This window comes from Pseudalkalibacillus hwajinpoensis, from assembly GCF_015234585.1.
GTDB lineage: Bacteria > Bacillota > Bacilli > Bacillales > Guptibacillaceae > Guptibacillus > Guptibacillus hwajinpoensis_B.
Window position 1 is genome coordinate 115,343 of record NZ_JADFCM010000001.1, and the last position, 230,686, is coordinate 346,028.

Annotated in this window: 239 protein-coding genes and 2 riboswitches (2 of these 241 cut by a window edge); of the genes, 188 read left to right on the top strand and 51 right to left on the bottom strand. The window is 42.4% G+C overall.

All coding sequences use genetic code 11. The annotated features are described in order from the left end of the window. From IQ283_RS00525 to mmuM, 4 genes are all read left to right on the top strand, one after another. Positions 1-660, top strand: the 3' portion of a protein-coding gene (locus tag IQ283_RS00525) for a GNAT family N-acetyltransferase (protein ID WP_194218226.1). It extends 516 nt beyond the left edge of the window; the window shows 660 of its 1,176 coding nt (coding positions 517-1,176); its start codon lies off the left edge, out of view; it ends in the stop codon at positions 658-660. A 414-nt stretch (positions 661-1,074) separates the two neighbouring features. Continuing rightward, positions 1,075-2,307, top strand: coding sequence for an SGNH/GDSL hydrolase family protein (locus tag IQ283_RS00530; protein WP_194218227.1), 1,233 nt, complete (start codon positions 1,075-1,077; stop codon positions 2,305-2,307). A gap of 85 nt (positions 2,308-2,392) precedes the next feature. Continuing rightward, positions 2,393-2,495: riboswitch (SAM riboswitch) on the top strand. A gap of 82 nt (positions 2,496-2,577) precedes the next feature. Then, positions 2,578-3,981: an S-methylmethionine permease gene (gene mmuP, locus IQ283_RS00535; protein WP_194218228.1), complete on the top strand. Its 1,404-nt coding sequence runs from the start codon at positions 2,578-2,580 to the stop codon at positions 3,979-3,981. Next, positions 3,956-4,900 (top strand): homocysteine S-methyltransferase, encoded by a 945-nt coding sequence (mmuM, locus tag IQ283_RS00540; RefSeq protein WP_194218229.1) that lies wholly within the window; start codon positions 3,956-3,958, stop codon positions 4,898-4,900. The genes mmuP and mmuM overlap by 26 nt, the downstream gene beginning before the upstream one ends. 71 nt (positions 4,901-4,971) lie before the next feature. Here mmuM and IQ283_RS00545 read toward each other — a convergent pair whose 3' ends face one another. After that, the gene (locus IQ283_RS00545) at positions 4,972-5,694 is read right to left on the bottom strand and encodes a 3-ketoacyl-ACP reductase (RefSeq protein WP_194218230.1); all 723 of its coding nucleotides are present in this window, start codon (positions 5,692-5,694) and stop codon (positions 4,972-4,974) included. Between the two features lie 200 nt (positions 5,695-5,894). Here IQ283_RS00545 and IQ283_RS00550 point away from each other — a divergent pair, with 200 nt between their 5' ends. Both IQ283_RS00550 and IQ283_RS00555 read left to right on the top strand, forming a co-directional pair. Continuing rightward, positions 5,895-7,319 (top strand): aldehyde dehydrogenase family protein, encoded by a 1,425-nt coding sequence (locus IQ283_RS00550; protein WP_194218231.1) that lies wholly within the window; start codon positions 5,895-5,897, stop codon positions 7,317-7,319. 198 nt (positions 7,320-7,517) lie between these two features. Continuing rightward, entirely contained in the window at positions 7,518-7,685 is a 168-nt protein-coding gene (locus IQ283_RS00555; protein ID WP_194218232.1) for a hypothetical protein, read from the top strand. A 253-nt stretch (positions 7,686-7,938) separates the two neighbouring features. On the opposite strand, the gene IQ283_RS00560 is transcribed toward IQ283_RS00555, so the two are convergent. The 3 genes from IQ283_RS00560 to IQ283_RS00570 are packed head-to-tail and all read right to left on the bottom strand — an operon-like array spanning position 7,939 to position 11,718. Beyond that, the gene (locus IQ283_RS00560; protein ID WP_194218233.1) at positions 7,939-9,318 is read right to left on the bottom strand and encodes a PTS ascorbate transporter subunit IIC; all 1,380 of its coding nucleotides are present in this window, start codon (positions 9,316-9,318) and stop codon (positions 7,939-7,941) included. Positions 9,319-9,322: 4 nt separating this feature from the next. Further along, a complete protein-coding gene (locus IQ283_RS00565; protein ID WP_160918338.1) occupies positions 9,323-9,598 on the bottom strand; it encodes a PTS sugar transporter subunit IIB in 276 nt (91 codons plus the stop codon). A gap of 14 nt (positions 9,599-9,612) precedes the next feature. Beyond that, positions 9,613-11,718 carry a BglG family transcription antiterminator gene (locus IQ283_RS00570; RefSeq protein WP_194218234.1) on the bottom strand — a complete coding sequence of 702 codons (2,106 nt, stop codon included), beginning with the start codon at positions 11,716-11,718 and terminating at the stop codon, positions 9,613-9,615. Between the two features lie 364 nt (positions 11,719-12,082). On the opposite strand from IQ283_RS00570, the gene IQ283_RS00575 reads away from it, so the two are divergent. The 3 genes from IQ283_RS00575 to IQ283_RS00585 all read left to right on the top strand — a co-directional run bounded on the left by IQ283_RS00575 (position 12,083) and on the right by IQ283_RS00585 (position 15,044). Then, positions 12,083-13,120 carry an aldose epimerase family protein gene (locus tag IQ283_RS00575; RefSeq protein WP_194218235.1) on the top strand — a complete coding sequence of 346 codons (1,038 nt, stop codon included), beginning with the start codon at positions 12,083-12,085 and terminating at the stop codon, positions 13,118-13,120. A 310-nt stretch (positions 13,121-13,430) separates the two neighbouring features. Further along, entirely contained in the window at positions 13,431-14,339 is a 909-nt protein-coding gene (locus tag IQ283_RS00580) for a DUF6612 family protein (RefSeq protein WP_194218236.1), read from the top strand. 72 nt (positions 14,340-14,411) lie between these two features. Then, a complete protein-coding gene (locus tag IQ283_RS00585; protein WP_194218237.1) occupies positions 14,412-15,044 on the top strand; it encodes a class D sortase in 633 nt (210 codons plus the stop codon). Between the two features lie 62 nt (positions 15,045-15,106). Here IQ283_RS00585 and IQ283_RS00590 read toward each other — a convergent pair whose 3' ends face one another. After that, a complete protein-coding gene (locus IQ283_RS00590; protein WP_194218238.1) occupies positions 15,107-15,394 on the bottom strand; it encodes a hypothetical protein in 288 nt (95 codons plus the stop codon). Positions 15,395-15,620: 226 nt separating this feature from the next. On the opposite strand from IQ283_RS00590, the gene IQ283_RS00595 reads away from it, so the two are divergent. From IQ283_RS00595 to IQ283_RS00605, 3 genes are all read left to right on the top strand, one after another. Further along, positions 15,621-16,853: a dicarboxylate/amino acid:cation symporter gene (locus IQ283_RS00595; protein ID WP_194218239.1), complete on the top strand. Its 1,233-nt coding sequence runs from the start codon at positions 15,621-15,623 to the stop codon at positions 16,851-16,853. 216 nt (positions 16,854-17,069) lie between these two features. Further along, entirely contained in the window at positions 17,070-17,882 is an 813-nt protein-coding gene (locus IQ283_RS00600) for a DUF3100 domain-containing protein (RefSeq protein ID WP_242057209.1), read from the top strand. 1 nt (position 17,883) lies between these two features. Then, positions 17,884-18,339, top strand: coding sequence for a hypothetical protein (locus tag IQ283_RS00605; RefSeq protein ID WP_194218241.1), 456 nt, complete (start codon positions 17,884-17,886; stop codon positions 18,337-18,339). 53 nt (positions 18,340-18,392) lie between these two features. Here the strand turns inward: IQ283_RS00605 and IQ283_RS00610 are convergent, their stop codons facing one another. Further along, positions 18,393-19,502 (bottom strand): DUF2515 family protein, encoded by a 1,110-nt coding sequence (locus IQ283_RS00610; RefSeq protein WP_194218242.1) that lies wholly within the window; start codon positions 19,500-19,502, stop codon positions 18,393-18,395. 301 nt (positions 19,503-19,803) lie between these two features. On the opposite strand from IQ283_RS00610, the gene IQ283_RS00615 reads away from it, so the two are divergent. Next, positions 19,804-20,925 carry an HD domain-containing phosphohydrolase gene (locus IQ283_RS00615; protein WP_194218243.1) on the top strand — a complete coding sequence of 374 codons (1,122 nt, stop codon included), beginning with the start codon at positions 19,804-19,806 and terminating at the stop codon, positions 20,923-20,925. 28 nt (positions 20,926-20,953) lie between these two features. On the opposite strand, the gene IQ283_RS00620 is transcribed toward IQ283_RS00615, so the two are convergent. Both IQ283_RS00620 and IQ283_RS00625 read right to left on the bottom strand, forming a co-directional pair. Then, positions 20,954-21,898 (bottom strand): ATP-grasp domain-containing protein, encoded by a 945-nt coding sequence (locus IQ283_RS00620; RefSeq protein WP_194218244.1) that lies wholly within the window; start codon positions 21,896-21,898, stop codon positions 20,954-20,956. 141 nt (positions 21,899-22,039) lie between these two features. Beyond that, on the bottom strand, positions 22,040-23,272 hold the full coding sequence (locus IQ283_RS00625) for an aminopeptidase (protein WP_194218245.1): 1,233 nt from the start codon (positions 23,270-23,272) through the stop codon (positions 22,040-22,042). 257 nt (positions 23,273-23,529) lie between these two features. Between IQ283_RS00625 and msrB the strand changes: the two genes are divergently transcribed. The 3 genes from msrB to IQ283_RS00640 all read left to right on the top strand — a co-directional run bounded on the left by msrB (position 23,530) and on the right by IQ283_RS00640 (position 26,624). Continuing rightward, a complete protein-coding gene (gene msrB, locus IQ283_RS00630) occupies positions 23,530-24,486 on the top strand; it encodes a peptide-methionine (R)-S-oxide reductase MsrB (protein WP_194218246.1) in 957 nt (318 codons plus the stop codon). Next, positions 24,483-25,439, top strand: a complete 957-nt coding sequence (locus tag IQ283_RS00635) for an NAD(P)/FAD-dependent oxidoreductase (protein ID WP_194218247.1) — start codon at positions 24,483-24,485, stop codon at positions 25,437-25,439. The genes msrB and IQ283_RS00635 overlap by 4 nt, the downstream gene beginning before the upstream one ends. Positions 25,440-25,574: 135 nt before the next feature. Continuing rightward, positions 25,575-26,624, top strand: a complete 1,050-nt coding sequence (locus IQ283_RS00640) for a GGDEF domain-containing protein (RefSeq protein WP_194218248.1) — start codon at positions 25,575-25,577, stop codon at positions 26,622-26,624. On the opposite strand, the gene IQ283_RS00645 is transcribed toward IQ283_RS00640, so the two are convergent. Continuing rightward, a complete protein-coding gene (locus IQ283_RS00645; protein WP_194218249.1) occupies positions 26,621-27,349 on the bottom strand; it encodes an MBL fold metallo-hydrolase in 729 nt (242 codons plus the stop codon). The genes IQ283_RS00640 and IQ283_RS00645 overlap by 4 nt on opposite strands. Positions 27,350-27,675: 326 nt before the next feature. Then, positions 27,676-28,098 carry an organic hydroperoxide resistance protein gene (locus IQ283_RS00650; RefSeq protein ID WP_194218250.1) on the bottom strand — a complete coding sequence of 141 codons (423 nt, stop codon included), beginning with the start codon at positions 28,096-28,098 and terminating at the stop codon, positions 27,676-27,678. A 162-nt stretch (positions 28,099-28,260) separates the two neighbouring features. Here IQ283_RS00650 and IQ283_RS00655 point away from each other — a divergent pair, with 162 nt between their 5' ends. Further along, positions 28,261-28,707, top strand: coding sequence for a MarR family winged helix-turn-helix transcriptional regulator (locus tag IQ283_RS00655; RefSeq protein WP_194218251.1), 447 nt, complete (start codon positions 28,261-28,263; stop codon positions 28,705-28,707). Between the two features lie 81 nt (positions 28,708-28,788). After that, a complete protein-coding gene (locus IQ283_RS00660; RefSeq protein WP_276511785.1) occupies positions 28,789-29,238 on the top strand; it encodes a MarR family winged helix-turn-helix transcriptional regulator in 450 nt (149 codons plus the stop codon). Positions 29,239-29,284: 46 nt separating this feature from the next. Here IQ283_RS00660 and IQ283_RS00665 read toward each other — a convergent pair whose 3' ends face one another. Further along, positions 29,285-30,241: a YndJ family protein gene (locus tag IQ283_RS00665; RefSeq protein ID WP_194218253.1), complete on the bottom strand. Its 957-nt coding sequence runs from the start codon at positions 30,239-30,241 to the stop codon at positions 29,285-29,287. Positions 30,242-30,318: 77 nt separating this feature from the next. On the opposite strand from IQ283_RS00665, the gene IQ283_RS00670 reads away from it, so the two are divergent. After that, positions 30,319-31,194 (top strand): NAD(P)-dependent oxidoreductase, encoded by an 876-nt coding sequence (locus tag IQ283_RS00670; protein WP_194219544.1) that lies wholly within the window; start codon positions 30,319-30,321, stop codon positions 31,192-31,194. A 93-nt stretch (positions 31,195-31,287) separates the two neighbouring features. Here the strand turns inward: IQ283_RS00670 and IQ283_RS00675 are convergent, their stop codons facing one another. Next, on the bottom strand, positions 31,288-31,596 hold the full coding sequence (locus IQ283_RS00675) for a hypothetical protein (protein WP_194218254.1): 309 nt from the start codon (positions 31,594-31,596) through the stop codon (positions 31,288-31,290). Positions 31,597-31,758: 162 nt separating this feature from the next. On the opposite strand from IQ283_RS00675, the gene IQ283_RS00680 reads away from it, so the two are divergent. After that, positions 31,759-33,045: an MFS transporter gene (locus tag IQ283_RS00680; protein WP_194218255.1), complete on the top strand. Its 1,287-nt coding sequence runs from the start codon at positions 31,759-31,761 to the stop codon at positions 33,043-33,045. A 114-nt stretch (positions 33,046-33,159) separates the two neighbouring features. On the opposite strand, the gene IQ283_RS00685 is transcribed toward IQ283_RS00680, so the two are convergent. Both IQ283_RS00685 and IQ283_RS00690 read right to left on the bottom strand, forming a co-directional pair. Then, positions 33,160-34,077 (bottom strand): zinc dependent phospholipase C family protein, encoded by a 918-nt coding sequence (locus IQ283_RS00685; protein WP_194218256.1) that lies wholly within the window; start codon positions 34,075-34,077, stop codon positions 33,160-33,162. 158 nt (positions 34,078-34,235) lie between these two features. Next, positions 34,236-35,192 carry an ABC transporter substrate-binding protein gene (locus IQ283_RS00690; RefSeq protein WP_194218257.1) on the bottom strand — a complete coding sequence of 319 codons (957 nt, stop codon included), beginning with the start codon at positions 35,190-35,192 and terminating at the stop codon, positions 34,236-34,238. Between the two features lie 166 nt (positions 35,193-35,358). Between IQ283_RS00690 and IQ283_RS00695 the strand changes: the two genes are divergently transcribed. The 4 genes from IQ283_RS00695 to IQ283_RS00710 are packed head-to-tail and all read left to right on the top strand — an operon-like array spanning position 35,359 to position 38,967. Next, entirely contained in the window at positions 35,359-36,369 is a 1,011-nt protein-coding gene (locus IQ283_RS00695) for a FecCD family ABC transporter permease (protein ID WP_194218258.1), read from the top strand. Continuing rightward, positions 36,366-37,415, top strand: a complete 1,050-nt coding sequence (locus IQ283_RS00700; RefSeq protein ID WP_194218259.1) for a FecCD family ABC transporter permease — start codon at positions 36,366-36,368, stop codon at positions 37,413-37,415. Before IQ283_RS00695 ends, IQ283_RS00700 begins: the two co-directional genes overlap by 4 nt. A gap of 15 nt (positions 37,416-37,430) precedes the next feature. After that, positions 37,431-38,231 carry an ABC transporter ATP-binding protein gene (locus tag IQ283_RS00705; RefSeq protein ID WP_194218260.1) on the top strand — a complete coding sequence of 267 codons (801 nt, stop codon included), beginning with the start codon at positions 37,431-37,433 and terminating at the stop codon, positions 38,229-38,231. Beyond that, positions 38,221-38,967: an IucA/IucC family C-terminal-domain containing protein gene (locus IQ283_RS00710; protein ID WP_194219545.1), complete on the top strand. Its 747-nt coding sequence runs from the start codon at positions 38,221-38,223 to the stop codon at positions 38,965-38,967. The genes IQ283_RS00705 and IQ283_RS00710 overlap by 11 nt, the downstream gene beginning before the upstream one ends. Before the next feature lie 78 nt (positions 38,968-39,045). Here the strand turns inward: IQ283_RS00710 and IQ283_RS00715 are convergent, their stop codons facing one another. From IQ283_RS00715 to IQ283_RS00725, 3 genes are all read right to left on the bottom strand, one after another. Continuing rightward, complete coding sequence (locus IQ283_RS00715) at positions 39,046-39,939, bottom strand: DMT family transporter (protein WP_276511786.1); 894 nt, start codon at positions 39,937-39,939, stop codon at positions 39,046-39,048. Between the two features lie 24 nt (positions 39,940-39,963). Beyond that, positions 39,964-41,412: an amidase gene (locus tag IQ283_RS00720; RefSeq protein WP_242057210.1), complete on the bottom strand. Its 1,449-nt coding sequence runs from the start codon at positions 41,410-41,412 to the stop codon at positions 39,964-39,966. A 144-nt stretch (positions 41,413-41,556) separates the two neighbouring features. Beyond that, positions 41,557-43,302, bottom strand: coding sequence for a B12-binding domain-containing radical SAM protein (locus IQ283_RS00725; protein ID WP_194218261.1), 1,746 nt, complete (start codon positions 43,300-43,302; stop codon positions 41,557-41,559). 157 nt (positions 43,303-43,459) lie between these two features. Here IQ283_RS00725 and IQ283_RS00730 point away from each other — a divergent pair, with 157 nt between their 5' ends. The 3 genes from IQ283_RS00730 (at position 43,460) to IQ283_RS00740 (ending at position 45,293) form a co-directional block, all read left to right on the top strand. Then, positions 43,460-44,506, top strand: a complete 1,047-nt coding sequence (locus IQ283_RS00730; protein WP_194218262.1) for a class I SAM-dependent methyltransferase — start codon at positions 43,460-43,462, stop codon at positions 44,504-44,506. A 63-nt stretch (positions 44,507-44,569) separates the two neighbouring features. Beyond that, a complete protein-coding gene (locus tag IQ283_RS00735) occupies positions 44,570-45,043 on the top strand; it encodes a glutathione peroxidase (RefSeq protein WP_194218263.1) in 474 nt (157 codons plus the stop codon). A 55-nt stretch (positions 45,044-45,098) separates the two neighbouring features. Beyond that, positions 45,099-45,293 carry a hypothetical protein gene (locus IQ283_RS00740; RefSeq protein ID WP_194218264.1) on the top strand — a complete coding sequence of 65 codons (195 nt, stop codon included), beginning with the start codon at positions 45,099-45,101 and terminating at the stop codon, positions 45,291-45,293. Positions 45,294-45,317: 24 nt separating this feature from the next. Here the strand turns inward: IQ283_RS00740 and IQ283_RS00745 are convergent, their stop codons facing one another. Next, the gene (locus tag IQ283_RS00745; protein ID WP_194218265.1) at positions 45,318-45,944 is read right to left on the bottom strand and encodes a DUF429 domain-containing protein; all 627 of its coding nucleotides are present in this window, start codon (positions 45,942-45,944) and stop codon (positions 45,318-45,320) included. 100 nt (positions 45,945-46,044) lie between these two features. Here IQ283_RS00745 and IQ283_RS00750 point away from each other — a divergent pair, with 100 nt between their 5' ends. The 6 genes from IQ283_RS00750 to fumC all read left to right on the top strand — a co-directional run bounded on the left by IQ283_RS00750 (position 46,045) and on the right by fumC (position 52,826). Next, on the top strand, positions 46,045-47,106 hold the full coding sequence (locus IQ283_RS00750; RefSeq protein ID WP_194218266.1) for an FUSC family protein: 1,062 nt from the start codon (positions 46,045-46,047) through the stop codon (positions 47,104-47,106). Beyond that, positions 47,090-47,449: an SLAP domain-containing protein gene (locus tag IQ283_RS00755; RefSeq protein ID WP_206759414.1), complete on the top strand. Its 360-nt coding sequence runs from the start codon at positions 47,090-47,092 to the stop codon at positions 47,447-47,449. Before IQ283_RS00750 ends, IQ283_RS00755 begins: the two co-directional genes overlap by 17 nt. Positions 47,450-47,685: 236 nt before the next feature. Then, positions 47,686-48,660 carry a TAXI family TRAP transporter solute-binding subunit gene (locus IQ283_RS00760; RefSeq protein WP_194218268.1) on the top strand — a complete coding sequence of 325 codons (975 nt, stop codon included), beginning with the start codon at positions 47,686-47,688 and terminating at the stop codon, positions 48,658-48,660. 37 nt (positions 48,661-48,697) lie between these two features. Beyond that, entirely contained in the window at positions 48,698-49,252 is a 555-nt protein-coding gene (locus IQ283_RS00765; RefSeq protein ID WP_206759415.1) for a DUF1850 domain-containing protein, read from the top strand. Between the two features lie 40 nt (positions 49,253-49,292). After that, positions 49,293-51,245, top strand: coding sequence for a TRAP transporter permease (locus IQ283_RS00770; protein ID WP_194219548.1), 1,953 nt, complete (start codon positions 49,293-49,295; stop codon positions 51,243-51,245). Positions 51,246-51,437: 192 nt separating this feature from the next. Next, entirely contained in the window at positions 51,438-52,826 is a 1,389-nt protein-coding gene (fumC, locus tag IQ283_RS00775) for a class II fumarate hydratase (protein WP_194218270.1), read from the top strand. Positions 52,827-53,239: 413 nt separating this feature from the next. Here the strand turns inward: fumC and IQ283_RS00780 are convergent, their stop codons facing one another. Further along, on the bottom strand, positions 53,240-53,431 hold the full coding sequence (locus IQ283_RS00780) for a hypothetical protein (protein WP_098445502.1): 192 nt from the start codon (positions 53,429-53,431) through the stop codon (positions 53,240-53,242). Positions 53,432-53,651: 220 nt separating this feature from the next. Here IQ283_RS00780 and IQ283_RS00785 point away from each other — a divergent pair, with 220 nt between their 5' ends. After that, positions 53,652-54,647: a sigma-70 family RNA polymerase sigma factor gene (locus IQ283_RS00785; RefSeq protein ID WP_194218271.1), complete on the top strand. Its 996-nt coding sequence runs from the start codon at positions 53,652-53,654 to the stop codon at positions 54,645-54,647. Continuing rightward, complete coding sequence (locus IQ283_RS00790; protein ID WP_194218272.1) at positions 54,640-55,626, top strand: C45 family autoproteolytic acyltransferase/hydolase; 987 nt, start codon at positions 54,640-54,642, stop codon at positions 55,624-55,626. The genes IQ283_RS00785 and IQ283_RS00790 overlap by 8 nt, the downstream gene beginning before the upstream one ends. Before the next feature lie 100 nt (positions 55,627-55,726). On the opposite strand, the gene IQ283_RS00795 is transcribed toward IQ283_RS00790, so the two are convergent. After that, complete coding sequence (locus tag IQ283_RS00795) at positions 55,727-56,074, bottom strand: general stress protein (protein ID WP_194218273.1); 348 nt, start codon at positions 56,072-56,074, stop codon at positions 55,727-55,729. A 194-nt stretch (positions 56,075-56,268) separates the two neighbouring features. Between IQ283_RS00795 and IQ283_RS00800 the strand changes: the two genes are divergently transcribed. Continuing rightward, on the top strand, positions 56,269-56,649 hold the full coding sequence (locus IQ283_RS00800) for a DUF1499 domain-containing protein (protein WP_194218274.1): 381 nt from the start codon (positions 56,269-56,271) through the stop codon (positions 56,647-56,649). 37 nt (positions 56,650-56,686) lie between these two features. On the opposite strand, the gene IQ283_RS00805 is transcribed toward IQ283_RS00800, so the two are convergent. Beyond that, positions 56,687-57,511, bottom strand: coding sequence for a TerC family protein (locus tag IQ283_RS00805; protein ID WP_194218275.1), 825 nt, complete (start codon positions 57,509-57,511; stop codon positions 56,687-56,689). 179 nt (positions 57,512-57,690) lie between these two features. Here IQ283_RS00805 and IQ283_RS00810 point away from each other — a divergent pair, with 179 nt between their 5' ends. Further along, on the top strand, positions 57,691-58,212 hold the full coding sequence (locus IQ283_RS00810) for a type 1 glutamine amidotransferase domain-containing protein (RefSeq protein ID WP_194218276.1): 522 nt from the start codon (positions 57,691-57,693) through the stop codon (positions 58,210-58,212). A gap of 44 nt (positions 58,213-58,256) precedes the next feature. Here the strand turns inward: IQ283_RS00810 and IQ283_RS00815 are convergent, their stop codons facing one another. Continuing rightward, a complete protein-coding gene (locus IQ283_RS00815) occupies positions 58,257-58,805 on the bottom strand; it encodes a beta-class carbonic anhydrase (protein ID WP_194218277.1) in 549 nt (182 codons plus the stop codon). A 93-nt stretch (positions 58,806-58,898) separates the two neighbouring features. Here IQ283_RS00815 and IQ283_RS00820 point away from each other — a divergent pair, with 93 nt between their 5' ends. Then, complete coding sequence (locus IQ283_RS00820) at positions 58,899-59,195, top strand: DUF5327 family protein (protein WP_194218278.1); 297 nt, start codon at positions 58,899-58,901, stop codon at positions 59,193-59,195. Positions 59,196-59,233: 38 nt separating this feature from the next. On the opposite strand, the gene IQ283_RS00825 is transcribed toward IQ283_RS00820, so the two are convergent. Next, the gene (locus IQ283_RS00825) at positions 59,234-59,746 is read right to left on the bottom strand and encodes a GNAT family N-acetyltransferase (RefSeq protein ID WP_194218279.1); all 513 of its coding nucleotides are present in this window, start codon (positions 59,744-59,746) and stop codon (positions 59,234-59,236) included. 143 nt (positions 59,747-59,889) lie between these two features. On the opposite strand from IQ283_RS00825, the gene IQ283_RS00830 reads away from it, so the two are divergent. From IQ283_RS00830 to IQ283_RS00840, 3 genes are read left to right on the top strand one after another with little or no spacing between them, the layout of a single operon-like run. Further along, complete coding sequence (locus IQ283_RS00830; RefSeq protein WP_194218280.1) at positions 59,890-60,432, top strand: TRAP transporter small permease; 543 nt, start codon at positions 59,890-59,892, stop codon at positions 60,430-60,432. Beyond that, on the top strand, positions 60,429-61,700 hold the full coding sequence (locus IQ283_RS00835) for a TRAP transporter large permease (protein WP_194218281.1): 1,272 nt from the start codon (positions 60,429-60,431) through the stop codon (positions 61,698-61,700). Before IQ283_RS00830 ends, IQ283_RS00835 begins: the two co-directional genes overlap by 4 nt. Positions 61,701-61,712: 12 nt before the next feature. Further along, positions 61,713-62,744 (top strand): DctP family TRAP transporter solute-binding subunit, encoded by a 1,032-nt coding sequence (locus IQ283_RS00840; protein WP_194218282.1) that lies wholly within the window; start codon positions 61,713-61,715, stop codon positions 62,742-62,744. A gap of 35 nt (positions 62,745-62,779) precedes the next feature. Here IQ283_RS00840 and IQ283_RS00845 read toward each other — a convergent pair whose 3' ends face one another. Then, a complete protein-coding gene (locus IQ283_RS00845; RefSeq protein WP_194218283.1) occupies positions 62,780-64,237 on the bottom strand; it encodes an aldehyde dehydrogenase family protein in 1,458 nt (485 codons plus the stop codon). Positions 64,238-64,383: 146 nt separating this feature from the next. Between IQ283_RS00845 and IQ283_RS00850 the strand changes: the two genes are divergently transcribed. Next, on the top strand, positions 64,384-64,662 hold the full coding sequence (locus tag IQ283_RS00850) for a hypothetical protein (RefSeq protein ID WP_194218284.1): 279 nt from the start codon (positions 64,384-64,386) through the stop codon (positions 64,660-64,662). Here IQ283_RS00850 and IQ283_RS00855 read toward each other — a convergent pair. The 3 genes from IQ283_RS00855 to pxpB are packed head-to-tail and all read right to left on the bottom strand — an operon-like array spanning position 64,659 to position 67,068. Next, a complete protein-coding gene (locus IQ283_RS00855) occupies positions 64,659-65,582 on the bottom strand; it encodes a biotin-dependent carboxyltransferase family protein (protein WP_194218285.1) in 924 nt (307 codons plus the stop codon). The two genes, IQ283_RS00850 and IQ283_RS00855, sit on opposite strands and share 4 nt — an antisense overlap. Continuing rightward, on the bottom strand, positions 65,579-66,346 hold the full coding sequence (locus IQ283_RS00860) for a LamB/YcsF family protein (protein WP_194218286.1): 768 nt from the start codon (positions 66,344-66,346) through the stop codon (positions 65,579-65,581). The genes IQ283_RS00855 and IQ283_RS00860 overlap by 4 nt, the downstream gene beginning before the upstream one ends. Next, positions 66,343-67,068 carry a 5-oxoprolinase subunit PxpB gene (gene pxpB / locus IQ283_RS00865; RefSeq protein ID WP_194218287.1) on the bottom strand — a complete coding sequence of 242 codons (726 nt, stop codon included), beginning with the start codon at positions 67,066-67,068 and terminating at the stop codon, positions 66,343-66,345. The genes IQ283_RS00860 and pxpB overlap by 4 nt, the downstream gene beginning before the upstream one ends. Positions 67,069-67,264: 196 nt before the next feature. On the opposite strand from pxpB, the gene fliW reads away from it, so the two are divergent. The 14 genes from fliW to flgL all read left to right on the top strand — a co-directional run bounded on the left by fliW (position 67,265) and on the right by flgL (position 76,961). Then, a complete protein-coding gene (fliW, locus tag IQ283_RS00870; protein ID WP_194218288.1) occupies positions 67,265-67,714 on the top strand; it encodes a flagellar assembly protein FliW in 450 nt (149 codons plus the stop codon). Next, entirely contained in the window at positions 67,715-67,963 is a 249-nt protein-coding gene (gene csrA, locus IQ283_RS00875; protein WP_194218289.1) for a carbon storage regulator CsrA, read from the top strand. It abuts the gene before it with no gap. A gap of 226 nt (positions 67,964-68,189) precedes the next feature. After that, positions 68,190-69,032, top strand: a complete 843-nt coding sequence (locus IQ283_RS00880) for a flagellin (protein ID WP_194219549.1) — start codon at positions 68,190-68,192, stop codon at positions 69,030-69,032. A 73-nt stretch (positions 69,033-69,105) separates the two neighbouring features. Beyond that, entirely contained in the window at positions 69,106-69,444 is a 339-nt protein-coding gene (flaG, locus tag IQ283_RS00885; protein ID WP_194218290.1) for a flagellar protein FlaG, read from the top strand. A gap of 108 nt (positions 69,445-69,552) precedes the next feature. Then, positions 69,553-71,025, top strand: a complete 1,473-nt coding sequence (gene fliD / locus IQ283_RS00890; protein ID WP_194218291.1) for a flagellar filament capping protein FliD — start codon at positions 69,553-69,555, stop codon at positions 71,023-71,025. Between the two features lies 1 nt (position 71,026). Continuing rightward, complete coding sequence (locus IQ283_RS00895; protein WP_194218292.1) at positions 71,027-71,410, top strand: hypothetical protein; 384 nt, start codon at positions 71,027-71,029, stop codon at positions 71,408-71,410. An 11-nt stretch (positions 71,411-71,421) separates the two neighbouring features. Continuing rightward, complete coding sequence (fliS, locus tag IQ283_RS00900) at positions 71,422-71,796, top strand: flagellar export chaperone FliS (protein WP_194218293.1); 375 nt, start codon at positions 71,422-71,424, stop codon at positions 71,794-71,796. A 23-nt stretch (positions 71,797-71,819) separates the two neighbouring features. Next, a complete protein-coding gene (motA, locus tag IQ283_RS00905) occupies positions 71,820-72,638 on the top strand; it encodes a flagellar motor stator protein MotA (RefSeq protein ID WP_194218294.1) in 819 nt (272 codons plus the stop codon). Continuing rightward, a complete protein-coding gene (gene motB, locus IQ283_RS00910) occupies positions 72,628-73,407 on the top strand; it encodes a flagellar motor protein MotB (RefSeq protein ID WP_194219550.1) in 780 nt (259 codons plus the stop codon). Before motA ends, motB begins: the two co-directional genes overlap by 11 nt. A 16-nt stretch (positions 73,408-73,423) precedes the next feature. Beyond that, positions 73,424-73,855, top strand: coding sequence for a flagellar basal body-associated FliL family protein (locus IQ283_RS00915; RefSeq protein WP_194218295.1), 432 nt, complete (start codon positions 73,424-73,426; stop codon positions 73,853-73,855). A 111-nt stretch (positions 73,856-73,966) separates the two neighbouring features. Then, entirely contained in the window at positions 73,967-74,227 is a 261-nt protein-coding gene (gene flgM / locus IQ283_RS00920) for a flagellar biosynthesis anti-sigma factor FlgM (protein ID WP_194218296.1), read from the top strand. 14 nt (positions 74,228-74,241) lie between these two features. Then, entirely contained in the window at positions 74,242-74,712 is a 471-nt protein-coding gene (locus IQ283_RS00925) for a flagellar protein FlgN (RefSeq protein ID WP_194218297.1), read from the top strand. Between the two features lie 29 nt (positions 74,713-74,741). Beyond that, positions 74,742-76,067, top strand: coding sequence for a flagellar hook-associated protein FlgK (gene flgK, locus IQ283_RS00930; protein ID WP_194218298.1), 1,326 nt, complete (start codon positions 74,742-74,744; stop codon positions 76,065-76,067). An 18-nt stretch (positions 76,068-76,085) separates the two neighbouring features. Then, entirely contained in the window at positions 76,086-76,961 is an 876-nt protein-coding gene (gene flgL / locus IQ283_RS00935; protein ID WP_194218299.1) for a flagellar hook-associated protein FlgL, read from the top strand. A gap of 38 nt (positions 76,962-76,999) precedes the next feature. Here the strand turns inward: flgL and IQ283_RS00940 are convergent, their stop codons facing one another. Then, the gene (locus IQ283_RS00940) at positions 77,000-77,800 is read right to left on the bottom strand and encodes a flagellar hook-basal body protein (RefSeq protein ID WP_194218300.1); all 801 of its coding nucleotides are present in this window, start codon (positions 77,798-77,800) and stop codon (positions 77,000-77,002) included. A gap of 11 nt (positions 77,801-77,811) precedes the next feature. Beyond that, positions 77,812-78,633 carry a flagellar hook-basal body protein gene (locus IQ283_RS00945; protein WP_194218301.1) on the bottom strand — a complete coding sequence of 274 codons (822 nt, stop codon included), beginning with the start codon at positions 78,631-78,633 and terminating at the stop codon, positions 77,812-77,814. A gap of 243 nt (positions 78,634-78,876) precedes the next feature. On the opposite strand from IQ283_RS00945, the gene flgB reads away from it, so the two are divergent. The 33 genes from flgB (at position 78,877) to IQ283_RS01110 (ending at position 104,218) form a co-directional block, all read left to right on the top strand. Then, the gene (gene flgB / locus IQ283_RS00950) at positions 78,877-79,266 is read left to right on the top strand and encodes a flagellar basal body rod protein FlgB (RefSeq protein ID WP_194218302.1); all 390 of its coding nucleotides are present in this window, start codon (positions 78,877-78,879) and stop codon (positions 79,264-79,266) included. Positions 79,267-79,271: 5 nt separating this feature from the next. After that, positions 79,272-79,715, top strand: coding sequence for a flagellar basal body rod protein FlgC (gene flgC, locus IQ283_RS00955; protein WP_194218303.1), 444 nt, complete (start codon positions 79,272-79,274; stop codon positions 79,713-79,715). 22 nt (positions 79,716-79,737) lie between these two features. Beyond that, positions 79,738-80,028, top strand: a complete 291-nt coding sequence (gene fliE / locus IQ283_RS00960) for a flagellar hook-basal body complex protein FliE (protein ID WP_194218304.1) — start codon at positions 79,738-79,740, stop codon at positions 80,026-80,028. Positions 80,029-80,049: 21 nt separating this feature from the next. Beyond that, entirely contained in the window at positions 80,050-81,681 is a 1,632-nt protein-coding gene (gene fliF / locus IQ283_RS00965; protein WP_194218305.1) for a flagellar basal-body MS-ring/collar protein FliF, read from the top strand. 10 nt (positions 81,682-81,691) lie between these two features. Then, complete coding sequence (gene fliG, locus IQ283_RS00970) at positions 81,692-82,702, top strand: flagellar motor switch protein FliG (protein WP_194218306.1); 1,011 nt, start codon at positions 81,692-81,694, stop codon at positions 82,700-82,702. Then, positions 82,695-83,492, top strand: coding sequence for a FliH/SctL family protein (locus IQ283_RS00975; protein WP_194218307.1), 798 nt, complete (start codon positions 82,695-82,697; stop codon positions 83,490-83,492). Before fliG ends, IQ283_RS00975 begins: the two co-directional genes overlap by 8 nt. Continuing rightward, entirely contained in the window at positions 83,482-84,801 is a 1,320-nt protein-coding gene (gene fliI / locus IQ283_RS00980; protein ID WP_194218308.1) for a flagellar protein export ATPase FliI, read from the top strand. Before IQ283_RS00975 ends, fliI begins: the two co-directional genes overlap by 11 nt. Before the next feature lie 41 nt (positions 84,802-84,842). After that, the gene (locus IQ283_RS00985) at positions 84,843-85,256 is read left to right on the top strand and encodes a flagellar export protein FliJ (RefSeq protein WP_206759416.1); all 414 of its coding nucleotides are present in this window, start codon (positions 84,843-84,845) and stop codon (positions 85,254-85,256) included. Positions 85,257-85,270: 14 nt separating this feature from the next. Then, complete coding sequence (locus IQ283_RS00990; protein ID WP_194218310.1) at positions 85,271-86,116, top strand: MotE family protein; 846 nt, start codon at positions 85,271-85,273, stop codon at positions 86,114-86,116. A gap of 14 nt (positions 86,117-86,130) precedes the next feature. Continuing rightward, on the top strand, positions 86,131-87,486 hold the full coding sequence (locus IQ283_RS00995; protein WP_194218311.1) for a flagellar hook-length control protein FliK: 1,356 nt from the start codon (positions 86,131-86,133) through the stop codon (positions 87,484-87,486). Positions 87,487-87,497: 11 nt separating this feature from the next. After that, positions 87,498-87,914 carry a flagellar hook assembly protein FlgD gene (gene flgD / locus IQ283_RS01000; RefSeq protein WP_194218312.1) on the top strand — a complete coding sequence of 139 codons (417 nt, stop codon included), beginning with the start codon at positions 87,498-87,500 and terminating at the stop codon, positions 87,912-87,914. Between the two features lies 1 nt (position 87,915). After that, entirely contained in the window at positions 87,916-88,278 is a 363-nt protein-coding gene (locus IQ283_RS01005; protein WP_194218313.1) for a TIGR02530 family flagellar biosynthesis protein, read from the top strand. A gap of 73 nt (positions 88,279-88,351) precedes the next feature. Next, positions 88,352-89,113, top strand: coding sequence for a flagellar hook-basal body complex protein (locus IQ283_RS01010; RefSeq protein WP_194218314.1), 762 nt, complete (start codon positions 88,352-88,354; stop codon positions 89,111-89,113). A gap of 41 nt (positions 89,114-89,154) precedes the next feature. Then, a complete protein-coding gene (locus IQ283_RS01015) occupies positions 89,155-89,349 on the top strand; it encodes a flagellar FlbD family protein (RefSeq protein ID WP_194218315.1) in 195 nt (64 codons plus the stop codon). 19 nt (positions 89,350-89,368) lie between these two features. Then, positions 89,369-90,352, top strand: a complete 984-nt coding sequence (gene fliM, locus IQ283_RS01020; protein WP_194218316.1) for a flagellar motor switch protein FliM — start codon at positions 89,369-89,371, stop codon at positions 90,350-90,352. Beyond that, positions 90,342-91,460, top strand: coding sequence for a flagellar motor switch phosphatase FliY (fliY, locus tag IQ283_RS01025; RefSeq protein WP_194218317.1), 1,119 nt, complete (start codon positions 90,342-90,344; stop codon positions 91,458-91,460). The genes fliM and fliY overlap by 11 nt, the downstream gene beginning before the upstream one ends. 16 nt (positions 91,461-91,476) lie before the next feature. Continuing rightward, the gene (locus IQ283_RS01030) at positions 91,477-92,061 is read left to right on the top strand and encodes a flagellar biosynthetic protein FliO (protein WP_194218318.1); all 585 of its coding nucleotides are present in this window, start codon (positions 91,477-91,479) and stop codon (positions 92,059-92,061) included. Then, a complete protein-coding gene (gene fliP, locus IQ283_RS01035; protein ID WP_194218319.1) occupies positions 92,061-92,744 on the top strand; it encodes a flagellar type III secretion system pore protein FliP in 684 nt (227 codons plus the stop codon). The genes IQ283_RS01030 and fliP overlap by 1 nt, the downstream gene beginning before the upstream one ends. An 11-nt stretch (positions 92,745-92,755) precedes the next feature. Beyond that, the gene (fliQ, locus tag IQ283_RS01040; protein WP_098445458.1) at positions 92,756-93,025 is read left to right on the top strand and encodes a flagellar biosynthesis protein FliQ; all 270 of its coding nucleotides are present in this window, start codon (positions 92,756-92,758) and stop codon (positions 93,023-93,025) included. A 2-nt stretch (positions 93,026-93,027) separates the two neighbouring features. Continuing rightward, positions 93,028-93,804 (top strand): flagellar biosynthetic protein FliR, encoded by a 777-nt coding sequence (fliR, locus tag IQ283_RS01045; protein WP_194218320.1) that lies wholly within the window; start codon positions 93,028-93,030, stop codon positions 93,802-93,804. Between the two features lie 4 nt (positions 93,805-93,808). Then, positions 93,809-94,909, top strand: a complete 1,101-nt coding sequence (gene flhB / locus IQ283_RS01050) for a flagellar biosynthesis protein FlhB (RefSeq protein WP_194218321.1) — start codon at positions 93,809-93,811, stop codon at positions 94,907-94,909. Positions 94,910-94,911: 2 nt separating this feature from the next. Continuing rightward, positions 94,912-96,945 carry a flagellar biosynthesis protein FlhA gene (gene flhA / locus IQ283_RS01055; protein WP_194218322.1) on the top strand — a complete coding sequence of 678 codons (2,034 nt, stop codon included), beginning with the start codon at positions 94,912-94,914 and terminating at the stop codon, positions 96,943-96,945. Further along, positions 96,942-98,093: a flagellar biosynthesis protein FlhF gene (gene flhF / locus IQ283_RS01060; RefSeq protein ID WP_194218323.1), complete on the top strand. Its 1,152-nt coding sequence runs from the start codon at positions 96,942-96,944 to the stop codon at positions 98,091-98,093. The genes flhA and flhF overlap by 4 nt, the downstream gene beginning before the upstream one ends. After that, entirely contained in the window at positions 98,086-98,949 is an 864-nt protein-coding gene (locus IQ283_RS01065; protein WP_194218324.1) for a MinD/ParA family protein, read from the top strand. Before flhF ends, IQ283_RS01065 begins: the two co-directional genes overlap by 8 nt. Positions 98,950-98,979: 30 nt before the next feature. Continuing rightward, entirely contained in the window at positions 98,980-99,765 is a 786-nt protein-coding gene (locus IQ283_RS01070; protein WP_194218325.1) for a FliA/WhiG family RNA polymerase sigma factor, read from the top strand. Positions 99,766-99,779: 14 nt separating this feature from the next. Next, entirely contained in the window at positions 99,780-100,217 is a 438-nt protein-coding gene (locus IQ283_RS01075) for a DUF6115 domain-containing protein (RefSeq protein ID WP_194218326.1), read from the top strand. Then, entirely contained in the window at positions 100,214-100,651 is a 438-nt protein-coding gene (locus tag IQ283_RS01080; RefSeq protein WP_194218327.1) for a YaaR family protein, read from the top strand. The genes IQ283_RS01075 and IQ283_RS01080 overlap by 4 nt, the downstream gene beginning before the upstream one ends. 156 nt (positions 100,652-100,807) lie before the next feature. Next, complete coding sequence (locus IQ283_RS01085; protein ID WP_194218328.1) at positions 100,808-101,368, top strand: sigma-70 family RNA polymerase sigma factor; 561 nt, start codon at positions 100,808-100,810, stop codon at positions 101,366-101,368. After that, complete coding sequence (locus IQ283_RS01090; RefSeq protein ID WP_194218329.1) at positions 101,369-101,515, top strand: YvrJ family protein; 147 nt, start codon at positions 101,369-101,371, stop codon at positions 101,513-101,515. It begins immediately after the preceding gene. A gap of 2 nt (positions 101,516-101,517) precedes the next feature. Continuing rightward, positions 101,518-101,760: a helix-turn-helix domain-containing protein gene (locus tag IQ283_RS01095; RefSeq protein WP_194218330.1), complete on the top strand. Its 243-nt coding sequence runs from the start codon at positions 101,518-101,520 to the stop codon at positions 101,758-101,760. 48 nt (positions 101,761-101,808) lie between these two features. After that, a complete protein-coding gene (locus IQ283_RS01100) occupies positions 101,809-102,507 on the top strand; it encodes an ABC transporter ATP-binding protein (protein ID WP_194218331.1) in 699 nt (232 codons plus the stop codon). After that, complete coding sequence (locus IQ283_RS01105; protein ID WP_194218332.1) at positions 102,504-103,745, top strand: ABC transporter permease; 1,242 nt, start codon at positions 102,504-102,506, stop codon at positions 103,743-103,745. Before IQ283_RS01100 ends, IQ283_RS01105 begins: the two co-directional genes overlap by 4 nt. Positions 103,746-103,849: 104 nt before the next feature. Further along, a complete protein-coding gene (locus IQ283_RS01110) occupies positions 103,850-104,218 on the top strand; it encodes a DUF423 domain-containing protein (RefSeq protein ID WP_194219551.1) in 369 nt (122 codons plus the stop codon). 207 nt (positions 104,219-104,425) lie between these two features. On the opposite strand, the gene gerQ is transcribed toward IQ283_RS01110, so the two are convergent. From gerQ to hemQ, 3 genes are all read right to left on the bottom strand, one after another. After that, on the bottom strand, positions 104,426-104,875 hold the full coding sequence (gerQ, locus tag IQ283_RS01115; RefSeq protein WP_194218333.1) for a spore coat protein GerQ: 450 nt from the start codon (positions 104,873-104,875) through the stop codon (positions 104,426-104,428). Between the two features lie 20 nt (positions 104,876-104,895). Next, complete coding sequence (locus IQ283_RS01120) at positions 104,896-105,327, bottom strand: cell wall hydrolase (RefSeq protein WP_194218334.1); 432 nt, start codon at positions 105,325-105,327, stop codon at positions 104,896-104,898. Between the two features lie 167 nt (positions 105,328-105,494). Further along, complete coding sequence (gene hemQ, locus IQ283_RS01125) at positions 105,495-106,241, bottom strand: hydrogen peroxide-dependent heme synthase (protein WP_098445442.1); 747 nt, start codon at positions 106,239-106,241, stop codon at positions 105,495-105,497. A gap of 430 nt (positions 106,242-106,671) precedes the next feature. Between hemQ and pta the strand changes: the two genes are divergently transcribed. After that, positions 106,672-107,646, top strand: a complete 975-nt coding sequence (gene pta / locus IQ283_RS01130; RefSeq protein ID WP_194218335.1) for a phosphate acetyltransferase — start codon at positions 106,672-106,674, stop codon at positions 107,644-107,646. Between the two features lie 43 nt (positions 107,647-107,689). Here the strand turns inward: pta and IQ283_RS01135 are convergent, their stop codons facing one another. Beyond that, positions 107,690-108,526 carry a lipoate--protein ligase family protein gene (locus tag IQ283_RS01135; protein ID WP_194218336.1) on the bottom strand — a complete coding sequence of 279 codons (837 nt, stop codon included), beginning with the start codon at positions 108,524-108,526 and terminating at the stop codon, positions 107,690-107,692. A gap of 409 nt (positions 108,527-108,935) precedes the next feature. On the opposite strand from IQ283_RS01135, the gene IQ283_RS01140 reads away from it, so the two are divergent. The 3 genes from IQ283_RS01140 (at position 108,936) to IQ283_RS01150 (ending at position 112,350) form a co-directional block, all read left to right on the top strand. Continuing rightward, on the top strand, positions 108,936-110,168 hold the full coding sequence (locus tag IQ283_RS01140; RefSeq protein WP_194218337.1) for a dicarboxylate/amino acid:cation symporter: 1,233 nt from the start codon (positions 108,936-108,938) through the stop codon (positions 110,166-110,168). A 215-nt stretch (positions 110,169-110,383) separates the two neighbouring features. Beyond that, positions 110,384-111,667 carry an HD domain-containing protein gene (locus IQ283_RS01145; RefSeq protein WP_194219552.1) on the top strand — a complete coding sequence of 428 codons (1,284 nt, stop codon included), beginning with the start codon at positions 110,384-110,386 and terminating at the stop codon, positions 111,665-111,667. Between the two features lie 188 nt (positions 111,668-111,855). Continuing rightward, positions 111,856-112,350: a YwgA family protein gene (locus tag IQ283_RS01150; RefSeq protein ID WP_194218338.1), complete on the top strand. Its 495-nt coding sequence runs from the start codon at positions 111,856-111,858 to the stop codon at positions 112,348-112,350. An 81-nt stretch (positions 112,351-112,431) separates the two neighbouring features. Here IQ283_RS01150 and IQ283_RS01155 read toward each other — a convergent pair whose 3' ends face one another. Continuing rightward, on the bottom strand, positions 112,432-112,863 hold the full coding sequence (locus IQ283_RS01155; protein WP_194218339.1) for a hypothetical protein: 432 nt from the start codon (positions 112,861-112,863) through the stop codon (positions 112,432-112,434). Between the two features lie 174 nt (positions 112,864-113,037). Between IQ283_RS01155 and IQ283_RS01160 the strand changes: the two genes are divergently transcribed. Next, positions 113,038-114,069 (top strand): oxidoreductase, encoded by a 1,032-nt coding sequence (locus tag IQ283_RS01160; RefSeq protein WP_194218340.1) that lies wholly within the window; start codon positions 113,038-113,040, stop codon positions 114,067-114,069. A gap of 142 nt (positions 114,070-114,211) precedes the next feature. On the opposite strand, the gene IQ283_RS01165 is transcribed toward IQ283_RS01160, so the two are convergent. Both IQ283_RS01165 and IQ283_RS01170 read right to left on the bottom strand, forming a co-directional pair. Further along, on the bottom strand, positions 114,212-115,564 hold the full coding sequence (locus IQ283_RS01165; RefSeq protein ID WP_408962555.1) for an IS1182 family transposase: 1,353 nt from the start codon (positions 115,562-115,564) through the stop codon (positions 114,212-114,214). A 145-nt stretch (positions 115,565-115,709) separates the two neighbouring features. Further along, positions 115,710-117,026, bottom strand: coding sequence for an NCS2 family permease (locus IQ283_RS01170; RefSeq protein WP_194218341.1), 1,317 nt, complete (start codon positions 117,024-117,026; stop codon positions 115,710-115,712). 186 nt (positions 117,027-117,212) lie between these two features. On the opposite strand from IQ283_RS01170, the gene IQ283_RS01175 reads away from it, so the two are divergent. Further along, positions 117,213-117,740: a YwhD family protein gene (locus IQ283_RS01175; protein ID WP_194218342.1), complete on the top strand. Its 528-nt coding sequence runs from the start codon at positions 117,213-117,215 to the stop codon at positions 117,738-117,740. Between the two features lie 196 nt (positions 117,741-117,936). Continuing rightward, entirely contained in the window at positions 117,937-118,182 is a 246-nt protein-coding gene (locus IQ283_RS01180) for a DUF2164 domain-containing protein (protein WP_194218343.1), read from the top strand. 38 nt (positions 118,183-118,220) lie between these two features. Here the strand turns inward: IQ283_RS01180 and IQ283_RS01185 are convergent, their stop codons facing one another. Continuing rightward, on the bottom strand, positions 118,221-120,278 hold the full coding sequence (locus IQ283_RS01185; protein ID WP_194218344.1) for a transglycosylase domain-containing protein: 2,058 nt from the start codon (positions 120,276-120,278) through the stop codon (positions 118,221-118,223). A gap of 209 nt (positions 120,279-120,487) precedes the next feature. Between IQ283_RS01185 and bacA the strand changes: the two genes are divergently transcribed. The 6 genes from bacA (at position 120,488) to IQ283_RS01215 (ending at position 126,052) form a co-directional block, all read left to right on the top strand. Beyond that, positions 120,488-121,270 carry an undecaprenyl-diphosphate phosphatase gene (bacA, locus tag IQ283_RS01190; protein WP_194218345.1) on the top strand — a complete coding sequence of 261 codons (783 nt, stop codon included), beginning with the start codon at positions 120,488-120,490 and terminating at the stop codon, positions 121,268-121,270. A gap of 205 nt (positions 121,271-121,475) precedes the next feature. Continuing rightward, complete coding sequence (speE, locus tag IQ283_RS01195) at positions 121,476-122,303, top strand: polyamine aminopropyltransferase (protein WP_194218346.1); 828 nt, start codon at positions 121,476-121,478, stop codon at positions 122,301-122,303. 2 nt (positions 122,304-122,305) lie between these two features. Continuing rightward, entirely contained in the window at positions 122,306-123,184 is an 879-nt protein-coding gene (gene speB / locus IQ283_RS01200; RefSeq protein ID WP_194219554.1) for an agmatinase, read from the top strand. 452 nt (positions 123,185-123,636) lie between these two features. Next, positions 123,637-124,065 (top strand): DUF1934 domain-containing protein, encoded by a 429-nt coding sequence (locus IQ283_RS01205; protein ID WP_194218347.1) that lies wholly within the window; start codon positions 123,637-123,639, stop codon positions 124,063-124,065. Continuing rightward, positions 124,062-125,723, top strand: a complete 1,662-nt coding sequence (argS, locus tag IQ283_RS01210) for an arginine--tRNA ligase (RefSeq protein ID WP_194218348.1) — start codon at positions 124,062-124,064, stop codon at positions 125,721-125,723. Before IQ283_RS01205 ends, argS begins: the two co-directional genes overlap by 4 nt. Before the next feature lie 158 nt (positions 125,724-125,881). Continuing rightward, positions 125,882-126,052 (top strand): XapX domain-containing protein, encoded by a 171-nt coding sequence (locus IQ283_RS01215; RefSeq protein ID WP_194218349.1) that lies wholly within the window; start codon positions 125,882-125,884, stop codon positions 126,050-126,052. A gap of 41 nt (positions 126,053-126,093) precedes the next feature. On the opposite strand, the gene uvsE is transcribed toward IQ283_RS01215, so the two are convergent. Next, the gene (gene uvsE / locus IQ283_RS01220; RefSeq protein ID WP_194218350.1) at positions 126,094-127,050 is read right to left on the bottom strand and encodes a UV DNA damage repair endonuclease UvsE; all 957 of its coding nucleotides are present in this window, start codon (positions 127,048-127,050) and stop codon (positions 126,094-126,096) included. An 86-nt stretch (positions 127,051-127,136) separates the two neighbouring features. Then, the gene (gene cls / locus IQ283_RS01225) at positions 127,137-128,324 is read right to left on the bottom strand and encodes a cardiolipin synthase (RefSeq protein ID WP_194218351.1); all 1,188 of its coding nucleotides are present in this window, start codon (positions 128,322-128,324) and stop codon (positions 127,137-127,139) included. A 241-nt stretch (positions 128,325-128,565) separates the two neighbouring features. Here cls and IQ283_RS01230 point away from each other — a divergent pair, with 241 nt between their 5' ends. The 10 genes from IQ283_RS01230 (at position 128,566) to IQ283_RS01275 (ending at position 143,060) form a co-directional block, all read left to right on the top strand. Then, positions 128,566-130,674, top strand: a complete 2,109-nt coding sequence (locus IQ283_RS01230) for a heterodisulfide reductase-related iron-sulfur binding cluster (RefSeq protein ID WP_194218352.1) — start codon at positions 128,566-128,568, stop codon at positions 130,672-130,674. A 146-nt stretch (positions 130,675-130,820) separates the two neighbouring features. Further along, a complete protein-coding gene (locus tag IQ283_RS01235; RefSeq protein ID WP_194218353.1) occupies positions 130,821-131,999 on the top strand; it encodes an acetyl-CoA C-acetyltransferase in 1,179 nt (392 codons plus the stop codon). Positions 132,000-132,013: 14 nt separating this feature from the next. Next, positions 132,014-132,868: a 3-hydroxybutyryl-CoA dehydrogenase gene (locus IQ283_RS01240; RefSeq protein WP_194218354.1), complete on the top strand. Its 855-nt coding sequence runs from the start codon at positions 132,014-132,016 to the stop codon at positions 132,866-132,868. Between the two features lie 20 nt (positions 132,869-132,888). Further along, positions 132,889-134,031 carry an acyl-CoA dehydrogenase gene (locus IQ283_RS01245; protein WP_194218355.1) on the top strand — a complete coding sequence of 381 codons (1,143 nt, stop codon included), beginning with the start codon at positions 132,889-132,891 and terminating at the stop codon, positions 134,029-134,031. Positions 134,032-134,218: 187 nt separating this feature from the next. Continuing rightward, complete coding sequence (locus IQ283_RS01250; RefSeq protein WP_194218356.1) at positions 134,219-135,361, top strand: acyl-CoA dehydrogenase; 1,143 nt, start codon at positions 134,219-134,221, stop codon at positions 135,359-135,361. 8 nt (positions 135,362-135,369) lie between these two features. Continuing rightward, entirely contained in the window at positions 135,370-136,329 is a 960-nt protein-coding gene (meaB, locus tag IQ283_RS01255; RefSeq protein WP_194218357.1) for a methylmalonyl Co-A mutase-associated GTPase MeaB, read from the top strand. A gap of 17 nt (positions 136,330-136,346) precedes the next feature. After that, complete coding sequence (locus tag IQ283_RS01260; protein ID WP_194219555.1) at positions 136,347-136,961, top strand: TetR/AcrR family transcriptional regulator; 615 nt, start codon at positions 136,347-136,349, stop codon at positions 136,959-136,961. A 13-nt stretch (positions 136,962-136,974) separates the two neighbouring features. Next, positions 136,975-140,238: a fused isobutyryl-CoA mutase/GTPase IcmF gene (gene icmF / locus IQ283_RS01265; RefSeq protein WP_194218358.1), complete on the top strand. Its 3,264-nt coding sequence runs from the start codon at positions 136,975-136,977 to the stop codon at positions 140,236-140,238. 296 nt (positions 140,239-140,534) lie between these two features. Beyond that, positions 140,535-141,026: a DNA-directed RNA polymerase subunit delta gene (rpoE, locus tag IQ283_RS01270; RefSeq protein ID WP_194218359.1), complete on the top strand. Its 492-nt coding sequence runs from the start codon at positions 140,535-140,537 to the stop codon at positions 141,024-141,026. 420 nt (positions 141,027-141,446) lie between these two features. Continuing rightward, complete coding sequence (locus IQ283_RS01275) at positions 141,447-143,060, top strand: CTP synthase (protein ID WP_194218360.1); 1,614 nt, start codon at positions 141,447-141,449, stop codon at positions 143,058-143,060. Positions 143,061-143,115: 55 nt separating this feature from the next. On the opposite strand, the gene IQ283_RS01280 is transcribed toward IQ283_RS01275, so the two are convergent. Further along, positions 143,116-143,646 carry a DUF2529 family protein gene (locus IQ283_RS01280; protein ID WP_194218361.1) on the bottom strand — a complete coding sequence of 177 codons (531 nt, stop codon included), beginning with the start codon at positions 143,644-143,646 and terminating at the stop codon, positions 143,116-143,118. 253 nt (positions 143,647-143,899) lie between these two features. Here IQ283_RS01280 and IQ283_RS01285 point away from each other — a divergent pair, with 253 nt between their 5' ends. The 9 genes from IQ283_RS01285 to IQ283_RS01325 all read left to right on the top strand — a co-directional run bounded on the left by IQ283_RS01285 (position 143,900) and on the right by IQ283_RS01325 (position 152,271). Continuing rightward, positions 143,900-144,268, top strand: a complete 369-nt coding sequence (locus IQ283_RS01285) for a response regulator (protein ID WP_194218362.1) — start codon at positions 143,900-143,902, stop codon at positions 144,266-144,268. 290 nt (positions 144,269-144,558) lie between these two features. Beyond that, entirely contained in the window at positions 144,559-145,422 is an 864-nt protein-coding gene (gene fba, locus IQ283_RS01290; RefSeq protein ID WP_159786369.1) for a class II fructose-1,6-bisphosphate aldolase, read from the top strand. 188 nt (positions 145,423-145,610) lie between these two features. Next, entirely contained in the window at positions 145,611-146,264 is a 654-nt protein-coding gene (fsa, locus tag IQ283_RS01295; RefSeq protein WP_194218363.1) for a fructose-6-phosphate aldolase, read from the top strand. A gap of 113 nt (positions 146,265-146,377) precedes the next feature. Then, positions 146,378-147,667, top strand: a complete 1,290-nt coding sequence (locus IQ283_RS01300) for a UDP-N-acetylglucosamine 1-carboxyvinyltransferase (RefSeq protein ID WP_194218364.1) — start codon at positions 146,378-146,380, stop codon at positions 147,665-147,667. Between the two features lie 93 nt (positions 147,668-147,760). Then, a complete protein-coding gene (gene glpX, locus IQ283_RS01305; protein ID WP_194218365.1) occupies positions 147,761-148,729 on the top strand; it encodes a class II fructose-bisphosphatase in 969 nt (322 codons plus the stop codon). Positions 148,730-149,233: 504 nt separating this feature from the next. After that, positions 149,234-150,499: a transcription termination factor Rho gene (gene rho / locus IQ283_RS01310; protein WP_194218366.1), complete on the top strand. Its 1,266-nt coding sequence runs from the start codon at positions 149,234-149,236 to the stop codon at positions 150,497-150,499. 150 nt (positions 150,500-150,649) lie between these two features. Continuing rightward, positions 150,650-150,856, top strand: a complete 207-nt coding sequence (gene rpmE, locus IQ283_RS01315) for a 50S ribosomal protein L31 (protein ID WP_194218367.1) — start codon at positions 150,650-150,652, stop codon at positions 150,854-150,856. Between the two features lie 302 nt (positions 150,857-151,158). After that, positions 151,159-151,776 carry a thymidine kinase gene (locus IQ283_RS01320; protein WP_194218368.1) on the top strand — a complete coding sequence of 206 codons (618 nt, stop codon included), beginning with the start codon at positions 151,159-151,161 and terminating at the stop codon, positions 151,774-151,776. Positions 151,777-151,896: 120 nt separating this feature from the next. Further along, complete coding sequence (locus tag IQ283_RS01325) at positions 151,897-152,271, top strand: hypothetical protein (RefSeq protein WP_194218369.1); 375 nt, start codon at positions 151,897-151,899, stop codon at positions 152,269-152,271. Between the two features lie 37 nt (positions 152,272-152,308). Here IQ283_RS01325 and IQ283_RS01330 read toward each other — a convergent pair whose 3' ends face one another. Beyond that, positions 152,309-153,643 (bottom strand): CoA-disulfide reductase, encoded by a 1,335-nt coding sequence (locus tag IQ283_RS01330; protein ID WP_194218370.1) that lies wholly within the window; start codon positions 153,641-153,643, stop codon positions 152,309-152,311. 148 nt (positions 153,644-153,791) lie between these two features. On the opposite strand from IQ283_RS01330, the gene prfA reads away from it, so the two are divergent. The 5 genes from prfA (at position 153,792) to IQ283_RS01355 (ending at position 158,159) form a co-directional block, all read left to right on the top strand. After that, entirely contained in the window at positions 153,792-154,862 is a 1,071-nt protein-coding gene (gene prfA, locus IQ283_RS01335) for a peptide chain release factor 1 (protein ID WP_194218371.1), read from the top strand. A 4-nt stretch (positions 154,863-154,866) separates the two neighbouring features. Next, on the top strand, positions 154,867-155,715 hold the full coding sequence (prmC, locus tag IQ283_RS01340; RefSeq protein WP_194218372.1) for a peptide chain release factor N(5)-glutamine methyltransferase: 849 nt from the start codon (positions 154,867-154,869) through the stop codon (positions 155,713-155,715). 93 nt (positions 155,716-155,808) lie between these two features. Then, on the top strand, positions 155,809-156,414 hold the full coding sequence (gene spoIIR / locus IQ283_RS01345) for a stage II sporulation protein R (RefSeq protein ID WP_194218373.1): 606 nt from the start codon (positions 155,809-155,811) through the stop codon (positions 156,412-156,414). An 84-nt stretch (positions 156,415-156,498) separates the two neighbouring features. Further along, entirely contained in the window at positions 156,499-156,930 is a 432-nt protein-coding gene (locus IQ283_RS01350) for a GNAT family N-acetyltransferase (RefSeq protein ID WP_194218374.1), read from the top strand. A gap of 188 nt (positions 156,931-157,118) precedes the next feature. Then, a complete protein-coding gene (locus tag IQ283_RS01355; protein WP_194219556.1) occupies positions 157,119-158,159 on the top strand; it encodes an L-threonylcarbamoyladenylate synthase in 1,041 nt (346 codons plus the stop codon). Positions 158,160-158,197: 38 nt separating this feature from the next. Here the strand turns inward: IQ283_RS01355 and IQ283_RS01360 are convergent, their stop codons facing one another. Then, entirely contained in the window at positions 158,198-158,464 is a 267-nt protein-coding gene (locus IQ283_RS01360; protein WP_194218375.1) for a DUF2533 family protein, read from the bottom strand. A 143-nt stretch (positions 158,465-158,607) separates the two neighbouring features. Between IQ283_RS01360 and IQ283_RS01365 the strand changes: the two genes are divergently transcribed. After that, a complete protein-coding gene (locus IQ283_RS01365; protein ID WP_194218376.1) occupies positions 158,608-159,165 on the top strand; it encodes a manganese efflux pump MntP family protein in 558 nt (185 codons plus the stop codon). A gap of 170 nt (positions 159,166-159,335) precedes the next feature. Here the strand turns inward: IQ283_RS01365 and hflC are convergent, their stop codons facing one another. Then, entirely contained in the window at positions 159,336-160,265 is a 930-nt protein-coding gene (hflC, locus tag IQ283_RS01370; RefSeq protein ID WP_194218377.1) for a protease modulator HflC, read from the bottom strand. Then, positions 160,258-161,223, bottom strand: a complete 966-nt coding sequence (gene hflK, locus IQ283_RS01375; RefSeq protein WP_194218378.1) for an FtsH protease activity modulator HflK — start codon at positions 161,221-161,223, stop codon at positions 160,258-160,260. The genes hflC and hflK overlap by 8 nt, the downstream gene beginning before the upstream one ends. Positions 161,224-161,377: 154 nt before the next feature. Between hflK and IQ283_RS01380 the strand changes: the two genes are divergently transcribed. From IQ283_RS01380 to IQ283_RS01450, 15 genes are all read left to right on the top strand, one after another. Further along, the gene (locus IQ283_RS01380; protein WP_242057271.1) at positions 161,378-162,007 is read left to right on the top strand and encodes a low molecular weight protein arginine phosphatase; all 630 of its coding nucleotides are present in this window, start codon (positions 161,378-161,380) and stop codon (positions 162,005-162,007) included. 2 nt (positions 162,008-162,009) lie between these two features. Continuing rightward, the gene (gene rpiB / locus IQ283_RS01385; protein WP_194218380.1) at positions 162,010-162,453 is read left to right on the top strand and encodes a ribose 5-phosphate isomerase B; all 444 of its coding nucleotides are present in this window, start codon (positions 162,010-162,012) and stop codon (positions 162,451-162,453) included. A gap of 15 nt (positions 162,454-162,468) precedes the next feature. Further along, on the top strand, positions 162,469-163,041 hold the full coding sequence (locus tag IQ283_RS01390; RefSeq protein WP_276511787.1) for a TIGR01440 family protein: 573 nt from the start codon (positions 162,469-162,471) through the stop codon (positions 163,039-163,041). Between the two features lie 137 nt (positions 163,042-163,178). Beyond that, positions 163,179-164,426, top strand: a complete 1,248-nt coding sequence (gene glyA, locus IQ283_RS01395) for a serine hydroxymethyltransferase (RefSeq protein WP_194218381.1) — start codon at positions 163,179-163,181, stop codon at positions 164,424-164,426. 209 nt (positions 164,427-164,635) lie between these two features. Then, positions 164,636-165,265: a uracil phosphoribosyltransferase gene (gene upp, locus IQ283_RS01400; RefSeq protein WP_159786319.1), complete on the top strand. Its 630-nt coding sequence runs from the start codon at positions 164,636-164,638 to the stop codon at positions 165,263-165,265. 378 nt (positions 165,266-165,643) lie between these two features. Beyond that, positions 165,644-165,874: an AtpZ/AtpI family protein gene (locus IQ283_RS01405; RefSeq protein ID WP_194218382.1), complete on the top strand. Its 231-nt coding sequence runs from the start codon at positions 165,644-165,646 to the stop codon at positions 165,872-165,874. After that, positions 165,875-166,243, top strand: a complete 369-nt coding sequence (locus IQ283_RS01410) for an ATP synthase subunit I (RefSeq protein WP_194218383.1) — start codon at positions 165,875-165,877, stop codon at positions 166,241-166,243. It begins immediately after the preceding gene. A gap of 19 nt (positions 166,244-166,262) precedes the next feature. Beyond that, positions 166,263-166,973 (top strand): F0F1 ATP synthase subunit A, encoded by a 711-nt coding sequence (gene atpB, locus IQ283_RS01415; RefSeq protein ID WP_194218384.1) that lies wholly within the window; start codon positions 166,263-166,265, stop codon positions 166,971-166,973. 67 nt (positions 166,974-167,040) lie between these two features. Then, positions 167,041-167,253, top strand: coding sequence for a F0F1 ATP synthase subunit C (gene atpE / locus IQ283_RS01420; RefSeq protein ID WP_121681967.1), 213 nt, complete (start codon positions 167,041-167,043; stop codon positions 167,251-167,253). 106 nt (positions 167,254-167,359) lie between these two features. Further along, on the top strand, positions 167,360-167,869 hold the full coding sequence (gene atpF / locus IQ283_RS01425) for a F0F1 ATP synthase subunit B (RefSeq protein ID WP_194218385.1): 510 nt from the start codon (positions 167,360-167,362) through the stop codon (positions 167,867-167,869). Further along, a complete protein-coding gene (locus IQ283_RS01430) occupies positions 167,866-168,420 on the top strand; it encodes a F0F1 ATP synthase subunit delta (protein ID WP_194218386.1) in 555 nt (184 codons plus the stop codon). The genes atpF and IQ283_RS01430 overlap by 4 nt, the downstream gene beginning before the upstream one ends. 19 nt (positions 168,421-168,439) lie before the next feature. Continuing rightward, positions 168,440-169,948 (top strand): F0F1 ATP synthase subunit alpha, encoded by a 1,509-nt coding sequence (gene atpA / locus IQ283_RS01435; RefSeq protein WP_194218387.1) that lies wholly within the window; start codon positions 168,440-168,442, stop codon positions 169,946-169,948. A 49-nt stretch (positions 169,949-169,997) separates the two neighbouring features. Continuing rightward, positions 169,998-170,861, top strand: a complete 864-nt coding sequence (locus tag IQ283_RS01440; RefSeq protein WP_194218388.1) for a F0F1 ATP synthase subunit gamma — start codon at positions 169,998-170,000, stop codon at positions 170,859-170,861. 311 nt (positions 170,862-171,172) lie between these two features. Further along, positions 171,173-172,582, top strand: coding sequence for a F0F1 ATP synthase subunit beta (gene atpD / locus IQ283_RS01445; RefSeq protein ID WP_194218389.1), 1,410 nt, complete (start codon positions 171,173-171,175; stop codon positions 172,580-172,582). 102 nt (positions 172,583-172,684) lie between these two features. Then, positions 172,685-173,086: a F0F1 ATP synthase subunit epsilon gene (locus IQ283_RS01450; protein ID WP_194218390.1), complete on the top strand. Its 402-nt coding sequence runs from the start codon at positions 172,685-172,687 to the stop codon at positions 173,084-173,086. Between the two features lie 57 nt (positions 173,087-173,143). Here the strand turns inward: IQ283_RS01450 and IQ283_RS01455 are convergent, their stop codons facing one another. Further along, positions 173,144-173,704, bottom strand: coding sequence for a DUF1697 domain-containing protein (locus IQ283_RS01455; protein ID WP_194218391.1), 561 nt, complete (start codon positions 173,702-173,704; stop codon positions 173,144-173,146). A 103-nt stretch (positions 173,705-173,807) separates the two neighbouring features. Continuing rightward, positions 173,808-174,281: a YbgA family protein gene (locus tag IQ283_RS01460; protein WP_194218392.1), complete on the bottom strand. Its 474-nt coding sequence runs from the start codon at positions 174,279-174,281 to the stop codon at positions 173,808-173,810. Between the two features lie 120 nt (positions 174,282-174,401). On the opposite strand from IQ283_RS01460, the gene IQ283_RS01465 reads away from it, so the two are divergent. From IQ283_RS01465 to spoIID, 15 genes are all read left to right on the top strand, one after another. Further along, positions 174,402-174,779, top strand: coding sequence for an NADH-quinone oxidoreductase subunit A (locus IQ283_RS01465; RefSeq protein WP_194218393.1), 378 nt, complete (start codon positions 174,402-174,404; stop codon positions 174,777-174,779). Next, complete coding sequence (locus tag IQ283_RS01470; RefSeq protein WP_194218394.1) at positions 174,770-175,288, top strand: NuoB/complex I 20 kDa subunit family protein; 519 nt, start codon at positions 174,770-174,772, stop codon at positions 175,286-175,288. The genes IQ283_RS01465 and IQ283_RS01470 overlap by 10 nt, the downstream gene beginning before the upstream one ends. Continuing rightward, positions 175,285-176,418: an NADH-quinone oxidoreductase subunit C gene (locus IQ283_RS01475; RefSeq protein ID WP_194218395.1), complete on the top strand. Its 1,134-nt coding sequence runs from the start codon at positions 175,285-175,287 to the stop codon at positions 176,416-176,418. Before IQ283_RS01470 ends, IQ283_RS01475 begins: the two co-directional genes overlap by 4 nt. Positions 176,419-176,420: 2 nt before the next feature. Beyond that, positions 176,421-177,521, top strand: coding sequence for an NADH-quinone oxidoreductase subunit D (locus IQ283_RS01480; protein ID WP_194218396.1), 1,101 nt, complete (start codon positions 176,421-176,423; stop codon positions 177,519-177,521). Next, complete coding sequence (nuoH, locus tag IQ283_RS01485) at positions 177,521-178,528, top strand: NADH-quinone oxidoreductase subunit NuoH (protein ID WP_194218397.1); 1,008 nt, start codon at positions 177,521-177,523, stop codon at positions 178,526-178,528. Before IQ283_RS01480 ends, nuoH begins: the two co-directional genes overlap by 1 nt. Positions 178,529-178,547: 19 nt before the next feature. After that, positions 178,548-178,967 carry an NADH-quinone oxidoreductase subunit NuoI gene (nuoI, locus tag IQ283_RS01490; protein ID WP_194218398.1) on the top strand — a complete coding sequence of 140 codons (420 nt, stop codon included), beginning with the start codon at positions 178,548-178,550 and terminating at the stop codon, positions 178,965-178,967. Next, positions 178,964-179,482: an NADH-quinone oxidoreductase subunit J gene (locus IQ283_RS01495; RefSeq protein WP_194218399.1), complete on the top strand. Its 519-nt coding sequence runs from the start codon at positions 178,964-178,966 to the stop codon at positions 179,480-179,482. The genes nuoI and IQ283_RS01495 overlap by 4 nt, the downstream gene beginning before the upstream one ends. Then, complete coding sequence (nuoK, locus tag IQ283_RS01500) at positions 179,479-179,793, top strand: NADH-quinone oxidoreductase subunit NuoK (RefSeq protein ID WP_194218400.1); 315 nt, start codon at positions 179,479-179,481, stop codon at positions 179,791-179,793. Before IQ283_RS01495 ends, nuoK begins: the two co-directional genes overlap by 4 nt. 16 nt (positions 179,794-179,809) lie before the next feature. Next, positions 179,810-181,651, top strand: a complete 1,842-nt coding sequence (gene nuoL / locus IQ283_RS01505) for an NADH-quinone oxidoreductase subunit L (RefSeq protein WP_194218401.1) — start codon at positions 179,810-179,812, stop codon at positions 181,649-181,651. Then, positions 181,651-183,150: a complex I subunit 4 family protein gene (locus IQ283_RS01510; RefSeq protein ID WP_194218402.1), complete on the top strand. Its 1,500-nt coding sequence runs from the start codon at positions 181,651-181,653 to the stop codon at positions 183,148-183,150. Before nuoL ends, IQ283_RS01510 begins: the two co-directional genes overlap by 1 nt. A gap of 3 nt (positions 183,151-183,153) precedes the next feature. Next, positions 183,154-184,680 (top strand): NADH-quinone oxidoreductase subunit NuoN, encoded by a 1,527-nt coding sequence (gene nuoN / locus IQ283_RS01515; protein ID WP_194218403.1) that lies wholly within the window; start codon positions 183,154-183,156, stop codon positions 184,678-184,680. 205 nt (positions 184,681-184,885) lie between these two features. Next, positions 184,886-185,119: a DUF1146 family protein gene (locus IQ283_RS01520; protein WP_098445370.1), complete on the top strand. Its 234-nt coding sequence runs from the start codon at positions 184,886-184,888 to the stop codon at positions 185,117-185,119. Between the two features lie 253 nt (positions 185,120-185,372). Then, entirely contained in the window at positions 185,373-186,119 is a 747-nt protein-coding gene (locus IQ283_RS01525; RefSeq protein WP_194218404.1) for a YwmB family TATA-box binding protein, read from the top strand. A 29-nt stretch (positions 186,120-186,148) separates the two neighbouring features. Continuing rightward, on the top strand, positions 186,149-187,477 hold the full coding sequence (gene murA / locus IQ283_RS01530; protein WP_194218405.1) for a UDP-N-acetylglucosamine 1-carboxyvinyltransferase: 1,329 nt from the start codon (positions 186,149-186,151) through the stop codon (positions 187,475-187,477). 184 nt (positions 187,478-187,661) lie between these two features. Continuing rightward, positions 187,662-188,666: a stage II sporulation protein D gene (gene spoIID, locus IQ283_RS01535; protein ID WP_408962556.1), complete on the top strand. Its 1,005-nt coding sequence runs from the start codon at positions 187,662-187,664 to the stop codon at positions 188,664-188,666. Positions 188,667-188,719: 53 nt separating this feature from the next. Here spoIID and IQ283_RS01540 read toward each other — a convergent pair whose 3' ends face one another. Beyond that, positions 188,720-190,207, bottom strand: coding sequence for a glycosyltransferase (locus tag IQ283_RS01540; protein ID WP_194218407.1), 1,488 nt, complete (start codon positions 190,205-190,207; stop codon positions 188,720-188,722). 301 nt (positions 190,208-190,508) lie between these two features. On the opposite strand from IQ283_RS01540, the gene IQ283_RS01545 reads away from it, so the two are divergent. From IQ283_RS01545 to IQ283_RS01570, 6 genes are all read left to right on the top strand, one after another. After that, the gene (locus IQ283_RS01545; protein ID WP_194218408.1) at positions 190,509-191,420 is read left to right on the top strand and encodes a M23 family metallopeptidase; all 912 of its coding nucleotides are present in this window, start codon (positions 190,509-190,511) and stop codon (positions 191,418-191,420) included. Between the two features lie 501 nt (positions 191,421-191,921). Further along, complete coding sequence (gene spoIIID, locus IQ283_RS01550; protein WP_048311390.1) at positions 191,922-192,194, top strand: sporulation transcriptional regulator SpoIIID; 273 nt, start codon at positions 191,922-191,924, stop codon at positions 192,192-192,194. Positions 192,195-192,333: 139 nt separating this feature from the next. Next, positions 192,334-193,335, top strand: coding sequence for a rod shape-determining protein (locus tag IQ283_RS01555; protein ID WP_194218409.1), 1,002 nt, complete (start codon positions 192,334-192,336; stop codon positions 193,333-193,335). Between the two features lie 36 nt (positions 193,336-193,371). Further along, positions 193,372-193,656 (top strand): DNA-directed RNA polymerase subunit beta, encoded by a 285-nt coding sequence (locus IQ283_RS01560; protein ID WP_194218410.1) that lies wholly within the window; start codon positions 193,372-193,374, stop codon positions 193,654-193,656. 18 nt (positions 193,657-193,674) lie between these two features. Continuing rightward, on the top strand, positions 193,675-194,097 hold the full coding sequence (gene fabZ / locus IQ283_RS01565; RefSeq protein WP_194218411.1) for a 3-hydroxyacyl-ACP dehydratase FabZ: 423 nt from the start codon (positions 193,675-193,677) through the stop codon (positions 194,095-194,097). 223 nt (positions 194,098-194,320) lie between these two features. Beyond that, positions 194,321-194,494, top strand: a complete 174-nt coding sequence (locus IQ283_RS01570; protein WP_194218412.1) for a hypothetical protein — start codon at positions 194,321-194,323, stop codon at positions 194,492-194,494. A gap of 72 nt (positions 194,495-194,566) precedes the next feature. On the opposite strand, the gene IQ283_RS01575 is transcribed toward IQ283_RS01570, so the two are convergent. Further along, on the bottom strand, positions 194,567-194,899 hold the full coding sequence (locus IQ283_RS01575; RefSeq protein WP_194218413.1) for a helix-turn-helix domain-containing protein: 333 nt from the start codon (positions 194,897-194,899) through the stop codon (positions 194,567-194,569). Positions 194,900-195,211: 312 nt separating this feature from the next. On the opposite strand from IQ283_RS01575, the gene IQ283_RS01580 reads away from it, so the two are divergent. Genes IQ283_RS01580 through IQ283_RS24360 form a run of 3 tightly spaced genes read left to right on the top strand, consistent with a single transcriptional unit; the run spans position 195,212 to position 195,926 of the window. Next, the gene (locus IQ283_RS01580; RefSeq protein WP_194218414.1) at positions 195,212-195,334 is read left to right on the top strand and encodes an anti-repressor SinI family protein; all 123 of its coding nucleotides are present in this window, start codon (positions 195,212-195,214) and stop codon (positions 195,332-195,334) included. A gap of 12 nt (positions 195,335-195,346) precedes the next feature. Then, positions 195,347-195,610: a hypothetical protein gene (locus IQ283_RS01585; RefSeq protein WP_194218415.1), complete on the top strand. Its 264-nt coding sequence runs from the start codon at positions 195,347-195,349 to the stop codon at positions 195,608-195,610. A gap of 43 nt (positions 195,611-195,653) precedes the next feature. After that, positions 195,654-195,926, top strand: coding sequence for a DUF5658 family protein (locus IQ283_RS24360; RefSeq protein ID WP_408962573.1), 273 nt, complete (start codon positions 195,654-195,656; stop codon positions 195,924-195,926). A gap of 41 nt (positions 195,927-195,967) precedes the next feature. Here the strand turns inward: IQ283_RS24360 and IQ283_RS01590 are convergent, their stop codons facing one another. Together IQ283_RS01590 and IQ283_RS01595 are read right to left on the bottom strand one after the other, a co-directional pair. Beyond that, complete coding sequence (locus IQ283_RS01590; RefSeq protein WP_194218416.1) at positions 195,968-196,303, bottom strand: helix-turn-helix domain-containing protein; 336 nt, start codon at positions 196,301-196,303, stop codon at positions 195,968-195,970. Between the two features lie 113 nt (positions 196,304-196,416). Next, positions 196,417-196,536 (bottom strand): anti-repressor SinI family protein, encoded by a 120-nt coding sequence (locus tag IQ283_RS01595; protein ID WP_194218417.1) that lies wholly within the window; start codon positions 196,534-196,536, stop codon positions 196,417-196,419. A 22-nt stretch (positions 196,537-196,558) separates the two neighbouring features. After that, a riboswitch (cyclic di-GMP riboswitch) is annotated at positions 196,559-196,659 on the bottom strand. 213 nt (positions 196,660-196,872) lie between these two features. Here IQ283_RS01595 and IQ283_RS01600 point away from each other — a divergent pair. The 22 genes from IQ283_RS01600 to IQ283_RS01705 all read left to right on the top strand — a co-directional run bounded on the left by IQ283_RS01600 (position 196,873) and on the right by IQ283_RS01705 (position 230,159). Next, on the top strand, positions 196,873-197,166 hold the full coding sequence (locus IQ283_RS01600) for a DNA primase (protein ID WP_194218418.1): 294 nt from the start codon (positions 196,873-196,875) through the stop codon (positions 197,164-197,166). 155 nt (positions 197,167-197,321) lie between these two features. Continuing rightward, on the top strand, positions 197,322-197,960 hold the full coding sequence (locus IQ283_RS01605) for a GntR family transcriptional regulator (RefSeq protein WP_194218419.1): 639 nt from the start codon (positions 197,322-197,324) through the stop codon (positions 197,958-197,960). A gap of 316 nt (positions 197,961-198,276) precedes the next feature. Continuing rightward, on the top strand, positions 198,277-199,299 hold the full coding sequence (locus IQ283_RS01610) for a TRAP transporter substrate-binding protein (RefSeq protein WP_194218420.1): 1,023 nt from the start codon (positions 198,277-198,279) through the stop codon (positions 199,297-199,299). 67 nt (positions 199,300-199,366) lie between these two features. Beyond that, positions 199,367-199,837, top strand: coding sequence for a TRAP transporter small permease (locus tag IQ283_RS01615; protein ID WP_194218421.1), 471 nt, complete (start codon positions 199,367-199,369; stop codon positions 199,835-199,837). Further along, on the top strand, positions 199,834-201,114 hold the full coding sequence (locus IQ283_RS01620; RefSeq protein WP_194218422.1) for a TRAP transporter large permease: 1,281 nt from the start codon (positions 199,834-199,836) through the stop codon (positions 201,112-201,114). The genes IQ283_RS01615 and IQ283_RS01620 overlap by 4 nt, the downstream gene beginning before the upstream one ends. A gap of 43 nt (positions 201,115-201,157) precedes the next feature. Then, entirely contained in the window at positions 201,158-201,919 is a 762-nt protein-coding gene (locus IQ283_RS01625) for an SDR family oxidoreductase (RefSeq protein ID WP_194218423.1), read from the top strand. A 148-nt stretch (positions 201,920-202,067) separates the two neighbouring features. Further along, a complete protein-coding gene (locus IQ283_RS01630) occupies positions 202,068-202,835 on the top strand; it encodes an SDR family oxidoreductase (RefSeq protein WP_194218424.1) in 768 nt (255 codons plus the stop codon). A 71-nt stretch (positions 202,836-202,906) separates the two neighbouring features. Further along, positions 202,907-203,293 carry an SMU1112c/YaeR family gloxylase I-like metalloprotein gene (gloA2, locus tag IQ283_RS01635; protein ID WP_194218425.1) on the top strand — a complete coding sequence of 129 codons (387 nt, stop codon included), beginning with the start codon at positions 202,907-202,909 and terminating at the stop codon, positions 203,291-203,293. Between the two features lie 178 nt (positions 203,294-203,471). After that, positions 203,472-208,985, top strand: a complete 5,514-nt coding sequence (locus IQ283_RS01640; RefSeq protein ID WP_194218426.1) for an alpha amylase N-terminal ig-like domain-containing protein — start codon at positions 203,472-203,474, stop codon at positions 208,983-208,985. A 350-nt stretch (positions 208,986-209,335) separates the two neighbouring features. Beyond that, positions 209,336-209,953: a transposase gene (locus tag IQ283_RS01645; RefSeq protein WP_242057211.1), complete on the top strand. Its 618-nt coding sequence runs from the start codon at positions 209,336-209,338 to the stop codon at positions 209,951-209,953. A gap of 52 nt (positions 209,954-210,005) precedes the next feature. Continuing rightward, positions 210,006-210,884, top strand: coding sequence for a DNA-processing protein DprA (locus tag IQ283_RS01650; protein WP_194218427.1), 879 nt, complete (start codon positions 210,006-210,008; stop codon positions 210,882-210,884). Between the two features lie 521 nt (positions 210,885-211,405). After that, the gene (locus IQ283_RS01655) at positions 211,406-215,386 is read left to right on the top strand and encodes a cell wall-binding repeat-containing protein (RefSeq protein ID WP_242057212.1); all 3,981 of its coding nucleotides are present in this window, start codon (positions 211,406-211,408) and stop codon (positions 215,384-215,386) included. Between the two features lie 183 nt (positions 215,387-215,569). Continuing rightward, complete coding sequence (locus IQ283_RS01660; protein WP_194218428.1) at positions 215,570-218,020, top strand: cell wall-binding repeat-containing protein; 2,451 nt, start codon at positions 215,570-215,572, stop codon at positions 218,018-218,020. Positions 218,021-218,160: 140 nt separating this feature from the next. Continuing rightward, entirely contained in the window at positions 218,161-219,789 is a 1,629-nt protein-coding gene (locus IQ283_RS01665) for a cell wall-binding repeat-containing protein (protein ID WP_194218429.1), read from the top strand. 150 nt (positions 219,790-219,939) lie between these two features. After that, positions 219,940-222,702 (top strand): cell wall-binding repeat-containing protein, encoded by a 2,763-nt coding sequence (locus IQ283_RS01670; protein ID WP_194218430.1) that lies wholly within the window; start codon positions 219,940-219,942, stop codon positions 222,700-222,702. Between the two features lie 172 nt (positions 222,703-222,874). After that, positions 222,875-224,752 carry a peptidoglycan-binding protein gene (locus IQ283_RS01675; RefSeq protein WP_194218431.1) on the top strand — a complete coding sequence of 626 codons (1,878 nt, stop codon included), beginning with the start codon at positions 222,875-222,877 and terminating at the stop codon, positions 224,750-224,752. Positions 224,753-224,959: 207 nt separating this feature from the next. Beyond that, positions 224,960-225,631, top strand: coding sequence for a DUF2306 domain-containing protein (locus tag IQ283_RS01680; protein WP_194218432.1), 672 nt, complete (start codon positions 224,960-224,962; stop codon positions 225,629-225,631). A 92-nt stretch (positions 225,632-225,723) separates the two neighbouring features. Further along, a complete protein-coding gene (locus IQ283_RS01685; protein ID WP_194218433.1) occupies positions 225,724-227,538 on the top strand; it encodes a cell wall-binding repeat-containing protein in 1,815 nt (604 codons plus the stop codon). A 98-nt stretch (positions 227,539-227,636) separates the two neighbouring features. Beyond that, on the top strand, positions 227,637-228,905 hold the full coding sequence (locus tag IQ283_RS01690) for a D-serine ammonia-lyase (RefSeq protein WP_194218434.1): 1,269 nt from the start codon (positions 227,637-227,639) through the stop codon (positions 228,903-228,905). 188 nt (positions 228,906-229,093) lie between these two features. Further along, positions 229,094-229,381: a hypothetical protein gene (locus tag IQ283_RS01695; RefSeq protein ID WP_194218435.1), complete on the top strand. Its 288-nt coding sequence runs from the start codon at positions 229,094-229,096 to the stop codon at positions 229,379-229,381. Positions 229,382-229,389: 8 nt separating this feature from the next. After that, positions 229,390-229,749, top strand: a complete 360-nt coding sequence (locus IQ283_RS01700; RefSeq protein ID WP_206759417.1) for a hypothetical protein — start codon at positions 229,390-229,392, stop codon at positions 229,747-229,749. Between the two features lie 17 nt (positions 229,750-229,766). After that, a complete protein-coding gene (locus IQ283_RS01705; protein WP_242057213.1) occupies positions 229,767-230,159 on the top strand; it encodes a nucleoside 2-deoxyribosyltransferase in 393 nt (130 codons plus the stop codon). 56 nt (positions 230,160-230,215) lie between these two features. On the opposite strand, the gene IQ283_RS01710 is transcribed toward IQ283_RS01705, so the two are convergent. Then, positions 230,216-230,686 carry the 3' portion of a hypothetical protein gene (locus IQ283_RS01710; protein WP_194218438.1) on the bottom strand. It continues 246 nt past the right edge of the window, so 471 of the gene's 717 nt are visible here — the last part of the coding sequence; the start codon falls outside the window, past its right edge; its stop codon occupies positions 230,216-230,218.

Genomic DNA, 230,686 nt, shown 5'->3' on the forward strand with positions numbered 1-230,686 from the left:
GGCATGCTTGTTCGAACGGAAAGCTGGTGGCGGGAACGGGTATATTCAGAAGGATTTCAGTTTGCGGGATATCGAAACGAAGAAGGCAGATTAACAGGATATGTGTACTATCAAGTAAAAGATCGTTCGATTGAGGTAGAGGAATTGGTTTGTTTGGATGGTGAGGCGAGACGAGGGCTTTGGAATTATATCTGTCAGCATGATTCCATGATTGATGATGGAACACTTCTGACGAATGTAGCCGATCAACTTCCTTTCTTGCTAAATAATCCTAAAGTGAAAACAATAGTTGAAGCCTATTTCATGGCACGAATCGTAGACGTAGAGAACTTTCTAAAACATTATCCATTCAAGTTAGATAAGAATGAATCATTCTTTCTACATATTACAGATGAACATGCACAATGGAATAATGGGAGCTATCATATTAGCGCGGAGGGAGTTAATGTGTACAAGGGAGATAAAGAAAATGCCGCTTGTACGCATCCACCTAAACGTGGACTACGATGTAATATTAATACGTTGACAGCCCTTCTAACTGGCTATCAGATGCCGGAATTGCTTTATGAAGCAGGTTTACTGCAAGGACCAGAGAAGGAAGTAGCCATTCTGCAAAAAACAATACCGAATAGAGAAACGAATTTTATGGATTTCTTCTAATAAGTCCACCTTGGCCTGCTGCTTTCTCAATTGTTGAGGTAAATGAATTAATAATCGCTTTTGTTTAATTGAACCGTTTTTCATTAAAAAATCCCCTCTTTCAAATAATGAAAGAGGGGATTTTTTTGTTGATCTTCCTATGGACCGGATTTTTAAATTTATAATGTGCAAATCTTATCATCTTCTTTCCGTTTTAACTGTTCGTAATCTATATATCAGTTTGTTTGCATGTTTTTTACGTTAAAGCTCAAGCGGCTTCATTCTATAGGAATAAGGGTATGCTTCTTAATTAAGAATAGGAAACAAAGAGTGGTCGACCAACTGAGATTATTGGAAATATGCGAAGGCTTTTTTAACGGAAGCGCTTTGGAAGTCACAAGTTCAATAGAAAACAACATGAGAGGCGAGAAAACAATGACGCGAATAGGAATTGGCTTTATCATCATTGCACTCATTGGATCAATCAGTTTGGTAAGTGCTAAAGGATGGCCTTCATCAAATAATGGTGCATCAGAAGAGAGTGAATGGATCGGATCTTGGACAGCAAGCATGCAGGCGCCTGCTCAGGATGGAAACTCGCATGAAGGTTTTAAGGATCAAACAATCCGCTTAATACTTCGTCCCCATATGGATGGAGATCAAATGCGTATTCGACTGTCTAATGAATTTGGTTCATTACCTTTATCTATGAAAGAAGTAAGGGTTGCTGTCTCAAAAGAAGGTGCGAGCGTAGACGGCGAGACAGATCAAGTTATCACGTTTAACGGAGAGAAATCCGTTACAATTCCTCCAGGTGAAAAGCAGTATAGCGATTCGATTGAATTCCTTGTTGGTGCGGATCAGAATCTTGCTGTCAGTTTATCAGTAGATGGTGAGACTGGACCTACAACATGGCATCAGCGTTCAAACCAAACGGTGTACATGTCGGAGGAAGGGAATCATGCTGGGGATGCGGAAGGTACATCATACACTTCAAAAGAAGAAGCCTGGTTCTGGCTAGATCGATTAGAGGTGGTTTCAAATAATTCAGTAGATGGTGCACTCGTCATAATGGGGAGTTCAATAGCGAATGGCAATTATTCAACTATGAATGCGAATAACAGATGGCCAGACTATCTTGCCAATCGAATGAATGAAGAAGAAGCTCAAGTGAACATGTCTGTCTTGAATGCAGGGGTATCTGCGAATCATTTAATTAATAGCGAAGAAGGAAAAGGCGAGAACGCATTAGCTAGATTAGATCGAGATGTTTTAAGCCAGGAAGGGATAAAAGCGGTTCTATTGCACGAAGGTATAAATGATTTAAGACACTATCCTGAATATGATTCAGAGAAAATCATTGATCGAATGAAAGCAATTATTAAAGCAACTCATGAAAAGGGTCTTGATATTTATGGAGGGACGTTAACACCATATAAAGATTCCGATATGTATACAGAAGAAGGGGAGAAAACACGTCAGGAAGTTAACGAATGGATCCGGACAAGCGGAGCCTTCGATGATGTAATTGATTTTGATAAAGCATTGAGAGATCCTAACGATCCTGCGAAATATCTCTCGAAGTACGATTCTGGAGATCATTTGCACCCAAATGATGAAGGGTACGAGAAGATGGCAGATACGGTTGATTTATCGATGCTTGAATGAATTAGGACTTTTTATCTAAGTTAACATAAATAGTTAACGCCATTGACAATAACTTGAATAATTGATATTTTTATTAAAATATATTTTCTTATCCAGAGAGGTGGAGGGACTGGCCCTTTGAAACCTCAGCAACAGGTCCATCGGATACTGTGCTAACTCCAGCGGGTGATAAACCTGATAGATGAGAGCCTTCGGTTTTATTTTGTCAGCAACGCACTCATTTTGGGTGCGTTTTTTTGTTTTCTGGATGGAAAAGTAAGGAGAAATAAGATGGAAAGCAAGCATGGTTTTCAAAGGGAAATGAAGTCAAGACATGTGGTGATGCTCTCACTAGGAGGGGTCATAGGTACAGGGTTGTTTCTAAGCTCTGGTTATACGATCCAGCAAGCTGGTCCTATTGGAACGATACTCTCTTACTTGGTTGGAGCATTGGTGGTTTACCTTGTAATGCTATGTTTGGGAGAGCTTTCGGTACATATGCCTGAAACAGGTGCTTTTCATAGCTATGCCGCTAAATATATTGGAGGAGGAACCGGTTATACGGTTGCGTGGTTGTATTGGCTAACCTGGACAGTAGCGCTAGGGTCTGAGTTTACAGCGGCTGGAATGTTAATGCAGCGATGGTTTCCATTCATCAGCGTATGGGTATGGAGCGGGTTGTTTGCAGGCGTGATCTTTGTTGTTAACGTCTTAACAGTTAAATTTTTTGCAGAAACGGAATTTTGGTTTGCTTTAGTAAAAGTGTTGGCGATCGTGCTGTTTATTATCATAGGTGCAGCGTCCATCGTAGGGTTTATTCCAATGGACTCTGGAACAAACGCTTCATTATTCTCAAACTTTACAGATGAAGGTGTTTTTCCAAATGGGGCATTCGCCATTTTAATGGCGATGCTGGCAGTGAATTTTGCTTTTTCTGGTACAGAACTTATTGGTATTGCAGCGGGAGAAACATCAGATCCTGAACAAACCATCCCAAGGGCTATTCGCACAACATTGATTCGGTTAATTCTATTCTTTGTCGGTTCAATTTTTATCTTATCAGCTCTTCTACCCGCTTCGGAAGCAGGAGTGTTAGAAAGTCCATTTGTAGCTGTGCTCGAACGAATTGGTGTTCCATTTGCAGCTGATATTATGAATTTTGTTATCCTAACGGCCATTCTATCGGCTGCAAACTCAGGGTTATATGCTTCATCAAGAATGCTCTGGTCACTTTCGAACAAGCAAACGGTATCGCCTGTTTTTGCTAAGCTCAACAAAAATGGTGTCCCTCTTAACGCTGTGATTTTTAGTATGGTGGGTGGAGCACTTGCGTTATTTTCAAGCATTATTGCACCAGATACTGTTTACGTTGTTCTAGTCTCTATTTCTGGACTTGCCGTTGTTGTCGTATGGATGAGTATTAGCGCCTCACAGTTTCTTTTTAGAAAGAGGTACTTAAAAGAAGGAAATTCATTGAAAGAGCTCGGTTATCGCACACCTTTTTATCCTGTTGTTCCAGCTCTAGCTTTCTTACTATGTCTTGCTTCACTGATAGGCATTGCTTTTGATCCTACCCAGCGAGTAGCGCTTTATTGTGGAATACCGTTCATTGCGCTGTGCTATGGAAGTTATTATTTAACAAAACGAGTAAAGAAAAGGGGGATAATTGATGCTACAAAAACAAAATCCTATTAATGCTATTTTAGAAGATTTTAATATTGTGATATTAGACGGGGCTCTTGCGACAGAGCTTGAAAAATATGGGTGCGACTTAAATGATCCGCTATGGTCTGCTCGCGTCTTGCTTGAAAATCCAGAGCTCATCTATCAGGTTCATTTAGATTATTTTCGAGCAGGGGCTGACTGTGGGATAACATCAAGTTATCAGGCTACGATCGAGGGGCTGAAATCTCGAGGTCTGAATGAAGAGGAAGCAGTAGAACTAATTAAGAAAACCGTCCTTCTTGCCCGTAAAGCACGCGACGATTTCTGGGAACGAGAGGCTCATTTGAATCGTTCCAAACCTTTTATTGCCGCTTCCGTAGGCCCATATGGCGCATACCTGGCTGATGGATCTGAGTATCGAGGCGATTATCACGTTAGCGATGAGATGCTTATCGCATTTCATCGACCAAGAATAGAAGCATTGATCAGTGCAGGAGCTGATATAGTAGCTTTTGAAACAATTCCATCTTTTCAAGAAGCGAAAATTTTAGGATCATTGATACAAGAGTTTCCTGATACTCATGCCTGGCTGTCATTCACCATTCAAAATGAAGAAAAAATTAGCGATGGTACTGCTTTAAAAGAATGTTCCAGATATTTTGAGGAGAACGAACAAATAGCTGCGATTGGTATCAACTGTGCTTCTCCATCGTTTGTGACAAGAGTGGTAAAGGAGATAGCTGGTCAAACGGATAAGCCAATTATTGTCTATCCAAACTCTGGAGAAGTCTATGAATCGAATTCAAAAACGTGGCAGGGGAATGAAACGTGTGATGAGATCGTAGATGGATCAAAAGAATGGTTTCAAGCAGGAGCGCGGTTAATTGGAGGATGCTGTCGTACAAGTCCGGAAGAGATCGAACGACTTTATGGAAAGTGGAGAGGTTGAACTTTTTTTCATAATGAAATAAAAGTCGGTCAGAGTGGCTTAATGACCGACTTTTACTTAATAAATTTAGCTTAAAACGGATTCGTCGCCCACTGCAATGACTGCTTGATGAAAATGCGAGGGTGCAATTTCAACTGGCCAACCATATATTCAGCGAGATCTTCAGGTTGCATATACTTTTCCTTATCCTGTTCGTCGAGCTTGTCGCCGAAGACGAGTTCAGTAGCAACAAGGCTTGGATTTAGTGTGAAGACGCGAATATTATTTCGGCGAACTTCTTGCATGAGGGCTTCGGTCATGCCCTGGATGGCAAACTTAGAAGCACTATAAGATGTTGAACCAGCTGTTCCTTTTAGGCCGCTACTTGACGAGATTGTGATAATATCACCGCTATCTTTATCGATCATTTGTGGAAGAACAGCCCGCGTTACATGATACGTCCCGTAAACATTTACTTCGAGAGTTTCCTTCCAGTCATCGGGCGCCATTTCTAAGAATGAGCCATATCGCCCCATACCAGCATTATTGATCAAAATATCTGCCGAGCCGAGGTCGTTTTTTAAGTGATCAACGGCTTTATTAACTTCCTCAATCTCTGCAATGTTAGCAGGAGCAACAACGGCTTTAATACCGTAAGATTCTGCTTCCGCAGCGACTTCTTTTAGCTTGCTTTCTGTTCTGGCAATCAAGCCAACATGAACCCCTTCACTTGCAAGCTGAAGAGCCGTCGCACGTCCGATACCGCTACTTGCCCCAGTAATATAAGCGATTTTACCTTTAATGGATTGTCCCATTATTGATCATCCTTTCTTCACGTCTCTATCTAATAGTCTAAAGCTAGCATACCCAGAATTCAAAAATAAGCAATCGCTTACTAAACTTCATAAAAGCATTCGTATGTTTAACTATAGTCCTTAACGGTTACAGTTACTGTGGAAGCAAAGATAAGCTAAATGATATAAATCGATTAAACATAAAAAGGAGTTTTTACATCATGCGTAACCAATTAAAACATTACATTAACGGCGAATGGGTTGAATCTACAGGTTCAGAAACACATGACGTAATCAATCCAGCGACAGAAGAAGTCATCGGCAAGATTAGTTTGGGAACGAAAGAAGATTTGGATAAAGCAGTTAAAGCAGCTCGTGCGGCATTCCCTTCTTTCTCTCAAACAAGTCGAGAAGAACGTGTGAAAATGCTCGAAGATATTGCGGCAGAATACGCGAACCGTAAAGAAGAAATCATTGACGTGATTACACAAGAACTTGGTTCTCCTCGATCCATTTCAGAGAAAGTTCATTACAACATGGGCTATCAACACTTCTCTGAAGCAGCGAAAGCACTGAAAGAGTATTCTTTCTCAGAAGATCGTGGCGATCATACGATCTTTAAAGAAGCAGTTGGTGTAAGTGGCCTTATTACACCTTGGAACTTCCCGACAAACCAATCGTCTACTAAGATTGCGAGTGCATTTGCAGCAGGTAGTCCAGTTGTCTTAAAACCAGCTGAAATCACACCATTTGCTGCAATTATTTTAACAGAGATCTTTGATAAAGTTGGCGTACCTAAAGGCGTATTTAACCTTGTGAACGGTACAGGCGAAACGATCGGTGACGGCATTAGCTCACACCCTGATATCGATTTTGTTTCGTTTACAGGATCAGCAGGCGTTGGTGAAAAAGTAATGAAAAACGCGGCAGAAACAATCAAGACAGTTGCACTTGAACTTGGAGGTAAATCTCCATTTGTCATGCTTGAAGATGCAGACATTACAAAAGCTGCTAAAGCTGCTGTAAGCCACATTGCAACAAACTCTGGTCAAGTATGTTCAGCTGGTACTAGAATGATTGTTCCTGCTTCTAGAAAAGAAGAATTTGAAGAAGCGGTAAAAAATGTTCTTCCTGAATTCCCAGTTGGCGATCCGAATGAAAATAACTATGTAGGACCACTTGTTTCTGAAAAGCAGTGGAATACCGTGCAGTCTTATATTCAAAAAGGAATTGACGAAGGCGCGACACTCATCGCAGGTGGAACTGGTAAGCCAGAAGGTCTTGAAAAGGGCTATTACGCACAACCAACTATCTTTACAGACGTGAAGAATGACATGGTCATTGCGCAAGAAGAGATCTTTGGACCAGTTATGTCGATCATCACATATGAAACAATTGATGAAGCGATCGAAATTGCAAATGACGTTGTATATGGCCTGGCAGGTTATGTCTTTGGTGAAGATAAAGAAACGCTTCGCAAAGTTGCAACAAGCATCCGTGCTGGACGAATTAAAGTGAACAATGCAGATATGGACTTTGCAGCACCATTTGGTGGTTACAAGCAATCCGGTATCGGACGCGAGTGGGGAGACTTCGGAATTGAAGAGTACCTTGAAACGAAAGCCGTACTAGGATTCCCTTCTTAAGTGAATTTGATAAATTATGAAAGAGAGCAGTTGCCATAATGGCAGCTGCTCTTTTTTTAGTAGGGTTGTAGTTAAAAGTAGCGGAAATCACTTATTAAGGTCTGTAAAGAAACAACAAAACCTTTTAATTTTGCTCACAACTCCATGTTAGACGTAAGAAATGATAAATTAGTTTTGTATGAATTTAGGAGGTGCGAGATGTTTCTCTTTTTTCTTATCGTAGCGAGCAGCGTAGTTGGACTTATATTGTTGCCATTGAATGAGATCGGACTCATCATTGGATTTGGTATTATCGTAGGTTGCTTGCTCCGAGGGCTTTATTTGCTTCATGAAATTAATCGGAAGCTTGATCGGGAAAAGATGTGATAGTCTGTAAACTATTCTTTTAAATGGAGTCGACTATAAAGGTGCTAAGTTTTTATTAATCCGAGAGTTAGAGATGTCCATTAGAAAGAGTTTAATCTTTGGCACGCAAATTGGAATGGCTGATTTTTCAACGTTAGAGAGAATGTATTTCCAATGGCTAGGATCAGCTAGTTTATATGGTATCTGCGGAAAAGTATTTGGCGTAGTATGAAAGAGACCATCCCTTTAATTAGGGATGGTCTCTTTCAATCATCTACATAGCTTCATGTTTTTCTTCTAAATTATTCTTCGCTGAAGAACGTTTAATTAAGCCAGTCCCTACAAATAAAGCAATTAGTATCGCAGCAACGATCACAAGGAATAGAACGTTAGAAGATAGCAGTTCAATCAAGCCACCGAGAAGGAGTCCAACTACACCGAAATCTGAATCTCCGAACGTCGTTCCTTGAAATCCAAGTGAACCAAGCACTGGCAGAAGTAGTGCTGGTAAGAAGCTGATGATTACACCATTAGCCATCGAGCCAAATACTGCTCCTTTACGCCCGCCAGTCGCATTACCGAATACGCCAGCTGCGGCACCGGTAAAGAAGTGAGGCACAAGACCTGGGACAATCACTTTTAGACCTAAGATCGGTAGAAGGAACATGCTGAGTAGTCCTGCTACAAAGCTAAAGAAGAAACCGATGATGACCGCATTGTTTGCGAATGGGAACACAGACGGGGCATCAAGTGCTGGAATCGCATTTGGTACGATTTTATCTGCAATTCCTTTAAAGGCTGGCACAATCTCAGATAGGAGCATTCTTACACCCGCTAAAATGATGTACACTCCAGCTGCAAACGTTAACGCTTGCATAAATGAGAAGACTAAGAAGTTTGTTCCACCGCTTAGCTCGGATTCGATGAACGCAGGCCCTGTGAAAAGAGCGACTACGAAGAAGAGAATCGCCATCGTAAGAGAAACGGATACAGATGTGTCTCGCAAGAAATTAAAAGACTTAGGTACTTTAATTTCCTCAGTAGATTTAGAGTTTTTACCAACTGCTTTTCCGACAGCAGCTGCGATTAGATAACCGAACGAGCCAAAGTGGCCGATCGCGAAATCATCGCTACCTGTAATTTTTCTTGTGTAAGGTTGTAGTAGGGCAGGTAAGAGGACCATCAGAGAACCAAGAATAATTGAACCAGTGACGATCATTGTTACGCCACTAAAGCCACCAGTTGAAAGAATAACAGCAATCAGACATGCCATGAACATGGTGTGATGACCAGTTAAGAAGATATACTTAAAAGGGGTAATGCGTGCTAGAAGAATGTTTGCTACCATTCCGAAAAGCATAATCATCGCTGTTTCTGCGCCGAACGCATCCTGTGCTAATGCTACAATCGCTTCATTATTCGGAATGATTCCTTGAATTTCAAAAGCGTGATCAAACATACTACTAAAGTTATCAAGGGAGGCGACAAGCACGCCAGCGCCTGCCCCCAAAATGACAAATCCCATGATCGTTTTTAATGTACCTGATATAACATTTGCGACATCTTTCTTTTGAAGAAGGAGACCAATAAGGGCAAATAACCCTACAAGAATCGCCGGTGTGCCTAGAATATCTTTCATTATAAGATCGACCATGATGTTATGCCCCTTTCAAATTTGCTTCAATCGCCGTCCTTAGTTCCTTTTTATCCATCAAATTATTTAGCTTAATGACATTTCGCTTGCCGTCTTCTAGATTTTCAACAATCTCTGTTGAGCCTAAGAAGTAATCGGCGTTCTCAGATTTACTAGTTGTAAGATCTGTATGATCAACCTCAGCTTCAATTCCAAGCTCGTTTAGGATACTTTTCACGTTCATTTCTACGATAAAGCTGCTTCCTAGTCCATTACCACATACAACAAGAATTTTTTTCATTTTTATTCTCTCCCTTAGTTTGAGTATTTTGATACGAGTTTAATAATTTCTTCTTTTTCCTCTGCACCATAAATCATTTCTAGGTTTTCTTCTTCTGACAGCAGCTCCGAAAGTTGAGCAAGAGCTTTTAGGTGCGTTTCGTTATCTACTGCAGCGAGTACGATTAACAACTTTACCTGATGCTTTTCTTTAGATGAAAAGGGAACCTCTTGATCTAATCGAAGCAAGCTCATACCAACCGTATTCACACCTTCTTCTGGACGGGCATGAGGAATAGCGATTCCTGGAGCGATGACTACATAAGGCCCCAAATCTTCTACATTTTTGATCATGGCATCGATATAAGAAGAGGTGATTTGCTCTGTCGCAAGAAGCGGCAGAGCTGCTGTCTTGATCGCTTCTTTCCAATCTGCTGTCTGCGTAGCAAATTGAATGGTTTCTTCATGTAGTAAGTCATTTAACATAGGTCGTTCAAACCTTTCTATTGATAAGCTGGTTGGTGATGGAGCAAATAACTGATGTAATTCATTTCTTAGTTCTTTCTCATTCGTAATCGTGCCATGTTTTTTCATGATTTCAACGATCACATCTGGGTTCAAGTCAGTTTCTTCATGAGAAGTTGTTTGTACTTCCTCCATCCAATGAAGGATTTTCTCTTTTCCCTGCTGTGTCAAAATGGGATTCACCGTTAAGACAGGTAACGTGTCATGTTCCAATGGTGATGTTGAGAAGACATAATCCACGTCGTAGTGGTTTTGTATGAATTGTCTTCTTGATACTGTCCCGATGACTTCCACATTTGTGAGAAGCTTTTCAAGCTGTCCTCTTAAAATATTTGATGTACCAATTCCTTTTTCACAAACGATAATCGCTTTTCCGAACGTCACTTCCGGAAGCTCTTCCTTCTGCATCCATGCTCCAAAGTGCATCGCTAGATAAGCGAGCTCATCATCTGGTAGCTTTTGAGACATCATCAATTCGATCGGCCAAACGGCACGTTTCGTAATGGAAAAGACATCTGGATATTCCTGTTGTACCGACTCTGTTAGTTCGTTTGTAATTGGAACATGATATTTCAATCGATAGTACGTTGGTTTAAGGTGAAGAAAAAGAGCTTCCTCTAGTTCATTGCGCTGTTCGAATAAGACACAAGCGTAAACTTGAAATTCATTAACGATCTCTCTAACAACTTTTCTAAGCTTGTTACTTTCAAGGCTACCAACAGTGCCTACTTCAGAATAATTGACCCTTGAGCCAAGAAGGTGCATCGTGATAAAACCTATTTCATCCATTGATAGTGAGAGTTTGAATTGAACTTCTAATTCTTTTGCAATGCTCTTTGCTGCTTCAAATTCTCTCGTTGAACAAACAGCGTGTTTTTCATCTGGATCGAGCTGGATGCGATGCTCGCCTTTCAAACGTTGAAGAAGAACGACAAGCTGAATGGCTAGAACATCGATCGTATCGTCCGTTAGCTCTACTTTTAGAATCGGCTCCGCATTCATGATGATTTGCTTCATCGGTATGAGGTGCGAATAGGTGTGTTCATCACCGTTCTTTAAGAGCGGATAAAGAAAATTCGTCATTTCGGTTAATTGTCCGTTGGTGAGAACCTCGGACAGAAAACGACTCAATATTCTCCGCTTGTGTTCCTCTTTACCTTCCACAACATAGCCGGTTGTTCTTTCAAATTGTAAAGTTAATGTTTCCTCGGCCAGAACTTTTTTCACAAGCTTTAAGTCCTTAGCGACTGTGCCGCGACTTACTTGAGTACGTTCCATAAAGTTCTGCATAAAGACTGGTTTATCGTTTGTTAAGAGTTCAACGCCAATTAAGGTGATGCGTTCCGGTTGAGAATAGTGGTACTGCCATTCTTTTAGTTCCTTCATCAATTTAGGAACGGTCTGTTTGGTCTCTTCAGAGAGATAGTATCCCATTCCTTGTTTAGTTTGGATAATGGGTAGCTTGTTCTCATCTAGCCAATCGTTAATTTTTTGTAGGTCATAATGGACCGTTCGTTTTGATATTCCTAATTGGTCAATGACATGATCAACCGTAACTAACTCTGTTGCATTCACGAGCTTTGTTAGTAAAAATGTGCTTCTTTCATCAAGTGACATGGAGATCTCCAACTCCCTTACAATTGCAAAATGATACGGATGAAACAAATCATGATTTGATATTGCTAAGTATATAGGCGATAGAGTTAATATGAAAGGGTTTGCAATGTGTTGTTTTTGTATTTCGTCAATTTGCAAAAGTGAACAGATGTGGAATTGGAACGTGTTTGAAGAGAGAAGATTGAATCAATTCTTAGAAATAACCGTATATGTATGGAGTCAGTAGATTAACAAATAGGTAGGTGATATACTAACCAAAGTATTAAAAGAATCGATTCATTCTTTAGTTTTTCCACCCTAATTTTCCTAGAACCTTTTTAGATAATAGTCTTATAACTTTGCTTTATAAGGAGATGGAATACTTATGAATATATCCCAAGAAAACTTTGGAACGTTGAATGGTCAGGATGTAACATTATTTAAGTTGCAAACGAAAAGTGGTTTTGAAATTTCATGTATTGATTATGGATGCATTATTACACGTATTCTCAGCCCAAATAAGAATGGACAACTTGAAAATATAGTACTTGGTTATGACACCCTGGAAGAGTATCTAACTTGTTCCAATTATTTTGGAGCCGTTATTGGGAGAGTAGCTGGAAGAATTGAAGGCGGTTTCTTTGAATTAGATGGAAAAGAATTTCAATTACATAAAAACGATGCTAACAACCATCTTCATGGAGGTAGTAGAGGGTTTAATAGCGTAATTTGGAAATCCAAAGTGATTGAAAATCATCATGATGAGGGGACTATTGAATTTAAATATCATAGTGCTGATGGAGAAGAAGGTTATCCGGGCAATGTTGAAGTTGTTGTACGCTATACATTAAATAATCAAGATGAATTAACGATTCATTACAGTGCTACTTCTGACAAAGATACGATCATGAATTTAACAAACCATACTTATTTTAATTTAAGTGGGGATTTGAACGAAGATGTGTTAAATCACTCTTTAAAGTTAAAAAGCAACAAATTTCTTGAGTTAAATCACGACATGATACCGACTGGAAAACTAATAAACGTTGAAGGAACGTCTTTTGATTTTCGGGACAGGAAAAAATTGAGTGAGGGTGTGAATGATCCTCATGAGCAGAATTTATTAGTAGGCAAAGGGTATGATCATCCTTTTATTCTTGAAGATTACCCAGAAATTGAATTAAGTTCTGAAGGGCGGAAGCTGACCGTTGAAACGAGCGAGCCTTGTGTTGTTCTATATACAGGCAACAGCATAAGTGAAGGTTTCAAAATAAGAGAGGTTCCTTCAAAAAAATATTTAGGGGTATGTCTCGAGACGCAAAAACATCCCAATGCTATTAATCAACCAGAATTTCCGTCTGTTGTGCTAAGTGAAAACACACCATATGAATCAAAAACACGCTATAAATTTCAAACTAGGTAACCATAAATCCTCATCAAGTCCTTTTATATACAATGGTGTTAAAAGTACTATTTGTATCTCATATAGGATCTACCTTGATGTTATTGGAATCTTTTCTGATTCGTTATAGTTTGTCTCTCAAAACCAAGAAGCCTTTTATTCGGAGGCTCCTTGGTTTTTTATATAAAAATGTTTCGATTTATACAAACTGGGAAATTAAGGTATAGGTGAAAGAAACTGGTGATTACGAAAACCATCAGGTAGTTCCATACATAATGTAACGTCAGATCCCTAGCCTTCTCTTGCCAAAAAAATGAATTGGAGTGTTTGGATGTTAAAGAAGTTAGCCCCACTATCGTTAGCAGCAGTTGTTTTTGTAGGTGCCCCGTTTCACACCTCTGCAAAGGAAATGAGTGCGACGGACATTCTAAAGCAGTCGAATGAAGCAATGACTGAAATCGAGAGCTATTCTACAAAAACAAATATGGAACAATCGATTCCTCTTAAAGGTGAAACGATGTCCATTTCTAGCGAATCTGAAGCGGACATAACGCTGAAGCCTTTCGCAATGCATCAGGTTGTGACAACACAATCGCCTGAGGAAGGTGAAGTCTCACTAGAGTCTTATTGGACAGAGGAAGGTTTCTACCAGGAAGATCCTGAAAAGGGCTGGATTAAGATGCCTGAAGAACTGACGCAAGGTTTAGAAGAGCTTCAAAGCATGACGATGGTGGAAGGCCAGATGTCGCAAGCCGAAGAACTTGGTGAAGAGATGAGCGTTGAAGAAACTGGCGAAGGATTCGTTTTAACATATGAGGGCGACGGCAAGACGTTAATGGAAGCATCTATGAAAATGTTTGAAGAGAGTATGTCAGGTGAAGACTCCGGGTCAATGAAAGGACTTATGGAGCAGATGACGATTAATGATTTTAACTATGAAGTGACGATCGATAAAAAGACTTATTACATGAAGCAATTATCAATGGACATTGATATGGATATGGAAATCGAGGGAGAAAGCATGAATATGACTCAATCGATGGAAATGTCGGTAGACAACTATAACGGTGTTGATGAAATTACCGTTCCAGCTAATGTGATTGATTCGGCGAAGCCATTGGAGGGCGGACAAATGCCTGAAACGGCTACTGCCAATCCTATGCTTGCCTTAGGTGGAGCGTCTCTAGCTGTAATAGCAGGTGGCCTATTGGTTTTCAGAAGGAAAACACGTACTCAATAATCTATTGTGAAGAACCGCAAAGCATGATGCGGTTTTTTCCCTTTCTATAGGACGAGCAATTGAGGTGGAGAAATGAACAAAGTTTATGTTGTTTTGATGTGTGCAGGTCTATTTATAGCAGCCTTCTATGGCTATGAGTGGTGGCAGTCCACGCAAGCAGTTGAGCAAGTAGATGCTGAAGAGACTGAGAGGTGGAATACCGAAGAAGCAAGCGAAGTTCAGGAAATAGAAACGGCTAGTAGTCATTCAAAAGAGCAAGCGGTGGTAATGAGTAATGAAATAAATGCTTATGAGAAGGGCGAGGAAGTTGGTCGACTAATTATCCCTGCAATTGAAAAAGGATTTACTACTTATTGGGGAACAGATGAAGAAACGTTAAGTCAAGGTGTTGGGATGTACGTAAGTCAGTATACAACGACACCTGATCAGGGCCGCCATACCGTATTAAGTGGACATCGGGACACCGTTTTCACTGGTTTGAATAATGTTCAGAAAGATGATCCAATCTTTTTTGAATTCGATGGAAAACGATATGAGTACATCGTTGTCGGAATAAAGGTTGTTGATGAGGACGACAGGACGGTTATTGTCGACAAAGAAGAGGCGACATTAACGTTAACGACGTGCTATCCTTTTGAATTCATTGGGCACGCCCCTGAACGATATGTGATTCAATCTGAACTAGTGAACGTTATGGATATGTAGGTAACCCCGCCAGATAAACGAATGAAGCATATAAAAAAGTCCTGCCGTCTAGCAGGACTTTTTTATATGCGGGAAAGGGATGTAGAGGGTCGTAAACGCGGTCTGATCTCCTGGACAAGATGATCGCCTTTTCCTAATTCATTTAATTGTAATAAAGTATGCGCAATGTTTTCTTCTACTTCATACGTTAGTCCTGTGTTGTAATCAATTAGAAAATACATCTTTCCATCTTCAACTGTTCCGGATAAGAGCTCGTACTTATCGTATTCAAAATGGACCTCTGTTCCGTATTGCGTCATCTCAAGGTACGTTTCGAAAGGGGTGACGGGGAATACTTCTAATTTACTCATGTTCATCCTCCAGCTATTTTAATAGATTTTAATAAGCAGTCTATCCGAGTTTATCCTTCTCTATACATGAAAAAAGAGATTTAAAGAATGAAAGTTTTGTAGAGTGGGTTAAGCTCAGATATTTGGAGGTTAAAGCTAACATTTTGACTTATAGCTTATAGTGCTGTATCTTATTTCCTAGTAATTATATACGAATAATTCACATTCCTTTATTAGGAGGGAAATCATGAAGAATGTAATGAGAGGCTATTTGAATGCTTCGTTAATAGTAAAAATCACCGTTGCGCTAGTTCTCGGTATTATAGTTGGTCTTGTTTTTGGCAAGGATGCGGCCATTCTCGCTCCGCTTGGAGATTTATTAATTAAATTGCTATCGTTTCTTATTATCCCATTAATTCTATTTACATTGATTGTTGGTGTCAATCAAACGAAATTGAATAATCTCGGCCGTATGGGAGGTAAGGTGTTTCTATACTATGTTTTAACGTCTGCTTTAGCTATCATCGTTGGACTAACAGTAGCGACGTTATTTAATCCAGGTACAGGATTATCAATCGATCCTAACCAATCATTTGACGTTCCGGATAATCCTGGGATTGTAAGTGTTCTTTTAAATATCGTGCCATCAAACATCGTTACAGCGTTTAACGAGATGAACTTACTTGGAATTATTTTTACTGCTTTTGCTTTTGGTATCGCGATTTCTGCGCTGCGAAACTCAGAAGAACACGGTCAGCTCGGTGAGCACCTATATAAAGTAGTTGAAGGCTTGAATGAAGCGACTTTTAAAATTATGAATGTGATTCTGCAGTACGTTCCAATCGGAATTTTTGCAATCATTGCGAAAACAATTGGAAACCAGGGGTTGGATACGATTCTCTCACTCGGAAACATGATAGCTGTCCTTTATATTGCTTTAATTGTACAGATCGGAATATATGTACTGTTCTTGCTATTATTCAAAGTAAGTCCGAAAGAATTTTTTAGTAATGCAAGTAAGCCGATGATCACCGCTTTTGTTACGCAAAGTAGCTCTGGCACATTGCCACTTACGATGAACGCGGCGAAAGGGCTAGGGGTTTCGAAAAGTTTATATAGTTTTAGTTTGCCACTAGGTGCCACGATTAATATGGACGGAGCGGCAATCCGAATTGCGATATCTGCGGTGTTCGCTGCAAATGTCGTTGGCTCACCGCTAAGCTTTACAGACATGTTGATGGTCGTCATCGTTGGAACACTTGCCTCAATTGGTACAGCAGGTGTCCCTGGTGCAGGAATCGTCATGATCGCCACCGTGTTTGCTCAGGTTGGGTTACCGATGGAAACCGTTGCTTTATTAACAGCCGTGGATGCCTTAGTTGGAATGGGTGCCACTGGTCTTAATGTAACGGGAGATCTTGTTGGTGCTTCGATTATTAATCGAAAAGAAAGATTGGCAAAAGGGAAGACAGCTGAGTAATAAAAAGTCGGGCGATGCCTGGCTTTTTATTTTGGGCTAAATTTTATCTTAAAAAGGATAAAGACGATAGTGCCTGTATTTGTATCCGCTTCCTAAAAAAATTCAGGCTAAATCTCACCCCGTGTGTAAGAATAATCCATTTACTTTTAAGAATCTAAATATTAAGATAACAATAACTTTAGAGCTTTCATGCAGAAAAGGAAATGGGGGATACGGGTGTCAGATCAACTTAAGGGGATTTGGAAAGATTGGAGATTGCATTTACTTGTGTTTGGAATTGTTGCATTAACAGAATGGATTGGCGTTTTTCAATTTACAGTAGGGCCAGGCGTTATTCTATTATTGCCAATGCTGTACGCCATGCTTATTGGACTCGGTCTGTTTTTTACACCAGTTGTTAAAAAAACGCAGGCGCTTCATGCTGAACCGTTAATTGTGCTTGGTGTAACGTTACTTATCGCAAAAATCGGCGTGATTATTGGACCGTCTCTACCGAAATTAATCGAAGCAGGTCCCGCTTTGCTTCTGCAGGAATTCGGAAATTTAGGTACGATATTCATTGCTTTGCCAATTGCTGTTTTTCTTGGACTGAAGAGAGAAAGCATTGGCATGGCGCATTCTGTAGCAAGAGAGCCAAACGTTGGGCTGATTGTTGCTAAATATGGCTTTAATTCACCTGAAGGACGAGGCGTTATGGCCATTTATATATTTGGTACAGTCTTTGGGGCAGTATTTATGGGAGTGATATCTGGGTTCCTTGCGACAATTACACCGCTCCATCCATTATCGTTCGCAATGGCTTCTGGGATTGGAAGTGGAAGTATGATGGCCGCTGCAAGTGGTTCGCTCGTTGCTGCTTTTCCTGCATTTTCAGACGACATTATTGCATTTGCAGGTGCGAGCAATTTGCTGTCGCTCTCAACAGGCTTATACATGAGCATTTTCATAGGTCTTCCTTTAACAGAAAAAATGTATCAGCTGCTAACAAAAGAAAAGTCACCTCAGGCGAGCATGAGGAAAGGAGCATAAGATGCTATTAAAAAATGTACAAGAGTGGACGTTATTATTAGTGATTTTCGGCTTGATTGCAGCTGTGGGAAACTGGATTGGGTATAGTGTGTTTCCGGTTTCAGCATTACCTGGTATGCTCGTTTTAATTGTCATTTGTTTAGCTGGGCTTATTCTTCAGCACGTTCTTCCTGTGAATATTCCAAGTGTTGCTTACATTGGTATTATTGGAATTCTACTTTCGATGCCAATCATGCCAGGTTCTGAATATGTCGTAAAGTGGACGGAAAATATTAATATCCTTGCCCTTGCGACTCCTATATTAGCTTATGCTGGTATAGCAATCGGACGCTCCTGGACAGATTTTGTGAAGCTAGGCTGGCGAAGCGTAGTGGTCGCTATGTTTGTCATGGTAGGAACGTTTCTAGGTTCTGCCCTCATTGCTGAAGTAGTTTTGAGAATGCAAAACATAATCTAATCAGAAAAAAACTTCCAATGCGGAAGTTTTTTTATTGGAGAAGAACGGGACTTTTATATGCGACAGAGCTTTTCGAGGCATTCAATTGAGTGACAGTAGGTTTTCGCGACGTTTCCTGTCCAATCAGGAGCGGGTAACGAAAATAGGGACAGGGCTGAATCGTTTGTAAACCAATCCTCTCGATTGGGAGGCTCATGACTGACTTCCTTCCAAACAGATAAAAGAGGGCTATAAATACGCGGCCCTTCTGTTAGCATGCATTTTTCCATGGTGCGCTTTTCTCCCGGTATTCCTTCCTTTACCGGATGGAAAAAATGTGGCCAAAAGTCTTTTCGTGAACCAGTATGTGGATGATGTGATGCCCAATCTAAAATGGCATTGAAGATTTCTTGCTTAGAAAAGAGAATCTGGTAGAGACGCTTTCCAAGATGGATCCGTTCCTTAACATAAAGAAAATGATTGGCTGTTTCACCAATTAGCTGAATAGAGGTATTATGATTCCTCGGAAATAATATCACGTTCATATTGAAAACATTCTGTAGCTGAAAAGGCAATGTTTTAAAAACTGACTGATGGAAGACGTCATTCTTTATTATGCGTGAATCGATGTAGTGTTGTTCATTGATAATCAGAGCTGTTGAAAGGATATCACAGTCCTTTTCAATCCAGAACCTTCTCCAAACAACATTCATAAAAGAAGAGACGTGAAAAGCAGATAGTAGGTGAAAAAGTGGTTTCCTTCTTTTAATACTTTCTTGATAAACAAGAAGCTGAGGATAGGCATCCTGAAAAATAAGCCAGTTTCCTCGTTCCAAAAAAGAGAAGAAGGATATCTGCTGATCTACTGATAATAGGTGGGGGAGATATTCACCTTGTAGATCAGTCATTGTCCATCCTGCGTTCCGAGATACGAGATGGGCAAGGAAAGCCCAATGAATTTCTGGATGTTGGAAAAAGAAATTCAGATAAGCTTTTGTTCGAGTGACGTTATTCGCATTTGCACGCTCTGTTTTTTCACGAATGGCTAGAACGAGCTGCTGCTCCTCCGCAGATAAAGACGGGGGAGTTGAATGAGTTTTGCTTGCGTGTTTTAACTCGTACATGAGAGTTGCAGATAGACTCTTTTTCTTTTGTGGTGGAAAGAAAGTTAATAAGGATTTCACAACTTTTCCACTCCCTTGTTTGCCTTTCTATATACGTATGAATGTAGAATCAGGAAAGAAGAAAGTCTTACGCATGATTTTGATAATAAGGGATACCTACTCGGGTGAGTGAGATTAAATCGTTCATACTTGAAACACAAACACTGATCGTGATTGTAGGTTTTTCATCTTCCTTTATCTACCACTAAACTCTGGATAAGTGTATGATAGAAGTATTCATAAGATTAGCACTTTCGTATTTTACTATTTGGCTCATTCGCACGCGTAAAAATGAGCACGTTGAGGGAGGCCTAATTGCTACATGTCTCATGGCCGATTGAAGAGGGAGCTCCATTCTGAAGAGCTTCTCGAGATTATCTTTGATTATGCGTCTCGAATCACGATTGAGAACAATCCGGATCGACTTCTGATGCTTATGGCAGATATGGGAAGGGATATGACCGTTGCTGACAGATGTACACTCTGGCTATACGATGAAAAAACAGATGAATTATTGGCAAGAATTCCTCATGGTATGGAGAAAATTCGTGTTCCTGCCACGAGCGGACTTGTAGGCTACGTCTATCAAACAGCAAACTCACTCGTAATCGATGATGCTTATGAGGACAAGCGGTTTTGTGCAGAGTTGGATGTGAAGACAGGCTACCGAACGAAATCTGTCATGATGATTCCTCTGATGAATAAGCTAAATCAAAGGCTTGGAGTCTATCAGGTTATCAACAAATTAACCGCTGATGAAGTATTTACAGCTCAGGACGTAAAGTATTTGAGACTTGCAGCTTCTTATACAGCTCAAGCGCTCGAAGCTGTGTTAACGAACATTGAGATGGAAGAGGCTCAACGAGAGATCATTTTCAAAATGGGGGAAATTGGGGAAGTTCGTTCAAAGGAAACAGGAGCTCACGTTAAGCGAGTAGCGGAGTATGCAAAGTTTCTAGCGATGAAATGCGGATTGAGTGAAGAAGAAGCTGATCTCATTAAAGTAGCTTCACCGATGCATGACATCGGGAAGGTAGCCATTGCCGATGCGATTTTAAATAAGCCTGGTAAACTATCAGAAGAGGAGTTCATTGCAGTAAGGGAACATGCTAATATCGGCTATAACCTTTTGAAAAATTCTAATCGCAGTATACTAAAGGCAGCGGCCGTTATTGCCAAGGAGCACCATGAGCGTTGGGACGGCAAAGGTTATCCAGAGGGGCTAAGTGGCGACGACATCCACATCTATGGACGGATTGTTTCTGTTGCTGATGTTTTTGATGCGCTCGCTACGGATCGTCCTTATAAAAAGGCGTGGAACGCAGAAAAAATCCTCGCTCATTTTAGAAAGGAGCGAGGATGTCAGTTTGATCCTAATCTTATTGACGTTTTTTTAGCAAATATGGACGGTTTTCTCCAGATCAAAGAGCAATACGAAGATTAAGAAGCAACAAGAGCGCCCGCGGCGCTCTTTATTTTTGTAGAGAATGAAGGTTAGAAAGTTCCTGTGCGAGCGTTTCAGCGATGGCTTTCATCCCAGAAATACCTGCTTTTTTCTCTGCATCGGCATTGTAGTTCGTATTTGTATTCACATCATAAGTAAACAAATCGCCACGCTCATTTTGAATGCATTCAATTCCTGCAAAGGCGATGCCGTTGGCTTTTAAGAATGCTTCATAATTGGCTAAAACAGGATGATCGAAGTTTTCAATGATTTCAAATTTAGGAGCGGGTTCTTCTGTTGTCGGACAAAAAGAATCCCCAACCTGACAAGCATCAGCTGGACATAACTCAAAACCTTCAGACGTATCGACACGAACGGCATAGAGGAATTTCCCGCCGACGAACTCACAGCGAGTAATCGAAGCGTCAGGAGCCTGAATGTACTGCTGAAGCAATGTGATCCCATCAATCGAATCTTCAAACGCATCACTCATCACATAGCCCTTCAACGTCTCTTGATTGTTAAAAAGCTGAACGCCGAGTCCTTTTCCAGCTCGGTTATGCTTCGTAATAAATGGCTCAGAAAATTCATCAGCTGCGTTCACAAGATGATCCTTTCCGACAGCGGCAATCGTTTTTGGTGTAACGACCCCATGTTTTCTAAGGGCTGAGTATTGGGCAACTTTACTGACTTCAAGGGCTAGTGCGCGGCTATCGTTTAATACTCTCCGCCCATGACTCTCAAGCCATGATAGTACTGCTGCAGTATATTCGGGTGCATAGCGATGATCACGAGTGTGGGAGGAAGCACTCATCCGATTATAGAAAACACCATCTGGTGGTACGTCACTTAAGTCAAAATTCCCTTCGCTCAGAAACCAATCTTCATATGGGACGTTAAACTGTTCAAGTTCATGCTTAAGGGGTTTTGTCCATTCCTCGTTCTCATGAATGATATATATTTTTGCGCTCATCTAATAACCTCCTTTTTTAATAACCGTTAAAACCTATCATTTTACTCAAGTATAAAGGAGTTTTCATCATAATCCCAGTGAAAACGTTCTATCACATGTCCCAAAATAAAAAAGCAGAGCTCGTTGGCTCTGCTTTAAATACTAAATTGCCCAGTTTCCTTTGCGGAACACTGGTTCACTTGTCCCGTCTTCTTTGATTCCGTCAATATCCATTTCTTTTGACCCGATCATAAAGTCGACGTGCGTTACACTTTCGTTAGCTCCTGCCGCTTTAAGCTCTTCTTTCGACATGGTTTTTCCACCTTCAAGACAGAAGGAATAAGCATTCCCAATCGCAAGGTGATTCGAAGCATTTTCATCGAAGAGCGTGTTGAAGAAAATGATTTCTGCATTCGAGATCGGTGAATCATGAGGAACGAGCGCAACTTCACCGAGATAGTGTGCACCTTCATCCGTTTCAATTAGATGCTGAAGTGTTTCATTGCCGTTCTTCGCTTCTGCTTTTACAATGCGTCCTTCTTCAAATGTAAGCGTGAAGTCCTCAATGACTGTTCCGCCGTAGCTAAGGGGCTTTGTTGAGGAAACAACGCCGTTCACACCAGTTTTATTCGGAATTGTAAACACTTCTTCTGTTGGCATGTTCGCAACAAAATGATCGCCTTTCACATTCTCGCTGATTCCGCCAACCCACTGATGAGCCTTTGGAAGTTCAATAGTGAGGTCTGTTCCCGGCGCACGATAGTGAAGTTTGCTGTAATGCTTATTGTTTAGATAATCTACCTTTTGTTCAAGGTTAGCACTGTGCTCTTTCCATGCCTGAACCGGATCGCCAGTTGAAACACGAGTGGCCTGGAAAATGGCTTCCCATAACTTTTCTTCCTGTTCTTCCTCTGGTGCGTCAGGGAACACTTTCTGAGCCCATCCTTTAGAAGGAACGGCAACAACTGACCAGCTATTATGATCAGACATCATATAGTTGCGGTACCCTTCCATCGCTTTGCCTGCTGTCTTGCTTGCATTCGAAATGCGTTCAGGGTCTACACCTTTTAAAAGGTCTGGATTAGAAGAGGTGATTGAGAGAAAAGCCGCTCCATTCTCTGCCATCTCTTCAAACCCTTTCGCTTTCCAGGTCGGAAATTCCTTGAATGCTTCGTCAGGTGCTTTGTCAAACTTAATACGAGTTAAGGTTTCATCGTTCCATTCAACGTGGACATTTTTAGCTCCAGCTTCATAAGCGCTTTCAGCAATGTTCCGAACAAATTCGGCTGATGTCAGAGGAGCGTTTACAACAAGAGTTTGTCCTTGTTGAATATTTACACCTACTTTAACCGCTAAATCTGCGTATTTCTGTAGATTCTCTTGAAACGTAGCCATAGTCGAAGATCTCCTTTTCACGTAGTTATACCTTTAAATTGTAGCAGATTTCTTGATTTTTAGTAAATTATTCCCTGATTACCTACTCATAAAGCAAGTTTCTGGCAATAAACCGTCCATTTCGGATATGTTATATGTAAAGTGAAAACTTCCATCAGAGGGAGGTGCTTTATTTCCTTCTGATGGTTAGATGAACCAATCGGACCTTTAGTAGCACTTAAGGGTAGAATAAATCTTCTATATTGGAGTGGTAGAGAATGAGTACGAATTATGAGCTTGCAACATTTGCTGGAGGCTGTTTCTGGTGTATGGTTGAGCCATTTGAAGAAATGCCGGGCATTCAAAGCATCGTATCTGGCTATACAGGCGGAGAGAAGCCTTATCCAACATACGAAGAAGTCATTTCGAAAACTACCGGTCATGTTGAGGCCGTTCAAATTACCTTTGATCCTAACGTCTTTCCATACACTAAACTACTTGATCTATTTTGGCGTCAAATTGACCCAACAGATGCAGGAGGACAGTTCTTTGACCGCGGTGACACGTACATTACAGCGGTTTATTATCATAATGAAGAGCAAGAGAAACTGGCTGAAGAGTCTCGTAAGGAGCTAGAAGAAAGCGGACGCTTCTCAAAACCGATCGTGACAAAAATCCTCCCAGCCAAGCCATTTTACCCGGCTGAAGATTATCATCAGGATTACCATAAGAAAAATCCTGCCCACTACAATCGCTACAAAAAAGGATCAGGTCGCGCTGATTTCATAGAGAAAAACTGGGCATATAAGAAAAACGATGACGAACTTCGCAGTCGTTTAACAGATATTCAATACGAAGTGACACAAAAAAATGGAACAGAGCGTCCGTTCCAGAATGAGTATTACGATAATGCCAAACCAGGTATCTATGTTGACATTGTTTCTGGTGAACCATTGTTTAGCTCAACGGATCAATATGATGCTGGCTGTGGCTGGCCAAGTTTTACGCAGCCGATCAACAATCATTTTGTGAAAGAAAAGAAGGATTTCAGTCACTTTATGATTCGAACGGAGGTGCGAAGCAAGGAAGCTGATTCTCATCTCGGTCACGTATTTAATGATGGTCCTTTAGAGAATGGTCTTCGCTATTGCATTAATTCAGCAGCAATGAAATTCGTTCCAAAAGAAAGTCTTGAAGAAGAAGGGTACGGCGAATACCGAGTTCTATTTGAATGAGAAAAGTTGATGTTGCGATTGTAGGCGGCGGTATTGCTGGAATTTTTGCAGCAAGGAAATTAACCGAAGACGGGATTAATGTATTAGTACTTGATAAAAGCAAAAGTGTCGGTGGCCGGCTCGCAACGAGAAGAATAGGAGATGGTCGAGCTGATCATGGGGCACAATTTTTCACCGTTCGAACAGATCAGTTCCAGCAATTTGTCGATGAATGGGAACAGAACCAATGGATATCAAGGTGGTTTGGAGACAAACATGCAAGATACAAAGCGACAAACGGTATGAATCAATTAGTAAAGAACCTTGCTAGTGGAGTACCGCATCAATTAAATAGTAAAGTTGAGCGAATTGAGCGAGTCCAGGCAAGCCTTGTACTACTTACTCCACCAGCTCCCCAGACGCTTCAGCTTCTTGAAGTGAGTGACGTTCAAGTATCGGATCAATCGCTTCAGTCGCTCAACCAAATAACATTCGATCCTGCGGTAGTTGGCCTTCTGACTTTAAAAAAAGAAGACGAAACCAGGCTACTTCCTGAAGGGCATAAGGATTCAGGTTTGCCTGATGGCATCGAGCGTATGGTTGATAATCGTGTAAAAGGTATTTCGGATGAACGTATTATAACGGTCTATGCAACTCCTGATTTCTCAAAGAGTTTTTATCACTATGAGGATGAAGCTGTTTTGGCTGATATGCTGAAAAAGATAGAGCACTTGCTTCCCCTTGAGTCGTTGGTGTCTCAACAATTAAAAAGATGGCGTTATGCTCAAGCAGTGTACGTTCATGATCATCCGTTTCTAAACGTTTCTGATAAAGAGGCTGTCTTTGTAGCAGGGGATGCATTCTTACATGAAAATGATCAAACCGGACGAACGCGAATCGAAAGTGCTGTATTATCAGGATTAGCTGTAGCAGAAGAAATAAAGCAGTTGATGAAAAGGAAGACTTCCACGTGAAGTCTTCCTTTTTTCTGTATTCATCTTGTTCGAAAGTTTTGAAAACAGCCTATTGTTTCGTAACTTTTGCGTTATAATAAATGTAGTGGAAAAATTTTCATACTTGAAATAAATCAAGGTGAAAAGGGTGAAATAATGAATGTGATAACAGAAAACGACCATATAATTGAAAAGATTTTATCGCTTTTTCGATGGGTTTTTCTCCTCATTGCAGGGGCATATTATTATATTTTATTACAGGGAAATAGCATCGCTTTTTTGAGTTTGCTTATATTTGGTTTTGTTTATATGGCAGTCGCTGAATATGCGCTTCATCGAACGCCTTTAAATTCAAAACGATACCACTATATGACGAAAGTGAGTGTCGCTTTTGATTACGTCGCTTTTCTATGGCTTATTGTGTTAACTGGAGGCGGAGGGAGTCCACTCTTTCCCATCGGATATTTAATTATCCTCCATGTTGCAGTGTATTGGAAATTTAGCGGAGGTATGATTGCAGCGCTGTTTCTAGGTGTTGGTTATACAGGAGTTCTTATTTTTAGCGGTTATTCGTTTACGGGGGAGGATCTAATTTCATACCTTCTAGATTTTATGTTCCTTATATTTATGGGGATTCTTGGCGGGATTATCGTTTCGAGAGAACGGAAGATGCGCTCTAAGAATACTCAATTAGAAGACATTGCGCGGAAAGATTTTTTAACGGATCTATACAATCATCGCTCCTTTCAAGAAGATTTGCGTCACTGTGCGGAGCGAGAGAAGCCGATCCTCGTTGTTATTGCCGATTTAGACTATTTTAAATCAGTAAATGATCAATTTGGGCATCTAGTTGGCGATAATGTGCTCCGTAAAATAGGCGAAGTATTAAACAAACAAATTGGAACAAAAGGCAGAGCGTATCGATATGGCGGAGAGGAATTAGCTATTTTGTTGGATGCTGAGGATGTAGAAGAAGCGAGAGAATGTTTGCTAAATATTCAAGTAGTCATCAGAAACATGACGTTCACCGCAAAGGGTGAATATTTTAGTGTGACAATGAGCTTTGGAACAGCACTTTATCCTCTAGAAAATGGCATTATTCCATGCATGAAACTCGCAGATGAGCGGTTATATCTCGCAAAAAAACAGGGGAGAAATCGAATTTATTGGTATGATCAATATACTGAAAAGGATCACGTCTACTAGCGTGATCCTTCTTTATTTATGATCGAGGTAACGATATGTTTAGATGAATTTTCGAAAAGTGAGAAGTAGTTCAGCACATGCCGACTTGGAAACAATTCTTTCTGAATGACGGATGCCGGCTTGCCATCGTTATGTTTTGCAAGAACCTGGTCTTGAATGGAAAGAAGATAGTAAAGCTTTTCTTCCAATCGTCTGCGCCCGTTGTGTAATATACCAGCATGCGAACAAAAAACGGTCTCAAACTCTTGTGATAGTACTTTTTGGAGCGATTGAATGACCTCTGGGATTGATTCAAACGCGAAAATGCTTTTTGGCTGACTCATGACGTAGAGATCACCTGTAAACAGCCAGCCTCGTTCCTTCTCAAGAAGGGCCATGTGATCTGGCGCGTGACCGGGCGTGTGAAGTAAATCAAATGTATGATGCTTTGTTACGATTCGATGCTTGATTCCCTTAGCTTCGAATGGTTTTCGGGAGCCCCAGAAAACGCGGCGATAAAGTGGGAGGTGAGGTCTCGCACGACACAAAGGAATGCCTTCAGGATGAATATACATCGGCAGTCCTGAAGGAAGCACCGAAGCATTGCCTGTATGGTCTTCATGGTGATGCGTTAAGATTATTTGGGTATAGCTCTCCTTAGAGAGAAAATCCATTATTTCTTTTTGAAGGCGGCTAGGTCCGCAGTCGATCAAGAGCTCATCTACAAGGTACATATATACATTCATCCGAACGCCCCCAAGCTGAAAAGTCCCTTTTACAGCCTTAACCCCCTCGAATTCTGAAACGGTGAGCACAATCCATCACACCTTCCGCTAATCTACTTCTAGTATAGCGATTTTAGAGGAGAAAAAAACCTTTTCTCCTGGTTGGGGTGGTGTGTTTCTGGTGGAGTGGGGTGGATATTGGCTAAAATTTGATTTTATTGTCCGAAATCGAGATTTATTGGCCAAATATAGATTTTATTAGCCAAATTCCATTTTTATTGGCCAAACCGCTCAAACAGTAAAGAAAGAGCTGCCGACAGTCGGCAGCTCTTTCCAGTGATTGAAGCTTACTTCGCGATTGCTTCTAGCTCCACTTCCATATTTCCGCGCGTTGCTCTTGAGTAAGGGCAAGTTTGGTGCGCCGCTTCAACAAGCTCGTTTGCTGTTTCTTGATCGACGCCAGGGATTGTAACGTGTAGCTTCGCGCTAAGTCCGAATGCGCCGTCTTCTTCTTTTCCGATTGATACGTGCGCTTCTACTACCGTATCTTTGATTTTAATTCGCTTCATGCGTGCGACCATATTTAAGGCGCTATCGAAACAAGCTGCATAACCTGCTGCAAACAATTGTTCAGGATTCGTTGCTTCTCCTCCCTGACCGCCAAGTTCTTTTGGCATACGAAGGTCCATGTTGATGACGCCGTCCGATGATTCTACTTTACCCTGTCTGCCGCCGTGTGCTGATGCTTTTGCAGTATATAACGATTCCATAATAAAATTCCTCCTAATAATTTAAGTTGTGCACAATTTAATTTTACAAGATTAAATATATCTCATCGTTATTTATCTGTCAACAGAAAGCGATCATGTTGACATAACAGCCAAATCGGGATAAGTTGATTGTGCACAACTTATTGTAAAGAAGGGGTTATCATGAACCATAACGAACAATTAAAACTAGAGAATCAGCTCTGTTTTTCTGTATATGCTTGTTCAAGGGAAATTACGAAGATGTATCGTCCTTATTTGAACCAGCTTGATATTACGTATCCTCAATATCTCGTTCTCCTTGTTCTTTGGGAAAAACATGAAACAACCGTTAAGGCGCTTGGCGCGGAGCTTTATTTGGACTCAGGCACGTTAACTCCCCTGCTAAAAAGAATGGAAGAAGCGGGTCTTGTGATGAGAGAGCGTTCGAAAGAAGATGAGCGCAGAGTGATGGTTCGTTTAACATCAAAAGGGGAAGGGTTGAGAGAGGAAGCTTCGATCATTCCAGACGCTATGGCGGCAAACAGTGGTTTATCAAAAGAGGAATTCACGAAGGCATTATCTGGCTTTCAACAGCTGTTGGACCATATTCATTCCGTGAATGAAAAATAGTAGCAATTTTCCAGATTAAGTTGACATAAGTTATTGGAATTAAGTATAATTATCTCGAATTCAAGATATTAGAAGTTAAGGGTGAACGTTATGAATGATAAAGATCGTGAGCTTTCACTAAAGCTATTCATTGTCCTGGCTAGATCGAATCGCTCTGTTACCGATCATATTAAAACGGATATTCAAAGCTATGGATTAAATCCAACGGAATTTGCTGTGCTTGAGTTGCTTTATCACAAAGGAAATCAGCCGCTACAGCAAATCGGTGAGAAAATTCTACTTGCGAGTGGAAGCATCACCTACGTTGTCGACAAGCTTGAAGGAAAAGGGTATTTGAAGCGTAATCCATGTCCGAATGATCGTCGGATCACACATGCCGTTATAACTGATGAAGGTAAAAAGTTAATGGATCGTATTTTTCCTAACCATGAGAAACAAGTCCAGTCAATCTTTGCCGGTTTGGATGAGTCTGAGAAAGAAACGGCCATTACACTACTGAAAAAACTCGGTCACTATGCAGAGGAGCTATAATTTCCTCTTTATTTCTTAATATGGTCCAAAAAACCAGCTTCTCACATTATGTAGAGAGGCTGGTTTTTTTGAGTGCTTTTGTTTCCTGCATCGCTGTCACGCCAAGCAGGCCAAATAAAGAGAAGCCAAATGTGTTCACGAACCCATGGAAAAAGACCATTAAAGGGATACCGAGAATAACGGTTTCATTCACATGAGCAAACCCATAAATCATAGCGGAGCTCATCGAGAATAGCAGAGAAGCGAATGAAATTGATAGCAACATTTGAACGGAATAATCCAATGTTGGCACTAAATAGACGAGACAAAGAATCGAAAAAACGATGAGCGGTGTTACGAATTCAATGACTGAAATAAACTCAAGAACGGGCAACGAATCCGATAGTGTAATACCAACCGCAATGAAAGGTGGTCCGAGTAGAACAAAGATCGCAATCGTTTTAAACCACGGCTGAATGGAAGGTGCTTTTTTTAGAAGCATTTTCCCGATGAACGCCATCGTAATAGGTGTAATGAAAGCGGCATAGTGGAAATGAATAGATGTGAGCAGGACGATTACATCACTAAAATGGAGAATCTGGATGCCTGACCGATGTAGAATGAGCCAGAGTCCCCCAATGCTTATGTACATCAACCCCAGTTGAATGAGAACTTCAAAAATCGTGCTTCTCTTCCATGTTTGGAGGAGACGAGAAAATCCGTAGAGCGCAATTAAAATCGTCGTAAGAAACCACGGAACGGCTAGAAGTACAGCGAGCGTTCCCTGTTCAATAAAGAAGGAAACACCAGCAAGAACAGCTGATGGAAGCTGAGTCCAGGTGGTATAACGATAAAAGGAGTTCTTTCTCTGTGAGACGAGATTTAAGGTTAACGGCACAAGTACGAGATAAGCGAACATTAATAACATCATGACATATTGAAGTGTGTCGATTGGAGTTGTGAGTAATTTCGTGACAACGAAGGCTACCCACAGAAATAGACCGGCAAAACTGCTTGTTTTCATTATGATTTCACCTCTCTTTTAGTGTACGATGAAGAGAAGTGATAGAAAAGGAAATTCTGGGAAGAGAGGCGATTGAAATGGAGCAAAAGCCAGTACTAGGTTTTGTTGGGATTGGTGTAATGGGAGAAAGCATGGTTCGGAACTTAATCAAAGCGGGATACCACACGCTTATCTCAACGCGAACAAAAAGTAAGGCAGAAGCGCTTATTCAAGAAGGGTCAGAATGGCACGATGAAGTGAAGGACGTGGCAGCGAATGCTGACGTGATTATCACTATGGTCGGCTATCCTAAAGATGTGGAAGAGGTCTACATAGGTGAGAAAGGGATACTAGAACATGCTAAGCCGCATTCGATTCTAATTGATATGACAACTTCTAGCCCGGCTCTTGCTGAAGAAATCTATCAGCATGCTCTATCAAAACAGCTCTACGCGCTTGATGCTCCTGTATCAGGAGGAGACGTTGGAGCGAAGGAAGGGCGACTATCCATTATGGTCGGTGGAGAGTTAGAAGTGTTTGAAAAAGCTCGACCGATTCTCGAAGTAATGGGACAAAATATTGTTCTTCAAGGCCCAGCAGGAGCGGGACAACACACAAAAATGTGTAATCAAATTGCCATCGCAAGTAACATGATTGGCGTTACTGAAGCGATAGTTTATGCGGAAAAGGCAGGGTTGAATCCGACAACAGTTCTTGAAAGTATTGAATCTGGCGCAGCTGGCAGCTGGTCGCTAAGCAACCTTGCGCCAAGAATGGTTTCAAATCGATTTGAGCCTGGCTTTTACGTGAAGCATTTTATTAAAGACATGACGATTGCTCTTGAATCTGCCAAGCAAATGGGCATGCTGACACCTGGCCTTGAGCTTTCAAAAAAGCTCTACGAAGATCTTGCTGAGCGTGGAGAAGAAGATAGTGGTACACAGGCACTTGTGAAACTATTTCGCGATGCCTAATTGAAAACGAAAGACCCGGAGCATATGCACCGGGTCTTTCGTTGATTATAAAGGGAAGTTTCCCTCTGCTATCGAATAAACTGTGGTAAACGCTTATTTATCTTCTTTTTGGCGTTTGTCGATTTCTTCTGTTACAACAAATGCAAGATCATCATTTCCGAAAAGAGAAAGGACGCCAATCACCGTTTGATCTGGGATATGCTCTGATTCTTCTTTTGGTACAACGAGTTCAATGCTTTGTTTAAGAGCAGGGTTATTCACCTGATCTGGATAAGCTTTTGCGTAAAGTGTTTCTGGATTTAAGTCATTGTTTACACACCACTGAGCAAAAACAAGAATCATCATGTTTTCATCGCGCTGATAGTTTTCAATAACTTTGTCTTGAATTTCTTTTTGGTCCATAGGACGACCTCCGTTTCATTACTCTACCGCTAGTGTACTCGCAGCTAGAATATGTAGCAAGTCTGTCATTTGTAAAATGATCATGAAGAATGTTCCAGCCTGAAGAAAGAGGTGTCACGACCTGCTATGCTGAAAGGAATTGAACATCATGGAGGCAAAAAGATGAGAAAAAAAGAGATTCGTAGCTGGATGATGTATGATTTCGCTAATTCTGCTTTTGCAACGACGATGATGGCAGCAGTACTCCCTGTCTTTTATTACGATGTCGCTGCCAAGAATATTGACCAAAGCCTTGCCACATCATATTGGGGCTATTCGCAATCCATTGCCGTTCTAATCGTAGCTTTTCTTGCCCCGATCCTTGGTGCTATTGCTGACTATTCTAATTCAAAGAAAACATTTTTGCGCTTTTTTGCTTATATGGGAATGATTGCGAGTGTTTTAATGGCTTTCGTTGGTGAGGGCGGATATTTATTTGCTTCTATTCTACTAATCTTTGGAACAATCGGTTTCTCAGGTAGCAACGTCTTTTACGATGCATTCTTACCCGAGATCGCAAAAGGGGAGGAGATGGACCGCATCTCAGCAAGAGGCTACGCTTTTGGCTATATTGGCGGCGGGCTTCTGCTTCTCGTTAACCTGATGATGATCTTAAATCCATCCTGGTTTTTTCTTCCGAATACGCTTGTCGCGACGCAGCTTTCATTCGCAAGTGTTGGGGTCTGGTGGTTTGTTTTCTCGATCCCAATGTTCAAAAACGTGCATGAAGTTGAGCATAGTCAGCCTAAATTAAGCGGCTCCTACATGACAATCGGTTTTAAAAGACTTCGCACAACCTTTAGGGAATTGAACCACTATAAACAGCTGCTTCTGTTTCTAGTCGCTTTTTGGTTATTTAATGATGGCATTTCCACTATTATTAAAATGGCGACGATCTATGGAAGAGATATCGGAATAGGAGCGAATGATTTGATTGCAGCGCTCCTCATTACGCAGTTTGTAGGCATACCGTTCGCCTTCTTGTTTGGCTACTTAGCGAAGAAAATTCGCCCGAAACGAGCGCTTATGCTAGCACTATGGATATATGTGGGCATCGTTTTACTAGGATACTTTATGACAACTGCTACGCATTTCTATCTACTTGCGATCATGGTTGGCTTCGTTCAAGGGGGTGCCCAAGCATTAAGTCGTTCGATTTTTGGAAGTATGGTTCCGGATCATCGTCATGCGGAATTTTACGGTTTCTATGGGATTTCAGCTAAATTTTCAGCGATATTCGGTCCGTTTCTCTTTGCCTTCGTTGGTCAGGTAACAGGCTCAAGTCGACTTGGGATCGTATCGCTAGTTGTCTTTTTTCTAGCAGGCATCTATTTACTTAGTAAAGTGAATATCGAAAAAGGGAAAGAGCAGGCGAAGGTTGTGATGGTGAATGAAGGGGTGGATATGTAATTAGCAGAATCGCGGAATTAAGTGGTTTTCTCTACAGTTCGCACCAGGTAACAGACCACAAATAAGGCTCTGGGCAGAAACACTGCTCAGAGCCATCCTATGGTATGAAACCCCTTACAAAATGGGGTCGAAGTGCTTTAACTCAAGTGAAAGCGTGCAATCTTTTCCTGTGTCATACGAGCGGTTGCCGATTTGTGTTTTTAATTCAGTTAGGCAGTTTTCTTCGTTGTGCCAGTAATCATGAATAAGAGGCAGGATACTTGTTGCTTCTTCTTCCGCTTGCTCAAGCAGCTCTTCAAAGGTCGCGGTGGATTCCTCGTCTTTAATAGCTGGATGGATCCAAGTGGTGCCTTCACGATTTAAATAATCTTCATTGCCAATTTGTTTTCGATAGGAAAAGGAAGAGACTTGTTTCTTTAAAAGTTGATTTTTCCATCCGTGTGGATCGAATAATATTTTTAGCGCAAGTACCATATCCCGATAAGATTGAGTAATATAGTCGTCTGGCATACGTTCAGCTGTTTCTGGATAAAAGGTTTGGATCAATTCATACAGCATGAGTTCAATAGGAGGATAGAGTGATTTGCCAATGTGAATCTCTTGGTAAACGGGTGTTTTCCACGTTTCTACATCTTTGTATTCTTTCATCAAAATGGTATCTATAATAATTTCAAGCTGTTGATGTCGGTTGCCTTCAAGACCGGCACGATAGTGGATATAAGGATGCGTGTTTCGATCAAGAATATGATGCGTCACAAAGCCAAGAATATATGCGCGAAGCATCGGATCGTCCTGCTTTCCGTATTCAATCATCTCCATGAGGAATGAACCGCAATGATCTTGATGAAGAACAGATCCCGCTTCCTGAACAGGCTTATTCTTTTTCCAGGGCCAGAAATTATGATAAAAGAAAGGGTCAGGTCCCTGTGCACCAAGTCGAAAGAAAGGCAGGTCACCTTTGATCGTATTCCATATGCCGGCTTCCATCGCAGCTTCTTCTCCGAATAAAATATGTGTCCAGACATTTGGCATCGATTTATCCCCTCCTTATATGTCTTTCTATTAGTATACCTGAAGAGAACCTGTCTTCTTGCCATAATCTTCAGAAAACATTTCTCTTTCTTTTTCCCTTAAATTCATAAATTCAAGCATATTAAAAGCCCGGCGCAGGCCGGGCTACACTTACTTCTTTATTTACTTAGAAAAACGTCTTCAATATCATCAAGCATCAAGTTAGCCGAAATGACGCCACCAGACGTATTCCAGATCGCATCACTCACCTCATGAACGTTACCGTCTTTGACAACTTGAAGATTGTTCCATAATGGATCATTTGTCCATTCTTCCGCAGTGGAATTCGCTTCGCCATCTCCCGCTTCATACGTGAAGTAGAAGAGCACGTCGCCATCCATTTCTGGAATACGTTCTTTCGTTACTTCTTCAGCAAAATCTTCTTTTTGCTGTGATTTTGGACGATCAAAACCTAGCTGCTCAAGGATAACGCCAGAGAACGAGTCTTTGTAATAAATTCTTGTTTGTCCAGCTAGAAAACGAACAACCGACACTTTTTGATCAAGCTGATCGCCAAGTTCTTCACTCATGGAGTCAATGCGGTCGGTGTAAGCACTCATCACTTCTTCGCCTTTGTCTTCCATATTTAGTGCTTTAGCGTAGAATTTGAAATTCTCCTGCCAGTCGCCTTTCAACGTTTCTGAGTAAACGGTTGGAGCGATCGCGCTAAGCTGATCATAGATGTCTTCTTGACGTAATTTATTTCCGATTATGAGATCAGGTTTAAGTGCAGCGACAGCTTCAAGATTCACTTCACTTTCTGTTCCAACGACTTCAACATCTTTCATATCGTCCGAAATATGCTCATACCACGGGTCGCCGAGCCATGATTGTACTGCCCCAACTGGTGTTACTCCCATAGCAAGTAGTGCTTCTGTTCCTTCATTAGTTAAAATAACAACTTTTTCTGGCTTCTCTGGCACTTCTGTTTCACCCATTGCATGTGAAACCGTTCGAGTAGACTCTTCTTCTTGCCCACTAGAGTTAGTAGCGTTTTCATTATTCCCACCTGTGCCGCACGCAGCAAGGATCATAAGTACACTTAGACTAACGATGAGCCATCCTTTTTTTAACATATGTATATCCTCCTTGTCATTGATAATCGTTTTCATTTACGATGTAATCATACTGAATTGTCACAAATTAGTCAACAGGTAAATGAGAGTGATTCTCATATTCATTGACACGTTTTCATTCTTTTCTTAAACTTAAAAAGGATGATAAAGAAAGGGATTAACCTTTATGACGCATAAATTACACTCGATGAATAAAAAATGGTTCGGATTAGCAGTTGGCTTGTTGCTTGTCATAATACTGATGCTTGCGAGCGTGGTCTATGGCTTAACAAGTATTACATGGACAACGGCCTGGCAAGCCTTTACGCAGTTTAATGGAAGCAATGAACATATTATCATTATCGAAAATCGCGTTCCGAGAGCACTGATCGGGGCTGCCGTAGGCGCAAGTCTTGCTGTCGCGGGTGCTTTGATGCAGGCGATTACTCGAAATCCTCTTGCTTCGCCGTCCATATTAGGCGTAAATGCGGGGGCGAGTTTTGTGATTGTGATTGCGGTCACCTTTTTCTCTGTTACGTCACTTGCAGCATTTAGCTGGTTAGCGTTTCTTGGAGCTGCGTTCGCCTCCATCGTCGTGTACGTGCTTGGCTCATTTGGTAGAGAAGGGCTTACACCGATGAAGCTGACCCTTGCCGGTGCGGCCATTGCGGCGATGTTTTCCTCATTAACGCAAGGAATGCTTGTGTTGAATGAGAAAGCGCTTGAAGATGTTCTCTTCTGGCTTGCTGGCTCGATTGAAGGGCGCAGTTTAAATATGCTTTACTCGGTTATTCCTTATATTGGACTTGGCTTAGTCGGTGCGCTTTTGATCAGTCCGAAAATTAACACTCTGGTGATTGGAGAAGATGTCGCAAAAGGACTTGGACAACGTACCCTGCTTGTCAAAGCTTTCGCAGCACTTTTTATCGTTTTTCTTGCTGGAGGATCAGTAGCCGTAGCCGGACCGATTGGCTTTATTGGCATCGTCGTACCTCACGTTGCTCGTTTTTTTACTGGACCGGATTATCGCTGGATCATTCCGTATAGCGCAATCATTGGGGCGATTCTTTTGTTATCAGCTGATATTGCCGCTCGGTATGTGATCATGCCACTTGAAGCGCCGGTTGGTGTACTAACGGCTGTCATCGGAACGCCATTTTTCATTTATATTGCTCGAAGGGAGTTTAAACAGCTATGATGAAATACACTTCCTTTCGAATGAAAGCTGTTTCTTTTCTACTAGATCGCCGCTCGCTTTGGGTGATAGCGGGACTGACTGGCGCTGTTATCATCATCGCATTACTTAGTATTGGCCTTGGGGAGATATTTATGACCCCGGCTGAAGTGGTGAAGGCGCTATTTGGTTATGGTAATGAAATGAATGAGCTTGTTGTGAAGCAGTTCCGCTTTCCTAGGATCGCCATGTCCATTTTGGCTGGCGCGGCGCTTGCAGTATCTGGCGCTATTCTTCAAGGAATGATTCGGAACCCACTTGCGTCACCTGATATTCTTGGCATCACTTGGGGCGGTGCACTTGCGACGATTGGTTTTCTAACGATCTTTAGTGATAAAGCGAATGCCCTTACGGTAAGCATTCAATGGTTGCCGCTCGCTTCCTTTATCGGCGCTATTTTAGCAGGATTTCTTGTGTTTGGTTTATCATGGAAAAATGGTATTTCACCGATTCGATTAGTGCTGATTGGGATCGGGTTAACGGCATTGTTGCAGGCGCTAACGACATTATTGATGATTATCGGTCCTATTTACAGAGCGTCTGATGCAAACATCTGGATTACGGGCAGTGTCCACGGAACGAACGGCCAGGATGTTCTGACGCTGCTGCCGTGGGTAGTCGTTCTGATGATTATTTTAATGGTTTACTCAAGACGGGTGAATTTGCAAGAGCTTGGGGATGATGTAGCAAGAAGTGCAGGAGCGATGCTTTTAAAAGACCGCATTGCGTTACTGTTAATTAGCACGGCGCTTGCAGGAGGGGCTGTTGCATTTGCTGGTGGAGTCGGATTCGTAGGTTTAATGGCACCGCATATTGCGAGAAAGCTCGTCGGATCGTCTTTCGGTGTAGTTGTGCCGGTGGCTGCGCTTGTTGGTAGTATACTTGTGATGATTGCTGACTTAATTGGCCGCACGCTTTTTTCACCTTTGGAGGTTCCGGCTGGTGTATTCACAGCGGCGATTGGAGCACCGTATTTTATCTATTTATTGATTCGATCGAGAAACAAATGATGAGGAGGTGGCGACGTGTACGCACTGCAAACGAAAGATTTAACGCTTGGATATGGAGAACAAACCGTTATCGATCAGCTGAACTTATTGATTCCTAAAGGAGAGATGAGCGTTCTCATTGGTGGAAATGGATGTGGCAAATCAACGCTATTACGAAGTCTAGCTCGACTTCTAAAGCCGCATTCTGGAGGAATTGTTCTTGATGGAGAGGCTATTGCGAATAAGCCAACAAAGGAAATCGCTCGGAAAATGGCTATCCTTCCACAGTCACCAGTCGCACCTGAAGGCCTCACAGTTCTGCAGCTCGTTAAGCAAGGACGGTATCCTTATCAAACGTGGTTTAGTCAATGGTCTGAAGCGGACGAAGATGCCGTTCAAAACGCGCTAAAAGCAACGCACATGGAAGAGTTTGCTGAGCGTAATGTTGATTCCCTTTCTGGAGGACAGCGGCAACGTGCCTGGATTGCGCTTACCCTTGCTCAGGATACGGATATTATATTACTTGATGAACCAACAACGTACTTGGACCTCGCTCACCAAGTGGAGGTACTCGATTTACTATTTGAATTGAATAAAGAGGATAACCGGACCATTCTAATGGTTCTTCACGACTTAAACCTCGCTTGTCGCTATGCCGACCATATTATTGCTGTGAAGGATAAGGGCATTTATGATCAGGGAAAACCTGAAGAGATCGTGAATGAAGAGCTTGTGAAGCATGTGTTTGGGCTTCAATGTAACATTATCGAGGATCCGCTATTCGGTACACCGCTTTGTGTACCACATGGCAAAGGGAGGAAGGTAAATGGTTACTGAGCACCCGGTGTTTACGAGAGACGAGAAAGAAAGGCTGGAACAGTTTCGCCTGACTGTGGGTGAAAGCAGTGCAAGTTTAGTGCAGCTACACGATGAGCATCACTTAAAAGGTCTTCTTGAAAAGCTCGTGGAGGATGGCCATTTTCCATCTATAATTGTGGCGGGATCACAGTTTATGAAAAGATATGGTTTTATGACGGTTGTGCCGATACTGTATGCTTTTACGATGTGGGATAAAGCGATTCTGGCAGGACCTAATGAGCTTTGCTATGAAGTTGATACAGATGCGGAGCCGTGGATGATGAAGCTTATGATTGATAACGACGTAGACGTCACCATTATTCAGAAAGATCGTGTTGAAATAAGAGCAGCACTTGCCAATAAACTGATTAACGAGAACCTTGCTCCATTTGTTGAAGCAATGGTGAAAGCGACGAAATTATCAGCGGCGATTCTATGGGAGAATGTGTCCATTTACTTGTTCTGGCTCTATGAAACTCTGATGCCATCTGAGGGAAAAGAGGTACAAGTGCGTCGAGCTAAAGAAGACTTTCATTTCCTTCTCAAGGAGTTTAACTGCACAAGTTTCACCTGCGGCGCAAACCCGTTCATGCCGTATTATGCAGAGAAAGTGAAGCGTGAAGAAGGAGAGATCCGCTTCCGCCGTACTTGCTGTTTGTACGATCAAGTATCGGAAGGTGGCGCGTACTGTAAGACGTGTCCTAAAGCGCGCTAGGAGTGGTGACAGGCACCACCCGGTTTAGCTCGAATACTGTCGAAATAGCTTGGCGTCCCCCGAACGGGGGTCGCCAAGCTATTTTTTCGGTTTTCTTTTGTAGGTGTAGCTTCTTATAAAGAGATAAAGACCGGCAATGATTATTCCGCCACCAATCCATTGCATCGTATGCAATGTTTCGCCAAGGATAAAATAGGCGAGAATACTAGCTCCGATCGGTTCAAATAGGATGCTCATTGAAATGACATTCACGCTCACCCACTTCACAGCCCAATTTAATAGAGAATGACCGAGAAGCGTTGGGAATATCGCGAGCAAGATGAAATATCCCCAGTCTGTAGCTGGATAAGTAAAGAACGGGTAGCGTAATACAACGTTATAAATGATAAGCGTAAGAGCAGCGATGCCATACACGATAAAGGTGTATGGCATCAGATCCAGACGCTTTCGAATGTTCTGACCGAACAAGAGGTATCCAGTTACCATGGCACATGCTGTCAGGGCTAAAAGATCTCCCCACAGAGCCATTCCACTAATCTTGAAATCCCCCCAGCTGATCACAATAGAGCCGGTCACAGCGGTCACCCCTCCAGCAATAGCTAGAAGGGTGAGTTTTTCTTTGAAGAAAAGATACGTACCGATAAAGGCAAACAGCGGCTGTAATGTGACAAGAACAACAGAGCTTGCAACGGACGTGTAGTTGAGCGACTCAAACCAGAGAATAAAGTGAAAGGCGAGACTAACGCCTGCAAGACTTCCGAATCCCCAATCAGAAGCTTTAATATGACGAAAGGCGTTTCGATAGCTTCGTAGGATAATCGGTAGCATAATAAGTATGGCAAAAACGAGACGGTACATCGCAATAATCGAAGCTTGAGCAGTTGCTAGCTTGACGATGACGGCGGAAGTGGAGATAAATAGGATTGCGATCATAATGGCGATGTATGGCTTCGTATGTTGGTTTTTAAACAATGGGATTCAATCCTCCATTACGACTTAAACGAGTTCTGCTTCAGCCTCGGCTTTTTGATCATGCTGCACACAGCGGTTATACCCGCCGATGCGCTGTTCAATTTGCTCCCCTAGCTGAAAAAGCGCTTCTTCATGACCAACGCGGCTTACTAGCTGTACACCGATTGGAAGGCCTTCTTTACTAGTTCCGATTGGAATTGTAAGAGAAGGGAGCCCCCACACATTCGCATACGCAATGTAAGGCATATAGTTCAAGAAAGTTTTACGAATGGAGAAAAGTTCTTGATACAATTCTCCGTGAAGCGGTGCCGGTGAATGATAGACTGGCATAATTAAGATTCGGTCGTCCAAATAATCTTCTAAAATCTCATCTCCACGCTTTAGCGAAGCATGGATTTGTTTAATTTGTTTTTGGTTAGGCTTGAAAAGCTTCGTTCCAATAAGCGCCCACGATAAGTAGGAATGTACATCTGAACTACGGAAAAGCTTTTCCTTCATGTATTCACCGATTGGACTTGCTTTATCGTTTTCTAACATAAGCTTAGCCATATCGGCTCCCCCGTCGATCGACATCATTTGTTGCCACATGAGAGCGGCTTCTTCAAAAAATGGGGGATTTGCCTGCTCTTCAGAAAGCTCGCCATCAAACGCATCCCTTATGGTTGTGATCAATTGAAACGTTTCACGATTAATCGGATAGCGATGGTGAGGAACTGGGTAGACGAGTTTAAAATCTGCAAGGTTACGTTCAGGTGGTTGTTCATGAGCGATAATCTGGTTAATCAATCTCGCATCTTGAACAGACTTGCTCATCGCACCAATTCCTAGCATGCGTTCTTGCTCTGGCTTATCAACAAAAGGAAAATTTCCTTCTTGAGATACCTGACGATTGCCGGATTTAAAGCCAATAATGCCATTAAAATGTGAGGGAAATCGAATCGAGCCGCCGATGTCAGCACCGAGACCAACTGCGGCACCGCCTGCAGCGATTAAAGCGCCTTCCCCACCGCTGGATCCACCTGCTGTTCTTGAGGTGTCCCACGGGTTATTCGTTCTGCCGTAATGCTTATTATCCGTTTCCTGACAAAAACAAAGGGCAGGTGTATTCGTTTTTCCGAGTATAATGGCACCTTCTTCGCGAAGGCGACTGACAACCTCAGCATCTTTCTTCTCGCGAGAGCCTGCACGATACCCGAGGCCTCCTGTTGTTGTCATGTTCGCTACATGAAAGCACTCTTTTACACTAATTGGAACGCCAAACAGTCGCCCTTTAGCATCTCCTGTAGTGAGGGTATAATCTGCTTTTCTAGCTTCTTCTATAGCTTGATCAAAGCGATCTTCTACAAGGCAATTTAAGGCTGGGTTAATGGCATTTAGGTGATCAATATACGTTCTAACAGCATGGTACGATGAAATTTCTCTGTTGGAAATCTTCTTCGATAGGGACAAGGCATCCATTTCTAATAGTTTCATGCTATCCCTCCATATTTTACCGGCCTACCCTCCGGCATCAGTACATTACTGTATTCGTCTTGAACGTACAAAATCCTTTAAATCGAGACGTCACTCAATAGAAAAGGCATTTCATCTATGTCGAAATGCCTTTTCCCTTCAGCCTTACAACGCAACGGAAGATTCTGAAGGAAGAACACCATAAAACACGTTACGCTCATTTGTTTTCGGATGATAGTAAACGAGTAAAATGGTTTTCTGTATTTGCCCGTCTTCTGAGCTTGGTAACAGATCGATTACTGTATGCTTATACAGGTCTCGTTCTGATAGGTTTAACGCTTGATAGTCTTCTCCAAGCAAAGCTGGTTGTTCATTTACAAGCTTCAATAGGGCGTTTTCTTCTTCTTTCTCAAGGCGATCACGCCACCACACCGTACGAGGCTTCTTTTTGGACTTTGATAAGTAATCGATTTTCATAAGCGATGTGACACGCTCATGATGAGCTGGAGCATGCTTCTCAATAAAGTCAGCCAGGTGTCGGAATAAATCTTCTAGCTGATGCCCAATTCGTGACCAGCCTTTTCCTTCCCAATGGCTGCCGAAACCTTGGAAGAAATCAAATGGAGATTGGAAAACTTCTGTGACAAGATACTCAATTGTTGCGTCCATACGATGATCATTCCAGTATTTTTCTAGCACGTCTTCTACCTGCTTAATGCGAATAACGTCATCAAAGGAAAGAACGTTATTTCCAAGAATTTCATAAGGTGCATGATCCATGTAAAGATAGCCATGTTTCTCAGCGCTTAGACGGACACCTGTGCCGCGTAGCATTTTCAAAAAGCCAAGCTGCAGCTCTTCTGGACGGAAGGAGAAAACGTCGTTAAACGTTTTTCGGAAAGAGGCGTAGTCTTCTTCAGGAAGTCCAGCGATTAAATCAAGATGCTGATCAATTTTGCCGCCGTCTTTCACCATTGTCACCGTTCGTGCCAACTTCTCGAAGTTTTGCTTTCGCATCACGAGTTCATTTGTTGCATCGTTGGTTGATTGAATACCGATCTCGAATCGGAAGAGTCCGGGCGGAGCTTCGCGATTGAGAAATTCTAGTACTTCAGGTCGCATAATATCAGCCGTGATCTCGAACTGAAACACACAGCCAGGGCGGTGTTCATCAATAAGGAATTGAAACATATCAATCGCGTAGTTTCGTCTAATGTTAAATGTTCGATCAACGAATTTAATCGTTTTTGCACCATTATCCATTAAGAAACGCAGCTCTTTCTTCATTCGATCTACAGGAAAATACCTTACGCCAACTTCAATAGAGGATAAACAGAATTGACAGGAATAAGGACATCCCCGACTCGTTTCAACGTAAGTGACGCGGCGACCGAGATCAGCAAGGTCTTCTTCGAATCGAAAAGGCGATGGAATCTCACTTAAGCTTAGTTTTGGTGCTGGTGGATTAATATGATTACTTCCATCTTTTCTGTAAACAATCCCTTTTACGTTTTCAACTGATTCTCCTGTTTCAATTGATTGAAGCAGTTCTTTAAACGTCACTTCTCCTTCTCCCATGACAATATAATCAGCCTGAGGAATACGATCGAGCCACTCATACACATCATATGAGACTTCAGGACCGCCAAGTACGATCGTGAGCGATGGATTTACTTTCTTTAACATTTCAATGACAGGAATCGTCTCTTCAATGTTCCAGATATAGCAGCTAAATCCAATGACATCAGCTTTCATACTGTGGAGGTCACTTACAATATTCATAATCGGATCTTTAATCGTATATTCTGCCATTTGTACATCATAATCTGGGGCAGCAGAGGCTTTCAAATACCGTAATGCGAGACACGTATGGATGAACTTCGCATTTAACGTACTTACTACAATCTTCATTCTTTTCCAACTCCTGATCGTTAATTTCTCTATTATATCACCTTCATCACAAATAATTTAGATAGGTTATCGTGATCATTTGTCGGCATATTCGGAAAATATTTGTAATGAAAGCGTTTCCGTGAGAGAATAAGTGAAATAATAAGGAGTGAGCTAATTGGAACTTGCTTCATTAACGCCTGAACACCCTTTTTCGGAACAAGACTTTGAATACACAGCATTACTGCCGAGTTATCGTGTCGATTTAAGGAATCCGAGGAATGAACAGCTCGATCGCTTTGTGAATGCAAATATGGTAAGCGACTGGTCGCAAATGTCTTGGAAACAGGTAGGAAGGCCGTTTGAAGTGAAGAAGCTCGCGAAAGAGCGTCTAGATTGGGAGTCTGAACATAAGCAGGATATGCCTGTGAAAACCTCGTGGGAGTTTTTTAATCGCTCATTTCACAATCTATTTATGCAAGATGTACCTGCCGAAAAGCAGCGCTTGAAGTCTTCTCTAAAAGATAGCTTCAAAGGCTTTCATCTTCGTGATGTCAAGAATGGCCTGGGGGAGATGGTACGCTTATCTCTCTGGAATTATGTGCACCGCATCGAGGATGGGATTTGGGATCCGCGTGGAAAGCGAGCGCTTTTTGAAGGACTTGATGTAAAAAATCCTCGTATTCTCTTTCTTGGTGCTGCCGAAGGGTATGAAGCAATGCAGCTTCATGCGATGTATCCGGGTGGAGAAGTTGTCATGGTAGATTACGATGCCTTCTGTAAAACAGATCGTTTTGCTCATTTTCCGAATACGTATCCCTTTCTTGGAACAAATACACAAACGGGCGGACCAAAAGTTTGGTACAAAGACCAAATGAACATTAGCTATCTTGTAAAAGACATTCGTGATCTCGATTTTCATAAAGAGTTTGATATTGTTCTAAGTGTAGGCTTGCTTGAACATGTGCCGGATGAACATAAACCAGCCATTTTAGAATGGCATCGCAAATTTGTAAAAGATGATGGATACGTCATTATGACAACACCTCGAAATCAGATGAAATCGCGTCTTTATTATCATGTGATGGCTGATATGATGAATCATACGTATCGTGAGCTAATGGATATCCGTCAAATGGGACTCTATGCGTATGAAAACGGCATGGATATTGTAAGGCACGGCTATATTAAAGTGCATAACGGCATTATTGCAAGAGCGCGCTGATTACTAGCGATTCTTGCTTAACTATGATAAAAGTGAGGTGAGACAACGAATAGGAGGGATAAAATGAGTGTGCATTCATTCACTGCAGAAACGCTTCAAGGGATAGACATGCCGCTATCAGAATATAGCGGCAAGGTTCTTTTAATCGTCAACACGGCTAGTAAATGCGGGTTAACACCACAGTATGAAGGACTTCAGGGGCTGTATACGTCGCTTGAGGACAAGCCGTTTGAAATTCTAGGCTTTCCTTGTAACCAATTTGGAGAGCAAGAGCCTGGATCGAAGGATGATATTGAGGAATTTTGCTCCATTAATTATGGCGTGAGTTTCCCAATGTTTGCGAAAATCGATGTAAACGGTAGCGATGCTCATCCTCTTTATCGCTATTTAACGCACGAAGCGCCAGATGTTGAACACGGCGACATTCCCTGGAATTTTACGAAGTTCCTCGTAAATCAAGATGGTCATGTCGTGAAACGCTATGAGCCAAAGACAGAACCAGCCGCTATTAAGAAAGATATTGAGGAAATGCTCTAAAAAGGTTCGGAATTTGTCGAAACGGGGTATATCATTTCTGAGGTGATAAATCAAAATGAAATGGTGGATTCCGTTTTGCTATATGATTGGCACGTTTTCAGGAGCGATGCTCAGTGGATGGAGCATGGACCGTGAATGGGATGTGTTTCCTTCATTTGCGATGGCAATTACAGCATTTTTCTTAAGCACTTTATATATTGTCGTTCGCGACGTCGTTCCAAAAGTCTTTGATGAGACCCTACGCAATTAGTGCGCAGGGTTTTTTAATTACCTATTAACAGCTCATGTCGAATGGATGGAAAGGTGGTTTGGCTTCGTATAGAAATTCCGATCGACCATGCTCCCATCTCCACGCAGCATAAGCAGCAAGACACGCATCAAAAGAATGCGATGATTCGAGTGCTTTTTCTGGAATTCCTGTTACCCCATCTTGCTCGAGAAAGTACTTTAGCTGATAGCGATGTTCCATTTCTGATTTATAAGCGAGAATAGATTCGATATTGGGTGCTCGCAAACCGATCGCGGCTCCAGGATGCACTTCCACAATAGTAGCATGTGGTGAAAGCGTCCTCGAGAGTGAGATTCCTCTAAGCGTTAAATAAACCATTCGCGTCATCGTTGGCGTCATAATCGATCCGCTTCGCATCCCGATTTTAACGACCGCTTTTCTAAGTGCTCTGTCTGCAGGTCGATCGCCACCACCTGGTTGGTAAGAAAGTGGGGCATCGATTCCAATGATTGTGTTATGTGTGAGCTTTCCTTGCTGATAAATGTCCTCATCTGTTGCCCCTTCGATGAGCTGATGAAAGGAAAGCTCGGAATCATCTCCATGGAAGATCGCTAGAGAGGTATCCTTTGTATTAGATGGTCCTGATAAATCAATTCCGATAAAGCGTTTCATAACATCTCTCCTTTCGCTTAATTAAACAATAAGTGGAAAATGGGTTCATGTAAACGAGTAGTGTACGTTATAATGGAGGAATAGAAACGGACTGATTCGTATGATAGATATCAAGCACAAAGTATTTAAATTTGTTGGTGGACGAATTCTTAAGACGGGACTGGCTGCATTTTTGACGGCGTGGATTTGTGATGCGCTCGGCCTTCCTGTTCTCTTTGCTGTGATCACGGCAATTGTAACAGTCGAACCAACGGCATCGGATTCCATCAAAAAGGGTATCGTGCGTTTTCCAGCCGCTGCAATCGGGGCTGGATTTGCCATGCTATTTGAATCCATGCTCCATCAATCACCCTTCACTTATGCGCTAGCCGCAACCTTCACACTTATTGCCTGTCATAAGCTTGGACTTGATGACGGTATGCTTGTTGCAACGCTAACAGCAGTTGCGATGATTCCTGATACATCAGGAGAGTATATGATATCTTTTGTAGGAAGATTGAGTACGACGCTCATTGGGATTGTTGTTTCAACAGCAGTAAACTACTTTGTTATGCCACCGAAATTCCATACTATGATCAATCAAGGTGTAAAGCGACTGTACCGCAACGCCGGTGATTTACTAGATCAAATTATCGCAGATCTTCCGCATGCCAAAAGACAAACACTCGTATATCAGCGCTTAAGTCGTGACCTTGAACGAACATACAAATTAATTGCCTATCAGCGGGAAGAGTGGAAATACCGCAGGCACAGCATTCATGAAGTTCGCACCTTTTCTGTTGTTCTTAAAAAACTGGAATACTTGCAGAAGATCCTTTACCATCTTGGAAATATGCTATTTACCGATACGAAAAATGGCATCGATCCCGAAGATCATCGCATCATTATTGAAGCCGGTCGTTCGATCTCCAAAGCTTTTCATAACCCTTCCACGCAGCTGACACAGGAGCATATCGATAGCATTGAAAAGCTCGATCAGCTATTTCATGATCTTGATGATTCAAGAGATGAAGCGACAGACCCCCGCCATCATTTTACAGGAAAAATGATTGTGATATTTGAGTTGCTTTCCTTGAATGATGTGATTGATGATTTGTCGATTCTAGAAGAAAAAGAGAGTCGGTACATGAACAGAGGTGAAAAACGTGACGCTGATCATTGAAGAAAAGTGGGACCGTACGATAGCTGACAAAGATCGTAAACGAATCCAGGAAATTTATGAAGAGAACCCGATCCAAGAAGGAAAGCTTCAGTTTGTTCCAATTCGAGTAGCTTTTAATCATCGAAATGAACTGCTGGCTTCTGTTTGTATTCTAAATGGTATGGGTGATTGGAAATTAGATGATCGCCTGCTCTCTTATTTTGAAGATAACAACTTAGTGGCAACAGAACGGTTTACCCATAAGTTAACCGTTCCATCTCATTCAGCTGTACCATGGACGTTTATTTTTCCGCCAGAGACGATGATTCGACAAGCTTCTCTCAAGAACTGGAGTATTTCCTGATTATTTTACAAACGAAAACAAATTTTAGGCCACATTTTACTATATTTCGTTTTCATTCGACGTTATTGATCTGAATCGGTAAAGTCGAATGCAAACGAAACGAGTAGAAATGTGGCTTTTTTTGTTTTATAACAGTTTTCCTTTTTGGAGGGTGTTCTAATAACCTGTACCAATTAAAGGAACAATATGATATAGTAAATTTGAAATTTTCTAACTATTAAAGGGGGAGAAGTTGCATGGGAAAGAAAAGAAGACTTAGTTTATTCGTTATTGTACTATCTATAGCGATGGTGCTTGGAGCTTGTGGAGGTTCTGATTCAGACGGAGAAGCAAACGGATCTCCTTCAGAGCTTAGTTTATTAACGGGAGGAACGGGAGGTACGTATTTCCCACTTGGTGGTGAACTCGCAAATATAATTCAAGATGGAACCGATATTGAAAGTGCCAATGCACAGTCATCAGGTGCTTCTGTTGAAAATATGCAAATTCTCCAGGATGGAGATGCAGATATCGCATTTACTCAAACAGATATTGCGGCATACGCAACAAACGGTGAGTTAATGTTTGAAGATGGAAAAGTGGACAACATCCAGGCGATTGGAACACTATATCCTGAAACGATTCAAATCGTAACCCTTCAGGAGAGCGGCATTGCTTCTGTGGATGATTTGAAAGGAAAGAAAGTTTCCGTTGGAGCACCAGGTAGTGGAACATATGCGAATGCGGAGCAAGTGCTAGCTGCTCATGATATTACGATGGAAGACATCGATGCTCAGCATCTTGCATTTGATGAGTCTACTGAAGGGATCCAGGATGGCACAATCGACGCTGCTTTTATTACTTCTGGTACACCGACTGGTGCAGTAGAAGGCTTGTCTGCAGTGAAGCCAGTGAACATTCTTCCAATCGAGCAAGATAAAATTGATAAGCTGATTGAAGAGCACCCGTATTATGCAGAAGATACGGTGAAAAGTGGAACGTACGGTCTTGAAAGTGATGTGAAAACTGTCGCAGTTCTTGCGATGCTTGTAGCTCGTTCAGACCTTGATGAAGATTATGTGTATCAAGTAACGAAAGCGATCTTTGATAACTCTGATAAAATTACGCACGCTAAAGGTGAGTTTATTACAGCTGATACAGCGCTAGAGGGTGTTGGGATTGACCTTCATCCTGGTGCTAAGAAATACTTTGATGAAAAAGGTGTCGAGTAAAGTAGCGAATCTACAAAAAAGGATGTGACGGACGCAGGTGAAAAGCCTGCGTCTTCTTACTATGAAACCTTCCGATTCAACGAAACAATTCATGTACCAAACGACAATTGCGGTTGCCCTTATTTTAGTCGTTTTTCTTTACCCATTTTTTCCTGTAATGGCGCTCGAAAAAGGAGAGTCAGGCAAAGTTCTGGCATATGTTCCTTTTGAGGATGATCCGGCTAACTTCGACATTCGCTATACGCATTCTGTGCACAAAACACCTGTTCAGGAGTCTTATTATGTATCTGAATCTGGTGAGATTGTGCAATACGAACTCTCATACGAGAATTTTGCCATCGGAATGCCTTCAAATGCGGATGCAGGGGAACGATTTGTCCAGGATAAGGATGGATACAAAATTAAAGATATGAACAGGAAATTTCCGTTTATTGATATGAGAACGGGTCAGGTCGTCGCAAATCACGTGCTTCTTGTCCAAGATAAAGAGATTGAATTAAGTCGGATCATTGAGCCTGGTTCATGGCTTCACCTTGAATCAGAAACAATCAGTTTATGGCAGTGGATGAAAGGAGTGAACGTGCTTGAGTGAGAAAGATCAGCCTCCGAAAACGAAGCAAGACAAAGAGCAGATGACAGATGAACAAACGCAGGAATTAATGGCGAAATTCGATCCCGAAGCAGGTCATCGTAGGCTGACAGGTATAATCGGATGGATCTCACTTGCTGGTCTCGTAGGCTTCTCCGTTTTCCAATTATACACAGCTATTTTCGGCGTTTTTACAGCACAGCTTCAGCGATCCATTCATTTAGCGTTCGCGCTCGGACTAATTTTTCTATTATTTCCTGCTTCTAAAAAGAAGCTGCGTAATAAGACAAAAGGGAAGTTTCAAGTTGCCTGGTATGATGGTTTACTAGCCATTATTGGTGTTTACGTTGGGATGTATTGGCCTTTAAATTTCGATGAACTTGTGTATCGGATTGGACGCCTTACAACGCTTGATTTAATTGTAGGGCTTTTAGCTATCCTGCTTGTTCTTGAAGCAACGCGACGGGTGGTAGGGCTTCCGATTACCGTGATTACGTCTATTTTCTTGCTTTACTCTTATTTCGGACCTTATATGCCGGGATTTTTGCAGCATCGTGGATTAAGTATTGATCGCATTATTCGCTCCATGTACTACACGACAGAAGGAATTCTTGGAACGCCGCTTGGGGTGTCTTCCACATTTATTTTCCTTTTCCTCCTCTTCGGAGCTTTTCTCGTCAAAACAGGGGTTGGTCAGTACTTCAATGATCTTGCTCTCGTTATTGCAGGAAAACGGGTTGGAGGACCGGCAAAGGTAGCCATTTTCTCAAGTGCGCTTCAAGGAACCATTAGCGGAAGCTCAGTTGCGAATGTTGTGACCTCGGGTTCATTTACGATTCCAATGATGAAGCGACTTGGGTATCGGAAGGAATTTGCTGGTGGAGTAGAGGCAGCAGCTTCTACAGGTGGTCAGCTTATGCCGCCAATTATGGGCGCAGCGGCGTTTCTAATGGTGGAATTTATCGGTGGTGGCATCACCTACTGGGAAATTGCCAAAGCGGCTGCGATTCCTGCGGTCCTATATTTTACGGGTATTTGGATCATGACTCACTTTGAAGCAAAGCGCATTGGATTAAGAGGTTTGACGGAAGATGAAATGCCAAACCGAAAAGCTGTACTTGCGCGGATCTATCTTCTTTTTCCAATCGCCGCTGTTATCTTCTTCTTAATGTCAGGCACGTCCGTTACGCGTGCAGCTCTTTATGCGATTTTGTCAGCTATTATCGTTGGAGCAATTAATAAGGAAACTCGTATGGGAATCGGCGATTTCATTGATGCCCTCGCGAATGGGGCAAGAACCGCACTTGGAGTGGCGGCTGCAACCGCTGCAGCGGGGATGATCGTAGGTGTAGTTACTCTAACAGGACTTGGGTTAAAGCTTGCGAATAGTCTTGTTTCGCTTTCTGGTGAAAATTTGTTGCTCACCCTTTTCTTTACGATGATTGCCTCCCTTATTCTTGGGATGGGATCTCCAACGACCGCAAACTATGTTATCACGTCAACAATTGCGGCTCCGGCCTTGATTGTATTATCTGTCCCTGAGTTATCGGCGCATATGTTTGTGTTCTATTTCGGTATCGTCGCAGATATTACACCGCCGGTTGCGCTCGCTGCTTTTGCGGCAGCAGGTGTATCGGGAGGTGAGCCACTTCGGACAGGGGTTCAATCAGCTAAGCTCGCGATTGCGGCATTTATCATTCCATACATTTTTGTGCTCTCACCCGAGCTCATGATGATTGATACAACGTGGCAAAGTCTTCTTTGGGTACTTTTCACGTCATTAACGGGAATGATTAGCATCGGCGCAGGTATGATTGGTTATTGGTACCGTCGAACTGTTTTAGTTGAACGGATCGCTGCTGTAGCGGCAGGCGTAATGCTTATTTATCCAGAAGGTTCTACAGATCTCATTGGACTCGGGCTATTTATCACTCTGTTAGCTCTTCAGTTCTTGATCAAGCAGGACGGTGGAAAGAAAGAAGTTGCGAATGCATAAATCGAAAAGTCGCTCCTACTAAGAGGGCGACTTTTTCTATGTAAAAAACGCTAAGATCTGCTGATTCCCGGTAGAAGAAGAGTGTGATATGATGAAAGCGTCGTCATAAAACAAATTCGTTTGAAGAGAAAGGACTTCCCTTCTTTTTATCGAAGTGGAACCTGTTAGCTTATACTCTGAAGGAGGATCACAATGGATTATCGAATTGAACGAGACACAATTGGAGAAATCAAAGTACCAGCAGATAAAATGTGGGGTGCTCAAACTCAACGAAGCAAGCAGAACTTTAAGATCGGTAACGAACAAATGCCGCTTGAGGTTGTGAAGGCATTTGCGATTTTGAAGAAGAGCGCAGCACTTGCAAACCAGCGTCTTGGCAAGCTTGAAGATGAGAAAGCTGAAGCCATTGTGAAAGCAGCGGACGAAGTGATCAATGGCGATCATAATGAACATTTCCCACTTGTTGTGTGGCAGACAGGAAGCGGCACGCAGTCCAACATGAATATGAATGAAGTACTTGCATACCGTGCAAATGAACTTTTACAACAACAAGGAAGCGAAGCACGTGTTCATCCAAATGATGACGTGAATAAGTCCCAATCTTCCAATGATACATTTCCAACAGCACTGCACGTTGCGGCAGTACTTTCTGTTGAGGATCATCTTTATCCAACCCTTATTGAATTAAAAGAAACGCTTTATCAAAAAATGAAGGATAATGAACATATTATTAAAATCGGACGTACTCATCTTCAGGATGCTACGCCACTCACGCTTGGTCAGGAAATTAGCGGCTGGCATCGCATGCTTGTAAAATGCGAAAACATGCTGCTTGAGAGTGTTAAGTATATGAAAGAGCTTGCGATCGGCGGTACGGCGGTTGGAACAGGATTGAACGCACATCCGAAGTTCGGTGATATGGTGGCCGAGGAAATTAGCAAAATGACGGACAAGACGTTCGCATCTGCTGAGAATAAATTCCATGCGCTTACAAGTCATGATGAAGTAGTGCATGTCCATGGCACGTTGAAAGCTCTAGCGGCTGATCTTATGAAAATCGCAAACGATGTGCGCTGGCTTGCAAGTGGACCGCGCTGTGGTATTGGAGAAATTACAATTCCAGCTAACGAGCCAGGAAGCTCGATCATGCCAGGGAAAGTGAACCCTACGCAGAGCGAGGCGCTCACAATGGTAGCGTCCCAAGTGATGGGGAATGACGCAACAATTGGTTTTGCAGCAAGTCAGGGGAACTTTGAGCTGAACGTCTTCAAGCCAGTCATTATTTATAACTTCCTACAGTCTTCTCGCCTGCTAGCGGACGGCATGAAGTCGTTTAATGATAACTGTGCAGTTGGCATTGAGCCAAATGAAGAAGTGATCCAAGATTATTTGAAGAATTCACTTATGCTTGTGACAGCTCTGAACCCACATATCGGTTATGAGAACGCAGCGAAAATTGCGAAGAAAGCCCATGAAAATGGAACAACGCTACGTGAATCTGCCCTTGAGAGCGGTTTGCTCACAGCGGAGCAGTTCGATGATATCGTACGTCCTGAAGATATGATTGCACCAAAAGAATAATAGGAAAAAGCGGGATCTCTGGGATCCCGCTTTTTTGTACGGCGAAAGCAGCCCAAAACCTCCGGCTGTTTCACCCTTTAGATTGAGACAAAAAGCGTCTCATTCTAAAGGCTTCCAACATCCTACGGTTTTAAGCGGGCTGCTTTCGCTTTTCATGTCTAGCTACAGCAGCCCAAATCCTCTGGCTGTTTCACCTTTTAGATTGAGACAAAAAGCGTCTCATTCTAAAAGGTTCCAACATCCTACGGTTTTAAGCGGGCTGCTTTCGCTTTTCATGTCTAGCTACAGTGGCCCAAAACCTCCGGCTGTTTCAGCCTTTAGATTGAGACAAAAAGCGTCTCATTCTAAAGGCTTCCACCATCCTACGGTTTTAAGCGGGCCACTTTCGCTTTTCTTTCAGGAGTGGAAAGCGTTTACACTTTCCGAGGTAAAATGGCCATGATGCCTTTGTAGATCAAGACAAGTGCAAATAGCAGCGCTGCTAGAAAGCCAACAACTTCGAAGACCGGATTAAGACTCTCGAGGAATGAATCTGCCTCAGACAAACGAAGTAATGCAAACCCAGCAATCATAGCGGCTACGAAAAGCAATGTTCGATCCAACATGTCAGCACTCCCTTTGAAAGAAATATTTTTAGTGCCCTACAAATATATGCAGTGTGAGACGAGCGAAGAACTATTTTATTTTGGGGTCTGCCCCCTCTCTGTCCCCCTTTACGTACATTTATTCTCTTCCAACAGACAAAGAGTAAAATTCTTTTCATTTTGTTGACGGAATGAAAGAGTGCGAGACGTCTATATAAGTGAAAGCAGCGAGGTGAGAGTAGTGAAGCAAAAGCTTGTAGAATGGCAGACGGAAGAAGGATTTCGTGATGTGGTAAGCAACTATGCGAATGGACTTTATGCGGTCGCTTATAGTGTTCTTGGGGACTATCATCTTGCACAGGATGTTGCGCAGGATGCGTTTATTAAGGCCTATTTGAAGCGAAACACGTTGGAAAGTCCTGAGAAGGTGGGGAGCTGGCTAACAAGTATCGCTCGAAATTTGAGTCTGGATATGAAGAGGAAACGAAAACGAATGGTTCAACTACTGGAGCATTCATTTCATGAGAAGACACTTGCAAATATGCTTGAAAAGAAAGAGACAGAGACAAGCGATTTGGTTTGGCATGCGCTGAATGAATTAAATGAAGATATTCGTACCCCTGTCGTTCTTTACTATATGGGTGGCTATTCGATGGGGGAAATTGCTTCGATGTTAGAACGCTCCACCTCTGCAATTGAAAGTTGTATTCGAAGAGCTAGATCAAAAATGAAAAAGGAGCTGTTTGAAATGGTTGAAAAGAATATGAGCGAGCAAAACGTTGGGGAAGAATTTGAGCGAAAAGTGTTTAAGGAAATACGTCTCCGTAAGGCGCTTTTCGATCAAGTTGAATTAACGAACGCAAACTTCATGAATTCGAACTTAGCACAATCAATCTTTTCTGACGCTTATATGGTAGAAGCGACCTTTACAAATATGAATATGAGCGGTATTTCTTTCCGAGATATTGACCTTAGCGATCTTAAAATCGAAGATGCACAAATGGGAGGGGCTGTTTTTCGTAATATCGGATTACCCCCTGAAGATCACTTTGCGGCAGGAAGAAGAGAGGAGCACATGCCAATTCTTTTCGAAAACTGTGATCTGCATGGGAGTACGATAACAGATTGTAACTTAAAAAATGTGAAGATCGAGAAATCTGAGGTAGAAGGTATGACAATTGATGGGATTTCGGTGGAAGAGCTGTTGAAGGTTTATGAGGAGAAGAAGAGTGAGTGAGCTTAGTGTGTCGATTGAGCAATATCGCGGACCCTCAGTTGAGATCGGATATGGGCTTGGATCACATGAACAAATGGAAGTAGTACAGGAGCTGTGTGAGAATTTTGTTCAACCGATAAATTTAGAAGAAACCGAACAGGTTTATCAACGCTTCGCTCCGCATCTGCTAGATGAGATAATGGGGATAAGTATAGCATTAATGATCTCTCCTCATAAGGCGCTCTCTCTTTTTAGTGGATATGATCTTCCTATACTAGAAGGGTTGGGCTGTACGGCTGTGATGACGAATCACGGTTATGTAAGAAATTATGATTTTGGTCCCGCTTTTTATGATGGAAGGTTGATCTTAAGACAGCCAGAAGAGAGCTATGCTACGTGTGGTCACAGCTTATTCGGCATTGGTCTGCATGATGGGATGAATGAACATGGGCTTACGGCTGGGCTCCATTTTGTATCTACTCATTTTCATCAAAAAGGACTAATGGCGGGGATCGTTGTAAGAATGGTGTTGGATACCTGTCGAACGATTGAAGATGCCATTTCGTTATTAAAAGTTTTGCCTCATGCGGACGAGTATAATTATTCTCTAACAGATGCATTTGGTAAATCAGCCATTGTCGAAATTGGGCCGTTTGGTAGCGAGGTAAGATGTGGAGAAACGCTTTATTGCACAAATCATTTTCAAGTGTCTAACAAACCACAGACCACTGAAAATTCCCTTCAACGGTTAGCGTATTTAGAAAAACATCCTAACGTAGAGGTTAGTGAATGGTTTGATGAATTTAGAAATCCAGCATCTCCATTATTTTTTAGAGAATATGAAAATCTATTTGGTACGCTTCACACCGTAATGATGAATCCGAAGGAATGCTTATTCAAAACGGTGATAGCGGGAAGTGATGAAGTAATGACGATTTACTTTAAGGATTGGGTTAATGGAAGTGCAGTAAGCAAACGTGAGCTAATTGCAGACCTTTAAACAGCGGGGGTCAGACCCGAGCGACCCGCTGCTTTACTGCGTAAAAGAGCCGTTGATCTCAACTGAGATCAACGGCTCTTTCTATATCAATCATTACTTCTTACTTCCACTCTTTCACTTTATCAGTGTCTGTTACAAATAAGAAAATCTTACCTTTGTCCATTTCCTCTTCATAGCGTTCAGATTCATCTTTGGAAAAGCCGATTTCCTGCATTTTGGTGCGCAGTTCGTCGCCTTTTTTACTAAAGACATTTTTCAAGCTGCTGAGACCCATTTCCTTTTTGCCGATTGTATTCGCATCAACGCTATCTGCCACACGCTCTGTGCGATCATCGTCATGGGAAAGCACGTAAATATCATCGTTAGCTACACCGATGTTTTCTAGCTCTTCAATGTCGCTTTTTAATTTCTCATCATTTTGGTATTCGCGTACTACTGGTCTACTCACAATATTGCCTCCTTCAAAGATTGTTCTGCTTTTTTGATCTCACATGTACTATACACGCTCAGAAAAAGTTCTAAACGAGAAATTTGCACATCAATGTGCTGCGTGATTATAGCAATGTAAGGCATAATAAGTTCAAAAGGTAGTGTGATAGGGTATAGAAAGATTAGAACAATCCAAAACAGGAGGCGATCGAAATGAGTTCAGAACAATTAGGCGTAAAAGAAGGGAAGCTTGCTCCGTGTCCAGATAAACCAAATTGTGTGTCAAGTCAAAGTACGGATGAGAAGCATGGGATGAAGCCGATTCCATTCAATGGGACGGCAGAGGAAGCAATCGCAAAAATAAAAACTATCCTAACCAATCGAAAGCGAACAGAAATTGTTGAAGAGAGGAAAGACTACATAAGAGCGGAGGAGAAATCAAAGCTGTTTAAATTTGTCGATGATATTGAGTTTTACATTGATACAGCAAATGAGAGCATTCACTTTCGTTCTGCTTCACGAACTGGATATTCAGATATGGGAGTTAATAAGAAGCGAATGAATGAAGTTAAAGAAGAATTTCAGAAAGCATAAAACAACAGGTGCCTATGCGGCACCTGTTGTTGATTTATCAGAAGTCATTCGCTTCCTCATTTTCTTCTTCTAGCGTATCTTCATTCTCATCTTCTCGGTCATCTTCTTCTCGTTCTGAAGAAAGGAACCAGCCTCCTAGTGCAATCGCAACAAGAACGCCCCAGAATGTGATTTTCCATGCGGGTTCTTTCGGGAAATCCTCAGCAAGAATGCCGAGGTTTGGATGAGCGAGCGTATAAATCGCAAGCTTTACCCCTACCCATCCAACAATCACGAAAGCAGCGGTTTCTAAACCTGGCTTACGGTGCAAAAGCTTCACAAAGTAATTAGCAGCGAAACGCATAATGATTAGCCCGACAATTCCACCGGTTAGAATAACGAGAAATTGTCCACCATCCATACCTCCAATTTTTGGTAGCGTTGTATGAGGTAGCGTTAGAGCTAACGCTACAGCAGCTAGAATGGAGTCCACGGCAAATGCGATATCAGCAAGCTCCACTTTTAAAACCGTCGTCCAAAAACCAGGTCCCTCCTCGGACTTTTGATTTTCCTTGTTCTTCTCTTTTCGATCGCTGAGTAAAAATTTTTTCACGATGTGATTTAAACTGAGAAACAAAAGATAAATCGCTCCAATGGCTTGAACTTGCCAAATATCAACGAGAAAGGAAATGATGAAGAGAGAACCGAAGCGGAAAACAAATGCTCCTCCAAGGCCATAAAACAATGCTTTTTTACGTTTTTGTGGGTCAAGATGCTTCACCATTATGGCCATGACAAGGGCGTTATCTGCTGCCAGCACACCTTCAAGACCGATCAGAACAATGAGCACCCACCCGTATTCCAGTAAAAGACCAACATCCATGGTTATCTCTCCTTTACCTTCTCATTAGTATTCCCAGTTGGACAGTCCCATACTAGAAAATACATGCTTTAAAAGGTAGATCTATCCTATATACGATTTCACTCGGAAAATCCTTTGAAATCTTTTATCGTTTTGAAATGATGCCAAAATGGTATAAGGTAAAGAGTGGAGGTGGAAACATGCGTTTAGAAAATAAAAAAGTAATCAGTCTTGTTCATCATGAATTTGAAGATTTGGAGCTTACTTACCCGTACTATCGTTTAATTGAAGAAGGGGCAACGGTACATTACGTTGGTGAGAAAGCAGGAGAGAAGTATATTGGTAAATATGGTGTTCCCGTGGTTGCCGATTATGCTTATGAAGATATTAATCCTGCCGATTACGACGCGATCCTTGTTCCTGGTGGATGGGCGCCTGATAAGATTCGCCGTTTCCCTGAAGTGTTGAAAATGGTTCAGCATATGGAAGAAAATAAGAAGCCAATCGGCCAGATTTGTCATGCTGGTTGGGTATTAATTTCTGCAAAAGTACTAGAAGGAAAGAAAGTGACAAGTACGCCAGGCATTCGTGATGATATGGAGAATGCCGGTGCGACTTGGATTGATGAGCCCGTTGTTGTTGACGGACATCTTGTATCTGCGCGTCGCCCGCCAGATCTTCCACAGTACGGAAAAGCCTTTGCTGATATTTTAGCGAAATAATCTTTAAAAAAGCGCGCTCCTCATTGAGGAGCGCGCTTTTACCATTATTCTGTTACGCGATCTAGTTTTCCAGTTGCAGGGTCAATCACAAGCCCGTGAACAGGAAGATCCTTTGGAAGAAGCGGATGATTCTCAATCATTGATACGCTACCGCGCACGCCATCTTGAACCGTTGTAAATCCTTGTAGCCATGAGTGAAGGTCAATCCCTACGTGCTTCATGGAAGAAACAACTTCTTTAGTTACACTGTCTTCCATTTTATGTAGCAACGCATCAGGATCTACTTTCCCCATGCCACAGTCATGATGCCCAATAACCCAAACTTCTTCCGCCTGAAGTTCATAAACGGCTACAAGAATACTGCGCATAATACTGCCAAATGGGTGACTCACGACAGCACCGGCATTTTTAACGATTTTCACATCACCGTTTTTAAGATTCATCGCGCGTGGAAGAAGCTCTACAAGACGCGTGTCCATGCAAGAAAGGATCACGATTTTTTTATCGGGAAGACCTGTTGTTTCATAAGGGACATACTCTTTATTAGCGACAAATTCCTCATTAAATTTTAATACTTCATGAAGGGTATCCATAATATTATCTCCTTGTCCTTTTAATTTTTTTCATTTGGCATGCAGTTTGGTACACTAGTGATAAAGATCCTTCACTTAAAGGAGTTTATCGATATGAAAGATATACCAATTGATCAGCTGGTTCAACAAATGAATGCACGAATGAAACAGCTCACATACAATGTGGAAGAAAATGATGCAGATGTCGATGGCATTCGAGAAGAGCTGATCGCCATTAAAACTTATTGTGACATGCTGCTACAAGCATCGGGAAGTCATAGGTCTAAGCCTGCCGCCACCGCTTTAGTTAAACCGCTTCAGCAGCAAGCTGCCGCACCAGTTCAACAGTCACTTTCATCAAAGCCGATGAAGGACGATGATGCGAACGAGGACTCGATTTTTGATTTTTAAGCGAAGCCGCCAAAGAGCGGCTTTTTTGTTTGCCGTTTTTAGACGCCGAACGCCTTCGGATAAACAACTTCTCCGCTAACATCTTTTAGCGCGTCTTTCTTAAGTTCTTTTACCATGAATGCTTCTCCTGCATCAAATGGACCAGAAATGTTCTGTTCAGAAGCAGGGACGAATCCGAATCGTGGATAATAGTCTTGGTGGCCAAGCACGACTACGTGACGATATCCAAGCGAAGTCGCTCTCATCATGCCATCTTTGATCAGCATGCTCCCAACTCCTTCTCCTTGTAATTCGGGAACGACTGCGACAGGAGCAAGGGCTAGAGACGTGAGCTTTTCTTTTTCTGTTGAAATGGTGATTTCACTAAAAAGGATGTAACCAACCGGATCCCGTCGATTATGTAGCGCGACAAGCGAAAGCTCAGGTACAAAGTGGCGAGACTCCCGAATCCTACTGACTAGCTTAACCTCATCTTCTCCACCAAATGCTTTTTGTAATATGGTTGAGATGTCCTCATGATCTTGTAACTTTTCTTCACGAACTTCAATCATGTTTCCATCTCCTTTTCTCTATCTTATTTTTTCAAAAATGAAAATAAAAAGCAACAATATTGCAAGAGATGTTTACTAGCATTGTGATAGGGAATTATCACCAATATTGGATAGGATTTGTATAAAAGAGGGGGCCAGAAGATATGTTTCAGAAAGTGAACCGAGTTCTGGGAAAAGCCGAACAGGCCATCCTTAGCTACTCGGTTATTTTTATGACATTGATTCTTGTGGGAAACGTGATTAGTCGCACTGTTTTTCAAGCGAGCTGGACGTTTGCTGAAGAAACAGGACAGTTTTTTATAATTATTGTAACATTTATCGGTGTCAGCTATGCAGCGAGAAAGGGAAGGCACCTGAGGATGTCTGCCTTATTTGAGCTGTTGCCGAAAAAAGGTCAAAAAGTTCTTACCTTAGTAATAACGTTACTTACATCACTTACATTATTTTATTTAACCTATATCGCTTTCGAATATGTATGGACGGTACATGAACTAGAGCGCGTAACACCAGCGCTAAGAGTTCCCGTTTATTTAGTAGCAGCATTTATTCCAATCGGCTTCTTCTTTGGTGGATTGCAATACCTACATCAGTTTGTCCTTAACATGAAGCATGAAGAGATTATTCTAGCAACAGAAAAGGAAGAAGAATTTCAAAGTGAACTAGAGGAGAGAGGTGACGGCGTATGATATGGGTGATGTTACTCATCATGTTTATTCTGTTATTCATGGGATTCCCAATGAAGATACCAATGATTGTTGCACCGATTGTGCTCCTCATCGTCTATTTTCCAGACCTCGATCCGATGGTGTTAACTCAACAGTACTTTAGCGGTGTTCAGCCGTTCGTGTTACTTGCTGTTCCGATGTTTATTTTTGCTGCCGATATTATGTCAGTTGGAACGACGGCTAATCGTCTTCTTGAATTTGTTGGTCGATTTATTGGTCACGTTAAAGGTGGCTATGCGATTACAACGGCTGCGACGTGCACGCTGTTTGGTTCCATATCAGGTTCTACGCAAGCAACGGTTGTAGCGGTCGGGAAACCGATGCATCAGAAACTTCTTCAATCAGGCTATAAAAATTCACAAGCGATTCCACTTATCATTAATGCGAGTGATGTCGCCTTGCTCGTACCACCCAGTATAGGCATGATTATGTATGCCGTTGTAACGGGAACCTCGGTTGGAGAACTTTTCATAGCTGGTATTTTACCAGGTGTGATCATCTTTCTTTTTTTTGCCGTCTATAGTTACATACTCGCACGAAGAAAAGGAATTGAAGGACAAGAGAAAGCGACTTGGAATGAACGTCTACAGGCAACAAGAAGAGCGCTTCTTCCATTAGGATTTCCGGTCATCATTGTCGGTGGTATTTATAGCGGCTTTTTCAGTCCAACGGAAGCAGCTGCAGTAAGTGTTTTATATGCGGTGGTTTTGGAAGTTTTTATCTATAAAAAAATCAAAATTACCGAACTACCGAAAATTGCAGAATCAACAGGTGTTGTAACGGCTGCAGTCTTTATACTCGTAGCTGCTGGTACCGCACTTTCCTGGGTGCTTTCTTATGCGAAATTGCCACAAGAGCTTACCAACGCTGTATTAGGAACAGACCCAACAGCGATTAAGGTGCTGCTAATTGTCGCCCTCTTTTTCTTTATTGGGTGTATGTTTGTTGACCCTCTAGTCGTCATTATTATCTTAACACCGATATTCTACCCTGTTGCGATGGATGCTGGTATTGATCCGATTGTACTAGGGGTTCTCATCACTCTTCAGGCGGCTATAGGATCGGCAACACCACCATTTGGAGTTGATATTTTTACGGCTGTTGCAGTGTTTAAGCGCCCTTATCTTGAGATTATTCGGGGCTCTGGCCCGTATCTGTTAATGCTACTAGCAATCTCATTACTATTCATCTTTTTCCCAGAAATCATTACGTTCTATCGGTATTTATAAAGGAGGGACAACATGAAGAATAGGCTCTGGCTTATTCCGGCTCTTTTGCTCGTTATTGCGGGCTGTTCCCAAGTTACAGAAGGGAAAGAAGCCGAATATATTTTTAGATTTGCTCATGAAGAATCACCTTCAAGTGTGCAGGCAGACTACGTAAAGGAATTTGCTGACAAATTAGAGAAAAAATCTAACGGTCGAATTAAAGTTGAAAGGTATCCGATCGGACAGCTTGGCAATGCCACAGAACAAGCCGAGCTTCTTCAAATTGGAGCTATTGACTTTGCGATTGTTTCCCCGGGAAATACAGGGACGATCGTACCTGAAAACCAGTTATTCTCTCTACACTTCTTATTTTCAGATGAGATGAATGTGAACAAGCAGGTGTTAAATGAAAGCGACGCGCTGTATGAAGACCTAAATAGCCTCTATCTAGAGAAAAACATAAAAGTTCTCGATTATTGGACAGAAGGATTTATGAATTGGACAAGCAATCAGGAGCTCGCGGTGCCGACTGATTTCAATGGATTTAAAATGCGCACCATGCCATCTCCGCTTATTGTCGCAGCATATGAAGCTTATGGCGCTAATCCAACGCCGGTACCATATATGGAAGTTTACAGCGGGTTACAGTTGAATATGATTGATGGACAGGAAAATCCGATGTTTGCAATTGAAGAAATGAATTTCTATGAAGTGCAAAAATACTTAACGCTTTCGAAACACGGTTTATACATTACCACAACAGCTGTTAACCCTGACTTTTATGAAAGTCTTCCGAATGATATTCAACATATCGTTGATGAAACAACGGCAGAGATGCAGGCGCGTTCATTTGCCATTCAAAACGAGTTCAATCAGTCAGCACTGGATCACATTAAGTCAGATAGTGATATTAACGTTGCAGAATTAAACGAGGAAGAGCGCCAGAAATTTGAAGAGCAAAGTCAGGAAGTAAGAGAGTACTATAAGCGTCTTGTTGGGGAAGAAGGTGCAAAAATACTTGATAAATTAGAAAAAGATATCCAAAAAGCAGAGAAAAACCAATAAAAAAGCCCTCGAACGAATCGAGGGCTTTCATATGCTTATTGGAAAAATGGATATTGACGGCGTTCTTGCTGAACGGAAATCCATTTAACAGTTGTGAATTTATCGAGTGCCCATTCACCACCGAAGCGGCCAAGTCCTGACTCTTTTTCACCACCGAATGCCATATGTGCTTCATCGTTCACCGGCTGGTCGTTAATGTGGACCATGCCCGTTTCGATTTGTTGCGCAACCTGAACACCGCGGTTTAAGTCGCGAGAGTGAACAGAGCCACTAAGACCGTAAGGAGAGCCATTTGCAATTTCGATCGCTTCGTCTACTGTGCTAAATTTAATGATTGGCGCAACTGCACCGAAAATTTCATCTTTTGCAATCGGCATGTCATTTGTTACGTTTGTTAAAATAACCGGATGCATCACGTTACCTTTCACTTCGCCACCAAGAATTTTCTCAGCGCCCTGTTCAAGAGAAGCGTTAAGTGACTCTTGAATGCGTTCAACTGCGTCATTGTTGATGAGTGGGCCAACAGCTGTTTTCGCGTCAGAAGGGTCGCCTACTTGAAGTGAAGCTACTTTTTCTTTGAAGGTTTCAACGAATTTGTCGTGAATGCTTTCATGCACGATAATGCGGTTGATCGCCATACAAATTTGACCCTGATGCAAGAATTTACCGAACGCCGCTGATTCAGCTGCCTGATCGATATCTGCATCATCAAGAACGATAAACACGTTGTTACCGCCGAGCTCTAGCGCTGTTTCTTTAATGTTCTTACCTGCAAGCTCACCGATATGTTGTCCAACTTCGGTTGAACCTGTGAAGGAAATCAACTTCGGAATTGGGTGTGTGACGAACGCATCGCCGATTTCAGAACCACGTCCCGCTACGACGTTTAGTACGCCTTTCGGAAGTCCTGCTTCTTCAAATAGTTCAGCAATTAAGAACCCAGCAGTTACTGGCGTTTCAGATGCTGGTTTTAGAACAACCGTGTTACCTGTTGCGATCGCTGGTGCAACAGATCGCATGGAAAGGTGAAGCGGGAAGTTCCACGGTCCAATGACACCGATGACGCCTTTTGCGCTTTTATATATGCGGTTTTCTTTACCTGGCGTATCTGAAGGCGCGATTTGTCCCTTCATACGATATGGGAACGATGCAGACTCTTTTACAACGCGAGTGGCCGCTGCCCATTCAACATTTGCTTTGATTTTCGTGCTCCCGGATTCTTTCACAAGCCAATCAATTATTTCTTCTTTTCTTTCTGTCATAAGCGCCGCTACTTTATCAAGAATTTGTTGGCGCTTGCCTGGTGTTGTCTGTGCCCATGATTTTTGTGCTTCTTTTGCCGTTTTGTAAGCTTTATCAAGATCATCTTCAGATGCTGAATTTAATGTAAAAATTTCCTCGCCGGAAAATGGATTATAATTTGTTACAGTTTTGTCACTAGAACCCTTAACCCATTCACCGTTAATATATTGCTTTGTATATGTGTTAGCCATGAGTCATCCTCCTTTAGTGTACGTTAGAGAAGGTTCCCGAATGCTTAAAGGATTAAACATACTAGCGCATAAGAATGTTTTTCCAACATAAAAAAGGCAGGGAGGGACAAATTGATAGTAATCCCTAAAGAAAGGAGGGAGACAGAATGCCGGAACCAATCCCGTTTTTTTATCCAGCAGAGGCTGATGCTATAAAAAATGCACATGATGCTTATAACGTATATGTAAACGACGATTATGTGGGCGATAAAATTTTGTTCTCTCACTGTGAGAAAATTGAAGATCTAAGCGAATATTTGAATCAAAAAGGCTTCTATAATTTCCAAGCGGAGGTTGAAGGAGATCATTACCACCTGCAAATGAACGAGCAGGACCAGGGGGAGCTTGTGAAGGATGAGCTCCACAGCTACCTCCGATTGCACTAGCGATGGATTCGCTCCCAAATACGAAGCTTTCGCTCAGTTTGTCTAGCCGCTTCCTGTGCTTCTTCCACCGTTACTTCTTTAAAACGGATGTTCCCGCCGGGCGGCAGCTGGGCAATAAGTGGCAAATCAGGACCAATCACCGTTCCAATCCGTGTGTAACCACCTGTCGTCTGCCGATCAGCAAGCAAGATTATCGGCTGACCGTTCCCAGGCAGCTGGATGCCGCCAACCGGAACTCCATCAGAAATGACGTTCGCTTCATGATTTGTTTCCAGATCAGAATGAAGTCGATAACCCATTCGATTGGATTGAGGTGAAACTTCATGAGTGGATGAGAAAAATTGCTCCACGACGTGAGCTGAAATCTGTTCATGGTGTGGTCCTTTCACGACGCGTACTTCAACATCACGATCATAATCAGGAATCTCGGTGAAAAAAAGCCCGGTTCCTGCTTTTTGTTTCACAGGTTTACCAACGAGTTCATCTCCTTTTTGAAGAGGACGTCCGAGACCAGCTGGCTCATAAACGGAGCGACTTCCCATATATTTTTCTGAATGGAAGCCACCTGAAACGGTCAGATAAGCACGAACTCCTTGGCGTGGCTGACCAAATTCTAGTACCTGTCCTTTTTTTATATGCACAGATTTCCAGAGCGGAATGCGTTTCCCATTCACCATGGGAGACAAATCCCCTCCCGTTACAGCGACCACAAAAGACTCTTCTGCAATCAGCTCAGGTCCTTGCATCGTAACCTCAAGTCCTGCCGCATCGCGCTCATTCCCGACTAGAATATTGCCAACCTGAAGAGCAAAGCGATCGAGAGCTCCTGACGCTGGCACTCCATATTTCAAAAATCCAACACGTCCTAAATCCTGATACGTCGTGTACAATCCTGGCTTTTCTACTGAAAATAACTTCATCGGTTTCCGATCCTTTCCATCACGATGTTTTCTTCACTAAATCGTTTTCGTAGCGCTTTAATAAACGCAAGTGCCGACGGTTCATCACCGTGAACGCAAACGGTATCAGCTTCGATCGGAATGATTGAACCATCCACAGCCGTTACCGTTCCTTCTTTCACCATTTGAATCACTTGTTCAATCGCGGCTTGCTCGTCTCGGATCATCGAATTCTTTTCAACCCGAGGGGTAAGCGACCCGTCAGGCTGATACGTTCGATCCGCAAAAACTTCAGAAGCATAAGGAAGTGCAGCGTCTTGTGCAGCGCGAATCAATTCTGAATTTGCAAGCCCAAATAGAATGAGGTCTGTATCAAAATCCTTTACGGCTTGCGCGATCGCATTCGCAAGCTCAGGATCCTTCGAAGCCATATTGTAAAGCGCCCCGTGCGGTTTGACGTGCTGAAGCGGCACTTGATGCGCCCTGCAGAACCCGTGCAGTGCCCCGATCTGGTAAAGAACGAGGGAGTAAGCATCCTCTGGCGTGATGTTCATGTTTCGGCGTCCAAACCCAACTAAGTCTGGAAATCCCGGGTGAGCCCCAATTCCAACGTGATGCTCCTTCGCCCACTCGACTGTTTTATTCATAATATGCGGGTCGCCGGCATGATAGCCGCAAGCCACATTCGCTGACGATACGAGTTCAAGAACCTGTTCATCCTGACCGGCTACATAAGTGCCGAAGCTTTCACCAAGATCGCTGTTTAAATCAATGCGAAACGTCATTCGAATCCCTCCCTGCGTTCAAGTACGTAAGTTCCCTCTTCAACCTCATGCTGAATTCGATTGTATTTCTCTTCATTAATCGATGTAAAATGTAAATAATCTCCCTGTTCAAAAAGAAATGGCTCCTCTTTTTCAGGATCGAACAATCGAAGCGGTGTGCGTCCAATTAAGTTCCATCCGCCAGGGGATTCAAGCGGATAAATGCCCGTTTGACTCCCCGCGATGCCAACAGATCCGGCTGGTACAGACTTCCTTGGACTCTCAAGACGAGGCATGGCAATTTGTTCATCAAGCCCGCTTAAATAGGGGAAACCTGGTAAAAAACCAATCATGTTAATAAGGTAGCTTGCACCTGTATGTAGATTAATGACGTCGGTAGGACTTAGGTTGTTGGTGTTGGCGAGATTTTCGAGATCAGGTCCATAGTCGCCACCATAAAAGGTTGGAATGGTGATCACGGTTTTGACTTGATGGCTCTTTGTGTCCATTTCAACTGCTATGTTTTGAAGAAATGCAGTGATGTGCTCATAAGACGTATCCCATGGATCGTAGTAAACAGTGACAGAATCATAAGCGGGAACCCATTCTATAAGGTTAGTATGTTTTTGTGAACGTAGCTTCCGACAAAACGCTTGAATTTGATCAGTAAGAGCAGGCGATATATCCTCCTGGAAACAGCATTTCACAGCCGCTTCACCGAGTGGATGAAAGGTGATCTCCATGACTAGTGCTCCTTTCGTTAATATCTTTTTATAAGTTAAGAATAGAACTTCGAAGAGATTCCATTTTTTATACCAGTTGATCGAATTTCTGTCCCTTTAAGTTTACCGAAATTTCAAAAAGACAACAAATTATCCATGGAAAAAAGCGCCATAAGCCTTATAATGAGGGTAGACATGATCAGCAAAGGAGATCGCTATGAAATTACATACTGCACGCTTTGGAGAAATGGACGTCACGGATGATCGTCTGATCACATTTGAAAGTGGCATTCCCGGCCTTGAGCACTTTAGAACTTACTGTCTTTTACCCGCCGACGACAAAGATGAGTCTCCTTTTTACTTTTTACAATCAACTGAAGAAAGCGGTCTTTGTTTCTTCCTCGCAGATCCGTTTTCCTTTTATCCAAATTATGAAGTAAACCTTGATGACAGCACGCTCGCTCAGCTCAATCTCACCGATCCAACGCATGCGCTCGTACTCTCGATTCTTACTGTTCAAGGATCATTAAAAGACGCAACAATGAATCTAAAAGCTCCGCTCATCTTTAATACAGCTGAACACACCGGAAAGCAGCTCGTACTGAAGCAGGAGTACGGCATCAAAGAACCTCTATTGAAGCAAGTTACGACAGAGGAGGCGGAGTAAATGCTCGTACTCGGACGTAAAAAGGGCGAATCGATTGTCATTAACGATGAGATTGAACTCAAGATTATTAGCATTGAAGGTGACACGGTGAAGCTTGGGGTGGAAGCGCCAAAGAATATTGCCATCCACCGGAAAGAAGTATATGAAGCGATTCAATCGGAGAATAAGCTTGCGGCGATGCAGGAGTTTAGCTTAGAGGATTTGAAGGAGTTTCAGAAGAGTAACAGTTCAAAGGGACCGAAGTCATAAGGCGGCGGTTCTTTTTTATGTTTTAAGAATGATTCTTTATTTTAGGACTAAATCATTAGCAAAACGATGGCTATCGCTAGAATGTGACACCAATCCAAGTTTTTCTAATTATTTTTCAGAAAACTATTAAACATCTAAAAACCCCTGCCGATAATAGTGGTGTTAGGAAGTCCAAACGGATGTGGATTTTCTTGATAAAACCAATTACATGGAGGTAGATTTAGGGATGATTATTAATCACAACTTAGCAGCAATGAATACGTACAACCAGATGGGTTCTAACCAATTGAATGCATCTAAAAACATGGAGAAGCTTTCTTCAGGATTAAGAATCAATAACGCAGCAGATGATGCAGCAGGGCTTTCAATTTCTGAAAAAATGCGCGCACAAATTCGTGGCCTTGATCAAGCTTCACGTAATGCTCAAGATGGAATAAGCCTATTGCAAACCGCTGAAGGTGGTTTGAATGAAGCACATTCTATCCTTCAACGTATGCGAGAACTTAGTGTACAAGCAACTAACGACACTAACATCACTGAAGATCGTGATGCAATTCAAACGGAATTAAATGAATTAACATCAGAACTTGGAACCATCAATACCCGTACAGCATTTAACAAACAGAACCTTCTTGATGCTACTGCTGGGTCTGGAGGTACTGGAAGTGTCACACTTCAAGTAGGTGCAAATACTACTGAAACAATGGTTATGGACTTCTCGAAAAAAGGTATTAACTTAAATGATATTGTTGGTACAGATTTAGCTTCATTGTCTGTGGCTGATGCTACTGCTGCAGATACTTCTCTTCAAGCTATTGAAACAGCTATCCAAGACGTAAGTGCTGGTCGTTCTCAAATTGGAGCGTACCAAAACCGACTTGAACACACTATCAATAATCTGGGCACAAGTTCTGAAAACTTGACTGCAGCTGAATCTCGTGTCCGTGACGTAGACATGGCGAAAGAAATGATGGAGTTCACTAAGAACAACATCCTTAACCAGGCGTCACAAGCAATGCTCAGTCAAGCCAATCAACAGCCGCAAGCTGTACTACAACTTCTTCGTTAATTTACTTACAAGGTGGTCTTCAATTGAAGGCCACCTTTTTTAACAAAATTGATCGGGAATTGGAGATTAGCTGATGGAACTAAGAGATATTTCAATCACACCAATTGAACTAACTAAATTAACTCAAACAACTAATACTGAAGTGACTAAGACAATCGAAAAGCGTGAGGTAGAAGAAAATGCTTTATCAAAAGATACCATCAATCACCACATCACCACCCTCAACACCTACCTCGAACCAACCAAAACCTCACTCAAATTCCAACTCCACGACAAACTAAACGAATACTACGTCCAGATCATCGATACCCAAACTGACGAAGTGATCAAAGAAATCCCTTCAAAAAAGTTCCTTGATCGCTACGCTGCGACGACTGAGTTACTGGGCTTTATGGTCGATCAGAAAATTTAAGTGTTTGAACTCTCTATGGAGGGTTCTTTTTTAGGTCTATTTACACCTTAAACTATCGCGTCACCCTGCCGATAGTATCAATAGAAGGTAAGAACGGAGGAGATGTTCATGAGAATTTCCGGTTTAGCGACGGGGATGGACACAGATCAGATGGTAAAAGATCTCATGAAGGCGGAACGAATCCCGCTCGATAAATTGTCTCAAAAGAAGCAAACGATGGAATGGCAGAAGGAATCCTATCGGGAGTTGAATTCGATGATGTCGGATATGCGAAGCACGGCTTCATCGATGCGGTTGCAATCTGGCTATAATGCTTATAAAACGGTCTCTTCTAATACAGGTGCGGTTACAGCGAAGACGACATCTGCCTCTGTCCCAGGTTCTTATTCGGTTACCGTTAACGAACTCGCTCAAAGCGCTAAGTTTACATCGGGACAGGCCATTCAAAATGAAGCTGGTACAGCCGCAAAGGGAACAGATAAAGTACTTCAAACAGGCGAAGCAGATACGACACTACAGTTAACAAATAGCAAAGGTCAAACGGCTTCCATTACAATCACTGCGACAGACACATTTAAGAGCCTTGGTGAAAAAATTGCCGGTGCGACAGATAATACATCAGGTGAATCACTCGGGTTAAGAGCAAGCTTTGATAATACAACATCCCGCTTCTTTATTTCATCGAAAGCAATGGGCGGAGATGAGTCATTCACACTTAGTGTTGGTGATCCAACTGTGGAAAGTCGTATCCTCGGCGGTGCAGCCAACACAGCTCAGGGGAAATATGGGTCTGTGGCGTTTGACGGTATAGTTATTGATAACCTGAAGACAAATACTACGACGATTAATAATATGAAGCTGGATCTTGTACAAAAAGGTACTTCAACTGTTTCGGTTCAAAGCGATGTAGAAGCGCCTTTTGACATGATTAAGTCATTCGTTGAGAAGTACAACGAGTTCATTGATAAAGCACAGGGGATGCTTACTGAAAAGCGCAACCGCGATTTCCCGCCGCTCACAGATGCGCAAAGAGAAGACCTTACCGAAAAAGAGATCGAATTGTGGGAAGAGAAAGCGAAGAGCGGGATGCTTCAAAGTGATGCGACCGTTCGGGGGATTGTGAGTGACCTTCGCAGTGCCTGGATGTCACCGGTTAGCGGAATTCCGGCAGGTGAGCTTAGCATGCTTTCGCAAGTTGGGATTAATACGGGTTCTTATCAGGATGGAGGAAAACTCTTTATTGATGAAGCGAAATTAAAGAGTGTTCTGGAACAAAAGCCAGAAGAGGTCATGAACCTGTTTACGAGTGGCACAGATGGGATTGGTGATCGCCTGTATGACTCGGTCAATAAAGGCATCGATCAGTTAGGAAAGAAAGCAGGAACGCCGGGCACGCTCGTTGACAGTAGTTTTTTATCCACGAGATTAAAAGATTTAGATGAGCAGATGCAAAACTGGGAAGATAAGCTTGTTACCGTTGAAGATCGGTATTGGAAACAATTTTCGGCGCTTGAAACGGCGATGAGTCAGCTCAATCAGCAAAGTGCATGGGTACAACAAAACTTACTTGGTGGGATGTAAAATGAGAAGAATTGATGCGTTAAATCAACTACACGTGGTGACAAATCAAATTGCAAAATCACTTGGTGAAATTAATCCATCTATGAATGTTGATGGAACAGAAATGCTTGAGGGCATTAATTACATGATCAAACGGCGTGATGAAACCATTAAACTTCTAGATGAAGCGATGGAGAAAGAAGGAAAGGATTGGACGGAAGACGAGCGGACTCTCTTACAACAGCTGAGCGTACTTGAAGAGAAGATTCAGCCTAAACTGTCTGAGCTTTATTCAGCTTTTTCCGATCAAATGAGACGTTTACAGCAAGGAAAGGCAGCAGCCAATAATTACAAGCCTCAGAAAACAGCATATAGCGACGGCGCCTTTTTCGATCAGCGTAAATAGGGGGAATACTTATGGCTATGAAAAATCCATATCAAACATATCAAAATAATGCGGTCGCAACGGCATCACCTCAGGAATTAACGTTAATGCTTTATAACGGATGTATTAAATTTATTCGCCTGTCCTCTATTGCGATGGAAAAAGGCGATATGGAAGCGAAGAATACCAATATTATTAAAGCACAAAACATCCTATATGAATTGCGTTCATCATTAAATATGGAGATGGAGCTCTCCCAAACGATGGATTCTCTCTATGAATATATGATTTCGCAGCTTGTGACGGCGAATATTCAAAATGATTCTAGCATTTTAAAGGAAGTCGAAAGCTTAGCTGAAGAGTTTCGAAATACGTGGAAGCAAGCAATGGAACAGGCAAAGAAGTAAGTTAAACAAAGAGGGTGAAAGCAATGGAAAAAACATCTCTGTTCGGCGTCCTCCTCGGTTTCTTCGTCTTAGTTGGCGGATTAATTCTAAAGGGAGCGAATCCGGCTGCTCTATTAAATCCCGCTGCCCTCGTTATCATTTTTGTTGGGACAGCGGCAGCACTACTCATCGCGTTTCCTTTTAACGAGATTAAGAAATTCCCAACATTATTAAAAATTATTTTTTCCAATCAAAAACTCCTAACTGAAAAAGAGCTAATTCCGATGTTTCGTGAATGGGCGACGGTCGCTCGTCGTGAAGGGCTCCTTTCCCTTGAGAATAATCTTGAAGGTATTGATGATGATTTTCTAAAAGGTGGATTCCAAATGGTGATTGACGGCCATTCTCATGAAGCGATTGAAGAAATTCTGGTAGAAGATATTGAGGCAATGAAAGAACGTCATCGTATGGGGGCGGGGATTTTCACACAGGCTGGAACTTATGCTCCAACCCTCGGTGTTCTTGGAGCGGTTGTTGGGCTTGTCGCAGCACTCAGTCACCTTGGTGATATGGAGCTGCTTGGAAAATCGATTGCAGCAGCGTTTATCGCTACGCTTTTTGGGATTTTCACAGGCTACGTTCTTTGGCATCCATTTGCGAATAAGCTGAAGCGAAAATCACAAGCCGAAGCTCGCATTAAGATGATTATGCTTGAAGGACTTTTGGCTGTTCAAGCTGGAGCTTCTCCTCGTATGGTAGAAGATAAGCTGCTTGTCTATCTCCCTAGTAAAGAGCGGAATTTAGTGGACGAAAAGAAAGAAAGTCAATCAGAAGTAGGCGAAGGAGTAGGCGCTGATGCGTAAGAAGAGACATGAAGAGCATGAAGATCACGTCGACGAAAGCTGGCTCATTCCATACGCCGATATGTTAACACTTCTGCTTGCGCTCTTTATTGTACTCTTTGCGGCAAGTACGGTTGATGTGAAAAAGTATGAAGCCATTACACAATCTTTTCAGGAAGTCCTAAATGGCGGAACGGGTATTTTAGAGGGCGAACCTGCAATGCTGGATCCAGAAGATGGCTCATTTGTTGGTATGACGGATGAGCCGGAAAAAGATGAGCCAAAAGATGGCGATGCGGAAGAAAAAGCGATCGAACAGGATCAAAACAAACTTCAGAAATTACAGGGCCGTATTGATGAGTATATCGCCGATCAAGATCTCGATTCCTATTTGAAAACGAAGTTAACAGAGGAAGGTCTTTTGATTACGATAAAAGAAGCGGCACTTTTTCAAAGCGGAAAAGCTGTATTAACGGGAGATGCGAAACCACTGGCCAAGCAAATCTCGGATCTTCTCGTTACGGATCCACCACGTCGCATTACGGTAACTGGTCATACAGATGATCGTCCAATTAAAACATCGCAATATCCATCGAACTGGCACTTAAGTTCGGAGCGTGCATTGAATTTTATGACAGAGCTATTGAATAATAAAAAGCTAGATCCAAAGCTATTTAGTTTTACAGGATACGGAGAATATCGCCCAGTCGATTCAAACAAAACGGAAGAAGGCAGAGCCAAGAACCGAAGAGTTGAAGTGCTTATTCTTCCATACAACGTAGAAAATTAGAACAAGAGGTGACAGAATGAAACGGATTCTAATTATCTTCCTAACGGCACTTGGTATTGTCGGTGCTGGAGCTGCGGTGGCTGTGTTTTTTTTAGATATTGATTTGAAAAAAGTCGTAGCACAGGAAGAGAAAGAGCCGACCGCAGAAGAACTTGCAGCAAGAAGCTTTAGTATGGAACCACTGACCACAAATTTATCATCAGATCATTTTGCAGTTGTTCAGCTAAACTTACTTGCTGATCATGAAAAGAGTTATAAGGAACTTGAAGTTCGTAATCCCGAATTAAAAGCGATCGTTATCTCAACGTTAGCTGGCTTAACAAAAGCGGATCTAAAAGGATCAGAGGGTCTTGAAAAGTTTGAAGACACCATCAAAAAAGAAGTAAATAAAGTGATGCATGATGGAAAAGTAGAACGCGTGCTTGTAACGGACTTTAAAATCCAGTAAGCGGTTAACTTTTCAAGAAAATTTCCGATAATAACGGTATAATCCTCAAATTAGGGTACGAATAATAGAATAGGAGTAGTATTATAAATTGTCGGAAAGAGGTGACCGGATATGAATGTCAATAAACCGTCAGCACCACCTATTGTAAACCCTTACCAGAAGCATAATCCTGTTACGAAAGTGGAGCAGGTCAAAAAGGCTCCTCGAGAAGATGAGCTTCAAATCTCAAACAAAGCGAGAGAACTATACGACATGAAGACGGAACAAGAGCGTGAAGCAAAAGTAACGGCCATTAAGAAACAGATTGAAGAAGGTACGTATCGTGTCGATAGTCAGAAAACAGCGGAAAAGCTGTTTGATCAGTGGTTTTAACAGGAGGCGACACGATGGGACAGGAACTATTAGCGGTTATGGGTGAAATGATTCTTCTTCATGAGAAATTAATCGTTCTTTCTGAAAAGAAACAAAATGCTTTATTAGAGCGAGACGTAAAGCGTTTGACGGAAGTAATCAACACAGAAAAGAATCTTCTTCAAGAACTCCGTATCAGTGAAGAGAAACGGCAGCAGATTACAGAAAAGCTTGCAGGTCGAACAGACCAAACCCTTAAAGACGTTTTAGGGGTGTTAAGTCCACCTGTTAAACGAATGGTGCAAAATCGAGCTACTGATTTAAAAGAAAAAGCGGAGAAACTTCAAAGTTTGAATGGTTTAAATGAAGAGTTGTTAAGAGATGGGATGGCATTTGTCCATCATATGATTGGTCATTTAACGACTACAAATCAATCGATCACTTACGGCAGGCCCAATCAGAAGCCAATGCAAACACCGCGAGGATATTTTGATACGAAAGCCTGAATGACAGGTTGAGAAAGGAACGGATATGAATGACGTCTACTTTTCATGGATTAGAGGTCGGGAAGAGAAGTCTGTATACGCAACAGACAGCTCTCACGACGACAGGAAATAATATCTCAAATGCGAATACTCCCGGTTACTCGAGGCAGCGGGTGGATATGCAAGCAACGTCTTCCATTACGTATCCTTATCAAACTGGTAGCTCATCCTCACAGCTTGGGACTGGTGTAAGTGTTGAATCGATCGATCGAGTTCGTTCTGAATATCTGGACAGCCAGTATCGAGAGCGAAATGGTCAGTTAGGATCTGAATCGACGAAACTTGAAACTCTTCAACAAATTGAGGCACTAACAGATGAGCCTGGAGACAATGGCATAAGTGCTTCTTTAGATCGTTTCTTCTCAGCGTGGGAAGATCTTGCTTCTAATCCTGATAGTCTTGCCGCTCGTGCAGTTCTAGTGGAACGTTCAGAAGAACTGCTATCACAGGGGCAAACGCTAAATGATGGGTTAACGAGTCTATCAAAAAGCTTGAATGAACAAATGAAAGCAGTGAATGATCAAATCAATGTTTTATCGACTCAAATTGATAGTTTAAACAAAGAGATTGCTTCAACACCTGAAGCAAACGAGTTAAAAGACCGCCGGGATTTATTAATGGATGAAATGTCAGGACTGACGAATGCCGAGAATATAGGAAGGCTTGAGGGACTTCAGCAATCGGTTAAGGAAGTGGAAAGCTTTCAAAAAGATTTAAATGAAATGTTTAATCAGCTTATTAATGGTTCAGTTACAACAGACGTGAATGGAACATCAAAACAATTTAATGGGTTGAATGACCTGATGACATCTGGCTTTTCATTAGTAAAAGACGCGAACGGTGCGATGAAACAGGGAGAAGCAATGTTTGATACGACTGGAACAGGAACGACTTTTCTTGAAAGTCTAAGCATGAATCAAGAAGTGAAAGCGAACCCAGCCACAATCGCTGCTTCTTCTAATAATAATGCCGTTAGTAACGGAGCTATCGCCACTGCAATAAGCGACCTGAAAAGCGAAACATTTTCTTTTAATGTAGCAGATTCAAACGTAAATGCAGATGCTAGTGTAAGTGATTTTTACGGTATGCTCATTTCGAAAATTGGAGCAAAAACACAGGCGTCAGAGCGATCAGTGGAAAGTCACCAGGCCGTCTTAAAGTCAATCGATCAAAATCGGATGTCAGTAAGCGGCGTCTCGCTTGATGAAGAGATGTCGAACCTCATTCAATTTCAACATGCTTATAATGCAGCTGCTCGCTATGTAAGCACAACTGATGAGCTTCTTGACGTCATTATTAATCGCATGGGCGTTTAGTAGAAAGGAGATCATCATATGAGAATTACACAGCAAATGCTTGGCTCAAACATCACCTCTCAGTTACAGAAAAATCTCTCACGCTATGAGAAAGCGAATGAACAAGTATCAACGGGGAAACGAATTAATTCACCTTCTGACGACCCTATTGGCGTCCAGAAGTCTTTGAAACTCGCCTCTCAGTTAGCTGATAATGAGCAGTATGAACGTAATACTGATTATGCCCTTTCCTGGATGGAAACAACTGATCAGGCTCTTAATAGCATCTCCAATGCGCTTCAGCGTGCAAACGAGTTAGGGTTACAGGCGTTGAACGGGACAAACTCACCAGAAGATCAGCAAACGATTGCGAAAGAAATTGAACAGTTGCGCGCTGAGATGCAGGATATTGCAAATACTAAGTTTGATGGAAAGTACATCTTCAATGGACAGGGAACAGATCAACCGATACAAGTCGAAGCGAATGGCGATCTCACGTATGACAATCAGTCAATCCTGCAGCGAATGTCATCTAGTAATACGATTGCTATGAACGTTACGGGAGAAGTGTTTGATGGGAATGTAAACCTGTTTAAAGCACTCGATCAGCTCTCAGGCGCATTAGCGGGTGGAGAAAAGGCTGGCATTAGCAGTGCATTGGAACAGATTGAGACAGGTAAGGATCAAGTGTTGAACAGCTGGACAAGTCTTGGCGCAAAGCAGTCAAGAGTGGAAGGAATGAATCAGCGTTTGAAGGAAGAAAACCTTTCTCTGCAAACGCTAGTTTCTAAAAATGATGACGTTGACTTTGCCGAAGCTATCATGAAATTAAAAACCGAAGAAAGTGTCTACCAGGCATCGCTAGCGGCAAGTGCAAAGATTATCCAGCCTTCTCTATTAGACTTTCTTAGATAAACAAAATCCCTCTCATGCGAGAGGGATTTTGTTTATCTTTATCTCTTAATCGTATTCGCTAGGCCCATCATTTCATCCGCCATCTTTATCGCCTGGCTCTGGAATTGGAGAAGACGCTGAGTCGAAATCATCTCTGTTGTTTCATTCGTTAGGTCTACGTTCGACATTTCAAGGTAGCCCTGTCTTGTTTTATATTCTGCACCGTCTAGCGCGACAAGTTCAAGATCACCATTCTCTTGAAGAGAAAATTCGTTTCCTCCAACGTTCATGAGCGCCTGTGGGCGATCAATTTTAGCGATGCTGAGCTGAAACGTTTGTTCATTTCCATTGCTATCAGTGGCAGCCAATTCTCCCGTGTCAGAGATGGACACCTCTGATGGGTTCGTTCTAAACGTAATTGCATTCCCATTCGGATCTAACACCGTATTGCCTCGGCTTGTAACGAGTGAAAAGACCCCGTTCTGATTTTGAATCTCAAAAGATCCGTCTCTTGTATAGTTGATAGCGTCCCCGTTTTGAACGCGAAAATAAACATTCTCTCCTTCAAGCATCACATCCAAATTACGACCGGTTTTCTGGGCAGACCCTTGCTCGTTTCGAAGAGTCGTTAAACCAACCTTTGATCCAAAACCAACTCGAAGGTTTTCAGGTGTTACTCTTCCAGGCTCCGCTTCTTCTCCTGTTTGATTCGCATATGTTTGAGTTAAGAGATTTTGGAACGTAGCTTCTCGGCTTTTATATCCTGCCGTATTCACGTTCGCAATATTATTAGCGATTGTATCCATCTTTTTTTGTGTCTGGCTAAGTGATGAAGATGCGGTTGCCATTTGAATGTTCAATCGTAGCCCTCCTAGTAAACGCGACCGATATCATTGACGGCTTTGTCGATGCTTTGATCATACGTTTGTAGTACTTTTTGGTTTGCTTCATATAGACGATAGGTGTTTAGCATATCCGTCATCGTTGTCGTCATATCCACATTCGAATCTTCGAGATAGCCCTGTTTCACTGAATACTGGGTGAAGTCTGTAGTTTGAATGTTCCCAGGTGCATTTGCTTCGTCACCTTCCCATGTGAAGACGCCGTTTCCTTGTTGAGTGAGATTAGAGGGAGCACTGGTGTAACCAATCCACAGTTGTTGTTCGGTCCCATTATCGTCAAGAATTGTGCCATCATCTGTCACAGTAAACAAGTCGCTAGTCAGTTGAATCGGCTGAAGATTTTCTCCGACCACTTGATAACCTTCACTTGTTGTCAGGAATCCGTCCTTATTAACAGAAAAACTTCCATTTCTTGTGTAGCGAATCGAGTTATCCTCAAGACGAACACCAAATAGAATTAGGCCTTTTTTACCAGTTTCTTCATCGATAGGAAGATTTTCATCGATGAGAGCAAGATCAGTTTGTTTACTAGTTTCCTTGAGAGATCCACTTGAAAAGTTAGGAATGGCTTCTTGGGTATAGACGCCAGTTTGGAGTGTACCAATGGAAGAGTTAAGGGTGGGTGTGTTCGTATCTCTTTCTTTCATTAAGTATTCAGGGAAGGAACGGAACGTTGCTTCATCCTGCTTGAAGCCTGGTGTTTCAGCATTTGAAAGGTTATTCGTAAGGAACTGTTGCTTTCGCTCACTTGCCATCATACCGGATGTAGCTGTATACATACCTTTAAACATTTTTTCGCTCCCATCGTAGTACTATCGTACGTGTACCTAGAAAATTATACCTCTATTATACCGCTAAAATGTGGGAAAATTAAGTGAAAAAAGTCGTTTTTTAGGTTAAAACACTCATTTACTATTATTTTTGACAATGCTATGCTATCACTAACGAAAAAATTGTCGAATGAGTATAACTATGGCTTTGCATCCATTTTTTAACTTTGAAAACAGTTTTATACAAGGAGTGTGAAAAGCTTCGTGAACGTTTTTCAATCGATTAGACCGCTTGAACAAGCATTGAATGCGTCGATGGTGCAGCAGCGTACTATCACATCAAATATATCAAATGTCGATACCCCTAATTACAAACGTCAAACCGTTTCATTTCAAGACACCCTGCAGGAAGCAACAAAGAATCTGCAGAGCTACAAATCAAACCCCAAACACGTCCCTTTTAGTAACGAAAATAATGCATCAAAGACCGTTGTCAAAACGGATCAAAATACACTTAATCAATCAAATGGCAATAACGTCGACACGGATGTTGAAATGGCCGAACTTGCCAAAAATCAACTCTGGTACAATGCGATGGTTGAAAAGACCAACAGCCAGTTCCGTGATTTACAGACAGCAATTAGAGGGAGCTAAATTATATGAATTTATTTAATGGGTTCAATACCAGTGCTTCAGCTTTAACTGCAAACCGTCTTAGAATGGATGTTGTTTCGTCCAATATCGCAAACGCTGAAACGACTCGCTCTGAGCTCGTCGATGGGGAATGGCAGCCATACAAGCGAAAAGTGGTAGAGCTTAAGGAAAATTCGTTCGAGAGTAAGCTTCAAGCCGCAATGGGAAATGGCGAAGCGCCAACAGGAGTGAAAGTGTCGAACATTAAAGAAGATGATGCTCCTAATAAACTTGTTTATAATCCCGCTCATCCCGATGCGAATGAAGAAGGTTATGTGGAAATGCCAAACGTGGATATGGTGAAAGAAATGGTTGATATGATGTCAGCATCTCGTTCCTATGAAGCGAACGTAACAGCGTTAAACGCAACCAAAAGTATGTATATGAAAGCGCTCGAACTTGGTAAGTAACGGTCGGGCATAGGAGGATCTTATGAACACAATTAGTGCACTTCAACAGCTTCCAGCACAAGCGAAGTCTCAGGTTACTTCGGGTGAAGCAACGGCTGATTTTGGTCAGATGCTTCAGGATGCGATTAAACAGGTGAACAACAATCAAGTGGCATCTGAACAGATGACGAATAAGCTTGTGACTGGGGAAGTTCAGGATGTTCACGAGGTTATGCTTGCAGCACAAAAAGCCTCACTATCTCTTAATCTAACAGTAGAAGTGAGAAATAAAGTTATTGAGTCATACCAGGAAATCATGCGTATGCAAATGTAGCATGTCAGGGATGGATAAAAAATGAACCAACAACTAATGAAATTTAAAAGTCGCTGGAATGAAACATGGGGAAGCTATTCCACTAAAACAAAATGGTTGATTGGAGGGACGTTTCTCGTCACTCTTCTTTTGCTTCTATTCCTCGTTTTTTGGATGTCTAAACCTAATTTAACACCTATTTATTCAAATCTTACACCGACAGAAGCTGGCGAAATCAAAGGAGCAATTGAACAAAAAGGGATTCCTGTAGAAGTTTCAGCCGATGGAACGATGATTAGCGTGCCTAATGATCAGGCTTCTGACTTGAAAGTAAGCTTAGCTGCTGAGGGCATTCCGAAAAGCGGTAATGTGAATTACAGCGTGTTTAGTGAAAACATGGGTATGGGCATGACGGATCGTCAATTTGATGTCGTTGAACGTGATGCGATGCAAAATGAACTAAGTCATTTGATTGAACAAATTGGTGGCATCAAGGAATCCAAAGTCATGATTACCCTACCTGCAGAAAGCGTTTGGCTTGATGAAACAGGTGAAACAGCTTCGGCTTCCGTTGTTTTAACGCGAGAACCTGGTGTGCAGCTTGATCAAGGTCAAATCACCGGTCTTTATCATCTCATCAGTAAAAGTGTTCCGAATCTTCCTGTTGAAAACATTGTGATCATGGATCAAAACGGTACGGCTTTTGACTATGGTGAAGGCGGCACAGATACAACTTTATCCGCTTACCAGCAGCAAGAAGATATCCGTAAAGACATTGAAAAAGACATGCAAAAGGAACTACAACAAATGCTTGGCATGATTCTCGGTCAGGATAAAGTGGTTGTTTCCGTGATGACCAGCGTTGATTTCACAAAAGAAAAGCGAACGGAAGACCTCGTTGAACCTGTTGATGAAGAAACAGGAGAAGGCATTGATATTAGTGTTGAGAAAATCATGGAATCGTATTCTGGCGACCAAGCAGCTGCGCAGGATGGCACGGGTACAGATGAAGGCGAAATTCCAAACTATAACGCAGACGATCCGAATGCCGAGGGCGACGGTTCTTACGAAAAAGTAGAAGACCGTATCAACCGTGAAGTGAATCGCATCCATAAAGAGATCGAAGAAAGTCCTTATCTCATTGATGATATTACGATTAACGTTGGTGTAGAGCCACCTGTGGCTGATGATATCACAACATTAACTGCTGCTGATATAGAAGATATTCGTACCGTACTTAAGAATGTTGTCCGTACATCGCTGAGTGAAAGTGATGTTCCTCTAGATGATGCTGCTCTTGAAGAAAGAATTTCGGTTTTTGCCAATAAATTCAAAGGGCGTGCTGATTACGAAGAGCCGACCGAAGGCATTTTTTCATCAATGATGGATAGCGTTCCGGGCTGGGTGCTTTATGCGATTGCATGTGGAGTTGGTATTCTTCTTATAGGTGGAATTTTGCTATTTTTCCGACGGAGGGGAAACAAAGAAGAAGATGACTTCATGGAGTTTGAGCAGTCTTACAGCTCTCCTGAGGATCATTATTTACCGCGTGAAGAACGTGAAGTCGATATGACACCAGAGACGCTTGTCGGAAAAGATGAGATTGAAAATCTTGCAAAAAATGATCCAGAAGAATTTGTGAAACTACTACGACTTTGGATGAAAGAAGAATAGGAGGGGTTGGATGGTAGGCACAGATGAATTAACCGGAACTCAGAAAGCGGCGATCCTTCTTACTTCTTTAGGACCTGATTTATCCGTACAAACGTTTAAACATTTATCTGAGAAAGAAATTGATCAGCTCGCACTTGGTATCTCAGAGCTTCGAAAAGTCGAGCCTGATGAGAGAGAGGCAGTTGTAGACGAGTTCATTCAAATGGTAAAAGCAAAAGATTATATCGCGGTTGGAGGCATTGAATATGCAAGGCATATTCTGGAGCAGGCGCTTGGGGCGAAAAAGGCTGAAGAAATCCTGACACGTCTGAAAGCCAATTTAAAAGTAAAGCCGTTTGCTTTTGCTAGAAAAGCAGATCCCGATCAGATTTTAAACATCTTACAGCAGGAGCACCCGCAGACAATTGCGCTCGTTCTTTCCTATCTTGATGCAAAACAGTCTTCGCAAATTTTATCATCACTACCTCAAGAAAGTCAGGCAGACGTTGCACGTAGGATTGCGCTAATGGATAGCACGTCTCCAGAGGTGATTAGCCAGCTTGAAACGATTATTGAAGGTAAGCTTAACGCGACTGGTTCTCAAGACTATACATTTACAGGTGGGGTAGAAGCGATTGTTCAGGTGCTGAGTAGCGTGGATCGAAGTACCGAACGTACGATTCTCAGTTCACTAGAAAAAGATGATCCGAATCTGGCAGAAGAAATTAAGAAGCGGATGTTTGTGTTCGAAGATATCGTCACGCTTGACGATCGCTCGATTCGCCTTGTGATTAGCGAAGTGAAGGATGAAGATCTGTCGATTGCATTGAAAGTGGCAAGCGACGATGTGAAGGATACCATTTTCCGAAATATGTCCAACCGACGTGTCGATACTGTGAAAGAAGAGATCGAGCTGATGGGACCTCTTCGCCTTCGTGAAGTGGAAGAGGCGCAAACGCGCATCGTTTCTGTCATTCGCTACCTTGAAGAAACGGGTGATGTGATGATTGCCCGCGGTGGAGGAGATGATCTGATTGTCTAACATCATCCGAAAAACCCCTGGAGAAAAACGAGCTGTTCCTAAGGTCATTGAACAGCGAACGATAAGAGAGCCAAAACGTAGTCGCGTCCTCCCGACGCGAACGATGACAGTTGAAGAGAAGAAGTCTCAGCTTCTTGAAATGATGATTCGCCTTGAAGATCTCTACCATACGATTCGAACGAGGCTAGGGGAAGAAGAAGCGAAGGTACATCAAAACTTAGAGAAGAAGCAGCAGGAAAAAGAGCTCGAGTGGCAGGAAATCACAAAAAAAACAGTGCGTGACGCGGAAGAAAGCGGCTATGCAGCTGGATATGAAGCTGGCATGCAGCAAATTCATTTTGAGTTCGATCAGCAAAAGAAAGAGATGGAACAAATGGTGAAAGCCGCTTATGACAAAAAAGAAGAGTTGATTCAAAGCGCTGAACCGTTCCTTCTGTCGTTAAGTACGGCGATTGCGAAGAAAATTATTTTAAAAGAAATGGAACAAGATCCTGAGGTGTTACTTGGTTTGGTGCAAGAGACGCTAAAGAAAGTACAGGATCGTGGCGAGGTAGTTTTTCAAGTTTCAACAGAAGACTACCAGCATGTGATACCGATGGTGGATGAGCTAGAAAAGCAGCTTGATGTAAATGCAAGCCTTAAGCTCGTTCCGATGAGTGATTTGGAAGTTGGATCAGGACTTGTTCACACACCCAGTGGGTCGTATGATATTTCAATTAATAGTCAGCTTTCCGAAATGAAGAAGCAGCTGATTGCGATGTTTGAGGAGCGAACTGTCGATGAGCATTAATGTTGAGCCATATCTTTCGCAGCTTCATTCGATGGAAACAGTCCAGAAGTACGGCAAGGTGACACAGGTTATTGGGCTAACGATTGAATCGCTTGGACCAGAAGTGAAAATTGGTGAGGTTTGTTATTTGTATCCAGGACCATTGAAAGAACCGATTGAAGCCGAAGTTGTTGGGTTTCGAGAAAATCGCGTTCTTCTTATGCCAATGCATGATTTATCAGAGATTGGTCCAGGTTGCCTTGTTGTGGCGACCGGTCAACCTCTTGAAGTAAAAGTAGGCTATTCTCTGCTAGGTACAATACTCGATGGAGGCGGTAGACCGCTTGATCAATCAGATCTTCCAGGAGGGCTAAGAGCCGTTTCTACGAATCGGAAGCCGCCCAATCCAATGACAAGACCGCGCATTACAACACCATTTCAACTTGGGGTGCGCGCCATTGATGGGTTGTTAACAGTCGGTCAGGGTCAGCGAATTGGAATTTTTGCAGGAAGCGGTGTTGGAAAAAGTACGCTAATGGGTATGTCCGCACGAAACTCAGAAGCCGATGTGAACGTAATTGCGCTTATTGGTGAGCGTGGACGAGAAGTAAGAGATTTTATCGAACGCGATCTAGGCGAAGATGGGTTAAAGAAATCCGTTGTCGTTGTCGCCACGTCCGACCAGCCCCCATTACAGCGAATTAAAGGGGCACTTACGGCCACGGCCATCGCTGAATTTTTTCGTGATCAGGGAAAAAACGTTATGCTCATGATGGATTCGGTGACGCGATTTGCGATGGCCCAGCGAGAAGTAGGGCTTGCGATTGGAGAGCCACCTACGAGTAAAGGCTATACCCCAAGCGTGTTTGCGCTTTTGCCTAAACTGTTAGAGAGATCAGGCACGGCAGAGACGGGATCGATTACCGCCTTTTACACCGTACTCGTTGATGGTGATGATATGAATGAGCCAATTGCAGATGCAGTTCGAGGCATATTGGACGGGCACATCGTTCTCGATCGGAAGCTAGCGCAAAAAGGACAGTATCCTGCTATTAACGTTCCGCAAAGCGTGAGTCGGGTTATGAAAGAAATCGTTTCGCCCGCGCATATGAAATCAGCAGAGGAATTCAAGCGGCTTCTTGCTGTCTATGTGTCATCGGAAGATTTGATTAATATTGGCGCTTATAAAGCAGGTACGAACAGTAATATTGATAAAGCTATCTCAATTCACCCGGAAATTGAGAAGTATATTAAGCAAGGTATTGATGATCAGGCTTCATTTGAAGAAAGTAAGGATTGGCTTCTATCCCGATTTGGAAAGGATGACTAACCATCGCAGCTTTTCAATTCCCGTTTCAACGAATTTTGGATGTGAAAGAAAACGAAAAGTCTCAGGCTCAGCTTGAAATGGCCGAGTCGCTCAAAGTACAGGTTGATCTCGAGCAGGAAGCGCATCAACTTGAAGAAGACATTCATGCGATGCGAGAGAAGCTTGAACATCGTCAGTTAGAGGGACTTCCAATTCTCGAGCTTTTAAAAGAAGAAGAGCATATTGCTTATCTAGAAAAGCAGCTTGAACGAAAACGATATCAACTGAGTCATGTAGAAAACAAGGTGAGCGAGCAGCAGGAAGCGCTTGTTTCAAAAGTAAGAGAAGAAAAAACGTGGCAATCGATTAAAGAAACGCGAAAAGAAGAGTTTTATCACGATCAGAAAATGATTGAACAAAACGAATTGGACGATCTAAACACCGTTCGAGCATATATGCTGGCAAGAAACGGCTAAAAGGAGTGATAGAGATGCGAAAACGACAGAAAAGTTCATGGAAAGAACGCATCATCCACGGTTTTCTTTTGCCGCTTGCCTTTATGGCAACTGTTCTGCTCGTCGTCCTTCCATTTCTTGGCTATGACTTGTTTGCCATGGCAACTTCTCTTTCGAAAAAACCAATTGCCTATGTAGAAAAGAATTTGACGGCTGAAGCAACGGATCAAAATGAGGAAGACTTGCTAGAAAAAGAGAATGATAAGAAGGAAAGCGAAATATCCGCGTTAAAAAAACAGCTTGATGAACAAGAGATTAAGCTAACGAAAAAGCAATCGGAGCTGGAATCGTTAACGGAGGAAATGAAAAGTGAGTTAGCTGACAAGGAAGAGCGTGAGAAGAAGCTTCAGCAATTAGCGAAAACCTATGAAGGGATGTCTGCTTCAAAATCTGCATCCATTATGGAAAATCTCACACTAAACGAAGCGGCTTTATTGCTCGATGCAATGGGAAGTACGGAGCAGGCAGCGGTATTAAGTAAAATGAACTCGGCTGTAGCCGCTGACCTGACGATTGTTTTAAAAGATCTCGAAAGAGCGGCCGATCCTGAACTTGCTGCGATGCAGGAAAGAATTGCGCTTCTTATGAATGCGATCGACCGAAAAAAAAGCTCGCTTTCCATTTCGGATGTCGCAAAAGATTTATCCGAAATGCCTGAAGAAGAAGCGGCCGATATCCTTTCAAAGATGGGACAGTCAGATGCAGAGAAAGAAGTGGGACTCTCTATTCTTCAAGAACTCGAAGACGACAAGCGAAAGGCGTTACTTGCAGAAATGGAAGAATCGATTTCATCTAGTTACGTTACTGATTTAGCGAACTGAGAGGAGGTGAAAAAGTGAACGCCATTCAGTCACTTGGAAAAAGCGTGATCGTCCAGCCAAAGCCAACAGGTAATGATTCAACTGGATTTTCAACTTTGTTAAGTACGTTAGGGATAAAGATGATCAATCAAGAAGCGGGTAGGACTGAAGGCAAGAGAGAAGTGGAGCAGAGTGATGAAAATGAATTACCGCTCAATCTTCTTATGATAAATAAAGCAGCACTTCCGTTAGACGTTCAAGTTGCCCAAACGCCCAGTTCATCTAAGCTTCAAGGCAATCTTGAAAACAGTGAGAAGCCACAAGTGAAAAGTGGGAGTCAACAACAAGGATTGACCTTACCTGGTTTTACGAAGCAGGAATTGGAGTCCCTGGCACAGGTTGGGAAGCAGGCAACTCTTGAGTCAGAAGCTTCCAAGTTATCTTTGAGCAATGAATCAAAGGTGCAGTTACATGAAAAAAACGCTTTTCATAAGGGAGAAGAAATCTCACCTGGGTTTATAAAACAAGAATGGTTAAATAATTCACAAGGTGTAAAGGAAGTCTTAGCTGTAATTGAAGAAAAGCCGGTAGAAGAAGCAAGGGTAGTTGAAGTTCCAAGAGGGCAAGAGGCAACAAAATCGCTTGAGATTATCAAGCAAATGACTGCCGAGCAATCTTCACAACAAAAAAATCTTGATGTAACAGTCAATCAACCCCCTCGATTAGAAGAGCAAGAAGCTATAGTCGAGGACCGTAAGCAAAGGCCTGTCCTAGAAGAAGGGAAGGAATTGAAGTCACAAGTTGATCAAGCTGAAGATACTGAGCAACTGGACCAACCGTCGACTGAAACTTTACCGGTAGATGACGTTCAAACGGACGAAAAGCCAGATGGTTTGCCGCTAGTAAAACAAAGTAATGACGCACCCGTTAAAGAAGCCACCGTGCAAGCTCGTTATATGAACACGGAACTAAGTGAAATGATTACCGAGCGCATGCAACTTTCCAAAAATGGTGATGAAACAAATATCAGAATTAAGCTTTCTCCAGAAAATCTCGGACAGCTAGATATTCGGTTAACCACATCAGATGGAAAAGTGACTGCGCATATCTTAACCTCCACTTCAGGAGCCAAAGAGCTAATTGAATCCCAGCTTCATCAGCTTCGTCACACGCTTGTTCAGCAGGGCATTCAGCTTGATAAAGTTGAAGTGGTTCAGCACCAAGGCTCTCAACATTCTTTTATGCAAGATGGACGAGGAGAACAAGGACAGCACTTTCAACAAGGAAAGCAGCACCAGGGACGTAAAGATAAATACGATTTAGAAGAAAATCCGCTTGTAACAAACGAAAGAGAAGAAAGCATATCCGGCGGGATTAACTACGCCATATAAGGAGGGGTGACGTGAATACAAGCTCCGTCACAGCAAAACAAGCTGTTCAAACACAAAAGACCGAGCTGCCAGGTCAGCTTGGAAAAGATGATTTCTTAAAGATTCTCGTAGCCCAGCTTTCCAATCAGGATCCCATGCAGCCAATGCAAGATGCTGAATTTATTGGACAGATGGCGCAATTTAGTTCACTCGAGCAGATGACAAATATGAACACGTCGTTGAACAAATTTGTTGATCGTCAGCTACAAAGCTCGATGACAGATTATGCGGATTTAATTGGGAAAAGTGTGCAATGGCAAGAGAATAATGAGGTTAGCTCTGGAAAAGTCCAGGCCGTTTTATACAAAGAAGGTAATGTACTCGCAGAACTTGATAATGGTCAACAAGTAGACGTTTCCCTTTTAGAGCGTATCGAAACGAGGGAATAGCGTGGCAAATATTCAAGTCAATCAGGCGTATTATCCAAAGCAACCCATTCAATCGGTTAAAAAGCAAGAAGCCAGTTCTTTTGCAGATCAGCTAAAACAAACGATTGAGTCTCAAGTTTCATTCAGTCATCACGCACAAGTTCGACTCGAGCAAAACGGGATTTCGCTTTCAGATCAGCAGCTCCAACAGTTGAATAATGGAGTGGAGAAAGCGCGAGAAAAAGGATCAAAGGAATCGCTCATGCTGATGAAGGATCTCGCTTTTGTCGTTAGCGTTAAAAACAACAAAGTCATCACCGCCATGAAGCAGGACAATATGGAAAACCAAATCGTAACAAACATTGATTCAGCACTTATTTTATAGTGGCCGGACCGAGCAGGAGGCCCATTCGCTGTGGATCGATTGAAGCAGCGACACAATTAGAGGGGGAAACAACTTGTTAAATTCAATGTACTCAGGCGTTTCAGGAATGAGAGGCTTTCAAACGAAGCTAGATGTGATCGGGAATAATATTGCGAACGTGAATACAGTAGGTTACCAGAAAAGTAGAGTGCTGTTTGAAGATATGCTTAGTCAAAGCGTTGCAGGCAATTCGGTGAACTCGATGCAAGTAGGACTTGGTTCTTCTGTTTCTGCTATTAATATGGTCGATAGCCCGGGGTCGCCAATGACGACAGGTGTTCAAACGGATCTTAGTATTCAAGGGGATGGGTATTTTAGGGTACAGACTGAAGGTGGCACTGAATACCTTGCTCGTTCGGGATCTTTCCAACTAGACGCTGAAGGGAATCTTGTAACCACTCAAGGATACTCTGTATTAGATGAAGATGGTAATCCAATTGAGAATATTGGCCAAATATCAAGTATAAATGCAGATGGACAGATTACATATACAGATACTGATGGCCTCCCTCAGCAAACAATCAATATAGGGATTGGTACAGTGCCGAATCCAGCAGGTCTTAGTAAAGTTGGAAATTCCCTTTTTCTGGTTACAGATAAATCCGGAGCTCTCGATACAGTAACAGGCCTCCCTGAGGGTTCCCGAGTTGTCGCAGGCCAACTCGAAATGTCTAACGTTGACCTAACCGAAGAATTCACAGAAATGATTGTCGCGCAACGTGGGTTCCAGGCGAACTCAAGAGTGATTACAACGTCAGATGAGATCCTTCAAGAAATCGTCAATTTAAAACGATAGGGGGTAAGGGCTGAGGAATTTCCTCGGCCTGCTCTGTACATATGATACCGGTAACGAAATTAAATCGAGAAACGATGATGTTAAATGCGATCTACATTGAAACGATTGAATCAACGCCAGATACGATGATTTTATTAACGAACGGCAAACGTTATGTTGTGTTGGAAACGATCGAGCAAGTGAAGCAGCTCGTCACGGAATTTTATCGTGACATTAGCGTATTAGAGAAAAAATAGACGAACGGGGGTGACCATGTTGTCTGATATGCTATCGCCAGCAACTGTTGATGCGCTTCTTGCTGCTATTGATGAGCCAGGGCAGAAGAAGCCAATGAAAGAACGAAAAGTGCAAACGTATGATTTTAAAAGAGCGCTTCGCTTTTCTCAGGACCATATTCGAATTTTAACGCGTATTCACGAGAACTATGCGCGACTCATGACGACCTATTCATCCGCTCAGCTTCGGACGATCATTCAAGCCTCCGTTCATTCTGTTGACCAGATGCCATTTGAAGAATTTGTGAAGTCGATCACAGAAAATTCGATTCTTAGCCTCTTTGTTGCTTCCCCATTACAAGGACAGATGGTGCTTGAAGTGGCGCCAGAGCTAGCGTATGCGATGCTTGATCGCATGCTTGGAGGGCAAGGCGTTCAACCGGACAAGCTCTCCCATTTAACCGAAATTGAAACGATGGTGATTGAACGGATTTTCAGTAAAATTCTTGAAAGTTTTCAAGATGCATGGACATCCGTCCTTAAGCTGAAAACGGAATTAAAAGAACTTGAAGTGAACCCGCATTTTCTTCAAATTGTATCACCAAATGAAACAGTCGTAACCGTTACCTTACGTGTGAAAGTGGGAGATGTGAGCGGCGATATTCGTCTCTGTCTTCCACACGTTGTTCTTGAGCCAATTATGCCGAGACTTTCGGCACATCACTGGCTATCCAATCAAAAAAAGGATCGCGAACCGCAGGAAAGCAAGGAGCTTGAAAAAAGACTTAAAAAGACCAATTTAGGGATTATCGCTGAGCTTGGTCATTCTGAAATTACCATTGAAGAATTTTTGAATTTGGAAGATGGTGACGTCATTCGTTTAAATCAAACGGTTTCTGATCCGCTTATTGTCAAGGTGGATAACCGGGTAAAATTTCATGGACAGCCTGGCACATCCAAAGGTCGAATGGCCGTACAAATCACTGAAGTGAAAGAAGAGGAGGAAATAGGCCATGACGGATGATCGTCTTTCAAAAGAAGAAATGAACGCCTTATTTCAAGAGACAGCAGCAGGAAAGGAGGGGGACAACGTGTATTTTCATGAAATCGAAAAAGAAGCGCTGAGTGAGCTTTTTAGCGTCGCAATTGGAAGTTTTACCACAACACTCTCATCAGTTTTTATGCAAGATGTCTTTGTATCAAATGTGACGATGCAGTTCCTTCATGAAGCGCGTTTTCAGCAAGAGGTGTCACTCCCTTACGTAGAAGCAGCGATTCGCTATGAGGGAGCGGCCGCTGGAGAAACGATTATTATGGTAAACCCTCCTGATGCTCAGGATATGGCTGATATTTGGCAAGTAGCCAAAGGGGATGAAGGCGACGAAAGCGTAGATAAGAGCTTAACTTCTGTCATGACTGGCATGATGGAAAGCATACATAAGGGACTTAGCATGGCTTCGGGCTCATCATTTTCTGGAACGTTTACGAATCTTCAAGTTGTCTCAGAGTTAACTAACTCTGTGCTACTGGAAAATGTGCCTGAATCGGTTTATGTAGACATTTCATTCGAGCTTTCCATTGGGTCTATTATGCAAACTGTTGTTCATCATGTACTCCCCGCAACAGTAGCCAAACAAATCAGCGAATTGCTTGTCAGCATAGAAGACCTTCAATCCGCTGAGCAGAAAGAGACAGAGAAGGCAAATGAGCAGGAGGCCGAATTGCAGCAACGATCATTACAACAGCCTGAACAAGTGGCAGAAGAGAAAGAACCAATTGATCCCATGGCATCACGAGTAAAAGAGCCTGAACCGAATATCCAAAACGTTCAGTTCACGAATTTTAGCCAGGAAGATCACCCGTACGGTGAGCAGCGAAATCTAAATATGTTACTAGATATTCCACTTCAGGTGACGGTCGAGTTAGGGCGAACTAAGCGCATTGTAAAAGACATACTTGAGCTTTCACATGGATCGGTTTTAGAGCTCGATAAGTTAGCGGGAGAGCCGGTCGATATTTTGATTAATAGTAAACTCATTGCCAAAGGGGAAGTTGTCGTAATTGATGAGAATTTTGGTGTCAGAGTAACAGATATTTTAAGTGCAGCAGAGCGTTTATCCAAGCTGCGTTAAGAAGGAGTTTTTACAGGTGAGACAGCATATGATTGGCATCATGACACTTCTCCTTTGCTTTGTATTACTGGTGCCGCACCATGTCGTAGCGGCTACAGATGGTAGCGTGACGGATTGGCTCACGGAAGATGGAGATGAGCCATCTGCCCCTCAAGATGAGCAGCCTACCGAAGTAGAAGGGCCGAGCACAAATGTTTTCTTCCTTCTGATCAAACTTGTTTTCTATACGATCGTGGTCGTGGGACTGATCTACTTGCTCATTCGTTTTCTGTCAAAACGCCAACAAAAGATTCAGCATCATTCGGTTTTTACGCCGATAGGTGGTACATCTCTCGGTAACAATAAATCGGTTCAAATGGTGAAGGTTGGCGATTCGCTTTATATGATTGGCGTGGGGGATAACGTGAATTTGCTGAAAGAAATTGAAGATAAGGAAGAAGTAGAGCGTATTTTATCACAGGCAGAAGATCAGAAATCAGGCTTTTCCTTTATGAATCAAAAGCATGCGGGCATTCAAGAGATGATTCAGGCAAGCTTAAAGAAACAGCGAAACAAGCGTAAGAACTATTGGGACGACGGCGACGAAAGGGACGATAAGTAATGGATTTGCTCATAAACTTAACGATTCCAGGGCTTGATTTCGGATCAAACGCCACGGAAGATGTGTCCGTTACCATCCAGCTTGTCCTGCTCTTAACCGTTCTTTCGCTTGCTCCAGCAATTCTTGTATTGATGACTTGTTTTACGAGGATTGTTGTCGTGTTATCCTTCGTTCGTTCAGCGCTCGCGACACAATCAATGCCACCGAATCAGGTGCTCATTGGTTTAGCGCTATTTTTAACTTTTTTCGTGATGTCTCCTGTTCTTTCAGAGATTAATAGTGAGGCGCTTCAGCCCTACTTGAATGAAGAGATCGGACAGGAAGAAGCGCTCGATGCAGCTGAACAGCCGATTAAAGAGTTTATGGCGGAGCATACGCGTGAAAAAGACCTGGCTCTTTTTTATAAGTATGCAGAGCTAGAAAAGCCGGAATCAGTGGAAGACATTCGCTTAACCGCACTCGTTCCTGCTTTTGCGATTTCAGAACTGAAAACGGCGTTTCAGATTGGATTTATTATCTTTATCCCATTTCTTATTATTGACATGGTAGTGGCCTCAACGCTCATGGCGATGGGGATGATGATGCTACCCCCGGTTATGATTTCTCTCCCGTTTAAAATTCTATTATTTGTGCTTGTCGATGGCTGGTATCTGGTCGTCGAATCACTTCTATTAAGCTTCTAAGGAGGACGACGATGACGCCGGATATGGTCATTTCACTTGCAGAAGATGCTGTTTATACCGTGATTATTATTTCAGCTCCGCTTCTCTTAATCGCACTTGGCGTTGGGTTAATCGTGAGTGTGTTTCAGGCGATGACGCAAATTCAGGAACAGACGCTTGCGTTCATTCCCAAAATCGTTGCCGTTCTGTTAACGATCGTTCTGTTTGGACCGTGGATGCTCACAACGCTACTCGATTACACAACGAACTTATATCAAAATCTTTATAGGTTTATCGGCTAAAGATGGAAAGCATCGTTAACGCTCTGCCCCTGTTTTTACTCGTATTTATGAGGGCAACGTCATTTTTTATTACTGCACCAGTTTTCTCAACAAGAAGCGTTCCAAACCGCTTTAAAGTGGGAGTTGGTTTTTTTATAGCTTTGATTGTAACAGCCGGACTAGGAGCAGAAACAGAGCTGCCCCTTGATCTGACGTTTATCATCTACATCTTAAAAGAATTGTTTATTGGATTATCGCTTGGATTTATCGCTTCCCTCATCCTTTATACGGTACAAGTTGCTGGTGCCTTCATCGATTTTCAGATGGGATTTGTGATTGCGAACGTTATTGATCCTCAGACGAGAACGCAGGTACCGATTATCGGAAACTTTAAATACATGCTTGCTCTGCTCTTTCTTGTATCAGTTGATGGTCATCATATGATGCTTGACGGTCTTGTAAGAAGTTATGAGCTTTTACCGACTGATGCGCTCCTTAGCCAGGCGAACAGTCAGTCACTTGCTCTATTTATTGCTGAAGTTTTCGCGGGGATGTTTTTCTCAGCGTTTCAGCTCGCGCTACCGATCGTTGCTTCCCTTTTTCTTGTGGATGTGGCGCTTGGCCTTCTTGCGAGAGCAGTACCTCAAGTGAATATTTTCGTTGTCGGTTTGCCGTTAAAAATCTTTGTCGGTTTCGTGCTTATTCTAGTGACGATTCCTACCTTTTTCTTTTTACTGCGAGGGGTTTTTCAAGAAATGCTCGCTACGATGGGGCAGCTTATTCAAATACTGGGTGGGTAGTACGATGCGAACTTATCGTTTACAAATGGATCTCCAATTCTTTTCACAAGAAAAGACCGAGAAAGCAACACCACAAAAGAAGCAAGAATCTCGTAAAAAGGGTCAGGTGGCGAGAAGTGCTGAGATTCCATCCGCCTTTATGATGATTGGTGTGTTTCTGTTTATGTCTTTCATTGGTGGGTGGTTGATTGAAAGCCTCGAGTCCATGATTCGAGGCAATCTTGTTCAGATTACAGATTGGACGCTCACAGAACAGAATGTTGATCGCATGCTGAAAGAAAATGTGTGGCAGGCGGCACTGATCGCAGCCCCCCTTATGGGAATTTCGCTCGTCATGGGAGTTCTAGGAAACTATATGCAAGTGGGATTTCTCGTTTCCACAGATCCCCTTCAGGCAAAGCTTGAAAGAATTAACCCATTAAAAGGCGCGAAACGAATATTTTCAGCTCGAACGCTCGTCGAACTATTAAAGTCGTTAATTAAAATTACGTTTATCTCAGCTTGCACCTTTATTGTTCTTTGGAATAAACGAGACGAAGTGATGCTCATTTCGCAAAAGTCGATCGGTGAAGCAATGGCACTTGTTGGTTCATTGATCGTCCAAACGGGCTTAGCTGTTGGAATTCTATTATTATTCCTTGCCCTATTAGACTATGTTTATCAGAAATATGACTTCGAAAAAAACATCCGAATGTCGAAGCAGGACATTAAAGATGAATATAAAAAGAGCGAAGGCGATCCGCTCATTAAATCAAAAATTAAAGAAAAGCAGCGCACACTTGGAATGAACCGGATGATTTCTGAAATTCCAAATGCGGACGTCGTCATTACGAACCCTACGCACTTTGCCGTTGCACTTCGGTACGATCCGAAAGAAATGGATAAGCCGACAGTTGTGGCGAAAGGGATGGATTACGTGGCGCAAAAGATTAAAGAAAAAGCGAAAGAACATGAGATTATTACGACGGAAAATGTCCAGCTTGCGCGTGCGCTTTATCATCAGGTGGAAATTGGTGATGGGGTGCCGGAAGAGCTGTTCAAGGCTGTTGCAGAAATACTTGCTTACGTGTATAGCATAAAAGGCTACCCGGGAGGAGGGAACTAACGATGAAAATAAAAGATTATGCTGTGCTCGTATCTGTCATTATGATTGTGATCATGATGGTTATCCCGTTCCCTCCGCTCTTACTCGATTTTCTCATTATGATGAACATTAGCCTTGCACTCACGATCATTCTTGTTGCGATGAATACGAAAGAAGCACTCCAGTTCTCGATCTTTCCATCGCTGTTATTATTAACAACGCTCTTTCGCCTAGGCTTAAACGTCTCGACGACTCGCTCTATTCTAACGAATAAAACAGGCGGACAGGTGATTGAAACATTTGGTTCTTTTGTTGTTGGCGGAAGTGTTGTGATCGGACTCCTTGTTTTCCTGATTCTTGTGATTATCCAATTCATTGTTATTACAAAAGGATCCGAACGAGTGGCTGAAGTAGCCGCTCGATTTACACTCGACGCGATGCCAGGGAAGCAAATGAGCATTGATGCTGATTTGAACGCAGGAATGATTTCAGATCGCGAGGCGAAAGTAAGTCGAGAGAAAATTGCGCGTGAAGCTGACTTTTATGGTGCGATGGACGGAGCCAGTAAGTTCGTAAAAGGTGATGCGATTGCCGGAATTGTTATTACGCTCATTAACATTATCGGTGGGCTAATCATTGGAATGGTCGTTCATGGTATGCCAGTTGGCGATGCGGCAACAACATTTACGCTTCTTTCGATTGGTGATGGGCTTGTCAGTCAAATTCCTGCGCTCCTAATTTCAACAGCGACGGGAATTGTCGTGACGCGAGCAGCGTCAGATGGCAATCTAGGGTCCGATATTACTGCGCAAATTTTTGCTTATCCAAAGCTTCTTTACGTTGTAGGAGCGGTTGTCGCGCTCCTCGGACTTGCGACGCCGATTAACCCGCTTCTTACGTTTCCAATCGCAGGTCTTCTCGTCTATGGAGGATGGGTGATGCAAAAGAGTTTGGATCAAACAAAAGAAGTCGAATTAGCCGCAGGCGACGAAGAGATTGAAGAAATGAAAAAGCCAGAAAGCGTGACGAGCCTTCTTCAAGTCGATCCGATTGAGTTTGAGTTTGGTTACGGACTCATTCCACTTGCTGATCAAAAGCAGGGCGGTGATCTACTTGATCGCGTCATTATGATTCGCAGGCAGATTGCGCTTGAGTTCGGAATCGTTGTTCCAGTTATTCGCATTCGTGACAACATCCAGCTCGAACCGAACGAGTACGTTATTAAAATAAAAGGAAATCGCGTAGCTGGAGGAGAGGTTCGGTTGGATCAATACCTTGCGATGAGTAGCGGTTTAGAGGATGAAACCATTACAGGGGTTGAAACGGTAGAACCGGCTTTCGGACTTCCGGCTCTATGGGTAACGGAAGAAATGAAAGATCGCGCCGAGCTTTCGGACTACACGATTGTGGATCCGCCGTCAGTTGTTTCTACACATTTAACAGAAGTGATCAAACGCCATGCGCATGAATTGTTAAGTCGTCAGGAAGTGAAGCACTTACTCGATAACGTCAGAGAATCGTCTCCAGCTGTTTTAGAAGAACTCATTCCAAATATCCTGAGTATCGGGGATGTGCAGAAAGTGCTGATGAGACTTTTGAAAGAAAAAGTATCGATTCGATCATTGGATATGATTCTTGAATCGTTAGCCGATAACGGTGTGCGTACGAAAGATACTGATGTATTGGCGGAATATGTGCGTCAGTCATTATCTCGCCAAATCACGTCACAAGTAGCTATACCTGGTGAGCCTTTGAAAGTTTTAACAGCAGGAGCGCGACTTGAAAAGCGTTTCGCGGAATCGGTTCAGCAATCGGATCAGGGAAGTTACTTAGCGCTTGATCCTGAAACATCGCAAACCATTTATCAGGAAGTGCTGCAGCAGGTAAGTCGCCTTCAGCAGTCAGGCATTCAGCCAATCCTATTAACGTCACCTGCGATCCGCATGTATTTACGCCAATTTCTAGAGCGCTATATGCCTGAGCTAACGATTCTTTCATATAGCGAGCTAGAGCCTAATGTTGAAGTCCAAAGTGTAGGAGTGATTAATCTACCATGAAGATCAAACGCTATGTGGTCACCCACCTTCGCGAAGCTATGCCCCTTATTAGGCAGGAGCTCGGTCAGGATGCTGTCATTTTAAATACGAAAAAAGTAAAAGTAGGCGGGATCTTCGGCTTATTTCGAAAACAGCGTCTTGAAGTGCTCGCCGCTCTTGATGAGGAAAAAGTAGCGAAAGAAAAGACAGAGTTTGCGACGCTACTACAGTCTGAAAAGAAGCGTCGGGAAGCGACGCCTGAACGAGTAGAAGAGCTGGTACCTAAAGTGGACAAACAGTCTGTAGAAGCTGAAACTCAAGTGCTTGGTGAGCTAAAATCGATGAAAGAAATCATGATGCAAATGATGGAGAATGAGCGCTTACCGAAACAGTTAAAGCCCGTACAGGCCTTTTTAGAAGCTCAGGAATTCTCACAGGCGATTCGCTCGGGTGTCATGGCGGAACTGCTTATTAAATCGAAATCTTATCCAAGTTATACAAAAGAAGAGGCATTTATATGGATGAGACAGGAATTTGCGAAACGAATCAAGAATTATCCTAGTATAGGAAGTGCTTCAAAGAAAGTGCGGTGTTTCGTTGGCCCAACCGGTGTAGGGAAAACAACGACCATTGCCAAAATAGCAGGGCACTTATTATTGAAAGAGCGTCAATCCGTTGGCCTGATTACATCAGATACGTACCGGATTGCCGCAGTTGAACAGCTTCGAACATATGCTGATATTCTTGGCATCCCAATGGAAGTCGTCCAGTCTCCTTCCGATTTAGAAAAGTCGCTTGAACGCCTTTCTGCCTGCGATGTGATTCTCATGGATACGGCAGGTCGGAATTATCAACAGTATAGCTATATTACGCAGCTAGAAACACTTTTATCCGGTCAGGAAATGTCGATTACGCTCATGTTAAGTCTTACGCATCGTTATTCTGATATGAAATTAATTGCCGATAATTTTCATTCGCTCGGGGTTTTGGAAGTGATTATGACGAAGATGGATGAAACGACAGTTCGAGGACCGATTTTTAATTTCATGGAAGATTACAACCTTCCGATTACGATCTTAACAACGGGGCAGAACGTACCCGATGATCTCGTGAGAACGACACCAGATTTCTTCCTTGATCTAGTGATGGAGGGGCGAGGAAATGGCTGATCAAGCGAATCAATTGCGTGAAGAAGTGAAACGTCGCCTTCATTCTGGTTCAAATAATCGAAAAACAAAAGTGATCGCTGTGACAAGTGGAAAAGGCGGCGTTGGAAAGTCAAATGTATCGCTTAATTTTGCCCTTAGTCTTGTTGCGTTAAATAAAAAAGTGGTGATTTTTGATTTAGATGTCGGTATGGCGAACCTTGATGTGCTGATGGGGGTTACGCCGAAAGAAACCATTATGACGATGCTTGAGAAACAGCTATCACTTGATGACGTCGTTGAAACAGGCATAAATGGTCTTCAATATTTAGCAGGTGGTCATGGAATCGGCAAAATTCTTACGTTAGACGGCCAGCAATTAAATCATTTTTTTAAAGAAGTGGGTTCTCTTCAAGGCAAAGTGGATTACATTATTCTCGATACAGGCGCCGGGCTCACTTATGAAGGAATGCGGTTTCTCCAAGCGGCTGATGATGTTTTTCTTGTCATTAATCCTGAACCACCTTCGATTACAGATGGATATAGCGTGCTAAAAGCGCTCTATGAAAAAAATAAACATGCCTCTGCCAAACTGATCGTGAATCGATCCCTTACTAAGGAAGAAGCTGAACGTACGTCCCATAATTTCCAAAAAGCCTCTGTTCAGTTTTTAAATAAGTCGATTGCTTTGCTTGGGGTTATTCCGGATGATCCTTATGTGCGAAAAGCTGTGATCGCACAATCACCCTATATACTCGAATATCCAAATTCGAAAGCCGCAAAGGCAATAGACGAATTGGTTCGATCATATTTAAACCTTCCTTCAAATTATAAGCTTGGTGTAAAAGGATTTCTAACAAAGATGCTGTTTCATAAATAAGTGGGAAGAATTTTTCAGGTGGTGAACTTCATGAAACCCAAAATGGATAAACAGACAATCGAATATTGGAGAGCATGGAAAGAGGAGAAGAATGAAGAGGCTGGTAACAAATTGATTGCCCTTTATCGTCCGCTCGTTGATTTCGCTGTACAGCGCTATGCGGCAGCTCTTCCGTCATCCGTTCAGCGTGATGATCTTAATAGTTTCGCGTATCAAGGGCTTCTTGACGCACTTGAAAAATTCGAGCCAGAACGTGATTTGAAATTTGAAACTTATGCCAGCTGGCGTATTAAAGGGGCCATCATTGATGGGCTTAGGCAGAATGATTGGGTGCCACGCTCCGTTCGTGACAAAGCACGTAAAATTGAAGAAGCCTACGCTGCTTTAGAACAGCAAAATCAAACGTCAAGCAGCGACCATGATGTAGCAGAGTATCTTGGTATGACAATTGAAGAAGTACAGCGAGTGATTCAAGATGCTTCTCTGTCTACAATGGTTTCCGTAGACGAGCCCGTGCACGATGACGATCAGCAGCAAATTGAGCGTTATAGTGTAATTGAAAATGAGCAAGCTGATTTACCAGAAAAGCATTTGCACAAACATTTTATTAAAGAATTACTAGCTGAAACGATTGAACGTCTACCTGAGAAAGAAAAACTTGTTGTCTCTCTTGTTTATTTTGAGGAATTAACACTTACAGAGATTGCGAGAATCTTAGGTTTATCGACAAGCCGAATTTCGCAACTACACTCGAGAGCGCTCCTTCGGATGAAGGGTGTCCTCCGAGCTAATAAAGAACACGTTCAATCAATGTAATCGGAGTGATTTCCATGTATCCATTCATCTTTATAAGTATTGCCCTTCATCTCGTGAGCTTTCTATGTATTGTTCTCTTGTTTCTAAAGCAAACGAAGAGTTCAGACGTAAGTGAAGAGATCGCTACGGGTATGGAAGTGTATATTGAACAGCTAGAGGAAGAAAATGATCGACTGATGACTGAGGTGAAATCTTACGTCGATAAACGTGAAAACCAGCTTGATACGCGCCTTCGTGTGTTAGAACATGGGAAGACTGTATCGCATGAGGTGGAGGAGCAAAGAAAGCCGGTCATCATCCAGCACCCTTCAGCTAACAACGAACGCAATCAAAAAGCTCTTCAGCTTCATTCACAGGGTTTTTCGGTGACGGATATTGCAAGAATCCTTAATTGCGGTGTCGGCGAAGTTGAGCTGATTGTAAATATTCACGGAAGGTCTGAACAGCGATGAAAATTCAGCAGCATGGCCAAACGTCACTGGACTCTTTAAAAATGGATCTCCCAAAAGGTAACAAGCAGGTAGCGTTTCAATCGGTGATTCAGGAAGCATCAAAGGAACTGAAGGGAGCAGAACTAAAGCGACTGCTACAGCAAATTGATCGTCAGGGGGAGCTGCTTGGAAAGGAACGAACGTTTCAGAACTTATCGGCATACAAGCGAATGGTGAAACAGTTTCTTGAGGAAGCAGTAAGTCAGGGGCTAACGCTATCAGAGAAAAACAGCATGGACCATTATGGAAGAAATCGAACGTATAAGCTTGTGGAAACAGTAGAGAACAAGCTGGTTGAACTGCAAGAAGAGATGAGAGAAAAAGAGAAGAATGGAATGACCTTATTATCGCTTGTTGGTGAAATAAAGGGACTACTTGTTGATCTTTCTCTCTAGTTCAAACGACCCACCTAAAAAAGGAAGTATTGACTCATGGTCATTTGCATGAGTTTTTTCTATAATTAAAATAAGAACATACGTTCGAAATGATGGTTGTGATTTCTTGCTTTCAGGATACTTTCATTCCTACAGACAGAGAAAGGAGAGGTGAGGATGAAGAATGGATGCCGTTTAACAAATGAGATGTATGATGATTTAAAAGGAAATCTCCTATTTAAGTCATTCATTCAAGAAGAGAAGCATTGGACAAGTTTTATGGAGGCATATGTATCAGAGGATCGTGAGGCGGTAAATAAGCTCAATTCACTTTTTCAAAAGTACTATACAGAAATTCGTTTTATTGCTTACGTCACGAAGCTGATTCGCTACACGGCCATCAACTTTGACCGAAAGCGAAGACTTGGGCACCTTCGCTTTCCTCTTATGCTCGATCAGCATGTAGGTATGTCTGGTGATGCCTGGATTGATTTTATTGAAAGTACGGAAACGTGTGGTGAAACGAATTCATTTGCAGAAAGCTTTCAGCAGAAATCACTTTATTTAGGATATACCCGATTAACGCCAAAACAGAAGGAAGTTCTTGAACTTTTTTACCGATTTGAAGCTTCTGATACGGACATTGCAAAAATGGCAGGGATTTCTCAGCAGGCAGCGAGCAGAAGGCGAAAACGTGCGCTTGAGAAGCTAAGAGAAGCAGGAAAGGAGGGGGGATAAATGAGCATAACTACGGTAATTAACGCCATTATTGGTGATCTTGGATTTCCGATCGTCGTTTCACTTTATTTACTCGTGCGGCTAGAAAAGAAAATTGATGATTTAACAAGTGCGGTGGCGGATCAGGAGACTGATAAGAAGGGATGACTATGGAGAAAAGACTATATACGCTTTTACAACAGGCAAAGCAGGAAGAGAAAGAAGGACTCGGCGCCATTATTCATCAGTTTGAAAAGAAAATTGAAGCAGAGCTCAGGCAAACTTCCCCTCAAAACAGAGATGATTTGCGTCAGGAATTAGTATTAAAAGTTCTTGAAGCGGTGGAAAAATACAATATGGAGGATGTGCCAAACTTTGAACAATTTATTGAAGATCAAAAGGGGAAGGAATAAGAAACTTTTTCCCTTTTTCTTCCGTATAAAGAGGTAGAGGTGAAGCGGATGCTTAAGGTTGAAATCGAACAAGCAGGTTATGAAAAGAAAGATAGCGCCATTCGTCTGATCGAATTTGAAGTGAAAAGCGGCGAACTTCTGGGGTTATTAGGGTCAAATGGAGCTGGGAAAAGCACAACAATCAAGACGATATTAGGGCTACTGAAAGAGTGGAAAGGAAGCGTGACGTTTGAGAAAGGGTCGCGCTATGCGTATGTGCCAGAACAACCCGTCTTCTATGATAGCTTAACGCTGTGGGAGCATTTGGAGCTTGCTGCAGCGGCAGTTCTTGGAGACGAGGAATGGGAAGAGCGAGCTCAAGAGCTGATTCGCTATTTTCAACTGGAGCACGTAATCCATAACCTACCGTCAAGCTTTTCAAAAGGAATGCGACAGAAGGTGATGCTCATAACGGCTTTTATGCTCAAGCCGGATGTTTATATCATTGATGAGCCTTTTCTTGGACTAGATCCGCGCGCTACGAAGGATTTTCTCGCGCTTATTGAAAAGGAGCGGTCTCGTGGAGCAGGTATCTTAATGTGTACGCATGTGCTTGATACGGCAGAGCGAATTTGTGATCAATTCGTTCTGCTTGCAAACGGAACGCTTCTTGCTAAAGGTACGCTTGAAGACATGCGGGAGCAGTCAGGCGCTCGGGAAAGTTCACTTCTTGATTGTGTTGATGCCTTTATGGAGCAACGAATATGACGTCGTTCCAGCTATGGTGGCAACGCGAACGTGACGATCAGCGTTTTAAAATCCGAGATCTTCGCTCAGCACTCGATTGGACGGTATGGCTATATATTCTTATCCCAGGTCTCGTGATTGGAGTGGCGTACTACCGCTCCTGGTGGATTCTTCCGCCTGAATGGCTCGCGGAAGTACCGGAACAGTTGGCGGTTCTGCCGTTATTTATAGTTGCAACTTTCTGGACATTACGACTGTACACAGAAGAAGCTGATCAAGTCTATTTGTTGCAAAATGTGAGTCTTATGGACGGATTAAAGAAATGGGGAATATGCTATTCTCTTCTAAAAGGACTGGTCGCGACGATCATTGGAATGACCCTTGTTTTACCCTTGCTTATTACAGGATGGGGGTGGGGCATAGAGCGATGTGCCGTCACAGGCCTATTTGTCCTTTTAGTCAGTTGGAATATAAAAACTAGCAGGTATTTTATAGAGTTATTTGTTCCTTCTATTTGGGTGAAATGGCTCCCGATCGGTTTAGTGAACCTGATCTCGATCATCGTATTCCTTCTCATAAGTGGCATAGGATGGCGGTATGAATGGGCAGTTGCTCTTGGAGGGGGAAGTTTGCTTCTCCTTTTACTCGCTCAGTTACGAGCACGAATGAATATGCAGGGGACTTTTTTCCATGATGTGGTGATGGAGCGCGGGCATAAGCAGAGCGTGACGAAATTTTTGATGGGGCGAGTAGGTGTTGCGCCAATGCCCCTTTTCACTCGAAAGCAGCCTATGCTTTTTAGAGGATCTAGGCGAATCAGTAAGAAAAAGTCTCCAGAAGTTAGAATGATAGACCTTTATTTAAAATGGTTACTTCGATCAATGGGGAAGGTTCAGTACTATTTACAAGTCATTGGCTGGGGTACAGCAGCGATATTTCTGTTACCTCTTATCGTCAAAGTGGTAGTACTCCTATTTGCGCTCTATGCGCTGATTAGCCTTTCGAGGGTAGATTGGAGTGAATTCACATCTAGTAGCTACGCCAATCTATTTCAATGGCATCAATCGATCCAAGAGGAAGCGGGGAAAAAAGCATTAAAACTAGTGTCGATGCCAAGTTTTCTTCTACTGTGTATCGTGACAGGGGTTGCTTTCCCAGGTTGGCTAGGAGTTGTACTCTTTCCGCTAGGCGGATGGTTTGTATTTAAGGAGAGTCTCCAGATCGTTCATAGAAACATGCAATCACATAGAGGTTTTTAATCATAAATCGAAAGGTGTATGAACAATTCGAGATTTCGTTGCTTCGATCAAGCGCTTTCCGCTATGATGGGAGAGTAGATTCAGATGAAGGAGCGGATAATGTGATAAAGGTATTTTTAATTATTGGTGCGATTAATGCTGCACTTGCAGTTGGACTGGGCGCATTTGGGGCACATGGATTAGAAGGAAGACTATCAGAAAAAATGCTAGAGACGTTTAAAACCGGTGTACAATACCACATGTATCACGCTCTTGGTTTAGTTGGTGTAGCCATTGCTGCTGACAAGCTTCAATCAGCAGGGCTCATGCAATGGGCTGGATGGCTCATGTTTGCTGGGATCGTCCTCTTTTCCGGAAGCTTGTACGTGCTTAGCTTGAGCGGAATTAAGATCCTTGGTGCAATTACTCCACTAGGCGGCGTCGCGTTTATTACAGCCTGGATTTTAGTTGTTGTAGCTGCGTTTAAGGCGTAGAGGTGCGGCGGTTGATGGTTTGGAGGTGCCTGTCACCGCCCGCTATTTGTCGAACCGTGGCAGGCCGGTGCGGTTTATTGGCCAAAATTTCAGGATATTGGCCAAAAACTGATTATATTGGCCAAAATCAAAATATATTAGCCAAATTCCATTTTTATTGGCCAAAACAAAAAGCTGCCGGAAATCCGGCAGCTTTTTGTATACCCGCTAACGCGGAGAATATTGCGTCGTTTGTTGAAGAGGGTAGTTGTATTCAAGCTCTTCATCAAATGTAATATAGTCCAAATAAACCATGAGTAGAATATACCGCTTGCCTGTTTGAGGATCGGATAGAATAATATGATCTCTTCCGGCTGCTTCTACAATTCCTTTAAATACTTTGGCGTTCCATTTCTCATTGTTCTCGAAAGTCATGTACACGGTGGCGATTTTTCCAAGGTTTAGGCGCAGGATGTTTTCAATGTATGATTGCTCGACGGGTAGCTGTCCTGGAAAGCCTCCGCCTCCCTGTGTTGATGCTCCCTGAACCTGCTGGCCTTGAGGATAGCCTGAAGGATACTGTGCCATCTGTCCGCCTTGCCCTTGCTGCGGCATTTGACCATAGCCGCCCACCTGGTTTTGTGACGGTGAAGTGTTCCAGTATTGATTGTTCATCATAACCCTCCTTAAGCATTCTCTTAGAAGCTGTTGTACACGTCTGCACATTCACTTTCGGTAGGCTTGTAGAAACAGTGGGATTTGAAGCGTCCTGCATTCCACTGGTTATACCACTGGTCAGGGCAGGTGCCGCCTGGTTTAAAGAACCAGAGAGAGTTGCTGGCAGGATGGTATTTCATCCCTTTGATGGCTTTGCGAGCAAGACGCTTATCTTTTTCGCGTGCTCGTTGGTAAAAGTAGCCTTTCTGAGTCGCTTCAAAACCGCCGGGATTCTGATAAACCATGTTGTTCATCGTGTTGATGTTCTTAAAATCAAGGCATCTCACCTTTACACGGTTTACCCCTACATTGCCTACCATCAGCATACCTAACTGCCCCTCACCTTCTGCTTCTGCACGCATCAAGCGAGCCAAAAGGTTTACATCATTTTCGTTCGTCTGAATCACCGCCATAACAACACCTCATCTCAGTTGTACCCATGTGCAAGAAGTAAGAAAGATGCCATGACTCTACGTAACTCATTGTATGTACGATTTGAAGGAATATGACTTTGACATAGACCACTCAAATACACAAAAAATCCCTTCAGACAATAAAGTGTCAGAAGGGATTTTCTCTATTAAACGTATAGGAATTGAGGCAGGCGCTCTTTCGGTAGGTGAGTTCCAACGTAGAAGCTACCAAATTCGCCATAACGAGCACTAACTTCATCGAAGCGCATTTCGTAGACAAGCTTTTTAAACTGAAGCACGTCGTCTGCGAAAAGCGTAACGCCCCATTCCCAGTCATCAAAGCCAACAGAGCCTGTGATAATCTGCTTTACTTTGCCAGCATAGCTACGGCCGATCAGTCCGTGACTACGCATCATTTCACGACGCTCGTCCATTGAAAGCATGTACCAGTTGTCGTTTCCTTCGCGCTTTTTGTTCATTGGATAGAAGCACACGTAAGGAGCTTCTGCTAATTCTGGCTTCAAACGGGCCTGAATGCGCGGGTCATTATCAGGGTCGCTATCTTTTCCAGCCATATAGTTACTAAGCTCAACGACAGATACGTAAGAGTATTCTTTCACCGTATATTCAGCTAAAGTCGTTTTGTTAAAAGCATTTTCAATTTCATTTAACTCTTCCATAGTCGGACGGAGAAGCATTAACATAAAGTCCGCTTTCTGACCAATGATGGAATAAAGCGTATGACTTCCTTGTTTATGGCCTGCTGTGACTTCCCATTTTTCAAGGAACGTTAGAAATTCATTCATCGCAAGATCACGTTCTTCGCTTGAAAGCTGTTTCCATGCCGTCCAGTTCATAGTACGGAAATCATGAAGGCAATACCAGCCATCAAGAGTAACTGCTGCTTGATTCATATCTGATTCACTCCTTATCTTTTATCACACCAATAAGGCAGGTTACGTTTATACAGCAACTGCTCCTAAAGGTCCGATTGGTTCAACTAACCATCAGAGCAAATCAAACAATGCCCACTTTGATGGAAGTTTCCCTATATCCACTACCTACTATACCAATACTTGTACCTCTTTAAAAGCGATTGAGAGTGACGATTGAATGAAAAAGATATTCAGAAATCCGATGGTAAATCAGTACCAATGTTTAAATACGATTACGTTAGCTTATATTTAGAAGAGAATTAAGATTGAAAACTACTATAGTCCCTTTTGATTCGTCTGAAAAATAGAACTTTTGCATGCAAAGGCTTACACTTGCGGATTTATTTTCGTTTTTCGGGAAAAAGGGTTATCGTAGGAGTTGGATATTAAAAATAATGAGGTGAAACCAATGAGTGATCTTTTTACAAACATGAAAGACCAGGTTAAAGCAGGTTATCCGACAATCGTTTTCCCTGAAGGAACAGATGAGCGCGTATTAGCAGCAGCAAACCGCCTAGCAGAGGATGGCATCCTTAAGCCAATCGTTATTGGAGGAGAAAATGCAATCCAGGATAAAGCGTCAAGCCTAAGCCTTACATTGCACAGCGACCTTACAATTATGGATCCAGCAACGTATTCTGAAATGGATGCCCTTGTGGAATCATTTGTTGAGCGTCGTAAAGGTAAAGCAACAGCTGAACAAGCGCAGGATATTCTTCTTAACGTGAACTACTTCGGTACAATGCTCGTTCACACAGGCAAAGCAGATGGCCTTGTCAGTGGTGCGGCTCATTCTACTGGTGATACAGTTCGTCCAGCGCTTCAAATCATCAAAACAAAAGAAGGTGTGAAGAAAACATCTGGTGCTTTTGTAATGGTAAAAGGTGATGAGAAGTACGTTTTTGCTGACTGTGCAATTAACATTTCTCCTGACAGCAATGATCTTGCTGAAATTGGTGTAAGCAGTGCTGAAACTGCAAAAATGTTTGGAATGGACCCTAAAGTAGCGATGCTAAGCTTCTCTACTAAAGGTTCTGCAAAATCTCCTGAAACAGAGAAAGTTGAAGAAGCAACACGTTTAGCGAAAGAAATGGCGCCAGATCTAGTGATCGACGGCGAATTCCAATTCGATGCTGCTTTTGTTCCAGAAGTAGCACAAAAGAAAGCACCTGAATCACCACTTAAAGGACAAGCAAATGTATTTGTATTCCCAAGTCTTGAAGCAGGTAACATTGGCTACAAAATGGTTCAACGTCTTGGTGGATATGAGGCCGTTGGTCCAGTCCTTCAAGGATTAAACAAACCAGTAAACGACCTATCTCGCGGATGTAGCGAGGAAGACGTGTACAAGCTAGCATTGATTACAGCAATGCAGAGCCTATAATAAATGAAAGCCCCTGAAGGCACGCCTTCAGGGGCTTTATTTATTAGCCAAGTGCTTTTTCATTTCGAGTAAACACTCGCTGGTAGTTGAAATCGTAAAGAGACAACTCTGGAATGGAAAGATGTGCCGTTGTTAATGATTCGGTATATTGCTTAAGCGTTTTAAGAGTTTTCATCATGATGTCGGAAACGCTTAGCTCTTCCCCAATGAGTTCACTTAACGAAGCCATCGTTTCGGGAACAATTTCAGGATAAGTGAATTTTGTTGGTTCTCCGTTCACGCCCCGCTTATAGAATTCCTGAATGACAGATGCGCGCTCTGATCCACTTCCATCGACACAAAGGTAAACTTGAACAGCGACTCCGCCGCGAAGTCTGCGTTGCGAAATGCCGGCAAATTTTTTCCCGTTAATGCTTAGGTCGTATCGACCTGGACAATAAGATCCTACAATTTCCCTATCTTCAATAGTCAGGTTATACGGCGACAAAATTTCCTGAATGAAATCGACCATTGCTTCGTACCCCGTATCAATGTCAATATGCTGTTGCTTTTCAGCTAAAACAAGTGACAGATTTAATACCCCTGCATCAAGGACGACAGCAAGACCTCCAGAGTTTCTCACAATTACGCGATAACCTAAACTTTCTAAATAGTGAACGGCTTCCTCAAAGTTGGGAAGGCGTGTATCTTGTATGCCGAGAACTATCGTATTGTGATGCACCCATGAGCGCAAAATCGGTGGGGATTCACCACTTCCAGCAGAATTACAAAGGGTATCATCCATCGCAAAAGATTGCAGCGCATCAAAGGATGGGCCTAGTGTTGATTGATCTATAATCCGCCATTTTGGCTGAAAAAGTATGGAATCGTTTGTTGGCATTTTCTTATCCCTTCTTCACTAACTAATCGTATTTATTATAGCAGAAGAAATGAGACATAAGACATCATCCGACAGTATTTCCCGGGTGATGACAAAACACTCGTCCTTTTTTCCTAATTTACTTCTTATTTTCCCTTTAAAACTTTGATTTTATAAAGAAATATATCTATTACGAAAAAAAGGAAATTGCGAGAATTGTCTAAAATGATATAATCATAATTACGGTAGTTTCAAGTTAGCGAGCGAGCGGGTATATACAGTAAAGAAATGGGAATGTATGTAAGAGCTTTCATATATGACTAAGATCATACGAAGAATCTACATATAGGAGAAACAACCAGCGTTGGATCGTTCTTCATGAACAGGAAACGGTGGTATTTACGTCGATTTGACGAAAGGGGACATGTTTATGAAGCTAACAGTTAAAATTATTGCAGGTCTAGTTCTAGGTATTATTGTTGGTGTTATCTTTAACTTATTTGCACCAGATGCATTTGGACCTGTCGATCAATATCTATTTGGTCCTGTTGGACAAATCTTTCTTAACTTAATTAAGATGCTTGTTGTACCAATTGTATTCTTCTCAATCGTGGTAGGAACGGCTGGAATAAGCGATCCGAAGAAGCTTGGACGTATGGGTGGGAAAACCGTTGCGTTTTTCCTTGTCACAACAACCATTGCTATTTCCATTGCGATGGCGCTTGCTTACTTAATTAAACCGGGTGTTGAAGGTTCATTCTCAGGAAATGCTGATTTTAAAGCAGAAGAAGCACCTCCTGTGTTGGATACCATTATTAATATTATCCCAACGAATCCGATATCGGCCATGGTTGAAGGAAACATGCTCCAAATTATCGCATTTGCTATCTTCATAGGTTTTGCCCTTGCGATTCTTGGCGAGCGTACGAAAGCCTTAAGTAATCTTTTTGAACAGGGTAACGACGTTATGATGTATCTTGTTAAGATTATTATGGAAACAGCGCCATATGGTGCATTTGCACTTATTGCTTCCGCTGTTGGTGGACAAGGTAAAGAAGCGTTACAGTCAATGGGAATGTATTTCCTAGTAGTACTTGGCGCACTCCTCATCCATTTTCTCTTCACATATGGTAGTGCGATTTATTTCCTTTGTAAAGAGAATCCAATTAAATTCTATAAAGCTTTTGCTCCCGCAATGGCTGTTGCCTTCAGTACATCTTCAAGTAGCGGTACGCTTCCTGTATCTATGAAAACCGCTCAAGAAAATCTGAAGATTCCTAAGCAGGTGAGTAGTTTTGTACAACCGCTTGGGGCAACAATTAACATGGACGGAACGGCAATTATGCAGGGTGTAGCTACGATCTTTATCGCTCAAATTACCGGGGTTGATCTTACCTTTACACAGCTCATCATTGTTGTCGTCACAGCAACGCTCGCTAGTATAGGTACAGCTGGTGTGCCAGGTGTAGGACTTATCATGCTCGCAATGGTTCTAAAGCAAGTTGGATTGCCAGTAGAGCCAATTGGATTGATTCTAGCAGTTGACCGTCTACTTGATATGACACGTACCGCTGTTAATATTACAGGTGACGCGGCTTGTGCGATGTATATTGCAAAATCCGAAGAGAAGCGTGAAGGAAAAGAAGCAGAGACTGTTCTATAACATCATAAAGTATGAGATTCGAACCTTTTAAATGAAAAAAGGAAACATTTTCTCGTATATATAGCTATTGTTAGTCGTTCCATTCTTTCCATATGCCCGTTCAACAGGAGCCTTCCCTCATGATGTGTTTGATCACAAAGTGAGGGAAGGTTTTCATTTTGGAATGGGTGTTATATAATGAATGAATGATTTTGACGGAAGGAGCCTATCGCGGAATGCTCGAACGATTAAGCGAAGAAAAAGTATTTAAAGACCCTGTCCATCGCTATATTCATGTCCGATACCGTTTAATCTGGGAGCTAATTGGTACTAAGGAATTTCAGCGTTTGCGAAGGGTTCGCCAGCTCGGAACAACGTACCTAACTTTTCATGGAGCAGAACATAGTCGCTTTAGTCACTCGCTCGGTGTATACGAGATTGTAAGACGTATTAACGAGATTTTCTCTCAATATGATAGCTGGAACGAAGAGAACAGGCTATTAAGTATGTGTGCTGCGCTGTTACATGATGTAGGTCATGGACCTTTTTCACATTCATTTGAAAAAGTATTTAACTTGGACCATGAAGACTTTACTCGGATGGTTATCCTTGGGGACACTGAAATCAATCAAGTGCTTCGAAAAGTAAGCGATGATTTCCCGTTGGAAGTGGCTGATGTAATTGCCAAAACACATAGCAACAAGCTTGTGGTTAGCTTAATTTCAAGTCAAATTGACGCCGATCGAATGGATTATCTTCTTCGTGATGCCTATTTTACTGGAGTGAGCTATGGACAATTTGATATTGAACGAATTTTACGCGTCATGCGACCTGGTGATGATCAAATTGTGATTAAACAAAGTGGTATGCATGCAGTTGAAGACTATATTATGAGCCGTTATCAAATGTATTGGCAAATTTATTTCCACCCTGTGACACGAAGTGCAGAAGTGATTCTAAGTAAAATTCTCCATCGTGCGAAAAGACTGTTTGAAGAGGGTTATCATTTTCAACACGATCCGATTCACTTCTATTCACTATTTAAAGAAGATATCCGTTTAGAAGACTTTCTTAAGCTAGATGATTCTGTCGTTATGTTCTATTTCCAGATCTGGCAGGAGGAAGAGGATGATATCCTAAGAGACCTCTGTGAACGATTTATGAATCGAAGACTGTTTAAGTACATTGAATTTAACCCAATGCAGCAAATGAATGCGTGGAGAGAGCTTTATGACTCTTTTCATGAAGCAGGTATTGATCCAGATTACTATCTTGAGGTTGATTCATCTTCTGATTTACCGTATGATTTCTATCGGCCTGGAGAAGAGGAAGAACGTTTGCCGATTCATTTGTTGAAACCAGGTGGAGATTTGCGTGAGCTTTCTCGTGAATCTGATGTGGTTGAAGCGATTTCTGGTAAGAAGCGAACAGACCACAAGCTGTATTTCCCTGCAGATTTCATTCTTGAAGGGAATACAGATGCTACTCGTCGTATTAAGTCATTGCTTCAAATCGATTAGCTGTTCAAAAAGAAAAGTGATCCTGGCATGAAGATTACTTCCGCTACAGGTATCGCTAAATAGTGGTGTTTAAAACGTTGAGTATAATTTGGGAGTGAGCTCCCGTTTCAACTGAACGTTTAAGCATCTTCTAATAGATAAGAAAGCTTTTTGGACAACCTGTAAAAAGTACATGGGAGGGGTGCAGGTTGCTAGAAGATCACGCGAAAGTGATAGCTGTGTTGAAGGAAGCTGGAGAGGTCATTGGACGTAAGAAACTTCAAAAAATCATTTACATTTGTAAGAAGCTACAGTTTCCATTTAACGAGAAGTATCAATTCCATTTCTATGGACCGTATTCAGAAGAATTGACGCTACGAGTGGAAGAGCTTTGTAACCTTGGTCTTGTTACAGAGGTGAAGGAAAGCAAAGGTGGCTATTACCAATATAAATACACGGTAACAGATGAAGGTCATGAATTTCTCGGTCATTATGATTTCCAAATGCCGGAATTACATCAGTGCATCGATGAAATCAATAGTCAAAGTTCACGTTTTCTTGAGCTTGTTTCAACCATTCTTTTCTTCGATCGCCTTTCAAAGGAAGAAGTGGTTGAGAAGGTTCATACCATCAAACGTAAACAGAATTATTCTGATGATGAAATTACTGAGGCCTATACATTTATAGAAAAGCTAGGATGCTAATGGTCATTTGTATCTAGTTTAATAGAATAAGATATTTCTACAAACAAAAGGTGCCCTTAGGGGCACCTTTTGTTGCGGAAACTAACTTTTTATCGAAAATTTCTTCTGACTCATTTCAGAGAGTTTTGTAAGGTCGACTTTTGAAAGAATGACACCAGCAACAATAATTGCAATCATTTGGAGAAAAGAGAATACCAGTGTGCTGATATAAGGAAATAGAAGTTCGGATATGTTAGGCAAGGTTCCTGCCATCATAAAGACTAGCGTAAAAGAAGAGACGGTATGGAAGGTTATCCCTGAAATCAATGCAATTGTATGTCTCGTTTTAAGAAGGGTAGGAAGCCAGAATGTCGAAAGTAGAAAGTAGCCGACTAGGATAATAAGTAGTGAAAAGAAACCTGCTAGTCCCGTATACTGATAGCCTCCGGCTGCTAAAATAATCGTATAAATAAGGGACGCAAGTAGGCCAAGTGAGAAGCCAATTGCGGGGGAAGAATAAAGATATTTTTTCATAATCATACCACCTTTTACAAATACTTCGAGTTCTCTACGTAAATACCCGTTTGATGATTAGTATAATCGTTTCTCTATATCAAAATTTGGAAAAACAAGTCGAGAAAATAGAACTTATTTGTCGAATTAAAAAAGGGTTCAAAAGTCTTACATTATTGAAATGGAGTGAGCGAGATGAAAGAAGTGAAGGTAGGGTTAGTTGGATTTGGTTATTCGGGAGCGACTTTTCATGCGCCAGTGATTGAATCTGTACAGGGGTTAACCATCACAAAAGTGGTTTCTTCTAATCCGAAGAAAGTAATTGAGCAGTTTCCAAAAATGGAAGTGGTCGCTTCAATAGACGAGCTTTTAAATGATAGAGAAATAGAGTTAGTCATTATTACGACACCGAATGAATTTCATTTCTCAATGGCGAAGCAGGCTCTTGAAGCAGGGAAACATGTTGTTCTTGAGAAACCATTCACGGTAAGTGTAGAAGAGGGAGAAGAGTTAATTCAAATAGCTAAAAACTATGACAGATTGCTAAGTGTGTATCATAACAGAAGATACGATAATGATTTTCTTACGATTCAGAAGCTCATAAAAGAAAAGGAGCTTGGAACGGTCATTTCGTACGAGGCCCATTATGATCGGTACAGTGAGGAGGTGCATGATCGTTGGCGAGAGCAGGATAAGAAGGGATCTGGTATTCTCTTTGACCTGGGTTCTCATTTAATCGACCAAGCACTGACTCTATTTGGCGAGCCTGAGGCCGTATATGGAGATGTTTTGACTCAAAAAGAAGAAGGGAAAACGGACGATTACTTTCACCTAATTTTGCATTACGGAAAAAGAAGAGTGATTCTCCACGCTGGCTCTCTCGTAAAAAAACACGGACCTCGCTATCAAATTCATGGGATAAAGGGATCGTTTGTAAAATGGGGTATTGATCCTCAGGAAGAAGCGCTGAAAAAGGGGCAATTACCAGGTGATGAGCACTGGGGAGAGGACGAGAGCGATCAGTACGGCGTGCTAACGAAAGATGATCACGATAGAGTGATTCCAACCACACCTGGTTCTTATCAATCGTATTACATAGAACTGCACCGAGCAATTTGTGAACAAAGTACTGCGCCTGTAACAGCAAGAGAAGCCCTTACAGTGATCAAAGTGATCGAGCTTGCATTAAAGAGTAGTGAAGAGAAAAGATTAGTGAAATGGGTATGAAAAAAGATCTGCCCTGAATGGGCAGATCTTCAGCTTGTAGAGGAACCCCCGGTTCCTCTACAAGCTTTTTCTTTTGTCTTTCTTTTTATGGCCTGCGTTTTTTGGTTTTGGTTGTATCCAAATGAAAAAAACTCTCCTTCACCTAGCTCATCCTGTCTAGGTGAAGGGCAATCTTCTTCATGTTCTGACAGGCAGCTGTTAGTAACGCTTGTTCGCGAACTTTTTGTTTTCCTCGCAAACGACAATAACGCAGCCCATGCAGTTCTTTTGAATCTGCGAAGCTACGCTCGACTTTCTCTTTTCTCATGCGATATATCCACTTTCCCTCATTGGAAAGCCGGTTCTCCCGAACTTGTTCTTTCGCACTTTCCCAAACATGTCGGGTGATGGTTTTCTGGTGTTTATGATTTTGCGTACACTGGGCTAACAATGGACAGGTCTTACATATAGTTGGGTCAGATTTATAATGACGATAGCCTTCTCGATCGGTTGTCGCGTATGTTAATGATTCACCCTGCGGACAGACATACTGGTCTACGTTTTCATCGTATGTATATTTCCATTTCGGCATTATTCCTTTTCTGGATTTATAACGACGGTGGGCAATAACCCCAAACACATTTCGTTGTTCTAATCCATGACATATTGGCGTGGTCAAGTAACCGGCATCTAAGCCTACGGCTTCAACGTTAAATCCAAATCGTTTCATCTGTCGGTCTAATCGTTGTAAATAAGGCTTGGAATCATGTATATTACCTGGGGTAATATGGACGTCTGTGATGATGTTAAATTTCATATCTGTCGTGCGATGATCTAAGTAAAAGAATCCTTCAGGCTTGTGTTCTCGATACAAATAGCCACTCTCTGGATCTGTGTGACTGACTTTGATTTCTTTCGTCTTATTCACCTCCTTCTTTTCTTTTAGAGGCTTTTTTCCATGATCAGTCCGGTCCTGTTCGACGGCTTCATTCAACTCTTCAATATAGTCTACCGTTTCAACGTTCACTTCTTTTCTGGAGAACTTCTTCTTATTGGCGTTGGCTTTCAAGTGAGTTGAATCTGTATAAAGCACACGCCCTGAAACCATACGATGGTTCATCGCCTGATGAACGATTTCATCGAAGACCTCTTGAAAGATATCCGTTTCATGGAATCTCATTCGACGATTCCAGCTGATGGTGGAGTGATGAGGCACAGTGTCTGTAAGATTTAATCCGAGAAACCAACGATAAGCGACATTGGTTTGAATTTGACGTTCCAATTCTCGTTCGGACCGAATTCCATAGATATAACCGATAAACATCATCTTGAACAGCACTAGAGGATCTAGCGAGGGACGTCCGTTGTCTTCACAATAGTAGGGACGTACTTTCTCTGGAATAAAGGAAAAGTCTATGTAGTGATCAATTTTGCGAAGTAAGTGGTTTTCAGGGACTAATTCATCAATCGTTACCATTTCTAATTCGTTTTGTCGCGCTTTTCTAGATTGAAACAATGAAATCACCGCCTAAATAGAATCTATTTATAGGGTAACAAAACGTGAGAGCAAAATGAGGGAGAAAGAGGAAAAAACAAAAAAACAGGCTGTCGAGACTTTCTCGACAGCCTGAAGATCTGCCCTGAATGGGCAGATCTTTTAGTTAAGCATGTGGTAGGAAAGCGAGCTGATAGAAGAATAACACAGCGAAAAGATAAAGAAGCGGATGAACCTCACGCCATTTCCCTTTTACGATCTTTAAAATGGGGTACGTAATAAACCCAAGCGCGATTCCTGTAGCAATACTTGCCGTAAGTGGCATTGTGAGAATGATCAAGAAGGCAGGAAACGCCTCATCAAATTCACTCCAATCAATTTTACCAACGGCGCCAATCATTAAGCTTCCGACGATGATAAGAGTGGGAGCTGTGATGGCGGAAAGTCCAGATAGAGAACCGACAAGTGGTCCAAAGAAAGCTGAGACGATAAAGAGTACAGAAACGACGACTGATGTTAAACCAGTTCGCCCGCCGGCAGCAACACCAGCAGAGGATTCAAGGTAAGCACTAGTTGGGCTTGTTCCAAAGATCGCTCCGACAGTTGTTCCGATCGAGTCAGCAAGAAGTGCCTGACGTGCACGTGGCATTTTCTTTCCTTTCATCAAACCAGCCTGTTCTGCCACACCGACCATTGTGCCCGTCGTATCAAAGAGTGTGACGAGTAGGAATGAGAAGACAACGGCATATAATCCGTATTCAATCATATCCTTAATGGCCTGAAGTGGACTTCCGAAGATGAAAAGTTCGGGAGCAGAAGGTGCTTGCATGAAGCCTTCCTTAAATTCAAGCTGTCCTGTAAAAATAGCAATGATAGCCGTGATGATCATTCCGAAGAAGAGTGCACCTGGAACATTTCGGGCCATCAGAATAAGTGTAATCATAAGTCCAACAAGCGCTAGAAGAACTTCAGGGGAATGAAGATTTCCTAGACCAACAAGGTTCTCTTCATCTGCGACGATAATTCCTGTCATGCGAAGTCCGATAAACGCGATGAAAAGTCCGATACCTGCTGTAATACCAAGCTTCAAATTCGTAGGAATGGCTTCGATAAGCTTTTCACGAAACGGTGTTAATGAAAGAATAATGAACAGTAGTCCGGCAATAAATACGGCACCAAAGGCAACTTGGTAGGATACGCCTGCTTGTCCACCTACAACGGAGAACGCAAAGTAGGCGTTCAGGCCCATACCGGGAGCGATCGCGATTGGATAATTCGCGAAAAGTCCCATCCAGAGTGTTCCAACAACAGCTGCAATAATCGTGGCGATAAAGACGGTATCGAATGGCACACCTGTTGAAGATAGTATAATTGGGTTAACTATTACAATATATACCATTGTCAGGAAAGTCGTTAATCCTGCAAGGAATTCTGTTTTAACGTTAGTTCCATTTTCTTTTAACCGGAAAAAGGAGTTAAACATGATAATACCTCCATTAAATACGAACGTTTTTTAAACACAAATACTATAATATTCGTAATAAAGCTGTTTGACAAGGGGTAATCTAAAATAGTTGATGATAAAGGTGTGAATGGCTGTCGGATGAATACACTAGTTCAATTGTGATAAAATGATAGCGGACAATTGTGAATGAAGGAGGTACAAAGAATGGCAAATGAAGAAGAACAAAAACCAAAAAAGAAGCCTTCAACAGGTTTTAATATTTTAAGTGGGGACTCCACAGATGGACACGGCGGTTACGGAGTAGGAACGATTAACCTCGATAACGTTTCCCCTGTGATTATCGATCCGACAACGGATGAAATTTATGTTGATGTTGGCGCATTGCATGCACGTAGTGCCCTTGAGAAACGGAAGAAGCTCGTTAAGACGCGTGAAGAAGTACCTGATGGCCATACTGCTTGGATCGTATGGGTTACCCTTCAACGAAGTGAAGAAGGTCCTTTCTATTATGGCATTGGTGCCTGTGAATTCTTCTTAAATGCCGAAGCGAAGCGGGCATGGAAAAGCATGCCAGAGCATGTGAATAATATGGATAAATCCATGAAAGGTAAAGTGATCGTGGACCATATGGATGACAAATCCAAGAAAATGCTTCGTGAGTATTTGATTGAGTTCGATAAAGACGTCTATGAGCGTTCAAGTGATGACGTGAAATTAGGACTTCAAGACTAACTTTCATATCGTTTTCTGACTAATTGATAAAATCACTTGAGGTTTCCTAAAACTGAGCGTAAACTTATGTATACGCAACACATATAGCTAGGACCCAAAGCAGCCCGGGGAATCTTCCCCGGGCTGTTCTGGTTGTCTCCGAAAATGAAGTGAGCGCTTCCATGTTATACTCTTATATGTAGAAAGGGTGAGCTAAATGTGGAATCAAATCCCTCGTGAGAAAAAGAAAGAGCTTATTGAGCGCATTCAATCATATTTCTATGATGAACGTGATGAAGAAATAGGTGAGCTCGCAGCAGAGAATTTTCTCCATTTTGTTATGGCAGAGATCGGGCCAACTCTATACAATGCCGGTATTTCAGATGCAATTGGCATGACAGAGCAGAAGTGGATGAGTATTGAGCAAGACCTTGAAGCATTAAAGAAAGCAGATCCAAAATAAAGGGCTAATCAAAAGACGGATGTACACATCCGTCTTTTTTAACGGACCCATTGGAAGAAACGCTCCAAAAGTCCTTTCTGTTCATTTTCTTTTCCATTAGGGACCGTTCCGGGATGATCTTCACAAAGGTGAGTTGGTTCGGTTCCTTCTATATAATAAGTTAAGCGTTTCACAGGACAGTTTTCAGTAGCGATTAAACCTGTTTGCGCATCAATTTCGACACCGACAACATTTTCAGGCTCCTCAAAATCGGTCGCTTTTTCTTCCGCCAGTGCATCCTCAATGAAATTCACCCAAATTTTCTTCGTATACGAACCATCGTTTCGATGATTTAGCTTCTCTCCTTTGTCATAACCAACCCAGACGGCCGCTGTTAACTGAGGTGTAAATCCAACCATCCAGCTATCAGTTGAAGTAGAACCTGTTTTAGCGGCAGCTGGACGTGTTAATAGATGATCAACGCCTGAGCCTGTTACGCGTGTATAATCATTTAAGGATTCATCGAAAACACCCGTCATCATGCTTGTTGTGACAAAGGCAGCATCAGGATCCAATACAAGTTCAGATTCAGATTTGTGTTCGTAGATGACCTTTCCATCTCGATCCGTGACTTTTTCAATATAATAAGGTGAGACACCATATCCACCGTTTGCAAGCATACTATAGGCTTCCGTCATTTCCATCATGCCTACGGGCTTAGTGCCGAGAGCTAATGAGGGAATAGCAGACAGCTTACTTGTAATGCCGAATGATTTGGCTGTATTCACGAGCGTTTTTTCTTCTAGAAACATGTGTGTTTTCACAGCGACTATATTATCTGAAAGGGCAAGTGCCTGTGCGAGTGTGATTTCATCATTCGCGTAAACATCCCCATAATTATGCGGTGAGTAGGTTTTGCGTTCATTATCATAGTAAAAAGTTGTAGGTTCACTACGAATAAGCGTAGACGGCGTAAAGCCATTTTTGATTGCGGCATAATATAGCAGCGGCTTAAACGTCGATCCTGGTGTCCTTTTGGCCATCGTTGCTCGGTTGAATTTACTTTCTGTATAATCGCGGCCACCAATCATCACTTTTACAGCTCCTGATGTAGGCTCCATCGCTACGAGAGCAGCTTGTATGTCGCTTTTTTTATCAATACTTGATTCTACCCATTTTTCGGCAGCATTTTGCATTGATGTATCAAGCGTAGTATAAACGTGTAATCCTCCTTGCTCAATAACACGTTCATCAAGTGAAAGTACGGACTTTAATTGCTTCTTAACCTCTTGTGCAAAATATGGAGCAATTTCAGGCTTAGTATCTTCTGTAAAGGTTTCTAGAGCCATCTGTTCCATTTCTGCCTGGTTTGCTTCTGATTCGGTTAGAGCATGATTTGTTACCATCGCTTGAAGGACTGTGCTTTGTCGTTCCTCTGCTCTTTCTGCATCAGCATATGGAGAGTAATAACCTGGTCCTTTTGGAATGCCGGCGAGCATGGCAGATTCAGCAACCGAAAGATCCTCAGCTTTTTTTCCGAAGTACGTTCTTGCGGCTGATTCTATTCCGTATGATCCGTGACCATAATAAATCGTATTTAAATATCCTTCTAGAATATCTTCCTTTGAATAATGAACTTCAAGTCGATAAGCATAGAAAGCTTCTGCGATTTTTCGTGTCCACGTTTTATCATGTTCCAAAAATAGATTACGGGCGTATTGCTGCGTAATCGTACTTGCTCCTTGAACCTTCGCCATCGCTTTTATATCAGCGAGAATAGCCCCGCCAATCCGTTTGAAATCAAAGCCCATATGATCATAAAAATGCCGATCTTCAATGGCAATCGTGGCATCTATGACATGAGGAGAAATGTGATCAAGGTCAACCCAGTAGCGATTCTGACCGTCTTTATTACTCTCGCTAATCACATTTTCCTTATGATCATAATAAATCGTTGTTTGCGGTACTTGAAGCTCAGGAGCTCCCATGAAAACAGTTAGCAAATAGAGCGATCCAGCGGATAGCCCGATTATTACAATACATATCATCATTAGCCTACTTAGAAGCATTGTCCAACGCTTCCAATAATGGAATCGCTCAATTCTGAGCCATTTCATGTGGTTCACCCCCACATCATCTTAAATCTAGTATGTGACAATCTAGAAACTCTTAAACACGTTTCTCTTCGGTAATTGTCCTTTTTATCCCACGCGGATAGGCTAGATTGGGCGAATGCGTTTCTTCAGATGAACAAGGGAAAATATTTGTCCAGCTTTTGAATAGGATGAACTATAATGAATGTTACTGAGAGCAGGGAGAGAAGAGTATGGAGATGATGATTGCGATTATCCTTGGAATTGTAGAAGGGATAACGGAATTTCTGCCCGTTTCATCTACAGGTCATTTGATTTTAACGGGATATTGGCTTGGTTTTATTGGTGAACGGGCAAAAACATTTGAGATTGTGATTCAGCTTGGCTCTATTTTAGCTGTGGTCGTGATGTATCGGCATCGATTTGCGGATTTATTATCACCAAATAGCGAGAGAAAAGGATTAACCCTGATTCATCTTATGTTTGGAATGATTCCAGCTGTCGTAGCAGGATTTCTTCTTCATGGCTTTATTAAAAGTTATCTTTTCTCCCCTTACACGGTTGTGATCGGACTTGTGATTGGTGGCGTGTTAATGATCGTAGCTGACTTGAAAAAGGGGGCGCCAATTAGCTCGAGCCTGGATGAATTAACATGGAAGCAGGCTTTTTCTATTGGAGTATTTCAATGTCTTGCTCTCTGGCCTGGATTTTCAAGGTCAGGTGCAACGATTTCAGGTGGCGTCTTGCTCGGAACAACGCATAAAACAGCTGCTGAATTTTCATTTATTCTAGCTGTACCAATGATGGTGGCGGCGAGTGGATATGATTTATTGCAAAGTTATCAGTATTTATCTGTATCCGACATTCCTGTGTTCCTAACAGGCTTTTTAACAGCGTTTTTGGTGGCGCTTTTGGCTATTGTAACATTTATTAAATTCATTGAACGCGTCCGTCTCATCCCTTTTGCGATTTACCGATTTGTGCTTGCTTTTTTTGTTTGGATGATTTTATTTTAGTGTTAATAGAGTTGTTCACTTAAATAACTTTTTGAACCGACAGTTGAAAGTATAAAATTCTCTTGCTTTTTACACAGAGTCGACTATACTTTTCTTGTACTTTAAGAATGCTTAGATACATTTTTTTGCTACATACTAATGGTGTTTGGACCTATGTGGTTCGGGAACGGACTTAGTGTAGCAATGACATAGAGGAGTGGTTTACATGGAATTATGGTACACAGAGAAACAAACGGAACGCTTCGGCATTACGGCGAAAATTAAGCAGACGCTGCATACGGAACAAACGGACTTTCAGCGTCTTGATATGATTGAAACAGAAGAATTCGGTAACATGCTCGTACTCGACGGTATGGTTATGACAACGGAGAAGGATGAGTTTGTTTACCATGAGATGGTCGCACACGTGCCCCTTTTCACACATCCAAACCCGAAACACGTACTTGTTGTTGGTGGCGGTGATGGAGGCGTTATTCGTGAAGTATTGAAGCATCCGTCTGTTGAAAAAGCAACGCTTGTTGAAATCGATGGCAAAGTGATCGAGTATTCGAAAAAGTACTTACCTACTATCGCAGGAGCGCTAGATAACGAGCGTGTTGAGGTCCTCGTTGATGATGGCTTTATGCATATCGCGAAAAGCGAAGGCGAGTATGACGTGATCATGGTTGATTCCACTGAGCCGGTAGGACCAGCTGCAAAGCTTTTTGAACGTGGTTTCTATGAAGGTATTTCAAAAGCACTAAAAGAAGATGGTATTTTCGTTGCGCAGACGGACAACCCTTGGTTTAAAGCAGACTTAATTACGCAAGTATCAAAAGATGTAAGAGAAATCTTCCCGATTACGCGCGTATACACAGCGAACATTCCAACTTACCCGAGTGGCCTGTGGACGTTTACGATTGGATCTAAAAAGAATGATCCGCTTGAAGTACCTGAAAGTCGCTTCCACGAGATTGAGACAAAGTACTATACGAAAGAGCTTCACAATGCTTGCTTCGCACTTCCGAAATTCGTACAGGACCTTGTAAAATGAGCATGAAATTCGATGAAGCTTATTCAGGTAACGTGTTTATTCTAAGTAACCCATCCTTCGACGAAAGTAATGTGGTTATCTATGGTATGCCAATGGACTGGACAGTTAGCTTTCGTCCCGGATCTCGCTTTGGGCCAGGACGCATTCGTGAGGCTTCATTAGGACTTGAAGAATATAGTCCTTATGCAGATCGTCATCTTGAAGAAATTCGTTATTTCGATGCAGGAGATATTCCACTTCCATTCGGTAATCCTCAGCGAAGCATTGATATGATTGAGGAATATCTTGATTCTTTGCTTGAAGCGGGAAAATTCCCACTTGGTATGGGTGGGGAGCACCTTGTAACGTGGCCCATTCTAAAAGCTTTTCACAAAAAATACGATGATCTTGCTTTGATCCATATCGATGCACACGCGGATTTGCGTGAAGAGTATGAAGGAGAGGCTCTTTCTCACTCCACACCTGTTCGTAAAATTTGTGGATTGATTGGTGCTGAGAACGTATACTCATTCGGCATTCGTTCTGGTATGCGTGAAGAGTTTCAATTCGCAAAAGAATCCGGTATGCACATGCACAAATTTGAAGTAGCAGAACCACTTGAAAAAGTCCTACCAACGCTTAAAGGACGCAATGTGTATGTAACGATTGATATCGATGTTCTTGACCCTGCTCATGCGCCTGGGACAGGCACTGCTGAAGCAGGTGGGATCACATCCAAAGAGTTGCTTGAGGCGATCTCAGCCATTGCTGGTTCTGAAATAAACGTCGTTGGTGCGGATCTTGTTGAAGTTGCACCAGCTTATGACCCATCCGAACAAACGCCGATTGCGGCTAGTAAATTTATCCGTGAAATGCTTCTCGGCTGGACTCACAAAAAATAATCCAGAGAGGCTGTATTCATTTTGAATACAGTCTTTTTTTGTTTGGATGCTCTGTATGTTCCGTGCGCGACTTTTAGCTTATTCGAGTGAAACCTTAGTTTCACACTGCATATATGAGCTAAAAATCAACACAGAAAATGAGCTGGGGTGGACAAGGCGCTGCCGCTTCTGATGATCTAGCTTCAGCGCCTACCCCCTCGAGGTCTTAAGTCACCTCTCATTGTGACAAAGACCGTCACATTGAGAGCCACCTTAAGCTGGTCGGGGGTGGACAAGGCGCTGCCGCTTTTGATGATCTAGCTTCAGCGCCTACCCCCTCGAGGTCTTAAGTCATCTCTCATTGTGACAAAGACCGTCACATTGAGAGCCGCCTTAAGCTGGTCGGGGGTGGACAAGGCGCTGCCGCTTTTCTTATAATAAGAAAGTTAATGATTTAGTAAGGACGTGAAGTGATGAGTGATCATCCGATTGAAATAACCATTGATTCCCGTATCCAATCGGGAAAAGAAAAAGAATCTACAAACTATTCCGTGCAGGGAAACCTCGTTGAAAAGGGAGAGGCGCTTTATTTACGCTATGAAGAAAGCCTTGAGATTGGCAAGGTTTCAACTACTGTTAAAATAGATAAAGAGCAAGTGACCGTGATTCGAAGAGGGGCGCTATCGATGCGTCAGCAATTTGCGCCAGGACAAGTGTCAGAATCTCTATATAAAACGCCGTTCGGATCGATGCCGATGCAAATTCGGACGGAACGAATTGAGCAATTGGTGGACAAGGAGAAGCACAAAGGACGCCTAACGCTTCGCTATTTGCTTAACCTCGAGGAAGATGAAACGCAGCGACACGAACTGTCGCTAAGCTGGAAAGGAGCAAGTCAATGAACAGTGTGGAACAAAAGAAAGAACAGCTAAAAGAAGAAATCAAGCAGGCCGTATTAAAGGCTAGTCTTGCATCAGAGAGTGAAATGCCGGAAGTGATTTTGGAATCACCTAAAGACAAGGCTCACGGTGACTATGCGACGAACATGGCGATGCAGCTTGCTCGTATCGCGAAAAAAGCGCCGAGAGCTATTGCTGAGGATCTTAAAGCAAATCTTGATATGACAAAAGCAGGGATTAAGCAGATTGATATCGCTGGTCCTGGGTTTATTAACTTTTTTATGGATACTGCTTATTTAACAGAGCTCATTCCAACGATTCTTGATAAAGGAAACAACTATGGCCGATCTGCAAACAAGAATGAAAAAATCCAAGTAGAGTTCGTTTCAGCGAACCCAACTGGAAGCCTGCACCTTGGTCATGCACGAGGAGCGGCTGTAGGTGATACGCTTTGTAATGTGCTTGATCGTGCCGGTTATGATGTTTCGCGTGAATATTACATCAATGATGCTGGGAACCAGATTCATAATTTAACGGTTTCTCTTGAAGCTCGCTACATGCAAGCACTTGGAAAAGAAAAGGACATGCCTGAAGATGGCTATCAAGGTCAGGATATCGTTCAGTTCGGGAAAGATCTTGTCGAGAAGGAAGGCGACCGTCTACTTCAACTCGATGAGAAAGAGCGCTATGCTTACTTCCGCGAGTACGGTCTTGAGCGCGAGCTTGAGAAGCTAAAGAAGGATTTGAAAGAATTTGGTGTTGAATTCGATGTCTGGTTCTCTGAGACTTCTCTTTATCAATCAAGCAAAATCGATGATGTTCTTGCGAAGCTAAATGAACGCGGTGAAACATTTGAGCAGGACGGTGCTACGTGGTTCCGCTCGACTACTTACGGCGATGACAAAGATCGCGTCTTGATTAAAGGCGATGGTTCTTATACGTATCTAACTCCGGATATTGCTTACCACCAAGATAAACTTTCTCGTGGATTCGATAAGCTGATCAACATTTGGGGAGCTGACCACCACGGCTATATTCCAAGAATGAAAGCGGCAATCGAAGCACTTGGTTATAAGCGTGAGCAGCTAGAAGTGGAAATTATTCAAATGGTGAACCTCTTTAAAGATGGTGAAAAAATGAAGATGAGTAAGCGAACAGGTAAAGCTGTTACGCTTCGTGAATTGATGGATGAAGTCGGTATCGATGCAATGCGCTATTTCTTCTCAATGCGCAGCTCAGATTCTCACCTTGATTTTGATATGGACCTTGCCGTATCACGCTCGAATGAAAACCCTGTGTATTACGTGCAATATGCGCACGCTCGCGTATGCAGTATTCTTCGTCAGGGAGAAGAGATGGGGCTAACAGAAGATGCGGATCTATCTCTCATTACATCTGAGAAAGAAATGGACCTTCTTAAGAAGCTCGGTGAATTGCCTGAAGCGATTGCGGAAGCAGCGGATAAGCGCATGACGCATCGCATTACAAACTATTCATTTGAACTTGCTCAAGCACTACACAGCTTCTACAATGCTGAACGAGTTCTTGATCCAGAAGATCTTGCGAAAAGTGCGGCTCGTTTCAAACTTATGAAAGCCGTTCGTCAAACGATTCAAAACACCCTTGAAATCATTGGCGTAACTGCACCAGAGAAAATGTAATAAAAAAATCCTATCGCATGAGCGATAGGATTTTTCTATTTATGCGAATGATACGTTGATTAATTTTAAACTGGTTTCGTAGGTTAAAAACTCTTACACGCTCAGATTTTTTATAATGAATCGGTCATTCGGTCATACTTTAAAAAAGGGGTGATGTGATGAAGACAGTTTTGATTGCAACATTAACAGGATTTTTGGTCGGGTTAATTTTTGCGTTTTTGAAGCTACCCATCCCAGCTCCACCTGCATTCGCAGGCATTGCTGGGATTGTTGGGATATACCTTGGATTTAAGGCGTATGAATGGTTATCAGGGTTCTGGTCACTGTAGATTGAGCTTTTTGGTAGCTGCATCGATAGCGAAATGATTTTTTATTTCCATAATACAGAACCTCCACTAAGTCTTTTGACGCCACGTATCGCTGAAAGATCGTCGACAAGCTGCAGAGCTGCGAGGTCTTTTTTCTTTGCTTCAATCATGATGTCAGCATCTTCTCCGTATTCCTTCAACATGTCTATAAACGGAATGGCAAACTCACTGTCCACATAATCTGCATGACTCCGGTAGGCGCTAGCAGATTTGGGAGAGGAAAGGTGGTATTTCGGTAGAAGTCCTTTTGGCTTCCATGTTTCATGAACGCGTTCAAAAAAGCGCTCAGGTAGTCCGTCGCCTGGATTCGCTAGATGATGATGGTAATCGAAAATAAACGGGACGCCTGTTTGCTCACATGCCTCGAGCGTTTCTTTCGCATTGTATGTTTTATCATCATTTTCAAGCGTCACATGCGAGCGAAGATGAGAAGGAATGGAATCAAAATTCGCGTAAAAACGCTTAAGGGTTTCCTCTTTATCTCCGTAAGCTCCACCAATATGTATATTAACGATGGAGCGAGAGTCTAGTCCCATCGCATCTAGCATAGCAACATGATAGTCCAAGTCACCTATAGCATTGTCCGTTACGTGTTGTTTTGGACTTGTAAAAAGAGTGAATTGGTTCGGATGAAAGCTCACACGAAGGCGGTGCTTTTGAACAAGCTCACCGATCTCTTCAAACATGTAACGGAAAGGCGTAATGTAATCCCACTTTGCTTCAGGATGCGTCGCAAGCGGAACAATGGAAGAAGACATACGATACAAATCAATTTCATGTGCAATATTGTAGTGCAGCGCACGTAACGTACTCTTTAAATTCGTTTCTGTAATTGTATGAAGTTTCTCTGAACGTTCTTCTTCAGAAAGCTTTGACCAGGTGGAAAAAGTCATTGTACGCGCCGGTGAAGCTTCGTGCAACGCAAGTGCGTTTGATACATATCCAAATCTGAGCTTCATAATAAGTGGTCTCCTTTCAAAAAAAGGGCTGGTCATTTCTTTCCCTGTGCAAGCGAATTGAAACAAAGGAAAGCACATCGAACTTTTTAAAGAAACGGACTGAAGAGTCTTGCTAGTGGAGCAAGCACTCGGTTTCCGATCGTTCGATCTTGAAGCCTCTTCAAGTCGAGACGTTCACATTGTAGAATGTCTTTTTGGATCGCTTCTTTGATTTCAACAATGAGAGAAGGAGTGCTGATAATGCAGTTGATTTCGCCATTAATGTGGAAACTTCGTTGATCAAAATTCGCTGTACCAATGTCACACAATGTCTCATCAATGATCATAACTTTGGCGTGGTAGAAGCCATTCATATATTGATAAACTTCTCCACCGGCACGAATCAGTTCAACGAGGTATTCATATGAAGCTTCTTTTACAAGAGGATGGTCGGCACGCATTGGCAAAATAACCTGGACTTTAATACCGCATTTCAGGGCGCGTAGCAGGCTTGTTTGAACAGTTTGTCCTGGAATGTAATAGGGGGAGCCAATGATAATAGATGTTGTAGCTTTATCAATATACGAGGCAAAAGCTTCCTCTACGCTATTACCATTCGTAATATGAAACGAGACTTTATGCTGACCTGTTTCGAGCGGCGGTATATAAACGTTATGCTTATTAATAGGGGAATGACTCTCTTCCCAATCAAGGAAAAATTGATCTTGAAGTCCTTGCACGGCTTCGCCAGTCACGCGAAGGTGATAATCTCGCCAATATCCAAACTTAGGATCCTTCCCTACGTATTCGTTTCCAACGTTAAAGCCACCAACGTAGCCAATCTCTCCATCAATAACAGTGATTTTTCGATGATTACGCTCATTTATGGAAGTGAAAAATCGTGGGAAAGAAATTTTTCTGGAATAGGAAAAAACGATGCCACAGGAGGTCATTTTTCTTATGGTGGCTTTCTTTAAGCTGTGACTACCTCCATAGTCCACGAGTAAATAGACAGAGACGCCAGAGGTTGCTTTTTGACAAAGATGCTCGATAATCATATGTCCCGTGGCGTCATCTCGAAAAATATAAAACATCATATGAATTTGATAGACTGCAGCATCAATATCATTTATTAGTGCTCTAAAAAAATCATCTCCATCATTAATGAAAGTCAGGTTTCCCGTCATTTTTTGACGTGAAGAGGAAGGAGCGAGTTTTCTTTTCTTATTGCCTGTATGAAGGTCGGTTATTAACCACAATATGAGTGCGAGTAGGACTGTTAAAAAGATCTCCACGATTTTCCCCTCCTTTCAATAGTTGCTGTTGACTTAGTTTGTCCTAAACTTAAAAAAAGTAAAAAAAAATCTCTGACTGAATGCTCATTCAGTTATTTATGTGTTATACTGAAGTCAGAAAATTACTTTCATTCTGACTTAAAAGCGTTTTCATAAATTGTTTGAACTGTCGGGGAGCATCTTTGTTCAAGCATCACGAAGCGGCTAAGAAGGAATGACACGAAAGGAGAGGTTTGCCAGCATGGATGTTTTATTGATCGCTAACTGGATTGCTTTCATTCTTGTAACCGCTTACGCGTTCTTCTTGTTTGGGTATGTTGTGAAGACTCGATATGAATACATTAAGCTTGGAAAGAAAGCAGAATTTGATCATTCCATGAAAGAACGACTAGAAGCTATTGTAGTCAAAGTGTTTGGGCAAAAGAAATTACTTAAAGATAAGAAGAGTGGAACCATCCATGTGATGATGTTCTACGGTTTCCTTCTCGTTCAATTCGGTGCAATCGATATGATTGTGAAAGGTTTATCACCGGGGTCACATCTTCCTCTTGGACCGCTTTACCCAGCGTTTACGTTTTTCCAGGAGCTCGTGACGCTAATGATTTTAACAGCAGTTGTATGGGCATTCTACCGTCGCTATATTGAGGCGATCGCTCGTTTAAAGAAAGGTTTTAAAGCGGGACTTGTACTATTGTTCATTGGACTTTTAATGATATCCGTTCTTTTTGCAGGCGGTATGGAAATTATCTGGCATGATGCTGGTTATTCATGGAGTGCGCCAGTTGCTTCGGGAATTGCTTTCTTATTCTCATGGATCAATGAAACAGCAGCGATTGCACTATTCTTCTTTTTCTGGTGGATTCACCTGCTCGTGCTTCTTACGTTCATGGTGTATGTACCGCAATCCAAGCACGCTCACTTAATTGCAGGACCAGTCAACGTTTTCTTGGGTCGTACAAACAAAGTAGGGCAGCTTGCATCTATTAACTTTGAAGATGAAAGTCAAGAAACTTACGGTGTGAATACGATTGAAGATTTCAATCAGAAGCAGCTTGTTGATTTGTATGCCTGTGTGGAATGTGGACGCTGTACGAATATGTGTCCAGCAACGGCAACAGGAAAAATCCTTTCTCCGATGGATTTGATCGTTAAGCTTCGTGATCACCTGACAGAAAAAGGCGCAGCCGTTACATCAAGAACACCGTGGGTTCCTGCATATGCATTTTCTAACACAGCAGGAAATCAAATTGCTTATCAATCACGTGCTCAGCAGGAAACAGCTGCAGCAGCTGAAGGGCTTGTGAGCGATGGGTTAATTGGTAACGTGATTACAGAAGAAGAAATTTGGGCTTGTACAACGTGCCGTAACTGTGAAGATCAATGTCCAGTTGAGAACGAGCACGTTGATAAAATCATCGATATGCGTCGTCACCTTGTCTTAATGGAAGGGAAGATGGATAGCGATGTACAGCGTGCGATTACGAACATCGAACGTCAGGGCAACCCGTGGGGGATTAGCCGTAAAGAGCGTGAGAACTGGCGCGATATGCGTGATGATATCGTTGTTCCAACAGTAAAAGAAAAAGAAAAAGCAGGCGAAGAATTCGAATATCTCTTCTGGGTTGGCTCGATGGGCTCTTACGATAATCGTAGCCAGAAGATTGCCGCTTCCTTTGCGAAGATCATGAATGAAGCTGGCATTTCGTTCGCTATTCTTGGTAACAAAGAAAAGAACTCTGGCGATACGCCACGACGTGTAGGAAACGAGTTCTTGTTCCAGGATCTTGCACAGAAAAATATTGAAACGTTCCAAAAGCATAATATTTCAAAAATCGTTACAATCGACCCTCATGCTTATAACTCACTTAAAAATGAGTATCCTGAGTTTGGACTTGAAGCAGAGGTTTATCACCATACCGAATTATTGTATGACTGGATTAAAGAAGGAAAACTGAAGCCGAAACACGAAGTAAACGAGAGAATCACGTATCATGATTCCTGTTACCTCGGACGTTACAACGAAGTATACGATCCACCACGTGAAATTCTTCGCAGTATTCCAGGCGTTGAAGTGATCGAGATGGACCGCAACCGCGAAAATGGTATGTGCTGTGGCGCCGGCGGCGGTTTGATGTGGACGGAAGAAGATACAGGATCTCGCATTAACGTAACGAGAACGGAACAGGCACTTAGCGTGATGCCATCCGTTATCGGAAGTGCGTGTCCTTACTGCTTAACGATGATGAGTGATGGTACGAAAGCGAAGGAAGTAGAAGAAGAAGTAGCAACACTAGATATTGTCGAGATTTTAGAACGCTCCATTGTTCAAAAAGAAACTGTTCTCCAATAGACTGTTTGGCAAAGGGTTAGCTTATGCTGGTTTTTACGACCGGCATGAGCTCTTTCCTTTGTTACTTTGTCGGTAAGGTGAGCGAGCGTTCAGTCGCAATTTAATCAATTATGGTAGCGTTTTCGAAAATGAGAGGAGAGGTTTTTGTGGGCAGAACGGTCATTGTTAGCGGTGTGAGAACGCCGTTTGGAAAATTTGGTGGGGCTCTTAAATCAATAGAAGCATCTAAGCTGGGTGGAACAGCGATTAAAGAAGCTTTGGTTCGCGCTGGAATTGATCCTGCGGATGTAGGAGAAGTGATTATGGGGTCTGTCCTTCAAGGTGGTCAAGGTCAAATTCCATCTCGTCAGGCAGCAAGACACGCTGGTATTCCTTGGGAAGTAAAGACGGAAACGATTAACAAAGTATGCGCTTCAGGTCTTCGTAGCGTAACGCTCGCTGATCAAATCATTCGCTCTGGTGATGAAGAAGTCATTGTTGCCGGCGGAATGGAATCGATGAGCAACGCCCCATACATCATGAAGGACGCGCGCTGGGGCATGCGAATGGGCGACAAACAAGTGGTTGATCTCATGGTGCATGATGGCTTAACGTGCTCGTTTGATGGTTGTCACATGGGCGTTTATGGAAACACGACAGCGGAAGAGTATGAGATTTCTAGAGAAGAGCAGGATCGCTGGGCGACAAGAAGTCAGGAGCGTGCTGTGAAAGCGATGGAATCGGGGATTTTTGCAGAAGAAATTATCCCAATTAACGTGCCACAGCGAAAAGGAGATCCTCTCGTCGTTGAACATGATGAAGCACCTAGAAAAGGCACAACAGAGGAGCAGTTAGGAAAGCTAAAGCCAGTCTTCGGTGCCGACGGAACGATTACAGCTGGGAATGCACCAGGTGTAAATGATGGAGCTGGGGCGCTTGTCCTTATGTCTGAAGAACGTGCTTCAAAAGAAGGCAAAGAAGTCATGGCCACAATTCTTTCTCATACAGCAATTGCTGTTGAAGCAAAGGATTTTCCTAAGACGCCGGGTCTCGTGATCAATGAGCTATTGAAGAAAACAGGAAAATCAATTGAAGAAATTGATCTATTTGAAATCAATGAAGCGTTCGCAGCTGTAGCGCTAACGAGCGGAAAAATTGCCTCACTCGATGAAGAAAAGGTCAATGTGCATGGTGGTGCAGTGGCGCTTGGTCATCCAATTGGAGCAAGTGGTGCACGCATTTTAATAACACTTGTTCATGAATTGAAGCGACGCGGCGGTGGCATCGGAATAGCAGCGATCTGCAGCGGCGGTGGTCAAGGCGACGCTATTATGGTTCAGGTATAGAAGGGAGCATGATGATGGAAATAAAAACAATTATGGTGATTGGTGCAGGACAAATGGGAGCTGGAATTGCACAGGTGTGTGCAGCTTCTGGCTATACAGTTTATTTAAATGATTTGAAGCAGGAGTTTCTTGATAAAGGAATTGAGAGAATTGAGAAAAACCTCTCGAAACAAGTTTCCAAAGAGCGGATTACACAGGAAGATCTAAGCGGAACGATGGAACGTTTGAGAGCGACGACAGATCTGCAGGATGCAAAGCATGTAGACATTGTCATTGAAGCAGCTGTTGAGAACATGGAAGTGAAGTGTAACCTTTTCGCACGGCTGGATGAAATTGCGCAAGATCATACGCTTCTTGCAACGAATACATCCTCTCTTCCAATTACGGAAATTGCAGCATCAACAAAGCGCCCTGAGAAAGTGATTGGTATGCACTTTATGAACCCGGTGCCTGTCATGAAGCTTGTTGAAATTATTCGCGGTCTAGCAACAACAAACGAAAGCTACCAGGCCGTTGAAAAGCTAGCGGTGGATCTCGGTAAGACAGCGGTTGAAGTAAACGACTTCCCAGGATTTGTGTCCAATCGAATTTTGATGCCAATGATCAACGAAGCGATCTACACCGTTTATGAAGGTGTGGCATCCCCTGAGGATATCGATAGCGTGATGAAGCTCGGCATGAATCATCCAATGGGACCATTAACTCTCGCAGATTTTATCGGTCTTGATACGTGTCTTTATATTATGGAAACGCTTCAAGAAGGATTCGGCGATGATAAATACCGCCCATGTCCGCTATTACGTAAATATGTAAAAGCTGGCTGGCTCGGACGTAAGACAGGAAGAGGCTTCTACCAATACCAGGATTAACACCACGAGGAGGAACGAGCATGGAGCTTGTATTTACGGAAGAGCAGAAGATGATGCAGAAAATGGTGCGTGATTTTGCGGAAAAAGAAATCGCGCCAATTGTTGAAGAAATGGAAGAGACGGATCGTTTTCCACGCGAAGTGATTAAACGAATGGGCGAGCTTGGTTTAATGGGGATTCCGATTCCAGAAGCTTATGGCGGAGCGGAAATGGATTATACGTCATACATCATTGCAATCCATGAGCTCTCAAAAGTGAGCGCCACGGTCGGCGTAATTCTATCGGTTCATACATCCGTTGGGACACTGCCGATACTAGCGTTTGGTACAGAAGAACAGAAAAAGCGCTACATTCCGAAGCTAGCAACCGGAGAATACCTTGGTGCGTTTGCGCTGACGGAACCGAGTTCAGGATCAGATGCAAGCAGCATGAAAACGCGCGCTGTCCGAGATGGCGATCACTACATTTTGAACGGCTCAAAGATTTTCATTACAAACGGCGGCGAGGCGGATACGTATGTTGCCTTCGCAAGAACAAATCCTGAGGAAAAAGGAAGCAAAGGCGTAACTGCTTTTATTATCGAACGTGACATGCCTGGATTTAGCGTTGGGAAGAAAGAAAAGAAAATGGGGCTAAACGGCTCGAATACGGTTGAAATCATTTTCGAAGATTGCCGTGTGCCAGTTGAGAATCGTCTCGGCGAAGAAGGTCAGGGATTCAAAATTGCGATGGCAAACCTTGAGAGCGGCCGCATCGGGATCGCGGCACAGTCACTAGGAATTGCTGAAGCGGCGCTAAATTACGCGACGGCTTACGCGAAAGAGCGTCACCAGTTTGGTAAGCCGATCGGGCAAAATCAAGGTCTCGGCTTCAAGCTTGCCGATATGGCAACAGAAGTAGAGGCAGCGAAACTCCTAACCTATCGTGCGGCTGACCTGAAAAACCACGGGATCCCTTGCATGCAGGAAGTCTCGATGGCGAAGCTCTTTGCATCGAAAGCAGCCGTGAAAGCCTCGATTGAAGCGGTTCAAGTCTATGGCGGTTACGGTTACACGAAAGATTACCCAGTAGAACGCCTATTCCGAGACGCGAAAGTATGCGAAATCTACGAAGGAACGAGCGAAATCCAGAAAATCGTCATTAGTCGGAACTTGATGAAATAGAGAAAAGCGGAAGTGACCGTTTAGACCCGTCAGGCACTGGAGGCTTCCTCAGAAAAGCCAGGTATATCCGTTTTATTGTCCAAAAAACCATTATATTGGCCAAACTTCATTTTTATTGGCCAAATTCGAGATATATTGTCCAAAATCAACTTTTATTGTCCAAACCACCAAAAAGGAGAGAAACAGGATGAATTTTCAACTATCAGAAGAACATGAAATGCTACGGAAAATGGTGCGCGACTTTGCGAGGAAAGAAGTAGAACCAACAGCGGCTGAGCGTGATGAAGAAGAGCGCTTTGATCGAAAGCTTTTTGATCAAATGGCTGAGCTTGGTTTAACGGGCATCCCATGGTCAGAAGAGTACGGTGGCATTGGCTCAGATTACTTAAGCTATGTGATTGCAGTGGAAGAGCTATCACGCGTTTGTGCGTCTACAGGTGTAACGCTTTCTGCACATACCTCCCTTGCAGGCTGGCCGTTGAATGCATTTGGTACAGAAGAGCAGAAGCAGAAGTTCTTGCGTCCAATGGCAGAAGGTAAGCTAATGGGAGCTTACGGACTCACAGAGCCAGGGTCAGGATCGGATGCGAGTGGGATGAAAACGACGGCGAAGCTTGATGGCGATCACTACATCTTAAATGGCTCGAAAATTTTCATTACAAACGGCGGCGAAGCGGAAATTTATATCGTGTTTGCTCAGACCGATAAAGAAAAGGGTCATAAAGGGATTACTGCGTTTATCGTTGAAAAAGGAACGCCTGGTTTCTCAATGGGTAAGAAAGAGAAAAAGCTCGGCATTCGCTCTTCTCCTACGCTCGAAATCATTTTTGAAGACTGCCGTGTACCTGTTGAAAATCGTCTTGGCGATGAAGGACAAGGATTTAAAATCGCGATGAAGACGCTTGATGGTGGGCGTAACGGAATTGCGGCTCAAGCTGTTGGCATTGCACAAGGTGCGCTTGATGCAGCAACAGCATATACGAAGGAGCGTAAGCAGTTTGGCAAACCGATCGGCGCAAATCAAGGCATTGGCTTTAAGCTCGCTGATATGGCAACGAAAATTGAAGCAGCTCGACTATTAACTTACCAGGCTGCATGGAAAGAAAGTCAGGGTCTTCCGTATGGTAAAGAATCGGCGATGTCTAAGCTATACGCTGGAGATATCTCGATGGAAGTAACAACAGAAGCGGTGCAAGTCTTTGGTGGCTATGGCTATACGAAGGATTATCCAGTTGAGCGCTATATGCGTGATGCGAAAATTACGCAAATCTATGAAGGTACAAATGAAATTCAGCGTCTTGTTATTTCAAGAATGCTGATGGCTGATTAAGAAGCGCTATGCATCCACTCGCAGAACGACTTTCAAATCAGGATGAACGTGCGCTCGCAAAGGCGATCAGTCTTGTTGAAAATGATGCTGAAGACAAACTGGAATTACTGAAGGATATCCACCCGATGACGGGGCGTGCCCACTATATTGGGATAACCGGATCACCCGGTGCCGGTAAAAGTTCGCTCGTTAACAGGCTGATTACCCACCTTAGAAAGCAGGATCTCACTGTTGGTGTTGTGGCCGTTGATCCAACGAGTCCGTTTAGCGGGGGTTCCCTTCTAGGAGATCGTGTCAGGATGGCGGAGCATTTTACCGATCCTGGTGTCTTTATCCGAAGCATGGGAACACGAGGGAGCCTTGGGGGGCTTTCTCGAACGACGAAGGAAACGGTTCGCTTAATGGACGCGTTTGGATTCGATGTCATATTAATTGAAACGGTTGGGGTTGGGCAATCAGAGCTCGATATTATGAAGATCGCGGATACGATTGCCGTAGTGTTGAACCCAGGTAGCGGAGACGTTGTGCAAGTCTTTAAAGCTGGCATTATGGAAATTGCGGATCTTTTTATCGTCAATAAAGCAGATTTACCAGGTGTCCCCAAGCTACTGGCTGAGCTTGAAAGCATGCTCGATCTGGTGAAGCATGATGCGCCGTGGCGTCCACCGATTGTGAAGGCGATCTCTGTTCAAAATCTAGGTCTTGAGAATGTTTGGAAACGAATGCAGGAGCATTTTGAATACAGTAAGGAGTCTGGTGAGCGTGATGCTAGACGCAAAACCTCACTTGAACGAGAAGTGATCGAAGTGGTGCATGATGAAATGATGAAGCAGCTTATGGAGCGCGAAGCAGAGGATAATGGCTGGATTGATGAAGTGAAAAGTGGCGCCGTCGACCCTTACTCAGCCGCTGTGAAGCTGCTTCAGGATTATATGGGCAGCCTTGAGAGGAAGGGGATGGGAAGGTGAAGAAAAACGTTCCTTCGATGGTAAAGGATGAAAAGCTCATTCAGAAACGACGTGAGCAAATGATCAAAGCAGCGGTCTCCCTTTTTAAGGAAAAAGGGTTCCATCGTACGACAACGCGAGAAATTGCGCGTGTTGCTGGCTTTAGCATTGGTACGCTGTATGAATACATTCGCAAAAAAGAAGATGTGTTATATCTCGTTTGTGACAGCATTTATGATGAAGTGAGAGAGCGTCTAGAAGATCAGCTTAAGCCTAATATAACTGGAATCGAGCGTTTAAGGCAGGCCCTTCATGCGTTTTATCATGTGATGGACGATATGCAGGATGAAGTGCTTGTCATGTACCAGGAAGCAAAGTCCCTTCCGCGGGAAACGCTCCCTTATGTATTGAAAAAAGAGCTAGGAATGGCGGAAATATTTGAGCGATTGATTGAAGAATGTGTAGCAGAAGGAAAACTTCGGCTTACAGAAGAGGAGATTTACGGAGCTGCTCATAACATTCTCGTGCAGGGACAGATGTGGGTGTTCAGGCGCTGGGCGCTTCGATCTCATTATTCCATTGAAGAGTATACAAGAATGCAGGAGGCTTTTTTGATTCAAGCTTTAAATCCTGTAGAAACTACGAACCGATAGAGGAGGAACAGCAGTGAGTGTAGTCGAAACGTATAAACCAGTGAACCATGTTCGTTTTGTAACCGCTTCAAGTTTGTTTGATGGTCATGATGCATCTATTAACATTATGCGCCGCATTCTACAGGCGAGCGGTGCAGAAGTTATTCATCTCGGACATAACCGCTCTGTTGAGGAAGTCGTGAACGCTGCCATACAGGAAGATGCGCAGGGAATTGCAATCTCGTCTTATCAAGGCGGTCATATGGAATACTTTAAATATATGTATGACCTTTTAAAAGAAAAAGGCGCTTCACACGTTAAGATTTATGGCGGTGGGGGCGGCGTTATTATTCCTAAGGAAATTAAAGAGCTGCATGCTTACGGAATTTCTCACATTTTTTCACCTGATGATGGAAGTGATCTTGGTCTGCAAGGCATGATCGATATGATGATCAAGGAATGTGATTTTCCGACGTTTAAACAAATTGATAACCAGATTGATCGCTTGCATGAGCGCGATCCGCAGGCTGTTTCGAGTCTCATTACCCTTGCTGAAAGCTATGGTGGAGAACGTACAGAAGAGACGGCGGCCGCTGCTGAGCAAGTGTTTGATAAGCTTAAGAATATGGCAACCGACTCTCCTGTTCTTGGGATTACTGGTACTGGTGGAGCTGGGAAAAGCTCCTTAACTGATGAGCTCGTACGCCGTTTCATTAATGAATTTGATGATAAGACGGTAGCGATCCTTTCCATTGATCCGACAAAACAAAAGACTGGCGGCGCACTGCTCGGTGACAGAATCCGTATGAACGCTATTCACAATGACCGCGTGTTTATGAGAAGTCTCGCAACGCGAAAATCAAAAACTGAGCTTTCACTTTCAATACGTGAAGCGTTAACCGTTGTGAAAGCGGCTGGATATGACTTGATCATTATTGAAACAAGCGGAATCGGCCAGGGGGATGCCGAGATCGTTGAAATTTCTGATGTTTCGATGTATGTGATGACAAGTGAATTTGGTGCGCCTTCACAACTTGAGAAAATTGATATGATCGATTTTGCGGATTTGATTGTGATTAATAAATACGAGCGCAAAGGCTCTGAAGATGCTCTGCGTGACGTGAAGAAGCAATATCAGCGTAGTCACATGCTGTTTGAGCAAAATCTAGATAACATGCCTGTCTACGGCACGATCGCAAGTCAGTTTAATGATCCGGGCACGAATACGCTTTTTAAAGCATTGGTTGATACGATTCACCGTAAATGCCGAAATGACTGGGCAACAAACATTGAAACAAGTGACATTGTGGAAAAGCTGAATCTCATTATTCCACCGCAGCGTCAGCAATATTTACAGGACATCTCTGGTTCCGTTCGTCGTTACCATGAATATGTCGAAAAGCAGGTTCAGCTTGCAAGAAAAGCATTCCAGCTTCAAGGGACGATTGCGATGCTAGAGAGTGCGGAAGGCAATGACGAGACGATTGCGATGCTCTCTAAGATGAAAGATGAAAACATGGATGATATGCATGGAGAAACGCGTAAGATTATCGAAAGCTGGCCTGAAGTGAAAGAGAAATATAGTGGGAAAGAATTCATATCCGTTATCCGCGAGAAAGAAATCGTAACAGAACTAACGACGAAGAGTCTTTCAGGATTGGATATTCCAAAGGTATCTCTACCGAAGTATGAAGATTGGGGAGAAATTGTGCGCTGGGTATTGAAAGAGAACGTGCCGGGCTCATTCCCGTATACCGCTGGCGTCTTTCCATTTAAACGAAAAGGAGAGGACCCGAAGCGTCAATTTGCAGGCGAAGGGACGCCTGAGCGAACCAATCGCCGTTTCCATTACCTCTCTGAGAACGAAGATGCGAAGCGCTTAAGCACCGCTTTCGATTCTGTGACGCTTTACGGAGAAGATCCTGACTATCGTCCTGATATTTACGGAAAAGTTGGCGAGAGTGGCGTGAGTATTTGTACACTCGACGATATGAAAAAGCTTTATGCAGGCTTTGATTTATGTGCACCATCGACTTCAGTATCTATGACGATTAATGGCCCTGCGCCGATCATACTCGCAATGTTTATGAACACGGCGATTGAGCAGCAAATTCAAGGATTTGAAGAAAAAGAAGGTCGTAAAGCAAACGAGCAGGAGCTTGCCGATATTAAGACAAACACGCTTAGCACGGTTCGTGGTACCGTTCAGGCGGACATTTTAAAAGAAGATCAGGGTCAAAACACATGTATTTTCTCAACAGAATTTGCGCTTCGGATGATGGGGGATATTCAGGAGTACTTCATCAATGAGAATGTGCGTAACTATTATTCAGTGTCAATTTCCGGCTACCATATTGCCGAAGCGGGTGCGAACCCTATTTCACAGCTGGCGTTCACGCTTGCGAATGGCTTTACGTATGTCGAGTATTATTTAAGTCGCGGTATGGATATCGATAAGTTTGCACCGAATCTTTCCTTCTTCTTTAGTAATGGACTTGACCCAGAATATACCGTTATTGGAAGAGTGGCGCGCAGAATTTGGGCGACGGTGATGAGAGAGAAGTACGGTGCAAATGCTCGTAGTCAGAAGTTAAAGTATCATGTGCAAACGTCAGGACGTTCTTTGCACGCGCAAGAGATGGACTTTAATGATATACGCACAACATTGCAGGGCTTAATGGCGATTCATGACAACTGTAACTCGCTTCATACGAATGCTTACGATGAAGCTGTCACAACACCAACTGAGGAATCAGTTCGTCGTGCTATGGCAATTCAAATGATTATTACGAAAGAGCATGGACTGACGAAGAACGAAAACCCACTACAAGGTTCATTCATCATTGAAGAGTTAACAGACCTTGTGGAGGAAGCTGTTCTTAGTGAATTTGAGAAAATTAATGCGCGTGGCGGTGTATTGGGTGCAATGGAGACACAGTACCAGCGCGGTAAAATTCAAGAAGAGTCCATGCATTATGAGATGCTAAAGCATAGCGGTGAGCTTCCGATCGTTGGAGTGAACACGTATAAGAATCCAAATCCACCTGCAGAAGAAGAGTGGAACATGGAGCTTGCAAGAGCGAGCAAGGAAGAAAAGGAACAGCAAATTACAAACTTAAAGCAGTTCCAAGAAACCCATTCAGATACGACAGAAGATGCGCTGAATCGCTTAAAGAAAGCAGCGTTAAGTAAAGGGAATATTTTCGAAGAATTAATGGAGACGGTGAAAGTAGCAAGTCTAGGGCAAATTACAACTGCACTCTATGAAGTTGGTGGGAAATACCGTCGAAATATGTAGACCGTTAAGAACTTGTCAAATGCAAGCGTTCATATTATTGTAGGAGGAAGGAGTAACCTTCCTCCTTTTCGTACGAGAAGGTACATCACTTGAAGGTGAAATCCTTCTATTTCAATAGATTTGTTTGAAAATCGTAGCATAGATTGCGTAATTTTGTTTATAATGAATGGTATGTTTTGTATTAGGATTAACAAGTAGCTTGAAATAAATGCTATCGTTTAAAAATAGTGATAAGCTAGTTTCTCAAATTAGCAGCTATTATTCATAGGAGATAATTGAAAGGGAGTGCCGATATCGTGAGTAGCTTAAAGCAGCTGTCTGCTGAAGACATCCAAGAAACATCCATGATTGATATTATGTATTTCATCCTGCAGGACGAGAAAAAACCTGTTTCTTTCTACACGTTAATGGAACGAATTGGAAAGATGAAAGGTCTAACTTCTTCTCAGCTTCAGGACATGCTTGCAGAAGTTTATACAAACTTGAACACAGACGGTCGTTTCGTAACGCTTGGAGATAACCAGTGGGGCCTTAAGGGCTGGTATCCTGTTGAGCAATCTCAAGAAGAGCTTGCAACGACAATTAAACCAAAGAAACGCAAGAAATCAACTGACGATGAGCTTGGTTTCGACGAAGATGATGAAGACGATCTTGAAGATCTAGAAGTAGATGATCTTGACGACTTTGACGATGATGACTTCGATGATGATACAGAAGATTTGGACGATGAAGACATTGATGATGACGATGATGACGACGTGGAAGACGACGAAGAAGAAAAGAAATAATTTCTGTCGCTTCTTGACTTTCGGTAGTGAAATCGGTAGAATCATTTTTGGGCTTCACCAAAATACTAAACTAATTTATAGATACGATATGAAAACAAAAGTGCCCCCTCATTTATGGGACAGGTGCCACTTTTGTTTTTTTTGTTTTTTATACTTTAAGGATTTTAAGCTTTTTAAAGGGCTAAAGTATAAGAAGAACGATGGCTTCTGTTAGAACCTGAGGGCAAGTTCTTCTAATAAGCTCATTGATGAAATGCATTGAGAAGCTGGAATTTAGCCAGTACGAGTGGACCTTCCGATTAAGTTAAGAAAAATGTAACCATCTGCATTGATTTTATTAAAAAAGATAAAATCTCTCGTTTCAGATGAATCCCCTTCCTTTCTTGAAGGGCAGAATACAAACCATGAGGGGGCAGAAAGATGACAGCAAAACATAAGAAGTACATCTTTGTAACAGGCGGTGTTGTTTCTTCGCTTGGTAAAGGAATTACAGCAGCTTCACTAGGACGACTTTTGAAAAATCGCGGCGTGAGCGTAACGATTCAAAAGTTCGACCCATACATTAACGTTGACCCAGGGACAATGAGTCCTTATCAGCACGGTGAAGTATTCGTAACAGATGATGGCGCTGAGACGGATCTTGACCTTGGACACTACGAGCGCTTTATTGACATTAACCTTTCTAAGAATTCAAACGTAACAACAGGTAAAGTCTACTCTACAGTTCTTCGTAAAGAGCGTCGTGGCGACTATCTTGGAGGAACAGTACAGGTAATTCCTCACATTACGAATGAAATCAAAGAGCGCATTTTCCGCGCAGGTAACGAAACAAGCGCTGATGTAGTTATTACTGAAATCGGTGGAACGGTTGGAGACATCGAGAGTCTTCCATTCCTAGAAGCGATTCGTCAGATCAAGAGTGACATCGGCAAGGAGAACGTTATGTACATTCACTGTACGCTTCTTCCTTATCTTAAAGCAGCTGGTGAAATGAAAACAAAGCCAACACAGCATAGTGTGAAAGAGCTTCGCAGCCTTGGTATCCAGCCAAATGTTATTGTTGTTCGTGCGGAACAGCCAGTTCCACAAGAAATGAAAGACAAAATCGCTTTGTTCTGTGATATTGATGAGCATGCGGTAATTGAAGCGCAAGATGCTGATACGCTTTATAAAGTTCCTCTTGCTCTACAAGCACAAAAGCTTGATGAGATCACTTGTCAACATTTGAAATTGAACTGTCAAGAAGCGGATATGACTGAATGGAATGAGCTTGTTGAGAAAGTTCAAAACCTCTCAGGCAAAACAAAAATTGCGCTTGTTGGGAAGTATGTCGCTCTTCAAGATGCTTATATTTCCGTTGTAGAGTCGCTCAAGCACGCAGGCTATGCATTTGATGCTGACATTGACATTAAGTGGATTAATTCTGAAACAGTTACGCAGGAAAACGTTGAGGAACTTCTTTCTGACGTAGATGGCATCCTCGTTCCAGGTGGATTCGGCGATCGTGGAATTGAAGGTAAAATCACTGCGATTCAGTACGCGCGTGAAAGCAAAGTACCTTTCTTAGGAATCTGTCTTGGTATGCAGCTTGCTTCTGTTGAATTTGCACGTAACGTTCTCAATCTGGAAGGTGCTCATTCAGCTGAAATTAAGCCAACAACGAAATATCCAGTCATTGACCTTCTCCCTGAACAGAAGGATGTTGAAGATCTTGGTGGTACACTCCGTCTCGGTCTTTATCCATGTAAGCTAACGGAAGGTACGAAAGCATATGCAGCTTATAACGATGAAGTAATTTATGAGCGTCACCGTCATCGCTATGAGTTCAGCAATCAGTATCGTACTGAAATGGAAGAAGCAGGCTTCATCTTCTCTGGAACTAGCCCTGATGGCCGTCTTGTAGAAGTCGTAGAAGTGAAAGATCACCCGTGGTTTGTTGCATCACAATTCCACCCTGAATTCACATCACGTCCAACTCGTCCACAGCCGTTATTCAAAGAATTTATTGGCGCTTCTATCGCTAACAGCAAATAATTACAAAAAGCCTCTTCTCCGTTCGGAGAAGAGGCTTTTTTAGAAGAAGATAGCATTAAAATTTGTAGCCATGCTCTTCTAATATTTCTCTTGTAGTTAAATAAAGGGCATGATAAATGTACAAAGAAGTGAGTAGAGAAGGGTAACCGATTCGTTCCCCATCATCATTTGGAACGAGACCGGAAGTAAGCCCAGTGTTAATGTGAAAATGAACGCTTTGCTCAAGGAGAGGATCAGTTTCTTTTTTCGTTGCTGATATGCCAACAACCTGAGCTCCTGTTGCTTTGAATTTCTCAGCATGCTCAGCCGCTAGTTTGTCATCGTTAAACCGTGAAAATAATATCACGCAGTCATTTTCAGTTAATGCGGCAGGGTCATGGAGAATCGCACTTGAAGGAAGCTTCTCAGATCCGTACACTGCTTCAAGAGCAGCGCCCTGGAGCTCATGCTCGCCATAAAAATAAACCGTCCCGCCTCCTGTTATCGTCTGTGCGAACAATCGGGATATATCTTCAATCACCATCTCATGCTGATCCTGAATAATCTTAAACTTCCCCATCAGCTGAGTCGTAAAAATTTTAAGCATTTTATCACTGCCTTTCAAAGTTTTTATAAAAAAAGAGAACTGATTTTTGGCTGTATTTTGGATATAAATATATGAATGAATCTCATTATACCGAAAAAGAAGATGAACAATTTTTTTGCTCATCGCAGGTTCCTATTATAACGAAACTACATGACACTTGCGAATTACAGCCCTCGATGTATAATCAGGAAGGGATTCAACAATTTGAAGCGAACATAAACAGTAAGACTAACTGAAAAGAAGGTGCTCTCACATGAATGAAAAAATTTTAATCGTAGATGATCAATATGGAATCCGTATTCTTCTAAACGAAATCTTCCAAAAAGAAGGATATCAAACCTTCCAGGCAGCGAATGGTGTTCAAGCACTATCGATCGTAAAAAGTGAGGATCCCGACTTAGTCATTCTCGATATGAAGATACCAGGAATGGATGGACTTGAAATCCTAAAGAGAATCAAAAAAATGGAAGCAAGGGCGCTTGTCATTATTATGACTGCCTACGGTGAACTAGATATGATTCACGAAGCGATGGATCTAGGAGCAATTACCCATTTTGCGAAGCCTTTTGACATTGACGAGATACGAGCAGCAGTAAAAAAAGAATTAGCATCGCTTTCATAAAGAAAGGTAACGCTTACATAAACAAATCCCATTAAATCAAGCTTTTCCCCTTCTTTTATGAAAGTGATATGCTATAATAGAACCGTGTTTTTGGAGAAATTGTAGAGCAAATGAATTCAGTTTAGCGGGAAGTTCTTGGACGACGGCATACATAAAAACATCGCGTTTGTGCCATCTTGAAGAAGACAGTTTTTCTGGATACATCTGCATGCTTCAATGACAAGTATTCGTTATTAAGATGTTCCAGGTATCATCCTGGCAATTTTAAATTATATTGAGGAGGATTTACCATGCCTTTAGTTTCTATGAAAGAAATGCTCGAAAAAGGTAAAGCAGAAGGCTACGCAGTTGGCCAATTTAACCTTAACAACCTTGAGTTTACTCAAGCTATCCTACAAGCTGCACAAGAAGAACAATCACCAGTTATCCTTGGTGTTTCTGAAGGTGCTGCTCGTTACATGGGCGGATTCAAAACAATTGTTACAATTGTAGAAGCGCTTATGGAAGAGTACAAGGTTACAGTACCAGTTGCTATTCACCTTGACCACGGTTCTAGCTTCGAGAAGTGTATGCAAGCGATCAACGCTGGATTCACTTCTGTTATGATCGACGGTTCTCATTACCCACTAGACGAAAACATCGCTCTAACTACAAAAGTAGTAGAAGCTGCACATGCAGTTGGTGTTTCTGTTGAAGCTGAGCTTGGACGCATTGGCGGACAAGAAGATGATCTTATCGTTGACGATGCTGAAGCTGCATACGCAATCCCTGAAGAGTGTGAGCGCCTTATCAACGAAACTGGTGTAGATTGCTTCGCACCTGCACTTGGTTCTGTTCACGGCCCTTACAAAGGCGAGCCTAACCTAGGATTCGACCGCATGGAAACAATCAGCAAAATGACTGGTGTTCCTCTAGTACTTCACGGTGGTACTGGTATTCCAACTGCTGACGTTAAAAAAGCGATCAAATTTGGACATGCTAAAATCAACGTGAACACTGAGAGCCAACTTTCTTCTGCTAAAGCAGTTCGTTCTGTACTTGAAGAAAAGCCAGATCTTTACGATCCTCGTAAATACATGGGACCAGCACGTGACGCGATTAAAGAAACAGTAATCGGCAAAATGCGTGAGTTTGGTTCTTCTAACAAAGCGTAATAACTTCTTAAAATCGGATCATCAAAACCGCTCTATTATGAGCGGTTTCTGATTTCCGTTTTTTAATCCCCTAACTACTACCTTGCGACTATTTTTCATTTATTTACAATCAAATCAGCTAACTTAAAACAAAATATGTTAAAATCTTTCTCGTAACCGCTTTCTAAAATCAAAGGAGGACGAACATAATGAAAATTTTCATAGATTCTGCAAACCTGAATGATATTAAAGAAGCACACGATATGGGAGTAGTAGCTGGAGTAACTACGAATCCATCTCTTGTTATGAAAGAAAAGGTGAATTTCCATGATCGTCTTCGTGAAATTACAAGCTTAGTATCTGGCTCTGTTAGTGCAGAGGTTGTTTCAACAACTGCTGAAGAAATGATTGAAGAAGGAAAACAATTAGCTGAAATTGCACCAAACATTACAGTAAAGGTTCCAATGAATCGTGAAGGGATGAAGGCGGTCAAAGCATTCTACGAAGCAGGAATTAAAACAAACGTAACGCTTGTTTTCTCTGCTAACCAGGCTTTGCTTGCAGCACGTGCTGGTGCGTCTTACGTTTCGCCATTCCTTGGACGTCTTGATGATATTGGCCAAAATGGTCTTGATCTCATCTCTGAAATCTCCGAACTGTTTGCGGTACATGGAATTGAGACTGAAATTATTGCTGCATCCATTCGTCACCCAATGCACGTAACAGAAGCGGCTCTTCGTGGCGCTGACATTGGCACAATGCCACTTAAGGTCGTTCTTCAGATGCTAGAACACCCGCTAACTGATAAAGGGATTGATCAATTCCTTTCTGACTGGGAAGAAGCGAAGAAAGCAAATAAATAGTCATATTAAATTGGCATGAACTTCCTGTTTTTGCCCATACTATTCTTAAGAAGTATCAAAATTCGACAGAAACATGAACAGGAATGAGATGCGGACGAAGAAGGGAGACCGTTATGGAAAAGTTGATGATCGCTGGAGGCCACCGATTAAGCGGTACAGTTCAAGTGAGCGGCGCCAAAAATAGTGCGGTTGCATTAATTCCGGCGGCTATTCTAGCAGATTCCACTGTCACAATTGATCATTTGCCGAACATTTCTGACGTGGGAATTCTCCGTGATTTACTAGAGGAAATCGGAGGACAAGCTGAGCTTGATGGAAATACATTAACTGTGAATCCACAGGACATGATTGCCATGCCACTGCCGAATGGAAAAGTAAAGAAGCTACGTGCTTCTTATTACTTGATGGGTGCGATGTTGGGTCGTTTTAATAAAGCGGTTATCGGACTTCCAGGCGGTTGTAACCTTGGACCGCGTCCGATTGATCAGCATATTAAAGGATTTGAAGCTCTTGGTGCAAAAGTAACAAATGAGCAAGGTGCAATTTACCTTCGTGCTGATGAACTGAGAGGGGCCCGTATTTACCTTGACGTTGTAAGTGTAGGAGCTACGATTAATATTATGCTTGCAGCCGTTCGTGCAAAAGGACGGACAGTCATTGAAAACGCAGCGAAAGAACCAGAAATTATTGATGTTGCGACACTGTTATCTAGTATGGGAGCGAAGATCAAAGGAGCAGGGACAGACGTCATTCGTATCGATGGTGTAGACGAGCTAAGTGGCTGTTACCACTCGATCATACCTGATCGCATAGAGGCGGGCACTTACATGATTATGGCAGCAGCGATGGGAGACGAAGTCGTCATCGATAATGTCATCTCACAACATCTTGAGTCACTTATCGCGAAACTGCGTGAGATGGGTGTAAAGGTAGAGACGAATGAAGACCAGGTTTATATTCGTTCACCACGCGAAGGCTGGAAAGGCGTTGACCTGAAGACACTCGTCTATCCTGGCTTCCCAACAGACTTACAGCAGCCGTTTACATCGCTCTTAACGAACGCAGAGGGTAGTAGCATTGTGACCGATACAATTTATGGCGCAAGATTTAAGCACATTGATGAACTTCGCCGAATGGGTGCGAATGTGAAGGTGGAAGGACGGTCTGCCATCATTAATGGAGCTGTTAAGCTTCAAGGTGCGAAGGTGCGTGCTTCGGATCTGAGAGCTGGTGCTGCCCTTGTCGTTGCTGGATTAATGGCAGAAGGCGTTACAGAAGTTTCAGGACTTGAGCACATCGATCGTGGGTATGAACGACTTGTAGAAAAGCTGAGCAATCTTGGCGCGAGAGTCTGGCGTGAGAAATTAGATCAAGAAGAGCTTAAAGAAGTGGAAAGCTCTTAAGAATGCAGAACAGGCGGTGAAAACCGCCATTCTGTCATCTTTTCGTGTAAGCGTTTAAAAAATAGAGATCGTGTAAACTTAGGGGGAAGCATGATGGAAAGAAGTTTATCGATGGAACTTGTTAGAGTGACCGAGGCAGCTGCGCTTGCTTCAGCGCGTTGGATGGGAAGAGGCAAGAAAGAAGAAGCAGATGATGCTGCAACGACTGCTATGCGTGACGTTTTCGATACGGTTCCGATGAAAGGAACAGTTGTCATCGGGGAAGGCGAGATGGATGAAGCACCAATGCTTTATATCGGTGAAAAGCTTGGAACTGGATATGGTCCGCGTGTCGATGTTGCTGTCGATCCTTTAGAAGGAACAAATATTGTTGCGGCAGGAACATGGAATGCCCTCGCTGTTCTAGCGGTAGCCGATCACGGAAATCTTCTTCATGCTCCTGACATGTATATGGACAAAATCGCAGTTGGACCAAAAGCAGTAGGGAAAATCGATATTAATGCCTCCGTACACGAGAATCTAAAAGCAGTAGCTGAAGCAAAAGGAAAAAATATTGAAGACTGCGTGGCGGTCATATTAGACCGTAAGCGCCACGAAAAGATTATAGAAGAAGTGCGTTCTGCCGGAGCCAGAATTAAGCTTATTTCTGATGGAGATGTAGCAGCAGCAATTAACACAGCGTTTGATGATACGGGCGTCGATATTTTGTTTGGATCTGGTGGAGCACCAGAGGGTGTCCTTGCTGCAGTAGCACTGAAATGCCTTGGTGGAGAAATACAGGGTAAGCTGCTACCACAAAATGAGGAAGAATTAAACAGGTGTAAAGAAATGGGAATTGAAGACGTCTCCCGCGTTCTTCATATGGAAGATCTTGTGAAGGGCGATGACGCCATTTTTGCAGCGACAGGTGTTACTGATGGTGAATTGTTAAAGGGAGTTAGGTTCCAGGGAACTTCTGGTACAACGCAATCCGTTGTCATGCGTGCAAAGTCAGGAACAGTTCGTTTCATCGACGGAAAACATAGTTTACAAAAGAAGCCTGATCTGGTCATTCGACCTTAAATTACTATAAAGTAAGCGAGATCTCATGCGACATTGGTTTTTACATGTTGAATATTCCTAAGGAATCTGGTAAAACTATAAGGTGCTGTATTATTGTTAGTACGTTTAGTTACCGAAACTATAATGTGAACGAAATAGATAGTAAACTAATCCTGGTTCATTCGATCTGTGGAGAAGAGGTACTTATACTCGCCGTGCTTTCTTTTGCAAGTTGATCATGAGCCAAAGATGACGCTCGAACAAGCCGAGAATTATCAGAGTAACGATTGCTAAGCAACACCTTCGTTGTGCACTTCCTCTACTCTCACTTAAGAGATGCCTGAATGGATAGCCTCTCACAGGATCTCAACAAACTCTTTCTCTCTTTATTTATTTTCTCAACCGTCAAATTGGTCAACTCTATACAACGTACTTACGTTGTGAAAGCAAACCTCTTTGCGCACTCATATCATTTTCCAGCCGTTAGGGTCAAACCTATTATTATATAAAAAGTGTGGTGTCAACATGGCAGTAAATATATCAGAATTAGAACAAATGACGTTAAAAGATCTATATGAACAGGCAAGACTATACAAAGTCTCATACTATAGCAAGTTGAACAAGCGTGAACTTGTATTTGCCATATTGAAAGCGCAGGCTGAACAATCTGGCCTTCTTTTCATGGAAGGTATTCTAGAGATTATTTCCTCTGAAGGATTTGGATTCCTACGACCGATTAACTACTCAGCTAGTGCAGAAGACATTTATATTTCCGCTTCACAAATTCGTCGATTCGATTTACGTAACGGTGATCGCGTATCGGGTAAAGTACGACCGCCTAAAGAAAACGAGCGCTACTACGGTCTCTTACACGTAGCCGCAGTAAATGGAGAAGACCCTGATTCTTCTAAAGAACGCGTGCATTTCCCAGCGCTAACGCCGCTGTATCCTGAGAAAAGAATGAACTTTGAGAACAAATCAGGCAACCTTTCAACTCGTATCATTGATATGATCTCGCCAGTCGGCTTTGGACAGCGTGGTTTGATCGTAGCTCCCCCAAAAGCAGGGAAAACAATGTTGCTGAAAGAAATTGCTAATAGCATTACAACGAATCATCCTGACACAGAACTTATCGTGCTTCTCATTGATGAGCGTCCTGAGGAAGTAACGGATATCGAGCGTTCTGTTGATGGCGATGTTGTTCATTCAACTTTTGATGAAACGCCGGATAATCACATTAAAGTAGCTGAGCTTGTGCTAGAGCGAGCTATGCGTCTTGTTGAGCATAAGAAAGACGTTGTGATTCTTCTTGATAGTATTACACGTCTTGCTCGTGCTTATAACCTTGTTATTCCTCCAAGTGGACGTACACTTTCAGGTGGTATTGATCCTGCTGCTTTCCATCGTCCAAAACGATTCTTTGGTGCGGCAAGAAACATCGAAGAAGGTGGAAGCTTGACGATCTTAGCGACAGCTCTTGTGGAAACAGGCTCTCGTATGGATGATGTCATTTATGAAGAATTCAAAGGAACAGGCAACATGGAATTGCATCTTGATCGACGTCTTGCAGAACGACGTGTCTTCCCAGCGATTGATATTCGTCGCTCTGGCACGCGTAAAGAAGAGCTACTTCTTCCAAAAGAACAGCTTGAAATGCTTTGGACAATCCGTAAGAGCATGGATGACTCATTTGAATTCGTTGATAATTTCTTGAAACGCCTCAAGAAAACAAAGGAAAACAAAGAATTTTTCGATCTATTTGAGAAAGAAAAAAGCGGTTCATCTCGCTAATTAGTGATCGTTTCGTCACAGGATGATCAATTGCATTGTCTCTACCTCCCTGCTATAATACTTCTATGTGTGCAGAAGCTAAAAGGTAATGCCTTTTAGCTTCATTTAACTCTGGTTCCTCAGGAATCAGGGCGGAAGGAGATGAAATTCATGAAACAAGCAATTCATCCTGGTTATGAAAACATCACAGTTAGATGTGCTTGCGGTAACGAATTCGAAACTGGATCTACAAAACAGGACGGCGTCAGCGTAGAGGTTTGCTCTGAATGTCACCCGTTCTATACTGGACGTCAGAAGTTTAATGACGCTGGTGGACGCGTAGATAAGTTTAGAAGAAAATACAACCTAAAAGGTTAATGATAGAACAGGCAAGTTTTTACTCCTTGCCTGTTTTTTTACTCAATATTCTTAGTGGAAACAATGCTTTTGTTATAAGGTAGGGGAAGATTGTTGACTCACCTCTGTACTTGTAGGAAGAAACGGCTCGAGCAAATACAGTTGCTCACTCGTTTCTTCCTACAAGTGAGTAAGTGTGAGATCATACCCGATGAAATAATAAACGTTTAAAATCAATAATTGGATGAAAGTATACGCAAAATAAAGACTGTGCTGATCAGTCATTTTTTAATGCTTATGCTGGAGAAAGGAGAAGCGGTTGAATGCATGTCATGAAGCACAGCGGCTGGATTGAGGTTGTTTGCGGAAGTATGTTTTCCGGAAAGTCGGAAGAATTGATTCGTCGAGTGAAGCGAGCGACTTATGCAAAGCAAAAAGTCCAGGTGTTCAAGCCTAAAATTGATGATAGATACAGCGAAGAATCTGTTGTGTCTCATAATGGAATGTCCGTTATCGCTGTCCCAGTTGATCATTCACAAGCGATCCTGGACCGCGTCTCAGAGGATACAGATATGGTTGCGGTAGATGAAGTACAGTTTTTTGATGAAGAAATCGTAGATGTGGCTCAGCAGCTTGCTGATGAAGGCGTTCGTGTAATCGTGGCAGGACTCGACCAGGATTTTCGCGGCGAAGCATTCGGGCAAGTTCCTAAGCTTCTTACGGTTGCTGAATCAGTTACGAAGCTACAAGCGATCTGTGTTGTATGTGGTTCTCCAGCAAGCCGTACCCAGCGTTTGATTGATGGGAAGCCCGCGCATTATGAGGATCCGATTATCCTTGTTGGTGCGTCTGAATCCTATGAACCACGCTGTCGTCATTGTCACAAAGTACCAGGGAAACCAACGGCGCGAGACAATAAAGAGCAGCAAATATCAAAATAAGTCCGGGAAACCGGGCTTTTTTTAATGCGCGAAAACATCTGGTTTCATTTCCATAGAAGAGGAGAACGAGAATCTATCCAGTCATCTTTGGGCACCTTAAAACGAGGAGGTGACTGACTGATGAGAAAGGTTTCAACTATGATGATTGCATTCCTTTTACTTGTAGCTGCTTGTTCGCCATTAAAGCCACCAGAGGCGGATGGACAAGCGGGAGAAGGCCAGAATTTAAACACAGATATTAACTTAAATCCTCAGTCCTATCGCAATATGAGTGTTGATAAGCCAACAATTAGTGACGATCAAGATAAGATTCGTGAAGTCGTCGAGACAGAAGGTTACGATGCTGGAGTCGTTTCAATCACAGGAAATCACGCGTGGGTCAATGTGAAATTTAACAATAAAAATGAAGCGAGTTTAAATGAACAGAAAAAAAACCTCGCTGCTAAAATTTATCAAGCCGTACCGAGGTACAAAATTCATGTACGAGCAAGATAAACCCTCTCATGCGAGAGGGTTGTTTTGTTTTATATGATTAGTGCTGGGCACGTCGGGCTGCCTGTTGCAATGGATCCCAAACGCTATTGTAAGGGGGAGCATATGCGAGATCAAGATCCTCAATGTCATGAAGCGTCATCTGGTGGTATAGAGCCGTTGCAAGCACATCAACTCGCTTATCAACGCCGTACTTTCCAATAAACTGTCCACCGATAATTCGTTCGTTATCATCTCGGAAAATAATTTTCACGCAAAGTTCACGAGCTTCTGGGTAGTAACCTGCAATGTCAGTTGCCTCGGTTGAGCAGCTTGAGAATGGTAAATTTAATTCTTTTGCTTCGTTAGTCGAAAGGCCTGTGCGGCCAAGAGTTAATCCGAAAAATTTAATAACAGAAGTGCCGACAATCCCTTTAAATGTGTTTGGTTGCCCAATCATGTTAAGACCAGCAATGCGCCCCTGCTTATTTGCCGTTGTGCCAAGAGGAACAAAGTCATCTCGTTCTTTAATGCGATGATAATGCGTCGCACAGTCTCCAGCTGCATATACGTCCTCTTTACTTGTTTGCATGTAGCGGTTCACCTGAATAGCACCGTTAGAAGTTGTATGAAGACCGCATTCTTTGAGGAAACCAGTATTCGGTTTGACGCCGACTGAGACGAGAACAAGGTCTGCATCATATTCTCCTTTGTCAGTCACGATTTTTTTGACGCGCTTATCCCCTTTGAAAGACTGAACGCCTTCATTTGTATGAACCGAAACATTGTTTTGCTCGGCTTCTTCATGTATAAGCTTAGCCATATCGTCATCAAAAATACTGGCAAGGTGCGGTCCTAACTCAATGATGCGTACATTTTTACCGAGTTCACGGAACGTTTCGGCCATTTCAAGTCCAATGTATCCACCGCCAATGACCGCCACATTTTGTACGGAATCATCAAGATCTTTTATCACTTTTTCAGCATCGGGAATGGTCTTTAATGTATGTATGCCGTTAAGGTCGATGCCTTCCCAGTTTGGTTTAACAGGACTTACTCCTGTAGCGATCAGGAGCTTATCGTAATTTTCTTCAAAGTGATCATTCGTTTTTAAATTGATTCCTTTTACAATTTTGTTTTCAGTATCAACGTTTGTAACCTCATGGTAGACACGTGCGTCAATTCCATACTTTTCTCGAAATGTATCTACGGATCTTGCAATCAGTTTATCCGTAGATTCAATTTTTCCGCTAATGACATAAGGTAGCCCGCATTGGCCATACGAATAAATATCTCCCTTTTCAAGCGTCACAACTTCCGCTTCCTCATCGTTTCTAATAATTTGCATAGCTGCACTCATACCAGCCGCATCTCCGCCAATAATAACAAACTTCATCTATAAGCAGCCCCTTTCCTAATCGTTCAGTCTAGCCTACTTTCAGTTTACCCTTAAAAAATGATGTTAAAGCTATTTTTGCTTTTGACTGGCGAAATGTCCTATACTATAATTAGAATGTTATGCAACGAAAACGAGGTGAAAGATCTTGTTAGACCGTTTAGAAATTGTAGAAGAACGTTATGATAAGTTAAATCAGTTGTTAAGTGATCCAGAAGTCATTAATGACACGACGAAACTCCGCGAATATTCCAAAGAGCAAGCTAGCCTTGAGGAAACCGTTCAGGTGTATCGTGAATATAAGGAAATTCTCGAAGGCATTCAAGACGCGAAGGCGATGCTTGAGGAAGAAAAAGATGCAGAAATGCGTGAAATGGTGAAGGCAGAGCTTTCAGAGCTTACACCACAAGAAGAAGAGTATGCAGAGCGCTTACGAGTGCTACTTCTTCCTAAAGATCCGAACGATGAGAAGAACGTAATTATTGAAGTTCGAGGAGCAGCGGGTGGAGACGAAGCCGCATTATTTGCTGGTGACTTGTACAAAATGTACAGCCGCTTTGCTGAAATGCAAGGTTGGAAGTCTGAAGTCATCGAATATAGTTCAACGGAGCTAGGTGGTTATAAAGAAATTATCTTTATGATCAACGGTGCCGGCGCATATTCCAAAATGAAATATGAAAATGGCGCACACCGAGTGCAGCGTGTTCCTTCAACAGAATCAGGTGGACGTATTCACACATCTACGGCAACAGTAGCAGTGCTTCCTGAAGCGGAAGAAGTGGAAGTTGAAATCCATGACAAAGACATTCGTGTTGATACATTTACTTCAAGTGGACCAGGTGGACAGAGTGTTAATACAACGATGTCAGCTGTTCGCTTAACCCATACGCCAACAGGTGTTGTTGTATCGTGTCAGGATGAGAAGTCACAAATTAAGAACAAAGAAAAAGCGATGAAGGTTCTTCGTGCTCGTGTGTATGATAAGTTCCAACAAGAAGCACAGAAAGAGTATGACGATAACCGTAAATCCGCTGTTGGAACGGGTGACCGTTCTGAACGAATCCGTACGTATAACTTCCCACAAAACCGCGTGACGGATCATAGAATTAACTTAACGATTCAGAAACTTGACCAGATTCTTCAAGGGAAGCTTGATGAGTTCATTGATGCGCTAATTACAGAAGAGCAAACGCGCTTAATGGCAGAAGCTGGAGAGTGACCTTATGAAGACTGTATTCGAAGCCCTTAAATGGGCTTCTTCTTTTTTAGAGAAGCATGGACGTGAAGCGTCAGCAGCTGAATGGCTGATTAAGCATGAGTTAAATGTAACAAGAACGAAATTGCTCCTTCGAATGCAAGACGAAATGCCTGATTATGAAAGTTTTGAAGCAAAAATCCAGGAGCATGCAAGCGGCATTCCTGTTCAGCACATTGTCGAAAAGGAAGAGTTCTATGGTAGAACGTATCGGGTCAACCATCATGTTCTCGTTCCAAGACCTGAAACAGAAGAGCTTGTAGAAGGCATCCTTACAAGAGCGAAGAAGCTATTTCTTGATCCGACAAAGGCAACGATTGCTGACATTGGAACGGGAAGTGGGGCAATTGCAATTAGTCTAGCGCTTGAACTTGAAAATCGAGAAGTCACTGCGGTCGATATTTCTGAAGATGCTCTAGAAGTTGCGAAGGAAAATGCGCGACAGCTTAAGGCGCCAATCTCGTTTCTTCATGGCGATCTACTTCAGCCATTAGCAGGACGTAAGCTTGATATCGTTGTCTCAAATCCTCCGTATATTTCTGAAGAAGAATACGCAACTCTTGACCCGTTGGTTCGAGATCATGAACCTATTCAGGCACTCGTTGGAGGAGAAGATGGATATGAGCTTTATCGAAGACTTGCGGAAGGTCTCCCTAGTTTGATCTCGTCTCCAGGATTAATTGGATTTGAAGTAGGAGAAAAGCAGGCGAGAACCGTTGCTACTATGCTTGAATCCTCTTTTGGTGAGGACATTGAAGTGGAAGTTGTGAAAGATATTAGTGGGAAAGAACGGATGGTATTTGGTGTTGTAAAGTAACCCTGTCGATTCTACTCGCATTCTGGTGAAGAGTTCTACGTTTAAAACGTTCGATTCTGGCCAGAATGAGAGCTAGAAGGGACGGGATACAAGATGAATCAAAGAGGACTTATTAATCTATTAATCTCATTTTTTATTCTTGCTTCAAGTCTCCAGAGTTCGGGAATAGTAACAGCAAATCAACAAGTTATTCCAGACGAAGCGATTCGTCTTCGCATTTTAGCCAATAGCAATAGCAATGAAGATCAAACTGTGAAACGCAGCATTCGTGATGAAGTCAATGAATCGATTAATGAATGGGTTGCTGATCTAACTTCTATTGAAGAATCTCGTCATGTGATTAAAAGTCGTCTAGCCGAGATTGAAGCCATCGTAAGCAAGCAATTAGAAATGATCGGTAGTCGTGAATCTTTTTCCGTTACGTTCGGAGAAGTGGCTTTTCCAACGAAGCTTTATGGCGACTTCGTGTATCCAGCAGGTGATTATGAAGCTGTGCTCATTACAATTGGGGAAGGACTTGGGGATAACTGGTGGTGCGTATTGTTTCCACCGCTTTGCTTTCTTGATTTCTCAAATGGTGATGCCGTCCAAGCTGAAAGTGATGTAGTGGAAGAACCATCTGAAGAAGTAGAAGTTGAATTCTTCCTCGTCAAAATTATTGATACGATTGTTGAATGGTTTAAAGGGATTTTCAGTTAAAAGGTCTATTTTCCTCCTTCAAAGCATAAGACCATAACAGAACGGTATTGTGCTCAAATAAGAATTTGAAGGAGGAAGATTCAATTGTTTCTAGTTAGAAAAGCAACTACTGAAGATGTCGCCGCCGTTTGGGATTTTGTGAAACGCTCTGGACTCGAGGTGGACGGGCTACCTAAAATTGAGTCTTTCCTTATTGCAGAATCAGAAGAGAAGGAGCTATTCGGTGTCATTGCCCTTGAAACGTTTGGTAATGCAGGTTTACTTAGAGCTCTCATCTTAAACAGCTCCGAATCCACCTCAGAGCGTTTGCTACGTTTCTTTGATCAGGTGATTCAATTGGCGAAGAAAAACCAATTGGACGAGTTATACCTTACGTCAAAAGAAGAATCCTTTTTCTTTCAAGTTTTCGGTTTCTCGACAATTCCTGTAGAAAATATCCCAATAGCGTTGAAGACAAATGAGTTATTTACAAATCATTCAGATCAGCGAGTGATTATGAGAAAACGGTTAACGTAGGCGATCTCATCAACAAGGTTATACACAAAACAAGCATCCCTTATCCACACAATGTGGATATTAGTGTAATAAGACGAAGGAAGCGTTTTTACGAATCGTGTAGAATCCTGTGGAAAGATCACATATCTCCCCGAAATAACCGGGCTTATTAGCATTTATGATATAAGAAGGTGTATAACATGGAAGGTATCCACACAAATGTTTGGTATGTGGATGAAAATGTGGATAGCGAAAAAAGTTATCCACAAATTGTGGAAGCAGCAGAATGTTTAAAACAAAATGAAGTCGTTGCTTTTCCTACTGAGACGGTCTATGGGCTTGGTGGGAATGCTTTATCTGAAGAAGCCGTCGCAAAAATTTTCCAAGCGAAGGGACGACCAGCAGATAATCCGCTTATTGTGCACGTTGCCTCTCGTCCACATGTGGAAAAGTTAGTAACGAGTATTCCGAAGCAAGCGGATGATCTGATGAATGCATTTTGGCCGGGACCTCTAACAATTGTTTTACCTGGTGGACAGAGTGTGGCTAGAAATGTAACAGCGGGACTGGATACGGTAGCCATTCGCATGCCAAATCACCCTGTAGCACTGGCCATATTAAAAGCTGCGAACTTACCTCTTGCAGCGCCAAGCGCGAATCTATCAGGCAAACCAAGTCCGACGTCAGCCGATCATGTCATTCATGATTTGAGCGGAAGGATCGCTGGCATTGTGGATGGAGGGTCAACTGGTGTTGGTCTTGAGTCTACTGTTGTGGACTGTTCTGGAGATGTCGTGACAATTCTCCGTCCAGGTGGTGTCACGAAGGAGCAGTTAGAAGAAGTGGTCGGCGAAGTGAAGGTTGATCCAGCATTAAGTGATGATGGCCAAAAGCCAAAGTCTCCTGGTGTAAAGTACAAACACTATGCACCGACAGCTCCTGTTACGCTTGTGGATGGCTCAGAAAAGCATTTGCAAACGATCGTGGACAAGCGTAGAGCAGAAGGATTGAAAATAGGCATCCTCGCAACAGAGGAATCAAAGTCATTATATCAAGCAGATATCATCATTCCATGTGGATCAAGAGATGACCTTATTTCTGTAGCGAATCGTCTTTATGATGTATTGAGGCAGTTCGATGAATCCGATGTGGATGAAATCTATAGCGAAATATTCACACATGAGGGAGTAGGAGCAGCGGTTATGAACCGGCTATCAAAAGCTGCAAACAATCGTGTGATTAAAGAATAGTAAAAACCCGCTCATTTGAGCGGGTTTTTTCATCGAGGCTAATTATTATTGCGTTTCTTTTCCACAAACTCTTCTACCATTTTCGTTGTTACGTAAGTTCGTGTAGGGATACTTCCTTGTTTAGCAAGTTCATTAATTTGAAGTGAAAGTTCATTGATCCGTTCAGTAGTATAAGATTTGTTCGCTTCACATTGTTCAACAGCATGAGCAATCGCTGCTTCGCGCTCTTTATCTAACTGAATAAACAATTTAATTTCACGATTTTTTTCATTAAGCTGATTTGAAATACCTTTGTGAACGCTCATCTAATTAGTTCCTCCATTTCGGCTCATTCCATACTAAAACATTACCCTTAACGAGCCCTTCCTAACCTATTATTCCTCCTTTCCCTTCTATTTTCAAGAGGACGTGCATAAAAGTTGAATAGCACGTCCCGGGAGGAGATGGAATGTTTTCCACTGCATTAATTGGTGAGCTCGCAACGTTAAGTATAATGGCATTTGCTCTCGGCATGGATGCTTTTTCAGTTGGACTAGGCATGGGTATGATCCCGCTCCGGCTTCGCCAAATTGCCAAAATCGGCGTTGTGATCGGACTATTTCATATGGGGATGCCACTTGCCGGTATGATCATCGGGCGCGTGCTTTCCGAGCATTTTGGCACGATTGCAACAATGATCGGCGGCGGTCTATTGCTTTTACTAGGCATTCAAATGGGACTATCATCACTTTCATCGAGCGATAAACCATTTGTCACTCCAGTGGGGTTTGGTTTACTTATTTTTTCTTTAAGCGTTAGTCTTGATAGCTTTTCCGTTGGACTAAGTCTTGGCATTTACGGTGCAAGAGTGGCTATCACGATCTTATTATTTGGCCTTATTAGCATGCTCTTAACGTGGTCAGGCTTAATGATGGGTCGGAAATTTCAGAGCTGGATCGGCTCGTACAGCGAACTTCTCGGCGGTTGCATACTATTTGGGTTTGGGCTGAAGCTTTTGATTTTGTAATGTGCAGTTAAGTGTGTTTGGCTAATAAAAATGGATTATGGACAATAAAAAGAGATTTTGGCCAATAAAAACTCAATTTGGCCAATAAATCCAAATTTCAGCCAATAAAAAGCTCCAGGGAAGGCTAAGGTACTTGCGGACACCCTCCCTGAAGCTTAAGATAAGCTGAATTACTCCGTTATCCCCTGTAAAAGCCTCGCATAAGGAGAGTTTGCTGGGAGCATGATCACTGTTTCGTCGTTCAAAGTCGTTTTATACGACTCAAGCGTGCGATAAAGCTCGTAGAATTCAGGATCTTTACTAAATGCTTTGTTGTAGATTTTAGCCGCTTCAGATTCTCCCTCTGCGCGAATTTCTTCCGCATCGGCATCTGCTTTAGCAATTATGGTATCGACCTCTTTATCTGTTTCCGCCTTGATTCGATCGGAATCCGCGTCACCTTGAGATAAATACTCCTGCGCTTTGGATTCACGCTCTGAAATCATTCGCTGGAAAACGGACTGTTCGTTTGCGTCAGGGAGGTCGGTGCGCTTCATGCGCACATCTGTTACCTGAATGCCGTACGCATCGCGATCGAGGAGTTCATTTACTCGCTCCCGAACGTTATCGTTGAAGCTACCCCGGTTAGATTTCTCTTCATTTATGATTTCCTCATATTCAAGCTGACCAAGTTCAGATCGGATGACTGAGAAAATAAACTCACCCATTTTCGCTTCGGCATTTTCAATAGTTCGTGCATTAGTGATCATATCTTGTGGATCGCTGACAGACCAAACGGCGTAGTTATCCACAGTCATCCTCTTTTTATCTTTCGTTGTAATTTCCTCTGGATTGACATCGTAAAGCATTTGATACTTTGGAAGCGTCGTAACTGACTGAATGAACGGTACTTTAAATTTTAGTCCGGGTTCTGTTTCGATTTTAACGACGTCACCAAATTGACGAATGACCTTGTACTCGCCTTCCTTTACAACAAACAGAGTGCTGAAAAGCCCGCCAATCATAATGAGAAGGAGAACGATAAGTATTGCGGTTTTTACAATTTTTCTAGGACTCATCTTACGGCGGTGTTCATCCATATTAAAAACGTTCTCACTCATTCTTTTCACTCTCCTTTGGCTTTGGGGTTTCAGCTGTTTTTTCTTTTGCTGGCTGAATCGGTAAGTATTTGACGGTGTCTCCACCTTCGTCGGTAATGTAAATTTTCGTATCAGGAAGAACTTCTTCTAACGTCTCTAACACGAGGCGCTGTCTTGTAATATCAGGATTGGTTTTATATTCATTATAAAGAGCATTGAAGGTAGCAACGTCACCTCGGGCTTGCTCGATTCGCTGAGCCTTTTCACCCTCAGCTTTCGAAATACGAGCATCCTTTTGACCTTCTACAACATTGAGCTCCTGGTTTTTGTATTTCTTCGCACCGTAGATTGTCGTTTCTTTTTGTTCGCGGGCATCGACGACGTTTGTGAACGCTTTACGTACTTCATCATTTGGCAGTTCAACGTCTTGAAGCTTCACATCAAGAATGGAAATTCCAATTTCGTAACGATCAATTAATTGGGTGAGAATATCGCGAACATTTCCTTCGATTTCCGCTTTACCTGACGTAAGGGCTTCGTCTATTTCTGAGCTACCGATCACACCTCTTAATGAAGCGGATGTAGCATTATAGAGAATTTCTTTCGGTTCATCAGAGTAGTACAAATATTGTTTAGGATTCGTAATTCGCCATTGCACAACCAGGTCGGCGAGTACGATGTTTTCATCTCCAGTTACCATTTTTGTTTCCTCTGGAAAATCCACAATCTCTCCATCTTCCTCATCATATCCAAACGTTAAGCTGAACGTCTCTCTTGGTAAAATATCCACCTGTTGGATCGGCCATGGCAGTTTAAAATGAAGACCAGCCTCGCTTATTTCTTCATCTACTTTCCCAAATGTCATAATGACAGCTTGCTCTGATTCATCCACTGTATACCAGCTTGTAACTAGAATGACCCCCAGGATAAGAAATAGAACAACCGCACCTGACAGGATGACAATTTTTCTTTGTGACATCTAACTTCCCCCCTCGATTTTCTTATAACAAGTATTACGTGCAGATAACAAAAAGGTTTCGTAATTCCCATATTTTTTCACAATAACGGTTGGGCGATAGAGGGTGGATTTATCCCCCTTCATCTCTCATAATAGGAGGAGAAGGGAAGTGGACATGGTGAGAGTTTTATTTGTATGCACAGGTAACACATGCCGCAGTCCAATGGCGGAAGTGATTCTAAAAAATAAAAGCAAAGAAGTTGAAGCGAAATCCGCAGGTGTTTTTGCAGCGAACGGTGCTCCTGCGAGTCGTCAGGTTGAAATACTTCTAGAAGAGAAAAATGTTCCATTTGCCCATACGGCAAAAATGCTAGATCGACAGTTAGCAGAATGGAGCGATCTCCTTCTTACGATGACTAGTAGTCACAAAGCACTTGTACTTCGTGATTTTCCAGAGCTAGCTGATAAGGTTTATACATTAAAAGAATATGCAGCAACAGAAGATGAGAAGAAATACGATTCTTATCAAGAGAAAGCGGCTGAGATTGAAATGAAGCGAGCGGCTTTTCATCATGAGATTCAAAACGTTACAGGAGAAGATGAACAGCAGAAGCGCAATCAATTCGAAGCGGAAATGAAAAAAGATCTTGGAGAATTGCAAGCGCTTGAACAAGGTTTGCCTTCAATGGATATATCCGATCCATTTGGCGGTACAATAGAACAGTATCGAACAACTTATACAGAAATTGAGACAGCGATTGAGCAAATGATGGAACGGATCCGTCAAGAAGACATGGAGGGGTAAGAATGAAAGTAGCCATAGGTGCAGATCATGCGGGCGTTAACATTAAGGGTGACATCATCAAAGTAATTCAGGAGCTTGGTATGGAGGTCATCGATCTTGGGTGTGATTGTCACGATTCCGTGGACTACCCCGATTATGCGATTCCTGTCGCAGAAAAAGTAGCTTCAGGAGAAGCGGATCGCGGCATATTGATTTGCGGAACAGGGATTGGAATGTCGATTGCAGCAAATAAAGTCAATGGTATCCGATGTGCGCTCGTACATGATCTTTTTAGTGCGAAAGCGACTAGACTACACAATGATTCCAATGTTCTTGCGATGGGCGAACGTATCATTGGCCCTGGCCTTGCCACGGAGATTGCCAAGGTCTGGCTTGAAACCGACTATGAAGCGGGACGCCATGCTAGAAGAGTAGGCAAAATTACAGAATACGAATTAAAAGAATAAGGGGGGGCGTTACCTGTGGATGAACAAACAGCGCGTCAAATTACTCGGCATACGCTTGAAGCGCTCTCGGACCTTCAGAAAGATGCCCGTCTGACAGATCGTCACTTGCTCGTCATTGGGATGAGCTCTAGCGAAGTGATCGGTCAGCGTATTGGGACTGCTGGGACCGTTTCGGCAGCGGAGGCTATTTATGAAAGTATTGATGTGTTTCAAAAAGAAACAGGTGTTCAGCTTGCTTTTCAATGTTGTGAGCATTTAAATCGAGCGCTTGTCGTTGAGCGAGAAACGGCTTATGACAAGGGTTATGAAATTGTAGCGGCTATCCCGACTGCGAGAGCAGGCGGTTCGATGGCGACGCATGCTTATGCTCAAATGAATGATCCAGTTCTCGTTGAGTTTATTTCAGCGGACGCAGGAATCGATATTGGCGATACGTTTATTGGTATGCACATTAGGCATGTGGCAGTACCAGTTCGAGGTAGGCACACGTCAATAGGTGAGGCTCACTTAACAATGGTTCGCTCAAGACCGAAGCTCATTGGGGGAGAACGCGCCTCATATCTTGGGAAAAATGAGCATTGCTTTTAGCCTCAAAACCGAACAATAAATTAGTTCGTTTAAGTAATATACGGATCCAAACTTCTGTGGTACAATGCAATCGAGATTGCATCACAACTGTTCGTGTTGACGAATGGAAATATGTGTGGGATGGAAAGGGGATATCAATGCAAAACCTAGCAAAGCAGGATCAAGAACTTTTACAGGCAATGAAAGACGAGCTTGGTAGACAGCGCAGCAAGATTGAACTTATCGCATCAGAGAATTTTGTATCAGAAGCCGTTATGGAGGCGCAAGGATCAGTACTAACGAACAAGTACGCGGAAGGCTATCCCGGTCGTCGTTACTATGGTGGCTGTGAATATGTCGATGTCGCTGAAAATATTGCAAGAGACCGTGCGAAGCAGCTCTTTGGCGCGGAGCATGTGAATGTTCAACCTCACTCAGGGGCACAGGCGAACATGGCTGTTTATTTCACGATTCTTGAGCAGGGAGATACTGTTCTCGGAATGAACCTTTCTCATGGTGGCCATCTTACACACGGAAGCCCTGTTAATTTCAGTGGCGTGCAATATAACTTCGTCGAGTATGGTGTAGATAAAGAATCACAGCGTATTGACTATGATGACGTTCTTGAGAAAGCCAAAACCCATCGTCCGAAATTAATTGTAGCAGGTGCAAGTGCTTATCCACGCGAAATTGATTTCAAACGTTTCCGTGAAATTGCGGATGAAGTGGATGCTTACCTTATGGTCGACATGGCTCATATCGCTGGTCTTGTGGCGACAGGTCATCATCCAAACCCTGTACCACATGCTCATTTCGTTACAACAACAACACATAAAACCCTTCGTGGACCTCGTGGAGGAATGATTCTTTGTAAAGAAGAATTCGCGAAGAAAATTGATAAGTCTATTTTCCCAGGAATTCAAGGCGGTCCGTTGATGCATGTGATTGCAGCGAAAGCCGTAGCATTTGGTGAAGCACTTTCTGAAGAGTTTAAAACTTACTCCGAAAAAGTGATTGCGAATGCGAAGAAACTCGCTTCAGCACTTGAAAAAGAGGGGATTAATCTTGTTTCTAATGGTACCGATAATCACCTTGTTCTTCTAGATCTACAGAGTCTTGATATGACAGGGAAAGTAGCTGAAAAAGCACTTGATGATATCGGGATTACAACAAACAAGAATACGATTCCTTTTGATCCACAAAGTCCTTTCGTAACGAGCGGTCTCCGTATTGGAACAGCAGCTGTTACCTCACGCGGCTTTGGTGAAGCAGAGATGGAAGAAATCGCTAGTATTATTGGTGACGTATTGAAGCATCATGAGAACGAAGACGAGCTTCAAAAAGCAGAGAAACGTGTTCAGGAACTTACGGATAAATTTCCAATGTACGAAAGTATTTCCTACTAATATAAATGTACACGCCGGGAGCCTATGAACTTCCGGCGTTTTTATAGAGAAAAAACGACTAATCGACATCAAGAAAGAGTCTTGCTAACTAAATAGGAAGAGCGTGAATATTTCATCATCTTATAAAGCCTTGAATCAAACCGTGTTTTTATGTAGAATTGCGAAGAAGATTTAGGAACGAAACCAAAACGAAAAGGGGAGTGCATACGATGGGTAAAGTATACGTGTTCGATCATCCGTTGATTCAGCATAAGCTTACATACATTCGTGATGAGAAAACAGGAACGAAGGAGTTCCGTGAACTTGTAGACGAAGTGGCAGCACTTATGGCTTATGAAATTACAAGAGAACTTCCGACTGAAGAAGTGATGGTGAAAACACCTGTAACAGAAGCGAAATCAAAAGTTCTCTCTGGTAAGAAGCTTGGACTTGTTCCAATTCTAAGAGCCGGTCTTGGCATGACAGACGGCATTCTGAAACTAATCCCAGCTGCAAAAGTTGGACACGTAGGGCTATATCGCGACCCTGAAACGCTTCAGCCTGTAGAATACTACGTGAAACTTCCTGCTGACATTGAAGAGCGCGAATTTATCGTGATCGACCCAATGCTTGCAACAGGCGGTTCAGCTGTAGAAGCCATCAACTCCCTTAAAAAGCGCGGAGCTAAAAACATCAAAATGATGTGTCTGATCGCAGCACCTGAAGGCGTGGAACTTCTGAACGAAGCTCACCCTGACGTTGATATTTACATTGCTGGTCTTGATGAGAAGCTAAACGAAAAAGGATACATTGTTCCAGGTCTTGGTGATGCAGGAGATCGCTTATACGGAACGAAATAAAGGATTCCAAAACCTCTTCCCTAAACGGAAGGGGTTTTTTGATTGGAAGTAAGGAAACACGATTTAAGAGGAGTGTCTGAAAGGTCAAGAATGGTTCAATGAATCGGTGAAATAATGTGCGGATGCCGACAAATGTGAAAAAAAGGTGACAAATTCCGCTGTATTTAATAGGGAATGATTCCCTGTTTCGTCTAAATAACACATCTCTGCTCGTGTAAGCGTTACTATCCTTGGTATTACTGGGTTTTTTGAGTATTTTTCTATTTGTGAATTTGATCACACCATTTCCCCTAAACGCATTGACATCAAGTACACCCTATTGTAGACTTACAAAGGGTATAGTGATAAGGTTTTCATTTGCTCAAAATATGCTTTTCAATGACTCACCTTTATAGCAAAGGGGCGCTTGATTTGAAGGCGATGGCACTCTATACAACCATTCTATCTTATCTAGTTGGATCGATCCTTACTGGGGTGTTCCTAGGCAGGTGGATGGACAGCCTATTCGACACCTTTCCACTTTTTCTTATTATTGGCCTTTTGCTCGGTTTGGGCGGAGGGATTTATGGATTGGTTCGTCTTCTACATAAGTTTACAGGGGAAGATTAGATGACAGAATATACTCAAAGTTTCCGCCGTTACATGCAACTCACCCTGTATTTGCTCGCCATTTTCGTGATGGGTTGGGGAATTACCTCATATAAAGCATTATTCCTCGGGTTAATTCTTGGCACTATTTTCAGTATTTACAACCTATTCAATATGTTCCGAAAGATTAATCGTCTTGGTGAAGCTGCTGCAGAGGGTAAGAAGGCAAAGTCACTCGGTTTTTTAACGAGACTGGCCGTTGCTGGACTAGCCGTTGCAATCGCAACAAGATATCCGGAACACTTCAGCTTGCTAGGTGTGGTAATTGGGTTAATGATCACCTACATTATCATTCTCATAGATTCAATATCCAAAATACGCTTTAAGTAGGAAGAGAGGTGAAAAGCTGTTGGAACATCATGCACCTACACATGACTTTCTAGGACTTACTTTCAATCTTTCCAATGTTCTTATGATTACAATTGCTTCTGCTATTGTATTTATCCTTGCTGTTGTAGCAACTCGCTCGTTAGCAATGCGTCCTACGGGATTGCAGAACTTCATTGAGTGGGTGATGGACTTTGTTAAAGGACTTATTGGAAGTACGATGGACTGGAAAACCGGTGGGCGCTTCCTGTTTCTTGGGATGACGCTACTCATGTACATTTTTGTATCAAATATGCTTGGTCTTCCATTCGCCATTGCAGTCGATTCAGAACTCTGGTGGAAGTCTCCAACTGCAGATCCGACAATCACGCTAACACTAGCAACGATGGTCGTGGTTCTTACACACTATTACGGTGTGAAAATGAAAGGACCTAAGGAATATGGAAAAGGATTTTTCAGTCCTCTTAAATTCTTATTCCCGTTTAAGTTAATTGAGGAATTCTCCAATACATTAACACTTGGTCTACGTCTTTACGGAAACATTTACGCCGGTGAAATTCTGCTTGGACTTCTCGCAGGACTTGGTGGAGCATCATTCGCTGGAGCGCTTGGAGCCTTTCTTCCTATGCTCGCATGGCAAGGATTCAGTATCTTTGTCGGTACAATTCAAGCGTTTATCTTTACAATGCTAACGATGGTTTACATGGCACACAAAGTGGCAGATGACCATTAAAAAAAGGTATCAATGAGTTTTCATTATATAAAAAACTATTTTATGAATTATAAGGAGGAAGTTTAGCATGGGTTTAATTGCAGCTGCAATTGCAGTAGGTTTAGCGGCAGTAGGTGCCGGTATTGGTAACGGTCTTATCGTAGGACGTACAGTAGAGGGAATCGCTCGTCAACCAGAACTTCGCGGAACTCTTCAAACAACAATGTTCATCGGTATCGCACTAGTTGAAGCATTGCCGATCATCGGTGTTGTTATTGCCTTCATCGTACTAGGTCAATAATTTAAGAACTTTATAGTAATTTTGGATCGTTTCATGATGGCGGAGAAAGTTTCGAAATGAAACCTTCGCCATTCGTTTTGTATGACCTCTGAAGGGAGTGAACACGGTGTTCAATAGTTTAATTCTAGGAGCAGGATTTGCTGCAGGAGATATTATTTTCCAACTTTTTGCATTTTTAGTGCTTCTTGCATTATTAAAGAAGTTTGCATGGGGACCTCTTATGGGCATCATGAAAGAGCGTGAGCAGCACGTTGCGAACGAAATTGATGCGGCTGAGAAGAACCGCAAAGAAGCGGAAGCATTCTTGAATGAGCAGCGCGACGAAATGAAGCGTGTTCGTCAGGAAGCAAAAGCTATGCTTGAGAACCAAAAGCAAATGGCTGACCAAAAAGGTCAGGAATTGATCGAAGCGGCTCGTATTGAGTCTGAGCGTTTGAAAGAAGCAGCTACTGCTGAAATCAAGCGTGAGCGTGAAAGTGCAGTTGCCTCTCTACGTGAGCAGGTTGCATCACTATCCGTTATGATCGCTTCAAAAGTTGTCGAGAAGGAACTGGATGAGCGCGCTCAAAAGCAGCTGATCGATGAGTACCTTGATCAGGCAGGCGATCAGAAATGAGTAGAGATCTTGAAGTAATCGCAAAGCGTTATGCCGGTGCTCTTTTTGACATCGCTCGTGAGAACGATAACGTCGAGCAAGTCAAGAATGAGCTTGTCGTAGTAAAGGATGTTTTTCATCAAACACCGAACCTAATGAACGTGTTTGAACATCCGAAATTTACAGAAGCACAGAAGAAAGAGCTTATCCAAACAAGCTTTGGATCTTCTCTATCAGCACCTGTTATGAATACGCTTCTTACATTGATCGAACGAAAGCGTGTTGCAATCGTTTTTGATCTTGTTAGTCAATTTGAAAGATTTACTTATGAACAGCAGCAAAAAGCGGCAGCGAAAGTTTATTCTGTGAAGCCTCTAACGGAAGAGGAGCAGATGAAGGTCTCTGCAGTATTTGCGAAACGAGTAGGCAAAACAACGCTTCTGATCGAGAATGTGATCGACCCTACTTTAATCGGTGGTATTAAAGTACGTATTGGCAATCGCATCTTTGACGGTAGCATTAGCGGAAAACTTAAACGCATGGAACGAGAATTAGTTTCAGCGAAGAGCTAGAAGATAGGGGTGAATATGCATGAGCATCAATGCTGAAGAAATCAGTGCGCTGATCAAGCAGCAAATCGCAAATTATCAAACTGATGTTAAAGTTGATGATGTTGGTACCGTTATCCAAATTGGTGATGGTATTGCTCGTGCCCACGGTCTCGATAACGTGATGGCAGGAGAGCTTGTTGAATTTTCAAACGGTGTTATGGGTATGGCTCAGAACCTAGAGGAGAGCAACGTTGGTATCATTATCCTTGGACCATACACTGAAATTCGTGAAGGCGATGAAGTACGTCGTACTGGACGCATCATGGAAGTTCCAGTCGGTGAAGAGCTTCTTGGCCGTGTTGTAAACCCACTTGGACAACCTGTTGATGGACAGGGCCCACTTGGAACAACAAAAACTCGTCCGATCGAAAGCCCAGCACCAGGGGTTATGGATCGTAAATCAGTACATGAGCCACTTCAAACAGGAATCAAAGCAATTGACTCTCTTATTCCAATCGGACGCGGACAGCGTGAGCTTATCATCGGTGACCGTCAGACTGGTAAGACTTCAATTGCGATCGATACAATTTTGAACCAAAAAGACGAAGATATGATTTGTATCTACGTTGCGATTGGTCAGAAAGAATCTACGGTACGTGGCGTTGTTGAAACGCTTCGTAAGCAGGGTGCCCTTGATTACACAATCGTTGTAACAGCTGGTGCATCTCAGCCATCTCCGCTTCTTTTCCTAGCACCATATGCTGGTGTAACAATGGGTGAAGAATTCATGTATAACGGCAAGCACGTTCTTGTTGTATACGATGACTTAACAAAGCAGGCTTCTGCTTACCGTGAACTTTCCCTACTACTTCGTCGTCCTCCAGGTCGTGAAGCATATCCAGGGGATGTATTCTATCTTCACTCACGTCTTCTTGAGCGTGCAGCGAAGCTTAGTGATGCAAAAGGAGCAGGTTCACTAACTGCCCTTCCGTTTATCGAAACACAAGCTGGTGACGTATCAGCTTATATCCCAACTAACGTAATCTCCATCACAGATGGACAGATCTTCCTTCAATCTGATCTCTTCTTCTCGGGTGTACGTCCAGCGGTTAACGCCGGTCTTTCTGTATCCCGTGTAGGTGGTTCCGCTCAGATTAAAGCGATGAAGAAGGTTGCGGGTACACTACGTCTTGACCTTGCATCATACCGTGAGCTAGAAGCATTCGCTCAGTTCGGATCTGACCTTGATAAAGCAACTCAAGCGAAGCTGAACCGTGGTGCTCGTACGGTTGAAGTTCTAAAGCAAGGACTAAACAAGCCACTTGCAGTTGAGAAGCAAGTTGCTATTCTTTACGCACTAACTCGTGGATTCCTTGATGATATCCCAGTTGGCGACATTCAGCGTTTTGAATCTGAAATGATGACATGGATCGAACACAATAAGAAAGACATTTTCAATACAATTCGTGAAACAAAAGCTCTTCCTGATGAAAAAGAATTCAACGGTGCAATCGAAGAATTCAAAAAGAGCTTCGCAGTATCTGAATAAGAGGGATGCGGCGGAAACGCCGCGGCCAGCTTAAAAGGTGGTGAAATGAGTGGCATCTTTACGCGATATTAAGTCGAGAATTACGTCGACTAAGAAAACAAAGCAGATTACAAAAGCGATGCAGATGGTTTCCGCTGCGAAATTGAACCGTGCTGAAATGAATGCGAAGTCATTCGTTCCATACATGGAGAAAATTCAAGAAGTTGTCGGAAGCATTGCAAATGGATCAAGCGGCGTACGTCATCCAATGCTAGAAAGCCGTGAAGTGAAGAAAACGGGCTATGTGGTCATCACATCAGACCGTGGACTTGCTGGAGCGTACAATAGCTCGGTCCTACGTCATGTGTATAGAACAATTAATGAGCGTCACAACTCTACAGATGAGTATGCAATTATCGTAGCTGGTAAAGTAGGACTTTCCTTCTTTAAAAAGCGCGGAATGCCTGTCGTAGAAAGCATTGTTGGTCTTTCAGATCAGCCTGCCTTCGCAGACATTAAGGATATTGCATCTCGAACAGTAGGTATGTTTGAAGACGGGGCTTTCGATGAGCTTTATCTTTATTACAACCACTATGTAAGTGCCATTCAGCAGGATTTAACGGAGAAGAAACTTCTTCCGTTAACGGATATTGAGACAGGCGAAGGCAAATCACTCGCAAGCTATGAGTATGAGCCATCTGAAGAAGAAATTCTTGAAGTACTCCTTCCTCAATATGCTGAAAGCTTGATCTACGGAGCGCTTCTTGATGCGAAAGCAGCCGAGCACGCATCCCGTATGACAGCGATGAGAAGTGCGACGGACAATGCGGACGATCTTATCGGCGATCTTACACTTTCTTACAACCGTGCTCGTCAGGCTTCAATCACTCAGGAACTTACTGAGATTGTAAGTGGAGCGGCAGCGTTAGAATAGCGGAAGTGGCCGTTTAGGCCCGACAAGCGCTGGAGGCTTTTGGAATGAACACGCACTTTGTGTTCAATCGAAAAGGTGAAGCGACTCGAGGGCCTGGCCACTGTAGCTGGACAGACGAAAAGCGGAACGAGCCCGTTTAAATCCGCAGGTTGTTGGAAGCCATGAGAATGAGACGGTTTATGTCTCAATCGAATGGGTGAAACAGCCGGAGGATTTGGCTCGTGTCGCTAGACAATACTACGATAAACCATAAATGCTATTTGAAAGACTTACTTTCAAAGGCAGCTTAAAGCAAGTTAGGAGGGAACAGGATGAACAAGGGATACATTACCCAGGTTATGGGTCCGGTTGTAGACGTTAAGTTTGAGAGCGGAAAGCTTCCAGAAATCTACAACGCCCTTAAAGTTAACTATATCGCTCAAACTGGTGCCGAAGAGAGCATCGAATTGACGCTTGAAGTCGCGCTTCACCTTGGCGATAACTCTGTTCGTACCGTAGCAATGGGTTCAACAGACGGTCTTGTACGTGGAGTTGATGCTCTAGATACAGGTGCACCAATCTCCGTTCCAGTTGGGGATATTACACTAGGACGTGTATTTAACGTACTAGGTGAGAAAATTGACCTTAATGAAGAACTTGGCGAAGTTCGCCGCGATCCGATTCATCGTCTAGCACCAGTATTTGATGAACTTTCAACAACTACTGATATCCTTGAAACAGGAATCAAAGTAGTAGATCTTCTTGCACCATACGTTAAAGGTGGTAAGATCGGTCTATTTGGTGGTGCCGGTGTAGGTAAAACGGTACTTATCCAGGAACTGATCAACAACATCGCCCAAGAGCACGGCGGTATCTCGGTATTCGCAGGTGTTGGTGAACGTACGCGTGAAGGTAATGACCTTTACTACGAGATGACTGATTCTGGCGTTATTAAGAAAACAGCAATGGTATTCGGTCAGATGAACGAACCACCAGGTGCACGTATGCGTGTTGCCCTTTCAGGTCTTACAATGGCAGAGTACTTCCGTGATGAGCAAGGACAAGACGTTCTTCTCTTTATCGATAACATCTACCGCTTTACACAAGCTGGTTCAGAGGTATCGGCATTGCTTGGACGTATGCCATCAGCAGTAGGTTACCAGCCTACACTTGCTACTGAGATGGGTCAACTTCAAGAGCGTATTACTTCAACTAACAAAGGTTCTGTTACTTCAATTCAGGCAATCTACGTACCAGCCGATGATTATACTGACCCGGCTCCGGCAACGACGTTTGCTCACCTTGATGCAACAACTAACCTTGAACGTAAACTTTCTGAGCAAGGTATCTACCCAGCGGTGGATCCACTTGCTTCAACTTCCCGTGCGCTTTCTCCGGAAATCGTTGGGGACGAGCACTATAATACTGCGCGTGAAGTGCAACAAACACTTCAGCGCTACAAAGAACTTCAAGATATCATCGCTATCCTTGGTATGGATGAGCTTTCTGACGAAGATAAGCTAACTGTTTCCCGCGCTCGTCGCATTCAGTTCTTCCTTTCTCAGAACTTCCACGTAGCTGAACAGTTTACTGGACAAAAAGGCTCTTACGTACCAGTTAAAGAAACGATCAAAGGATTCAAAGAAATCCTTGATGGTAAACACGATGATATTCCAGAGGACGCATTCCGTCTTGTTGGAACAATTGAAGAAGTAGTTGAGAAAGCGAAACAAATGGCGTAAATAAAAAGTAGGGTGGAGACCTATGGGCCTTCGCTCCCACTTTTGGCTATTTGGGCGATAAGCCAGCTTTTCTAATTACGATCACACCCAGGGAGGGGTACAATGAATACATTGGATGTCAGTGTAGTCACCCCTGACGGCCCGGTATACGAAGGGGAAGCTGAAATGGTCAGCGTAAAAGGAACTAGCGGTGAGCTAGGAATTTTACCTGGACACATTCCACTGGTTACCCCTCTTACAATCAATGCAGTTCGCTTCAAAAATGGAGCTGACACGCATGTACTGGCCGTTAGCGGTGGGTTTGTTGAAGTAAGACCAAAGCAGGTAACGATCCTTGCTGAGTCTGCAGAGCTACCTTCCGATATTGACGTGGAACGTGCACGTGCTGCGAAGGAACGAGCAGAAGAACGCTTAAATCAAGCGAAGCAGGATAATGTTGATTTCAAACGTGCTGAGCTAGCGCTTAAGCGTGCAATCAACCGCCTGGATTTGGCAGGTAAATAATGAAGAAGCACCAGTGGAGACGTTCCTCTGGTGCTTTTTTTCGCGGAAATATAGGTGTTAAGTTACATCATTAGGGAGCATGTCAGCTATCTTATTAATGGTTTTCCAATTTCGAACTGTCGCATACTCATTGAATCGAGTTAAGTAGGTCGCAAGCTTTGAATTTCGAATACTATCATGAAACAGAAGGAAAACGTCTCTTCCGATCAGCTCACACTCTTCTTTCTCGGAAGCATATGAAACAAGTTTTTCTTTAACATCTGCCCGGAGTGGTTCCGCTAACATAGCTACATAAAGGCTTTCTCCAACAGCATTTTCTTGCGCTTTTGCAATTTGTTCCTCGTGAAACGGACAACTCTCGATCATGCTTTGCCACTCTGTTGCAGACCTTATTACTACAGGCACCTTCAATCCGAACTCGGTGCTGATGATTTGTTCCATTCTTCTCCTTGAACCCTCTTCCGATTCTTCTGAATCAAAAAAGACATTTCCACTTTGTATATACGTTTTCACATGTATAAGGCCTTCCTTTGTCAGGGCATCTCGTAACTCAGCCATCTTTAGTTTGTTTTTTCCACCAACGTTAACCCCTCTTAATAATCCAATATAGCTCGTCATTCTCGTCCCACCCTTTATTCACTTTGATATGCCTCAGATTTGAAACTAGTCATGATTTAATTATGATGTGCTAAAGCGATAATCCTCCACAATTTCAATTATTTCATTCAGAATAATCATTTCTAGAAATTGTTTTTAGTTGTTTTTGATCATATACATCATTCCACTTCCTGCTCGTTTGCACAAAGCTGCTTTGTAACAAGTAATCGGATGGGTACTTTTTAAGTAATACGGCAAGATGGCTACGAATGCTTTCAATGTCTTGATCGGTTAGGGGCGATGCTGGAGTGATTCGTAGATTCAACGTTATAAAAAAATCTTCTTTTTCCTGACTTGTTGCCTGTTTTTTGAAATAGCCCCACATATGTTGGAGTGTTGTCCGCATACCTTTTTTAGTATAGGGGAGAGTTAAGCTTTCACTGATGAGATCATAAACATCAACTAGCTCTTCATGAGACTGAGCGTTTTTTAATGCTTCTCCCACCTTTTGATAATGTTCATATCCCTTTGCCATCACGGTATATTTGTTTTTTGCCCACAGTTTCTCTGTAAGCGTTCTGATTCTTTTGTCTGGCATACGATCACCTCTGTTCGAAATTTTAAAAAAACTTACAAATAAAAGCAAGAATAAGAGTTGGGATGTTGAATTAGTATACAAGACTAGCAACTTTACAGCACGATGAGAGGAGAGACCTGAATGGGTGAATCGCTTAACGTGTACCAAAATAGTTATCTCTTCGTAATGATGTTTCTTTTACTTGGCCTTCTCCTTCCAGCTGTTGCCCTAACAGCAGGAAGATTCCTTCGTCCTTCAAAACCAACACCGGAGAAACAAACAACCTATGAAAGCGGCATAGAGCCGTTTCACCAAAGCTGGATCCAGTATAACGTTCGCTATTATTTATTCGGACTGCTTTTTGTGATATTTGATGTCGAAACCGTTTTCTTATATCCGTGGGCGGTTGCTTATCAAAAGCTTGGTTTCTTTGCGTTCATCGAAATGATGATCTTTATTGTCATGCTCTTAATTGGCTTACTATACGCATGGAAAAAGAAGGTGCTGAAATGGATATAAACTTAGAGAATATTACACCGGAAGAATATGAAGAAATGAAGCAGAATGTGTTCCTGGCAACGCTTGAAAATGTAAAGGCCTGGGCAAGAAGCAATTCACTATGGCCGCTTACATTTGGTCTCGCATGCTGTGCAATTGAAATGATGGGTTCAGGGGCTTCCCATTACGACCTTGATCGCTTTGGAACATTTTTTCGAACATCACCAAGACAGTCTGATGTCATGATTGTATCAGGAACCGTAACGAAGAAAATGGCTCCTGTGCTAAAGCGTCTCTATGACCAAATGCCTGAACCTAAATGGGTTATCGCCATGGGTTCGTGTGCCACAGCTGGTGGCCCTTATATTCATTCCTACGCGGTCGTCAAAGGGGTCGATCAAATCGTACCTGTCGACGTATATATCCCTGGATGTCCACCTAATCCAGCAGCACTTATCTATGGAATTAATAAATTACAGGAAAAAATTCGCTATGAAGCTCGAACCGGAAAGCGGGTGACCAATCGATGACAGATGGCAAATCACCTGAAGAGCTAGCAGAAGAAAAGCGGATAGCGGTCGAAGAGGCAAAACGGAAAGCCGCTGAGTTACGACAAAAGAAGGCCGCTGAAGCTGAGAAACCGGCAGACGACCTAGAGCTTCAGAAGAAAAAAGCAGTGGCTGCTGCAAAGGCCAAAGCAGCTGCCCTCAAGAAGCAAAAAGAACTGGAAAAAAATGAATCAGTAAGTGAAGAGTCAGACGACCTAGCGTTAGCGAAAAAGAAGGCTGTCGCAGCAGCAAAAGCCAAAGCAGCAGCTCTCAAGAAGCAAAAAGAATTGAAGAAGGATGAAACAGCCAGCGAAGATGGAGCCGCTGATCTAGCGAAAAAGAAAGCAGTAGCAGCCGCAAAGGCGAAAGCGGAGGCTCTCAAGAAGCAAAAAAAAATGCAGCAGAATGAAGCAATAAGCAAGGATATGGATACCGATGCTGATCTAGCGAAAAAGAAAGCAGTAGCGGCTGCAAAGGCCAAAGCTGCAGCACTTAAAAAGCAGAAAAAGGGTGGAGCGTCTGATATTTCAGATGAGAAAGCAAAAGCGGTAGCTGCCGCAAAAGCGAAGGCGGCTGCAAAGGCGAAAGCAAAAGCATCTGAAGAAAACGAAGAGCCTGTAGAAGAGACCCCTTCACCGAATCAACCTGTCCTTGACCGCTATCTTCACATCATTCAACAAAATCTTGGTGACGATCTTTTAGAAGACGCTTATATTAATCGTCTTGCAAAAGACGTTCCGACGCTCGTTGCTAAAAAACACACGTACTTGAAGCTCGCCCAATTTCTTAAACACAATGAGCTTCTCGCTTTTGACTATCTTTCAGAAACGCATGGAACAGATTTTGAATCGCATATGGAAATTTACAATCATCTTTACTCCTATCAGAACAGCCAGAGCGTAGCGCTCAAGGTGAAGATAGATCGAGACGAACCAGTTATTGATTCCCTCACGTCCCTTTGGGTAGGGGCGGACTGGCCCGAACGTGAGGGATTTGATTTACTAGGCATCGTGTTTAAAGGGCATCCCAATTTAACACGAATTATGATGCCTGATGACTGGGTAGGGCATCCCCTTCGAAAAGATTATGAGCCGTATGATGTGGAGGTGTAGCAATGATACGGACAGAGGAAATGCTTTTGAATGTAGGACCTCAGCATCCGAGCACTCATGGTGTCTTTCGCATTGTTCTCAAAATTGATGGAGAAATCATTAAGGAAGCTAAGCCGGTTATTGGTTATCTGCACAGGGGAACAGAAAAAATTGCGGAGAACCTTCAATATACGCAAATCATCCCATATACCGACCGGATGGACTATTTGGCTGCGATGACGAATAATTACATCCTCTGTCATGCCGTTGAGACGATGATGGCAATGGAGCTTCCAGAGCGGGCAGATTATCTTCGCATTATTGTCATGGAGCTTGGACGAGTAGCGAGTCATCTCGTTTGGTTCGGAACATACCTTCTCGATATTGGTGCGATGAGCCCATTTCTATATGCATTCAGAGAGAGAGAAGTCATCATTAACCTACTAACCGAAATTTCAGGTGGTCGTCTTACCTTTAATTATATGCGCGTAGGCGGAGTGAAGTGGGATGCGCCAGATGGATGGCTTGATAAAGTTCGTGCTTTTGTTCCTTATATGAGAGAACAGCTTGCTGGCTATCACGATCTTGTAACGGGGAATGAAATTTTTATGGCAAGAATCAAAGGAGTAGGTGCTTATTCGAAACAAAAAGCACTTTCGTATTCCTTGAGTGGGGCGAACCTGCGGTGTACCGGTGTGAAATGGGACCTTAGAAAAAACGAACCGTATTCGCTTTATAACCGCTTTGAATTTGATGTTCCAGTCTTCCGTGAAGGCGATGCGCTAGCGCGTTACCATTGTCGCATGGCTGAGATCGAAGAAGCGTTGAAGATTGTAGAACAAGCGGTAGAGCAAATTCCATCTGAAGGACCTGTTATGGCAAAAGTACCGCGGATTATTAAACCGCCTGCAGGAGAGACTTACGTTCGAATTGAATCACCACGTGGCGAAATCGGTTGCTACATCGCATCAAAAGGAAAGAAAGAACCTTATCGCCTAAAGTTCCGGCGTCCCTCCTTTTATAACTTACAAATACTACCTGAGTTGTTAGAAGGGCAAAACATCTCGAACTTGATTGCGATCCTCGGGGGCATTGATATTGTGCTCGGGGAGGTGGATGGGTAATGATCAACAACATGCTTGGATCTACACCGAGCTACTGGCAGACACTTGGATTTTTCCTTGTAGGTGCTGCGATGTTGATGGTCGTACTCGGTTTTGTAACGTACGCTATTTTGGCAGAGCGAAAAGTACTGGGCTTTATGCAGCTCCGCCATGGTCCAAACAGAGTAGGGGGAAGGTTCGGTTTACTCCAAACGGTAGCGGATGTGCTGAAGCTTTTACTTAAAGAAGATACCATCCCAAGAGACGCAGATCGTCCATTGTTTATCATTGCACCGGTTGTCGCGTTTGCCCCAGCCTTCATTGTGATTGCCGCCCTTCCATTAACAGAACGAGTTTCGTTTGCGAACATTGGCGTTGGTTTGCTTTATTATATTGCGATTTCTGGCATTTCTACGATCGGAATCCTGGCAGGGGGCTGGGCATCAAACAATAAGTACGCTCTTCTTGGTAGCATGCGCTCAGCGGCTCAAATGATTTCCTATGAAATTCCACTTGTCATGAGTGTGATCGGCATCGTGCTTTTGACAGGATCGCTTAATTTAAACACGATTATTGCCGAGCAGGAGAATGTGGCATTTCTTTTTAAGCAACCGCTCGCCTTTGTAATTTTTCTAATCGCTTCTGTTGCTGAATTGAACCGTACGCCGTTTGATTTACCCGAGGCGGAATCCGAGCTCGTAGCCGGATACCATGTTGAATATTCTGGCTTCCGCTGGGCGTTCTTCATGCTTGCAGAATACGTATATTTATTCGCTATGGCTTCGCTAACGACGATTCTATTTCTTGGCGGCTGGCAGGCGATTCCTTACTTATCTTTTATTCCAGGACCAGTCTGGTTTGCACTGAAATTTATCCTAGTCGTCTTCGTGATGATTTGGATTCGCGGTACATTCCCTCGACTAAGAGCGGATCAACTCATGTCCTTTGGCTGGAAAGTACTATTGCCACTCGCACTATTGAACATTTTTCTAACGACCGTTGTCATTGAAATCATTCGTTCATTCTAGATAAGGGAGGAAGCCCAACATGCGAGGACTTGCGAAAGGTTTAGCTTACACCCTCAAAAATATGACGAAAGAGAAAGTAACCTATAACTATCCGGATCAGCCACTAGCCTTACCAGATCGATTTCGTGGCATTCAGAAGTTTTATCCTGAGAAGTGTATTGTCTGTAATCAATGCGTTGCCATATGCCCAACTGACTGCATCACCTTATCAGGTAAGAAGCATCCAGACCCAAGCAAGAAAGGTAAAATCATCGACACGTATGATATTAACTTCGAAATTTGCATTCTTTGTGACCTTTGCACAGAGGTATGCCCGACCGAAGCGATCATTATGACGAATAATTTCGAGCTTGCCGAATATAGCCGGGATGATCTTTTTAAGAATTTAGAATGGCTCGATGAAAATGACACGAACCTTCGAAAGGAAAATAAAGTATGACCGGAGAGCTGCTCGTCTTTCTTTTCCTATTTCTTGTGACGATTACTGGCGGCTTGCTGATGATTAATCTAACGAAAGTGATTCATATGATGATGGCGTTAGTGCTAACTTTTCTCGGCATTGCTGGACTTTACGTGATGCTTTCAGCAGAATTCGTGGCTGTTGTGCAAGTTCTGATTTATTCTGGCGCTATTACGATCATCATGTTATTTGGCATCATGCTCACGAAGCATTCTGAAGAAGAATCGAAAACAAGCTGGGCAAAGAAAGGGCTCGTTTTAACTGGGATCACCGTATTCTTTCTGATCGTCTTTAAAGGCATTCGTACTGTTTCTCTCGGGCCACAAGCAGAGAGCTTGCACGAAAATAATACGGAGCAAATAGGTATGATGTTGTTCACAGATTACGTTATTCCATTTGAACTTGTATCTGTGCTCCTACTCGTCGCTCTTGTCGGAGCGATCATTATTGCAAAGAAAGATGATCCCGATGATAAAGAAGGTGAGCAGTCATGAGCTCAATCCCGCTTTCGGCTTTTCTATTAACGGCGTTGATTCTTTTTTGTATCGGTCTCTACGGGGCGTTAACGAAGCGGAACGCCGTCATCGTCCTCATCTCGATCGAGTTAATGCTGAATGCAGTGAACTTAAATCTTGTAGCTTTTGCAAAATATGGCGTAGGTGCTTCGATTCGGGGTCAGGTATTTTCTCTTTTTACCATTACAGTCGCTGCAGCGGAAGCCGCTGTCGGCCTTGCCATTCTTATGGCGCTTTATCGGAACAGGGCTACCGTCAATGTAGATGAAATGAATACACTCAAAAAGTAGCGAAGGGGGTATAAAAGTGGACTATGTCTGGCTTATACCAATGTTGCCGCTTCTATCGTTTCTCATCATTCTATTCACTAGGCCGATTCTTTATCGAAAAGCCGGCGTTGTGGGCACCGTTCTCGCTGGTGCTGCCTTTATTTGTTCCCTTCTCGTGCTTTACAGTCATTTCGTTCAAGGGAACTATCTCGTAGAACACAACTGGCTCTCCATCGATTTAGTGGTGATTACGGTGGGCCTTGAAGTGAATCCGCTAAATGCTTTGATGCTCGTGATCGTCACGCTTGTCAGCTTTCTCGTACATATGTATTCGATCGGTTATATGGCGAATGACGAGCGCTATGCAACGTTCTTTAGTTATCTTGGTCTGTTCACTTTTGCGATGACGGCTCTCGTTCTCTCACCAAACCTCCTTCAACTTTATGTTTTCTGGGAGCTAGTTGGTGTTTGTTCCTTTCTACTAGTAGGTTTTTATTTCTATAAACCAGAAGCAAAGGCAGCTGCAAAAAAAGCTTTTATCGTCACAAGGATTGGAGATATTGGTCTGCTTATTGCGATTTTCCTTCTCTTTTGGCAAACAGGAAGCTTTGAACTCGATGTCATTTTTGAAGCGGCTCAAGCAGGCGATATTGCCCCTTCAATGGTCACGCTAATAGCGATTCTTATTTTCGTAGGGGCGATAGGAAAATCTGGTCAGTTCCCGCTCCACACATGGCTTCCTGATGCGATGGAAGGTCCAACCCCAGTCTCGGCTTTAATCCATGCAGCGACAATGGTTGCTGCGGGTGTTTATCTAGTTGCTGTCATGTATCCACTCTTCGCAAGTTCAGAAACGGCTATGACAACCGTTGCCATAACAGGTGGATTCACCGCCATCTTTGCAGCGACAATCGCCCTTGTCCAGAAAGACATTAAACGCATACTTGCCTACTCAACCATTAGTCAACTAGGGTATATGATGCTTGCCCTTGGTGCAGCGGGCTATACAGCAGGTATTTTCCACCTGACAACTCATGCGTTCTTTAAAGCCTTACTCTTTCTTGCTGCAGGAAGTGTGATCCATGCGGTCCATGAACAAAACATTCATAAAATGGGGGGACTTCGAAAAAAACTGCCTATCACAGCAGTTCTCTTCTTAATAGGTTGCTTATCCATTTCTGGATTTCCGCTATTTGCAGGTTTTTTTAGTAAGGATGAGATACTTGTCGCGACTTATGCGGATGGGCGCTACATTTTATTTGCGATTGCTTTAGTAACCGCTTTTCTGACAGCGTTTTATATGTTTCGCCTTTACTTCCTCGTCTTTTTTGGCACAGGTTCGAGTGAAGCGAAAGAGTCTTCTCGAGTGATGTTGATTCCAATGATTGTCCTTTCGGCTTTGGCTATTGGTGCAGGGTATATTCAGACAACGTGGTTCGGTTCGTTTCTTGGTGACTGGCTAGAAACGAGCCCGTATCCGATATTAGCCAATCATCATTCAGCACCCTCGTGGATTCCGATCAGTGCGAGTTTGTTAGCCATTGCAGGAATTGGACTCGCCTGGTTCATGTATGTAAGAAAAGGCATGGCTCCAGATGAAGGGAGCGAAGTGCATAAGCTGTTAACGCATAAATATTACATCGACGATATATACGAAGCTACTTTTGTAAAAGGAACCCGCGTGATCGGTTATTTCTGGTTGTATTTTGATCGCTTTATTATTGAAGGAGGCGCTCAAGGCATAACGGGAATTGTAAAGCACTTAGGAAAAGTAGGAGCAAGAATTCAATCCGGTCAGGTTCAAACATACGGCACCGTAGCATTCTCTGGTTTAGTGGTCGTGCTCCTATTAATAGCGGTATTTGGGGGGTATTTCTAATGGATGAGTCTTACTTGCTAACGATCTTGATTTTCTCCCCACTACTTGGTGTCATCGTGCTTGCTATGATGCCCCCGCAGCATCAATCAATCAAAACAGTTGGTATTCTTGGCACTGTGCTACCACTAACGTTAACGATTTTTGTATTTAGCTTATACGATCGAACAGTATCAGGCGTTCAATTTGCGGAAACACATCAATGGTTTGAGTTAATGACTGCGATTAGTCCCAACGAGCCTTACCCAGTGACTTATGATCTTGGGGTGACAGGGCTATCCCTTCTTTTTCTAATGCTATCTTCATTGATTACGTTTCTCGCCTCACTTGCAGCTCTTCGCATTCAAGAAGGTGTGAAAGGCTTTTATATCCTCTTTTTGATACTGGAACTTGGCATTCTCGGCGTTTTTTCAAGCGAAAACTTGTTTTTGTTTTTCTTATTCTTTGAAATAACTCTTGTTGCGATGTTTCTACTTGTAGGGAAATGGGGCGGATATGAGCGGGAAAAAGCAGCCTTCTCTTTCTTAGTTTACAACGGGATAGGCTCGATCCTATTGTTAATTGTCATTATCGTTCTCTTTGTTGAGACGAGAACGACGAATATTAGTGAGCTAACCTCCCTCTTACAAGAAACAGAGTCCTATGAAATCATATCTGGAAACACTAGAATGTGGCTGTTTGCCCTGCTGTTACTGGCATTTGGTACAAAGCTTCCAATCGTACCGCTACATACGTGGATGGTACGAGTACACGTGGAGGCTCCAATCGCCATTGTGATGATTCACGCCGGTGTATTACTTAAAATAGGCGCATATGGACTCATACGTTTCGGAGCAGGATTCTTTCCAGAGCAGCTAAAAGAAACGGCAGTTCTTCTAGCTATTCTTGGCGTCATTAATTTGCTGTATGGTGCTTTTATTGCCCTAGTTCAAACAGAACTTCGCGCTGTTCTAGCCTATTCCTCGATTTCGCATATGGGAATTGTCATTCTGGGCGTTGCTTCATTTAATACCGCGGGTCTTCAAGGGGCAGTGTTCCAAACAATTTCTCATGGTCTTATTGCAGCGCTGCTGTTCCTGCTTGTTGGTGTACTGATCGATCGTTTTCACACGACAAAACTTGGAGAATTAGGAGGTATTGCAAGTCAGACGCCCCTTTTTGCAGGTTTTTTCCTGGCAGCCGGGCTGGCATCACTTGGATTACCTGGAATGAGCGGTTTCATCAGTGAATTTCTAGCTTTTTTAGGCTTATTTGAAACGATGCCTGTAATCGGAAGCATAGGCGTGATTGGTCTCATTTTAACAGCGGTTTATATGCTTCGCGCCGTTCTTGCGGTTACCTTTGGTGAAAGACGCCCTGCGTTTGATAAGGAAAGAGATCTATCTGCCGTTGAGCTTGTTCCATCAGCTATTCTTCTCAGTATGATTATTTGGATTGGTGTCTATCCTGCAGTGTTATCTAACACACTTCAAATCGCTCGTACACTCGGGATCGGAGGTTAACGAATGGATATCGATACGTTGCTAGCGTACCAATGGAGCAGTATGATGCCAGAATTCACTATACTAGTAACAGCAGTTGCACTCTCGTTGATCGATCTTTTTATGGATAAAAAGCGAGATAGGTCTATTCTCGTTTGGCTCGCAATCGTCGGCATCGCACTAGCCATTGTCTTTCTTATTTTTCAGTTTGATAATGGAGTTGTCACGATTCTAAATCAAACTTATCGACTGGATTCTTTTGCGAAAGCGTTTAAGCTTCTTATGCTAATTGGGACTGGTTTCGTTATGCTTCTAGGCTTGAAAACGAATGATCTAAGCGAAGTGAAAGGTGAGTACCACTACCTTCTTCTAACGGGTTTACTAGGTGGTATGATGATGGCTTCGAGTGCAGATCTGATTACACTTTTTGTAGGTCTAGAATTATTAAGCCTATCTTCATATGTTCTAGTGGGAATTCGAAAGAAAGATAAGCTCGCAAATGAAGCGGCGTTTAAATATGTCGTTAATGGCGGTATAGCGACTGCGATCACGCTGTTTGGGATGAGCTATTTATTTGGACTTACTGGAGAAACAAATATATATGAAATTCAAGCGCTAATGGGAAGCGAAGTCGTGACGGAAAATCGTTATCTTGCCGTTTTTGCTTTTCTCATGATATTCGTTGGTCTAGCCTTTAAAATTACGGCTGCTCCGTTTCATATGTGGGCACCAGATGTATACCAGGGAGCCGAAACACCGATTACAGCTTATCTTAGTGTTGTTTCTAAAATAGCTGGATTTGCAATCACACTTAGACTGCTAATGGTACCGTTTGTCTTTGCACCTGGTACGGGAAAAGTGATTACACCAGAGGGAATCAGCTATGAAACGCTACTTGTATCGGTTCGACCTTATCTTGTTCTATTAGCTATTCTAACGATTCTTATAGGAAATGTGATGGCACTAAGACAGCTGAATGCAAAACGACTTTTGGCTTATTCCAGCATTGCGCACGCAGGGTATCTTCTCGTACCGTTAGCCGCTCTTTCTGAGTTAGTCTTTGATGCTGTGTGGTTTTATCTCGCCGCTTATCTGTTGATGAATCTGGGGGCTTTCGCAGTCATCCATGCCTTGACGGAAAATGATGAGGAGGTCACGGTGGCTTCGTTTGCAGGACTATTTCAGCGAGCGCCGTATGTAACCATTGCTATGACGATCTATCTTCTATCTCTCGCTGGTATCCCGCTCACAGCTGGTTTCATCGGTAAGTTCGAGATTTTCATGAGTGCCCTTGGAACCGAACCGAAGCGATATTTTTTAGTGGTGGCTATGCTAGCGGGCACAGTGCTTTCCTATGTTTATTATTTTGGGCTGTTTATTCAAATGTACTTTCGACCTTCCCAAACAAAAAGGCCGGTTTTGGCATCAAATGGCATCGTCACCGTGCTAGCCATAACGGCAGCTGGAACCGTTTTACTTGGGGTTTTCCCTTCCATTGCGTTATCCTTTATACATGATCATTTTCAATTTCTAGAGGTTTTTAATCCTTAGAACAGCAGATCATTCTGCTGTTTTTTTCATGAATGAGTGCATTCCTACCAGATTATGACGAAAATGACTTATTTTGAATTGAAATAATCCCTTTTATAGTGGGAAAGTAGGGTATTCATTTGGGTGGAAATCTTTTATAATAGGCTCTTAGATGGAAAAATGTACGTTTGTCGAATGGTGCACTTGCAGATAGGGGGTAGAGAAGATGACAGAAGCACTGGCGCAACAATCGATTTTAACGATTGTCATTAACCTGGTTTTCATTATGATCACCTGGTGGGCGCTACAAACCGTTCGGTTCGATGTATTCTTTAAAAAACCGAACAGTCCACAGGCGAAAGTCCTCATGATCTTACTAACCCTAAGCATCGGCTCCCTCGCAAGCAGTTTCTTCCTAGATTACTACAACTGGTCACTCCGTCTACAATATTTCTTTTGAAAAATGAAAAGCGAAAACGCCCGTTTAAACCCGACAAGCGCTGGAGCCATTTAGAATGAACACGGTCTTTGTGTTCAATCTAAATGGTGAAGCGATCGAGGGACTGGGGGTTGTAGCTAGACAAACACACCAGCGTTAACATACAGAAGCTTCGTACGGAATTTGTCGGGAACTGACTACAACTTCCATGTATGCACTCCCTCCTCATGGTCACACTGAAAGATAAGAAGACCTGAACGGGGAGAGGGTTAAGATGAAGCTTCTAATCGGAGTATTATCTATTTTACTTTTAGCGAGTTTTTCAAATGGTACATCAGTCTCAATTGAAGATGACACGGAAGTAAAAGTAACCGAAATGGCGAATGTTTTATTAACCCACAATTATTCAATTGAGGGCTGGTCTCTTTACACACGAGAAAAAGTGAGTTTCATCCAGGAATCGTTAGGGTACAAAGGTATTACGTCTAAGCTTACAGAAAGAGCACCCGGTTTTTCGTGGGGTGATCTGGTAAAAAATGATGGAAATGTAAAAGTAAGTGGGACAAGAATTGATTCTAAGCTAGGTACGAAAGAAACACTGACACTCGTGTCATATCCAGAAAACAATCGCATTAGCTCTTATCTTATTTACAAAATGGAAATAACAGGATTTTCTCAGGAGGAATGGCGAACAACGTACGAACGTTTTAAGGCACAAAAGACACAATTATACCCGCAAGAAACACCAGTTTTCACTTGTTTTGTAGGCGAGAAAAATGATACAATGAACATTGTTTTGTACAATGAAGCAGACAAGCTGTTAGGAGCTTTTTCCGCTTCAAAAGTAGAAGAAATCAATGAAGAGACGTTTGTATCTCTTTCCGCATACCATGAAGAGTGGGAAGAAGATCTTGTAACGAACAACAAGAGAATGAACATACAAATAGCATTACGCAATACAGGAATAGGCGGCGGAATAACCGCAACAATTGGCACACCAATAATTACGACTGAATATTAATATACAAATAGGACGCGGAGGGGAATACGTTGGAAAAAATCATCGTCCGAGGTGGCAGGAGATTGTCTGGCTCTGTGAAAGTTGAAGGAGCTAAAAATGCAGTCTTGCCCGTCATCACAGCATCTATTTTAGCAGGAGAAGGCACGAGCACGTTAAAAGATGTGCCTGCCCTTTCAGATGTACACACGATAAGTGAAGTATTAAGCTATCTTAATGTTGAGACGCAAATAGAAGGCAACACGATTAAAGTAGACGCAACAAAACCTTTGGAAACAGAGGCACCATTTGAAGCAGTTCGTAAAATGCGAGCTTCGTTTCTTGTAATGGGACCACTTTTGGCCCGTGTGGGTCATGCTCGTATTGCACTACCTGGAGGTTGCGCAATTGGTTCAAGACCAATTGATCAACACCTTAAAGGGTTTGAAGCGATGGGTGCAGAAGTTACGATTGGTAACGGCTTTATTGAAGCAGGCATCAAAGGTAGACTTCAAGGAGCAAAGATTTATCTTGATTTCCCAAGTGTAGGCGCCACTGAGAACATTATGATGGCTGCTGTACTTGCTGAAGGTACGACAGTAATGGAAAACGTTGCTCAAGAGCCTGAGATCGTTTGTCTTGCAAATTATTTGAACGCTATGGGTGCGAAAGTTCGCGGTGCAGGTACTGCTACAATACGCATTGAAGGCGTAGAGAAACTAGTTGGAGCAGAGCATGCTGTAATCCCAGACCGTATTGAAGCAGGAACATTCATGGTAGCTGCTGCAATTACTGGTGGTAACGTTCTGATCGAGAATGCTGTATCTGAACATCTTCGTCCACTTATTGCGAAAATGGAAGAAATGGGCGTAGAAATTACAGAAGAAGGTCAGGGACTTCGTATTGTTGGACCTGAAACGCTCAAGCCTGTTGATTTGAAAACAATGCCTCACCCTGGATTCCCGACGGATATGCAATCCCAGATGATGGCGTTGCTACTTCAAGCGAAGGGTACAAGTGTGATTACTGAAACAGTATTTGAAAATCGGTTCATGCACGTGGAAGAATTCCGCCGCATGAATGGTAACATTAAGATTGAAGGACGCGCTGCTATTATCGAAGGGCCTTCTACACTTCAAGGTGCAGAAGTATCCGCTACTGATTTGCGCGCTGGAGCTGCTTTGATTCTTGCTGGCCTTGTAGCTGATGGCTACACTCGCGTTGATGAGCTTAAGCACTTGGATCGCGGTTACGTGAACTTCTCCGGAAAGCTTGCAAGTCTTGGAGCTGACGTTGAACGCGTAACAGTTGATGAAGATGCAAAGCCTGCAACAGAATCAACTGAAGAGCAATCAGTTAACATGAAACCAAAATTTGCATAATCTAATAATAAAGAAAAAAAGGAGGCCACTGGCCTCCTTTTTTGTATGCAACCAAAATAAATACTATATTTAATGACTGACAGATTATTGGTAAAAAACGTTTTGGCTGCTAGCATTTCTGTTCTAAATGGTTGTCCAACTCCATACGATGATAGGGGTAAACAATCGAGAAGGAGGCATGCGGATGAAGCGAATGGTAGGTTCACTTATTCTATTTGCAGCGATTCTAATCCTTCTTCCATCTATCTTGGTTTTACCTTTTGGAACAACGGAGATGAAGCAACCAGTAAGTGAAGGAAATCAGATGGCTGAGAAGAAGGTGGCAGAAGTGGTGGAAGTGGAAGTCCCGGTCTATCGTTCAGCAAAGACTGTGACGACGAGCATACCGATCGAAGATTATGTAAAAGGCGTTGTTGCTGCTGAGATGCCTACAGATTTCAATATGGAAGCTTTAAAGGCTCAAGCTCTCACAGCGAGAACATTTGTCGTAACAAAGCTCACAAACCCTCCTGCGGACCTTCCCGATCAAGCGGTTGTAACGGATACGGTTCAGGATCAGGTATATAGAGATGAAGCCGAGCTTAAGAAAGCATGGGGCAAAGACTTTAAAGAGAAATATGCAAGAATAGAAGAAGCAGTTCAAGCCACGGCAGGGCAAATTTTAACGTATGATGGGAATCCGATTTATGCTTCCTTTTTCTCAACAAGCAACGGCTATACCGAGAATTCGGAAGATTATTGGGAAAATAAAGCTCCGTACTTAAGAAGTGTCGAAAGTCCTTGGGACGTTGATTCTCCAAAGTATGAAGATAAAGCGACGTTTACAGTAGCCGACTTCGAAAAGAAGTTAGGAGTCACGCTCACTAATGACCAATCGATTGGAACGATCAAAAACCTGACGGAAGGTAAAAGAGTTGCGGAAGTTTCAATAAATGGGAAGCAGTTTACAGGAAGAGAAGTCAGGGACCTTCTTGGCCTTCGTTCTTCTGACTTCACATGGGACCGGAGCGGCGATACGATTACTGTTTCCACGAAAGGATTTGGGCACGGCGTAGGCATGAGTCAATATGGAGCTAATGGAATGGCTGAGGACGGCAGTGCTTACTCTGATATCGTTAAATATTATTATCAAGGTGTTGCCATTAGTGAAATGGAAAAATACGTGACGAATTTTACAGCCCAAAGATAAAAGGCCGCATCAAATGCGGCCTTTTATCTTTGGGTAAGTTTTGTGAATAGCTATTATTTGAAGAAGGGTAACTTAAATTTTTTCTCTTGTTTTCCGATAAGTGTTGTCCAATTTTTTACGAAAGCTGGCTCACGGTACTCCTTATCTACTTCGATCTTGCCAAATAATTTATCCTTAACTTGTACCATTGCTTCAGACAAAGCCTCAATATTATTTTTTTCAACCATAAGTCCGTTTTCCTGGTCTTTTATTAAATCTCTTGGTCCGTATTTAATATCATAAGCTACAACTGGGCAACCATTGTTTAGGCTTTCCATGATAACGAGTCCAAACCCTTCGTACTGACTTGGCAGGAAAGATGCTTTTGCAGTAGCAAATACGCTTTCTGGGTCATCTGTTAGCCCTTTTAAGAAAATGTGCTTTTCAAGCTGATATTCTTTGATTTTTTCTTCGAGCTTTTCTTTCATCGGGCCTTCACCATATATATCAAGAGTGAAAGTAGACAGCTGTTCTCTAGTCAATTGGAAGGCTTCGATTAAATGGTCAGGTTGCTTCACATCAGTTAAGCGACCGATGAAAACAAATTTATTTTCACGCTCTCCTTTCAGATTTAAGGTTGATGGTGCGATAGAATGCGGGATAATGCTAATCTTTTCATTGTTAAAAATTAAATGAGAGAGATCCTTTTTTTGCTCTTGGGTTAACGCGACGATATGATCAACTTCATCTGCATGGTCGATAATATATTGATAAGATGATTTGATATCATTGATATCTTCACTTTGTAAGTGTGTATTATGAAGAATCGCGATTTTCGTAAGATCGTTACCTTTCAGCTCACACATAGGTTTATCAAGTAGACGAGCGTCATTAATAATGGTAGAAGAATCCTCAATCATCTGCTCCAGGCAATAGCGGAAGAAATCTTTTTCTGTTTTAAACTCAAGAATGCCTTTTTCAGTGAAATGATGGATACGAATGATCTTGTTGTCACTCGTCCCATCGTATGTTTGGTTAACATAGGCATGTCCGCGATCATCATAATAGATCTCTTCAAGCTTATTTGTCGTCCCTTGTTTGTAATTGATCTTCCGATGGCATTTTCCTCGTTTATTAAATTCCTTTCGACACGCACGTTTGTGATTATAAGGATCCATAAAATCAATGAATTTCAGTGATCCATCTTCTGAATCGTAACTCTTATAAAGAACGTATTCGCCGTTTTCAAAATAGCGATAGGTTTTATTCTTTTTAATTTCACGATACGTAAGTCCTTCTTCCTCAAGTGGTTGTTCGACTCTATCACCAGAATAAGAACGATCGGCAAGATAGTCGTAGATGTTCATCATCTTCACCGAACGTGGAACTTTGTTTTCCCGATAATATTGCTCATATATGTCCCCATAGTAAGGATTGTAATTTGTTGTAATAATGGTATAGTTCAGGTCAGCCTGTTCTACTAATTTCTTAGTACGATCGAGGAGGGACTTTGTTCTGCCTCCAAATTGCTCGGGCAGTGTTGATGTAATGACGTAATTCATAATAGATTAATCCCCTTCATTCTCGTCTTGAATTAATCAAAACGGATTTTAGTGCCAAAAGTGTAGTTAAAGATTATATACCCTCATATCCAAGGAATCATTCTTACAAACAGATAACAAAATATAAAACAATAAATAATGGCATATATAGAAAAATACGCCTAAAATCATAAGTAAATACTGGGAAAATCGAAATCATGAATAAAAACAACCCCCTTATCAAAAAATAAATAGACATTTTTTTAGGAACATGTATATAAATCTCGCAACCTGACCACAATGTTGCTGAGGTGATGAACAAATGGGAGACGAAAAACAACGATCTCATCCTGTTGAAAAAAGCGCTTCTAAATGGCAGAAGCTAGCAAGAAAACGCTGGATCTATCCGGCAGTCTATCTTGGTTTTGCAGCAATTGTTCTTGCAGCCGTTCTATGGATGCAAGGTGGGCAAGAAAATGCTGGCCCGAAAGATTTAAGCGGAATTGATGAAGAAAGAAGTGCCTTTGACACTAATGACGAGTCCGTTCCAGTCCTTGGTGATTCAGAAGTCTTTAAAGTACCTGCATCCGAAGATAGTGGTGTATTTGTGCAGAAACAATTCTATGACACATCAGCTAGCACGCAAGAACAACAAGCAGCCCTTGTTTTCTATAATAATACCTACTACCAAAATGCAGGAATTGACTACGCTAGTGAAGATGGAGCAAGCTTTGAAGTTAAAGCTGCAATGAGTGGTAAGGTTGTTAAAGTATCAGACGACCAGCTGCTAGGAAATGTAGTTCATTTAGAACATGCAGATGGGGTTGTTACTGTCTATGAATCGCTTGAAGCAGTTGAAGTGGCAGAAGGCGATAAAGTGAAGCAAGGCGATAAGCTTGGTAAGGCTGGAACAAACACATTTGATACAGACGCTGGTGTACACGTACACTTTGAAGTTCGTAAAGATGGCACTCCAGTTAACCCACTTGATGTTTTTAATCAACCTTCTTCAGCAATTGAAGGTCCAGAAAAAGCCGGCAATGAAGTTTCCAACCCATCAGCCTCAGAAGGTACTGATGTTGAGAACAAAGACAACAGTACAGAATCCGAAATGGATGCTGAGAAAGACGCCGAAGATGATGCAAAGAGTGCTGACGAGGATAAATCCGACGAGCAAAATAACAATGAGCAGAAATCGGATGATCAAAAATCAGATACAAAGGATTCAGAGTAACAGAAATCCCCGAGCAATCGGGGGTTTTTTATTTGTTTTCGATTCAACATGACACGGTTCGACCTTTCCCGGGAAATAGCATGCTAATTCCAGTTTTATAGCATAAAAAGAATTGAAATTGATTGAAATCCTGGGGATTAAAGAAATCAATTAGTAAATAATTGCATGAAAAGATGCGAAAAGAAATACTATAGAAGAGGTTCTTTTAGGAAATGATTTAGCATACCAAAAAGGCAAAAATCGGTCATTATAAGAAAATTTAAATAAAACCCCTTGTCCCTCTTGACTTTTTGGTATATAACCACCTTTGCCTTAATAAAATGTTACAAAACTTAGTAAATGAGGGGCAGAGGTGAGAAGTTGTGGTAAGGCTTCGAAGTATTCTTGCATGCAATACTCCTGACATCATGTAGGTCGACCTGATGACTAGAGCTTCGTAGCATGATCACTTTATCAGTCTCATTTCGCATCTCTCACATCCAATTTAGGGAGGCGAGTGGTGTGCACGATTACATCAAAGAGCGAACCATCAAGATTGGAAATTACATCGTGGAGACTAAGAAAACGGTGAGGGTGATCGCCAAAGAGTTTGGAGTGTCCAAAAGTACCGTTCATAAGGATTTAACAGAACGGCTTCCCGAAATTAATCCGGACCTCGCCAATGAGGTGAAGGGGATTCTCGAGTATCATAAATCGATACGCCATCTCCGCGGCGGCGAAGCGACGAGAATAAAATATAGAAAGGATACGGAAAAAGAAGAAGCTGTCAAATAATACGCCTAAAAACGACATTTTTTTCTAAATACTTTCTTCCTGGTTCTTTATTTGTGGTACAATATACTAATGGATAAGTAGTTTAAACATACTAGGACTGAGACAATAGATGAGTGAAAGAATACAGGGAGGATAAGTCATGTTTTCACGTGATATTGGGATTGATTTAGGTACCGCGAACGTACTGATTTATGTGAAAGGCAGAGGCATAGTGTTGGATGAACCTTCTGTCGTGGCATTAGACACTGGTACTGGAAGAGCACTTGCTGTAGGTGAAGAAGCAAGACAAATGGTTGGCCGGACTCCTGGAAACATCGTTGCAACACGTCCATTGAAAGATGGCGTTATTGCAGACTTCGATATTACAGAAGTGATGCTGAGACATTTCTTGAACAAAATTAATGTAAAAAGCTTTCTATCTAAGCCGCGTATTCTAATTTGTACGCCAACAAACATTACGTCTGTTGAAAAGAAAGCGATTAAAGAAGCTGCTGAAAAAAGCGGTGGAAAACAAATTTTCCTTGAAGAAGAACCAAAAGTAGCAGCGATTGGCGCTGGCATGGATATATTTCAGCCAAGCGGTAATATGGTTGTGGACATTGGCGGTGGAACGACGGATATCGCAGTTCTTTCAATGGGCGATATTGTCACCGCCTCTTCCATTAAAATGGCAGGGGACAAGTTCGATTACGAAATCCTGGATTACATCAAGAAAACGTATAAGCTTCTCATAGGGGAGCGGACAGCAGAACAAATTAAGATTAACGTAGCAACGGTATTTCCAGGCGGCCGGAAAGAAGAACTTGATATTCGTGGACGAGATATGGTTTCAGGACTTCCTCGCACGATCACAGTGAAATCTGATGAAATTCAGCAGGCCCTTCAGGAGCCAATTACACATATGGTAATGGCCGCGAAGAGCGTACTTGAAAGAACTCCTCCAGAACTTTCAGCAGATATTATTGACCGTGGTGTCATCATGACAGGCGGGGGTGCTTTGCTTCACGGTATTGATCAGCTATTCGCTGAAGAGCTAATGGTACCTGTACTCATTGCCGAAGAGCCAATGAGCTGCGTTGCAAAAGGGACAGGCCTCATGCTTGAGCATATTGACAAAATTGCAAAGAAAAAATTAGTCTAAATTAGAACGGAAACTATTCGTAAGGGTGTAATCATAATGGCGAACAACCATGAAAAGGTGAACCAGACCTCAGAGCATAAGGAACTTCCTAATGAAGAGGCCATAAAAACGAATAAGAATAAAGAAACGAAAGAGCGTAAGCCAAGGATTCGGTTAATTCCAATCTGGCTACGCCTTCTTCTCGTTGCCCTATTGCTCGTCGCTTCACTTGTAGCAGGTGCGATGATCGGTTACGGTGTCATTGGAGACGGAAGCCCTGCAGACGTCTTTAAGAAGAGTACATGGGTAAAGATTAGTGATATCGTCAAAAAAGAAGAGTAACAGTTAGGAGAATGAATTATGTTAGATAGTCAGGACATTAAGAAGATTATCCCGCATCGTTACCCTTTTCTGCTCGTTGATCGAATTCTTGAAGTAGAAGAAGAAGTAAGAGCAGTTGGTATAAAGAACGTTACGGCGAATGAAGAGTTCTTTAATGGACATTTTCCAGACTACCCAGTTATGCCAGGTGTGTTAATCGTAGAAGCGCTTGCTCAGGTAGGTGCTGTCGCGATGCTGAAGAAGGAAGATAATCAAGGCAAGCTAGCCTTCTTTACTGGTATTGACAAATGTCGCTTTAAAAAACAGGTTAAGCCGGGAGATCAGCTTCGTCTCGAAGTTGAAATCATTCGTATCAAAGGACCGATCGGCAAAGGTAAAGCAACAGCAACAGTGGATGGCGAAGTTGCAGCAGAAGCCGAGATTATGTTTGCATTGAAGTAGGACAAGCAAATCCCTATTTCCGTAATTTACACGGAAATAGGGATTTTTTTTGGAGTGTGAAGTTCATTTTAGAAGAGACTTGATTATGACTCAAATGTTGATGTAATGTTAAACGATCATAGAGACTATGTAAATTCCGACAAATCCCCTTTTTTACCTGCTATGATTTACTCAACCGCTTCATAGCGGTAAAACTTATCGAGTTCAGGGAGGAATTTTGGAAATGAATAACAAGAAATTCATGCTCAAAATTGCAACTTCGTTAGTAGCTGTTATGTTAATCACAGCGTGTAACAGCGGTGAAAATGATTCTGAGAACGGCAATAACTCTATGAACAATGGAAGCAACACCGAAGAGCCAGCGCCTAACGAAAACTCTGAGAACTCTGCTGAATAAGAACTTTCTCTCCTGTCCTTCGTGGACAGGAGTTTCTGATTTCAAGAGAAAATTCGTTTGTAAGCAGTTGATTTATTCATTATTACCATGATGAAGTTGCCACTTTTTAAACTCTAAATAGTCAGCGAAATCTTTTTTTGTAATACCTGAGCGCATCGCTTCTTCGATTAATTCTTTCCATTCAGTGTCGAGTGCCGGCTCTTCGTGATCTTCTTCTAATATGAACACTTCCATAGGAACCTTTAATTCTCCCGCTATTTTCTCAAGAAATTGAATAGAAGGATTAGCCTGTTGATTTCGTTCAATCGAACTTAAATAAGACTTGGCAACCCCTGCCCGTTTAGCGAGTTCAGTTAAAGACAGTCCCATACGATTCCGATAAAGTTTAATTTTTTCCCCTATCATCCCTTTACCTCGACTTTATCATTATTTATTGTGTTAATTTTATCAAGAACAATTTGTTCTGTAAACAGAACAAATGTCGTGTTTTTATATTGATCTTCTAAAAGTCTCGTTGAACAAAATAATTAAAATTTAAGAACGAGAGAGTATTTGGTAGTATATAGAAGATTATATGCTAATAACAGTCCAATACAAAGAATTTTCAGTCTTTTTAATCTTCCAAAATAAGACTATATTAGATGTACATTCTAAATAAAGAACAAAACGTTCTTTATTAATGTCGTTTATTGCTGAATTATATAAGGGGGATGGGGAATGAAAACGTATACTGACGAAAAATTGGATCAGGAATGGGTGACCCTTATTTCAATTGCAAGAAGCATGGGATTATCTAAGGAGGAAGTGAAGGATTTTCTAATCAATTCCTCAAAAAAGTAAGGAGGAATGATGGTGATCAAGTTAGGGGAAGGGACTTTTGTCTCTTATATTTTAGGGAAAAGGATTAAAATCATTGCGGTTGATAAACTGGTCGCCAAGCTCTACATCAATGACGAATATAAAGGGAAGTGCGATTTATCTTTTATTCTAGAGAAAATCCACGGACTTGAAAATAAAGAACAAGACATCAAGGGAATAATCCGAGATGAACAGAAAATGTACGATGAACTTAGGGAGATTATACAAAACCAAAATATTTCATCTCATTATGAATAAAGGGACAACGTAGGAGAAGTTTTTTGTTATTTATTTAGCATGTATTAACACTCTTGATGGATTTATCACATATTGGGGAATTCAAAATGGATGGATCGGAGAAGTGAATCCACTAATGCGAGCGCTATTTCAAATGGATCCACTTGTTTTCCAAATGTATAAAATAGGTTTGTCTATTTTTCTGATCGTCTTACTTTTAAAATTTCATCACTTAAAATCCGTTTTAATACGGATTTTATTAATCGTGGCTTCAACAATATATTCTTTCATATTGTGTATCCACGGCTATTGGGTATATATACTGTTACCCAAATAGATAAGAGCCTACTGGAAGATGTCGGCTCTTAAAAAAACAATTTATTGATCAGACCCCTGTTTGGCCCGCCACTTATTAAACTCCAGAAACTCCCTGAACTGGTCCTTGCTTATACCAGACTCCATCGCTTCTTTAACGATCTTTTTCCATTCCGAGTCTAACTCACTCTGATGAATAGGATCATCTCCCTGAAGTAGTACCTCTACCGAAACATCAAGAACATTAGATATTTTATCTAGGAATTGGATAGAGGGATTTGATTGTATATTTCGTTCAATTGAACTCAGATATGACTTGGCCACATTCGCGCGTTCCGCTAATTCTGAAAGAGATAACCCTTTGCGTAAACGATACTTCTTTACTTCTTCACCTATCACGTGTATCCCTCCGATGCTTCGACAAAATTCTTTGATTGTATGTAATTATACCAGTATGTTATTGTTCCGTAAATAGAACGAAAGCGGCATCCGTTCTGCCGCTTTCGTTCAGGTTACATTCCTTCATTTTTGAGAAACGCTTTGATTTCAGAAATTTTGATGCCCAATTCCTTTGCTTCTTTCATTAGTTTAATCCATTCCTCGTCAAGATTTTCTTCTGTATGTACGCCCATGTAACTCCTCCTTAAACTCTTTCCAGGTAGTTCAGCCATCATAGAAGCCTTCTCAGAAGAAGCTTCCTTAGATCTGTTTACTTTGCGCCCACTTTTTTTCAAAAATGGTTGCCCTTTTCTGGAGGATACTTTGTACGATCCATCATATATTTATGAAAATCCTACTATCATAATAGGCCATTAAACCTACGAAATGTGTTGTAATTTGTAAAAAATATCAAAAATATATGACTTTTTTTGTAAATAAATAGCTTTTTTTAAATTTGTTGTTAGGAAAATACATACATCCACTAGCGATGGTCAAAATAGGACTATTACAACGTTGGAGGTTTTTCTATGAAAAAGTGGATGTTGTTACTGATGACGATGTTTCTTTCCCTGAGTATTGCGGCTTGTTCGAATGCAAATGAAGAAGAAGGGCCGGTAGAAGATCCCGAGATGCAAGAAGATACACCAGAAGATGAAGAGAATGTTAACGAAGATGATGGAACGATTGATCAGGAAGACGATGATACAATGAATAAGGATGGTTCAGAAGAAGGCGATAAAGATGAAGATGGTAACATGGATGAAGGGGATATGGACGATACAGAGCAAAAATCAAATGATGAAACTGAAAACCAGCAATAGGGACCTTAACGGGTCTCTTTTTTTAAATTCTCTTATATTGATGTTTCAAATTATATATAATGATATTATATATAATTTGAAACATTATTTATAAACATTTTTTTATTCATTACAATGTAAAAGCTTATAATACTATTCGAAAAGGGTTGGGGAAAATGGAAGAACAAAAATCAAGTAAACAGTCGTTAGTTTCCTTAAAGGATAAAGTTAAACAAAAATTAAGAGATGAGATTATTTTAAACAATTTAAAACCTGGAGATCGAATAGTGGAAACAGAAGTAGCAAAGAAGTTTGGAATAAGCCAGGTTCCTGTTCGAGAGGCCTTAAGAGGATTAGAAGAAGAAGGGCTTATTCGCACGGTTAAGTATAAAGGAGCTTTCGTCACTGAAATTAATAAGGTGGAAATGTACCATATATTTTCAATGAGAGCAGAAATTGAAACAAATGCATTAGAAATTATTTTACCTAAGTTGAGAAAAAGAGATATAGGAGAACTTTATGACATTGTGGATCGAATGAAGTTCGGTAAGCCGGAATATTTATTGCAATCTGATTTAGATATGGAGTTTCACCGAACCATTATTCAATGGTCCAAAATAGAAGTCTACACTAGAATATGGAATATGCTAACTGGACATATCAGGAGGTATATTACAGCGCTCAATCCTAAAGTTCAAATCCGTCCTGATGAAGTATATAAATATCATTTAGATCTGGTGAGATTAATGGAAAAAGGTGATGTAGAAGAAGTCCAGGAAGCGTTTAGAGAACATATTATGAAGATGGTGAAATAAGAACACAGAAGAAATCATATAAAAGCAAACAAATATAATAGAGGAATATATATAGAATGCAATTTTATATATAATCTCTAGACATGCCGTTAAACATTATATATAATCAATATATATTATATATAATGTTTAACGGATTTTTTATTGTTTCAGTAAGTAAAGGTTATGACATAAGCAGAATATTCTATTTTTTGTAAGCGTTAACATGCTTGCGAGATAAAAGTAAATCAACAAAGGGATAAGGTTTTGAAATTTGGTAGCTACAGTAATTGACCATTGCTGTTTTATACAATTCTATTTACCTGGAGGGAAAAAGATGGGGAGAAAGTTTAAGGGTATTTCAATTTTCTTGTTAACAGTCATTCTTACGATCAGTCTAACGGGGTGCGGTGCGAGTGAAAGCAGCACGTCAGCTGGGGATGGAGAAACTATTACGCTTAAGTTAGGACACAATCAACCTACTAGCTCCCAATTTCATGCTGGTGCTGAGAAATTTGCAGAATTAGTTGCAGAGAAGACAGATAGTCAAGTGGAGATAGAAGTATACCATGATAGTCAGCTAGGAGATGAGGGTGAGCTGGCAGAGGGCACTAAGATGGGGACAGTGGATATATCTCTAGTTGCTTCAGGTAGCGTTACAAAATATTATCCGCGATATTCTATATTCGATCTTCCGTTTCTTTTTAGAGACGCAGAGCACGTAGATAAGGTTTTGCAAGGAGAAGTTGGACAATTACTTGCGGAAGAGGCTGAAGAAAAGGGTGGCTTTAAAGTCATGAGTTATTGGGAATCAGGGTTCAGACACTTTTTGAATAGTGCTAGACCTATTGAATCTCCTGAAGACCTTGAAGGATTAAAGATTAGAACGCCAGAATGGCCAGTATTGATTTCAACGACAGAAGCTTTGGGGGCAAATCCTGTGCCGATGCCATTTTCTGAATTATACATGGCTTCCCAACATGGTGTAGTGGATGGACAAGAAGGACCAGTATTTGCAATTAAAAGTTCTAAGATGTATGAAGTACAGGATTATATGGTCCTTGATGGCCACACTTATACGTCAATGTTGCTCATAATGAACCCGAAGAAATTCGATAAGCTTCCTGCCGATATTCAAGAAGATTTGTTGGAGGCTGCCAAGGAAGCGGGAGATTATGAAAGAAAATTGATCCGTGATAAGGAAAAGGAAGAGATCAAGTTTCTTGAAGATACTGGAGAGTTACAAATTGAGAAGGACCCTGATAAAGATGCATGGAGGAAATCCGTACAGTCTGTATACGAAGAGTACGGTGAGGATTTTGGAGAAGATTTAATTCAAAAGATAATTGATACAAAATAACACATCTAGGGGCGAATTCATAAGCGCCCCATCTGTTATTTCATTATTACAGTCAGGGGGGAGAAGCTTGAATAAAAGTACCGCAGTAGGTAATCGAATAGAAAGCATTATGGGGAAAGTTATTTTAATTTTAATGTTAGTCCTTGTGATTTTAGTGTTTATGCAGGTCGTTCTCCGATATGTTTTTTCAAGCGGAATGGTGTGGGCGGAAGAGCTCGAAAGATTTATATTTGTGTGGTTAATGTTCTTGGGCATAACGATGGGGATCTATAAACAAAGACATATCGCGATAACATTTGTTGTTGAAAAGATTGAGAAGTATTTTAAGGGAGTGAACCTCATTATTCACATCATTACGGGGGCGTTCTTCTGTATACTAACCTGGCAAGGGACTTTGTTTGTGATTGAAAACTTTTCAGGAACTGCTTCGGTATTGCCTATTGGAATCGGTTATATTTATTCAATTATTCCTCTATCAGGCATTTTTGCGATTATCTTTATTATTCTCATAAACGTTAGAGGGAAGGAGAATTTATGATAGCGCTTTTATTTATTTCGTTTTTTCTACTCCTTATTTTCGGTGTTCCAGTAGGTATTTCTTTAGGTGTAGCATCCATTTTTACAATCTTGTATGAAGGTTCAATTCCGTTATTGGTCGTTCCACAAAAGATGTTTATTTCAATGGATAGTTTTACGTTATTAGCCATTCCTTTCTTTATGCTGACAGGTGTCATTATGGATAAAAGTGGATTAACGCAAAAGCTTGTAAACTTTGCTGACTCGATCATTGGATGGACGAGAGGTGGGATGAGTTATGTAAGTGTTTCCTCGGGTATGCTGATGGGTGGAATATCTGGCTCTGCGCCTGCTGACACGGCTGCTTTAAGCAGTGTTATGACGCCAAGTATGGTGAAAATGGGCTTTCCTGCAAGGTTTGCTGCTGCTCTACAAGCGGCATCTGGTTCAATCGGGATTATCATTCCCCCGAGTATACCAATGGTTGTCTTAGGTGGAATAGCCAGTATTTCAGTTGGAAAACTTTTTCTAGGCGGGATCATCCCAGGGTTACTAATTGGTATCTTGCTTATGGTAGTGTCCGGATTTATTTGTTCGATAAAAAACTATGGATCTTCTGAGAAGAAAAGATTTTCTATTTCTTATTTTATAAAGAGTTTTAGAAAAGCAATCTTACCTCTAATGGCACCAATTATCATTGTTGGAGGAATATTAACCGGGATTTTCACCCCTACAGAGTCTAGCGTTATCGCCGTAGTGTATACGCTCATTCTAGGTTTGGCCGTCTATAAAAGCATAAAATTAAAAGATATGACTGGGATTTTTGTTGAAGCGATTATCAGTTCTGGAAATGTGTTGCTTATCATTGCAGCTTCATCTTTGTTCAGTTGGATTCTTATAAGTCATAATTTCCCGCAGATTTTAAGCAATCTTATTTTGAGTATATCAGATAACCCTATTTTTATTATTTTAGTTATCAATGTCATTTTCATAGTCGGTGGGATGTTTATTGAGGGACTTGCTTTATTGATTATGTTTGTCCCTATTATGTTACCGATCGCTATGAGCGCTGGTATGGATCCTGTTGTTTTTGGTGTGATGATTGTTATTAATATTGCGATTGGCACGCTAACTCCACCAGTAGGAGTATGTTTATTCGTCGCATGTTCATCTTCAGGTGTAAAACTGGACCACGCTATGAAGAGTGCAGTTCCATTTGTAGGAGTTTTATGCGTCGCGCTATTACTTATTGTCTTTTTCCCGACAATTGTTACCTTTATACCTAATTTAATAGAGTAGTGGTTAATAGAAATCGAATAGTATACTAAAAAGGAGAATGGAAATGAGCTTACAGTTGTTTAATCTTAAAGGTAAGGTAGCTGCTATTACAGGAGCTACAAGAGGAATAGGCAAATCAATGGTAGTAGCATTAGCAGAAGCGGGAGCAGACATTGCTCTCCTTCAAAGAAACCCGGAGCAATTAGACATAAAGAATGAAATGGAAACTCTAGGAAGAAAGTGTGTCATTATTCCCTGCGATTTGGAAGATCAAGATCAGGTGAAGGAAGCAATTCCAAATGTCATCAATCATTTCGGTAGAATCGATATTTTGATCAATAATGCTGGAATTCAAAGAAGGTCACCTTCTGTAGACTTTTTAGAATCAGACTGGGACGATGTGATTGATATTAATCTAAAAGCCGTATGGCTTCTGTGCCAGGAAGCTGGTCGATACATGGTGCCTGAAGGATATGGAAAAATTGTGAACCTGGCTTCTTTACTTTCATTTCAAGGGGGGGTTACCGTACCAGCTTATGCGGCCGCTAAAGGTGGGGTGGCTCAGTTAACGAAGGCGCTCTCAAACGAGTGGGCAAAACATAACGTGAATGTGAATGCGATAGTCCCAGGTTATATTGCGACGGATATGAATACGGCAATATTAGAGGATGCTACCCGAAACTCCCAAATACTAGATCGCATTCCAGCAGAGAGATGGGGCGATCCAGAAGACTTTAAAGGGACAATTTTGTATTTAACTTCCGCGGCGTCTGATTATGTACATGGACATCTATTGGCAGTAGATGGAGGATGGTTAGGGAGATAGAATGAAAGAAGCAGAAAAGTGTTCCGTTAATCGATAGTGGATAAACGGAACACTTTTTGTTCGATCAAACAAACTTAGCTTTTTGATAAATATTGGTCTTAAAAAGTTGGATTGCGGGAATAGTCAGAAAAAAAGGAGAGTGTTAAATATGAAGAAGGTAGCCGTTATAACAGGTGGTGGATCTGGCATTGGAGAAGCCGCAGCTAAACGCTTTGCAAAAGAAGGCGTTCGAGTTTGCTTATTTGATTTGAAGGAAAGTCGAGCTGAACAAGTGAAGGAGTCGATCGTAAAAAACGGCGGAGAGGCGTTTGTCCTTGATGTGGATGTGGCCGATGAAGAACGAGTTACATATGGTTTGAAGCAAGTTGTTAAAAAATGGGGACGCATTGATATTCTGTTTAACAATGCAGGAATTAATGGCACACTGAATCCGATTGAAGAAATGAAGGTTGATGAGTGGGATCAGACGATTGAAACAAATTTAAGAAGTACTTTTCTAATGGTGAAACATACAATCCCTTATATGAAAGAAGAAGGAGGGAGTATCATTATTACTAGTTCCATAAATGGCAATCGGACTTTTTCGAACTTTGGTATGTCTGCTTATAGTACTTCAAAAGCAGGACAGGTAGCCTTTATGAAAATGGCTGCTCTTGAACTAGCACAGTATCACATCCGCGTAAACGCTATTTGCCCTGGGGCAATCGAGACGAACATTGATCAAAACACAGACAAAAAAGATAGTGTAGAAGAAATTGAAATTCCAGTAGAATATCCTGAAGGAAGTCATCCGCTTGAGCAAAAACCAGGTTCGCCACAACAGGTGGCAGACGTCGTTTACTTTCTAGCTTCTGATGCATCCAGTCATGTAACAGGGACAGAGATGTATGTAGATGGGGCGGAATCGCTGTTATAATGACTAGCTGCTCGGGTTTCTTATTGACGACGCTCAATTGTCAGCTTATCGTTTAGGTTGAGGTGAAGCAGATGTTTACTAAAGTGCACCATGTTGCAATTATTTGCGGAGATTACGAAAAATCAAAGGAGTTCTATGTAGATACACTCGGTCTTAAGGTTATCGAGGAAACTTACAGAGAAGAACGAAATTCATACAAACTTGATCTTGCCGTCGGAGATCATACGAGAATTGAATTATTTACATTCCCGAATGCGCCAGAGAGACCAAACTATCCTGAAGCAAAGGGACTAAGACATATCGCTTTTGAAGTATTAGACCTTGATAAGACCGTTAATCATCTAACAGAAAGAGGAGTATCTTCTATTGAAGATCTAAGAGTGGATGAGCTCACAATGAAGCGGTTCACCTTTTTCAGTGATCCGGATGGTCTACCGATCGAGCTGTACGAAAAATAATGAAATTTTCTAAAAATAAGTTGATTACTTCCAAATCCTATGGCAAAATAGATCATGAAAGCGTTTGCTTTAATTTGGAACAGTTAGCTTATTTTTTATTTGTAACTGCAAACGGTTTCCTAAAATTTACGGTTTTGTGCAAACGGTTTCACTAATTGTATTTTCAAGGGGGAAAAGGATGAAAAGGGGTAATCGAAGGAGATTTTCACTGTCACTCGTCGTCGTTCTTTTGATTCAAATGCTTGCTGGAGCTATTCCTGGAGCAGTGAAAGCGGCAGCAGTTAGTCCTGTCATAGACGGATCATCAGCTACGTTTATTTATGAAGGAGATGGGAGCGAAGAATCGATCCTTGTTGCAGGTGATTTTACAAATTGGCAGGAAGGGGCACTTCCACTCGAGAAGGTAGATGACGTCTGGGAGTTAACGATAGATGATCTATCCGATGGACTTCATCAGTACAAATTTATCGTGGGAGATGAATGGATGAAAGATCCTTTAAATCCAAATGGTAGCGATAATAGTACCTTTACGATTGGCGAGGTGAAAGACGAACGAATTGTCACCCTTGTCGGCGATTTGCAGGACGAGCTAGGTGCTTCAAAGGAATGGGATCCAACAGCTGAGGAAACAAAGATGGAAGCCATGGGAGGAGGGTTTTATGAATTCTCTGGTGAACTTCCAGCTGGGAGTTATGAATATAAAATAGCGATCAATCAATCTTGGGGAGAGAGCTATGGTGATGGTGGAAACAATCTTAAATTAACAGTGGATGAGAAAACAAAAGTAACGTTTTATTATCATGATGGAACACATGCGATTGCAGATTCAACTACTTACACACCGCTAAAAGAAAAATCACCTAGACTTGTTGGCTCGATCCAGCCTGCCATTGATGCAGGAGCAGAGTGGAGCCCTGATCAGTCAACAGCGCTTCTGACTGATGATCAATTTGATAATGTCTATTCCTTTACGACAAGCGTACCAAAAGGGAATTATGAGTATAAAGTGGTGCTTGGCGATAAATGGGGAGACGATTATCCAGCAGAGAATGCAAAGTTGAACGTCATTGAAAAGGCAGACGTCACGTTCTTTTTCAATGCCGATTCAAAAGAAGTAAGCACAGATTATAGTGCTGAAGGGTCAGATGGTGCAGTAAATAAGGGCAGTCTTCTACATAACTCATGGGAAGAAGCTTATCGTGCTCCGTTTGGTGCTGTGAAAGAAGGAAAGACGGTGACGCTACGTCTAGCAGCAAAGAAAGATGATGTAGCGAAAGCCGACCTCTACATCAAGAATCAAAATACGGGTACAAGCAAGCTAATCTCAATGGAGAAGGCAGCTACAAATGATGGGAAAGATTTTTGGGAAGCGAAAGTAACGCCTGAAGAAAAAGGACTTTACGGCTATAAATTTATCGTGCGTGATGGTTCAGCAAAAGCGGAGTATGGAGAAGATACGAAGCAAGGAGCGGCTGGAAAAGCAGTTGATACGAATGCTGAACTTTATCAATTAACGGTCTTCGATCCAGGATACGAAACGCCAGACTGGATGAAAGAAGCTGTGGTGTATCAAATTTTCCCTGATCGATTTAATAATGGAAATGAAGAAAACGATGATGCAAAGGAAACCGCACGTGGTCATGAACCAATTGAGCACCAGGAGTGGGGAGAGCTTCCCGATAATCCAAGGCTTTCGGACAGTGCAGATTATGATGGAGATAAGATATGGAGTAACGATTTCTTTGGTGGGGATATCGAAGGCATTCAAAAGAAGCTTGATTATATTCAATCCCTTGGTGTAAATACCCTTTATTTAAATCCAATTGCGAAGGCAGCATCAAATCATAAATATGATGCAGCGGATTGGAAAACGATTGATCCAATGTTTGGAACACCTGAGGAATTTAAAGCATTTACCGATGAACTTGAAAAACGTGACATGCACCTGATTATGGATGGCGTATTTAATCATGTTGGGGATGACTCCATCTACTTTGATCGCTATGGTAAGTACGATGTCGTTGGGGCTTATGAATATTGGTCTCGTATTTATGACCTAATGAATAACGAGGGCATGAGTGAAAAAGATGCGAAAGTAGAAGCACGAAAACAGCTTGAAAAAGAAGGCCAAACGTTTAATGACGAATATGGCTTTCATAACTGGTTTAATATCAAAAATGAAAAAGTGAAGGATGAGAATGGGAAGGAACGCTACGACTATCAGGCGTGGTGGGGATATGATTCTCTTCCTGAAATCAAAAGCGTTGAAGGAGACGCAGTTGATTATGATAGTGAGTTAAACAATGAGAAATTCTCTGATTACATTATGTATGACAAAGATTCTGTATCGAAATCATGGTTAACAAATGGGGCTTCCGGATGGCGCCTTGATGTCGCAAATGAAGTCGATATGGAATTCTGGCGTGAGTTCCGTGATGAATTGAAATCTGAAGAAATGGCCGGTGCCGGAGCAACGCTGAAGGATGGGGAAGAGCCGCTGATTCTAGGTGAGATCTGGGATGACGCATCAAAATACTTCCTTGGGGATCAATATGATTCCGTGATGAACTATCGTTTCGAAGGTGCTATTCTTGATTTCTTGAAAAATGGGAATGCAGCAAGTACAGATGAGAAGTTGATGGCAGTACAGGAGGATTACCCTGATGAGGCGTTTCATGCGCTCATGAATTTAATGGGGTCTCATGATACGCCGCGTGCAATCTATGTACTTGGTGGCGGAACTGACACGTATGAACGAGCTGAGTTTGATCCGAATTACGATCACGAGATTGGCGTGCAGCGCTTAAAGCTAGCTGCGGTTCTGCAAATGGGTTACCCAGGTGCCCCAACGATTTATTCCGGTGATGAAGCAGGTGTAACGGGTTCTAAAGACCCTGATGATCGTCGCACGTATCCGTGGGGAGATGAAAATGCAGAGTTAGTAAAGCACTATCAAGCTGCAGGAGCTGTTCGTACTGAAAATGCAGATCTTCTTGCATACGGGAAGCTCACAACCCTGCATGCAGACGGGGATGTCTATGCTTTTGCTCGTACGAATGATGACGGTGCAGCAATCATTGCAGTGAACCGCGGTACCAAGGCGCAAACGATCGAGCTAAATGTGAAGGAAGTTGTGAAAAACAACATTTCATTTACAGATGGACTCGCGAAAGATGACAGCGTAACGGTGAAGGATGGTAAGGTTTCGGTAACGATTCCTGCGATGACTGGCCGCATGCTAATAGCTGATGAAGGTCAGAATTTTGAGCGACCAAAAGCGGCTAGCGATTTGAAAGTTTCTGCTGGAGAAGGAAGAGCAACCCTTTCTTGGACAGGAGATGCAGCGAAATACAAAGTGTATCGCTCAACGCTACAAGGGGCGATGTATGAAGAAGTGAGTGTAACGGAAGATAAGGAACTTACCGTTGATGGATTAACTAATGGCCACTCTTACTTTTTTGCCGTAACGGCGATCGATGAGGATGGCAATGAATCGGTAAAAGTGGAAACGAAGGAACCAACGATTCCGCACATCGAGTGGAAAGAAGGAAAATACGAAATTTCTTCAGTTTCAGTCATTGATGATCAAGTGTTGGATTTATCAAACACTTTCGCAATCGAAGCAAGTGTGAAAATAGATGGTGCAACGGAATCAAGTCTTGCAGAAGGATTAATTGGAAAACTTCAAGTGAAGCGTGACGGTGAGTGGCAAGAGTCTAAAGCGACTTACACGGGACAGGAAGAAGAGGCTAATGGATTTAAAGCGGAATTCCGCCCAATTGAGAAAGGGACGTACGCCTACCGACTAGCTTTTTCAACTGACCGTGGTGCTACGTGGAAAACAACGAATACTGAAGAAGTCACGTTCTCTCAAAATCAGGAGGATACGAAGGCCCCTGCAGATGCTGTGAAGCTTGAAGAGCCGTTAAAGGAATCTGGACAGGTAACATTAAACTGGGCACTTGAAGGAGCAGACACCCCTTACTTATTAGCGGTTGAGCGGGATGGTCAAACGGTTGAACTTCTAGATAATGCAGAAGCGGTGACGTACACCGACTTCGCTGTTGAGAACGGCAAAGCGTACACCTATCGCATCGTAGCGTATGACAAAGCTGGAAATCAAACCGCTTCTAATAAAGTAACGGTAACTCCGGATATTGTGATGGTAGACGTAACATTTAAAGTGCATGCGCCTGACGATACACCGCTTAGCGCAAAAGTAACGATGCCTGGTGATCAAAATGGGTGGAGTACAAGTGCATGGGAAATGTCTCGTAATGGAGCGGTATCACCGGATTGGGAACTACAAAAATCTTTTCCAGAAGGAACGGTCTTAACGTACAAATATGCAAAAGGGGAGTCATGGGATCAGGAAGGACTTGCCGACCATACGCGTAATGATAAGTCTGATGATGACGTCAGCTTCTATGGTTACGGAGCAGAAGGTACAGATCTTAAAGTGACGGTAACTAACCAGGGCAGTAATAAAATGGTTGTACAAGATGAAATTTTCCGTTGGATCGATATGCCCGTTGTCGTAAACTCTCCTGAAAATGGTGCCGTCGTGGAAGGCGATACGGTAACTTTTAAAGGAAATGCGATCAAAGAAGGAAACCTAACAATTAATGGTGAGAAAGTAAAAGTGAATGAAGATATGACGTTCACACATGAAGTAAAGCTAGTAAATGGTGAAAATGAAATACCAATTACAATTGAACCATCTGAAGAAAATAAATCTAAGATTTTCAATAACGATGGTGGAGCGATTGGAAAGAATACGAAGAAATATACGTGGAAAGTAACATCTGATGCTGGTGAAGCGGAATCGAAGGAACCAGTGAGGATATTTGGAGATAATCGCTATGATACAGCTGTTGAGATCTCAAAAGAAGGATGGGACGAAGCGGATACTGTTGTTATTGCACGAGGAGATAACTTTGCAGATGCGCTAGCAGGGGCACCACTCGCGTATAAATTAGATGCACCTATTCTTTTAACGCGTGAAAAGGGGCTTGAGAAATCGGTCATAAGCGAAATTAAGCGCCTTGGTGCGAAGAAAGCGATTATTCTTGGCGGGACATCAGCCGTACCGAAATTTATCGCTTATCAGTTAGAAGGACTCGATTTGAAAGTGAAACGAATTTACGGAGATGATCGTTTCGAAACAGCTGCTAATATCCAGGCGAGTCTTGGTGGCAATCCTGATAAAGCTGTCGTAGCAAGTGGGATGAACTTCCCTGATGCTCTTTCTGCCGCATCTTACGCAGCAGAAAATGGCTATCCGATTTTATTTACGAAACAAGACACTGTTCCAAAAGCAACGGAAGTAGCCCTTCGCAGTGTCGACCAGGCGATCGTCGCTGGTGGTGAAGCAGTGGTTAGTGAGAAAGCGTTCAGCAAGCTACCGGATGCGAAGCGCTATGCAGGTGAAAATCGTTTTGGTACAGCGGCGTCAATAGCAACTGAACTTAACCCATCTCAGCACGTGTTCATCGCAACAGGCATGGACTTTGCTGATGCGTTAACAGGTTCCGTTCTAGCTGCTAAACAAGAGGCGGCGATGCTTCTTGTAAAGCCAGATGAATTGCCTTCTGAAACATCTGAAGCCATGGAAGAACTAAAAGCAGATACGTACACTATTTTAGGTGGAGCCAATGCGGTTAGTGATGATGTGGTGGAGGGAGTGAAGTAGGCAATGCTTACTGGGGTCAGGCTCGCGCCTGACCCCATCAAAAGACAAAAGCTTTGAAAGTGTCCGCCTCAGGTGGACACTTCTTTTAATCCAAATGTCTCTTCAATTGCATTGAACCTATAGTGGGTAAGGGTTGAACGGTAGTAGGTGAATGAGGGGGTTAAGTACGTACCTGTCCTCCTCATTCACGCCTATTACTTCCCCCCTCATTTTCCTTCAAGTGAATTAAAAAATATTTCTGAATAATTTACAAATTAACTATTCCCAAATTCTTGAAAGGTGGTATACTACAATTATTAACCCCGATATGGTAGAAATTCCCCATTTTCCTTACTAAAGGAGCAATTCGAATGGCTCGTAAGAAACGCAATTGGTTCCCTGGTGCTAAGTACCATATTATCTGTCGAGGGAATCGAAAAGGACCACTTTTTGAAGAGCGTATTGATCGTCTGAAGTACTTATTACTTTTAGAACAAGCTCGTCTCGTTTTTCCGTTTCGCCTACACGCATACTGTCTCATGACTAACCATGTGCATCTCTCCATCGAAACCTTCGATCATCCCCCTGGTGAAATCATGAAAGTAATCAACTCCAACTATGCAAGATATTTCAACGACAAATATGAGTACACAGGACATGTCTTTCAAGGTCGCTATTTCGCTGAACTTCTCGATTCGATTGATTATGAAATTGACGTGAGTAAATACATCCACCTTAATCCAGTTAAAGCTCGTATGGTAGTAAAGCCAGCGGACTATATGTGGAGCAGTTATCGTGCGTACATTTCTGATCGCAAGAATCCACACGCTTCCCCAGATTACATACTCTCACTTTTTCAGGAACCTTCCCGGGAAGCTTACCAGCGTTATGTCGAGAATAGTGAACCCTCAACACCACCAGACCTTGTTAAACAATGGCCAGAGCGAAAAGGTAGCAAAGTGTATGTGCTCTCCAAACTTCCAGAGTAACGATGGGAAAAGATCCCGCCATAAAAATTAATCACGAAAGAGAAGTGAACGAATGGAGCGCTGGATCTGGCTAAGTTCGATTCCGCATGTGGGTCCGGTGACACAAAAAAAGCTGTTGACCGCTTTCGGAACTCCTGAACGAGTCTATGATGCCTCTCTCTCTGAACTCCAGAATGTCCGTGGAATCTCTCGCCTTGCACGCGAAGCAATAATGGCTACCCGTTCACTTGAGAAACCAAAGCGCGTTCTCGAACTTGTTCAGCAAAAGGAGATCTGGCTATTACCCCGAGATGACCCGCTTTACCCTGTATATGCAAAAAATGTTCCTGAATCGCCCGTTCTCTTATATTACAAAGGTCATATCAAGCCAAGCTTACCTTCTGTCGCAATAGTTGGTTCCCGTTCTTGTTCTAATCAGGCGCGACGTGCTGCGAAAGAGTTATCCACCAAACTCTCAAGCCTGAACATCCCTGTTATTAGTGGTCTCGCTAAAGGAATCGATCATGCTGCTCACACTGCCTGCCTCGCAAATTGTGGGCAACCGATTGCTTTTGTTGCAAATGGAGTTGATACTTGTTACCCGAAAGAGCACCGCTCGCTCTTCGAAGCAATATCAATTGAAGGCGCTGTCATATCGCAGTATCCACCTGGCACAGTACCTACACCAAAGCAATTTATTCAGCGAAATGCGTTAATCAGTGCGTGGTCAAGTCATGTCGTGATTATGGAAGCTAAAGTGAAAAGTGGTGCTATGACGACAGCTCACTTTGCGCGGAAGCAAGCAAGAAACGTCTCTGTTTTCAATAGCAATGATGCTCGATTTAGGCAGGGGACAAACTGTCTAATGAAGCAAGGTATACGTCCTTATATTGATTTTCATTCAATTGAAAACGAATTAGAAAACCCATATACTCTTGAGTCACCAAACTAGTATACTCCTCGCTAGACTAACGTGTAATGATCCCTCAAGGATCTTCAAGATCATCTCCCCGACTAGAGCATGATGGATCCAACCCATCAGGGAAGAGATGTAAGAAAGAAGAAGATAAACCTGCCTCTTAACCATCCAATCGAGCCATCGATAGGGTGGTTTTTCTTTGTGATCAAAAACTAGTTCTTTAGACTAGTTTTTGAGCAGAAAATGAAAGAGCAAAGAAAAATGAAATCTATCGTTATATATTAATTTCACCGTTTCTTTACAATGCGAAAGATTGAAGAAAGAGTTTTCTAGGAACAATTAGTGTCCCGTGAGCGCGGACAAAAGCAGCGAAAACAGCGGTTTTGTATGTGTAGGGGGTCAGGCTCGCGCCTGACCCCCTACCACAAAATGAAAGCGCCATCTAAATTTAGACAATTTACGCTATTTTTACACATCTGGGTCAAAAGTTATTGTATACTGACAATTGGTGGTATCATCACCAAAATTCGACTACATATCCGGGGGGATGAAATTTGAAACGAAGGTCAACCAGTCGTTTTATTAGCTTTGCGCTAATATTCTCAATGGTTCTTAGCTTTTTCGCGCTTCCTGTTTCTCAGTATGCTTCAGCAGCTGAAGACACATTTCAGGACTTAATCATTTCAGAATACATTGAAGGCGGGAGCTTCAACAAAGCGCTTGAACTTTACAATGGAACAGAAAATGAAATTGATTTAGCAAACTACACTCTTGAACTTTACTCCAATGGGGAGACCACTCCACAATATTCTTTACCATTAGAAGGTAAGCTTGCCGCTGGAGAAGTCTTTGTACTTGCCCACGAAAAATCCAATCAGTCAATTTTAGATCAGGCTGATGTAACAAATCAATCCGTCGTTAATTTTAACGGAAATGATGTTGTTGTCCTCAAAAAAACAGACACTGTTATTGATTCTATTGGCCAAATTGGTTCAGCTGGCGATTTTGCGAAAGATATGACGCTTGTTCGTAAAGGTTCAGTTATATCTGGTGATACAGATACTACTGATGCAGTAGACATTACGAAAGAATGGACTCAATATGCAAAAGACACGACTGACTACCTCGGTGCCCACCAATCTGACGGCACAGCTCCAGACCCAGATCCAGAACCTATCGAACTCTCAACAATCACTGATGCTAGAAAAGTAGCAAACGGTACACAAGTGAAAATAAAAGGCATTGCCACAGCATCCTTTGAAACGGGTGGCCAAACGAACCTGTTTATCCAGGATGACACTGCTGCCATTATTGTGCGTGCTGCAGGCATTACGGCTCAACCAGGTGATGAAGTAACCGTAGAAGGCGGCATGTCAGATTATTATGGCATGCAGCAAGTACAAACTAGTGCCTCTAATGTAGCCATCACAACGGAAGACAAAGGTATCCCGTCCCCTCAGTCACTCATATCCACTGATCTTTCCAAAGATAACGGTGAACAGCATGAAGCTGCATTCACACAATTTAATGATGTCACTGTTAAGTCAGTCGATGGCAATGGTAATTTCACTGCTGAAGACGCTTCAGGTGAATTTGTCATTAAACCAACAAATAAGTCTCTACTTGAAGTAGGTAAAACCTATGAAATTCTTAAAGGTGTTATTGACTACAACTTTAACGAATACAAACTCGTACCTCGAAGCGCAGCTGACGTTATCGAAACAGCTTTCTCAGTAACGGCAAATCCTGCATCAGGATCTGTTATTGAAGGTACGATGGTGAAGCTTGCGACAGCAGAAGAAGGTGCGACGGTTCATTACACAACAGATAGTAGCGAACCGACAGCTGAAAGCACAGAATACACAGCGCCAATTGAACTAACTGAAGATACAACGATTAAAGCCGTAGCAGCCAAAGACAATAAATTAAGTGAAGTCGCCACTTTTGATTACACTGTTTTAAAGTCTGCTGATGGCATTAGCATTCACGATATTCAAGGTTCAGACCACACTTCTCCTTATGAAGGAATGGCTGTTACGAAAATCGCTGGGATCGTTACGGCAAAAGACGGCAATAACGCCTTCTACATGCAAGAAGAAAATCCCGACGATAGCAACGCCACTTCAGAAGGAATCTATGTTTATAAAAGCGGCGGCGCTGGCGTAAATGTTGGCGACAAAGTAGAAGTAGACGGTCAGGTGAAAGAGTATAAAGAAGGTGGTTATAGTGACGCGAAAGACCTTCTAACTACTCAAATTACTGCCTCTTCCATTACAGTTGCTTCTTCCGATAACACATTGCCAGAAGCGATCGTAATCGGAACAGACCGCACGCCTCCAACTGAAATCGTAGAAGATGACGAAATGAAATCTTTTGATCCTGAAACAGATGGATTGGACTTTTATGAAAGTCTTGAAGGAATGCTTATTGAGATTCCGGATGCAAACGTAACAGGGCCGGTGAAATACGATGAGCTTCCTGTATACGTGAACACAAGTGAAGATCAACTTCTTACTCGTGCAAACGGACTGCTGCTTTCAGCAGAAGATCCAAACCCTGAACGTCTCTTAATTGACGTTGATGGTATTGATATTGATGTTAAAACTGGTGATCGTCTCGATGGCTCCGTCACTGGAATTGTGAGCTACGATTACAGTAATTTCAAAATCCGTCCAACGGGCACATTCCCATCCGTGATTGATGGTAAAACAGAACGTGAAGTAACGAAAATGGAGTCATCAGAAGGCGATCTAACTGTTGCTTCTTATAACATTGAAAACTACTATCCTGGTGTTGGGGAAGAGAAAACAGGCAAAATTGCTGAATCGATTGTAAAGAACATGAAAACACCAGATATCGTTGGTTTAGTCGAAGTACAAGATAACAATGGTCCTACAGATGACGGCACGACAAGTGCAAACGAATCTTATGAAGCGATTATTCAAGCGATTGAAGAAGCAGGCGGCCCAACATACAAGTTTACTGAAATCGCACCTGAGGATAAAACAGATGGCGGACAGCCTGGTGGAAATATTCGCGTTGGGTTCATCTATAATCCTGATCGCGTTAATTTCTCTGAGAAGAAATCTGGTGATGCAACAACTTCAGTTGGCGTCGATGAAAACGGACTAACGCTTAATCCTGGACGCATTGATCCAACAAATGAAGCATTTGAAGATTCCCGTAAATCACTTGCAGCTGAGTTTGAATTTAATGGTGAAAAAGTGGTGGTTGTAGCGAACCATTTTAATTCAAAAGGCGGAGATGGCGCACTATTTGGCGCTGAGCATCCTGTTGTATTAGGAAGTGAAGTACAGCGTGTGAAACAGGCGTCCATCTTAAACAATTTCGTAAATGACGTCGTGACGAACATGGATAATGGCAAGGTTGTTGTCCTAGGTGACTTGAATGACTTTGAATTCTCAAAGCCCATTCAAACGCTTGAAGGCGACGTACTAACGAATATGGTCAAAAAGCTTCCAACAGAGCAACGCTACTCCTACAACTATCAAGGAAATGCGCAGGTGCTCGATCATATTCTCGTATCGAACAATCTAGCAAACCGTACGATGATTGATAGCATTAACATTAACTCTGATTTTAGTGAAGCAGATGGCCGCGCAAGTGACCATGATCCAATGCTCGTTAAGATTCAAATGGAAAACAATGTAGATCGTACTTCAGGAGAAACACGTTACGAAACAGCAGTAGAAATTTCGAAAAAAGGATGGGAAAGTGCTGACACAGTAGTGATTGCAAGAGGCGATGAGTTCCCGGATGCACTTGCAGGAGCACCGCTTGCGTACAAATATGATGCACCGATTCTTTTAACTGAACAGAATAAGCTAAATCCAGCTGTGAAGAAAGAAATCGAACGTTTAGGCGCGAAAAAAGCGATCATCCTTGGCGGTACATCAGCGATTTCTTCATACACGGAATATGAACTAAAAGGTCTTGGTCTAAGAGTAGATCGTATCGGAGGAGAAACGCGTTACGAAACAGCTGTGAACATTGCAGCGAAGCTTGATGGGACGCCTGAAAAATCGATTCTGGCGAATGCCTTTAACTTCCCAGATGCCCTATCTGTTGCGTCTTATGCAGCCAAAAATGGCTATCCAATCGTACTAACGGATAACGACAAGCTTCCTGCTGTGTCGAAGAAAATATTAAACACAACAGACGAGCAAATTGTCGTTGGTGGAAAAAGTGCAATCAGTGAAAAAGTTGTAGACAGTCTTTCCAATGCCGTTCGAATTAGCGGAGATGACCGCTATGCAACATCAGCAACGATCGCAACCGCTCTAACACCAGATGCAGACACAGCTATAGTAGCAACAGGAATGAAGTTTGCTGATGCGCTTGCTGGTTCAGTTCTTGCTGCGAAAGAAGATGCAGCGATCCTGCTCGTTAAGAAAGATAAGGTTCCAGAGAAAATTGCTGAAGCCATTAACGAAAATGACATGCACAACTTCCACATCCTTGGTGGCACGAATGCTATTAGCGACGACGTAATGAATGAACTAAAGAACAACTAAAGTGGGAAAAAGGCGGGCATTCTCCGCCTTCTCCTTTTCTATGAAACTAGTTATAAAGTAATGTTTTGAATATGTTAACTATTGTGACAAAAAGGACCATTCACCTAGTAGTCTAGTATATAATGAAAATCGCGGAGACATTCCGACAAAATTTGAGTTTTCGAAAGGGAAGGGATTACGTACATGAATATGAAAAAACCTCTTTTCGGCGTTCTATCAACAGCGGCATTAGCAATGGGAATTGCAGCAGCTTCACCGTCCACACCTGTAGAGGCGGCAGCGGGCGATTTTGATCTTACAATTATGCATACAAATGATACACATGCGCATCTAGATAATGCTCCAAAAAGAGTAACAGCTGTAGAAGAAATTCGTGCAGCTCGCGCCAATACAATTTTATTAGATGCTGGTGATGTTTTCTCTGGTACACTTTTCTTCAATAAATATAAAGGTCTCGCAGACGTACAATTTATGAACATGATGAAATACGATGCGATGGTACCGGGTAACCACGAATTTGATGAAGGTCCAAAGACGTTCTCTGAGTTCGTCAAGCAAACGAAATTCCCGATCGTAAGCTCAAATATTGATTACAGCAAAGATCCTTATCTTAGCCCTCTATATAAAAATGAAATGGCGATGACTGGTGATGATGGTACCATCTATCCAGCCGTTATCCTTGATGTAAACGGTGAAGAAGTGGGTGTGTTCGGTCTAACGATTGAATCAACAGATGAGTTATCAAGCCCCGGCGAAACGATTTCCTTCCAAAATCATCAGGAGCAAGCTGAAAAGATGATTAAAATGTTCGAGGATAAAGGCGTAAACAAAATCGTAGCCCTTACTCACCTCGGAAAAGCGGTTGAAGTTGAACTAGCTAAATCAGTAGAAGGCATCGACGTTGTTGTTGGTGGTCATAGCCACACAACAATTGAAGAAGCGGTTGTAGTTGATACATTTGAAGATCCAACTCTAGTTGTACAAGCAAATGAATATAGCAATTTCTTAGGTGATCTTGAAGTGACGTTTAACGAAGAAGGCGTGCTAACTGATTGGGATAATGAACTTCTTGATTTGGGTAGTAAAAGTAAGTTCGAGCCTAACGCAGAAGCAAAAGCTCTCTATGATGAACTGAAAAAACCACTCGAGGAAATTGAGAAAGAAGTAGTCGGTCAATCTGACGTTTATCTTAATGGAAAACGTGCATCTGTAAGAACAGGTGAAACGAATCTAGGAAACTTAATTACAGACGGCATGCTTTACAAAGCTCAGCAGTTTACTGATGCAACAATCGCAATCACGAACGGCGGAGGAATCCGTGAATCAATCGATGAAGGTCCAATTACGTTAGGAGAAGTTCTCACAACGATGCCATTCGGTAACAACCTCGTCACGCTTGATATGACTGGTGCAGAAATCATTGATTCATTGGAGCATGGGGTAAGCGGGGTCGAAACTCAGGAAGGTCGCTTTGCTCAAGTAGCCGGGCTTCGGTATTCCTTTGATAAAGATCTTCCTTCTGGTGAACGAATTCTAGATGTAAATGTGAAAACAGAAAACGGCTATGAAGATATTGACCCAGAAGGGACTTACACTGTTGCAACTAACGCATATATCGCTCAAGGTGGCGACGGATACGATGCAATGGGTGAAGCTGCCGCTGACGGTCGTATGAACGAACTTTTCTTCGTAGACTTTGAAGTATTTACAGAGTATCTCGATGAAATTGGAACGGTTAAAGCGAAAGACGAAGCACGTATCGCTGAAGCAGATGCTGAGCGTATCCAGGGTGAAACGCGCTATGAAACGTCTGTGAAAATTTCGCAAGAAGGCTGGGAGACTGCAGATACGGTTGTTCTCGCACGTGGCGATTCCTTCCCGGATGCACTAGCAGGAGCACCACTTGCTTATAAATACGATGCGCCAATTCTTTTAACAGAAAGCGGATCACTGAATAAAATGGCGAAAGAAGAAATTGCACGTCTTGGTGCGAAAGATGTCATTATCCTTGGTGGCACAAGTGCGGTAAGCAATTACGTGAAATTCCAGCTTGAAGGTATGGGAATTGAAGTTGAGCGTATTGCAGGGGACAACCGATTCGATACAGCTGCAAACATTGCAGCGCGTCTTGGCGGATCTCCAAATAAAGCGATTGTAGCAAACGGCATGAACTTCCCGGATGCTCTTGCAATTGCGCCATACGCTGCACAGAAAGGTTATCCAATTCTTTTAACAGAAGCGGATGAAATTCCATCAGCAACTAGCAATGCGCTTAAAGGCATTGATGGATCGATCATCGTTGGTGGCGAAACAGCTGTTAACGGTAAGCTCGATGCGAAGCTACATGCTGAAGATCGCTATGCAGGGGACAATCGTTTCGGTACAGCGGCTGATATTGCTACAAATCTTAACCCTTCAGCACGTGTTTACGTTTCCACTGGCATGAACTTTGCTGATGCCCTTTCAGGATCTGTTCTGGCAGCGAAACAAAATGCTGCAATGCTATTAGTGAAGCCGAATATGCTTCCGAAAGAAACAACAGAAGCAATCGAGGACATGGAAGCTTATGACTTTAACGTTCTTGGTGGAGAGAATGCTGTAAGTAACGACATTTTAGATCAGCTCAAAAAGTAATTCATTTATTACGAAAGCGCGGGGAACGTGTCCCGCGCTTTTTGATATTTATTTTATGAATAGGCAGGTATTGAAGAAAGGAAAGCTAATTGTATACGTAACGATTCGTTATAACGAATTATTTTTGGGGAGGGTTCTGATTGAAGAGGTCGGGAAAGCGAAAAATCAGTCCGCTGTTGCTATTGATTCTCGTGATCACCATGCTTATGCCGTCTCAAGCGTTCGCCACTGCAAGTCTCGATGAAGAAAAAAATAATGTCTATTATGCTGCCCTTGGTGATTCACTCGCGGCTGGCGTCATGTCAAACAATACTCTTGGTTTGAGTTACGCCGACTACATAGCTCAGGATCTAGAGCGCGTAGGTTTATTAGGAAGCTTTGAGAAACCTTTTGCGGTGCCTGGAGCGACTTCTAAAGATTTGTTGAACGCTTTGATGGATCGTGATATACAAGTTAAGATCGCCTCCAAAAATATGATAACGATTACGATCGGTGCGAACGATTTTCTTCAAGTACTCGGTTCGGAACCGGAACGATTGAAGAACCCAGAAGAAGTCAAAAAGATTATCACTGAGCTATCGGAAAATTACGCTGCTATTATGGGAATTATAAGGAGTGTGAATGCGTCCGCGGATGTTTATTTAATGGGATACTACAATGGTTTTTACGCATTCCCTGAGGCAGAACAGCGTTCGCTCGTTGAACTGACAAAGACGGTGAATGGGATCATTAAGCAGATCGCGTCCGATTCATTCAGCCACTACGTTCCCACCTATGATGCCATTTCAACGGATTATGCAACCTATTTGCCAAATCCTAAAAACGTTCATCCATCGGCAGCAGGTTACATGGCGATCGCCGATGAATTTTGGAAGCAAGTGAAATTGAATTTGCCAACAAATGTTGATAGAATCGCTGGAGCTAATCGGTATGAGACAGCGGTGAAAATTTCGCAAGAAGGGTGGAAGCAAAGCGCGCAAGGAGTTGTGATAGCAAGAGGTGATGATTTTCCTGATGCGTTAGCTGGTGCCCCGCTTGCCTATGATTTAAATTCACCCATTTTATTAACACACTCTGACGGTCTTGATCAAATTGTAAAGGATGAGATTGAACGACTCGACCCAGATTTCGCCATACTTCTTGGAGGAGAGAAGGCTCTTTCCAAAGATGTTGAAGATGAATTAGGCAAGATGAAGATTCCAGTCGAACGAATAGCAGGAGCGGATCGCTATGAAACAGCTGCAATGATAGCGGTGAGTCTTCCTCCATCAAATAAAGCTGTTATTGCGAACGGTATGAAATTTCCAGATGCTCTTGCAATTGCTTCTTACGCAGCGGAAAATACGTATCCTATCTTGCTAGCAAAACAGAATGAGCTCCCAGAAGACACGGCCCAAATTCTCAAACAATATCCTGAGAGCATTGCCGTGGGCGGTACGGCTGTTATTTCGGAAAGCCTTTTCGAAAAGTTACCAAAAGCAAAGCGATACGGGGGTAAGAATCGTTATGAAACAGCTTCAATTATTGGAATGGAATTAAATCCATCGCATAAGGCTTTTGTCTCAACGGGTCTTGAATTTGCAGATGCGCTAACAGGAAGTGTTCTTGCTGCCAAAAGGGACAGTAGTTTTTTGTTAGTAGATCCATATAACATGCAGGATGCGGTCATTGAAGCAAAAGAAAAGTTAGGCATCTATCATTTTACGATTCTAGGAGGTCCGAAAGCAGTTAGTCCTTCCATTGAAAGGGAGCTTATTGGAATTGAATAGTCGAATAATTATTTCTGAGGGATCAGCTTACGAGCTGGTCCCTTTTGTTACCGAAAATTGCAGAATTATGGCAATTTTTTACTCGCTAATGGTAGACTTGTAGAGTATAAAATCTACTGAAACACTTTGGTCAACTATAGGGGGAGCAGGATGAAGAAAAGCATCTATGGAATCGGTTTACTTTTATGTAGTCTGTTCATCATTTTGGGAGCAGGCAAGGCAAATGCCATGCCTGCGTTACAAGAAACGCAGGAGCTCGTTCAGCCATCAGGAGAGACATTTAAGGCGTCACTCAGCGGCAGTGAAAATTTTCATTGGTGGACGGCGAACGATGAATCTGTGATTAAAATAGGGGAAGACCAATACTGGTATTACACTCGTATTGTTGGTGATAGTCTAGAAGTTACACAAGCTAGATTTGCTATTAATAAAAAGCCTTCTGACGCGGCAGAGCTTGAAGATGTGAAGAAGCTCCAACCGACTGAAGGAATGAATACAAAGCAAAAGGAGATTCCAAATACGGATGATTCATTTGATTTATTGAGTGCAGGAGCAAAGGAGAACACGCTTGTTTTATTAGTTGAATATAGCGATGCAAAAATCACTTATTCAGATGCAGACTGGCGTAACCGATTCTTTGGCACTAGTGGGAGTACGCTTAATCACTATTATGATGAAGTTTCAAAAGGAAAGCTTGGATTTAAAGGGGCTGCCGAATCAAGCGGAACAAATGATGGGATCGTAAGGGTCACATTACCGTATGCTCACCCTCGTCCTGAGACGGCAACAAATCCAGATAGTACATACTCACAAATCATAAAAGATGCGCTAAAGGCATCGAATGATAAAGTAAACTATGCTCAATTTGATCAAAATAAAGACGGTTCTATATCCTCAGAGGAATTACATATTGTCACCATTGTGGCCGGTGGTGAAGCAAGCTATGGAGATACGGGGAAAGTGGTTTGGGGTCACATGTCGAGCCTTTATGAAAGCGAAGCTCCTCGTCTTGATGGAGTAAAAGTAGGCTCTTATCAAGGGAACGGCGGCTACACGATGTTTGGGGAGAAACATGGCGGACATATGGCAACCGTTGGAATTATTGCACATGAAATGGGCCACGATCTGGGGCTACCGGATCTTTATGATACGGACGGCACTTCAGATGGAGTTGGCATCCACAGTTTAATGGGGAGCGGTTCTTGGACAACCCATAACAATGAGTACGAAGGAGCTTATCCAACTCATCTCGATCCATGGTCCAAAATGGTGCTTGGCTTAGAGCGACCTATAGAAGTGCAAAATAATGGCTCATATGAAGTAGGGAATTTCACTACTGACGACTATTCCATATTGAAATTAAAAACAACCGATGAATCGGAGTACTTTTTAATTGAAAATCGTCAGTTTACTGGCTTTGATATCGGCTTAGCTGATCAGGTGACGTCGCCTGGAATTGCCATCTGGCATATTGATGAGCAGCAGCTGAAAAATCGTCAAAACAATAGAAATGAAGCACATAAAGCGGTGGATGTGGAAGAAGCAAATGAAAGTAAATTGGGTTACCCGGAATTAGATCAAGATCCAAATACGCGATTATACTACGATCATTATTATAGCGGGAATGGCTACAGTCGCTTTAATAGCTCTACATCACCAAATAGTAAAGTGTATTCAGGGGCTAGTTCAGGCGTTGCAGTTACGGTCGTTGATCCGAATAGCGATACGATGACGGTTTCAGTGAAAGTGCCACAGGGAGACGATCAGCTTCCACCTGTATGGGCTAAAAACGCAGAGCTTACGGCTAGCTCTATCAAAAATGACAGACTTACATTAAATTGGTCAGAGGCGACAGATGCTTCTGGCGTTGAATCTTACATCGTCTATAAAAATGATCGCGTGTTAAAAGAAGTGGAAGCCACGACAAGAAAACTTACCGTTCAGGGGCTTACCAAGAATAAATCCTATGATTTTCGAGTAGAAGCGGTGGATAAGAAAGGCTATGTTACAACGAATGGCCCAGAATTGACCGTAAAAACGTCAGCAAACACAGTAAAACGAATTGAAGGTGCGACTCGTTTTGATACGGCAGCGAATGTGAGTGCGAAAACGTATGATAAGGCGGAGACGGTTTTGATTGCGAGAGGTTTAGATTTCCCAGACGCTCTCTCTGGTGCGCCACTTGCTTATCAACTAAAAGCGCCTATTCTCCTTGCGAAAACGAACGAACTTCCAAAAGAAACGGTAGATGAAATCAACCGACTCGAGGCGAAAAAAGCGATTATCTTGGGTGGAGTTAACGCGATTTCACCTGCAACGGAAAAGAAAATTAAGTCACTCGGACTAGAGGTTGAGCGGATTAGTGGTGATAATCGCTATGATACTTCCGCAAAAATTGCGAAGCGCATGGGAGGAGATCCCGAGAAAGCCGTGATCGCCTACGGTCTTAATTTTCCAGATGCTCTTGCGATTGCACCATATGCTGCGCAAAATGGCTATCCCATTTTGTTAGTGGATAAAGAGACAATCCCTGCGGCAACAAAACTCGCAATGAAAAACATTGATGATACGATTGTCATTGGTGGTGAAAGTGTGATTACAAAAAAAGTGTATCAAGGTCTTTCGTCACCAGAGCGTATCTCAGGTGCCAATCGGTTTGAAACGGCAGCTAAAGTGAAAACCACCTTTTATCCAGAAGCTAAATCAGCTTATTTGGCGACAGGATTCGGCTTTGCCGACGCCCTTGCAGGCTCTGTGCTAGCGGCGAAAGATGGCGCACCCCTTTTGCTAGTAAAGTCTGATGAGCTTCCAAAAGAAACGGTAGAAGCGATGAAAGGTATGAACGACTTCAACTTGTTAGGCGGTCAGTCAGCAATCAATGGAAAAGTTGAACAGCGCTTATATCAGGAATAATGCGACAAAAAATACTTTCCAATAGTAAGAGATACAGGGAATTTGACCTGTATCTCTTATTTTTTGTAATAAATAACAGGATATCTCTTAAACTTTGTTGAATTATAGCCGATAGTAAAGACAGAGTGTCGATATTTGTGGCAGCAATTTAATTGGAATGAGGAGGATCTGGATGCAACCTTCATTGGTCAAGAAAGCAATAACTGGTTCTGCGCTTGTCGCTGGAGTAATGTTTGTTCAACCTGATGGTGCAGAAGCAGCGTTTGGGGATCAAGAGCTTAAGCAAGGCATGAATAATCAGGACGTCAAAGAGCTACAGGATGTATTGAAGGCGAAGGGGTATTTTACTTACCACACGTCAACAGGATACTACGGTCCAATCACAAAGGATGCAGTCAGCCAGTTCCAACAGGCTGTCGGGTTAAAGGTTACGGGGGTAGCAACAACTGATACCCTTCAAAAGTTAGGAGGAACATCAAAAAGCCAATCTTCAGCTGCGCCATCTTCATCGGTTTTACAAGTTGGCTCCCGTGGGCAAGAGGTGACGGATCTTCAGTCCAAACTGAAAGCGGCTGGCTACTATTCCTACAACGTGGATGGGATTTATGGTCAAATTACACAGAAAGCTATACAGGATTTCCAAAAAGAAAAGGGGCTTTCCGTAACAGGGAAAGCAGATTCTACAACGATCAGTGCCCTTGCAAACGCAAGTTCATCAAGCTCAAAATCATCAAGCTCTTCTTCCGATATTTCCATCGGGATGCGGGGGAGTGCAGTAACGGATCTTCAGTCAAAGCTGAAAGCAAAAGGCTATTATACATATAATGTAGATGGCATTTTTGGTCAAATCACGAAGAAAGCAGTACAAGATTTTCAAAAGGCAAAGGGACTGTCACAAACAGGCGTAGCGGATAGTAAAACCTTATCGGCCCTGTCAAAGAGTGGGAATGCAGAAAAACCTGCGAGCGGCCTTACCATTGGCTCTCGAGGAAGTGCCGTAACAAATCTTCAGCAGCTATTGAATGATCGTGGCTACTATTCCTATAACATAGACGGGATCTTTGGTAGTATTACGCAAAAAGCGGTCAAAGAGTTTCAAAGTATCGTAGGTTTACAGGCTACAGGCATTGCGGATGATAAAACGATCGATGCTTTGAAATCCAGAAGTCAGCAAGAGACGTCAACAGTTCTTAAAGTTGGTTCAACCGGGAGTGCTGTAACGGATCTACAAAATAAACTTAAAAAAGCAGGAACGTTCCACGTTGAGGCGACAGGCTACTTTGGCCCTGTCACTGAAAAAGCGGTCAAGGACTTTCAGAAAGCAAAAAAGCTGCAGGTGACAGGCACTGCAACAAAGGAAACAATGAATGCGCTTGACGGCTTAACAGATAAAGTTGAATCATCCCCTTCAACTGGAGAAGATTATGGTGATTTGTTAAAGAAAGGTTCCACAGGATCACTTGTGAAAGAGCTTCAGTCTAAATTACAAGCGATTGGTTTATATAGCGGTCCGCTTGATGGCGATTTTGGAAATGGAACAGATCGAGCTGTTCGAAACTTCCAATCACGCAACAAGCTAACCGTTGATGGAGTTGTAGGACCAGCGACATGGGAAAAGCTAAAGCAATCGACAGGATATGAAGGGAATAGCAATGGGGACACCGGAAGCGGGAGCGGCAGTTCCAACTTCAGCGTGATGGACCTTATTGCAGATGCATCTGTATACATAGGTGTTCCTTATGTGTGGGGTGGAAACACGCCAACACAGGGCTTTGACTGCAGCGGATTCCTCGTCTATGTGTTTAACAAGCAGGGCGTTTCATTGCCAAGAACAATGGCGCAAATGTGGAACGTTACAACAGCTGTTAGCTCTCCATCCGTAGGAGATATCGTGTATTTCACAACATACAAACCAGGTGCGTCACACGGAGGCATCTACATCGGAAACAATAAATTTATCCACGCCGGCTCTTCAACAGGCGTCACCATTAGCGACATGACATCAAGCTACTGGGCACCGAGGTATTTAGGGGCGAAGCGCGCGCATTGATTTTTCAAAAGGGGTCAGGTACGTGCCTGACCCCGCTTAAAGACAAAACCAGCAAAAGTGTCCTCCTATAGCGGACGCTTTTGCTGGTTTTTTTATTCATAAGATCACCTAAAACTCCTGTTTTTACAGTGTTTACCAGATATAATTGGGGTAGGGGTCAGAGAGGTACCTGACCTCCACCCACACATAAACAAAGGAGACGATCCGATGTTCAAACTCTTTCTTTTCCTTCACATTTTCGCAGGGTTTAGCGCCCTTCTCACATTTTGGCTACCCCTTGTTCTAAAAAAAGGCGGTAGGTGGCACATACGAATCGGCTGGTTCTTTGTTGCGATGATGGCGATTGTAAGTGTGACAGCAGCTGGAATGGCTTTTCTTCGTATTTTCATTCAACCAGATACCTCCCCAGAACGTTTTTCTTTTTCGATTTTCTTGCTCTTCATTGCTGTTCTTAGTTCATCGACCGCATACTATGGTTTGCGCGTTCTGCGCTTTAAGCGCAAAGCTGATCAGCATCGTCACCTTGGTGATCTTGCTTTCGCAAGCTTACTATTTCTATCAGGAATAGCCTGCTCCATTTACGGTTTTACCTCAGGAAATACGCTCATCTCCTTTTTCCCTTTTCTCGGTATTTTTCTAGGTCTTGGTCAATTAGCATATTGGCTTCGCCCAATGCCTGTGAAAAACAGCTGGTTGCTCGAACACATACAAGGCATGATCGCCTGTTCCATATCAACCGTGACGGCTTTTACCGTGTTTGGAGCTCCCCAACTATTAGGTGGAGGGTTTCGGAGTATTTACCTTTGGATTTTGCCTACGATTGTACTCGTACCGTTAATTTTTTATTTTAGTCGGAAGTACTCAGTTCCTAAAAGATAAATCTACTAATTTTTTGATAAAAATTGGAAAATAATCCAATGGATGCTAGAATGAGAGAGGAGTTTACGTATGAAGTCTATAAGGGGGAAATGATGGGTAAAAAAATGAAGAGTTTACTAGTAATGATGCTGATTCTGACGCTTGCCTCGCCATCAATGGCAGGAGCTGAAGGGAAAGAAAAGGTTACATACAATGATATCAATCGGATGATAACAGAGAGTGCGTTAGAACATAATATTCCACCAGAAATTGCGAAGGCAGTGGCGCTGAAAGAGAGCGCGTGGACGCAATGGTCGGATGACGCGCAAACGGAACCATTCGTTAATGCGAAAGATGGCGGCATTGGTTTAATGCAAGTAACCAGTCACGTATGTGAAGGTGATGAAACAAAGGATTGCTATAACCCAGAACAACTCGGAAATGATGTAGGATACAACATCGATGCCGGTTTAGATATTTTAAATGAAAAATGGAGCTACGGAGTAGATGGTGTTATTCCAACGATCAACACAAATGATCGAGATATTCTAGAACACTGGTATTTTGCGATTATGGCCTACAATGGCACTGTCCCTGTTAATAGCCCGTATTTTCGTGATGCTGACGACGGTACGAGAAATCTAGATACGTATCAAGATAGGGTCTTTACTCTTTTAGAAGATCATAATTATTTAGATCTGAATATGGAAGCTATCATCTTTGAACGCGATGATTTTTCTTATGACCCTAAGGAAGATGATCCTATAGAATTTAATAAAATGCATTATGCGGTTGATGACGAATTGACTCGCTCGAGAACACTATTAAAAGAAGGCGATAAAGTTTCAACGGTAGCAGGTAAAATAATGAAGGATTCTCCAAGCGGTACGAATGAGATTAAAATTAAAGAATCCCAAATTGCAACTGTTTTAGATAGCCAATTTTATGTAGATAAAACAAAGAACAGCCCTATTGAACATTGGGTTCGCTACCATGTACAACTCGCTGATGGAAGAACAGGTTATATGGCTTCAAGTAGCCTGAATCCGATAACTGAGCGTCTGTCAGGTAGCAACCGGTACAACACATCCATTGAAATCTCGAAGGATGGTTGGCAAGACGGTGCAGATACAGTCGTGATCAGTCGTGGTGGTGACTTTCCAGATGCTTTAGCAGGAGCGCCCCTTGCTTATCAAGAAGATGCACCAATTCTGCTAACACCAGATAATAAGCTAACGAATGAACTTAGAAACGAAATAAAACGTCTCGATCCGAAAAAAGCCATCATTCTCGGAAGTGATAATGCTGTTAGTCCAGATATTGAAAACGAACTTTCCAAGATGGGAATGACAATTAACAGAATTGGTGGCGACGACCGATTTGAAACAGCTGAGCTCATTGCGCAGCAACTTGAATCAGATAGCAAAGAAGCAGTTGTCGCATTAGGAATGGATTTTCCAGATGCTCTTGCAGTAGCACCTTATGCTGCGAAAGAAGGCATGCCAATTCTATTAACGAAGAAAAACTCGCTCCCGGAATCGACTGAGGATGCGCTATCTGAAATTAACAAGACAATTGTTGTAGGCGGGTCAGATGTTGTGAACGAGAGCGTCTATAACCAACTGTCAGATGATCGCATTCGTCTTGCAGGCGATGACCGATTCAGCACGGCTGAAGAAATTATGAATTACTTCGGGGATGGAGCTAAGACAGGCTATGTAGCAAATGGCTTAGGATTTGCTGATGCTCTTACAGGAGCCGTTCTTGCTGCTAAAAATGACGCGCCGTTAATTCTTTCAAAGAAAAATGAGCTGTCTGCATCAATGGAAAAGTCAATCGATGCTCAGCAACTAAACCGCTTTGTTCTTCTCGGCGGTCCGGATGTTATCCATGTTGATGACGACCTCGCTAAACTTACGGTAAAATAATCTTAACTGCCTTCTGATTTCGGTCAGAAGGCTTTTGTATAGCGTAAAGGGGTCTGACCCCTCTCTGTCCCCCACCACAGTAAAGGAGTGAAGGAATAATGACCATAGCCGGAAAAACAATTAAACAGTGGAAAAGTGACCACCCATTGTTAAACGATCTTCTTCAATTAAAAGAAGTATATTGGAGAAATCCGCAAAAAGGAAAAATGGCTCAAACAACTGAGCTTTCGATGACAGACATTCAAGATGCTGAAGCTCGTATGAAACGCTTCGCTCCTTATTTTCGCAAAGTATTTCCAGAAACGAATGGCATCATTGAATCTCCTATTTCAGATATTACCAAGATGAAAGAAAAACTTGAGAAAGAAGAAGAGATCAGCATTCCAGGGGACCTACTTCTAAAACGAGATGATATTCTCCCAATCGCCGGCAGCATTAAGGCACGTGGAGGCATTTATGAAGTGCTCAAACATGCAGAAAAACTTGCGATCGGACATGCAATTTTAACGAAAGATGACGATTATTCCATTTTAGCTGAGAAAAAGTTCACAGAGTTCTTCTCAGCCTTTTCGATTGCGGTCGGTTCAACAGGAAACCTCGGTTTAAGCATCGGGATCATGTCAGCGAAACTCGGCTTTAATGTCACGGTCCATATGTCGAGTGACGCAAAGCAATGGAAGAAAGACCTTCTTCGCGAAAAAGGCGTTCAAGTTGTGGAGCATCAAGCAGACTATGGTGCTGCTGTAGAAGAAGGGCGGAAGCAGTGCGAGAAGAAACTGACTTGTTATTTTATTGATGACGAAAATTCAAAAGACCTCTTTCTCGGATATGCAGTAGCAGCGCTTCGTTTGAAAAAGCAGTTCGATGAGCGCGGCGTAAAGGTGGACGCTGAGAACCCGCTTCACGTGTATCTTCCATGCGGAGTAGGCGGCGGCCCTGGCGGCATTGCTTTCGGGCTTTCTCAGGTATTCGGAGAACACGTGAACTGCTACTTTGCAGAACCGACGCACTCCCCGTCAATGCTTATCGGCTTAATGACAGGCCTACACGATCAAGTATCCGTTCAAGACTTTGGGATCGACAACATCACTGCGGCAGACGGTCTTGCTGTAGGAAGACCATCAGGCTTTGTTGGACGCGTCGTTCAACCGATTCTTAATGGTGTTTACACCGTCACGGATGAGCGAATGAAAGAAATGCTCCGCTGGGTTTATGAAACAGAACAAATTAAGCTTGAGCCTTCAGCTCTCGCAGGAATGAGCGGGCCACAAGTAACAGCGGTAGATGGAAAGAGTATGCGTGGTACGCACCTTGTATGGGCAACAGGTGGTAGCCTTGTGCCGAATAAGGTGTGGAGAGAAGAGTGAAGGGGGGCAGGTGCGAGTCAGACCCCCAATAAAGACAAAACCACCAAAATAAGCTGGAAAGTCCCCTAATTGAGGACACTTCAGCTTATTTACATCCTCAAACTTATGAAACAATACGACCTCCAAATTCGTATCTATATAAAGATTGGTCAAAAATGTAAAATGATCTTATTTGAGGGGGCGAGGAGTTGGAATTGTTCTTAGAGATTTTAGGATTAGCAGGTGATCTTATTTTTTGGAGAGATCCTCCAGATGGGCAGCGAATCGAAGCGAATATTGCCGCATTGATGGCATATAGCTGGTTTGTCGAGCTTATTGAGAAACCTCACTATAACAAGTTAATTCAAGAAAATTCTTCTGTACGAAATGTAATTGGAAAAATGAACATAAAAAAGCTTAAAAAATCACCGATGTATGAAGATCGAAAAGAACGGAAATTAAAAAAAGTAATTCAAAAACAGCTAGCGGCCGGTTGAGAAAACAAATGAAACGGAAGATATGTCGCATAGTACTTCTACTCACATCGCTGTATTTGATCACGAGCTGTTCTCATAATCTGCTCATTTCTGAGAAGTTTTCAAAACTAGAAATCAAAAACATCGATACAAAAGTCGTTATCCATACGGTAGAAGATCGAGAGAAAGTGAATAACGCTGTTGAAAAGATCAACTCTGCGAAGCGAACGGATACTTGGGACATGACTGGCAGTTCTTTTAGGATCATTCTTTCCAATGAGGAAACTACGCTACCAATCCCATACTACAAGACGGAAAATGGATGTAACGGAGAAGTAGCGGTTCGTGGCTACTACGTCTATACCAATTTCTGTTTCACAACCGAATGAGAACGGGGGAAAGCAAAGTGAACTTTTACATTGCATCGAGTTTTCAAAACAAACAACACGTGCAAACACTCGCCGCAGAATTAAAACGTCATGGCTTCAAGCATACATACGATTGGACGACAAATGAAAAAGCCGCTACGTTCGATGAACTTGCTTCAATCGGAGAAGCAGAATTAGAGTCAGTAAAAACAGCTGATTTCCTTATTGTCCTGCTTCCGGGAGGAAAGGGAACTCATATTGAACTTGGGATTGCGTTAGGTCGTGACACCCCAGTTTACCTGTTCAATGAAGAGGGATTCCATAACGCAAAAGAGGCGAGCACCTTCTACCATACTAGCGGGGTAACGAGAGTGGAAGGGAGTCATGAGCAGCTCGTTAAAACCATTTTAGAAAAGCAGCATAGCTATTAAAAGAAAGGGGGTCAGGTTCGCACCTGTCCCCCCCGCCCTCTAACGTGCCCCCTCCATTAAACCGCCTCCGCCCTCACTCTCCGTCCACGCACCTCACGCACTACTTTCCAAATCACAAACACACCAAGTCCAGTAATTAGAATACTGAGCGTGTAAGTCAGCTGCACTGGTTTATCATCTTTCACAAATATGCCAAAGTAGCCCCATAAAAACACGATCGGATAGATTAAATCGTCGTTGTAAAGGCTGAAGTAGACCGCAAGTCCTGCGCCGATAATGAGCATGATAATCGTCCAGGTTAACTCATTCATACCAAAAATCAGCGATACGTTATTTTCTTGCGCGACGACGAACGCATCCACGATCGTTGCAATCGATGTCCAAGCGAGATAGAAAGAGAACGGTACGCTAAAAAAAGAAGAGCGCTCAGAATTTTTGGTAATAATAGCATAAAGGATAGACAAGGTAATTAATGAACCAGCGATAAACAAAAGCGCAACTGATTCACTTACAAGAAGAGATGTTCC

Coding starts and splice junctions, on each gene's coding strand:
- IQ283_RS01600 (WP_194218418.1), top strand. CDS start 196,873: ATGAAAAAGTGGATGTTGTTACTGATGACGATGTTTCTTTCCCTGAGT.
- IQ283_RS01085 (WP_194218328.1), top strand. CDS start 100,808: ATGAAGAATGGATGCCGTTTAACAAATGAGATGTATGATGATTTAAAA.
- IQ283_RS01450 (WP_194218390.1), top strand. CDS start 172,685: ATGAATACATTGGATGTCAGTGTAGTCACCCCTGACGGCCCGGTATAC.
- IQ283_RS00815 (WP_194218277.1), bottom strand. CDS start 58,805: ATGGATACCCTTCATGAAGTATTAAAATTTAATGAGGAATTTGTCGCT.
- IQ283_RS00895 (WP_194218292.1), top strand. CDS start 71,027: ATGAGAAGAATTGATGCGTTAAATCAACTACACGTGGTGACAAATCAA.
- IQ283_RS00835 (WP_194218281.1), top strand. CDS start 60,429: ATGATATGGGTGATGTTACTCATCATGTTTATTCTGTTATTCATGGGA.
- nuoH (WP_194218397.1), top strand. CDS start 177,521: ATGATCAACAACATGCTTGGATCTACACCGAGCTACTGGCAGACACTT.
- gloA2 (WP_194218425.1), top strand. CDS start 202,907: ATGTTTACTAAAGTGCACCATGTTGCAATTATTTGCGGAGATTACGAA.
- IQ283_RS01070 (WP_194218325.1), top strand. CDS start 98,980: ATGAAACCCAAAATGGATAAACAGACAATCGAATATTGGAGAGCATGG.
- IQ283_RS00555 (WP_194218232.1), top strand. CDS start 7,518: ATGTTTCTCTTTTTTCTTATCGTAGCGAGCAGCGTAGTTGGACTTATA.
- flaG (WP_194218290.1), top strand. CDS start 69,106: ATGGAACTAAGAGATATTTCAATCACACCAATTGAACTAACTAAATTA.
- IQ283_RS00820 (WP_194218278.1), top strand. CDS start 58,899: ATGAAAGATATACCAATTGATCAGCTGGTTCAACAAATGAATGCACGA.
- IQ283_RS00925 (WP_194218297.1), top strand. CDS start 74,242: ATGGGACAGGAACTATTAGCGGTTATGGGTGAAATGATTCTTCTTCAT.
- fliD (WP_194218291.1), top strand. CDS start 69,553: ATGAGAATTTCCGGTTTAGCGACGGGGATGGACACAGATCAGATGGTA.
- IQ283_RS00690 (WP_194218257.1), bottom strand. CDS start 35,192: ATGTTAAAAAAAGGATGGCTCATCGTTAGTCTAAGTGTACTTATGATC.
- flgK (WP_194218298.1), top strand. CDS start 74,742: ATGACGTCTACTTTTCATGGATTAGAGGTCGGGAAGAGAAGTCTGTAT.
- IQ283_RS01580 (WP_194218414.1), top strand. CDS start 195,212: ATGAAAACGTATACTGACGAAAAATTGGATCAGGAATGGGTGACCCTT.
- IQ283_RS00915 (WP_194218295.1), top strand. CDS start 73,424: ATGAAACGGATTCTAATTATCTTCCTAACGGCACTTGGTATTGTCGGT.
- IQ283_RS01090 (WP_194218329.1), top strand. CDS start 101,369: ATGAGCATAACTACGGTAATTAACGCCATTATTGGTGATCTTGGATTT.
- IQ283_RS01545 (WP_194218408.1), top strand. CDS start 190,509: ATGGGAGACGAAAAACAACGATCTCATCCTGTTGAAAAAAGCGCTTCT.
- IQ283_RS01365 (WP_194218376.1), top strand. CDS start 158,608: ATGTTTTCCACTGCATTAATTGGTGAGCTCGCAACGTTAAGTATAATG.
- IQ283_RS01465 (WP_194218393.1), top strand. CDS start 174,402: ATGGGTGAATCGCTTAACGTGTACCAAAATAGTTATCTCTTCGTAATG.
- IQ283_RS00720 (WP_242057210.1), bottom strand. CDS start 41,412: ATGAAACTATTAGAAATGGATGCCTTGTCCCTATCGAAGAAGATTTCC.
- IQ283_RS01560 (WP_194218410.1), top strand. CDS start 193,372: ATGGCGAACAACCATGAAAAGGTGAACCAGACCTCAGAGCATAAGGAA.
- IQ283_RS00650 (WP_194218250.1), bottom strand. CDS start 28,098: ATGGAATCGTTATATACTGCAAAAGCATCAGCACACGGCGGCAGACAG.
- IQ283_RS00725 (WP_194218261.1), bottom strand. CDS start 43,302: ATGAAGATTGTAGTAAGTACGTTAAATGCGAAGTTCATCCATACGTGT.
- IQ283_RS01320 (WP_194218368.1), top strand. CDS start 151,159: ATGCATGTCATGAAGCACAGCGGCTGGATTGAGGTTGTTTGCGGAAGT.
- fliF (WP_194218305.1), top strand. CDS start 80,050: ATGAACCAACAACTAATGAAATTTAAAAGTCGCTGGAATGAAACATGG.
- IQ283_RS01170 (WP_194218341.1), bottom strand. CDS start 117,026: ATGTTTAACTCCTTTTTCCGGTTAAAAGAAAATGGAACTAACGTTAAA.
- IQ283_RS01065 (WP_194218324.1), top strand. CDS start 98,086: ATGGCTGATCAAGCGAATCAATTGCGTGAAGAAGTGAAACGTCGCCTT.
- IQ283_RS01605 (WP_194218419.1), top strand. CDS start 197,322: ATGGAAGAACAAAAATCAAGTAAACAGTCGTTAGTTTCCTTAAAGGAT.
- flgL (WP_194218299.1), top strand. CDS start 76,086: ATGAGAATTACACAGCAAATGCTTGGCTCAAACATCACCTCTCAGTTA.
- bacA (WP_194218345.1), top strand. CDS start 120,488: ATGGAGATGATGATTGCGATTATCCTTGGAATTGTAGAAGGGATAACG.
- IQ283_RS00710 (WP_194219545.1), top strand. CDS start 38,221: ATGGTTACTGAGCACCCGGTGTTTACGAGAGACGAGAAAGAAAGGCTG.
- atpD (WP_194218389.1), top strand. CDS start 171,173: ATGAACAAGGGATACATTACCCAGGTTATGGGTCCGGTTGTAGACGTT.
- csrA (WP_194218289.1), top strand. CDS start 67,715: ATGCTCGTACTCGGACGTAAAAAGGGCGAATCGATTGTCATTAACGAT.
- IQ283_RS00635 (WP_194218247.1), top strand. CDS start 24,483: ATGAGAAAAGTTGATGTTGCGATTGTAGGCGGCGGTATTGCTGGAATT.
- meaB (WP_194218357.1), top strand. CDS start 135,370: ATGCATCCACTCGCAGAACGACTTTCAAATCAGGATGAACGTGCGCTC.
- IQ283_RS00850 (WP_194218284.1), top strand. CDS start 64,384: ATGCCGGAACCAATCCCGTTTTTTTATCCAGCAGAGGCTGATGCTATA.
- flhF (WP_194218323.1), top strand. CDS start 96,942: ATGAAGATCAAACGCTATGTGGTCACCCACCTTCGCGAAGCTATGCCC.
- IQ283_RS00560 (WP_194218233.1), bottom strand. CDS start 9,318: ATGGTCGATCTTATAATGAAAGATATTCTAGGCACACCGGCGATTCTT.
- atpA (WP_194218387.1), top strand. CDS start 168,440: ATGAGCATCAATGCTGAAGAAATCAGTGCGCTGATCAAGCAGCAAATC.
- IQ283_RS01540 (WP_194218407.1), bottom strand. CDS start 190,207: ATGAATTACGTCATTACATCAACACTGCCCGAGCAATTTGGAGGCAGA.
- IQ283_RS01700 (WP_206759417.1), top strand. CDS start 229,390: ATGAAACGGAAGATATGTCGCATAGTACTTCTACTCACATCGCTGTAT.
- IQ283_RS00735 (WP_194218263.1), top strand. CDS start 44,570: ATGAGTGTGCATTCATTCACTGCAGAAACGCTTCAAGGGATAGACATG.
- IQ283_RS00680 (WP_194218255.1), top strand. CDS start 31,759: ATGAGAAAAAAAGAGATTCGTAGCTGGATGATGTATGATTTCGCTAAT.
- mmuM (WP_194218229.1), top strand. CDS start 3,956: ATGCTACAAAAACAAAATCCTATTAATGCTATTTTAGAAGATTTTAAT.
- IQ283_RS01015 (WP_194218315.1), top strand. CDS start 89,155: ATGATACCGGTAACGAAATTAAATCGAGAAACGATGATGTTAAATGCG.
- IQ283_RS01245 (WP_194218355.1), top strand. CDS start 132,889: ATGGAGCTTGTATTTACGGAAGAGCAGAAGATGATGCAGAAAATGGTG.
- IQ283_RS01160 (WP_194218340.1), top strand. CDS start 113,038: ATGAAAGAAGTGAAGGTAGGGTTAGTTGGATTTGGTTATTCGGGAGCG.
- fliS (WP_194218293.1), top strand. CDS start 71,422: ATGGCTATGAAAAATCCATATCAAACATATCAAAATAATGCGGTCGCA.
- IQ283_RS00845 (WP_194218283.1), bottom strand. CDS start 64,237: ATGGCTAACACATATACAAAGCAATATATTAACGGTGAATGGGTTAAG.
- uvsE (WP_194218350.1), bottom strand. CDS start 127,050: ATGAAGCTCAGATTTGGATATGTATCAAACGCACTTGCGTTGCACGAA.
- IQ283_RS01660 (WP_194218428.1), top strand. CDS start 215,570: ATGAATATGAAAAAACCTCTTTTCGGCGTTCTATCAACAGCGGCATTA.
- IQ283_RS00645 (WP_194218249.1), bottom strand. CDS start 27,349: ATGAATGTATATATGTACCTTGTAGATGAGCTCTTGATCGACTGCGGA.
- IQ283_RS00810 (WP_194218276.1), top strand. CDS start 57,691: ATGCGTTTAGAAAATAAAAAAGTAATCAGTCTTGTTCATCATGAATTT.
- IQ283_RS01360 (WP_194218375.1), bottom strand. CDS start 158,464: ATGAGCGTTCACAAAGGTATTTCAAATCAGCTTAATGAAAAAAATCGT.
- hflK (WP_194218378.1), bottom strand. CDS start 161,223: ATGTCACAAAGAAAAATTGTCATCCTGTCAGGTGCGGTTGTTCTATTT.
- IQ283_RS00945 (WP_194218301.1), bottom strand. CDS start 78,633: ATGTTTAAAGGTATGTATACAGCTACATCCGGTATGATGGCAAGTGAG.
- IQ283_RS01520 (WP_098445370.1), top strand. CDS start 184,886: ATGACAGAAGCACTGGCGCAACAATCGATTTTAACGATTGTCATTAAC.
- IQ283_RS01280 (WP_194218361.1), bottom strand. CDS start 143,646: ATGCTTAAAATTTTTACGACTCAGCTGATGGGGAAGTTTAAGATTATT.
- IQ283_RS01510 (WP_194218402.1), top strand. CDS start 181,651: ATGGATGAGTCTTACTTGCTAACGATCTTGATTTTCTCCCCACTACTT.
- IQ283_RS01380 (WP_242057271.1), top strand. CDS start 161,378: ATGGTGAGAGTTTTATTTGTATGCACAGGTAACACATGCCGCAGTCCA.
- fliR (WP_194218320.1), top strand. CDS start 93,028: ATGGAAAGCATCGTTAACGCTCTGCCCCTGTTTTTACTCGTATTTATG.
- IQ283_RS00675 (WP_194218254.1), bottom strand. CDS start 31,596: ATGGACCAAAAAGAAATTCAAGACAAAGTTATTGAAAACTATCAGCGC.
- speB (WP_194219554.1), top strand. CDS start 122,306: ATGAAATTCGATGAAGCTTATTCAGGTAACGTGTTTATTCTAAGTAAC.
- IQ283_RS01570 (WP_194218412.1), top strand. CDS start 194,321: ATGAATAACAAGAAATTCATGCTCAAAATTGCAACTTCGTTAGTAGCT.
- glyA (WP_194218381.1), top strand. CDS start 163,179: ATGCAAAACCTAGCAAAGCAGGATCAAGAACTTTTACAGGCAATGAAA.
- IQ283_RS01095 (WP_194218330.1), top strand. CDS start 101,518: ATGGAGAAAAGACTATATACGCTTTTACAACAGGCAAAGCAGGAAGAG.
- fliI (WP_194218308.1), top strand. CDS start 83,482: ATGAGCATTAATGTTGAGCCATATCTTTCGCAGCTTCATTCGATGGAA.
- IQ283_RS00575 (WP_194218235.1), top strand. CDS start 12,083: ATGAATATATCCCAAGAAAACTTTGGAACGTTGAATGGTCAGGATGTA.
- IQ283_RS01455 (WP_194218391.1), bottom strand. CDS start 173,704: ATGACGAGCTATATTGGATTATTAAGAGGGGTTAACGTTGGTGGAAAA.
- glpX (WP_194218365.1), top strand. CDS start 147,761: ATGGAAAGAAGTTTATCGATGGAACTTGTTAGAGTGACCGAGGCAGCT.
- IQ283_RS01120 (WP_194218334.1), bottom strand. CDS start 105,327: ATGGCGGTGATTCAGACGAACGAAAATGATGTAAACCTTTTGGCTCGC.
- IQ283_RS00860 (WP_194218286.1), bottom strand. CDS start 66,346: ATGACGTTTCGCATTGATTTAAACAGCGATCTTGGTGAAAGCTTCGGC.
- IQ283_RS00740 (WP_194218264.1), top strand. CDS start 45,099: ATGAAATGGTGGATTCCGTTTTGCTATATGATTGGCACGTTTTCAGGA.
- IQ283_RS00825 (WP_194218279.1), bottom strand. CDS start 59,746: ATGATTGAAGTTCGTGAAGAAAAGTTACAAGATCATGAGGACATCTCA.
- IQ283_RS01555 (WP_194218409.1), top strand. CDS start 192,334: ATGTTTTCACGTGATATTGGGATTGATTTAGGTACCGCGAACGTACTG.
- IQ283_RS01475 (WP_194218395.1), top strand. CDS start 175,285: ATGACAGATGGCAAATCACCTGAAGAGCTAGCAGAAGAAAAGCGGATA.
- IQ283_RS00665 (WP_194218253.1), bottom strand. CDS start 30,241: ATGAAAACAAGCAGTTTTGCCGGTCTATTTCTGTGGGTAGCCTTCGTT.
- IQ283_RS00770 (WP_194219548.1), top strand. CDS start 49,293: ATGACAGATGAACAAACGCAGGAATTAATGGCGAAATTCGATCCCGAA.
- nuoI (WP_194218398.1), top strand. CDS start 178,548: ATGCGAGGACTTGCGAAAGGTTTAGCTTACACCCTCAAAAATATGACG.
- IQ283_RS01670 (WP_194218430.1), top strand. CDS start 219,940: ATGAAGAAAAGCATCTATGGAATCGGTTTACTTTTATGTAGTCTGTTC.
- pxpB (WP_194218287.1), bottom strand. CDS start 67,068: ATGGAGATCACCTTTCATCCACTCGGTGAAGCGGCTGTGAAATGCTGT.
- IQ283_RS00640 (WP_194218248.1), top strand. CDS start 25,575: ATGAATGTGATAACAGAAAACGACCATATAATTGAAAAGATTTTATCG.
- IQ283_RS01650 (WP_194218427.1), top strand. CDS start 210,006: ATGGAGCGCTGGATCTGGCTAAGTTCGATTCCGCATGTGGGTCCGGTG.
- spoIIR (WP_194218373.1), top strand. CDS start 155,809: ATGAATCAAAGAGGACTTATTAATCTATTAATCTCATTTTTTATTCTT.
- IQ283_RS01495 (WP_194218399.1), top strand. CDS start 178,964: ATGACCGGAGAGCTGCTCGTCTTTCTTTTCCTATTTCTTGTGACGATT.
- IQ283_RS01240 (WP_194218354.1), top strand. CDS start 132,014: ATGGAAATAAAAACAATTATGGTGATTGGTGCAGGACAAATGGGAGCT.
- fliY (WP_194218317.1), top strand. CDS start 90,342: ATGACGGATGATCGTCTTTCAAAAGAAGAAATGAACGCCTTATTTCAA.
- fliP (WP_194218319.1), top strand. CDS start 92,061: ATGGATTTGCTCATAAACTTAACGATTCCAGGGCTTGATTTCGGATCA.
- IQ283_RS01260 (WP_194219555.1), top strand. CDS start 136,347: ATGGTAAAGGATGAAAAGCTCATTCAGAAACGACGTGAGCAAATGATC.
- speE (WP_194218346.1), top strand. CDS start 121,476: ATGGAATTATGGTACACAGAGAAACAAACGGAACGCTTCGGCATTACG.
- IQ283_RS00530 (WP_194218227.1), top strand. CDS start 1,075: ATGACGCGAATAGGAATTGGCTTTATCATCATTGCACTCATTGGATCA.
- IQ283_RS01325 (WP_194218369.1), top strand. CDS start 151,897: ATGAGAAAGGTTTCAACTATGATGATTGCATTCCTTTTACTTGTAGCT.
- gerQ (WP_194218333.1), bottom strand. CDS start 104,875: ATGATGAACAATCAATACTGGAACACTTCACCGTCACAAAACCAGGTG.
- IQ283_RS01645 (WP_242057211.1), top strand. CDS start 209,336: ATGGCTCGTAAGAAACGCAATTGGTTCCCTGGTGCTAAGTACCATATT.
- IQ283_RS00580 (WP_194218236.1), top strand. CDS start 13,431: ATGTTAAAGAAGTTAGCCCCACTATCGTTAGCAGCAGTTGTTTTTGTA.
- IQ283_RS00830 (WP_194218280.1), top strand. CDS start 59,890: ATGTTTCAGAAAGTGAACCGAGTTCTGGGAAAAGCCGAACAGGCCATC.
- IQ283_RS00780 (WP_098445502.1), bottom strand. CDS start 53,431: ATGTTGGATCGAACATTGCTTTTCGTAGCCGCTATGATTGCTGGGTTT.
- IQ283_RS00805 (WP_194218275.1), bottom strand. CDS start 57,511: ATGGATGTTGGTCTTTTACTGGAATACGGGTGGGTGCTCATTGTTCTG.
- flgM (WP_194218296.1), top strand. CDS start 73,967: ATGAATGTCAATAAACCGTCAGCACCACCTATTGTAAACCCTTACCAG.
- IQ283_RS00590 (WP_194218238.1), bottom strand. CDS start 15,394: ATGAGTAAATTAGAAGTATTCCCCGTCACCCCTTTCGAAACGTACCTT.
- fumC (WP_194218270.1), top strand. CDS start 51,438: ATGGATTATCGAATTGAACGAGACACAATTGGAGAAATCAAAGTACCA.
- IQ283_RS00595 (WP_194218239.1), top strand. CDS start 15,621: ATGAAGAATGTAATGAGAGGCTATTTGAATGCTTCGTTAATAGTAAAA.
- IQ283_RS01275 (WP_194218360.1), top strand. CDS start 141,447: ATGACAGCAAAACATAAGAAGTACATCTTTGTAACAGGCGGTGTTGTT.
- fliW (WP_194218288.1), top strand. CDS start 67,265: ATGAAATTACATACTGCACGCTTTGGAGAAATGGACGTCACGGATGAT.
- IQ283_RS01610 (WP_194218420.1), top strand. CDS start 198,277: ATGGGGAGAAAGTTTAAGGGTATTTCAATTTTCTTGTTAACAGTCATT.
- IQ283_RS01630 (WP_194218424.1), top strand. CDS start 202,068: ATGAAGAAGGTAGCCGTTATAACAGGTGGTGGATCTGGCATTGGAGAA.
- IQ283_RS01640 (WP_194218426.1), top strand. CDS start 203,472: ATGAAAAGGGGTAATCGAAGGAGATTTTCACTGTCACTCGTCGTCGTT.
- IQ283_RS00655 (WP_194218251.1), top strand. CDS start 28,261: ATGAACCATAACGAACAATTAAAACTAGAGAATCAGCTCTGTTTTTCT.
- IQ283_RS00880 (WP_194219549.1), top strand. CDS start 68,190: ATGATTATTAATCACAACTTAGCAGCAATGAATACGTACAACCAGATG.
- flhA (WP_194218322.1), top strand. CDS start 94,912: ATGAAAATAAAAGATTATGCTGTGCTCGTATCTGTCATTATGATTGTG.
- nuoN (WP_194218403.1), top strand. CDS start 183,154: ATGGATATCGATACGTTGCTAGCGTACCAATGGAGCAGTATGATGCCA.
- IQ283_RS00545 (WP_194218230.1), bottom strand. CDS start 5,694: ATGGGACAATCCATTAAAGGTAAAATCGCTTATATTACTGGGGCAAGT.
- IQ283_RS01460 (WP_194218392.1), bottom strand. CDS start 174,281: ATGCCAGACAAAAGAATCAGAACGCTTACAGAGAAACTGTGGGCAAAA.
- mmuP (WP_194218228.1), top strand. CDS start 2,578: ATGGAAAGCAAGCATGGTTTTCAAAGGGAAATGAAGTCAAGACATGTG.
- rpiB (WP_194218380.1), top strand. CDS start 162,010: ATGAAAGTAGCCATAGGTGCAGATCATGCGGGCGTTAACATTAAGGGT.
- flgC (WP_194218303.1), top strand. CDS start 79,272: ATGAATTTATTTAATGGGTTCAATACCAGTGCTTCAGCTTTAACTGCA.
- IQ283_RS01595 (WP_194218417.1), bottom strand. CDS start 196,536: ATGGGCGTACATACAGAAGAAAATCTTGACGAGGAATGGATTAAACTA.
- prmC (WP_194218372.1), top strand. CDS start 154,867: ATGAAGACTGTATTCGAAGCCCTTAAATGGGCTTCTTCTTTTTTAGAG.
- IQ283_RS01230 (WP_194218352.1), top strand. CDS start 128,566: ATGGATGTTTTATTGATCGCTAACTGGATTGCTTTCATTCTTGTAACC.
- IQ283_RS01105 (WP_194218332.1), top strand. CDS start 102,504: ATGACGTCGTTCCAGCTATGGTGGCAACGCGAACGTGACGATCAGCGT.
- IQ283_RS01675 (WP_194218431.1), top strand. CDS start 222,875: ATGCAACCTTCATTGGTCAAGAAAGCAATAACTGGTTCTGCGCTTGTC.
- IQ283_RS00670 (WP_194219544.1), top strand. CDS start 30,319: ATGGAGCAAAAGCCAGTACTAGGTTTTGTTGGGATTGGTGTAATGGGA.
- IQ283_RS01480 (WP_194218396.1), top strand. CDS start 176,421: ATGATACGGACAGAGGAAATGCTTTTGAATGTAGGACCTCAGCATCCG.
- fliG (WP_194218306.1), top strand. CDS start 81,692: ATGGTAGGCACAGATGAATTAACCGGAACTCAGAAAGCGGCGATCCTT.
- hemQ (WP_098445442.1), bottom strand. CDS start 106,241: ATGAATCAAGCAGCAGTTACTCTTGATGGCTGGTATTGCCTTCATGAT.
- IQ283_RS00800 (WP_194218274.1), top strand. CDS start 56,269: ATGAGTTCAGAACAATTAGGCGTAAAAGAAGGGAAGCTTGCTCCGTGT.
- nuoK (WP_194218400.1), top strand. CDS start 179,479: ATGAGCTCAATCCCGCTTTCGGCTTTTCTATTAACGGCGTTGATTCTT.
- IQ283_RS01620 (WP_194218422.1), top strand. CDS start 199,834: ATGATAGCGCTTTTATTTATTTCGTTTTTTCTACTCCTTATTTTCGGT.
- IQ283_RS01135 (WP_194218336.1), bottom strand. CDS start 108,526: ATGCCAACAAACGATTCCATACTTTTTCAGCCAAAATGGCGGATTATA.
- argS (WP_194218348.1), top strand. CDS start 124,062: ATGAACAGTGTGGAACAAAAGAAAGAACAGCTAAAAGAAGAAATCAAG.
- IQ283_RS00760 (WP_194218268.1), top strand. CDS start 47,686: ATGGGAAAGAAAAGAAGACTTAGTTTATTCGTTATTGTACTATCTATA.
- msrB (WP_194218246.1), top strand. CDS start 23,530: ATGAGTACGAATTATGAGCTTGCAACATTTGCTGGAGGCTGTTTCTGG.
- IQ283_RS00840 (WP_194218282.1), top strand. CDS start 61,713: ATGAAGAATAGGCTCTGGCTTATTCCGGCTCTTTTGCTCGTTATTGCG.
- IQ283_RS01145 (WP_194219552.1), top strand. CDS start 110,384: ATGCTCGAACGATTAAGCGAAGAAAAAGTATTTAAAGACCCTGTCCAT.
- pta (WP_194218335.1), top strand. CDS start 106,672: ATGAGTGATCTTTTTACAAACATGAAAGACCAGGTTAAAGCAGGTTAT.
- IQ283_RS01185 (WP_194218344.1), bottom strand. CDS start 120,278: ATGAAATGGCTCAGAATTGAGCGATTCCATTATTGGAAGCGTTGGACA.
- IQ283_RS01100 (WP_194218331.1), top strand. CDS start 101,809: ATGCTTAAGGTTGAAATCGAACAAGCAGGTTATGAAAAGAAAGATAGC.
- fsa (WP_194218363.1), top strand. CDS start 145,611: ATGAAAATTTTCATAGATTCTGCAAACCTGAATGATATTAAAGAAGCA.
- IQ283_RS00570 (WP_194218234.1), bottom strand. CDS start 11,718: ATGTCACTTGATGAAAGAAGCACATTTTTACTAACAAAGCTCGTGAAT.
- spoIID (WP_408962556.1), top strand. CDS start 187,662: ATGAAGCGAATGGTAGGTTCACTTATTCTATTTGCAGCGATTCTAATC.
- hflC (WP_194218377.1), bottom strand. CDS start 160,265: ATGAGTGAGAACGTTTTTAATATGGATGAACACCGCCGTAAGATGAGT.
- fliQ (WP_098445458.1), top strand. CDS start 92,756: ATGACGCCGGATATGGTCATTTCACTTGCAGAAGATGCTGTTTATACC.
- IQ283_RS01180 (WP_194218343.1), top strand. CDS start 117,937: ATGTGGAATCAAATCCCTCGTGAGAAAAAGAAAGAGCTTATTGAGCGC.
- flhB (WP_194218321.1), top strand. CDS start 93,809: ATGCGAACTTATCGTTTACAAATGGATCTCCAATTCTTTTCACAAGAA.
- rpmE (WP_194218367.1), top strand. CDS start 150,650: ATGAAACAAGCAATTCATCCTGGTTATGAAAACATCACAGTTAGATGT.
- IQ283_RS01410 (WP_194218383.1), top strand. CDS start 165,875: ATGACAGAATATACTCAAAGTTTCCGCCGTTACATGCAACTCACCCTG.
- atpE (WP_121681967.1), top strand. CDS start 167,041: ATGGGTTTAATTGCAGCTGCAATTGCAGTAGGTTTAGCGGCAGTAGGT.
- IQ283_RS01405 (WP_194218382.1), top strand. CDS start 165,644: ATGACTCACCTTTATAGCAAAGGGGCGCTTGATTTGAAGGCGATGGCA.
- IQ283_RS01690 (WP_194218434.1), top strand. CDS start 227,637: ATGACCATAGCCGGAAAAACAATTAAACAGTGGAAAAGTGACCACCCA.
- IQ283_RS01075 (WP_194218326.1), top strand. CDS start 99,780: ATGTATCCATTCATCTTTATAAGTATTGCCCTTCATCTCGTGAGCTTT.
- IQ283_RS00750 (WP_194218266.1), top strand. CDS start 46,045: ATGATAGATATCAAGCACAAAGTATTTAAATTTGTTGGTGGACGAATT.
- IQ283_RS01215 (WP_194218349.1), top strand. CDS start 125,882: ATGAAGACAGTTTTGATTGCAACATTAACAGGATTTTTGGTCGGGTTA.
- IQ283_RS01575 (WP_194218413.1), bottom strand. CDS start 194,899: ATGATAGGGGAAAAAATTAAACTTTATCGGAATCGTATGGGACTGTCT.
- IQ283_RS00685 (WP_194218256.1), bottom strand. CDS start 34,077: ATGCCAAATGTCTGGACACATATTTTATTCGGAGAAGAAGCTGCGATG.
- IQ283_RS01625 (WP_194218423.1), top strand. CDS start 201,158: ATGAGCTTACAGTTGTTTAATCTTAAAGGTAAGGTAGCTGCTATTACA.
- IQ283_RS01470 (WP_194218394.1), top strand. CDS start 174,770: ATGGATATAAACTTAGAGAATATTACACCGGAAGAATATGAAGAAATG.
- IQ283_RS00625 (WP_194218245.1), bottom strand. CDS start 23,272: ATGGCTACGTTTCAAGAGAATCTACAGAAATACGCAGATTTAGCGGTT.
- IQ283_RS01140 (WP_194218337.1), top strand. CDS start 108,936: ATGAAGCTAACAGTTAAAATTATTGCAGGTCTAGTTCTAGGTATTATT.
- IQ283_RS01330 (WP_194218370.1), bottom strand. CDS start 153,643: ATGAAGTTTGTTATTATTGGCGGAGATGCGGCTGGTATGAGTGCAGCT.
- IQ283_RS01525 (WP_194218404.1), top strand. CDS start 185,373: ATGAAGCTTCTAATCGGAGTATTATCTATTTTACTTTTAGCGAGTTTT.
- IQ283_RS00565 (WP_160918338.1), bottom strand. CDS start 9,598: ATGAAAAAAATTCTTGTTGTATGTGGTAATGGACTAGGAAGCAGCTTT.
- IQ283_RS00585 (WP_194218237.1), top strand. CDS start 14,412: ATGAACAAAGTTTATGTTGTTTTGATGTGTGCAGGTCTATTTATAGCA.
- IQ283_RS00550 (WP_194218231.1), top strand. CDS start 5,895: ATGCGTAACCAATTAAAACATTACATTAACGGCGAATGGGTTGAATCT.
- IQ283_RS01205 (WP_194218347.1), top strand. CDS start 123,637: ATGAGTGATCATCCGATTGAAATAACCATTGATTCCCGTATCCAATCG.
- IQ283_RS01080 (WP_194218327.1), top strand. CDS start 100,214: ATGAAAATTCAGCAGCATGGCCAAACGTCACTGGACTCTTTAAAAATG.
- IQ283_RS00615 (WP_194218243.1), top strand. CDS start 19,804: ATGTCTCATGGCCGATTGAAGAGGGAGCTCCATTCTGAAGAGCTTCTC.
- fabZ (WP_194218411.1), top strand. CDS start 193,675: ATGTTAGATAGTCAGGACATTAAGAAGATTATCCCGCATCGTTACCCT.
- rho (WP_194218366.1), top strand. CDS start 149,234: ATGGCAGTAAATATATCAGAATTAGAACAAATGACGTTAAAAGATCTA.
- IQ283_RS01680 (WP_194218432.1), top strand. CDS start 224,960: ATGTTCAAACTCTTTCTTTTCCTTCACATTTTCGCAGGGTTTAGCGCC.
- IQ283_RS00990 (WP_194218310.1), top strand. CDS start 85,271: ATGCGAAAACGACAGAAAAGTTCATGGAAAGAACGCATCATCCACGGT.
- IQ283_RS01300 (WP_194218364.1), top strand. CDS start 146,378: ATGGAAAAGTTGATGATCGCTGGAGGCCACCGATTAAGCGGTACAGTT.
- IQ283_RS01250 (WP_194218356.1), top strand. CDS start 134,219: ATGAATTTTCAACTATCAGAAGAACATGAAATGCTACGGAAAATGGTG.
- motA (WP_194218294.1), top strand. CDS start 71,820: ATGGAAAAAACATCTCTGTTCGGCGTCCTCCTCGGTTTCTTCGTCTTA.
- IQ283_RS01685 (WP_194218433.1), top strand. CDS start 225,724: ATGGGTAAAAAAATGAAGAGTTTACTAGTAATGATGCTGATTCTGACG.
- IQ283_RS01285 (WP_194218362.1), top strand. CDS start 143,900: ATGAATGAAAAAATTTTAATCGTAGATGATCAATATGGAATCCGTATT.
- IQ283_RS00695 (WP_194218258.1), top strand. CDS start 35,359: ATGACGCATAAATTACACTCGATGAATAAAAAATGGTTCGGATTAGCA.
- IQ283_RS00855 (WP_194218285.1), bottom strand. CDS start 65,582: ATGAAGTTATTTTCAGTAGAAAAGCCAGGATTGTACACGACGTATCAG.
- upp (WP_159786319.1), top strand. CDS start 164,636: ATGGGTAAAGTATACGTGTTCGATCATCCGTTGATTCAGCATAAGCTT.
- fba (WP_159786369.1), top strand. CDS start 144,559: ATGCCTTTAGTTTCTATGAAAGAAATGCTCGAAAAAGGTAAAGCAGAA.
- IQ283_RS00745 (WP_194218265.1), bottom strand. CDS start 45,944: ATGAAACGCTTTATCGGAATTGATTTATCAGGACCATCTAATACAAAG.
- IQ283_RS01175 (WP_194218342.1), top strand. CDS start 117,213: ATGGCAAATGAAGAAGAACAAAAACCAAAAAAGAAGCCTTCAACAGGT.
- IQ283_RS00620 (WP_194218244.1), bottom strand. CDS start 21,898: ATGAGCGCAAAAATATATATCATTCATGAGAACGAGGAATGGACAAAA.
- fliE (WP_194218304.1), top strand. CDS start 79,738: ATGAACACAATTAGTGCACTTCAACAGCTTCCAGCACAAGCGAAGTCT.
- IQ283_RS01430 (WP_194218386.1), top strand. CDS start 167,866: ATGAGTAGAGATCTTGAAGTAATCGCAAAGCGTTATGCCGGTGCTCTT.
- IQ283_RS01155 (WP_194218339.1), bottom strand. CDS start 112,863: ATGAAAAAATATCTTTATTCTTCCCCCGCAATTGGCTTCTCACTTGGC.
- IQ283_RS00700 (WP_194218259.1), top strand. CDS start 36,366: ATGATGAAATACACTTCCTTTCGAATGAAAGCTGTTTCTTTTCTACTA.
- IQ283_RS00605 (WP_194218241.1), top strand. CDS start 17,884: ATGCTATTAAAAAATGTACAAGAGTGGACGTTATTATTAGTGATTTTC.